This is a genomic window from Pantoea sp. B550 (assembly GCF_024158165.1).
Taxonomy (GTDB): Bacteria; Pseudomonadota; Gammaproteobacteria; order Enterobacterales; family Enterobacteriaceae; genus Pantoea; species Pantoea alfalfae.
The window spans coordinates 3,444,358-3,675,043 of the sequence record NZ_JAMYXI010000003.1; the positions used below are offsets into that span (position 1 = coordinate 3,444,358).

217 protein-coding genes, 2 pseudogenes and 1 other annotated feature (2 of these 220 running past the window's edge) are annotated in these 230,686 nt (G+C 56.1%); of the genes and pseudogenes, 145 read left to right on the forward strand and 74 right to left on the reverse strand.

Annotated elements, in window-relative coordinates; all coding sequences use genetic code 11:
* Positions 1–14, forward strand: partial view of a flagellar hook-associated protein FlgL gene (flgL, locus tag NIM72_RS19145; protein WP_161733784.1) — the final stretch only. The gene continues 952 nt to the left of window position 1, outside the view; 14 of the gene's 966 nt are visible here — the last part of the coding sequence; its start codon lies beyond the left edge, outside the window; the stop codon is at positions 12–14.
* Positions 15–363: 349 nt separating this feature from the next.
* On the opposite strand, the gene rne is transcribed toward flgL, so the two are convergent.
* Positions 364–3,792 carry a ribonuclease E gene (rne, locus tag NIM72_RS19150; RefSeq protein WP_222924193.1) on the reverse strand — a complete coding sequence of 1,143 codons (3,429 nt, stop codon included), beginning with the start codon at positions 3,790–3,792 and terminating at the stop codon, positions 364–366.
* Positions 3,793–4,365: 573 nt separating this feature from the next.
* Here rne and rluC point away from each other — a divergent pair.
* Positions 4,366–5,322, forward strand: a complete 957-nt coding sequence (gene rluC / locus NIM72_RS19155) for a 23S rRNA pseudouridine(955/2504/2580) synthase RluC (RefSeq protein WP_161733780.1) — start codon at positions 4,366–4,368, stop codon at positions 5,320–5,322.
* Between the two features lie 13 nt (positions 5,323–5,335).
* Here rluC and NIM72_RS19160 read toward each other — a convergent pair whose 3' ends face one another.
* Complete coding sequence (locus NIM72_RS19160) at positions 5,336–5,923, reverse strand: nucleoside triphosphate pyrophosphatase (RefSeq protein WP_253421587.1); 588 nt, start codon at positions 5,921–5,923, stop codon at positions 5,336–5,338.
* A gap of 140 nt (positions 5,924–6,063) precedes the next feature.
* Here NIM72_RS19160 and yceD point away from each other — a divergent pair, with 140 nt between their 5' ends.
* The 14 genes from yceD (at position 6,064) to ptsG (ending at position 18,271) form a co-directional block, all read left to right on the forward strand.
* The gene (gene yceD / locus NIM72_RS19165; protein ID WP_008925931.1) at positions 6,064–6,585 is read left to right on the forward strand and encodes a 23S rRNA accumulation protein YceD; all 522 of its coding nucleotides are present in this window, start codon (positions 6,064–6,066) and stop codon (positions 6,583–6,585) included.
* A gap of 14 nt (positions 6,586–6,599) precedes the next feature.
* On the forward strand, positions 6,600–6,770 hold the full coding sequence (gene rpmF, locus NIM72_RS19170; RefSeq protein ID WP_003849870.1) for a 50S ribosomal protein L32: 171 nt from the start codon (positions 6,600–6,602) through the stop codon (positions 6,768–6,770).
* Positions 6,771–6,795: 25 nt separating this feature from the next.
* Complete coding sequence (plsX, locus tag NIM72_RS19175) at positions 6,796–7,836, forward strand: phosphate acyltransferase PlsX (protein WP_253421588.1); 1,041 nt, start codon at positions 6,796–6,798, stop codon at positions 7,834–7,836.
* Positions 7,837–8,790: a beta-ketoacyl-ACP synthase III gene (locus tag NIM72_RS19180; protein ID WP_161733774.1), complete on the forward strand. Its 954-nt coding sequence runs from the start codon at positions 7,837–7,839 to the stop codon at positions 8,788–8,790.
* 16 nt (positions 8,791–8,806) lie between these two features.
* Positions 8,807–9,739, forward strand: coding sequence for an ACP S-malonyltransferase (gene fabD, locus NIM72_RS19185; RefSeq protein ID WP_161733772.1), 933 nt, complete (start codon positions 8,807–8,809; stop codon positions 9,737–9,739).
* Between the two features lie 10 nt (positions 9,740–9,749).
* Positions 9,750–10,484 (forward strand): 3-oxoacyl-ACP reductase FabG, encoded by a 735-nt coding sequence (fabG, locus tag NIM72_RS19190; protein WP_013357455.1) that lies wholly within the window; start codon positions 9,750–9,752, stop codon positions 10,482–10,484.
* Between the two features lie 154 nt (positions 10,485–10,638).
* Positions 10,639–10,875 (forward strand): acyl carrier protein, encoded by a 237-nt coding sequence (gene acpP, locus NIM72_RS19195; RefSeq protein ID WP_003849865.1) that lies wholly within the window; start codon positions 10,639–10,641, stop codon positions 10,873–10,875.
* Positions 10,876–10,959: 84 nt separating this feature from the next.
* Entirely contained in the window at positions 10,960–12,201 is a 1,242-nt protein-coding gene (fabF, locus tag NIM72_RS19200) for a beta-ketoacyl-ACP synthase II (protein ID WP_253421589.1), read from the forward strand.
* A gap of 91 nt (positions 12,202–12,292) precedes the next feature.
* On the forward strand, positions 12,293–13,108 hold the full coding sequence (gene pabC / locus NIM72_RS19205; protein WP_161733768.1) for an aminodeoxychorismate lyase: 816 nt from the start codon (positions 12,293–12,295) through the stop codon (positions 13,106–13,108).
* Positions 13,105–14,124, forward strand: a complete 1,020-nt coding sequence (gene yceG / locus NIM72_RS19210) for a cell division protein YceG (RefSeq protein WP_222924191.1) — start codon at positions 13,105–13,107, stop codon at positions 14,122–14,124. The genes pabC and yceG overlap by 4 nt, the downstream gene beginning before the upstream one ends.
* On the forward strand, positions 14,114–14,746 hold the full coding sequence (gene tmk / locus NIM72_RS19215) for a dTMP kinase (RefSeq protein ID WP_161733763.1): 633 nt from the start codon (positions 14,114–14,116) through the stop codon (positions 14,744–14,746). Before yceG ends, tmk begins: the two co-directional genes overlap by 11 nt.
* Complete coding sequence (gene holB / locus NIM72_RS19220; RefSeq protein WP_253421590.1) at positions 14,746–15,735, forward strand: DNA polymerase III subunit delta'; 990 nt, start codon at positions 14,746–14,748, stop codon at positions 15,733–15,735. Before tmk ends, holB begins: the two co-directional genes overlap by 1 nt.
* 18 nt (positions 15,736–15,753) lie before the next feature.
* Complete coding sequence (locus NIM72_RS19225; RefSeq protein WP_161733759.1) at positions 15,754–16,545, forward strand: metal-dependent hydrolase; 792 nt, start codon at positions 15,754–15,756, stop codon at positions 16,543–16,545.
* A 289-nt stretch (positions 16,546–16,834) separates the two neighbouring features.
* Positions 16,835–18,271 carry a PTS glucose transporter subunit IIBC gene (gene ptsG / locus NIM72_RS19230; RefSeq protein ID WP_161733757.1) on the forward strand — a complete coding sequence of 479 codons (1,437 nt, stop codon included), beginning with the start codon at positions 16,835–16,837 and terminating at the stop codon, positions 18,269–18,271.
* A gap of 53 nt (positions 18,272–18,324) precedes the next feature.
* Here ptsG and NIM72_RS19235 read toward each other — a convergent pair whose 3' ends face one another.
* Positions 18,325–19,464 (reverse strand): glycoside hydrolase family 105 protein, encoded by a 1,140-nt coding sequence (locus NIM72_RS19235; protein WP_253421593.1) that lies wholly within the window; start codon positions 19,462–19,464, stop codon positions 18,325–18,327.
* 3 nt (positions 19,465–19,467) lie between these two features.
* On the reverse strand, positions 19,468–21,066 hold the full coding sequence (locus NIM72_RS19240; RefSeq protein ID WP_161733753.1) for an MFS transporter: 1,599 nt from the start codon (positions 21,064–21,066) through the stop codon (positions 19,468–19,470).
* Between the two features lie 364 nt (positions 21,067–21,430).
* Between NIM72_RS19240 and hinT the strand changes: the two genes are divergently transcribed.
* From hinT to NIM72_RS19275, 7 genes are all read left to right on the forward strand, one after another.
* Positions 21,431–21,781, forward strand: coding sequence for a purine nucleoside phosphoramidase (gene hinT, locus NIM72_RS19245; RefSeq protein ID WP_013357465.1), 351 nt, complete (start codon positions 21,431–21,433; stop codon positions 21,779–21,781).
* A gap of 20 nt (positions 21,782–21,801) precedes the next feature.
* Positions 21,802–22,170 (forward strand): YcfL family protein, encoded by a 369-nt coding sequence (locus NIM72_RS19250; protein ID WP_033732268.1) that lies wholly within the window; start codon positions 21,802–21,804, stop codon positions 22,168–22,170.
* Between the two features lie 11 nt (positions 22,171–22,181).
* Entirely contained in the window at positions 22,182–22,775 is a 594-nt protein-coding gene (gene lpoB / locus NIM72_RS19255; protein WP_161733749.1) for a penicillin-binding protein activator LpoB, read from the forward strand.
* Positions 22,762–23,574 carry a thiamine kinase gene (thiK, locus tag NIM72_RS19260; RefSeq protein WP_253421596.1) on the forward strand — a complete coding sequence of 271 codons (813 nt, stop codon included), beginning with the start codon at positions 22,762–22,764 and terminating at the stop codon, positions 23,572–23,574. The genes lpoB and thiK overlap by 14 nt, the downstream gene beginning before the upstream one ends.
* A gap of 39 nt (positions 23,575–23,613) precedes the next feature.
* Positions 23,614–24,654: a beta-N-acetylhexosaminidase gene (nagZ, locus tag NIM72_RS19265; protein ID WP_253421599.1), complete on the forward strand. Its 1,041-nt coding sequence runs from the start codon at positions 23,614–23,616 to the stop codon at positions 24,652–24,654.
* Positions 24,655–24,694: 40 nt separating this feature from the next.
* Positions 24,695–25,237: an alpha/beta hydrolase YcfP gene (gene ycfP, locus NIM72_RS19270; protein ID WP_222924188.1), complete on the forward strand. Its 543-nt coding sequence runs from the start codon at positions 24,695–24,697 to the stop codon at positions 25,235–25,237.
* 212 nt (positions 25,238–25,449) lie between these two features.
* Positions 25,450–26,754 carry an NAD(P)/FAD-dependent oxidoreductase gene (locus NIM72_RS19275; RefSeq protein WP_161733741.1) on the forward strand — a complete coding sequence of 435 codons (1,305 nt, stop codon included), beginning with the start codon at positions 25,450–25,452 and terminating at the stop codon, positions 26,752–26,754.
* 170 nt (positions 26,755–26,924) lie between these two features.
* Here NIM72_RS19275 and NIM72_RS19280 read toward each other — a convergent pair whose 3' ends face one another.
* Positions 26,925–27,158, reverse strand: a complete 234-nt coding sequence (locus NIM72_RS19280; RefSeq protein ID WP_222924187.1) for a SymE family type I addiction module toxin — start codon at positions 27,156–27,158, stop codon at positions 26,925–26,927.
* 822 nt (positions 27,159–27,980) lie between these two features.
* On the opposite strand from NIM72_RS19280, the gene NIM72_RS19285 reads away from it, so the two are divergent.
* The 4 genes and pseudogenes from NIM72_RS19285 (at position 27,981) to NIM72_RS19295 (ending at position 30,859) form a co-directional block, all read left to right on the forward strand.
* Positions 27,981–28,544: an Ail/Lom family outer membrane beta-barrel protein gene (locus tag NIM72_RS19285; RefSeq protein ID WP_253421601.1), complete on the forward strand. Its 564-nt coding sequence runs from the start codon at positions 27,981–27,983 to the stop codon at positions 28,542–28,544.
* A 298-nt stretch (positions 28,545–28,842) separates the two neighbouring features.
* Positions 28,843–29,253 (forward strand): annotated as a pseudogene (locus tag NIM72_RS21595) (DUF2569 family protein).
* A gap of 118 nt (positions 29,254–29,371) precedes the next feature.
* On the forward strand, positions 29,372–29,911 hold the full coding sequence (locus tag NIM72_RS19290; RefSeq protein WP_253421604.1) for a hypothetical protein: 540 nt from the start codon (positions 29,372–29,374) through the stop codon (positions 29,909–29,911).
* Between the two features lie 405 nt (positions 29,912–30,316).
* The gene (locus NIM72_RS19295) at positions 30,317–30,859 is read left to right on the forward strand and encodes a glycine zipper 2TM domain-containing protein (RefSeq protein ID WP_033732285.1); all 543 of its coding nucleotides are present in this window, start codon (positions 30,317–30,319) and stop codon (positions 30,857–30,859) included.
* Positions 30,860–30,991: 132 nt separating this feature from the next.
* On the opposite strand, the gene mfd is transcribed toward NIM72_RS19295, so the two are convergent.
* Positions 30,992–34,435 carry a transcription-repair coupling factor gene (mfd, locus tag NIM72_RS19300; RefSeq protein ID WP_161736343.1) on the reverse strand — a complete coding sequence of 1,148 codons (3,444 nt, stop codon included), beginning with the start codon at positions 34,433–34,435 and terminating at the stop codon, positions 30,992–30,994.
* 227 nt (positions 34,436–34,662) lie between these two features.
* Entirely contained in the window at positions 34,663–34,872 is a 210-nt protein-coding gene (locus NIM72_RS19305) for a hypothetical protein (RefSeq protein ID WP_013357479.1), read from the reverse strand.
* A 247-nt stretch (positions 34,873–35,119) separates the two neighbouring features.
* Here NIM72_RS19305 and lolC point away from each other — a divergent pair, with 247 nt between their 5' ends.
* From lolC to cobB, 4 genes are all read left to right on the forward strand, one after another.
* A complete protein-coding gene (lolC, locus tag NIM72_RS19310; protein ID WP_161736344.1) occupies positions 35,120–36,319 on the forward strand; it encodes a lipoprotein-releasing ABC transporter permease subunit LolC in 1,200 nt (399 codons plus the stop codon).
* Positions 36,312–37,016, forward strand: a complete 705-nt coding sequence (gene lolD / locus NIM72_RS19315) for a lipoprotein-releasing ABC transporter ATP-binding protein LolD (protein WP_253421606.1) — start codon at positions 36,312–36,314, stop codon at positions 37,014–37,016. Before lolC ends, lolD begins: the two co-directional genes overlap by 8 nt.
* Positions 37,016–38,260 (forward strand): lipoprotein-releasing ABC transporter permease subunit LolE, encoded by a 1,245-nt coding sequence (gene lolE, locus NIM72_RS19320; protein ID WP_253421608.1) that lies wholly within the window; start codon positions 37,016–37,018, stop codon positions 38,258–38,260. Before lolD ends, lolE begins: the two co-directional genes overlap by 1 nt.
* 146 nt (positions 38,261–38,406) lie before the next feature.
* Positions 38,407–39,240 carry a Sir2 family NAD+-dependent deacetylase gene (cobB, locus tag NIM72_RS19325; protein WP_253421610.1) on the forward strand — a complete coding sequence of 278 codons (834 nt, stop codon included), beginning with the start codon at positions 38,407–38,409 and terminating at the stop codon, positions 39,238–39,240.
* Positions 39,241–39,273: 33 nt separating this feature from the next.
* Here the strand turns inward: cobB and potD are convergent, their stop codons facing one another.
* The 4 genes from potD to potA are packed head-to-tail and all read right to left on the reverse strand — an operon-like array spanning position 39,274 to position 43,058.
* Positions 39,274–40,317: a spermidine/putrescine ABC transporter substrate-binding protein PotD gene (gene potD / locus NIM72_RS19330; protein WP_161736348.1), complete on the reverse strand. Its 1,044-nt coding sequence runs from the start codon at positions 40,315–40,317 to the stop codon at positions 39,274–39,276.
* A gap of 11 nt (positions 40,318–40,328) precedes the next feature.
* On the reverse strand, positions 40,329–41,102 hold the full coding sequence (potC, locus tag NIM72_RS19335; protein ID WP_161736349.1) for a spermidine/putrescine ABC transporter permease PotC: 774 nt from the start codon (positions 41,100–41,102) through the stop codon (positions 40,329–40,331).
* A complete protein-coding gene (potB, locus tag NIM72_RS19340; protein WP_161736350.1) occupies positions 41,099–41,959 on the reverse strand; it encodes a spermidine/putrescine ABC transporter permease PotB in 861 nt (286 codons plus the stop codon). Before potB ends, potC begins: the two co-directional genes overlap by 4 nt.
* On the reverse strand, positions 41,943–43,058 hold the full coding sequence (potA, locus tag NIM72_RS19345; protein ID WP_222924179.1) for a spermidine/putrescine ABC transporter ATP-binding protein PotA: 1,116 nt from the start codon (positions 43,056–43,058) through the stop codon (positions 41,943–41,945). The genes potB and potA overlap by 17 nt, the downstream gene beginning before the upstream one ends.
* Before the next feature lie 312 nt (positions 43,059–43,370).
* On the opposite strand from potA, the gene pepT reads away from it, so the two are divergent.
* Positions 43,371–44,600: a peptidase T gene (gene pepT / locus NIM72_RS19350; protein ID WP_161736352.1), complete on the forward strand. Its 1,230-nt coding sequence runs from the start codon at positions 43,371–43,373 to the stop codon at positions 44,598–44,600.
* Positions 44,601–44,673: 73 nt separating this feature from the next.
* Here the strand turns inward: pepT and NIM72_RS19355 are convergent, their stop codons facing one another.
* The 8 genes from NIM72_RS19355 to rluE form a co-directional block, all read right to left on the reverse strand.
* Positions 44,674–45,798 (reverse strand): cupin domain-containing protein, encoded by a 1,125-nt coding sequence (locus NIM72_RS19355; RefSeq protein ID WP_161736353.1) that lies wholly within the window; start codon positions 45,796–45,798, stop codon positions 44,674–44,676.
* A 57-nt stretch (positions 45,799–45,855) separates the two neighbouring features.
* Complete coding sequence (gene phoQ, locus NIM72_RS19360; RefSeq protein WP_161736354.1) at positions 45,856–47,316, reverse strand: two-component system sensor histidine kinase PhoQ; 1,461 nt, start codon at positions 47,314–47,316, stop codon at positions 45,856–45,858.
* Between the two features lie 2 nt (positions 47,317–47,318).
* Positions 47,319–47,987: a two-component system response regulator PhoP gene (gene phoP, locus NIM72_RS19365; RefSeq protein WP_003849836.1), complete on the reverse strand. Its 669-nt coding sequence runs from the start codon at positions 47,985–47,987 to the stop codon at positions 47,319–47,321.
* Positions 47,988–48,091: 104 nt separating this feature from the next.
* The gene (purB, locus tag NIM72_RS19370) at positions 48,092–49,462 is read right to left on the reverse strand and encodes an adenylosuccinate lyase (protein ID WP_161736355.1); all 1,371 of its coding nucleotides are present in this window, start codon (positions 49,460–49,462) and stop codon (positions 48,092–48,094) included.
* Between the two features lie 44 nt (positions 49,463–49,506).
* Positions 49,507–50,148: a high frequency lysogenization protein HflD gene (hflD, locus tag NIM72_RS19375; protein WP_033732295.1), complete on the reverse strand. Its 642-nt coding sequence runs from the start codon at positions 50,146–50,148 to the stop codon at positions 49,507–49,509.
* A gap of 42 nt (positions 50,149–50,190) precedes the next feature.
* Entirely contained in the window at positions 50,191–51,303 is a 1,113-nt protein-coding gene (gene mnmA / locus NIM72_RS19380) for a tRNA 2-thiouridine(34) synthase MnmA (protein WP_253421611.1), read from the reverse strand.
* Positions 51,304–51,345: 42 nt separating this feature from the next.
* Complete coding sequence (locus NIM72_RS19385; RefSeq protein ID WP_161736356.1) at positions 51,346–51,819, reverse strand: NUDIX domain-containing protein; 474 nt, start codon at positions 51,817–51,819, stop codon at positions 51,346–51,348.
* Between the two features lie 44 nt (positions 51,820–51,863).
* The gene (gene rluE, locus NIM72_RS19390) at positions 51,864–52,526 is read right to left on the reverse strand and encodes a 23S rRNA pseudouridine(2457) synthase RluE (RefSeq protein WP_222924176.1); all 663 of its coding nucleotides are present in this window, start codon (positions 52,524–52,526) and stop codon (positions 51,864–51,866) included.
* 104 nt (positions 52,527–52,630) lie between these two features.
* Here rluE and icd point away from each other — a divergent pair, with 104 nt between their 5' ends.
* The gene (gene icd, locus NIM72_RS19395) at positions 52,631–53,881 is read left to right on the forward strand and encodes an NADP-dependent isocitrate dehydrogenase (protein ID WP_013357495.1); all 1,251 of its coding nucleotides are present in this window, start codon (positions 52,631–52,633) and stop codon (positions 53,879–53,881) included.
* Between the two features lie 137 nt (positions 53,882–54,018).
* Here the strand turns inward: icd and NIM72_RS19400 are convergent, their stop codons facing one another.
* The 3 genes from NIM72_RS19400 to NIM72_RS19410 all read right to left on the reverse strand — a co-directional run bounded on the left by NIM72_RS19400 (position 54,019) and on the right by NIM72_RS19410 (position 56,199).
* A complete protein-coding gene (locus NIM72_RS19400) occupies positions 54,019–54,180 on the reverse strand; it encodes a hypothetical protein (protein WP_202605064.1) in 162 nt (53 codons plus the stop codon).
* A gap of 433 nt (positions 54,181–54,613) precedes the next feature.
* The gene (locus NIM72_RS19405) at positions 54,614–55,093 is read right to left on the reverse strand and encodes a type VI secretion system tube protein TssD (RefSeq protein ID WP_253421613.1); all 480 of its coding nucleotides are present in this window, start codon (positions 55,091–55,093) and stop codon (positions 54,614–54,616) included.
* A gap of 587 nt (positions 55,094–55,680) precedes the next feature.
* Positions 55,681–56,199: a hypothetical protein gene (locus NIM72_RS19410; RefSeq protein WP_371876299.1), complete on the reverse strand. Its 519-nt coding sequence runs from the start codon at positions 56,197–56,199 to the stop codon at positions 55,681–55,683.
* A 229-nt stretch (positions 56,200–56,428) separates the two neighbouring features.
* Here NIM72_RS19410 and NIM72_RS19415 point away from each other — a divergent pair, with 229 nt between their 5' ends.
* The 6 genes and pseudogenes from NIM72_RS19415 (at position 56,429) to NIM72_RS19440 (ending at position 59,517) form a co-directional block, all read left to right on the forward strand.
* Positions 56,429–56,653 (forward strand): hypothetical protein, encoded by a 225-nt coding sequence (locus NIM72_RS19415; protein ID WP_161736978.1) that lies wholly within the window; start codon positions 56,429–56,431, stop codon positions 56,651–56,653.
* A 69-nt stretch (positions 56,654–56,722) separates the two neighbouring features.
* Positions 56,723–56,920: a hypothetical protein gene (locus NIM72_RS19420; protein ID WP_253421619.1), complete on the forward strand. Its 198-nt coding sequence runs from the start codon at positions 56,723–56,725 to the stop codon at positions 56,918–56,920.
* Between the two features lie 216 nt (positions 56,921–57,136).
* Positions 57,137–57,304 (forward strand): annotated as a pseudogene (locus tag NIM72_RS19425) (isocitrate/isopropylmalate family dehydrogenase); the annotation flags it as partial.
* Positions 57,305–57,648: 344 nt separating this feature from the next.
* Positions 57,649–57,846 (forward strand): hypothetical protein, encoded by a 198-nt coding sequence (locus NIM72_RS19430; RefSeq protein WP_161736980.1) that lies wholly within the window; start codon positions 57,649–57,651, stop codon positions 57,844–57,846.
* 163 nt (positions 57,847–58,009) lie between these two features.
* Positions 58,010–58,207 carry a hypothetical protein gene (locus NIM72_RS19435; protein ID WP_033732300.1) on the forward strand — a complete coding sequence of 66 codons (198 nt, stop codon included), beginning with the start codon at positions 58,010–58,012 and terminating at the stop codon, positions 58,205–58,207.
* Positions 58,208–58,506: 299 nt separating this feature from the next.
* On the forward strand, positions 58,507–59,517 hold the full coding sequence (locus tag NIM72_RS19440) for a glycosyltransferase family 9 protein (RefSeq protein ID WP_222924172.1): 1,011 nt from the start codon (positions 58,507–58,509) through the stop codon (positions 59,515–59,517).
* Here NIM72_RS19440 and NIM72_RS19445 read toward each other — a convergent pair.
* From NIM72_RS19445 to NIM72_RS19460, 4 genes are all read right to left on the reverse strand, one after another.
* Positions 59,511–59,840 (reverse strand): DUF1493 family protein, encoded by a 330-nt coding sequence (locus tag NIM72_RS19445; protein ID WP_161736982.1) that lies wholly within the window; start codon positions 59,838–59,840, stop codon positions 59,511–59,513. The genes NIM72_RS19440 and NIM72_RS19445 overlap by 7 nt on opposite strands.
* Complete coding sequence (locus NIM72_RS19450) at positions 59,840–60,901, reverse strand: glycosyltransferase family 9 protein (RefSeq protein ID WP_222924171.1); 1,062 nt, start codon at positions 60,899–60,901, stop codon at positions 59,840–59,842. Before NIM72_RS19450 ends, NIM72_RS19445 begins: the two co-directional genes overlap by 1 nt.
* Before the next feature lie 356 nt (positions 60,902–61,257).
* Positions 61,258–61,428 (reverse strand): hypothetical protein, encoded by a 171-nt coding sequence (locus tag NIM72_RS19455; protein ID WP_013357533.1) that lies wholly within the window; start codon positions 61,426–61,428, stop codon positions 61,258–61,260.
* A gap of 162 nt (positions 61,429–61,590) precedes the next feature.
* On the reverse strand, positions 61,591–61,839 hold the full coding sequence (locus NIM72_RS19460) for a YqjD family protein (protein ID WP_013357534.1): 249 nt from the start codon (positions 61,837–61,839) through the stop codon (positions 61,591–61,593).
* A 180-nt stretch (positions 61,840–62,019) separates the two neighbouring features.
* On the opposite strand from NIM72_RS19460, the gene NIM72_RS19465 reads away from it, so the two are divergent.
* Complete coding sequence (locus tag NIM72_RS19465) at positions 62,020–62,232, forward strand: DUF2767 family protein (RefSeq protein WP_161736083.1); 213 nt, start codon at positions 62,020–62,022, stop codon at positions 62,230–62,232.
* A gap of 20 nt (positions 62,233–62,252) precedes the next feature.
* Here the strand turns inward: NIM72_RS19465 and NIM72_RS19470 are convergent, their stop codons facing one another.
* From NIM72_RS19470 to NIM72_RS19480, 3 genes are all read right to left on the reverse strand, one after another.
* On the reverse strand, positions 62,253–63,263 hold the full coding sequence (locus tag NIM72_RS19470; protein ID WP_253421622.1) for a Ppx/GppA phosphatase family protein: 1,011 nt from the start codon (positions 63,261–63,263) through the stop codon (positions 62,253–62,255).
* A 23-nt stretch (positions 63,264–63,286) separates the two neighbouring features.
* A complete protein-coding gene (locus NIM72_RS19475; RefSeq protein ID WP_161736081.1) occupies positions 63,287–63,844 on the reverse strand; it encodes a hypothetical protein in 558 nt (185 codons plus the stop codon).
* A 61-nt stretch (positions 63,845–63,905) separates the two neighbouring features.
* Positions 63,906–64,235 carry a hypothetical protein gene (locus NIM72_RS19480; RefSeq protein ID WP_222924170.1) on the reverse strand — a complete coding sequence of 110 codons (330 nt, stop codon included), beginning with the start codon at positions 64,233–64,235 and terminating at the stop codon, positions 63,906–63,908.
* 214 nt (positions 64,236–64,449) lie between these two features.
* Here NIM72_RS19480 and NIM72_RS19485 point away from each other — a divergent pair, with 214 nt between their 5' ends.
* From NIM72_RS19485 to NIM72_RS19495, 3 genes are all read left to right on the forward strand, one after another.
* On the forward strand, positions 64,450–64,629 hold the full coding sequence (locus tag NIM72_RS19485; protein ID WP_013357539.1) for a hypothetical protein: 180 nt from the start codon (positions 64,450–64,452) through the stop codon (positions 64,627–64,629).
* A gap of 186 nt (positions 64,630–64,815) precedes the next feature.
* Positions 64,816–65,199 (forward strand): hypothetical protein, encoded by a 384-nt coding sequence (locus NIM72_RS19490; protein ID WP_135909190.1) that lies wholly within the window; start codon positions 64,816–64,818, stop codon positions 65,197–65,199.
* Between the two features lie 15 nt (positions 65,200–65,214).
* Complete coding sequence (locus NIM72_RS19495; protein WP_061062233.1) at positions 65,215–65,628, forward strand: GNAT family N-acetyltransferase; 414 nt, start codon at positions 65,215–65,217, stop codon at positions 65,626–65,628.
* Here the strand turns inward: NIM72_RS19495 and NIM72_RS19500 are convergent, their stop codons facing one another.
* Positions 65,629–66,291 (reverse strand): MBL fold metallo-hydrolase, encoded by a 663-nt coding sequence (locus tag NIM72_RS19500; RefSeq protein WP_033782762.1) that lies wholly within the window; start codon positions 66,289–66,291, stop codon positions 65,629–65,631.
* A 22-nt stretch (positions 66,292–66,313) separates the two neighbouring features.
* Positions 66,314–67,237: a muramoyltetrapeptide carboxypeptidase gene (gene ldcA, locus NIM72_RS19505; RefSeq protein ID WP_202605041.1), complete on the reverse strand. Its 924-nt coding sequence runs from the start codon at positions 67,235–67,237 to the stop codon at positions 66,314–66,316.
* A 166-nt stretch (positions 67,238–67,403) separates the two neighbouring features.
* Here ldcA and emtA point away from each other — a divergent pair, with 166 nt between their 5' ends.
* The gene (gene emtA, locus NIM72_RS19510) at positions 67,404–68,033 is read left to right on the forward strand and encodes a membrane-bound lytic murein transglycosylase EmtA (protein WP_161736078.1); all 630 of its coding nucleotides are present in this window, start codon (positions 67,404–67,406) and stop codon (positions 68,031–68,033) included.
* Positions 68,034–68,043: 10 nt separating this feature from the next.
* Here the strand turns inward: emtA and NIM72_RS19515 are convergent, their stop codons facing one another.
* Positions 68,044–69,000, reverse strand: a complete 957-nt coding sequence (locus NIM72_RS19515; RefSeq protein WP_161736077.1) for a sugar-binding transcriptional regulator — start codon at positions 68,998–69,000, stop codon at positions 68,044–68,046.
* Between the two features lie 183 nt (positions 69,001–69,183).
* Here NIM72_RS19515 and NIM72_RS19520 point away from each other — a divergent pair, with 183 nt between their 5' ends.
* From NIM72_RS19520 to NIM72_RS19555, 8 genes are all read left to right on the forward strand, one after another.
* Positions 69,184–70,125 (forward strand): D-ribose ABC transporter substrate-binding protein, encoded by a 942-nt coding sequence (locus tag NIM72_RS19520; RefSeq protein ID WP_013357546.1) that lies wholly within the window; start codon positions 69,184–69,186, stop codon positions 70,123–70,125.
* A 2-nt stretch (positions 70,126–70,127) separates the two neighbouring features.
* Positions 70,128–70,727 carry a DUF2291 family protein gene (locus tag NIM72_RS19525; RefSeq protein WP_161736075.1) on the forward strand — a complete coding sequence of 200 codons (600 nt, stop codon included), beginning with the start codon at positions 70,128–70,130 and terminating at the stop codon, positions 70,725–70,727.
* Positions 70,727–72,241: a sugar ABC transporter ATP-binding protein gene (locus tag NIM72_RS19530; protein ID WP_222924168.1), complete on the forward strand. Its 1,515-nt coding sequence runs from the start codon at positions 70,727–70,729 to the stop codon at positions 72,239–72,241. The genes NIM72_RS19525 and NIM72_RS19530 overlap by 1 nt, the downstream gene beginning before the upstream one ends.
* Positions 72,242–72,243: 2 nt before the next feature.
* Positions 72,244–73,350, forward strand: coding sequence for an ABC transporter permease (locus tag NIM72_RS19535; protein WP_161736073.1), 1,107 nt, complete (start codon positions 72,244–72,246; stop codon positions 73,348–73,350).
* 182 nt (positions 73,351–73,532) lie between these two features.
* Positions 73,533–74,363 carry a transketolase gene (locus tag NIM72_RS19540; RefSeq protein ID WP_033732315.1) on the forward strand — a complete coding sequence of 277 codons (831 nt, stop codon included), beginning with the start codon at positions 73,533–73,535 and terminating at the stop codon, positions 74,361–74,363.
* Positions 74,356–75,300, forward strand: a complete 945-nt coding sequence (locus NIM72_RS19545; protein WP_161736072.1) for a transketolase family protein — start codon at positions 74,356–74,358, stop codon at positions 75,298–75,300. Before NIM72_RS19540 ends, NIM72_RS19545 begins: the two co-directional genes overlap by 8 nt.
* 2 nt (positions 75,301–75,302) lie before the next feature.
* Positions 75,303–76,790 (forward strand): FGGY family carbohydrate kinase, encoded by a 1,488-nt coding sequence (locus NIM72_RS19550; protein ID WP_222924167.1) that lies wholly within the window; start codon positions 75,303–75,305, stop codon positions 76,788–76,790.
* Between the two features lie 20 nt (positions 76,791–76,810).
* Positions 76,811–78,229 carry an L-fucose/L-arabinose isomerase family protein gene (locus tag NIM72_RS19555; protein ID WP_161736070.1) on the forward strand — a complete coding sequence of 473 codons (1,419 nt, stop codon included), beginning with the start codon at positions 76,811–76,813 and terminating at the stop codon, positions 78,227–78,229.
* Positions 78,230–78,340: 111 nt separating this feature from the next.
* Here NIM72_RS19555 and NIM72_RS19560 read toward each other — a convergent pair whose 3' ends face one another.
* The gene (locus NIM72_RS19560) at positions 78,341–79,471 is read right to left on the reverse strand and encodes a mechanosensitive ion channel family protein (RefSeq protein WP_253421625.1); all 1,131 of its coding nucleotides are present in this window, start codon (positions 79,469–79,471) and stop codon (positions 78,341–78,343) included.
* A gap of 96 nt (positions 79,472–79,567) precedes the next feature.
* Positions 79,568–80,302, reverse strand: coding sequence for a flagellar brake protein (locus tag NIM72_RS19565; RefSeq protein ID WP_253421628.1), 735 nt, complete (start codon positions 80,300–80,302; stop codon positions 79,568–79,570).
* A gap of 209 nt (positions 80,303–80,511) precedes the next feature.
* On the opposite strand from NIM72_RS19565, the gene NIM72_RS19570 reads away from it, so the two are divergent.
* Entirely contained in the window at positions 80,512–80,760 is a 249-nt protein-coding gene (locus NIM72_RS19570) for a GlsB/YeaQ/YmgE family stress response membrane protein (RefSeq protein WP_031375306.1), read from the forward strand.
* 66 nt (positions 80,761–80,826) lie between these two features.
* Here the strand turns inward: NIM72_RS19570 and NIM72_RS19575 are convergent, their stop codons facing one another.
* Together NIM72_RS19575 and treA are read right to left on the reverse strand one after the other, a co-directional pair.
* Complete coding sequence (locus tag NIM72_RS19575) at positions 80,827–82,926, reverse strand: TonB-dependent siderophore receptor (protein ID WP_253421633.1); 2,100 nt, start codon at positions 82,924–82,926, stop codon at positions 80,827–80,829.
* Positions 82,927–83,117: 191 nt separating this feature from the next.
* Positions 83,118–84,803, reverse strand: coding sequence for an alpha,alpha-trehalase TreA (gene treA, locus NIM72_RS19580; RefSeq protein WP_161736066.1), 1,686 nt, complete (start codon positions 84,801–84,803; stop codon positions 83,118–83,120).
* A 209-nt stretch (positions 84,804–85,012) separates the two neighbouring features.
* Between treA and ghrA the strand changes: the two genes are divergently transcribed.
* Genes ghrA through NIM72_RS19595 form a run of 3 tightly spaced genes read left to right on the forward strand, consistent with a single transcriptional unit; the run spans position 85,013 to position 87,326 of the window.
* Positions 85,013–85,954 (forward strand): glyoxylate/hydroxypyruvate reductase GhrA, encoded by a 942-nt coding sequence (ghrA, locus tag NIM72_RS19585; RefSeq protein ID WP_161736065.1) that lies wholly within the window; start codon positions 85,013–85,015, stop codon positions 85,952–85,954.
* A 39-nt stretch (positions 85,955–85,993) separates the two neighbouring features.
* Entirely contained in the window at positions 85,994–86,731 is a 738-nt protein-coding gene (locus NIM72_RS19590) for a phosphatase (RefSeq protein ID WP_222924164.1), read from the forward strand.
* Between the two features lie 28 nt (positions 86,732–86,759).
* Positions 86,760–87,326: a molecular chaperone gene (locus NIM72_RS19595; RefSeq protein WP_161736063.1), complete on the forward strand. Its 567-nt coding sequence runs from the start codon at positions 86,760–86,762 to the stop codon at positions 87,324–87,326.
* Between the two features lies 1 nt (position 87,327).
* Here NIM72_RS19595 and NIM72_RS19600 read toward each other — a convergent pair whose 3' ends face one another.
* Positions 87,328–88,707 (reverse strand): CoA transferase, encoded by a 1,380-nt coding sequence (locus NIM72_RS19600; RefSeq protein ID WP_253421636.1) that lies wholly within the window; start codon positions 88,705–88,707, stop codon positions 87,328–87,330.
* 46 nt (positions 88,708–88,753) lie between these two features.
* Positions 88,754–89,638, reverse strand: coding sequence for a DMT family transporter (locus NIM72_RS19605; protein WP_222924163.1), 885 nt, complete (start codon positions 89,636–89,638; stop codon positions 88,754–88,756).
* A gap of 172 nt (positions 89,639–89,810) precedes the next feature.
* Between NIM72_RS19605 and NIM72_RS19610 the strand changes: the two genes are divergently transcribed.
* The gene (locus NIM72_RS19610) at positions 89,811–90,536 is read left to right on the forward strand and encodes a glutamine amidotransferase (RefSeq protein WP_161736060.1); all 726 of its coding nucleotides are present in this window, start codon (positions 89,811–89,813) and stop codon (positions 90,534–90,536) included.
* Here NIM72_RS19610 and NIM72_RS19615 read toward each other — a convergent pair.
* Complete coding sequence (locus NIM72_RS19615; protein WP_161736059.1) at positions 90,524–91,087, reverse strand: class I SAM-dependent methyltransferase; 564 nt, start codon at positions 91,085–91,087, stop codon at positions 90,524–90,526. The two genes, NIM72_RS19610 and NIM72_RS19615, sit on opposite strands and share 13 nt — an antisense overlap.
* Positions 91,088–91,320: 233 nt before the next feature.
* On the opposite strand from NIM72_RS19615, the gene NIM72_RS19620 reads away from it, so the two are divergent.
* The 39 genes from NIM72_RS19620 (at position 91,321) to NIM72_RS19810 (ending at position 138,856) form a co-directional block, all read left to right on the forward strand.
* Positions 91,321–92,841, forward strand: a complete 1,521-nt coding sequence (locus NIM72_RS19620; protein ID WP_222924162.1) for an aldehyde dehydrogenase family protein — start codon at positions 91,321–91,323, stop codon at positions 92,839–92,841.
* A 1,046-nt stretch (positions 92,842–93,887) separates the two neighbouring features.
* Positions 93,888–94,487, forward strand: coding sequence for an SH3 domain-containing protein (locus tag NIM72_RS19625; protein ID WP_253421639.1), 600 nt, complete (start codon positions 93,888–93,890; stop codon positions 94,485–94,487).
* A 23-nt stretch (positions 94,488–94,510) separates the two neighbouring features.
* Positions 94,511–95,008 carry a type VI secretion system lipoprotein TssJ gene (gene tssJ / locus NIM72_RS19630; protein WP_253421642.1) on the forward strand — a complete coding sequence of 166 codons (498 nt, stop codon included), beginning with the start codon at positions 94,511–94,513 and terminating at the stop codon, positions 95,006–95,008.
* A 5-nt stretch (positions 95,009–95,013) separates the two neighbouring features.
* Positions 95,014–96,354: a type VI secretion system baseplate subunit TssK gene (tssK, locus tag NIM72_RS19635; protein WP_222925486.1), complete on the forward strand. Its 1,341-nt coding sequence runs from the start codon at positions 95,014–95,016 to the stop codon at positions 96,352–96,354.
* 17 nt (positions 96,355–96,371) lie between these two features.
* A complete protein-coding gene (locus NIM72_RS19640) occupies positions 96,372–97,610 on the forward strand; it encodes a DotU family type VI secretion system protein (RefSeq protein WP_161736239.1) in 1,239 nt (412 codons plus the stop codon).
* A gap of 3 nt (positions 97,611–97,613) precedes the next feature.
* Positions 97,614–101,243, forward strand: coding sequence for a type VI secretion system membrane subunit TssM (gene tssM / locus NIM72_RS19645; RefSeq protein WP_253421645.1), 3,630 nt, complete (start codon positions 97,614–97,616; stop codon positions 101,241–101,243).
* A 14-nt stretch (positions 101,244–101,257) separates the two neighbouring features.
* Positions 101,258–101,974 (forward strand): type VI secretion system-associated protein TagF, encoded by a 717-nt coding sequence (gene tagF, locus NIM72_RS19650; RefSeq protein WP_013357572.1) that lies wholly within the window; start codon positions 101,258–101,260, stop codon positions 101,972–101,974.
* A gap of 16 nt (positions 101,975–101,990) precedes the next feature.
* Positions 101,991–103,007, forward strand: a complete 1,017-nt coding sequence (gene tssA / locus NIM72_RS19655) for a type VI secretion system protein TssA (RefSeq protein WP_253422140.1) — start codon at positions 101,991–101,993, stop codon at positions 103,005–103,007.
* 79 nt (positions 103,008–103,086) lie between these two features.
* Positions 103,087–103,620, forward strand: a complete 534-nt coding sequence (gene tssB / locus NIM72_RS19660; protein WP_013357574.1) for a type VI secretion system contractile sheath small subunit — start codon at positions 103,087–103,089, stop codon at positions 103,618–103,620.
* Complete coding sequence (gene tssC / locus NIM72_RS19665; RefSeq protein WP_161736243.1) at positions 103,617–105,116, forward strand: type VI secretion system contractile sheath large subunit; 1,500 nt, start codon at positions 103,617–103,619, stop codon at positions 105,114–105,116. The genes tssB and tssC overlap by 4 nt, the downstream gene beginning before the upstream one ends.
* 545 nt (positions 105,117–105,661) lie before the next feature.
* Positions 105,662–106,144, forward strand: coding sequence for a type VI secretion system tube protein Hcp (locus NIM72_RS19670; protein ID WP_033779371.1), 483 nt, complete (start codon positions 105,662–105,664; stop codon positions 106,142–106,144).
* Positions 106,145–106,268: 124 nt separating this feature from the next.
* Positions 106,269–107,144 (forward strand): peptidoglycan-binding protein, encoded by an 876-nt coding sequence (locus NIM72_RS19675; protein WP_253421648.1) that lies wholly within the window; start codon positions 106,269–106,271, stop codon positions 107,142–107,144.
* Between the two features lie 12 nt (positions 107,145–107,156).
* A complete protein-coding gene (locus NIM72_RS19680; RefSeq protein WP_222924158.1) occupies positions 107,157–107,558 on the forward strand; it encodes a lysozyme inhibitor LprI family protein in 402 nt (133 codons plus the stop codon).
* 142 nt (positions 107,559–107,700) lie between these two features.
* The gene (locus NIM72_RS19685; protein ID WP_222924157.1) at positions 107,701–108,099 is read left to right on the forward strand and encodes a lysozyme inhibitor LprI family protein; all 399 of its coding nucleotides are present in this window, start codon (positions 107,701–107,703) and stop codon (positions 108,097–108,099) included.
* 386 nt (positions 108,100–108,485) lie between these two features.
* Positions 108,486–110,360, forward strand: a complete 1,875-nt coding sequence (gene tagH, locus NIM72_RS19690) for a type VI secretion system-associated FHA domain protein TagH (RefSeq protein WP_253421651.1) — start codon at positions 108,486–108,488, stop codon at positions 110,358–110,360.
* The gene (locus NIM72_RS19695) at positions 110,357–111,148 is read left to right on the forward strand and encodes a PP2C family serine/threonine-protein phosphatase (protein ID WP_013357582.1); all 792 of its coding nucleotides are present in this window, start codon (positions 110,357–110,359) and stop codon (positions 111,146–111,148) included. The genes tagH (NIM72_RS19690) and NIM72_RS19695 overlap by 4 nt, the downstream gene beginning before the upstream one ends.
* A 10-nt stretch (positions 111,149–111,158) precedes the next feature.
* The gene (locus tag NIM72_RS19700) at positions 111,159–112,136 is read left to right on the forward strand and encodes a hypothetical protein (protein WP_222924155.1); all 978 of its coding nucleotides are present in this window, start codon (positions 111,159–111,161) and stop codon (positions 112,134–112,136) included.
* Positions 112,137–112,152: 16 nt separating this feature from the next.
* Positions 112,153–112,980 (forward strand): type VI secretion system accessory protein TagJ, encoded by an 828-nt coding sequence (locus NIM72_RS19705; protein WP_161736252.1) that lies wholly within the window; start codon positions 112,153–112,155, stop codon positions 112,978–112,980.
* Positions 112,970–113,545, forward strand: a complete 576-nt coding sequence (tssE, locus tag NIM72_RS19710) for a type VI secretion system baseplate subunit TssE (RefSeq protein ID WP_253421654.1) — start codon at positions 112,970–112,972, stop codon at positions 113,543–113,545. The genes NIM72_RS19705 and tssE overlap by 11 nt, the downstream gene beginning before the upstream one ends.
* Before the next feature lie 2 nt (positions 113,546–113,547).
* Positions 113,548–115,419 (forward strand): type VI secretion system baseplate subunit TssF, encoded by a 1,872-nt coding sequence (gene tssF / locus NIM72_RS19715; RefSeq protein ID WP_222924153.1) that lies wholly within the window; start codon positions 113,548–113,550, stop codon positions 115,417–115,419.
* The gene (gene tssG, locus NIM72_RS19720; protein WP_253421658.1) at positions 115,416–116,462 is read left to right on the forward strand and encodes a type VI secretion system baseplate subunit TssG; all 1,047 of its coding nucleotides are present in this window, start codon (positions 115,416–115,418) and stop codon (positions 116,460–116,462) included. Before tssF ends, tssG begins: the two co-directional genes overlap by 4 nt.
* A 54-nt stretch (positions 116,463–116,516) precedes the next feature.
* The gene (gene tssH, locus NIM72_RS19725) at positions 116,517–119,126 is read left to right on the forward strand and encodes a type VI secretion system ATPase TssH (RefSeq protein ID WP_253421661.1); all 2,610 of its coding nucleotides are present in this window, start codon (positions 116,517–116,519) and stop codon (positions 119,124–119,126) included.
* Between the two features lie 27 nt (positions 119,127–119,153).
* Positions 119,154–120,656, forward strand: a complete 1,503-nt coding sequence (locus NIM72_RS19730; protein WP_253421664.1) for a serine/threonine-protein kinase — start codon at positions 119,154–119,156, stop codon at positions 120,654–120,656.
* Between the two features lie 16 nt (positions 120,657–120,672).
* Positions 120,673–122,622 carry a type VI secretion system Vgr family protein gene (locus tag NIM72_RS19735; RefSeq protein WP_253421667.1) on the forward strand — a complete coding sequence of 650 codons (1,950 nt, stop codon included), beginning with the start codon at positions 120,673–120,675 and terminating at the stop codon, positions 122,620–122,622.
* 2 nt (positions 122,623–122,624) lie between these two features.
* On the forward strand, positions 122,625–123,419 hold the full coding sequence (locus NIM72_RS19740; RefSeq protein ID WP_253421670.1) for a DcrB-related protein: 795 nt from the start codon (positions 122,625–122,627) through the stop codon (positions 123,417–123,419).
* Between the two features lie 3 nt (positions 123,420–123,422).
* Complete coding sequence (locus NIM72_RS19745) at positions 123,423–124,760, forward strand: PAAR domain-containing protein (protein ID WP_253421673.1); 1,338 nt, start codon at positions 123,423–123,425, stop codon at positions 124,758–124,760.
* Entirely contained in the window at positions 124,757–125,848 is a 1,092-nt protein-coding gene (gene tri1, locus NIM72_RS19750) for an ADP-ribosylarginine hydrolase Tri1 (protein ID WP_253421675.1), read from the forward strand. The genes NIM72_RS19745 and tri1 overlap by 4 nt, the downstream gene beginning before the upstream one ends.
* A 102-nt stretch (positions 125,849–125,950) precedes the next feature.
* Entirely contained in the window at positions 125,951–126,211 is a 261-nt protein-coding gene (locus NIM72_RS19755) for a hypothetical protein (protein WP_253421678.1), read from the forward strand.
* Between the two features lie 395 nt (positions 126,212–126,606).
* Positions 126,607–127,569 (forward strand): hypothetical protein, encoded by a 963-nt coding sequence (locus tag NIM72_RS19760; protein ID WP_253421681.1) that lies wholly within the window; start codon positions 126,607–126,609, stop codon positions 127,567–127,569.
* Positions 127,569–128,150, forward strand: a complete 582-nt coding sequence (locus NIM72_RS19765) for a hypothetical protein (RefSeq protein ID WP_253421684.1) — start codon at positions 127,569–127,571, stop codon at positions 128,148–128,150. The genes NIM72_RS19760 and NIM72_RS19765 overlap by 1 nt, the downstream gene beginning before the upstream one ends.
* Before the next feature lie 268 nt (positions 128,151–128,418).
* Positions 128,419–129,426, forward strand: a complete 1,008-nt coding sequence (gene dgcN / locus NIM72_RS19770; protein WP_253421687.1) for an N-acetyltransferase DgcN — start codon at positions 128,419–128,421, stop codon at positions 129,424–129,426.
* Position 129,427: 1 nt separating this feature from the next.
* Positions 129,428–130,393 carry an N-acetyl-D-Glu racemase DgcA gene (gene dgcA / locus NIM72_RS19775; protein WP_253421690.1) on the forward strand — a complete coding sequence of 322 codons (966 nt, stop codon included), beginning with the start codon at positions 129,428–129,430 and terminating at the stop codon, positions 130,391–130,393.
* Between the two features lie 15 nt (positions 130,394–130,408).
* Entirely contained in the window at positions 130,409–132,271 is a 1,863-nt protein-coding gene (locus NIM72_RS19780) for an ABC transporter ATP-binding protein (protein ID WP_253421693.1), read from the forward strand.
* Positions 132,272–132,296: 25 nt separating this feature from the next.
* Entirely contained in the window at positions 132,297–133,838 is a 1,542-nt protein-coding gene (locus NIM72_RS19785) for a glutathione ABC transporter substrate-binding protein (protein ID WP_253421696.1), read from the forward strand.
* A gap of 82 nt (positions 133,839–133,920) precedes the next feature.
* Positions 133,921–134,853: an ABC transporter permease gene (locus tag NIM72_RS19790; RefSeq protein WP_253421698.1), complete on the forward strand. Its 933-nt coding sequence runs from the start codon at positions 133,921–133,923 to the stop codon at positions 134,851–134,853.
* Positions 134,850–135,734 (forward strand): ABC transporter permease subunit, encoded by an 885-nt coding sequence (locus tag NIM72_RS19795; RefSeq protein ID WP_253421701.1) that lies wholly within the window; start codon positions 134,850–134,852, stop codon positions 135,732–135,734. Before NIM72_RS19790 ends, NIM72_RS19795 begins: the two co-directional genes overlap by 4 nt.
* Before the next feature lie 2 nt (positions 135,735–135,736).
* Positions 135,737–136,780: a P1 family peptidase gene (locus tag NIM72_RS19800; protein ID WP_253421703.1), complete on the forward strand. Its 1,044-nt coding sequence runs from the start codon at positions 135,737–135,739 to the stop codon at positions 136,778–136,780.
* The gene (locus NIM72_RS19805) at positions 136,777–137,598 is read left to right on the forward strand and encodes a M55 family metallopeptidase (RefSeq protein WP_253421705.1); all 822 of its coding nucleotides are present in this window, start codon (positions 136,777–136,779) and stop codon (positions 137,596–137,598) included. Before NIM72_RS19800 ends, NIM72_RS19805 begins: the two co-directional genes overlap by 4 nt.
* Before the next feature lie 349 nt (positions 137,599–137,947).
* Entirely contained in the window at positions 137,948–138,856 is a 909-nt protein-coding gene (locus NIM72_RS19810; protein WP_253421708.1) for a LysR family transcriptional regulator, read from the forward strand.
* Positions 138,857–139,107: 251 nt separating this feature from the next.
* Here NIM72_RS19810 and ychF read toward each other — a convergent pair whose 3' ends face one another.
* Both ychF and pth read right to left on the reverse strand, forming a co-directional pair.
* A complete protein-coding gene (gene ychF, locus NIM72_RS19815; protein ID WP_161735574.1) occupies positions 139,108–140,199 on the reverse strand; it encodes a redox-regulated ATPase YchF in 1,092 nt (363 codons plus the stop codon).
* Positions 140,200–140,307: 108 nt separating this feature from the next.
* Complete coding sequence (pth, locus tag NIM72_RS19820; RefSeq protein WP_161735576.1) at positions 140,308–140,895, reverse strand: aminoacyl-tRNA hydrolase; 588 nt, start codon at positions 140,893–140,895, stop codon at positions 140,308–140,310.
* Between the two features lie 255 nt (positions 140,896–141,150).
* Between pth and ychH the strand changes: the two genes are divergently transcribed.
* Entirely contained in the window at positions 141,151–141,426 is a 276-nt protein-coding gene (gene ychH / locus NIM72_RS19825; RefSeq protein WP_253421710.1) for a stress-induced protein YchH, read from the forward strand.
* Here the strand turns inward: ychH and NIM72_RS19830 are convergent.
* The 4 genes from NIM72_RS19830 to lolB form a co-directional block, all read right to left on the reverse strand.
* Positions 141,423–142,574, reverse strand: coding sequence for a GGDEF domain-containing protein (locus tag NIM72_RS19830; protein ID WP_161735580.1), 1,152 nt, complete (start codon positions 142,572–142,574; stop codon positions 141,423–141,425). The genes ychH and NIM72_RS19830 overlap by 4 nt on opposite strands.
* A 211-nt stretch (positions 142,575–142,785) precedes the next feature.
* A complete protein-coding gene (gene prs / locus NIM72_RS19835) occupies positions 142,786–143,733 on the reverse strand; it encodes a ribose-phosphate diphosphokinase (RefSeq protein WP_003850825.1) in 948 nt (315 codons plus the stop codon).
* A 136-nt stretch (positions 143,734–143,869) separates the two neighbouring features.
* Positions 143,870–144,727, reverse strand: a complete 858-nt coding sequence (gene ispE / locus NIM72_RS19840; protein ID WP_222924135.1) for a 4-(cytidine 5'-diphospho)-2-C-methyl-D-erythritol kinase — start codon at positions 144,725–144,727, stop codon at positions 143,870–143,872.
* Positions 144,724–145,347, reverse strand: coding sequence for a lipoprotein insertase outer membrane protein LolB (gene lolB / locus NIM72_RS19845; RefSeq protein ID WP_033782873.1), 624 nt, complete (start codon positions 145,345–145,347; stop codon positions 144,724–144,726). The genes ispE and lolB overlap by 4 nt, the downstream gene beginning before the upstream one ends.
* Positions 145,348–145,563: 216 nt before the next feature.
* Between lolB and hemA the strand changes: the two genes are divergently transcribed.
* The 6 genes from hemA to kdsA are packed head-to-tail and all read left to right on the forward strand — an operon-like array spanning position 145,564 to position 150,886.
* Positions 145,564–146,820 (forward strand): glutamyl-tRNA reductase, encoded by a 1,257-nt coding sequence (hemA, locus tag NIM72_RS19850; protein WP_013357619.1) that lies wholly within the window; start codon positions 145,564–145,566, stop codon positions 146,818–146,820.
* Between the two features lie 43 nt (positions 146,821–146,863).
* Positions 146,864–147,946 (forward strand): peptide chain release factor 1, encoded by a 1,083-nt coding sequence (prfA, locus tag NIM72_RS19855; RefSeq protein ID WP_161735582.1) that lies wholly within the window; start codon positions 146,864–146,866, stop codon positions 147,944–147,946.
* Complete coding sequence (gene prmC / locus NIM72_RS19860) at positions 147,946–148,779, forward strand: peptide chain release factor N(5)-glutamine methyltransferase (protein ID WP_161735584.1); 834 nt, start codon at positions 147,946–147,948, stop codon at positions 148,777–148,779. Before prfA ends, prmC begins: the two co-directional genes overlap by 1 nt.
* 23 nt (positions 148,780–148,802) lie before the next feature.
* On the forward strand, positions 148,803–149,195 hold the full coding sequence (locus NIM72_RS19865; RefSeq protein ID WP_161735626.1) for a SirB2 family protein: 393 nt from the start codon (positions 148,803–148,805) through the stop codon (positions 149,193–149,195).
* A 1-nt stretch (position 149,196) separates the two neighbouring features.
* Positions 149,197–150,006, forward strand: coding sequence for an invasion regulator SirB1 (sirB1, locus tag NIM72_RS19870; RefSeq protein WP_161735585.1), 810 nt, complete (start codon positions 149,197–149,199; stop codon positions 150,004–150,006).
* A gap of 25 nt (positions 150,007–150,031) precedes the next feature.
* On the forward strand, positions 150,032–150,886 hold the full coding sequence (gene kdsA, locus NIM72_RS19875) for a 3-deoxy-8-phosphooctulonate synthase (protein WP_033732390.1): 855 nt from the start codon (positions 150,032–150,034) through the stop codon (positions 150,884–150,886).
* 368 nt (positions 150,887–151,254) lie between these two features.
* Here kdsA and chaA read toward each other — a convergent pair whose 3' ends face one another.
* Complete coding sequence (gene chaA, locus NIM72_RS19880) at positions 151,255–152,346, reverse strand: sodium-potassium/proton antiporter ChaA (RefSeq protein ID WP_161735587.1); 1,092 nt, start codon at positions 152,344–152,346, stop codon at positions 151,255–151,257.
* 373 nt (positions 152,347–152,719) lie between these two features.
* Here chaA and chaB point away from each other — a divergent pair, with 373 nt between their 5' ends.
* Together chaB and NIM72_RS19890 are read left to right on the forward strand one after the other, a co-directional pair.
* Positions 152,720–152,950, forward strand: a complete 231-nt coding sequence (chaB, locus tag NIM72_RS19885; protein ID WP_161735589.1) for a putative cation transport regulator ChaB — start codon at positions 152,720–152,722, stop codon at positions 152,948–152,950.
* A gap of 227 nt (positions 152,951–153,177) precedes the next feature.
* The gene (locus NIM72_RS19890; protein WP_202605020.1) at positions 153,178–153,852 is read left to right on the forward strand and encodes a gamma-glutamylcyclotransferase; all 675 of its coding nucleotides are present in this window, start codon (positions 153,178–153,180) and stop codon (positions 153,850–153,852) included.
* A 94-nt stretch (positions 153,853–153,946) separates the two neighbouring features.
* Here the strand turns inward: NIM72_RS19890 and NIM72_RS19895 are convergent, their stop codons facing one another.
* From NIM72_RS19895 to NIM72_RS19930, 8 genes are all read right to left on the reverse strand, one after another.
* Complete coding sequence (locus NIM72_RS19895; RefSeq protein WP_222924134.1) at positions 153,947–155,374, reverse strand: serine/threonine-protein kinase; 1,428 nt, start codon at positions 155,372–155,374, stop codon at positions 153,947–153,949.
* 44 nt (positions 155,375–155,418) lie between these two features.
* Positions 155,419–156,372 carry a hypothetical protein gene (locus tag NIM72_RS19900; protein WP_161735595.1) on the reverse strand — a complete coding sequence of 318 codons (954 nt, stop codon included), beginning with the start codon at positions 156,370–156,372 and terminating at the stop codon, positions 155,419–155,421.
* A 14-nt stretch (positions 156,373–156,386) separates the two neighbouring features.
* On the reverse strand, positions 156,387–157,163 hold the full coding sequence (locus NIM72_RS19905) for a PP2C family serine/threonine-protein phosphatase (protein WP_161735597.1): 777 nt from the start codon (positions 157,161–157,163) through the stop codon (positions 156,387–156,389).
* Entirely contained in the window at positions 157,160–158,296 is a 1,137-nt protein-coding gene (gene tagH / locus NIM72_RS19910; RefSeq protein ID WP_161735599.1) for a type VI secretion system-associated FHA domain protein TagH, read from the reverse strand. The genes NIM72_RS19905 and tagH (NIM72_RS19910) overlap by 4 nt, the downstream gene beginning before the upstream one ends.
* A 36-nt stretch (positions 158,297–158,332) precedes the next feature.
* Positions 158,333–159,031 (reverse strand): type VI secretion system-associated protein TagF, encoded by a 699-nt coding sequence (gene tagF / locus NIM72_RS19915; RefSeq protein ID WP_161735601.1) that lies wholly within the window; start codon positions 159,029–159,031, stop codon positions 158,333–158,335.
* Between the two features lie 13 nt (positions 159,032–159,044).
* A complete protein-coding gene (tssM, locus tag NIM72_RS19920; protein ID WP_161735603.1) occupies positions 159,045–161,159 on the reverse strand; it encodes a type VI secretion system membrane subunit TssM in 2,115 nt (704 codons plus the stop codon).
* Positions 161,159–162,376 carry a type IVB secretion system protein IcmH/DotU gene (gene icmH, locus NIM72_RS19925; RefSeq protein WP_161735605.1) on the reverse strand — a complete coding sequence of 406 codons (1,218 nt, stop codon included), beginning with the start codon at positions 162,374–162,376 and terminating at the stop codon, positions 161,159–161,161. Before icmH ends, tssM (NIM72_RS19920) begins: the two co-directional genes overlap by 1 nt.
* Before the next feature lie 85 nt (positions 162,377–162,461).
* The gene (locus NIM72_RS19930) at positions 162,462–162,953 is read right to left on the reverse strand and encodes a hypothetical protein (RefSeq protein WP_013357636.1); all 492 of its coding nucleotides are present in this window, start codon (positions 162,951–162,953) and stop codon (positions 162,462–162,464) included.
* Positions 162,954–163,440: 487 nt separating this feature from the next.
* On the opposite strand from NIM72_RS19930, the gene NIM72_RS19935 reads away from it, so the two are divergent.
* The 7 genes from NIM72_RS19935 (at position 163,441) to cobA (ending at position 175,402) form a co-directional block, all read left to right on the forward strand.
* Complete coding sequence (locus NIM72_RS19935) at positions 163,441–164,652, forward strand: nitrate regulatory protein (RefSeq protein WP_161735607.1); 1,212 nt, start codon at positions 163,441–163,443, stop codon at positions 164,650–164,652.
* 263 nt (positions 164,653–164,915) lie between these two features.
* Positions 164,916–166,166: a CmpA/NrtA family ABC transporter substrate-binding protein gene (locus NIM72_RS19940; protein WP_161735628.1), complete on the forward strand. Its 1,251-nt coding sequence runs from the start codon at positions 164,916–164,918 to the stop codon at positions 166,164–166,166.
* A gap of 11 nt (positions 166,167–166,177) precedes the next feature.
* Complete coding sequence (ntrB, locus tag NIM72_RS19945; protein ID WP_253421713.1) at positions 166,178–167,050, forward strand: nitrate ABC transporter permease; 873 nt, start codon at positions 166,178–166,180, stop codon at positions 167,048–167,050.
* Between the two features lie 10 nt (positions 167,051–167,060).
* Positions 167,061–167,852, forward strand: a complete 792-nt coding sequence (locus NIM72_RS19950; protein WP_161735610.1) for an ABC transporter ATP-binding protein — start codon at positions 167,061–167,063, stop codon at positions 167,850–167,852.
* Positions 167,853–167,862: 10 nt separating this feature from the next.
* A complete protein-coding gene (gene nirB, locus NIM72_RS19955; protein WP_253421716.1) occupies positions 167,863–171,927 on the forward strand; it encodes a nitrite reductase large subunit NirB in 4,065 nt (1,354 codons plus the stop codon).
* Positions 171,924–174,542 carry a nitrate reductase gene (locus tag NIM72_RS19960; protein ID WP_253421718.1) on the forward strand — a complete coding sequence of 873 codons (2,619 nt, stop codon included), beginning with the start codon at positions 171,924–171,926 and terminating at the stop codon, positions 174,540–174,542. The genes nirB and NIM72_RS19960 overlap by 4 nt, the downstream gene beginning before the upstream one ends.
* Complete coding sequence (cobA, locus tag NIM72_RS19965) at positions 174,542–175,402, forward strand: uroporphyrinogen-III C-methyltransferase (RefSeq protein ID WP_253422143.1); 861 nt, start codon at positions 174,542–174,544, stop codon at positions 175,400–175,402. Before NIM72_RS19960 ends, cobA begins: the two co-directional genes overlap by 1 nt.
* Positions 175,403–176,106: 704 nt before the next feature.
* Here the strand turns inward: cobA and NIM72_RS19970 are convergent.
* A complete protein-coding gene (locus NIM72_RS19970) occupies positions 176,107–176,919 on the reverse strand; it encodes a DeoR/GlpR family DNA-binding transcription regulator (protein ID WP_095707297.1) in 813 nt (270 codons plus the stop codon).
* Positions 176,920–177,269: 350 nt separating this feature from the next.
* On the opposite strand from NIM72_RS19970, the gene NIM72_RS19975 reads away from it, so the two are divergent.
* The 8 genes from NIM72_RS19975 to NIM72_RS20010 all read left to right on the forward strand — a co-directional run bounded on the left by NIM72_RS19975 (position 177,270) and on the right by NIM72_RS20010 (position 186,334).
* Entirely contained in the window at positions 177,270–178,067 is a 798-nt protein-coding gene (locus tag NIM72_RS19975) for a GolD/DthD family dehydrogenase (RefSeq protein ID WP_161735616.1), read from the forward strand.
* Between the two features lie 55 nt (positions 178,068–178,122).
* The gene (locus tag NIM72_RS19980) at positions 178,123–179,058 is read left to right on the forward strand and encodes a D-ribose ABC transporter substrate-binding protein (RefSeq protein ID WP_222924126.1); all 936 of its coding nucleotides are present in this window, start codon (positions 178,123–178,125) and stop codon (positions 179,056–179,058) included.
* 45 nt (positions 179,059–179,103) lie between these two features.
* Complete coding sequence (locus NIM72_RS19985) at positions 179,104–179,715, forward strand: DUF2291 family protein (RefSeq protein ID WP_161735620.1); 612 nt, start codon at positions 179,104–179,106, stop codon at positions 179,713–179,715.
* A 10-nt stretch (positions 179,716–179,725) separates the two neighbouring features.
* A complete protein-coding gene (locus tag NIM72_RS19990) occupies positions 179,726–181,258 on the forward strand; it encodes a sugar ABC transporter ATP-binding protein (RefSeq protein WP_161735622.1) in 1,533 nt (510 codons plus the stop codon).
* A gap of 38 nt (positions 181,259–181,296) precedes the next feature.
* Positions 181,297–182,364: an ABC transporter permease gene (locus NIM72_RS19995; RefSeq protein ID WP_253421720.1), complete on the forward strand. Its 1,068-nt coding sequence runs from the start codon at positions 181,297–181,299 to the stop codon at positions 182,362–182,364.
* An 11-nt stretch (positions 182,365–182,375) separates the two neighbouring features.
* Positions 182,376–183,173, forward strand: coding sequence for an SDR family oxidoreductase (locus NIM72_RS20000; RefSeq protein ID WP_161736842.1), 798 nt, complete (start codon positions 182,376–182,378; stop codon positions 183,171–183,173).
* Positions 183,174–183,348: 175 nt separating this feature from the next.
* On the forward strand, positions 183,349–184,782 hold the full coding sequence (locus NIM72_RS20005; protein ID WP_253421722.1) for a YchO/YchP family invasin: 1,434 nt from the start codon (positions 183,349–183,351) through the stop codon (positions 184,780–184,782).
* Between the two features lie 229 nt (positions 184,783–185,011).
* Positions 185,012–186,334 carry a PAS domain-containing methyl-accepting chemotaxis protein gene (locus NIM72_RS20010; protein WP_202605114.1) on the forward strand — a complete coding sequence of 441 codons (1,323 nt, stop codon included), beginning with the start codon at positions 185,012–185,014 and terminating at the stop codon, positions 186,332–186,334.
* A gap of 153 nt (positions 186,335–186,487) precedes the next feature.
* Here NIM72_RS20010 and NIM72_RS20015 read toward each other — a convergent pair whose 3' ends face one another.
* The 4 genes from NIM72_RS20015 to NIM72_RS20030 all read right to left on the reverse strand — a co-directional run bounded on the left by NIM72_RS20015 (position 186,488) and on the right by NIM72_RS20030 (position 189,464).
* Positions 186,488–186,688 carry a hypothetical protein gene (locus NIM72_RS20015; RefSeq protein WP_237566777.1) on the reverse strand — a complete coding sequence of 67 codons (201 nt, stop codon included), beginning with the start codon at positions 186,686–186,688 and terminating at the stop codon, positions 186,488–186,490.
* A gap of 93 nt (positions 186,689–186,781) precedes the next feature.
* Complete coding sequence (locus NIM72_RS20020) at positions 186,782–187,276, reverse strand: MarR family winged helix-turn-helix transcriptional regulator (protein ID WP_161736841.1); 495 nt, start codon at positions 187,274–187,276, stop codon at positions 186,782–186,784.
* 335 nt (positions 187,277–187,611) lie between these two features.
* On the reverse strand, positions 187,612–187,923 hold the full coding sequence (locus tag NIM72_RS20025; RefSeq protein WP_161736840.1) for a hypothetical protein: 312 nt from the start codon (positions 187,921–187,923) through the stop codon (positions 187,612–187,614).
* On the reverse strand, positions 187,920–189,464 hold the full coding sequence (locus NIM72_RS20030) for a methyl-accepting chemotaxis protein (protein WP_161736839.1): 1,545 nt from the start codon (positions 189,462–189,464) through the stop codon (positions 187,920–187,922). Before NIM72_RS20030 ends, NIM72_RS20025 begins: the two co-directional genes overlap by 4 nt.
* Positions 189,465–190,070: 606 nt before the next feature.
* Here NIM72_RS20030 and NIM72_RS20035 point away from each other — a divergent pair.
* Positions 190,071–191,627: a bifunctional diguanylate cyclase/phosphodiesterase gene (locus NIM72_RS20035; RefSeq protein ID WP_253421724.1), complete on the forward strand. Its 1,557-nt coding sequence runs from the start codon at positions 190,071–190,073 to the stop codon at positions 191,625–191,627.
* 77 nt (positions 191,628–191,704) lie between these two features.
* Here NIM72_RS20035 and NIM72_RS20040 read toward each other — a convergent pair whose 3' ends face one another.
* Positions 191,705–192,778, reverse strand: a complete 1,074-nt coding sequence (locus NIM72_RS20040; RefSeq protein WP_161736837.1) for a porin — start codon at positions 192,776–192,778, stop codon at positions 191,705–191,707.
* Positions 192,779–193,704: 926 nt separating this feature from the next.
* On the opposite strand from NIM72_RS20040, the gene NIM72_RS20045 reads away from it, so the two are divergent.
* The 6 genes from NIM72_RS20045 (at position 193,705) to spy (ending at position 200,591) form a co-directional block, all read left to right on the forward strand.
* The gene (locus tag NIM72_RS20045) at positions 193,705–194,925 is read left to right on the forward strand and encodes an aspartate aminotransferase family protein (RefSeq protein WP_161735864.1); all 1,221 of its coding nucleotides are present in this window, start codon (positions 193,705–193,707) and stop codon (positions 194,923–194,925) included.
* On the forward strand, positions 194,922–195,953 hold the full coding sequence (gene astA, locus NIM72_RS20050) for an arginine N-succinyltransferase (protein WP_161735862.1): 1,032 nt from the start codon (positions 194,922–194,924) through the stop codon (positions 195,951–195,953). Before NIM72_RS20045 ends, astA begins: the two co-directional genes overlap by 4 nt.
* Positions 195,950–197,419: a succinylglutamate-semialdehyde dehydrogenase gene (gene astD, locus NIM72_RS20055; RefSeq protein ID WP_253421732.1), complete on the forward strand. Its 1,470-nt coding sequence runs from the start codon at positions 195,950–195,952 to the stop codon at positions 197,417–197,419. The genes astA and astD overlap by 4 nt, the downstream gene beginning before the upstream one ends.
* A complete protein-coding gene (astB, locus tag NIM72_RS20060; protein WP_253421733.1) occupies positions 197,416–198,744 on the forward strand; it encodes an N-succinylarginine dihydrolase in 1,329 nt (442 codons plus the stop codon). Before astD ends, astB begins: the two co-directional genes overlap by 4 nt.
* Before the next feature lie 49 nt (positions 198,745–198,793).
* Positions 198,794–199,789 (forward strand): succinylglutamate desuccinylase, encoded by a 996-nt coding sequence (gene astE / locus NIM72_RS20065; protein ID WP_253422146.1) that lies wholly within the window; start codon positions 198,794–198,796, stop codon positions 199,787–199,789.
* Positions 199,790–200,096: 307 nt separating this feature from the next.
* A complete protein-coding gene (spy, locus tag NIM72_RS20070; RefSeq protein WP_161735856.1) occupies positions 200,097–200,591 on the forward strand; it encodes an ATP-independent periplasmic protein-refolding chaperone Spy in 495 nt (164 codons plus the stop codon).
* Between the two features lie 72 nt (positions 200,592–200,663).
* On the opposite strand, the gene cho is transcribed toward spy, so the two are convergent.
* The 4 genes from cho to NIM72_RS20090 all read right to left on the reverse strand — a co-directional run bounded on the left by cho (position 200,664) and on the right by NIM72_RS20090 (position 204,688).
* Complete coding sequence (gene cho, locus NIM72_RS20075) at positions 200,664–201,524, reverse strand: excinuclease Cho (protein ID WP_161735854.1); 861 nt, start codon at positions 201,522–201,524, stop codon at positions 200,664–200,666.
* Between the two features lie 67 nt (positions 201,525–201,591).
* Positions 201,592–202,482, reverse strand: a complete 891-nt coding sequence (yddG, locus tag NIM72_RS20080; protein ID WP_253421734.1) for an aromatic amino acid DMT transporter YddG — start codon at positions 202,480–202,482, stop codon at positions 201,592–201,594.
* A 60-nt stretch (positions 202,483–202,542) separates the two neighbouring features.
* Positions 202,543–203,367, reverse strand: coding sequence for an ammonia-dependent NAD(+) synthetase (gene nadE, locus NIM72_RS20085; RefSeq protein WP_222924118.1), 825 nt, complete (start codon positions 203,365–203,367; stop codon positions 202,543–202,545).
* 118 nt (positions 203,368–203,485) lie between these two features.
* Positions 203,486–204,688, reverse strand: coding sequence for a multidrug effflux MFS transporter (locus NIM72_RS20090; protein ID WP_253421735.1), 1,203 nt, complete (start codon positions 204,686–204,688; stop codon positions 203,486–203,488).
* 303 nt (positions 204,689–204,991) lie between these two features.
* On the opposite strand from NIM72_RS20090, the gene osmE reads away from it, so the two are divergent.
* Entirely contained in the window at positions 204,992–205,327 is a 336-nt protein-coding gene (gene osmE, locus NIM72_RS20095) for an osmotically-inducible lipoprotein OsmE (protein ID WP_010245718.1), read from the forward strand.
* A 66-nt stretch (positions 205,328–205,393) separates the two neighbouring features.
* Here the strand turns inward: osmE and NIM72_RS20100 are convergent, their stop codons facing one another.
* From NIM72_RS20100 to hxpB, 6 genes are all read right to left on the reverse strand, one after another.
* Positions 205,394–205,783 (reverse strand): DUF6515 family protein, encoded by a 390-nt coding sequence (locus NIM72_RS20100; RefSeq protein ID WP_222924116.1) that lies wholly within the window; start codon positions 205,781–205,783, stop codon positions 205,394–205,396.
* Between the two features lie 188 nt (positions 205,784–205,971).
* Positions 205,972–207,363, reverse strand: a complete 1,392-nt coding sequence (locus NIM72_RS20105; protein WP_161735845.1) for an L-cystine transporter — start codon at positions 207,361–207,363, stop codon at positions 205,972–205,974.
* A gap of 151 nt (positions 207,364–207,514) precedes the next feature.
* On the reverse strand, positions 207,515–208,105 hold the full coding sequence (locus NIM72_RS20110) for a metal-dependent hydrolase (protein ID WP_161735843.1): 591 nt from the start codon (positions 208,103–208,105) through the stop codon (positions 207,515–207,517).
* Between the two features lie 149 nt (positions 208,106–208,254).
* The gene (gene kduD, locus NIM72_RS20115; RefSeq protein ID WP_253421738.1) at positions 208,255–209,016 is read right to left on the reverse strand and encodes a 2-dehydro-3-deoxy-D-gluconate 5-dehydrogenase KduD; all 762 of its coding nucleotides are present in this window, start codon (positions 209,014–209,016) and stop codon (positions 208,255–208,257) included.
* A gap of 16 nt (positions 209,017–209,032) precedes the next feature.
* Positions 209,033–209,869 (reverse strand): 5-dehydro-4-deoxy-D-glucuronate isomerase, encoded by an 837-nt coding sequence (gene kduI / locus NIM72_RS20120; protein WP_161735841.1) that lies wholly within the window; start codon positions 209,867–209,869, stop codon positions 209,033–209,035.
* Between the two features lie 174 nt (positions 209,870–210,043).
* Positions 210,044–210,712, reverse strand: a complete 669-nt coding sequence (gene hxpB, locus NIM72_RS20125; RefSeq protein WP_161735839.1) for a hexitol phosphatase HxpB — start codon at positions 210,710–210,712, stop codon at positions 210,044–210,046.
* A gap of 149 nt (positions 210,713–210,861) precedes the next feature.
* Between hxpB and NIM72_RS20130 the strand changes: the two genes are divergently transcribed.
* Entirely contained in the window at positions 210,862–211,398 is a 537-nt protein-coding gene (locus tag NIM72_RS20130) for a YniB family protein (RefSeq protein ID WP_013357676.1), read from the forward strand.
* A 12-nt stretch (positions 211,399–211,410) separates the two neighbouring features.
* On the opposite strand, the gene NIM72_RS20135 is transcribed toward NIM72_RS20130, so the two are convergent.
* Together NIM72_RS20135 and ghoS are read right to left on the reverse strand one after the other, a co-directional pair.
* Positions 211,411–212,304, reverse strand: a complete 894-nt coding sequence (locus NIM72_RS20135) for a fructosamine kinase family protein (RefSeq protein ID WP_161735837.1) — start codon at positions 212,302–212,304, stop codon at positions 211,411–211,413.
* Between the two features lie 78 nt (positions 212,305–212,382).
* Positions 212,383–212,703, reverse strand: a complete 321-nt coding sequence (gene ghoS / locus NIM72_RS20140) for a type V toxin-antitoxin system endoribonuclease antitoxin GhoS (protein WP_161735836.1) — start codon at positions 212,701–212,703, stop codon at positions 212,383–212,385.
* Positions 212,704–213,054: 351 nt separating this feature from the next.
* Here ghoS and NIM72_RS20145 point away from each other — a divergent pair, with 351 nt between their 5' ends.
* The 15 genes from NIM72_RS20145 to NIM72_RS20215 all read left to right on the forward strand — a co-directional run bounded on the left by NIM72_RS20145 (position 213,055) and on the right by NIM72_RS20215 (position 226,881).
* A complete protein-coding gene (locus NIM72_RS20145) occupies positions 213,055–213,816 on the forward strand; it encodes a YdiY family protein (protein WP_161735834.1) in 762 nt (253 codons plus the stop codon).
* A gap of 248 nt (positions 213,817–214,064) precedes the next feature.
* Positions 214,065–215,993 (forward strand): threonine--tRNA ligase, encoded by a 1,929-nt coding sequence (gene thrS / locus NIM72_RS20150; RefSeq protein ID WP_161735832.1) that lies wholly within the window; start codon positions 214,065–214,067, stop codon positions 215,991–215,993.
* A gap of 3 nt (positions 215,994–215,996) precedes the next feature.
* Complete coding sequence (gene infC / locus NIM72_RS20155; protein WP_033732471.1) at positions 215,997–216,548, forward strand: translation initiation factor IF-3; 552 nt, start codon at positions 215,997–215,999, stop codon at positions 216,546–216,548.
* A 99-nt stretch (positions 216,549–216,647) separates the two neighbouring features.
* The gene (gene rpmI, locus NIM72_RS20160; protein ID WP_004157374.1) at positions 216,648–216,845 is read left to right on the forward strand and encodes a 50S ribosomal protein L35; all 198 of its coding nucleotides are present in this window, start codon (positions 216,648–216,650) and stop codon (positions 216,843–216,845) included.
* Positions 216,846–216,889: 44 nt separating this feature from the next.
* On the forward strand, positions 216,890–217,246 hold the full coding sequence (gene rplT / locus NIM72_RS20165; RefSeq protein ID WP_003853267.1) for a 50S ribosomal protein L20: 357 nt from the start codon (positions 216,890–216,892) through the stop codon (positions 217,244–217,246).
* A 117-nt stretch (positions 217,247–217,363) separates the two neighbouring features.
* Positions 217,364–217,489 (forward strand) — a sequence feature (Phe leader region).
* The gene (gene pheM / locus NIM72_RS20170) at positions 217,369–217,413 is read left to right on the forward strand and encodes a pheST operon leader peptide PheM (RefSeq protein WP_106120997.1); all 45 of its coding nucleotides are present in this window, start codon (positions 217,369–217,371) and stop codon (positions 217,411–217,413) included. Its footprint overlaps the feature before it by 45 nt.
* 71 nt (positions 217,490–217,560) lie before the next feature.
* Entirely contained in the window at positions 217,561–218,544 is a 984-nt protein-coding gene (pheS, locus tag NIM72_RS20175; protein WP_161735830.1) for a phenylalanine--tRNA ligase subunit alpha, read from the forward strand.
* 14 nt (positions 218,545–218,558) lie between these two features.
* Positions 218,559–220,946 carry a phenylalanine--tRNA ligase subunit beta gene (gene pheT / locus NIM72_RS20180; protein WP_161735828.1) on the forward strand — a complete coding sequence of 796 codons (2,388 nt, stop codon included), beginning with the start codon at positions 218,559–218,561 and terminating at the stop codon, positions 220,944–220,946.
* A gap of 4 nt (positions 220,947–220,950) precedes the next feature.
* On the forward strand, positions 220,951–221,253 hold the full coding sequence (gene ihfA, locus NIM72_RS20185) for an integration host factor subunit alpha (RefSeq protein ID WP_003853259.1): 303 nt from the start codon (positions 220,951–220,953) through the stop codon (positions 221,251–221,253).
* A 200-nt stretch (positions 221,254–221,453) separates the two neighbouring features.
* Positions 221,454–222,437, forward strand: coding sequence for a vitamin B12 ABC transporter permease BtuC (btuC, locus tag NIM72_RS20190; protein ID WP_222924112.1), 984 nt, complete (start codon positions 221,454–221,456; stop codon positions 222,435–222,437).
* A gap of 50 nt (positions 222,438–222,487) precedes the next feature.
* The gene (locus NIM72_RS20195; protein WP_222924111.1) at positions 222,488–223,033 is read left to right on the forward strand and encodes a glutathione peroxidase; all 546 of its coding nucleotides are present in this window, start codon (positions 222,488–222,490) and stop codon (positions 223,031–223,033) included.
* On the forward strand, positions 223,034–223,783 hold the full coding sequence (gene btuD / locus NIM72_RS20200; protein WP_253421741.1) for a vitamin B12 ABC transporter ATP-binding protein BtuD: 750 nt from the start codon (positions 223,034–223,036) through the stop codon (positions 223,781–223,783).
* 68 nt (positions 223,784–223,851) lie between these two features.
* Complete coding sequence (locus NIM72_RS20205; protein ID WP_013357687.1) at positions 223,852–224,310, forward strand: C40 family peptidase; 459 nt, start codon at positions 223,852–223,854, stop codon at positions 224,308–224,310.
* Positions 224,311–224,603: 293 nt separating this feature from the next.
* On the forward strand, positions 224,604–225,350 hold the full coding sequence (locus NIM72_RS20210; RefSeq protein ID WP_253421744.1) for an EAL domain-containing protein: 747 nt from the start codon (positions 224,604–224,606) through the stop codon (positions 225,348–225,350).
* A 79-nt stretch (positions 225,351–225,429) separates the two neighbouring features.
* A complete protein-coding gene (locus NIM72_RS20215) occupies positions 225,430–226,881 on the forward strand; it encodes a protein adenylyltransferase SelO (protein WP_253421746.1) in 1,452 nt (483 codons plus the stop codon).
* Between the two features lie 7 nt (positions 226,882–226,888).
* On the opposite strand, the gene NIM72_RS20220 is transcribed toward NIM72_RS20215, so the two are convergent.
* Positions 226,889–227,935, reverse strand: coding sequence for a 3-deoxy-7-phosphoheptulonate synthase (locus NIM72_RS20220; protein ID WP_161735818.1), 1,047 nt, complete (start codon positions 227,933–227,935; stop codon positions 226,889–226,891).
* A gap of 151 nt (positions 227,936–228,086) precedes the next feature.
* Positions 228,087–228,914, reverse strand: a complete 828-nt coding sequence (locus tag NIM72_RS20225; RefSeq protein WP_013357691.1) for a pyruvate, water dikinase regulatory protein — start codon at positions 228,912–228,914, stop codon at positions 228,087–228,089.
* 436 nt (positions 228,915–229,350) lie between these two features.
* Between NIM72_RS20225 and ppsA the strand changes: the two genes are divergently transcribed.
* On the forward strand, positions 229,351–230,686 hold the 5' portion of the coding sequence (gene ppsA / locus NIM72_RS20230) for a phosphoenolpyruvate synthase (RefSeq protein ID WP_253421748.1). The gene runs 1,046 nt beyond the window's last position; only the first 1,336 of its 2,382 coding nucleotides appear in the window; its start codon is at positions 229,351–229,353; its stop codon lies beyond the right edge, outside the window.

Below are 230,686 nucleotides of genomic sequence, written 5' to 3' on the forward strand. Positions count from 1 at the left end.
AGATGAATTCGTAGTCTGACCTGAAATTTTGAGCGTACTTTAACCGGATGCGCTTACTTTTTCCCACCCTCCTGCTAAAGGAAGGTGGGATTTTTTTGCCTGTGATTCAGCCGGTGGCAGGGCGATTGGTCATAAAGCCTGCCTGTCTGGTTTTTTTGCTTCCTCACTTCACGCTATCCCGCCGCATGCCTGCCTGATGCTTTCCCGCACTTTATTACGGCCAGCGTGCCTGACGCCCTCTTTACTGATGGCTGACGAATTAAACGGGTTGGTTATTTCCCCTTTGACGGCCTGATGACTGAATCGACGCCATAAAAAAACCCCGGCTTTCAGGCCGGGGTTCAGTTTACAACAGCTTATGCGTTACGGCTTTGTCGCCGGGGCAGTGGCCTGATGTGTGGCGCTATGACCACCCGCAGAACCGCGACCATCGAACTCATAAGGTGCCCGTACCCAGTCACTGTGCGGAGCAGGCTCTGACTGCCAGACCGGCGCAGGCGCTTTGGTCATCGGTGCAGAGGCATAGTGCTTCCAGCGCGTACCGTCATTTGGCACCGCTTCAGCAGCAGGCGCTGATGCACCAGGCTCGACCGCCGTTACCGGTGCTGCAGGCGCGATATCGCGAGCGGCAACCGGGGCATGAGGTTCACTGACTGGCGCGCTTTCAGCGTTAGCAGCAACCGGCGCGTTCAGCACTTCTTCCACCTCTGCGGCGATCTCTTCACTGACATCAGTAGCTGACTGCTCTGCAACGTCTGCAGGCTGTGAAACTTCAGCGGCTGGCGTTACCACCGCTGTTTCGGTGACCAGGTCAGCAGGCTGTGACACTGGCGTTTCAGCGACGGGCTCAGCAGGCACAGCTTCAGCCGCTACCGCTTCCGCTTTGGCTTCATCAGCAGCCGGAACAACAGAAGGCTGCTCGTCAACCGGGGCGTCGATAGCACGGGTATCGTCAGTGTTGACGATCGCTACTGGCGTTTCTGCCTGCGGCTCGGCCTGTTGCACTGGCGCGTCCTGAGCAACCGATTCAACGGCGGCAGCAACCGGCAGCGCATGGGTCACGTCTGCAGTCTCTTCGCTGTTATAAGCTGGCGTCTCGTGCATTACATTCTGAACCTGCTCTTCGCTGGCCTGGCTCACCGGATAGCGAATCCAGACTTTACCGGATGCCATTTCAGGTGAAGCAGCGGCAGCAGCCAGCGGCATTGCTGACTGCGTCGGGTAACGCTCATCACGGTAACGACGACGACGCTGTCCGCTGACGCGCAGATGACGTGGCGAACGACGTGAACGACGCGGCATATTGGCGTTATCACGGTTATCGTTATCATCCTGCTCGTCACTCTGCGAAGCCTGGAAATCAGGCTGTGTCTGAGCAACGTCAGCTGGCTGTGCCTGACGCCCTTCAGCAGGCGGAGCGATGTCGCTGGCTTCGGCTGGCAGAGGCTGACGGTTATCATCAACACGCACCTTCTGGTTCAGCTGACGCGGCTTACGACGCGGCATAACCTGAACGCGTTCATCATCCTGCGCCTCAGTGACGCTCAGGGCTTCAGCAACGACTGCTGGCTGCTCAGCCGCTTTGGCCGCTTCTTCACCGGCACGTTTCTCTTCCTGACGACGACGCTGACGTTCAGCACGCTGTTCACGGCGCTGTTGCTGCTGCTCGTCACGCTGCTGGCGCGCTTCTTCGCTCAGTGCCGGACGCTCTTCGCGTACTTCACCCGTCTGAGACTGACGCTTGTTGCGACGGTTATCGTTGCCATCGCGCGGCTCGCGGCTTTCACGTGGCTCACGACTTTCGCGCGGTTCACGGCTTTCACGCGGCTCGCGACTTTCGCGTGGTTCACGGCCTTCACGAGACTGTGCATTATCACCGTTACGCGGCGTACGCTCACGACGATTGTTGTTACGACGGTTGTTATTGTTGCTGCGGCGCTCGCCACGGCCACTGTTGCTTTCCTGCTCTTCAGTTGCTTTCTGCGTTTCAGCAACCTCAGTGGCCACTGGCGCAGCAGCAGGCGCTTCTTCGCCAGCGAACATTTTTTTCAGGCCGCCAAGCAGACGCCCGAAGAAACCGGTGCTGACGGTCGCGGGTGCAGCGACAGCCGGGGCTGATTTTGCTGCTGGCTGAGCTTCAGCGCGCTTCACTTCTGGCTCAACTTCTACCGGCGCAGGAGGCGCATCAGGCATCACAAAGGCGGCCAGAGCAGGCTGCTCAGGACGACGGCGCTCAGCATGTTCCTCTTCCGACGGCATGGCCATTTCGGCTTCATGCAGCTTCGGCAGATGATAACTCAGGGTCTGCGTCTCTTCGCCTTTACGTACGCGCAGCACGGAGTAGTGCGGGGTCTGCATCTTGTCATCAGGAACAATGATTGCCCGCACGCCGCCCTGGCGTTTTTCAATCGCGTTGACCGCTTCACGTTTTTCATTCAGCAGGTAAGACGCAACCTGAACCGGAACAATGGCGTGAACTTCTTTGGTGTTGTCTTTCAGCGCTTCTTCTTCGATCAGACGCAGAATGGACAGCGCCAGTGACTCGTTATCACGGATAGTGCCGGTACCGCTACAGCGTGGGCAGACGTGATGACTGGATTCACCTAATGACGGGCTCAGACGCTGACGGGACATCTCCAGCAGGCCGAAACGTGAAATGTGGCTGATCTGAATGCGGGCGCGGTCCTGGCGGACAGCTTCACGCAGACGGTTTTCAACAGCGCGCTGATGGCGTACCGGCGTCATATCGATGTAATCGATAACGATCAGGCCGCCCAGGTCACGCAGGCGCAGCTGACGGGCAATCTCATCGGCCGCTTCAAGATTGGTGTTGAACGCTGTCTCTTCAATGTCACCGCCGCGCGTGGCGCGTGCTGAGTTGATATCGATAGCGGTCAGTGCTTCGGTACTGTCGATCACAATCGATCCACCGGAAGGCAGGCGGACTTCACGCTGGAAAGCGGATTCGATTTGCGATTCGATCTGGTAGTGGCTGAACAGCGGGATTTCACCGGTGTAGAGCTTAATTTTGCTGCTGAAGTCCGGACGACCCAGCGCCGCGATATGCTGACGCGCCAGTTCCAGCACTTTCGGATTATCGATAAGGATTTCACCGATGTCCTGACGCAGATAGTCGCGGAAGGCACGCACAATCACGTTGCTCTCCTGATGGATCAGGAACGGAGCAGGGCGATTTTCAGCAGCTTTCTTAATCGCTTCCCAGTGCTTGAGACGGAAGCTTAAGTCCCACTGCAGCGACTCGGCAGATTTACCGACGCCGGCAGTACGCACAATCAGGCCCATGCCTTCCGGCAGATCCAGCGCCGACAGCGCTTCTTTCAGTTCGGTACGATCGTCACCTTCGATGCGGCGAGAGATACCGCCTGCACGTGGGTTATTCGGCATCAGTACCAGGTAGCTGCCCGCCAGAGAGATAAAGGTCGTCAGTGCAGCGCCTTTATTGCCGCGTTCTTCTTTATCGATCTGAACAATGACTTCCTGGCCTTCACGCAGCACGTCTTTAATATTCGGACGACCATGTGCGTTGTAGCTGGAGGGGAAATATTCGCGGGAAATTTCTTTTAACGGGAGGAAACCGTGACGCTCTGCGCCGTAATCGACAAACGCAGCTTCAAGGCTGGGTTCAATGCGAGTGATTTTACCTTTGTAGATGTTGGCTTTTTTCTGTTCGTGTCCAGGACTTTCGATATCCAGATCGTACAGACGCTGACCGTCAACCAGGGCAACGCGCAACTCCTCCTGCTGAGTTGCGTTTATTAACATTCTTTTCATCGTGACTTACTCGTTATTCTTTCATGAGTGATTACAGCTGCGGGCATAGTTACCCTGGACGAGTATCAACCGATGGCCCCGTGACTTAGTGCAATGTCGTCAACCTCACGGCTGTCGACCGCGCGAGGGGCGCAAATAACGTCGGTGGCCTGTTTTTCATAAGGAAAAACAGCACCAGATAGTGGAAATGCCTGAGAGAATAAAGAAAACCCGTGCATCCCATACTGTTGTCCAGGCCGCAACCCGCAGCCCGCTAAGTGCCTGATTTCGCATTACGTCTTACGCCATTGCTGCGTGTCTGCTCAATCCGGCAAAATGACAATTTCGCTCGGTTTCTGCACTGAAATGCTTCAGTTAAGAAACTCAGGCATTATTCCATTGCTAACCTTCATATAGCAAGGCGACTTTAGCCAGCTTGTGAAGTTTCTTTACATTTAACTTGCTAATGTGTCGGACAAAGCAGCGGTTTGCTGAAAAAGCCAGCAGAGAAGCGACCTGCCATCACATCAACCCCAGAGTTAAGCACAGAAAAAGGGGTGGCGCTATCAGGGGACACTATTTAGAATCGCCGCCATGAAAACAGAGAATCCCGGCGTACATTTTGTCGCCATCACGGCTGAAAATGCCGGACAACGCATTGATAACTTTTTGCGCACCCAGCTCAAGGGTGTGCCAAAGAGCATGATTTATCGCATCGTACGCAAGGGCGAGGTACGGGTGAATAAAAAGCGCGTCAAGCCTGAGTACAAGCTGGAGGAGGGTGATGAGGTACGCATTCCACCGGTCCGGGTAGCGGAACGCGATGAAGATGCCGTATCACCTAAGCTGGCAAAGGTCGCTTCGCTGGCGGACGCTATCCTCTTTGAGGATGAGTCGCTGCTGGTGATGAACAAGCCCTCTGGCACTGCCGTGCATGGCGGCAGCGGACTCAGTTTTGGGGTGATTGAAGGGCTACGTGCGCTGCGCCCGGAAGCGCGCTTCCTGGAACTGGTGCATCGCCTGGATCGTGACACCTCGGGCATTCTGCTGGTCGCAAAAAAACGCTCGGCGCTGCGTTCCCTGCACGAGCAACTGCGTGAAAAGGGGATGCAGAAAGATTATCTGGCCCTGGTGCGCGGCAACTGGCCGTCACATCTTAAGGTCGTTCAGGCTCCCCTGCTGAAAAATATTCTCCAGAGCGGTGAGCGTGTCGTGCGTGTCAGCAGCGAAGGTAAAGCCTCTGAAACCCGTTTTAAAGTGGAAGAGCGGTTTGAGTTTGCCACGCTGGTGAAAGCAAGTCCGGTCACCGGACGCACCCACCAGATTCGTGTACATACGCTGCACGCCGGGCATCCCATCGCCTTCGACGATCGCTATGGCGAACGTGACTTTGACAGTCAGCTGGCGTCAACAGGTCTGAAACGCCTGTTCCTGCACGCGGCGGCACTGACCTTTACTCATCCCGGCACTGGCGAAGTCATGCGTGTTGAAGCGCCGCTGGATGATGGCCTGAAGCAGTGCCTGAATAAGCTGCGTCAGCTGAAAGTGTAATCGTTCTCCGGCATCAGTCCGTTAAAGGGTTGATGCCGGCCTGCTGCAACATTCCGTTGAGTGCAATCAGCGGCAGCCCGACCAGCGTATTAGGATCGCGCCCCTCCAGCCGATCAAACAGACAAATTCCCAGACCTTCACTTTTAAAACTACCTGCACATTGCAGCGGCTGCTCCTTTTCCACATACCCGGCGATTTCAGCGTCCGTTAAGGAGCGGAAATGCACCACGAAGGGTTCGCAACACTGCAGCAGCCTGCCGCTGGCCGGATGAAAAAGAGCCAGCCCGGTGTAAAAGGTAATCGCCTGACCGCTGGCGGCACGCAGTTGCGCCCGCGCATTCTCTGCCGTATGAGGCTTACCGGCGATCGCGCCATCCAGCACGCAGACCTGATCTGAGCCGATTATCCAGTGATCAGGCCAGGCTTTTGCCAGCGCCTGCGCTTTCGCTACAGCAAGACGGGTGACCAGCGCTTCGGCATTTTCACCGGGCTGCGGTGACTCATCCACCTCAGGCGCAGCGGTAATAAAAGGCAGGCCCAGCTTGCGCAGTAATGCCTGCCGAAAGGGCGAGGTTGAAGCTAAAAGAATTGATGGCGTCATTTTTTTTCAATAGTGATAGCGAATTGGTGACAGTCATTTTAAACTGTGCGCCGCACTGGATGCGAATAGTGGTTGAAAGATGCTGTTTAACGGCCTTTTTCTTTGACTCTATGACATTACAAAGTTAATATGCGCGCCCTATGCAAAAGGTAAAATTACCCCTAACGCTGGACCCTGTCCGCACCGCTCAGAAGCGCCTTGATTATCAGGGTGTCTACACATCTGTTCAGGTGGAGCGTGTGGCCGAGTCGGTCGTTAGTGTGGACAGTGATGTGGATTGTGCCATGTCGTTTGCGGTTGATAACCAACGTCTGGCGGTACTGACGGGTACTGCTGAAGTTCAGGTGACGTTACGTTGTCAGCGCTGCAACCAGACCTTTCCCCATCACGTAAAAGTGAGTTATTGCTTCAGCCCTGTCTCTTCTGAAGAGCAGGCCGAGGCACTACCGGAAGCGTACGAGCCGGTCGATGTCAACGAGTTTGGTGAGATCGATCTGCTGGCGGTTGTCGAGGATGAACTGATTCTCGCGCTGCCGGTCGTTCCGGTGCACGATTCTGAACACTGTGAAGTGTCCGAGGCGGACATGGTCTTTGGCAAACTGCCTGCAGAGGCGGAGAAACCAAATCCATTTGCCGTATTAGCCAGTTTAAAGCGTAAGTAATAGGAGTAAGGTCCATGGCCGTACAACAGAATAAACCCACCCGTTCTAAGCGTGGTATGCGTCGTTCACACGATGCGCTGACCACTGCTGCTCTGTCAGTAGATAAAGTTTCTGGCGAAACTCATCTGCGTCATCATATCACTGCGGACGGTTACTACCGCGGTCGCAAGGTTATCGTTAAGTAAGTTTCTTGCTTAGCAAGGCGATACCTTGACACGTTTGACCCTGGCGATTGATGCCATGGGCGGGGACTTCGGTCCCTGCGTGACAGTGCCTGCAGCATTGCAGGCACTGGCCTCTCATACGGAACTATTCCTTCTTCTGGTCGGACATCCCGACACCCTCACGCCATTGCTTGCCAAAGCGGATTCCTCCCTGATGGGGCGTTTGCAGGTTATCCCTGCCGAATCGGTTATTGCAAGTGATGCGCGGCCCGCTCAGGCCATCCGGAACAGTCGCGGCAGTTCAATGCGCGTGGCACTGGAGATGGTTAAAGAGGGACGTGCACAGGCCTGCATCAGCGCTGGCAATACCGGTGCGCTGATGGGGCTGTCGACACGCTTATTAAAACCGCTGGATGGGATTAAGCGTCCTGCGCTGATGTCCGTTTTACCGCATCAGCAACAGGGTAAAACCGTGGTGCTGGATCTGGGTGCGAATGTGGGCTCAGACAGTGCGATGCTGGTGCAGTTTGCTGTGATGGGGTCGGTGATGGCTGAGCATGTGCTTGGTATTCCACGGCCCCGCGTCGCGTTGCTTAATATTGGTCACGAAGAGACCAAGGGGCTGGAAACCATCCGCGACGCCGCAGTAGTGCTGCGAGAATCACCGCAAATCAACTATATTGGTTACCTTGAAGGTAACGAACTGCTTACCGGTAAAACAGATGTGATGGTCTGTGACGGTTTTGTCGGAAACGTCACGCTGAAGACGATGGAAGGCGTGGTAAGAATGTTTCTTTCTCTGCTGAAGTCATCAGGGGAAAGTAAAAAACGGTCATGGTGGCTTCAGTTGCTGGGGCGCTTAATCCAGAAACGTCTGGCGAAGCGCTTCGGACAACTCAACCCTGACCAGTACAATGGCGCTTGTCTGTTAGGATTGCGCGGAACAGTGATCAAGAGTCACGGCGCAGCAAATCAACACGCCTTCGCCGTGGCGATAGAACAGGCAGAGCAGGCGGTGAGGCAGCAAATTCCCGAGCGAATTGCTGCGCGCCTTGATGCTGTATTAGCCAGGAGTGACAAAGCCTAGATGTATACCAAAATTATCGGTACGGGCAGTTATCTGCCCAGCCAGGTTCGCACCAATGCCGATCTGGAAAAAATGGTGGAGACGTCGGACGAGTGGATTGTTACCCGTACCGGCATCCGTGAGCGTCGCATTGCTGCGCCTGACGAAACCGTCGCCACCATGGGATTCAGCGCGGCGCAACGCGCGCTTGAAATGGCAGGCATTGACGCGAACGATGTTGGGCTGATTATTGTCGCCACAACGTCGTCCAGCCATGCTTTCCCCAGCTCCGCCTGCATGATCCAGCAAATGCTGGAAATCAAAGATTGCGCGGCCTTTGACCTTGCTGCTGCCTGTGCAGGTTTCACCTATGCACTGAGCGTAGCTGATCAATACATCAAAAATGGCGCGGTTAAGCATGCTCTGGTCATCGGCGCTGATGTCCTGGCACGCGCACTGGATCCGGACGATCGCGGCACCATCATTCTGTTTGGTGATGGCGCGGGTGCGGTCGTGCTGGGCCAGAGCGAAGAGCAGGGAATTATCTCTACCCATCTTCATGCTGATGGTCGCTATGCACAGCTTCTGACGCTGCCTTATCAGGATCGTGCCCATCAGGATCAGCCTGCCTATGTCACTATGGCAGGTAACGAAGTCTTCAAGGTTGCCGTCACCGAACTGGCCCACATCGTTGATGAAACGCTGCAGGCCAATAATCTCGATCGTGAAATGCTGGACTGGCTGGTACCGCATCAGGCTAACCTGCGCATTATCAGCGCTACCGCGAAAAAACTCGGTATGACCATGGATAAAGTGGTCGTCACACTGGATCGCCATGGCAATACCTCTGCTGCATCGGTGCCCAGCGCACTGGATGAAGCGGTGCGTGATGGCCGCATCAAACCCGGACACCTTATTCTGCTGGAAGCCTTTGGTGGTGGATTCACCTGGGGTTCTGCGCTGGTTCGCTTTTGATTGACAGGAACAGAAGATGACGCAATTTGCATTTGTTTTTCCGGGTCAGGGTTCACAGACTGTGGGCATGCTGACTGAATTAGCGGCGACGTATCCGCTGGTAGAAGGGACCTTCCGTGAAGCCTCTGACGCGCTGGGCTATGACTTGTGGCAGTTAGTGAGTCAGGGGCCGGCTGAAGAGCTGAACAAAACCTGGCAGACTCAGCCTGCACTGTTAGCCGCCTCTGTAGCAATCTACCGTGTCTGGCAGCAGCAGGGCGGTGAACAGCCTGTCCTGATGGCCGGTCATAGCCTGGGCGAATATTCGGCGCTGGTTTGTGCGGGTGTGCTTAACTTTGCGGATGCGGTGAAGCTGGTTGAACTGCGCGGCAAACTGATGCAGGAAGCGGTGCCAGAAGGCACCGGCGCAATGCAGGCAATTATTGGCCTGGATGACGCGGCTATCCGTAAAGCGTGTGAAGAAAGCGCGCAGGGCCAGGTCGTTTCACCGGTTAACTTCAACTCGCCGGGCCAGGTGGTTATTGCGGGTAACAAAGAAGCCGTTGAACGTGCGGGTGCTGCCTGTAAAGCTGCGGGCGCTAAGCGTGCTCTTCCGCTGCCGGTCAGCGTGCCTTCTCACTGCGCACTGATGAAGCCCGCTGCCGATAAACTGGCCGTTGCCCTGGAAAGCATTACCTTTAATGCCCCTGCAGTACCGGTGATCAATAACGTCGATGTGAAAGCGGAAACTGACGCTGCGGCCATCCGTCATGCGCTGGTTCGTCAGCTCTACAGCCCGGTTCGCTGGACCGAGAGCGTGGAAGCGATGGCGGCACAGGGCGTGACACAACTACTGGAGATGGGGCCAGGTAAAGTCCTGACCGGTCTGACCAAACGTATTGTCGATACCCTGACAGCGGCTGCCGTTAACGATACGACATCCCTGACGGCTGCACTCGGTAAGGAATAAGAGGAAAATCATGAGCTTTGAAGGTAAAGTTGCGCTGGTTACCGGCGCGAGTCGCGGCATTGGTCGTGCGATTGCAGAAACACTGGCGGCACGTGGTGCCAAAGTGGTAGGAACTGCAACCAGCCAGAGTGGCGCCGATGCCATCAGTGCTTACCTTGGCGACAAGGGTAAAGGCCTGTTACTGAACGTGACTGACGCTGATTCAATTAACAGCGTTTTAGAGAATATTCGCGCTGAATTTGGCGAAGTGGATATTTTAGTCAATAATGCAGGCATTACGCGTGATAATCTTCTCATGCGCATGAAGGACGATGAGTGGCAGGATATCCTGGATACTAACCTCACATCGGTATTCCGCCTTTCTAAGGCGGTCCTGCGTGCCATGATGAAAAAGCGCGTGGGCCGTATCATCACCATTGGTTCCGTTGTTGGCACCATGGGTAACGCGGGCCAGGCAAACTACGCAGCAGCAAAGGCGGGTTTGATTGGCTTTAGCAAATCACTGGCGCGCGAAATCGCGTCACGTGGCATTACCGTCAACGTCGTGGCTCCAGGCTTTATTGAGACTGACATGACGCGGGCACTGAACGAAGATCAACGTTCCGGTATTTTGGCGGAAGTCCCTGCGGGTCGCTTAGGCGATGCACAGGAAATCGCCAATGCTGTGGCATTTTTAGCCTCTGACGAAGCAGCCTACATCACAGGTGAAACGCTGCACGTCAATGGCGGAATGTACATGGTCTGATAAATCACGAAATCATTTGCTTTATTTGCGGTTAAAACCGCAAAATAACGCAAAATCGTGGTTCGACCAGCCGGGATTTTGTTGCATCTTTTTCACCATTTTATACACTACGAAAACCATCGCGTAAGCGAGTTTTGATAGGAAATTAAATAGTATGAGCGATATCGAACAACGCGTTAAGAAAATCATCAGTGAGCAGCTGGGTGTGAAAGAGGAAGAAGTCACCAACTCTGCATCTTTCGTAGAAGACCTGGGTGCCGATTCTCTTGATACCGTTGAGCTGGTGATGGCTCTGGAAGAAGAGTTTGATACTGAGATTCCAGACGAAGAAGCTGAGAAAATCACTACCGTTCAGGCAGCGATCGACTACATCAATAGCCATAAAGGCTAATGAATATCTTCAGGCGGTCGCTCGACCGCCTGATTTTTTGTTTGTCCCACATAGTTCCCTATTTCCCCTCCCTGGAGGACGAACGTGTCTAAGCGTCGTGTAGTTGTGACTGGTCTTGGCATGTTGTCTCCTGTCGGCAATACCGTAGAGTCTACCTGGAGTGCTCTCCTTGCCGGTCAGAGCGGCATTACCCTGATCGACCATTTTGATACCAGTGCTTATGCAACCCGTTTTGCAGGTCTGGTAAGAGATTTTAATTGTGATGACTACATCTCGCGCAAAGATCAGCGCAAGATGGATGCCTTCATCCAGTACGGCATTGTGGCCGGTATGCAGGCCATGCAGGACAGCGGTCTGGTTATTACCGATGAAAATGCAAGCCGTATGGGCGCAGCAATTGGCTCCGGTATCGGTGGCTTAGGTCTGATTGAAGAGAATCATACCTCACTGGTCAACGGCGGCCCGCGTAAAATCAGCCCATTCTTTGTGCCTTCAACCATCGTTAACATGGTGGCGGGTCATCTCAGCATCATGTATGGCCTGAAAGGTCCAAGCATCTCTATCGCGACAGCCTGTACCTCTGGTGTGCATAACATCGGTCATGCCGCACGTATCATCGCCTATAACGATGCTGACGTGATGCTGGCGGGTGGCACAGAGAAGGCCAGCACGCCATTAGGCGTCGGTGGATTTGGTGCAGCACGCGCCCTCTCAACCCGTAACGATAATCCGCAAGCGGCCAGCCGCCCGTGGGATAAAGATCGTGACGGTTTTGTGCTGGGTGACGGCGCTGGCATTGTGGTGCTCGAAGAGTACGAACATGCGAAGAAACGTGGTGCGAAAATCTACGCAGAAATCGTAGGTTTTGGTATGAGTAGCGATGCCTACCACATGACTTCACCACCAGAAGATGGCTCAGGTGCAGCGGCGGCCATGACCAATGCGCTGCGTGATGCTCAGCTTACGCCAGAGCAGATTGGCTACGTCAACGCGCACGGTACCTCCACGCCAGCCGGTGATAAAGCGGAAGCGCAGGCGGTGAAATCGGTCTTTGGGGCAGCAGCCAGCAGTGTCATGGTCAGCTCAACCAAATCAATGACCGGACACTTACTGGGTGCCGCAGGCGCTGTTGAATCAATTTACTCGATTCTGGCACTGCGCGACCAGACCATCCCACCGACCATTAACCTGGACAATCCGGATGAAGGCTGCGATCTCGACTTCGTGCCGCACACCGCGCGTCAGGTTCCCGGTCTGGAGTACACCCTGTGTAACTCCTTTGGTTTCGGTGGAACCAACGGTTCGTTGATCTTCCGTAAAGTGTAATCGTTGCAGATTGTTAAAAAGGCCCGCGATGCGGGCCTTTTTTTATCCTGCAGAATGCGCTGAAATCACGGGTCACGCTCAGGAGAGAACCATGTGGATTAACGGATTCAAACAATCGACGCTGGCCGCCAGCGACCGCGGCCTGCAGTTTGGGGATGGCTGTTTTACTACCGCTGCTGTGCGCGAGGGGAAAATCGTGCTGCTGGAAAGCCACATCCAGCGCCTCAAAGCGGGCTGCGAGCGGTTATGGATTGGCGGCGTCGACTGGGATCAGCTTGAGGCTGAGATGAGTCAGGCCGCGCATGAGCAGGCGCAGGCGGTGCTGAAAGTGATTATCAGCGCGGGCAGCGGCGGACGGGGTTACAGCCGGCGCGGCTGTGGTGAACCCACCCGGGTCGTTTTGCTGGCGCCCTGGCCGCTACACTACGCCGATTTACGGCAGCGGGGAGCTTTACTCCGGCTGAGTCCGATTCGTCTGGCGCGAAACCCGCAGTTTGCCGGTATCAAGCACCTTAACCGGCTGGAACAGGTGATGATTCGGGCTCATCTTGACCAGACAGACGCTGACGAGGCGCTGGTGCTTGACACTGAAGGTTGGGTGGTGGAATGCTGTGCGGCCAATTTATTCTGGCGGCAGGGCGGGCAAATTTTTACGCCTGATATCTCCGCGTCAGGCGTGGATGGCATTATGCGGCGAAGTCTGATGGCGCAACTTGCAGCAGCAGGTCAGGCTTGTCAGGTGATAAAAAGCGAACCGGCACAGCTGCTGGCCGCTGATGAAGTGGTGATATGTAACGCGCTGATGCCGGTTCTGCCGGTCCGACAGATAGAAGCCGTACAGTTTACTGAGCGCTCGCTGTTTAATCAGTTGCACGCAGGCTGTAAAAAGATAATGGATGCATCATGATTCGAAGCAAAAAAATTCTCGTCAGCCTGCTGGCGATTGTGGGTCTCGCGGCTGCGCTGAGTTACTGGCAGGTTAAGCAGTTTGCGGCTACTCCGTTGACCATTAAGCAGGAAACAATCTACACATTGCCAGCCGGTACGGGCCGGGTCGCGCTCCAGGCACAGCTGGAAGAGAAAAACATCATTCCACACAGTATCTGGTTTGGCGCGCTGCTGCGTCTGGAGCCGGAGCTGGCGACCTTTAAAGCGGGCACCTATCGCCTTGAACCGGCCATGACCGTGCGCGCGCTGTTACAGCTGCTGGCCAGTGGTAAAGAGGCGCAGTTCCCTTTACGGTTTGTGGAGGGGCAGCGGCTGAAAGAGTGGCTCAATGAGCTGCGTAAAGCGCCCTATATCCGTCACACTCTGAAAGATGATCAGTTCGCCACGCTTGCCAGCGCACTCAACGTGGAGCCTGAGCAACTGGAGGGCAACTTCTTCCCGGACACGTATCTCTACACCGCCAACACGACCGATATGGCGCTGCTGCAACGCGCGCATGAGCGGATGAAGAAAACCATCGATGAGGTCTGGCAGGGACGGGCGGATAATCTGCCGTACAAAACGCCACAGGATCTGGTGACCCTGGCCTCGATCATTGAGAAAGAGACCGGCGTCAGCGAAGAGCGGGCGCGCGTGGCCTCGGTGTTTATCAATCGCCTGCGCACAGGTATGCGTTTACAGACCGATCCCACGGTGATCTACGGCATGGGTGACAGCTATAACGGTACGCTGACCCGCAAAGATCTTGAGACGGCGAGCGCGTACAATACCTATATCATTAATGGTCTGCCGCCGGGACCGATCGCGATGCCGGGCAAAGCCTCACTGCAGGCAGCGGCCCATCCCGAGAAAACGAACTATCTCTACTTTGTTGCAGACGGCAAGGGCGGACATACGTTTACCACCAACCTCGCCAGCCATAATAAGGCGGTGCAGGTCTACCGGCAGACGCTAAAGGAAAAAAATGAACAGTAAGTTTATCGTCATCGAAGGCCTGGAAGGCGCCGGAAAAACCACCGCACGCGACGCCATTGTCGCTACGCTGCGCGCTCGTGGCATTAGTGATCTGGTTTTTACCCGTGAGCCTGGCGGTACGCCGCTGGCAGAACAGCTCAGGGTGTTAGTCAAGCAGGGCATTGAGGGTGAGCAGGTGACGGATAAAGCCGAACTGCTGATGCTCTATGCGGCGCGGGTTCAGCTGGTGGAGACCGTAATCAAACCGGCACTGGCTCGCGGTGCATGGGTAATTGGCGATCGTCACGATCTCTCCTCTCAGGCTTATCAGGGTGGTGGCCGTGGTCTGGACAGCGAACTGATGCAGACGCTGCGAGATGCAGTCCTGGGCGATTTCCGTCCCGATCTGACGCTCTATCTTGATGTCACGCCTGAGATCGGCCTGCAGCGCGCCCGTGCGCGCGGTGAGCTGGATCGCATCGAGCAGGAGTCGCTGCGCTTCTTTGAACGTACCCGTACACGCTATCTGGCGCTGGCCGCAGACGATCCCACTATCCTGACTATCGATGCAACTCAGTCACTGACCGAGGTGACAGCGTCACTTCAGATGGCGCTGGACAGCTGGCTGGCGGAGCAGATGTGATGAACTGGTATCCGTGGCTGAATCAGCCTTATCGCCAGGTGATTGGCCAGCATCAGGAGAATCGCGCGCATCATGCGCTATTGATCCAGGCGATGGCTGGGATGGGCGATGACGCGCTGGTCTGGGGGATGAGCCGCTGGCTGATGTGCCAGCAGCCGGATGGACTGAAAAGTTGTGGAGCGTGCCACGGTTGCCAGCTGATGCAGGCTAACACGCATCCTGACTGGTATCGGTTAGAGGCGGAGAAGGGCAAAAGTACCCTGGGCATCGACGCGGTGCGGCAGGTGACAGAAAAAATGTATCACTTTGGTCAGCAGGGCGGCGCGAAAGTAGTCTGGCTGCCGGATGCCGCGCAGCTTTCGGAAGCGGCGGCCAACGCCCTGCTGAAAACGCTGGAAGAGCCGCCAGCCAACAGTTGGTTCTTCCTCAGCAGTCGCGATCCGTCACGTCTGCTGGCCACGCTGCGCAGTCGCTGTATGACGCTGCATCTGACGCCGCCCGATGAAGGACAAAGTCTGCTCTGGCTGAAAAAGCAGTCCTCGCACGATGAAAAGATGCTGCTGGCGGCGCTACGCCTCAGCGCAGGTGCGCCGGGCGCGGCGCTCAGCCTGCTGGAAAACGGGCCGTGGCAGGCGCGGCAAAAGCTTTGCGATGCGCTGCCCGCGGCATTGCAGCAGGACATCCTGCAACTGCTGCCTGCGCTGAATGCTGACGATGCGGCAGCACGTATCGGCTGGCTGCTCTCTTTACTGCTGGATGCGATGAAATGGCAGCAACATGCAGGTCAGTGGCTGAGTAATATTGACCGTCAGGATGTGGTGCAGTTGCTGGCCGGATACTTTTCAGCCAGCGCGCTCAACAGCAGTACCCTGGCATGGATGCGCTGTCGCGAGCAGTTACTGCATATAGCGTCAGTGAATCGCGAATTATTGCTGACCGATCAGCTTCTGAGCTGGGCGGACAAACAGAAGCCCGCGCAGGTGTGCTAAACCTATCTGAGAGTAATTATGTTTATTGTGGATTCCCATTGCCATCTTGATGGCCTGGACTATGAAAAGAACCATCGTGACCTGGATGATGTGATCGCCAAAGCGGCGGCACGTGATGTGAAATTTATGCTGGCCATCGCCACCACGCTGCCGGGTTTCCATACCCTGAAGAGCCTGGTCGGCGATCGGAAAAATATTGCGCTCTCCTGCGGCGTGCATCCGCTGAATCAGGAAGAGGCCTATGACGTTGAGGCGTTTCGCCAGCTCTCTGCCGATCCTCGGGTCGTCGCGCTCGGTGAAACCGGGCTGGATTATCATTATCAGCCTGAGACAAAAGATCAGCAGCAGCGCTCGTTCCGGGAACATATCCGTACCGGGATTGCACTGAATAAACCGATCATTGTCCACACGCGTGATGCGCGCGAAGATACGCTGGCGATTCTGCGCGAAGAGCAGGTGGAACGCTGTGGCGGTGTGCTGCACTGTTTCACTGAGGATCAGCCCACCGCAGCTAAGCTGCTCGATATGGGCTTTTATATCTCCTTTTCCGGTATCGTCACGTTCCGTAATGCAGAACAGTTACGCGAAGCGGCGCGTTATGTGCCGCTGGACCGGATGCTGGTCGAAACGGATTCACCTTATCTGGCGCCAGTGCCGTATCGTGGTAAAGAGAATCAGCCTGCTTACACACGCGATGTTGCCGATTACCTGGCGGTACTGAAAGGGGTCGATGTGGAAACGCTGGCCGCCGCTACCACGCAAAACTTCTCAACGCTGTTCCATATCCCGATGAGCCAGCTTGGCGCGTGATCGGCTTTTATTTCAGCCTCTGTAATTAATCTGTAACCTGCCTGCATGACCCTGTTTTTTCAGACAGGGTCAGCTTTTTATCGTCAATTACCGATGCGCTTCAGTGAGAAATTTCGTAAAGTGCGCCTCTGTAATTGTCGAAACGTGATAGCCATCAAAGTAACAAAACGGGATTTATTTTACCCTTCGTAATAAATCAAAAGGCGGTCACCGCCAGCCCGGCAAAGAATCCTCCCTCTTTGCCACGCGCACTGCGCAAATATGCACTCATACTCAGGAGCTTCACGCTATGTTCAAAAATGCTTTTGCCAACCTTCAAAAGGTCGGTAAATCGCTGATGCTGCCGGTATCGGTTCTGCCGATTGCCGGTATTTTGTTAGGGGTCGGTTCAGCCAATTTCAGCTGGTTACCTGCAGTGGTTTCGCATGTAATGGCAGAAGCGGGTGGATCGGTGTTCGCCAACATGCCGCTGATTTTTGCTATCGGTGTGGCGCTGGGCTTTACCAATAACGATGGCGTTTCGGCGCTGGCAGCAGTGGTTGCCTATGGCATCATGGTGAAAACCCTGGCGGTGGTTGCGCCGCTGGTGCTGCATATGCCTGCGGCAGAGATTGAGGCTAAACACCTCGCCGACACCGGGGTTCTGGGCGGCATTATCGCGGGCTCCATCGCCGCTTACATGTTTAACCGCTTTTATCGCATTAAGCTGCCGGAATATCTGGGCTTCTTTGCAGGTAAACGCTTTGTGCCGATTATTTCCGGTCTGGCAGCTATCATTCTCGGCGTGCTGCTCTCCTTTATCTGGCCACCGATAGGTTCTGCGATTCAGGAGTTCTCACAGTGGGCTGCCTATCAGAACCCGGTTGTCGCCTTTGGTATTTATGGCGTAATCGAACGTGCGTTAGTGCCGTTTGGTCTGCATCACATCTGGAACGTTCCTTTCCAGATGCAGATTGGTGAATACACCAATGCGGCAGGTCAGGTGTTCCACGGTGATATCCCACGCTATATGGCGGGTGACCCGACCGCAGGTAAACTTTCTGGCGGCTTCCTGTTCAAAATGTACGGTCTGCCAGCGGCAGCGATTGCTATCTGGCATTCAGCGAAGCCTGAAAATCGCGCTAAAGTGGGCGGTATAATGATCTCCGCCGCACTGACCGCATTCCTGACCGGTATCACCGAACCGATTGAATTCTCATTCATGTTCGTGGCACCGATCCTGTATGTGATCCATGCGCTGCTGGCGGGTCTGGCATTCCCAATCTGTATCCTGCTTGGGATGCGTGATGGCACCAGCTTCTCACACGGTCTGATCGACTTTATCGTACTGAGCGGCAACAGCAGCAAAATCTGGCTGTTCCCGATTGTTGGTATCATCTATGGTCTGGTTTACTACACCGTGTTCCGTGTACTGATCGCGAAGCTGGATCTGAAAACGCCTGGCCGTGAAGAGAGCAGCAGCAGTGAGCAATCTACCGCGACCGGTACCGAGATGGCGGGCAAGCTGGTGGCGGCGTTTGGTGGTAAAGAGAACATCACTAACCTGGATGCCTGTATCACTCGTTTACGCGTCAGCGTCGCCGATGTGGCGAAAGTGGATCAGACTGAACTTAAAAACCTCGGCGCCCGTGGCGTAGTGGTTGCCGGTTCCGGCGTTCAGGCAATTTTCGGGACTAAATCCGATAACCTGAAAACCGATATGGATGATTACATCCGCAGCATGTAATGATTCAGCGATATGAAAAAGCCCCGCTTAGCGGGGCTTTTTTTTGGCATGTGTTACAGGTAAACGCGCAGATACTCAGTCAGGCAGAGCAGGGCCATTGCCTGACCATAGGGCATCGAGGTGAGAGGAACCGTGCGGTAGTAGTCCAGATCACTGCCCATCGCGGTACCAAAGGAAACCTGTTTCAGCTCGCCATCGTCATCGATATTCGCAATCACGCCGCGCAACGCTTTTTCCGCTACCTCACGGTACTCAGCAGGGAGATAGCGCTTGCGAACCCCTTTCAGAATGCCATAGGCAAATCCTGCCGTGGCGGAGGCTTCCGGGTAGCTGTCTGGATCATCGAGCAGGGTATGCCACAAGCCGCTGCTGTGCTGACAGGCCTTTAACGCTTTGACCTGTGTCTCCAGCACCTGCTGCAGGAAGCGGCGGGTAGCGTGATGCTCAGGCCAGTTCATCATCTCCAGGAAGTCAGGAATCACAATCGTTACCCAGCTGTTGCCACGAGCCCAGCGTGCATCAGCAAAGTTATGGCGGCCATCGAAGTTCCAGCCGTGGAACCATAAGCCGGTTTCGCGATCCATCAGATACTGGGTGTGCAGCAGGAACTGATAGCTCGCTTCTTCCACCCACTCGTCGCGTTTCAGCAACTGGCCGATTTTGGCCAGCGCCATTACGCTCATCATCAGCGTATCGTCCCAGAGCTGCTGTGTGTTTTCATTGTTATAGACGATGTGCTGCAGGCCGCCCTGTTCGGTGCGCGGCATTTCATACATGACCCACTCAGCCCAGCGCTCAAGCACCGGCACCCAGGCCGGGTTACCGGTCTCTTCATAACGGTAAGCCAGCGTCAGAAAAGGACAAACGGTATTCACATTTTTGGTCGGCGTTCCTTCCGCCAGACGCTCAGTGAACCACTCATCAATGATCGCCAGCGTCTGCTGATCGCCGGTTTGCTGATAGTAGTGCAACATGCCATACAGACCGATGCCATGTGTCCATTCCCAACCCGCCCAGCCTTTGGTATCAATCACCCGGCCATCGTCCAGCCGTAATAAAAATTCGCCTGTCTCATCGGTGATGTTAACCAGATTTTGTGTCAGCTTTTGAATCAGCTGTACCAGTTCGCTGCGTGGCAGCAGATGCTCAGGTTGGCACAATAATTTGCTGTGTTTAACGGGAAATACAGTCATGGTTTATTCCTGTCGTTTTAAGGTCGGGTTTATAGAAGGGTGTAAAGAGGGGTGCGCGGACAATTTTTCCGGCGCTGGCTTATTACGGTTAAGAAAGCCAATGTTATTGTTGCCCCACAGATTTTCGTAAGGCATGCCTGCCAGCGTTTCAACTACCCCACGTGCTTCCGGGGTGATGCTTTCCGGCACGATGCGGTCCGCTTCGCGCATTTTCAGCGTCTCCTGGCGCAGGACAGTATGGGTCTGCAGATTAAGTTTAAAGCGCAGCGACACAATAAAGCCGCAGGCCAGAACGGCCACTGTACCGATACTCAGGATCGCCAGGATAGTGTGGCTGACGCCGGGTAGCTGGGTCGCCTGGCCAGAGACAAAACCAGAGAGCTGCAGCACGATACCGACCAGCATGACGGCACCAGCCTGCGACGCTTTACGTGTCAGGGTCATAATGCCGGCAAAAATGCCTTCACGGCGCTGACCGGTGATGGCCTCATCGACATCTGCGATATAGGTATAAGTGTTCCATGGCACATAATTAATGCCGCCACGTCCCAGGCCTGCCAGGGCAGAGATCGCTAACAGCAGGGACATGTTGTCGTTCATGCCGGCATACCACAATCCGGCATAGGAGAGCGACGCCAGGCCAAACAGGATAGCCACCAGACGGTAGGCAGGTGCAGGCCCCATGCGGATACAGAGCGGGATCATCGCCATCACGGCAATAAACTGCAGCACTGCCATGGTGCCCATCAGACTGGAGGCAACCTGGGCACTCTGCATCAGCACAAAGACCACATACCAGGTAAAGACGGCATTAAAAACATCCTGGGCGATGTAGCCGCCGAGGTACATGCCAAGGTGCTGGCGGAAGATGCGGATACGTAAAGTTGAGGCCAGCTCAACGTACAGCCGTTTAAGATTCTGCATCAGCGTCAGCTGCTGTTTTTCCTGTTCAGCACGCCGCGACTCGGCAGAGAAATCATCCGGGTGACGCTCCCAGGTAAAGCACCACACCAGCGTCAGCACCAGCGCGCAGATTACCGAGAACACCAGGCTGGCGTAGAAGAAGGAGAGAGGATTATCTTTGCCCAGCATACCCAGCAAAATACCGGGTAAAAAGGCGGCCAGAATGGCCGATAGCTGAGCCAGGCCGATGCGGGCACCGGAGAAGCGGGTTTTCTGTTTGAAATCGTCGGTCATTTCCGGCACCAGCGTTTCATACGGCACCAGGATCATGGTGTAGACGATATCAAACAGCAGGTAAGTGCAGAGATACCACCAGAAACTCATGTCGCTGACCCACATCAGGCTATAACTGAATACACAGGGTATGCCGAGCAGGATAAAGAATTTGCGGCGGCCAAAGCGTTTGCCCAGCCAGGTCGAACCGAAGTTATCGGTCAGAAAGCCCATCAGCGGACTGACTATCGCATCCAGCACGCGGGCAGCGGCAAAGATCAGCGTAGCCTGAATCGGGGTTAACCCACAAAAGGTGGTGTAAAAATAGAGCAACCAGGCGGCGGTCAGCGCCGTGGTACCTGCTCCAAGAAAATCTCCGGAACCGTAGGCCAGATAGTGGCCAAGACCAATTTTACGTGAGCGCATGTCTGATGCTCCTTGATGTTTATGGCGGTTTATCCCTGGTGACGCCGGTCATCTCACCCGGACTGGTTAGCAAAGTAGAACTGACGGGGCGGCTAAACCTTCGCAATTTGGCAAGTGCTGGCGCTGAAGTGGCAGTCATACAAAGAAAAGGGTGGCGAAATTCTAATTTATAAAACAGCGTTTCATTTTATGGTGTAGCAGGGGCGTTGCCGGCATTCTGAACAGGGTGCGGGTCACGGAGAGAGGGTGCTGCTGCAAAGGCAGGCGAACAATGCAAGAAAAGTGGTCCTGAGGTTGAAAGAAAACAAATTTCTCCCGCATACTGATTGATTAAGACTCAGGCTAAAGCTAAAGGAATTGCACCATGGCAGAAGAAACCATTTTTAGTAAAATTATCCGCCGCGAAATCCCCGCTGATGTGGTTTATCAGGATGAGCTGGTCACTGCCTTTCGCGACATTTCGCCCAAAGCCCCGACCCATATTTTAATCGTGCCGAATGTGCTGATCCCAACGGTCAACGAGGCGGAAGCGGCGCATGAGCATGCGCTGGGACGTATGTTTACTACCGCGGCGAAAATCGCGCGTCAGGAAGGTATCGATCAAAATGGTTATCGGCTGATTGTGAACTGCAATCAACATGGTGGTCAGGAGGTCTATCACATCCATATGCATCTGCTGGGCGGCGAACCGCTAGGCCCGATGCTCTCTGACTGACCTGATAACGGAAAAATGCTATGCGATCCTGGCTGACTGGCCTGCCGATCCTGCTCTGCCTGACGGCCTGCAGCAGTGAAAAACCGATGATCAATACGTCACAGTCGCTGGTGATGGAGTCCTCTGTGTTGTCGGCAGGGATCATTACCGATGAACCGACGCTGGATGAGAACGATGGACTGAAGCGTGCCACCAGCGTGCTCTATAATCAGCGCGAAACACCGGTTGTTGTGCACTATCGTTACTACTGGTATGACGACAAAGGGCTGGAAATCACCCCGCAGGAACCGGCGCAGACCGTTACCGTTCCGGCGCAGGGCAGCATTGTCGCCACCTCGCAACTGGGTAACCTGACTGCCAGCAAGGTTCGTCTTTATCTCTATCTTTAAGGATTTTCTACGTGATACGCAGTGTTAATCGTACCGGAGCGCTCCTGATGGCGCTCATTCTGACCGGCTGTGTGGTGAAACAGCAGCAGCCTGCACCGGTTGAACCGACTCAACCTGTGGAGCCGGTGCAGCCCGTTCCACAACCTGAACCGGTGCCGCAACCACAGCCAGTGCCGCAACCACCGAAACTGGTCACTATCAACTGGGATGCCAGCGTTCAGCCGCTGGTGGCGCAGATGTTACAGGCCGCCAGCGCCGAGCCGGGCAGCGTGTTGCTGGTAGACCGCATCAAAAACAGTACCAATGGCGCGCTGCAAAGCGAAAAAGCGACAGCGGCTATCCAGAATGCGCTGAACAACAACGGCAAATTCACGCTGGTTTCTGCCGATCAACTGGCGCAGGCTAAGCAGACGCTGGGATTATCGCCGGATGACAGCCTGAACTCGCGCAGTAAAGCGATTGGCCTGGCGCGTAACGTTAATGCTCAGTATGTGCTTTACAGCAACGCGCGAGGCGATGTCAAAGCGCCGACGCTGCAGATGCAGCTGATGCTGGTTCAGACAGGCGAGATCATCTGGTCCGGCAACGGCATTGCACAGAATTAATTCCGCCTTTCAGCGGGTAATTCAGCAGGTTACCGGCGAGCCAGATAAGGTATCCACTATCCCGCTGGCCGGTCTGACCGGGCACAGCCAGAAGATTGTCAGCCCGCGCGGAACCTTTATCGCGCGGGCGGCACCGCAACCGACTATTCCGTTTGTGGATCGGCAGCGCGAATTCCGTCTGTTAAGCAAATTGCAAGACAGCGGACTGGCACCGCAGCCCGTGGCAGGGCATCGTCAGGGGATTATCCTGACCTGGTGCGCAGGCGAAGCGCTGGATGAACACTGCTTCAGCCAGCAGCGTCCACAGATCGTGGCACTCCTGCGGCAGCTACATCAGCAGCCGCTGACCGGCTATCGTCTGCAGTTGTTGCCGCTGTTATGGCGCTACTGGCAGCTCACGCCACAGCGGCATCACCGCTGGTTGCGGGCGCTCAGGCGTCTGACGCAGCAGGGTGAACCCCAGCCGCTGAGGCTGGCTCCGCTGCACATGGATCTGCATGCCGGCAATGTCATACAAGGTCCCGAAGGTCTGCGTCTGATCGACTGGGAATATGCCGCCGATGGCGACGTGGCGCTGGAGCTGGCGGCTGTCTGTGCCAGCGATCCGCAGCACCATGCTGACTGGCTGGCAGAGTACGCCGCAGCGATGCAACTGCCTCTTCCCGCGCTGGTGCAGCAGGTCAGACGCTGGCAACCCTGGCTGCGTCTGCTGATGGCCAGCTGGTATCAGCTGCGTGCCGGTCAGGGTGACGACGAAACATTACACCAGCTGGCCCGACAGAGCTGGGAACAGATTTAATCGCGTTACGCAGGTGCGTTTCGCTACAGGATTCAGGTTATGAGATCAGATTTACCCGGCCCTCTGATGCTCGACGTCGAGGGTTATGAACTGGATGGCGAAGAACGCGACATCCTGCAGCATCCGCTGGTGGGCGGCTTAATTTTATTTGCCCGAAATTATCACGACCCGGCTCAGCTGGCAGAGCTGGTGCGACAGATCCGCGCCGCCTCTCACACCCGGCTGGTGGTGGCGGTGGATCAGGAGGGCGGTCGCGTGCAGCGTTTCCGTGACGGCTTTACCCAACTGCCTGCCATGCAATCCTTTGCGGCACTTCACGATGCAGAAACCGCTGGCGAAATGGCGCAGCAGGCGGGCTGGCAGATGGCGGCCGAGATGATTGCCATGGATATCGACATCAGCTTCGCGCCGGTACTCGATATTGGTCATATCAGCGCCGCGATTGGCGATCGTTCTTTCCATGCCGATCCGGCGATTGCTCTGGCCGTTGCCCGCCGCTTTATTGCGGGGATGCACGAGGCGGGCATGAAGACGACCGGCAAACATTTCCCGGGACATGGCGCGGTCAGCGCTGATTCGCATAAAGAGACGCCACGCGATCCACGCGATGAAAAAACGCTGCGTGAGCACGACATGGCGATTTTCAGCAGGCTGATTACCGAGCAGGCACTGGATGCGATTATGCCTGCACATGTCATCTACACCGACGTTGATCCGCTGCCCGCCAGTGGTTCGCCCTACTGGCTTAAAACTGTGCTGCGCGAGCAGTTGGGTTTCGACGGCGTGATTTTCTCCGACGATCTCTCAATGGAGGGCGCCGCTGTAATGGGCAGCTATCCTGAGCGCGCGCAGCAATCCCTTTCTGCCGGTTGTGACATGATTCTGGTCTGCAATCAGCGGCAGGGTGCTATCAGTGTGCTGGATAACCTGATCCTGGTCGGGTCAGAGCGGATTACGCAGCTGTATCATCAGGGCAGGTTTACCCGCGATGAACTGCAGGCTACACATCGCTGGAAAAATAATGCCCAGCAACTGAGTGCACTTCAGGAACGCTGGCTGGCTCACAAAGCGTCGTGGTAGGCAGTGACTGCCCGGCGCTATCACTAACCTGAGGATTATCATGATCATCTATCTGCACGGTTTTGATTCCAGTAGTCCGGGCAATCACGAAAAGGTGCTGCAACTGCAATTTATCGATCCAGACGTCAGGTTGATCAGTTACAGCACCCGTCATCCTAAACATGACATGCAATTTCTGCTGAAAGAGACCGATAAAATGCTGACGCTGTCCGACGACGACCGCCCGCTGATTTGTGGCGTCGGGCTGGGCGGTTTCTGGTCAGAGCGCATCGGTTTTCTGTGCGGTATCCGGCAGGCGATCTTCAATCCCAACCTCTTTCCGCAGGAGAATATGGAGGGGAAGATCGACCGGCCAGAAGAGTACCAGGACATCGCCACGAAATGCGTCAGCGATTTTCGCGAACGCAATCGTGACCGCTGTCTGACTTTTCTCTCCCGTCAGGATGAGGCACTGGACAGCCAGCGCACCGCCGACCAGCTGCATCCCTTCTATGAAATCGTCTGGGACGAGACTGAGGGGCATAAGTTCAAAAATATATCCCCACATCTTCAGCGGATAAAAGCTTTCAAAACATCAGGTTAAGCCGGACAGGCACCGCAAGGTGCCTGTTTTCATTACGTAATTATCCGAGTTTTATTTCCCCGCTTTGATGTATATCAATATTCTTATGTTCTCCTCTTCCCGCCATGTTATTCTGCCAGCAGATTGCGATTTTAACTTCGCCAACCCTATGTTTCTTAAGGTTTAATTTAACCTTTGGTTAACTTTTGGTTCACAATTTGAGGGGGTCTTTGTTGACTACGTCTGTTAAGAGAATTGTTATTGTTGGAGGGGGAGCGGGCGGCCTGGAAATGGCAACGCAGCTGGGCCATAAACTGGGTCGTAAAAAGAAGGCCGAGATTATCCTGGTGGACCGTAACCACAGCCATCTGTGGAAACCGCTGCTGCACGAAGTCGCTACCGGTTCGATGGATGAAGGGATTGATGCGCTGAGCTATCTTGCTCATGCCCGCAATCACGGTTTTGAGTTCCAGCTCGGTTCGCTCACCGACATCGATCGCAGCCGCAAAGTAATCCGTCTGGCAGAAGTGCTGAATGCACAGGGTGAAGTGCTGGTGCCACAGCGTGAAGTGGCCTACGACCAGCTGGTAATGGCGCTGGGCAGCACCTCAAACGATTTCGGCACGCCGGGCGTCAAAGATCACTGTATCTTCCTGGATAACCCGCATCAGGCGCGTCGTTTCCATAATGAGATGCTTAACCTGTTCCTGAAATTCTCCGCCAGCGAAGGCAGGGTCGAAAAAGTCAACATCGCCATCGTGGGTGGCGGCGCAACGGGCGTTGAGCTGTCAGCGGAGCTGCATAATGCGGTCAAACAGCTGCACAGCTACGGATTTAAAGGTTTGGGACGCGAAGCGCTGAACGTGACGCTGGTCGAAGCGGGCGAACGTATTCTGCCTGCACTGCCACCGCGCATCTCAGCTGCGGCACATCAGGAGCTGACCAAACTGGGCGTGCGCGTTCTGACGCAGACCATGGTTACCAGCGCTGAGCAGAATGGCCTGAATACCAAAGGCGGTGAGTTTATTGAAGCCGATCTGATGGTCTGGGCGGCGGGCATTAAAGCGCCGGACTTCCTGAAAGAGATTGGCGGACTGGAAACCAACCGCATCAATCAGCTGGTGGTAAAGGAGACGCTGCAGACCACGCTGGATGATGACATCTACGCGATTGGCGACTGCGCCTCCTGTGCCTTGCCGGGCGGCGGATTTGTACCACCGCGCGCCCAGTCAGCGCACCAGATGGCCTCACGCGCCATGGACAATATCCTTGCTCAGCGCCAGGGCAAACCGCTGAAGGCTTATGTCTACAAAGATCATGGCTCGCTGGTGTCGCTCTCCCGCTTCAGTACGGTCGGCAGCCTGATGGGCAACCTGATGCGCGGTTCAATGATGGTAGAAGGGCGCATAGCGCGCTTTGTCTACATCTCTCTCTATCGTATGCACCAGATAGCACTGCATGGCTATTTTAAAACCGGCCTGATGATGCTGGTCGGCAGTATTAACCGGGTTATTCGCCCCCGGCTGAAGCTGCACTAAGCAACAGCAATAACGCTGGCTAATTAATGCTAAGCCTCCTCGATTCTGAGGGGGTTTTTTTATGCCCTTGAGGGGCACACATTAAGACAAATTAAACTTCAGTTTCCTGTATGATGATTAATAAGAAATCCCGGACTTAATGCCGGGATTTTTCTTTACAGGTCAGTCAATTATCCTTCATTCGCCAGCCGGATGATCAACTGTCCCGGCCCGGTGATCACCTCGATCTTCTGCCCGGTCGTAAATCCCAGCGCTTCCAGCCAGCGGCCTTTAATGGTGAGCTGCGGCAGTGGGTTCGGCTGGCCCCTATTAGGCCGGTATCCCACTCTGTAATAATGTGCTCGCGATTCACCAGCGGCGGTTGTGGACGTGCGGGTCCCTGACTTATGATGCGTGTCAGCCATAATTAACTCCCAATCAGTTAGTTGTGGTCAGCGGGCTGTTGGTGTTCCACCACCTTCAGCCCGCGCTAAAAAATCTCTCGTTATGTGCTTCCTGTTCCGTTTTTACCTGTTTAAATATACACCTCCTGCCACGTAAACTCGCTGAAAGCTGAGTAATAAATTGCGAGCTATCTCTGAAAACCAGATAGTTTTTCTCCGGTCTGGCTTTCGTTCATTTTTTCTTCGCAGTCAGCTTGAGGGTGACGCTTTTTGGGAAAATACAGGTATTATTTTTCCGAATGCTTTCATTTATTCAGAGGGGTTTAAATAGAACTGTAACTTAGTCTTTTAATGGGTTGTGGGTATATAGGTCAGTTAATAATCTGCGTTAATGGATTGTATAAGGCAGGATAATTTTCTGGATGTATGTGCCGAAATGGTTTCCAGGGATTTTTGCTTTTTTATGGCAACTCGGTCTTGATACCTCTAATTCTTTTTGGTCTAATAATGCCATTAAGGATTGATTGGTAATTAACCGCGAGAATGATTCCTGTGGTTAAATTCTTTACTTAACCTAAATTAAATGGCCGAAGTTCCATTTAATAAGGCTGGCGTTTAAGTTTCACATTGACTCAGGCCAGCCTGATTTAAAAAATCCGGGTATGAATAGATGCTCTCCGACCGATCTGAACATCAGGCGCGGAGCGCTACATGAAATTCCTGTCCGATACAGATGGATTGATAAAAACTCTATCCTATCCGTCGGGTATGGGTGATTCAGGGAATGAAGTCCTGCGATTAGCGCAGGGAAATAATGTTAGATTATGAAAAGGAATTAATTACATGACCTCTAAAATGACGATGCTGGCATTACTGTGTGGTGGTCTGCTCGTGGGCAGCAATGCGCTGGCTGATAATCACACTGTCTCGATCGGCTATGCTCAAAGCAAAGTTGATGACTTCAAAAACATTCGTGGTGTCAATGTTCAGTATCGCTATGAGTGGGACTCTCCTCTCAGCGTTATTGGTTCGTTCAGCTATCTAAAAGGCGATCAAAGTTTTTCTGAGCGCGAAGATTTTTATGGCGATGTCAGCGGATATGATGGAAAAACCAAAGTGAAATATTACTCACTGATGGCAGGTCCGGCATATCGCATCAATGACTATGTCAGCTTCTATGGATTGATCGGTGTTGCCCATACCAAAGTGGATGAGAACGTGACTTATCCCGGAGTCTACTCCGAAGAATATAGTGAAAATAAAACCTCTTTTGCCTATGGCGCTGGCGTTGTCGTGAATCCTATCAGCAACCTCTCTGTGAGTGTTGGCTATGAAGGTACTCGCGTAAAATATAACGAAGATGTTGCCATCAATGGTTTTAACATCGGCATCGGATACCGTTTCTGATTCAACGCTAAAAACCGCAACCCTGGTCATCTGGTCAGGGTTGTTTTTTTGCACTCTGGAAAGGACCGTTTTTTATAAAGGTCGAATCAGGCAGTTCTTCGATACATTTAAAATAGTACCTGATCCTGTCTGACCAAAGACGTCGATCTTCTGAATTAACCGGTTTGAATTTTGTTAAAACAAAGAAAAACAATTAAAGCTTCAGGGGGCGAGAATGTTATGCATTAAATGTCAGGAAGCAGAAGAGAATAAATAATCAGGCTTTTGTGATAATTGTGAAAAAAAAGAAGAGGGCAGGATTAATGGCTTATTATATCTGCCAGCTTTAGGCTTGATTATTGGTTTTTTTACGATGCTGTATAATGATTTTTGTATTGTTTCGTTGATTGCCAACACTTATCAGAAACAAGGTGTGGTTAATAGTTTTAGTGTTTTATTATTAGCGCTGTCCATTATTAATGCTCCCGTAACAGTGCTGGCTTGCTGGTTCTTCTTTAGGAAGAAAGTAAAAACCAGATACGTGATGATAACGTAATATTTATACGGTCTTATCTTTGCGAGTTTTTGCACGCTTTATCCTGCTTTGGTTTTTCACGTAAACCTTACGCAGCCTGCTATCAATATGCTGGCTCGGGCCTTAATCAGTTGTCTGATATGGGTACCATACTTTATTTTTTCCAGCAGGATTAATAAAGTCTTTGTGCATTAATACGGTCAATATTTTTTTGTCACAAAATAAACGATGTGTAACGCAACACCCGCCTCGTTATAGTACCAATAAAATAACCAGTTCCAGTCTGTGTCAGTTAAATTAAGGATAATAAAGAATGGCTGCAAAAATTTTGATCACCGGATTGATAGCACTATTATTGAGTGGCTGCACGGCAGGTTTCAGACCTTCACTGGATGATTATAAAGGACAGGATGCGGCCCGGATCCGCGTCGCTTCAGAGGGCAATACGGCTCTCCAGTTCTTTGAAAAGCAGAGTTCAGGTTGCTATAAAAAAGTACTGGAACGCCGTATCACTTCTGGCTTTGCCATTCTGGGCATTCCTGTCACTGGCAATAAACGAATAGGTATGCCAGCGTCATCCGAGAACAATGGCGCTTTCATTAATGAATTTACCCTGAAGCCAGGACAAATGATTCGTGTCATCCATTACTGGACTCAAGCTGGGTACCATCAGAACACTCAAAAATCTGCCACTGTTGAATTTATTCCTCAGGCTAACGATGATTACGATATCGTGGTCAGAGGCTCTGAATATTCAGGCGATAGCGTTTCAATCAAAAATCTCACCCCAAACGGCATCGTTGTGGGCTGGGGCGAGGTGAAGGAATGCCCGTCAGAGAGTATTTTTGATTAGTCTCCTTTTTCTTCCTTCCTGAAGCCTGGGTGCTTCAGGAAGGAATATGCCCGATGACGGCATCCAGTGAACATGCTTACAGGTAGCGCTGAAAAGGCCGCTGCCAGAACAGACAGTCAGCGTCTGCATAACGCTTGAGATAAATTTATCCAGTTGATTTAATTAGTTAAATTTTTTTATTAAATCGACACCAGCAACAACTCCCTTCACCTCAGAACTCTCCTAAAAACTGGTCCTGATAGCAAAGTGACCAATTTCGTCCATTTATCTGATGTTGCATTTTCGGTCCATCTGTAAAACTTCATCTCAACAAACACGGCGCGTCGCGCACGCCGGTTATACCTCAGTCAATGAGGATGCTTTAACAGCAGGATTGCGCGGTAACACTTTCAGGAGGAACTTCCTGTGAATAAATCAATGTTAGCGGGTATCGGTATTGGTGTGGCAGCAGCGCTGGGTGTTGCCGCCGTAGCAGGCATGAACGTGTTTGATCGCGGTCCTCAATACGCTCAGGTACTGGCTGCAACGCCAATCAAAGAGAGCATCAGACAGCCACGTCAGGAGTGCCGTAATGTCACACTGACTCACCGTCGGGCCGTACAGGATGAGAACCGTCTTGCTGGCTCTGTATTAGGTGCAGTGGCAGGTGGAGTTCTCGGTCACCAGTTCGGTGGCGGTCGCGGTAAGGATGTCGCGACAGTAGCAGGTGCGTTGGCAGGCGGTTATGCGGGTAATCAGGTCCAGGGCGGACTGCAGGATCGTGATACCTACACCACAACCGAACAGCGCTGTAAAACAGTGTATGACAAACAAGAGAAAAAACTGGGATATGACGTGACCTATAAAATAGGCGATCAGCAGGGTAAAATCCGTATGGAGAACGACCCCGGCACGCGTATTCCACTGGATCGCAATGGTCAGCTGATTCTCAACGGTGACCAGGCGTAATTGGGCAAAGCTTTGCCGCACTGGCGGCCACACAGCACGACGTAATGAAAAAGGCGCATCTCAAAGATGCGCCTTTTTTATCGCCATTTTCCCGCACTTTACCGATTAGCTCAGCAAAGCGCGGGCAGAGGGTTACGCCTGATGCTCAGCCAGTTGTGAAACGAAGCCCTGCACCCAATCCATACGAATTTTTCTTTCCGACAGCTCGCGGGTAAACCGCAGGCGTGTTGGCCCATCCAGTTTCCACTGCTGTGGCTCTTTCTGCAGCAGACTAATCAGCCATGCCGGATCGACCTTGTTCTGCGGCGCAAAATCGAAATAGCCGCCTTTGTCGCTGGCTTCGATCTTACGCAGACCGACCGCGCGGGCTTTCAGACGGATAATCGCCACGTCCAGCAGATTACGCGCAGGGTCAGGGAGCAGGCCGAAGCGGTCGATCATCTCAACCTTCAGCTCCTGCAACTCCTCTTCAGCCTCCGCGCTGGCGATGCGCTTATAAAGTGAAAGACGGGTGCTGACATCCGGGATGAAGCTCTCGGGCAACAGCGCCGGCATGCGAAGTTCCACCTCAGTCTGGTTGCTGGTGAGATCTTCCAGTGACGGCTCGCGACCCGCTTTTAGCGCATCGACGGCATTCTCCAGCAGCTCCATATAGAGCGTGAAGCCCAGCGTCTCCATCTGTCCGCTCTGCTCATCACCCAGCAGCTCGCCAGCCCCGCGAATCTCCAGGTCGTGGGTTGCCAGCGCAAAACCGGCGCCCAGATCTTCGAGTGAGGCGATCGCTTCCAGGCGTTTATGTGCGTCCGCGGTCATCGACTTCGGATGCGGCGTCAACAGCCAGGCATACGCCTGATGATGCGAACGACCGACGCGACCACGCAGCTGATGCAGCTGCGCCAGGCCAAAGTGGTCGGCCCGTTCGATGATGATGGTGTTCGCGGTCGGAATGTCGATCCCGGTTTCGATAATGGTGGTACAGACCAGCACGTTGAAACGCTGATGATGGAAATCGTTCATCACCCGCTCCAGCTCACGCTCGCGCATCTGTCCATGACCAATCGCCACCCGCGCTTCCGGCACCAGATCGCTGAGACGCTGCGCCGCTTTATCTATATTTTCAACGTCATTGTAGAGATAGTAGACCTGTCCGCCACGCAGAACTTCGCGCAGAATCGCTTCGCGGATCACCACGTCGTCGTATTCACGGACAAAGGTTTTTACCGCTAAACGGCGGGCAGGCGGGGTAGCGATAATGGAAAGATCGCGCATGCCACTCATGGCCATATTCAGGGTGCGCGGGATCGGCGTGGCGGTCAGGGTCAGGATGTCCACATCAGCACGCATCGCCTTGATGCGCTCTTTGTGACGCACCCCAAACCGGTGCTCTTCATCGACAATTAGCAGGCCGAGATCGTGCCACTTGAGGTCACTCATCAATAGTTTGTGGGTGCCGATCAAAATGTCGATTTTACCCTCGCTGGCCTGTTCCAGCACCTGTGCCTGCTCTTTGGCGGTACGGAAGCGGGAAAGCATCTCAATGCGAACCGGCCAGTTGGCGAAGCGGTCACGGAAGTTGTCGTAGTGCTGCTGTGCCAGCAGGGTAGTCGGCACCAGTACGGCCACCTGTTTGTGGTTCTCGATGGCCAGAAACGCCGCGCGCATCGCTACTTCCGTTTTACCAAAGCCCACATCACCGCACACCAGACGATCCATCGCCAGCGGTTCGCACATATCGCTCAGCACGGCGTTGATCGCCTGTGCCTGATCGGGTGTGGTTTCAAACGGGAAGCTTTCGCAGAACAGCTGATACTGCTCACGGTCATGCTTAAAGGCAAAACCGGTTTTGGCGGCGCGCTGGGCATAGATATCCAGCAGTTCGGCCGCCACATCGCGTACTTTCTCCGCCGCTTTCTGCCGCGCGCGCGACCAGGCATCACTGCCCAGCTTATGCAGTGGCGCATTATCGTCAGCTCCGCCCGCATAGCGGCTGATCAGGTGCAGCGATGAAACCGGCACATAGAGTTTGGCGTCATTGGCGTAGGAGAGCATCAGGTATTCCGCCTCAATGCCGCCTGCTTCCAGCGTAGTCAGGCCGATATAGCGGCCCACGCCGTGCTCCAGATGCACTACTGGCTGACCGGGATGCAACTCCGCCAGGTTACGGATCAGAATGTCGGGATTGATGGTACGACGGGTATCCTGACGGCGACGGCTGACGCGTTCGCCCAGCAGATCGCTTTCGCAAATCAGCGCCCGGTTACCCTGGGTATCGATGAAACCACGCTCGCTGGCACCGATCATCAGCGTGAAACGATCGTCGACGGTTTCATCAAAACGGTGCACTGACTGAGGACGCAGTTTAATCCGGGCCAGCAGCTCCTGCAGGCTCTCGCGGCGGCCTTCACTTTCGACCGAGAAGACCACGGCGCCGCTGAAAGTCTCAATAAACTGCCGCAGATGGTCGAGCGGCGCTTTCGCCTGCGCCTGAACGGCGAGATCTGGCAGCGGGATGTAACCGAGATTGGTATTCGCGGCTTTGGCGGGCAGCACCTCATTGGTCATCTGGATGCGCGGCCAGGCTTTCAGTTCGCCCATTAACGCGTCGGGACGCAGCCACAGGGTGACCGGTTCCAGCAGCGGACGCATCGGGTCCACGCGACGGTTCTCATAGCGCGCCTCAGCATCCTGCCAGAAGCGGCTGGCGCTGCCTTCAAGGTCGCCGCAGTTCACAATCAGGGTGTTGTCAGGCAGATAGCTGAACAGGCTGGGTAACGGCTGCTCGAAGAACAGCGGCTGCCAGTATTCGATGCCCGCGGGCAGCGTGCCTTTGCTGACCTGCTGATAGACGTGCTCCGACTCGCGGCGCACATCAAAAATTTCGCGCCAGCGGCTGCGGAACAGCTCAATGGCGGCTTTGTCGCTGGGAAATTCATGTGCGGGCAGCAGATTGATTTCCGGCACCGCTTCCAGCGTACGCTGATTATCGACGTCGAACAGGCGCAGGCTGTCGATCTCATCATCGAAAAAGTCGATGCGGTAGGGCTGATCGCTGCCCATCGGAAACAGATCGAGCAGGGCGCCGCGCGTGGCGTATTCACCGTGCTCCATCACCTGATCGACATGGCGGTAACCGGCCTGCTCAAGCTGATCGCGCAGCCGGTCGCGTGACAGTTTTTGCCCCTGCTTCATCACCAGCGCATGGCCGTGCAGGAAACTGTGCGGACAGACGCGCTGCATCAGGGTATTGACCGGCATGATCAGCAGACCGCGCTGCATCACCGGCAGCTGGTAAAGGGTCGACAGTCGCGCAGAGATAATATCCTGATGCGGCGAAAAGCTGTCATACGGCAGCGTCTCCCAGTCGGCAAGGTGCGACACCGGCAGATCGGTAAACTGGCGGATTTCATCCAGCAGACGCAGAGCGGTTTGGGTATCGGGTGTAATCATTAACACCGGACCAGCATGTCGTTCGGTAATACTGGCACACTCAACCGCATGCGCAGCGCCGATAAGCTGGCCGAGCTGGCGATGATCGCCGGATTTAACGGGCAGGGTATAACGAGTCTGTTCGGGCATGGGATCTCGGGGTTGCTCCATTTTTCCAGGACGTAATCATTCCATATTATGTCAGGGGGATCACCTCTGCGGCACAATTTTCCTGCCGCGCCGCGCTGAACCCGGGGATCGGTCAGCCATTACCGGGCGTCGGCGGTAATACAGCGGATAGAGAGAGGATAGACGAGTCTGGAGCGGGATCAGAAAAAACCGCCGTCGCTGTGCAGCGACGGGGTTAAACGGGCATTCTATTTTATGGATTGCTGTGTGTAATACATGCGTGGGCGGTCGATATTTGCCCAGGATAACTCCTGCTCAGGATGATAGCTGAGGTTGCCGTCGTCCCACTTTACGTAGTAGCCGGCTGGTGCGCTTCCCTGCTCAAAGACGTTGATGATTTCGCCTCTGATTTCCCCGGATTGATGTTTAACGATGCTGCCTTTGGGAAATTTCAACATGGTCGCTGCCTCTATCGCTGTGCGATAAATTACCTCTTATCCTGTTACAGATTATAGTCTACGCGCCAGGGCGCTGGATAATCAGCCAATAAGCGATGGCTTTATCGTCTATTCTGCGGCTTTAGTCGTAAATGTGACGTATTCTGACGCAACTTTGCTGCCGACTCAGAGGGTTAGAGGTTTCATAAAACGAGCCGCTCCTTTATCATCCCCCTACCTATTTTCAGGCAACGGCTTACTGGATTCCATGTATCAACCTGTCGCGCTATTTATCGGTCTGCGTTACATGCGCGGACGAGCATCGGATCGCTTCGGTCGCTTTGTCTCCTGGCTCTCAACGATTGGCATCACGCTCGGCGTGCTGGCGATGGTCACTGTCTTATCGGTGATGAACGGTTTTGAGCGTGAACTTGAAGGCAATATTCTTGGCCTGATGCCTCAGGCGCTGATCACCAGCGACAAAGGCAGTCTCAATCCACAGCAGCAACCCGCCACTTCGCTGAATCTGCAGGGTGTCAGCCGTATCGCGCCGCTGACCACCGCCAGTGTGGTGCTGCAAAGCCCGCACAGCGTCTCCGTTGGTGTGATGCTGGGGATTGAGCCGGAAGAAAAAGATCCGCTGACGCCGTTCCTGGTCAACACCCAGCAGAGCGTGCTGCAGGCCGGACAGTACAATGTGATCCTCGGTGAACAGCTGGCGTCACAGCTTGGCGTTAAACGTGGCGATCAGCTGCGTCTGATGGTGCCGTCGGTCAGCCAGTTTACCCCGATGGGACGCGTACCGAGCCAGCGTCTGTTTACCGTGGCAGGCACCTATGCCGCCAATAGCGAAGTCGATGGTTATCAGATTCTGGTCAATCTTCAGGATGCGTCGCGCGTGATGCGCTATCCGGCCGGTAACATTACCGGCTGGCGACTCTGGCTGGATAAACCGCTGTCGGTCGACAGTCTGAGTCAGCAGACACTGCCTGCGGGTCTGGTCTGGAAAGACTGGCGCGAGCGCAAAGGCGATCTCTTCCAGGCAGTACGCATGGAGAAGAACATGATGGGTCTGCTGCTGAGCCTGATTATCGCCGTGGCCGCCTTTAACATCATTACATCATTAGGCCTGCTGATCATGGAGAAGCAGGGCGAAGTGGCGATTCTCCAGACCCAGGGCCTGACGCGTCGGCAAATAGTGGCGGTGTTTATGGTGCAGGGTGCCAGCGCCGGGATTATCGGCACGCTGCTCGGCACGCTGCTCGGTGTACTACTGGCCAGCCAGCTTAATAACTTAATGCCGGTGATTGGCCTGTTCCTCGATGGCGCCGCGTTGCCGGTTGATATCAATGTGTGGCAGGTGGTCACCATCGCCCTCAGCGCGATGATTGTGGCGCTGTTGTCTACGCTCTATCCTTCGTGGCGCGCTGCCGCCGTTCAACCTGCTGAGGCTTTACGTTATGAGTAACACTCCTTTGTTGCAGTGCCGCGACCTGTGCAAACGCTATCAGGAAGGCAGCGTGCAGACCGATGTGCTGCGCAATGTGGCTTTCAGCCTCCAGCCCGGTGAACTGACGGCGATTGTCGGCAGCTCCGGTTCCGGTAAAAGTACGCTGCTGCATCTGCTGGGCGGTCTGGATGCGCCGACGTCGGGCGATGTGGTGTTTGATGGTCAGTCGCTGAACGCCATGTCCTCGTCGGCCAAAGCAGAGCTGCGTAACCGCGAGCTGGGCTTTATTTATCAGTTCCACCATCTTCTGCCGGACTTCAGTGCGCTGGAGAACGTGGCGATGCCGCTGCTGATTGGCAAAATCGCGAAAGCGGAAGCGCAGGATCGCGCCCGCGAGATGCTGGCCGCAGTCGGGCTGGACCATCGTGCCGAGCACCGGCCGTCTGAACTGTCCGGCGGCGAGCGTCAGCGCGTAGCGATCGCCCGTGCGCTGGTCAACCGTCCACGGCTGGTAATGGCAGATGAACCCACCGGCAACCTGGATGCGCGTAACGCCGACGCTATTTTTGAGTTGCTGGGCGAGCTGAACGTCCGTCAGGGCACCGCCTTTCTGGTGGTGACGCACGATCTGATGCTGGCAAAACGCATGACGCGTCAGATGGAGATGCGTGATGGCCAGTTAAGCGATCAGCTCACTCTGGCAGGAGCGCTGTAATGGGTTCATCGTTATCCCTGTTGCTGGGCCTGCGCTTCAGCCGTGGACGCCGTCGTGGCGGGATGGTTTCGCTGATTTCGGTGATCTCCACCATCGGGATTGCGCTGGGCGTGGCGGTGCTGATTATCGGCCTCAGCGCCATGAACGGTTTTGAGCGTGAGCTGAATAACCGCATTCTGGCGGTGGTGCCGCACGGTGAAATCGAGGCAGTTAATCAGCCGTTCCAGCACTGGCAGTCGATGATTGCCCCGATTGAAAAAGTGCCCGGCATTGCGGCGGCGGCCCCCTATGTCAACTTCACCGGTCTGATTGAGAGCGGTGCCCGGCTGGAAGCGCTGCAGGTGAAGGGCGTCGATCCGGCCCAGGAGCCGCGCCTCAGCGCGCTGCCACAGTTTGTCGCCGATAACGCCTGGTCCTCTTTTGCCGCCGGTAAGCAACAGATCATTCTGGGCGGCGGCATTGCTAAATCGCTGAAGGTGAAGCAGGGCGACTGGATCACCATCATGATCCCGAACAACGATGGTGATAACAAATTGCTGCAGCCAAAACGCATCCGGCTGCAGGTCAACGGTATCCTGCAACTCAGCGGCATGCTCGATCACAGTCTGGCACTGGTGCCGCTGGCCGATGCGCAGCACTATCTGGAGATGGGTGACAGCGTGTCCGGTATTGCGCTGAAGATGACAGACCCGTTCCAGGCCGTGAAACTGGTGCGCGATGCCGGTGAAGCGACCCGCTCCTATGTCTACATCAAGAGCTGGATTGGCACCTACGGCTATATGTACCGCGACATTCAGATGATCCGCGCCATCATGTATCTGGCGATGGTGCTGGTGATCGGCGTCGCCTGCTTTAACATCGTTTCCACGCTGGTGATGGCGGTGAAGGATAAGAGCAGTGACATTGCGGTACTCCGTACCCTCGGCGCGAAAGACCGGCTGATCCGCGCCATCTTTATCTGGTACGGTTTGCTGGCCGGTCTGCTGGGCAGCGTCAGCGGCGTGGTGGCTGGCGTGCTGGTGGCACTGAATCTGACCTCACTGGTGCGTGGGCTGGAATCGATTACCGGTCATCATCTGCTGGCAGGAGATATCTACTTTATTGATTTCCTGCCCTCGGAACTGCACTGGATTGACGTGTTCTCAGTACTGATTACCGCCATTCTGCTGAGCCTGCTGGCGAGCTGGTATCCCGCCAGACGCGCCAGCCGCATTGACCCGGCTCGGGTATTAAGCGGTCAGTGATAAAAATGCGGCGCGAGTGATTTCGCGCCGCATCTGTTTAAGACCTTTGCTGTTGGGTCATGCCCTCAGCAACCGTTACTATCGGGTGATGTTAACCCGGAATCTGTTTAGAGCGGCTCGCCGCAGCTGCTACGCCAGGAGATTTTATGCGTACACCACGTCGCCGCATACGACTTGCCCGCCTGAAGAAAACCCGGAGAAAAGTGCATCAGCGCTTTCGCCAGCGCATATTTGAGCGCGATCGTCAGGCCGAACTGGCCGCCCACCCTCAGCCGCATGTTGTGGTGCTGACCGGCGCAGGCATCTCAGCGGAGTCCGGCATCCGGACCTTCCGCGCGGCTGACGGCCTGTGGGAAGAGCACCACGTTGAAGACGTTGCTACGCCCGAAGGCTTTCAGCGCGATCCCGCGCTGGTTCAGCGCTTCTATAATGCGCGCCGCCAGCAGCTACAGGAAGCCGACATCCAGCCTAATGCTGCCCATCTGGCGCTGGCTGAGCTGGAGCAGGTGTTGGGCGATAACTTCCTGCTGGTCACGCAAAACATCGACAATTTGCATGAGCGTGCCGGTAACAGCCGGGTGCTGCATATGCACGGTGAACTGCTAAAAGTGCGCTGCGTTACCAGCGGTCAGGTGATTGAGTGGACCGGCGATATCACGCCGGACGAGCGCTGCACCTGCTGCCAGTTCCCCTCTGTGCTGCGGCCGCACGTGGTCTGGTTTGGCGAGATGCCGCTGGGTATGGAGCAGATTTATCAGGCGCTGGAACAGGCCGATTACTTTATCGCTATCGGTACTTCAGGCCATGTTTATCCGGCCGCAGGCTTTGTGCATGAGGCCAAACTGCAGGGTGCGCACACCGTTGAGCTGAACCTGGAGCCGAGCCAGGTGGGTAACGAGTTTGCCGAACGGCATTACGGCCTGGCGAGCGAAGTGGTGCCGGAATTTGTTCATACCCTGCTGCGCGGACTGTATAAGTAGGCGAGGCGGCTGACAGCCGCCTCTTTGACTCTTCTAACGGCCCGCTTTAAGCTGCTGGAACAGGGTTTCGTACTGAAGGCTGGCGTCGCCAACATCATCCTGCCATTCACCGTGCTTAATCACGTCAGCAGGTGGATAGAGTGACGGATCGTTCGCCACGGCGGGTGGCAGCAACGCCTTCGCTGCGAGGTTCGGTGTAGGATAGCCGATGGTTTCCGCCACTTTCGCCGCGACGTCAGGACGCAGCAGGAAGTTAATCAGCTTCAGCGCGCCTGCCTTGTTCTTCGCGTTAGCCGGGATCGCCAGGTTATCCATCCAGAAAATGCCGCCCTCTTCAGGCCAGACGATCGCTAACGGCGTGCCCGCCTGACGTGCGACATACGCCGAACCATTCCATAGCATGCCCAGATTCACTTCGCCTTCCATATAGGGATTACCCGGATTATCAGAGTTGAAGGCCAGCACATTGGGCATCAGCTTTTTCAGCTCAGAATAAGCGGCTTTGATCTGCTCAGGATCGCGGGTATTGCCGGAGTATCCCAGCTTGCGCAGCGCCATCTGAAACACTTCGCGCGCGTCGTCGGTCAGCAGCAGGCTTTGCTTATATTCCGGCTTCCACAGATCGGCCCAGCGGGTCACGCTTTTCACGTCGATCTCATCGGTGTTGACACCGATTGCCGTCGCGCCCCAGATATAGGGAATCGAGTAGTTATTGTCAGGATCGAAGGGTTTATTCAGCAGGTCGGGATCGAGGTTGCTGAAGTTGCTGAGCTGGTTTTTGTCGATTTTCTGCAGCATCCCTTCGTTTCGCATTTTTGCCACGAAGTAAGTTGACGGCACGACCAGATCGTAAGCGCCATCTTTCCAGGTTTTCAGTTTGGCGTACATGCTCTCATTGGATTCATAGGTCGAATAGATCACTTTAATGCCGGTCTCTTTCGTGAACTGCTCCAGCAGCCCCGGCGGCACATATTCGGTCCAGTTGTAGAAATAGAGGGTATTACTGTTGTCTGCCTGCGCCACGTTCATACCCAGCAACAGTGCACCTGCCGCCAGCCAGTGAGATCTCTTTTTCATCTTCAATCCTCTTATTTATTTCTGTCACGCAGCAGCCACTGACTGGCCGCGACCAGCAGCAATGACAGCAGCATTAAAATGGTGGCCAGCGCATTCACTTCCGGTGAGACGCCTACTTTTACCATCGAGTAGATCTTCAGCGGTAAAATCTCAAACGTCGGACCGGTGACAAAGGAAGAGACCACCACATCATCCATCGACAGGGTAAAGCTCAGTAACCATCCAGCGGCGACGGCTGGCATCGCCAGCGGCAGAATGATTTTGCGCAGGATGATGGTTTCGCTGGCACCCAGATCTTTGGCTGCCTCCAGCATGCGCACATCAAAGCCCTTCAGACGTGAGTAGACAGTAATCACCACAAACGGCAGGCAAAATGTAATGTGGGAAAAGAGCAGTGACCAGAAGCCCAGCGAAATGCCCAGCAGCATAAACAGCACCAGCAGGGAGATAGCCATCACAATGTCCGGCGACATCATCACCACGAATAGCATGCCACTGACAAAGGGCTTGCCCCGAAAACGGTAGCGAAAGAGTGCGACAGCGGTGAGTGCGCCGATCAGTGTGGCACAGCTGGCTGAGAGCACGCCCATGATCAGCGAGTGCTGCGCCGCCTGAATCAGACTGTCATTGTTCAGCAGCAGGCTGTACCAACGGGTCGTGAAACCCTGCCAGTTAATGCCAAAGCGGGAGGCGTTAAATGAATTCACGATCAGAATAACAATCGGTATGTAGAACCAGGCGTAAATAATCGCCATAAAACTGCCGCGTAACAGGCGTGCCATCATCCTAAATCCACCTGGTTATTCAGCAGTCGCGCCGCGCGCCAGTAAATCAGCAACAGCAATCCCATCAACAGCGTCATCACAATGCTGGTGGCCGCGCCAAACGGCCAGTCGCGGATGTTGAGGAACTGACTTTTGATGACGTTGCCGATCAGCAGATTCTTTGCGCCGCCCATCAGGTCGGCGACGTAGAACAGCCCCATCGCCGGGATCAACACCAGCAGACAGCCCGCAATGATGCCCGGCATGGTCAGCGGCAGAATAATACGGAAAAAGGTCTGCAGCTTACCGGCACCCAGGTCGCGCGCCGCTTCCAGCAGCGGTTTATCAAGCTTCTCCAGACTGGAGTAGAGCGGCAGCACCATAAACGGCAGCAGAATGTAGATCAGCCCGAGGATCACCGCTTCCGGGGTATACATGATGCGAAACGGTTTATCGATCAGCCCCAGCGACAGCAGGAAATCATTCAGCCAGCCCCGGGTGCTGAGGAAAATTTTCAGGCCGTAGATACGGATCAGCGAATTGGTCCAGAAAGGTACAATCAACAGAAACAGCATCAGCGGACGCAGGCGCGGCGTGAGTTTTGTCAGACACCATGCAAAGGGATAGCCGAGCAGCAGACAGCCGATCGTGGCAATCAGCGCCATGTTCAGCGAGTGCAGCAGCACCTGCGCATAGAGCGGGTCGAGCAGCCGGGTGTAATTCCTGAAGGTCAACATCGCGCTGACGACGTGCGCATCATCGCGCGTCAGAAAACTGGTAACAAAAATCATCAGATTGGGCACAAAAACGAACAGCGCCAGCCAGCCGACGATCAGTACGATGACCCCCTTCTGAAAACCATTACGCATCAGCTTCATAGGGCAGTACCACCTCCCATCCCGGCACCCAGCTCACGGCCATCTTCTGATTAAGCGAGTGATCAACGTCCGGGTCATCCTCATTAAAGAACTCGCTGACCGTAACCAGCTTACCGTTCTCCAGCTCTACCGCAGACTCCAGCGTCATACCTTTATAGTTACGTTCGCGCACATAGCCAATCAGGCCATCTGATGCGCTGTCATCATGGATCTCCTGCACCCGCAGATCTTCCGGACGCAGCAGCACATGAAGCCGGTCACCCACGCTAACCGGGAAAGTACAGTGGATCTCGCACTCGCGTCCCTCTACCCGGGCCCGCACGTCTGGCGCGCTGTCGCTGGCGAGCACTTCAGCGTCAAAGACATTAATTTCGCCGATAAAGCGGGCAACAAACAGGTTTTCGGGCTCTTCGTAGATTTCGCGTGGTGTACCATCCTGCACTACCTTGCCGTCGCGCATGACCACGATGCGATCGGACATGGTCAGCGCCTCTTCCTGATCGTGGGTGACAAAGACAAAGGTAATGCCGAGCTTACGCTGCAGGGCTTTCAGCTCGTTCTGCATCTGACGGCGCAGCTTGTAGTCCAGCGCCGAGAGGGATTCGTCCAGCAGCAGCACTTCAGGGCGATTGACTACCGCGCGGGCAATGGCCACACGCTGTTGCTGGCCACCGGAAAGCTGATGCGGACGGCGATCGGCAAAGTGCTCCAGCTGCACCATTGCCAGCGCATCCTTTACCCGGCTCTCAATTTCTGCCGACGGGGTTTTCTGCATCCGCAGGCCAAAAGCAACGTTTTCAGACACGGTCATATGCGGAAACAGCGCGTAGCTCTGAAACACGGTATTGACGTGACGGTGTTCGGCCGGCGTATCAGTAATGTCCTGGTCATCGAGCGAGATACGGCCGCGATCAGCCGCTTCCAGCCCGGCAATCAGGCGCAGAATGGTGGTTTTGCCACAGCCCGACGGGCCGAGCAGGGTGATGAACTCACCGTGATGGATGGTCAGGTTAAAATCATCAATGATGGTCTTTCCATCAAAAGCTTTACTGATGCCAGAAAGCGTAACCAGCGCCTGCTGTGCGCGTGTTTGCGTCATTTTAGTCTCAGTCTGTCTAAGGTCGAACAGTTACAGCATAGCCGCTCAGTGCAGCCAGCCAGCAAAGAGGGGCGGATGATACCTGAAAAATAAGGCATTGCCATGTTTTGCCCGCCTGGCCGCGGCAATTCGCCCGGCTGTTAACAACATTGCGAGGTTTGCCGCAACAATCACGTAATCAGGCGTTTTTTTCGGGCTTATTACTTTCCCAAAGGTCACCGACAGCGCTAACCTGTCTGCGAATGATTTTACGCAACGTTGTGACCGGCGGGTCTGTGAATAATACCGGACGGCACTTTTAAAGGATGGGATATGGAACAGTTACTTGAGCGCTTTTTAAGTTATGTGGCAGTTGAGACACAGGCTAAGCCGCAGGCGCGCCAGGTGCCCAGCAGTGAAGGGCAGTGGACGCTGGCGCGTCAGCTGCAGGAGGAGCTGCTGGCCCTGGGTTTTGTTGATGTCACCCTGAGCGATCACTGTTGCGTCATGGGCACGCTGCCCGCCAATGTTGACTGGCCGACGCCAGTTATCGGTTTCATCTCCCACATGGATACCTCGCCTGATTTCACAGCGAAACATGTGAACCCGCAGATCATCGAAGATTATCGCGGTGGCGACATTGCGCTGGGTAATGGCAACGAGGTCCTGTCACCGGTCATGTTCCCGGTGCTGCACAAGCTGATTGGGCATACGCTGATTACCACCGATGGCAAAACCCTGCTGGGCGCGGATGATAAAGCGGGTATCGCTGAGATCATGACGGCGATGGCGCAGCTGGCTAACAGCGATACGCCCCACGGCGCGATCCGCGTCGCCTTTACCCCTGATGAAGAGATCGGTCGCGGCACCTCACACTTTGATGTGGAGGCGTTCGCCGCCGACTGGGCCTACACCATTGATGGCAGCGATCTGGGTGAGTTTGAGTATGAGAACTTCAATGCCGCCTCGGCTACGGTCAAAATCGTCGGTAACAACGTACATCCAGGCTCCGCAAAAGGCGTGATGGTCAATGCACTGGAGCTGGCTAACCAGTTTCATGCGGCCGTACCGGCCGGCGAAAAACCGCAGTACACCGACGGCTATGAGGGCTTCTACCATCTGCATCAGATCAAAGGCAGCGTCGAGCACGCCGAGATGCTCTACATCATTCGTGACTTTGAAACAGAGAGTTTTGAACAGCGTAAACAGACGCTGCTGCAGATCGCTGCGGAGATCAACAAAACCCTGCACCCTGACTGCTCGGTCACTGTTGAGATCACCAATAGCTATCGCAACATGCGTGAAAAGGTCGAGCCGTTCCCGCATATCATTGATCTGGCTTTGCAGGCGATGCGTGACTGCGGCATTGAACCCGTGGTGAAACCGATTCGCGGCGGCACCGATGGGTCATCGCTGTCGTGGAAAGGATTACCTTGCCCGAACATCTTTACCGGAGGCTATAACTATCATGGCAAGCATGAGTTTGCGTCGCTGAATATCATGGCGAAGTCAGTGGAAGTGATTGTGCGTCTGTCAGAACTGGCCGCGCAGAAGAAGGATTAAATTAAAAAAGGCTCTCCTGCCATGACGGCAGGAGAGCCTGATTCAGCCGAAACGCACTGTTACGCGCTGCGGGTTATTCCTCGCCGAAGTACCAGTAACCGGCATTCACCAGACCGGCGATCTGCGCCAGTACGGCCGGATCATCCAGCGCATCACCCAGATCCTCCAGTGTGATGCGATAGTGATTCGCCAGAACTGCCATCACATCCGGGCGTGAACATTCAACCCGCTCACCATTGATATAAACAGCCTCACCAATCGTCAGGACACGCAGGCCACCCAACCGGCTCAGCGCATCCCCCTGTTGCAGCGCATCATAAATTTCATCAGGCTGATAAGGCGGTTCCGGCGGCGCGACGTCGAGTTCGTGGCGTGACTGCGAAATGAATTCGCCGAACCACTGCTCAAACTGCGCTGGCTGATTAACTACATCCAGCATCAGCTGGCGCACGCCTTCAATCTCCTGCGGCAGGATCTGCGACGGGCAATCACGTGCAGGCACATCCGGATCGCTGAAGCGCAGGCTGCCCAGCTCATTGGCCAGGGCATAGTCCGCAAAGCCGCTGATTAACTCGCGACCGCTGGGGGCGCGGAAACCCACAGAGTAGTTCAGTGCGTTTTCCAGCGAGTAGCCTTCGTGTGGGAATCCCGGCGGAATGTAGAGAATATCGCCCGGCTCCAGCTCTTCATCGATGATGGCATCGAACGGTTCAACCTGCAGCAGGTCCGGGTGCGGGCAGTGCTGCTTCAGCGCCACTTTTTCACCGACGCGCCAGCGACGGCGGCCAGTACCCTGAATAATAAAGACATCATACTGATCAAAATGGGGGCCGACGCCTCCGCCAGGCACGGCAAACGATACCATCAGGTCATCAACACGCCAGTCAGGCAGAAAGCGGAAAGGGCGCATCAGCGCGGCTGAGGGTTCATGCCAGTGATTGACCGCCTGGACCAGCAGTGACCAGTTGTTCTCTCCCAGATGATCATAGCTCTCAAACGGGCCGTGGCTGACCTGCCATTTGCCGTCCTGATGGCTGACCAGGCGGCTGTCCACCTCGTTTTCCATTGCCAGTCCGGCGAGTTCATCCGGTGAAAGGGGATCGACAAAGTTTTTAAAACCACGCTTCAGCACGACCGGGCGTTTCTGCCAGTAGCGCTGAATAAAATCGGGCCAGTTAATATCGAGCTGATAGTCCATACAAGGGTTCCGCTTAGGGCTGTAAATGCCAGCAAGTATAACAGTCCTGAGGGTTTTCTACTCGCGGTGATGTTCGACTTCCTGGCGCTGAAAAACTACTTCCATACGTGTTCCGCCAAGCGCACTGCTAGTGGCGATGACATTTCCATCATACTGTTCCAGTATATCGCGTACCACTGCCAGACCTAAGCCCTGGCCTGGCCGCAGCGTATCGGCACGCTGACCCCGGACAAACACTAAATCGCGCTTGCTCTCGGGAATGCCCGGGCCATCGTCGTCAATATAGAGATGCAGTGCATTTTCGCTTTGAAAAGCGCTGACTTCGATAAACTCCAGACAGTACTTGCAGGCATTATCCAGTACGTTGCCCAGCACTTCCATAAAGTCATTCTGATCGCCAATGAAGGACAGCTCCGGAGAGATATCCAGCGTAATTGCCACGCCTTTGCGCTGATAGACTTTATTCAGTGCTGAACAGAGCTTGTCGAGCAGACCGGAAACGGAATGGATATCGCGCTGCAGCGGATTGTGATCGGCCTGCATACTGGCGCGGTGCAGGTAATATCCCACCTGCTGTGAAATACGACTAATCTGCTCCAGCATGACCGGCTCCGCCTGTTCTACCGTCAGCTCTTTGCCGTTGCGCAGCGATCGCAGGGTGCTCTGCAACACGGCCAGCGGCGTTTTCAGGCTATGGGTCAGATCAGAAAGGGTGGTGCGATAACGTGTATAGCGCTGCCGCTCATTGGTCAGCAGCAGATTGAGGTTGCGCACCAGACTGCGCAACTCCTGCGGTGGATTATCCGCCAGATTTTCGCGCTGACTGGTTTCCAGTTCGCGCACCTGCTGTGTCAGCGTACCAATTGGCCGCAGACTCCAGTGCGCCGCCAGCCACAGCAGCGGAATAATCAGAATCAGGTTAGCCGCCAGCACATAGCTGAACCACGACCAGACCACATCAGAGTGCTGCAACTCCTGCGGAATAGAGTCGACCACCACAATGGTGAGCGCGGGCAGATTCGTCGTGGCATCGTAACGGTTAACCGCAACCGAATGGGTAAAGGTATCGTTGCTGTCAGTGTCCCAGTCATTAAGCCGTTGCTTAGCATTGAGATTATTGCCCATCGCGACCATGCTGGTGCGGTTGCTGGTATCGATCTCGTAGAAATCAGGCTTCAGCAGCCATTCGCGGCGGATCTTTTTGCGAATATCCGGCACGTCGCGTTGCTGCCACAGCAGCTTGCCATGCTCATCGTAGATGAAGACCAGGGTAGGAAAATTCAGCGTCATTCGTTCCGGCTGCGCGATGGTGAGCTTGTTGTCATGCCATTGCGCCAGCGTAAAGAACAGATTGCTCTCGCCGCGCATCACCCGGTAGGTATTTTTATCGAAACTCACCACATAGCCAATCACCGCGACCATGCCGTAAGAGAGTGAGAGGAACAGAACTATCGCTGCGGAGGCCAGCAGAAAGCGGGCGCGCAGCGAAATAGGGCGGTAACGATTAAACCAGGACATGGTCAGAGATCAAAGCGGTAACCCTGGCCACGCACGGTGGCAATGACATCAGTGGGGTGCAACGCCAGAATCTTTTTGCGCAGACGACCCATCAGGACGTCGATGGTGTGGCTTTCGCGCAGTTCAGCGTCAGGATAGAGCTGCAGCATCAGTGAGTCTTTGCTCACCACTTTGCCGGCGTTACGGATTAGCGTCTCGACAATGGTGTACTCAAAGGCGGTGAGTTTTACTGGCTCTTCATTCACCGTCAGCTCACGGCGTGAGAGATCCACCTGAAACGGGGCCATATCGATGATTTGCGACGCATGACCGCTGTTGCGGCGCATCAGCGCCTGCAGGCGTGCCGCGACTTCTTCAATGTGAAATGGCTTGGTCACGTAGTCATCCGCACCGGCTTCCAGCGCTTCGACTTTCGCCTGCCAGCCCTCACGGGCAGTCAGGACCAGAATTGGCTGACGCACGGCATCACTGCGCCAGCGACGAATCAGCGACATGCCATCTTCATCCGGCAGGCCGAGATCCACCAGCGCGATATCGGGCAGATGTTCGCGAAGAAAATAGTCAGCTTCTTTGGCGTCTTCGGCGGCATCGACCTGATGGCCCATGTCACGTAACTGGACGGCGAGATGATGGCGCAGCAGGGCATTGTCTTCAACAACCAGAACACGCATAGAAATTCCTTACACTCTGTTTGAGTCAACCTGCAGAAAGTATACGCGAAATGTATTAAACAAGATGTTAACGCAGACCGGACTGAGCCGGTCTGCGGCGGGCATTATTTCAGATCGTCAACCATCTGGATAGCGCGACCAATATAGTTTGCAGGCGTCATCTGCTTCAGACGCACTTTTTCCTCTTCCGGCAGCGCCAGGCTGTCGATAAAGGCCTGCATACCGGCAGCGTCCACGCGTTTGCCGCGCGTCAGCTCTTTCAGCTTCTCATAGGGCTTTTCAATGCCGTAACGACGCATCACCGTCTGGATCGGCTCTGCCAGCACTTCCCAGTTGTGATCCAGCTCGTCCAGCAGGCGGTCACGGTTCACTTCCAGCTTAGAGATGCCTTTCAGCGTCGCCTGATAGGCGATCAGCGCATAGCCCACGCCCACCCCGAGGTTACGCAGCACGGTGGAGTCGGTCAGGTCACGCTGCCAGCGTGAGACCGGCAACTTGCTGGCCAGATGCTGCATGACAGCATTCGCCAGACCCAGATTGCCTTCGGAGTTTTCGAAGTCGATCGGGTTCACCTTGTGCGGCATGGTTGAGGAGCCAATTTCACCCGCAATAGTTTTCTGTTTGAAATGGTTCAGCGCCACATAACCCCAGATATCACGATCGAAATCGATCAGGATGGTGTTAAAGCGGGCGATACAGTCGAACATCTCAGCGATATAGTCGTGCGGCTCAATCTGCGTGGTGTACGGGTTCCAGGTGATCCCCAGTGAGGTCACGAAGTTCTCGCTCAGCGCGTGCCAGTCCACTTCGGGATAGGCAGCAATGTGAGCATTGTAGTTACCGACCGCGCCATTGATTTTACCCAACACTTCAATCTGCTTCAGCTGACGTAACTGACGCTCCAGACGATAGGCGACGTTGGCCATCTCTTTACCCATGGTCGACGGCGTCGCCGGCTGACCGTGGGTGCGGGAGAGCAGCGGAATGTCACGGTATTCGCTGGCAAGACCTTTCACGGCGGTAATCAGCTGGTCCCAGTAAGGCAAAATCACGTCACGGCGGGCCGTTTCCAGCATCAGGGCATGCGACAGGTTATTGATATCTTCAGAGGTGCAGGCAAAGTGAATAAATTCAGAGACGGCATGCAGGGCAGGGATATCAGCCACTTTCTCTTTCAGGAAATACTCAACCGCTTTTACATCGTGGTTGGTGGTGCGCTCAATGGTTTTGATGCGGGCGGCATCGTCTTCTGAAAAACCGGCGACAATTGCATCAAGGAAAGCGTTTGCGTCGGCATCAAATGCAGGAACTTCCTTGATCTCTGCGGTCGCGGCCAGTTTTTGTAACCAGCGAACTTCAACCTCAACGCGGAATTTCAGCAGACCGAACTCGCTGAAAATCGCACGCAGCGGGCTGACTTTATCGCCGTAACGACCATCGACAGGTGAGACGGCGGTCAGAGAGGATAATTCCATCAGTGCAACTCCTGAATCATTTAGCAGTGTTTTGCCGCACCGACTTAGTAAGTCAGTGGCAGCCGGGATAAGAGGGTTTTCGCTTCACGCAGCAAACGCTGACGCGAGAACATCAGTTGCAGTCGGCCACCGCCGACCTGCTGCCACAACACGGCAGCGCGGATACCGGCTAACAGGGTGGCGCGCACTTTGCTCTGCACCTGCGTATTCTGCAGCACCGCAGGCGAACCGGTAACCTGAATACGCGGGCCAAGCGGGCTGATCACATCCACATAGATGCCAGCCATCGCGCTGAGGATGGTGTCTGACTCCAGTTCATAATGTGCCAGCTGGCGATCCAGCTGCGTGATGCGCTGTGCCAGCGTCGCCATGGCGGATTTACTGGCGCTGAGCTTGCGCTCCAGCACCATCATGCTGAGCGTGTAACGTGTCAGTTCTGCGCCGGCACCCTGGCGACTGCTGCTGTTCAGCACCGCCATCAGGGTTTCAAGTCCGAGGCGCAGGTTGGCTTCATTATTGCCGAACACCGCCAGCGTGGAGCCAGGATTAAGATCCAGCACGCTGCGCAGCGACACGGTCAGCGCCTCGGGCTGGCAGTGACCCTGCTGAGCCAGCTGCTGCACGAGATGGGCGGACTGACAGATGCCCGCCAGCGCCAGCGTGATTTCCTGATAATTTTTCGCCACGGTTACTCCTGTTTACGCGTCATCAACGCGGGCTGAGCCCGCTTACTCCGCCACTAACGGCAGACGCTGTTCGATAATACCGCCACCGAGGCAGACGTCGCCAAGATAAAACACCGCAGACTGACCTGGCGTGACTGCAGCAACCGGCTCGTCGAAACGCACCGCAATCCGGTCGTCGCCCTGTGGAATAATCTCACAGGGAATGTCGGTCTGACGATAGCGGGTTTTCACAGCGCAGCGCAGCGGAGCGGTGATTGGCTGACGATCAACCCAGTGCAACTGCTGCGCAATCAGGCCAACGGACATCAGACGCGGATGATCGCCGCCCTGGGCAACAATCAGACGGTTACGCGCCACATCTTTGTCGACCACATACCAGGGATCATCTTTGCTCTCTTTCAGGCCACCGATACCGAGACCTTTACGCTGTCCAAGCGTATGGTACATCAGCCCCTGATGTTCACCGACGATCTGACCTTCCGTAGTTTCTATTTCGCCAGGCTGAGCCGGGAGATAGCGCGCCAGGAAGTCGCGGAATTTGCGCTCGCCGATAAAGCAGATGCCGGTCGAGTCTTTTTTCTTCGCGGTGATCAGGTCCAGCTGTTCCGCGATGCGGCGCACTTCCGGTTTTTCCAGCTCGCCGACCGGAAACAGACTTTGGGCAATCTGCTCGTGGCTCAGAGTATAGAGGAAGTAGCTCTGGTCTTTGTTACCGTCCAGTCCGCGTAACAGCTGGCTCTGACCATCGACGTCCTTGCGGCGCACGTAGTGACCTGTGGCGATAAAATCTGCGCCCAGGTCTTCCGCCGCGAACTCCAGGAACGCTTTGAATTTGATCTCTTTGTTGCAGAGGATATCGGGGTTAGGCGTGCGGCCCGCTTTGTACTCTTCGAGGAAATGCTCAAAGACGTTATCCCAATACTCTGCGGCAAAGTTAACTTTATGCAGCTTCATACCGAGCTTGTCGCACACCGCTTGCGCATCCGCCAGATCGTCCGCGGCGGTACAATACTCCTCGCCATCGTCCTCCTCCCAGTTCTTCATGAACAGGCCTTCAACCTGGTAGCCCTGCTGCTGCAGTAACCAGGCGGAAACGGAAGAATCGACGCCGCCGGACATACCGACGATCACTTTTTTCTGGCTGTTGTCAGACATGACACGCTCGCATTACGATAAAAAAACAGGCGGCGCATTCTATCATGCAGAAGGCAGACGCGCACCCTCGTGAAACGGCCACTGGAACGGGCTGACCAGATGTAACGGGTAGCGCGCGCCCTGTTGCCACAGGCGTACGCTTTCAGCGACCAGTGGCGAACGCAGGTTAGACGCAGTGAGAATCTGCGCTGGCGGCAGCCACCAGCAGCAATCGATGTCGCTGTCCTGCGGCTGAGTTGGCGCTTTTTCCGCCAGATCGACGCCAAACAGAAAACGCACAAAAGGCGTACTGTCGGGCGCGATCCACTGGTTTATCCCGATGAAATAGTGCATCGATGCCGCAATACCCGTCTCTTCATAGAGTTCACGTTCGGCGGCTTCCAGCAGGGTTTCATCCGCTTCGAGATGTCCGGCAGGCTGGTTCCAGGTAGGACGACCGTTGATCGTCTCTTCCACTACCAGCAGTTCACCCTCTGCCTGAACCAGACAGGCGACAGTAACATGAGGTTTAAACATTACTTCTCCGTAATTGTTAACCTGAGGTTATAAAAAATAGATTTTCAGGCAGGGCTCTCGCTGATTTCACGCCACGTACCCGGCGCCAGATCGTCGAGCGAATAGTTTCCCATGGCGTACCGAATTAACCGTAAGGTGGGAAAGCCGATATGGGCTGTCATCCGGCGCACCTGACGATTACGGCCTTCATACAGGGTGACTTTCAGCCACTGCGTCGGGATATTTTTGCGCTCGCGGATTGGCGGCTGACGCGGCCAGAGCCACGCCGGCTCAGCCACTTTTTCCACACCAGCGGGCAACGTCATGCCATCTTTCAGATTAACCCCTCCCCGGAGAGGCTGAAGATCCGCCTCCTGTGGCTCGCCTTCCACCTGCACATAATAGACCTTACCCGTGCGTTTGCCGGGCTGCGTCAGCGCGGCCTGCAGGGCACCGTCGTTGGTCAGTACCATCAGGCCTTCGCTATCACGGTCAAGGCGACCTGCGGCATAAACGTCTGCGACGCTGACAAAATCTTTCAGGGTGCGGCGGCCCGCTTCATCGGTGAATTGCGGCAAAACGTCGAACGGTTTGTTAAACAGAATGACACGTCGTGGAGCAGCAGGGCGGGCAGGCGCACGTCGCACATCACGCGTCGGGCGGCTGAATCGTTTATCCTGGTGAATTCGTTGAGTTGTTTTTCGCATGGGCTTTGCAGTCAGAAACATTCGGCGCATTATAACGTGAAATTGCGGTGATTGGCGTGACGGAAATATTCAAGTAGTATTGACGCGCATCTTACAAATCATTAACAAACGCCCAGGAGAGGTTAATGGAAAGCAAAGTAGTAGTTCCGGCGGAAGGTCAGAAAATCACCCTGAATCAGGGCAAGCTTACAGTGCCAAACAATCCGGTCATTCCTTACATTGAGGGTGACGGTATCGGTGTTGATGTTTCCCCGGTGATGCTGAAAGTCGTCGACGCGGCGGTGAAGAAGGCCTACAACGGCGAGCGTAAAATCTCCTGGATGGAGATTTACACGGGTGAGAAGTCAGTTGAACTCTACGGTCAGGATGTCTGGCTGCCACAGGAAACGCTCGACTTAATCAAAGAATATCGCGTGGCCATTAAAGGCCCACTGACCACCCCGGTCGGCGGCGGTATTCGTTCACTGAACGTAGCACTGCGTCAGGAGCTTGACCTCTACGTCTGCCTGCGTCCGGTACGTTACTACAAAGGCACGCCAAGCCCGGTTAAACGCCCTGAAGAGACCGACATGGTGATCTTCCGTGAAAACTCCGAAGATATCTATGCGGGTATTGAGTGGAAAGCGGGCTCTGCCGAAGCGGACAAAGTGATCAAGTTCCTGCGCGAAGAGATGGGCGTGAAGAAAATTCGCTTCCCTGAGCAGTGCGGTATCGGCGTTAAGCCGTGTTCAGAAGCGGGTACCAAACGTCTGGTCCGCGCGGCAGTGGAATACACCATCACCAACGATCGTGATTCACTGACCCTGGTTCACAAAGGTAACATCATGAAGTTCACCGAAGGCTCTTTCAAAGACTGGGGATACCAGTTAGTGAAAGACGAGTTCGGCGGCGAACTGATCGACGGCGGCCCGTGGATGAAGTTCAAAAACCCGAACACCGGCAAAGAGATCATCGTGAAAGATGTGATTGCTGATGCGTTCCTGCAACAAATCCTGCTGCGTCCGGCAGAATATGACGTTATCGCCTGTATGAACCTGAACGGTGATTACATCTCTGACGCCCTGGCGGCGCAGGTTGGCGGTATCGGTATCGCACCAGGCGCTAACATCGGTGACGAGTGCGCGCTGTTTGAAGCAACCCACGGTACAGCACCTAAGTATGCCGGTCAGGATAAAGTGAACCCAGGTTCAGTGATCCTGTCTGCAGAAATGATGCTGCGTCATCTGGAGTGGTTCGAAGCGGCTGACCTGATTGTTAAAGGTGTTGAAGGTGCTATCGCTAACAAGACTGTGACTTACGATTTCGAACGCCTGATGGATGGCGCTAAGCTGCTGAAATGTTCAGAGTTTGGTGACGCGATCATCGAAAATATGTAATCCGCATTACTTAACATACAGCCAACACGAATGTAAAAATCGTGTTGGCTTTTTTTTGACTTTTTCCTGCAAAACGCCAGCAAAATCCTTCTGCTAAACTGAACGTAAATCGTACTGTTTTATACCGCCACCACCCGTCAATCTTTGCCCCTGTCATCGTCGTATTTATCGGTCTGCGTCTGGTTTTTTATGACCAGGTAGTGCTGTATGTCCATGCCCTGTTCACGATATAACCGCTCAGCCAGTGAGCGCTGCTCGTAGAATGTTGGTGGGGTGTCATTCTCTGTCAGGCTTGTCATTTTACGTGCTTTGATTAAGCCGGTAGTGATGGAGCTGATAGTTAGCGCTTCGCAACGTTCTGCCTGTGATGTTGTGTGATGATGGTGAATCACAAGTACGAAAGCTCTGATACTGAGGTTGAGGGTTAACCAAAAAAATAGTTGCTATGAATTAGCTAATAAACCTTTTTTACAGGGCCTTATGTCAGTCGACTTGTTTAACCGATCAATTCTGGAGAATTGATCGGTTAAACAAGTCGGAGCCAAATTAAAGATGAGTATATTTTGAACATGGTTAGAGAGAGCCTGATATATGAATAGGAAAACAACGTGAAGTTAATATTATTTGGGTGTGTGATAGGGTGGATAATAATATTTTTAATAATGAGATTTTATAGAGTTTTCTTAATTTTATCTGCCAACACCAGCCCGGCTATTGCCGGGCTTTTTTTGTTCAATATGTGGCTCGTTGATTCCATGTGTCGCGGTAAATTACATTACCCTCCGTATACTTCCATGTAATCGCCTCATAACGTAATTCGAGCGTTTCGAGATGAGTACTACTCATACCGTTAGGGGCCAGATACGGCGCAACCGTTGTAAATTTTACGTTTCCCAGAATGATATTGAAATATTCTGCTTCGATGCCAGATTCCAGAATACGATACATTCGGATTATCGCTTTCTTCATGGTCCGGCCTTCGCAGACAGCGCGGTATAGGAGTGGCGTTGTTTGATCAAACTCTTTAACTATTGTAATGGGGCTGTGTACACGCGTACCTGTTAATTTTCCCCAGCTGGGATCTACAGGGATAGTTACGCCGTGTGAGAATGATTTTAATTCAATTGAGCCTAACCTTAATGGCATCTGGCAACTACCAACAATTGGTGATCCGTTTTCATCTTCAAGCCATAAATGAGCTGGTGTAGACATGTTATTTCCTTATAAAATCTTATGTTATTGCTTTCGTTTGAGCTTTAAGACTTCATATATTGATAAACTAACCATCAAAAATACAAAGAATAGAGGGATTAGCTATATAGGACTATCCGGGAAAAACATACCCTGAATCAGAGCGAACAATATGGTTAATGCTGTCGGTCCGTAATCCGAGATTAAAGATCTGGAAATTCGGCTTAAAAAAATTTTAATTATAATTACCATTTCACATATCGACTAAATATATATATAACTGCTATGGCGAAAACCGGCACAAGCCAAAGCGGGGCGGCAGGAAAATAATTTATCTGAATCATTGCATAGGTTATTATTAATGCCTGTGGAGCGTATAACCCTACTAGAGATGTGAAAACTCGCCTCAGTAATCGTTTAATAATATTCAAAAGCATTATCCTATCATCCTGGTGATAATGTTTGCTATATTTTTATCCGATAGGGGTTGCTGGAAAGCACCAGCGCGTTTAAATAATGGCTCTATTAAGAAATACATCATTTCAAGTTCTTGTGTATAAAGAGCATTGTGATAAGTAGGGGACTGAATACTTAATCGATGAGCACTGTCAGCAGCGTTTTGTACGACGCCGTAAAGACCTGATAGCAATATTAATACCACCTGTAAATCGCCCTGTAAGTGCGGCCATGTCTAGATTAAAATGCAATCCGAGAGAAACGGCGGCTGCCGTCGCCAACACAAATCCGTGATTAGTCAGGGAGCTAGCGGCGATATGAATATTCACCCCCATCAACAAACGTTTGATGTATTCTAACTGTTCAGATGTTTTATGGCGAAATACCTCATTAAAGTAGATTGTGAGCATTTCATAAACAATGTCTTCATGTCGCAAAATATGGTAAATACCTTTTACGAATCGAGTATCCTCAGTCTTTTGTTGCTGGCAAACATCGTTATAGGCATCGGTAAAGCAGGAAGTGTAATAGAGCGCGCGTCTGGCACCTGCACCTATAGTATCAATCTGGTTTGAGACTGCTTCTTTGACGCCTAAAAGAGCGTTGTCGAGATTTTTAGCTAAAATGTCATTTCCTTGTAAAAATCCTATTACCTGGTTGCTGTATTGCACTAGCCATTTCCTATGATCAATCCATGATTAGTGTTTTCAAATTATTAAAAAAATCTTTATATGTAAATACGTTAATCGTTTCAGTGGTGCGTTTGATCAATATAATTTGGAAGAGATGCTACAATTTTGTGATAAGTTTAACACAACGTTTAAATGGTTTTCTTTGAACAGGAGTCGGAATATAGAAAATGGATTTGAAGAAGCTATTTATAAGGCAGCATAGCCTGACATGACTATGGGCGAGGCTGTCTGGCAGCTGGTGGCCAGAGATGAAACGGTGACGCTGGAGACAATCGCCAGCGTGGTTGTGGCGCTATCAGAGCGGCGCGATAATCTGGCTGCCAGTATTGCACTGTCAGTCCTGCAGCAAGAATGGAAAACTCATCCACCGGCCTGTAAATTCAATAACTTTAATTGTTATTCAACTTTATTGCTTTGTGGCTTCTTTGCTTAAAAAACGCACTGTCAGATGAGGTCGAATCTGCTTCTTCGTATTGTGGCATCGCTTACGGGAGGAGGTGTTATGGAAGATAAATATACAACAGATGCAATCCACATCTGTCGGTTGATGTTTGGTCAAGCGGTGCTGGAATTGCTCAGCGATGATCAACTGGTAACCAAGGTTGCCCTGGAAGATAAAGTGAAGAAAATGCTTCCCGACTGCAAGCCCGAACTGGTTTACGATGTGGCTATTATGTTGCTCAAGCATAACATTCACTAAAATGTGAGGCTGGTTAAAAATCCCGGCAGCGTCAACTGCCGGGCTGACCACAAATAACCCGCTCAGTGGCGGGCTAGATTATCAGTGAATTTTTCTGCAAAACCCTAATCAATTCACCGATCTATATAGCTTAATCCCTCACATAAAAAACAGTTTGAACTACCCCAGTTAAGTTTTTATCGCACTAAATCAATAGATTAACCTCCTGATATTAGGGTAATGCTGCGTCACCTGGAGTGGTTCGAAGCGGCTGACCTGATTGTTAACGGTGTTGAAGACGCTATCGCTAACAAGACCGTGACTTACGATTTCGAACGCCTGATGGATGGCGCTAAACTGCTGAAATGTTCAGAGTTTGGTGACGCGATCATCGAAAATATGTAACGTCTGCTTAAGCCCACATCGCGCTAAACGCGATGTGGGCTTTTTTGTATCCGCTTTTCACACTTTTCCATTCTCTTCTCCTCCGCCTCTTCAGCCATGACGTGGTCAGCATTGATGCTCTGCTGACTCAGTAAAATAACGGGCGATTAGCGTCCCCTTCAACGTATGACTGAATTACTTTTCATTATCAACATCCTGAAAAATTCTTACCTGCGACTGAATATTTTAATATTTCTGCAAAATGCATTATCTGATGCCACTACAAAAGAAACCGTGAACGCAAAACTGGCATCTGTTTGTGACTGAATATCGTTACTGTAATAGCTCACTCATAAGGAGGATTTATGGACGCTAATTATACAAAAGACGCGATTTATATCTGTCGCCTGATGTTTGGGCAGGCTGTGCTGGAATTATTAGCAGATAATCAGCCAGTAACTAACCGCGCACTGGAAGCAAAGATAAAGGTAATGTTACCTGATGCGCAGCCTGCAATGATTTATAATGTTGCTCTTGATCTGTTGAACGACACTCTTTGTTAATAACCCCTGCTTCAGGTCAGTGCCCGGCATTAACGGTTACGCGCCAGGCTCTCCGCGCGTTTCACAGGATTCATTTTTGTAATCTGTGCCGCAAAATAAACAGTTCAGCATGATCCTGCTGCCGCAGGAGTGTACTCTTCTGCCGATACACAGGGAGAATATTATGGATGATGAGGCTGTAAGTGATGCCATTGCGGCATGTCGACTGCTGTTTGGTCAGGCTGTGATGGAAATTGTGGCTGAAGATAAGCCGGTAACCCGCGAGGCCATTACTGAAAAAATTCACCGCATGTTTACCGGCATTGAACCTGAACCCGTTATGAGGCTGGCCATCAGCCTGCTGAAAAATAGCGCCAGCTAATATAACGGTAATGTAACCACCACGTCAGGCCGCCATTCGCGGCCTTTCCTCCTTCTTTACGCTGACGCCTTAGCATGGGTGTTGTTAAATCAATCATCCGGCGGATGCGTGAGGCATTTCACTTGCCTGAAAAGCACCCATCGGCTTTCCACAATACGGCGACCATGGAACCAACCTCAATCTGCGCTGACTAATTTGCTGACTTATGCCGTTACGTTAGCGCTTCAGAGACGTTAATTGTGCGAGTCTCACTTTTATTCAGCCAGAACGGCGTAGCCTGTGCGCAGAGGATGTCAGACATGCGGGTTTTAATTATTTGTCGGGATAATATTGGCGATACCTTGCTGACCACGCCGCTCATCAGTGCGCTGGCGCAGTCGGGCCAGTATGAGGTCGATGTACTGACTAACAACTACGCTGCGCCCGTGTTACAGCATAACCCCTATATCCGGCAGCTCTTCTATTACACCAAGTTGCATCACCGTGAGGCAGGGCAGGGACGACTGGCCTGTGTGTTACAGCGACTGAAGCTGATGCTGAATCTGAAAAAGCAACGTTACGACATAGTGATTCTGGCCAAAAGCCGCTGGGATCAGCATGGCCTGAAGTGGGTTAAAATCGTACGTCCCGCCAGAGTGATCGCGCTGGGGAAGCAGCCGCATCCGCTGATCAGCGATTTACTGCCGCCGCCCAGCCAGTCACCCTGTCATATCAGCGAAACCCTGTTTAGCCTGGGGAGGGATTTGCGTCTCAGCGCCACTGCGCCAGGTAAACTGACCCTGCGGCCGGATGCGGCTATTGCGGCCAGCCTGCGAGACACCTGTGCGATTGATTCTGCTCTTCCGATCTATGCACTCCAGATCAGCGCCCGTAAGCCAAGTCAGCAGTGGGAAGCCACGCGGTTTGCCGGGCTGGCGGAGAAGATCGCGGCGCATCATCCCTGCCAGATCATGCTGCTCTGGTCACCTGGCAGCCGCGATAATCCGCGTCATCCGGGGGATGATGAAAAAGCGCGTGAAATCATGGCGCTCTGTCCGCACCTGCCGATAAAGGCGGTAGCAACTACCAGCCTGCCACAGCTGATTGCGGCTATGTCGTTATGTCAGGGGCTGGTGAGCAGTGATGGCGGAGCAATGCACATCGGTGCCGCACTGGGCCTGCCGGTGGTGGCGCTGTTTGGTGACAGCGATCCGGCGTGCTGGCATCCGTGGAAGGTCAACTATCAGGTGCTGCAACCGGCGTCACGTGAGGTCAACGCGTTGAGCAGCCGCGAGGTCTATGATGCCTTCGTCCATATGATTATTCAGTAATCTGCTTCAGGCCAGCGTCCACGGCTGGCCGCTTCACATAACATCGCGACCGTTACGGGACAATATCCGCCAGATTTAAACCACTTCATTGGTGTCATTCGCCGCAGGTGCGCCGCCGGAAAATAGCGGGCATCATCATAATGCTCAGAGCAGACGTTGAACGTGGCAAAAAAATCATTCATCAGAATCGCAAACTCCACTTCATTCAGTGGCAGCTGCTGCAGATGAAAACCCGCCCGATCCACTTTCCGGAACCCGCCCAGGGCGGTTGGCTGATTGTGGTATTCAATCAGCGCCATAATGGCGTGAGAAAGCTCGTTCATTATCCCACCAGTTTCGCCACGGCCTGCTCGACTTCTTCAGCCTTGATCGACGCCATCGGATGCTGTGTCGCCGTTTTATCCGGGCGATGAATAACAATATGGCGATCGCTGTCCTGGCAGGGGCCGGTATAGCGTGGATTGGCGGTAGAGAACAGGCTGACCGTTGGCGTCTGTGCCGCCACGGCGATGTGCAGTGGGCCGGTATCGCCGGTGACCAGCACGTTCAGCGTGCGGATCAGCGTAATCAGGCCGCTGAGATTCGTTTTGCCCGCCATTGGCGTCACACGCTTACGGCAGTGCAGCGGCAGGCTTTCGATAAATTGTTTCTCAAGAGGCTGCTCAGCAGCCGTACCGGTGACAATGATTTCAGCGTCAGGCCAGCGTTCGAGCAACGCGGTCGCCAGCTGGCTGAATGAAGCCAGCGGCCAGCGGCGAATATCTTTTGATGCGCCTAACTGAAAACCGATACGGCGATGGCTGGCCGTTGCAGCCGAGCTGCTCGTTACCTCGGGAAGATGCATCCGGGTCTGCTCTGTCTCTGCACCCAGCGCTTCAATCAGTTTCAGCTTACGCTTAATGGTGTGGTCGTCGAAATAACCTGAATAGTGATCAAGATATTTATTCAGTACAGGGGATTCGCTGCCGTAATGATCGCGCACAATTGCTTTACTGCCGGTCAGCACCGAACTCATAATATCGTAAGGGAAATGGGCGTGTAATATCACTGACAGATCAGGTTTCTGGCGACGCAGTTTGAAAAATAGCGGCAGGAAATTCGCCACTTTGTTATCCCAGATATAGATCTTATCGAACCAGTTATAACGACTGACCAGATCCTTATTTTTCTTGCTGGAAACCAGAATAAATTTGCTGGTGGGAAAGCGATTTTTCAGGCTCCAGATAGCCGGCGTATTCATCAGAAAATCGCCCAGTGCCGTGGTGGAGTAAATCACGACTGTGCCGGGTGTCAGGGCCTGCAGGGCCTGCAGTTTTGTTCTGCCTGAAAATCGAGAATAAAGCGTTAAAAGTCGGTCTATCAGATAAATCTTTCTTTTCTTCACGGCTGAATTCTCTTTAATGCATCAATAATATTAAACAAAAGGTGTTGTGCATTATTAGAGAATATTCTTACGTCTAAAGTTCAGTAGGGAGAAATATTTTTTATTCTCCGTAGAATATTTGTTTAAACTGTTTCCACATTTTTAGTGTTGTTTATTCAGGGTATATATACAAAATTGTGTAAAAGAGGTAGGAAATTAGCGAAAAGAATTGGGACAATTCTTATAATAATGATATTCCATATTTTTAATCCCGCACTTAATTACTAGCAGGTTAACTATCAGAGGATTTATTTTACGGGTGCTATTCAATATAAAAAAAGAGAAACAAACCCCGGCACGTGTGCCGGGGCAGGGTATTACGACTGTGGCTGACCCACCGGGCCTGAACCCAGCGTACCGCCCGGTGATGACTGGCCACTTGGCGCATGGGGACGGCCATCTTCTTTAATCGCGTCGCTTTTATGTGAGCAGCCCGCCAGAGAGGTTAAGGTCGCTGCCACCAGCAGCAAAGCAGGTATCGTTTTCATAAGGTCACCTTGATGTTGTCAGAAAGAGAACGTAATTAAGACTGAAGACTCACCGTGCGCTGGCCTGTGAAGGCTTATCTTTCAGATGTTTCTCAGCATGCAGTCAGCTAAAGCCAAAAAAACGGAAGCCAGTGGCTCCCGTTCTGTCGACGTGTGGCGGTATTACTTACGACCCAGCAGGAAGCCGATAAATACGCCAACGCCTGCAGCAATGGCCAGACCGGCAGCAGGATTGGATTGAACCTGATCGCGAATGGTCTCAGCAGCATCACGTGCAGCATAGCTTGCCTGATTGGTGTAACGACGCGCTGCGCCTTTAGCCTGATGCTCAGATGAACCGGTTGCTGCACCCCATTGTTCCTGAACTGCGCCAGCCGCTTCTTTTACTTTATCTTCGATTTTTCCTGACATTTAAATGCTCCTTGGTTTTGAGTAAGACTCTCAAAGCGTAGCAAAGATAGTGAGTTCTGCTCCGCCAGCGCTCGATAAGGGCCTAAAAAATCATTTCCGGCTGTTAATGGCGCTGCATTTGCGGGCCCGCCATTTCCTGTCTAGCCTTTTGAGAAGAAAGTCACAGCCGGAGGAGAAACGATGAAACGTGATGCACTGAATGATGATGACTATGATGAAGTCTGCCGCGTTATTGGCGATGCAGTCATTGTGCTGATGGAGCGCGGTCATGACACCCGGCGTGGCGAAATCTACGACCTGCTTAAACGTATCCGCCAGCAGCGCGCCCACAGTGAACGGGATGAGCAGCGGATGCTGGATCACGCTATCCGGCTGGTTAAATCTGACGTGTAGCGAAGTGTGGAAGCGTTGCGCTATTGCAGCAGCACGCCCTGAATCAGGTTGGCCTCAACAATCTCCACCTCATCCATTTTCAGCGCCTGCATATACCCTTCCACCAGTAACAGGTTACTCACGTCAGTGGCGCGGTAGTCACCCTGCAATTCGCTGTCGCCTTTCCAGACCTGCTGCTGCGAGAGCTGGCTCAGGGTCGCCAGCGTATAGTGGTTGGGTTTACCCGGTAACTGATTGCGAATCGAAAAACCGTGTACGCCTCCGATCCCAATCACCCGACGACCGGCCACATCCTGTTTGATCTGCGGGCTGACTTCGTTAGTCGCGTAAAACTGCACAAAGCGCAGCACCGACTGCCGCCAGGAACCAATCGGGTTGGGCGATTTAGCCTCCGGGCTGTTCTTCAGCACCGTCAGGATAAAGTTTTTCAGCGTCACTGAGGCCAGTCTGCCCCGGTAAATATCCGCTACCGGCTTGCCCGCCTGCTGTCGCCATGCCGTCATCTGCATTGACCCACCGCCAATATCCCAGACCAGCAACTGCTCATCCCGTACTGCCGGATCGTTAAGCGCGGCTTTGGCAGAGAGAAAGCCAAGCATCGCTTCCTGCTGCTGCGAAATAATGCTGATTTGCGCACCACTCTGGCGCTGCAACTGTTCAATTACGGCCTGACCGTTGCTGGCATTGCGAAACACTGCCGTCGCCACGCCGCTGATTCGCTGTGGATGAAAGCGCTGTGCGTGCGCGACCAGCTGCTGCAGTGCGGCGGCACCTTCGTGGGTGACTGCCGGACTCAGCTGGTTATCCGCTGAATGGGCTAATGCGTCGTTCCAGGCCACGGCGCGCTGATCCTGATACAGCACTTTTTCGATACGCTGCTGGCAGACATTGACGCGCGCCACCGCAATTTTGGTGGTACCGGAACCGATATCCAGACCGGCGCGAATTTGCTGGCAGCGATCGGCCTGGGCCGACGCGGCAAAAAACAGCGAGCAGAACAGCGTAAAAACAGACAGCGCAGCAGAACGCATAGCGACTCCGGGAGAAGTGGGGATCAGAGCGAACGGCCGGCGATGCAGGTCGGATAGACGCTCACCAGGAAATGACGCAGATGGTCAAAACACCATTCGGCGTCATCGGCCTGCGGACAATAGAACTGGATAGTGATTTTTTCGTAATCGCGCTGACGCTGATGCAGCGGCGACCAGCTCCAGTCGAGTACCGAACGGGCATAGTTGACCAGTGTCCCGGCGGGCAGTTGATGTTGCTGCTCCTGTCCGGTCAGGTAATGGTGAAAGCTCGCCTCCAGCTGCAGGGCTTCCTGGTGACCGTGCTGCGGCAGGTCGGGACGAAAAGCCACATCGATAAAACCACAGACCGCATCTTCCTGCTGCTGCCAGTCACAGGCCAGGGTCATAAACAGCCCCTCCTGCAGATTAACCTCCTCGACCAGTCGCCGCAGATTCGCTGAGCGATTCAGTACGACGATCTCTTCAAGGCGACCGGTTTCCAGCGTCAGATCAAAGCCACAGGGATTAACCGAGCCATCCGCATTGCGCGTAGCGGGGAAGGGGAAGTCGATATAACCGTTGTTATCCAGACGCTTTTCCATCGGGGAACCCTGCTGCTTGACGTTTCCTGACAATAAACCATCTGGCAGCAGGATTCATCCCTTATGGACAGGTCCAGGTGATTTGGGTGTCCTGATAAGGATTAATCAGGCGGAACTGCTTATCTGACAGGCGCTGCGCAAAGTAACCTTCATGCGTCACGGCGGAGGGGACATATTTAAACCGATCCAGCGACTGCAGCGGGCCACTGTTAACGCTGACATTGTCTCGTGTCACGGTAAAGCTGTTAACCAGGTCAAAAATCACGCCCTGTGTCTGTCCCATCGACTGACCATAAATTGTCGAGACCTCACCCGGACATTCCACCCCTTTCGGGCCAGATGAACATCCAGTCACCAACGCGATGAGGATAAAAATGCTGAGTCGCATCATGATTTTCTACCTGCTTCAATCCCTGGGAGTGTCGTGGCGCAGAGTCTATCCTGTTGCACCACCAATCACGTAATTATAGCAGTTTCCGCTACGCTTCCTGTTTGTGATTTGTTTAATCGTTAAGCAACAGGAATGTAAAGGGGTGACTTTGCTTATCAATAAACGGTATTCTTGGCTCCTTTGCGCACCACTTAGGCAAATCCAGGGATAAATGATGAAAGAAGAAGAAGCAAGTCTAATGATTATTCGCCACGCGATTGACGAGCTGGAAGCCGATAAGAAGCAACAGGTGCTCGCCTGCTCAGCGAATATTCGTGCAGCCATGCAGGCTTATGATAGCGAAAATGCCGGGCTGGCGCTGATGTTAGTGGCCGCCGAGGTCGCTGCCGAATAGTCACAATCCGGCCAGGCGGGTACGCTGTCAGGCTGGCCGGATTACTTTATCTTTTCTCAACTTTCAGGTTTTTTCGCACACCGATTCCACCTTTTAATGGTCTTAGTCACGCTCCCCTCACGCCTCTCCTCTGGTTTTTCTATGTTAAGCTAAGAAAATTCTCAATGAAATCAGTGGAGACACAGCATGAAGGCAGCGTTAATTGCCCTGGGCCTGCTGGCCTGTCATATCGCACCCGCCTGGAGTGAAACCGAATTTCAGCTTAACTGTCCCGGTCGGCCGACCATGACAGTTTCACGTGCCGAATATGGTTTAACCACCCTGATGTGGCCGGAAAATCATTTCCAGATTGCCGCCGGTCAGCAGCGAACCCGCTTAGAAGCGGGCGATCAGGTGGCGATTACCCGCTTTCGCAATGGCGATCAGCTGATTGTGAACCAGCGCAGCCAGGCAACCTTCTTTGTTTACCGCGACAGCGATAAACTGCTGCCCTGCAGCCGCAGCGAAAAACGCGATGTGGATGCGCTGACCCTGGAGCGTTACGACGATCGTCAGCGTTCCGACAGTTAACCCCCTGGAGCCACTATGCAACCTGAGATTACCGACAACGTTACTGCGCAGGATCTGGATGAGGTCAGGCTGGCTCTCAATGCCTTCAACAGCAAATTTATTGATGTGAATACGATCAGGTCAATTGGCGTGTTTATCCGTGATGAGCAGGGTAAAAAGCTGGCCGGACTGACCGGCTCAACGACCGGTAACTGGCTGCGGATTGATATGCTCTGGGTGAGTGAGGCGCTACGCGGGCAGGGGGCAGGCAGCAGGCTGATTCAGGCTGCCGAGCAGGAGGCCCGGGATCGCGGCTGCCGCTATGCACAGGTAGATACCGCCAGTTTTCAGGCGCGGCCGTTTTACGAAAAACTCGGCTATACCCTGCGGCTTACACTGGCGAACTACATGGATCATCATCAGCGGCACTATCTGACCAAAGAACTGTAATCAGAACAGCGGATTTTCCCGCAGATCCAGGGGATGCTGTTCAGCTTCATCAATGGCAGCCAGCCAGCTTTGCAGCGTCACTTTTTTCCAGGAAAGATGGCCGCGCGTGGTACTCATCAGTACCACGTCGGGGCGCAGCGAGCGGTAAAATTCCAGCGTCTGACTCAGCTCAGCCGGATTACTGTCCGGCACCAGCACCGTGATCCAGTTGTCATGAGAGCGGGTCACGGTATCGCCGACAAACAGATAGGTTAGCCCCAGCGGCGAGGTATAGAGAAAGCTGCAACTACCCGGCGTGTGTCCGGGCGTTGGCAGCAGATGGAAATCGCCGAAATGTGTCTCCGGCTGCGAAAAGGTGTCATCCGGCTCCGCAAAACGACTGATAGGGCCTAATGAGCGGCTGTGGCAGTAGAGCGCGCTGCTAAACCGCTGCTGGATCACTGCCGCACCGGGCGCGGATTCGTGCCAGTGGGTCAGATAGTGACGGATCACGCCGCCGGTATCGGCAATCACTTCATGATCGAGCGGATTTTCAACGCGGCCAATCAGCAGATTGCCGCGCGGGTGACGCAGCATAAAGCCATGCATCATCAGGTCATTAACGGCATCTTCCACCGGGAATTCCGGGGTTGAGATCCACAAATCGTCATACAACGGCTTCAATGTCGATCTCCTGAAACGCTCTCTATTCCCGCAGGACGGGATGCCCGGTCGCCTGCAAATGGGCGTTGCCCTGGCTGACCGCTAATCGTGCGCTGGCGCCCAGCGGCAGTGTGACGGTGTCAGCGGCATGTCCAAAATCTAATCCACAGATCACCGGCAGATCGGTAGTATCACGCACGCGCTGCCAGACGGTACTGAAATCAAACCCATTGTCATAGTCCGACAGGGTTGTGCTGGTGAAGCTGCCTGTGACGATTGCCCGCTGTCGCGCCAGAATGCCGCTCTGCTCCAGCTGAATCAGCATGCGTTCAATGCGGAACGGATGCTCATTGACATCTTCTATCACCAGAATGCCGTTCTCAATCTGCGGCATCCACGGCGTGCCGATCAGAGAGCAGATCATCGCCAGATTCCCGCCCCACAGCGTACCCTGCCAGTCACCCTGATCTGGCGTTTCGCTCTGCCATTTCACCTCTACTGTAGGTGATGTCAGTGCCTGCCAGAAGTGGTGCAGGGTAAATTCAGATAAGGTCGCGGCACCGAAGTTACCGGCCAGCATCGGTGCACTGAAGGTAATCAGGCCGACCTGCGCCAGCAGAGCCAGCTGAATCGCGGTAAAGTCGCTGTGGCCGCACAGCGCCAGCGGCTGATTCAGCAGACGGCGTTGCAGGGCGACGTAGTCGATGGACGCCAGTAACCGGCTGGCCCCATAACCGCCGCGCACCGCCAGCACCACGTCGGGCAGCGTAGTGAGGCTGGCAAGCTGGTTGATATCCTCAAGGCGCTCTGCGTCCGTTCCGGCGAAGCGCTGAAAACGGCGGGTGATCACCTGCTCGTTCTCCACCTGATGGCCCGCCGCGCGCAGTCGTGCAATGCCCTGCAGTGCCGCAGGCTGATTATGACAGTAACCGGAGGGGGAGATAAGACGAACTGAACGTGAAATCATCATACTTTCCTGCTGTTAGCGCACATGACTGACGGCGATGATGGCGAAAAAGCCCGCTGAAGTCACGGTGCGCGCCGCATAATCGTGTATTTAGGATAAACGGTAATTTTGCTCTCAGGCTGCCTGGGTATGATAGCATTCGCCACAATCGCGATGAGACGAAAAATTGCTGAAAATCCGACACCTTATACTCTCGGCGTTACTCCTGACTGGCTGTACCAGCGAGCCACCGCACCATGCCGTTAAGCAGCGCAACACGCCGTTAACGCAGGCACCGCCTTCCAGCGTCAATGGAACCTGGGCCATGTTTACCGAAGATGCCGCCAGTCATTATGGCGTTGATGAGAAGTTGATCAGCGCCATTATCAGTGTCGAATCGGGTGGAAATCCGGGCGTAGTGAGCCGTTCCAATGCGGTCGGGCTGATGCAGATTAAAGCGTCGACCGCGGGACGTGAAGTCTATCGCACGCTGGGCCGCCGGGGTCAGCCGTCGAATGCCGAGTTGCGCGATCCGGCCAAAAATATTGATATCGGCACCGCCTATATCCGCATCCTGCAGGACTCTGCGCTGTCGGGCATCCGCGATCCGCTGACCCTGCGCTACGCCACCATCGTCTCTTATGCCAACGGTGCCGGTGCACTGCTGCGAACATTTTCCCGCGACCGCGATCGGGCCATTGCGATGATCAACGCCATGTCACCGGATGAATTCTATCAGCATGTGCAGAACAGGCATCCGGCGGCGCAGGCACCGCGCTATCTCTGGAAAGTCACCACCGCTTACCGCACCATCTGACCGGTTTTGACTACGCCTGCGGCGTGAGCAGCAGCCGGGCCGTGGGATAGTCAATAATCAGCACCTTGATATAACCGCCCAATAGCGCACCGCGAATCGCCTGCGCTTTCTCCCGTCCGCCAGCCAGTCCGACGACCTGCGCGCACTGTTTCACCTGCGCCAGTTCCATTCCGATCACCGGATCTTCTTCAGCTTTCAATACCGGCTGGCCACAGGCGTCAAAATAGTGCAGGCAGATATCACCGACCGCACCGCGTGCCGCCAGCGTCTGCAGCATTTTGCCATCGTAGTAGTTGCCAGAATTGCGCAGCAGCGCTGACGGCTCCAGATCGCCGATGCCGACAATCGCCAGATCGACCTGCTCAAATTTACTCAGCACTTCGGCAACCTCGGCATTGGCCGACAGCCGCTGGCGATCGCTGACCGAATGCTCAATCGACTGCGACGGCAGTAGCCAGGCAGGGCAGTTCAGCAGCGCCGCCAGATTCTGGGTCAGAATGGTGGCCTGCACGTTGCCGTTGGCTCCGACGCCGCCCAGCAGCTGGATCACGCCCTTACAGGCGCTGTTGAGCGGATGCAGTGCATCCACCATCGCCCGGATAGTGCCGCTCCACGACGAAATACCAATCAGCTCATCGTTGCGCAGCCGGGTCTCCAGATAGTGAGCAGCCGCCGAACCAATCGCCTGTTTAATCTGCAGCGGCGAGGCCTGATCCGGCACATCCACCACAATCGCCTGCGGCAGGTTGTAGGTCTGCTCAATCGCCTTTTCCAGTTCCGGATAGACGTTGGCCGGTGGCACCACGCTAATCTTGACCACCCCCTCTTTCACGCTGCGATTAAGAATGCGTGAGACAAATGATTGCGATAGGGTCAGCGACTGCGCGATCTCTGACTGCTTCAGCCCTTCGACATAGTAAAGCGTGGCAATCTTCACCATCAGTCGCTGTTCATCCTGTTTTGCCATCGGTTTTTCCCTCTCTGAATCTGCCCGGTATTGTTAACCAGGATGATCAAAATCACAACGCAGGCTAATTTGTGATCGTTTTCGCTTTTTAACGATCGCGCATTGGACGGCGCGTCAGCGCAGGCGCATAGTCATTATGCATATAAAATCGCGTGTGAATATATATTCAAGCGGAGAGAAACAATGACGCGTCCTCTGATTAAACTGACCCTGCTGGCTTCGATGTTCGCTTTTTCTGCAACGGCGCTGGCGGCAGAGCAAGGCCTGCTGGCGATTATTACCCCATCCCATGACAACCCGTTTTTTAAAGCCGAGGCAGAAGGCGCGTTAGCTAAAGCCAAAGAGCTGGGTTATGCCACGCTGGTAGCGTCGCACGACGATGACGTTAACAAGCAAAACCAGCTGATTGAGACCGCGATTGCGCGCAAAGCCAAAGCGATCATTCTGGATAACGCCGGCGCGGACGCCACCGTCGGGCCGGTGCAGAAAGCCAAAGATGCCGGTATCCCGACCTTTCTGATTGACCGTGAGATCAACAAAACCGGTATCGCCGTGGCGCAGATCGTCTCCAATAACTATCAGGGTGCGCAGCTGGGTGCAGAGAAATTTGCAAAGTTGCTGGGCGGCAAAGGCGAGTACGTTGAACTGCTGGGCAAGGAGTCTGACACCAACGCGGGCGTGCGGTCGCAGGGCTATCACGACGTACTGGATGACTACACCGACCTGAAAATGGTGGCGCAGCAAAGCGCTAACTGGAGCCAGACCGAAGCCTTCAGCCGCATGGAAACCCTGCTGCAGAAGCACCCCAACATCGTCGGTGTGATCTCCGGTAACGACACCATGGCGCTGGGTGCGGAAGCCGCGCTGAAAGCCGCCGGGAAAACCTCGGTCATCGTGGTGGGTTTTGACGGCAGCGACTACACCCGCGATTCGATCCTCAACAAAGGCAACATCAAAGCGACGGTACTGCAACCGGGCTGGGATCAGGCGCAGATGGCGGTCACGCAGGCGGACTACTACCTGAAGAACGGCAAAGCGCAGAAACAGGAGAAGCAGCTGATGGACTGTGTGCTGATTGACGACAGCAACGCCGCTAAGCTGAAAAACTTCAACCTGGCGAAATAACCATGAAACGGATACTGGCGGTATTGACCGGTATGGCGCTGCTCAGCGCCTGCACCGTGGTGGATCTGGATGCGGACGGTAACCCGATTCTGCCGAAAGATCCGCACGCGAAGCCCAGCTATACCACCCAGACGCCACAGCAGATTGCGGAAGAGACCTGGCAGCCGCGGGTCATGACCACCGCGAACAGCCACGCGCTGAGCTGGGCCGACATGGAGGCGAAAAGTCAGACGGTTAAACCCGACGGGCGTGAAAGCGTCTTCGTACGGGCCAGCGGGACGGCCAGCGCTCTGGATGAGAGTAATCCGCGTGAACGCACACTGACGCTGACGATCAACGGTAAACCGGTGGCAGTCAGCGTCGGGCCGGTGCTGCGCAGCAACGCTATTCGCGACGCCGCCGGGTTCCGTTTCGAGGAGTTTACGAATCAGGTGCAGTATGCCCAGCTGACGCGGGCGCTGAACCGTCACGCGGTGAAGCAGCTGCCGCCGCTGGATGCCAGCTGGGTCAACCAGCCGGTGCAGGCGCTGCTGGCGGTGAGCATCGGTCACAACAGCGTTGAAGAGGTGGTGGCGGTGGAGCTGAAGCGGGGAACGCCCTGATGAACGATGAGATCATTCTGCGGGCCGAACAGATATCGATGCTGTTTCCCGGCACGCTGGCGCTGGATCGCGTCGACTACCGGGTCTGGCGCGGCAAAGTTAACGTCATCATCGGTGAAAACGGGGCGGGGAAATCAACCCTGATGAAGATTCTGGCCGGGGTGCAGCAGCCCACCGCCGGTTCGCTGTTCCTGAATGGCGAGCCGCTGACGCTGAGCAGCACCCGTGACGCCGCCCGGCACGGTATCGGCATGGTGCACCAGGAGCTGAATCTGTTTGAAAACCTCACGGTGGCGGAGAACCTCTTTCTGGGCCGGGAGATCCAGCGCGGCCTGTTACCCATCAATGAGGTGGAGCAGGCACGCCGCACCGCCGCACTGATGGCACGACTCGACCAGCCGATTTCGCCCACTGAGCGGGTCGGCAATCTCAAAGTGGGTCAGCAGCAACTGGTGGAGATCGCCAAAGCGCTGGCAGAAGATGCAGACATTCTGATCCTCGACGAGCCGACCTCTGCGCTGAGCAAAACCGAAGTGGAGATCCTGTTCCGGGTGATCCGCGACCTGACGCAGCAGGGCGTGACCCTTATCTATATCTCCCACCGGCTGGAGGAGCTGATGGCAATTGGTGACGTGATTACCATTCTGCGCGACGGACGTTTCCAGGCGGAAGCACCAGTCAGCACCATTGATGTGCCATGGATCGTGCGCGAGATGCTGGGCAGTGAGCCGGTCACGACCTTTTTGCCGGATGAGCGTGAGTTTGGCGCGCCGGTGCTGGAAGCACAGCATATTACCTGCGTCAGCCCCAACGGCAATACGCTGGTCGATGATGTCAGTTTTCAGGTGCGTGCCGGCGAAATTGTCGGGATCTACGGACTGATGGGCGCGGGTCGCACCGAACTGTTTGAGTGTCTGCTCGGCAGCCAGCGTCACTATCTCGGCAAGCTGTGGCTCGACAGTAAACCGCTGCCAACCCGTCTGCCGACCGCCGATCGCATCCGCATGGGCATGAGTCTGGTGCCGGAAGATCGCAAACGCGCCGGGATTTTCCCGGTCTCGTCGGTCGCCAGTAATCTCACCATCGCCAGCCTGTGGCGGCGGCTGTCGCGCCGTTTTGCCATAGCGCATCAGGCGGAGCTGCAGGCGGTGAACCAGACGGTGGGCAACCTGGCGATCAAAATCTCTTCGCCGGACGTCGCCATCAGCGCACTCAGCGGCGGCAACCAGCAGAAAGTGGTGATTGGCCGTGCGCTGCTGACCAATCCGCGCCTGCTGCTGCTGGATGAGCCGAGCCGCGGCATTGACGTCGGGGCCAAAGCCGAGGTGTTTCGCACCATGGTGGCGCTGTCGCAGCAGGGTATCGCCGTGCTGTTCTCCACCTCAGATCTGAAAGAGATTATGGCGGTAGCCGATCGCATCCTGGTGATGTCGGGCGGCAAACTTACGGCTGATCTTCCCCGCGACCAGGCGGAAGAGGCAGCGCTGGTGAAAGCAAGTGCGCAGGGGTTCTGAGCATGAAAAGCAATAACAGCGTCGCGCTGAACACGCTTCCGGCTAAGGCATTCAGTTCACGCGAAAGCATTCTGCTGCTGCTTCTGAAACTGCGCACCTTTATTGCGCTGATTCTGATTGTCGGCTTCTTCGCCATCACCGTGCCGGACTTTCTCGCCACCGGCAGCCTGGTGATCATGGTGAAGCATATCGCCATCAACGCCTTTCTGGCGCTGGGCATCACCTTTGTCATTATCACTGCGGGGATCGACCTGTCGATTGGGGCCACCTTAGGGCTGTGCGGCATGATCGCCGGCTGGCTGATCACTAAAGGGATTGTGCTGCCGATGTTTGGCATCGCTATCTTTCCCAGTGTCTGGGTGATTGTGCCGGTGGTGCTGTTTATCGGCGCGCTGATTGGCGCGGGCAATGGCTGGATCATTACCCGCTACAACGTGGCCCCCTTTATCTGCACTCTCGGCACCATGTATATCCTGCGCGGCGCGGCCATGCTCACCTCCGGCGGCGAGACCTTTCCCGGTTTACAGGGTAATCCGCTACTGGGCAATACCGGCTTCGATCGGATTGGTGCGGGGACGTTACTCGGGCTGCCGTATGCCATCTGGATGATGGTGCTGCTGGCGCTGGTCATCGGCTATATCGCCCGTCGTCTGCCGTTTGGCCGTCAGGTCTATGCCATCGGCGACAACGAGCGTGCTGCTGAACTGTCGGGTGTGAAAACCCGGCAGGTGAAAATTCTGGTCTACACCCTGTCGGGCTTCTGCGCAGCCATTGCCGGCATCGTGGTCTCATCGCAACTGGTCGCCAGCCATCCGGCGAACGGCACCGCGTTTGAGATGAACGCGATTGCCGCCGTGGTGCTGGGCGGCACGTCGCTGGCGGGCGGACGCGGCACCATTGTCGGCACGCTGATTGGGGCGTTTGTCATCGGCTTTCTGGCGGATGGCCTGATCATGATGGGCGTCAGCGAATTCTGGCAGATGGTCATTAAGGGTATTGTCATCATCATTGCGGTCATTATCGATCAGACTCAGAGCCGGATGCAGCAGAAGGCGGCGGTGGTGGCACAGAAAGCATTAATCGAGGAGGGCACACCGGCAAAACCCTGATCGCGCTGAGTCGGGCAGGCCGGACTGCTGCATGTTTCTGCTCACGGGGATGGCCTGCCCGGTCAGACGCGCAGAGTGGCAGACAGAAGGGCGTGCCAGTGTAAGGCACGTATTTTTGGTAGAAATTTTTTTAACCGGCGTGAATATATATTCATAAACGATTTAAAATTCAGAGGTAGTGTATGAATCCTTTCAATCTTCCGGTCGAAGACCTTGAGCGTCGGGCGCGTGCTATCCGTCGTCGCATCATCCAGCTAAATGCGGGTAGCCCGGCAGGCGGTCATACCGGTGCCGATCTGTCACAGGTGGAGATCCTCACCGCGCTCTACTTCCGCATCCTGAACTGCGCCCCGGATCGCACGGACGACGATCAGCGTGACATCTACATCCAGTCTAAAGGACACGCGGTGGGCGGCTATTACTGCGTGCTGGCGGAGGCGGGCTACTTTCCAACCGACTGGCTGGCAACCTATCAGCATGCCGACTCACATCTGCCCGGCCATCCGGTGCGGCAGAAAACGCCTGGCGTTGAGCTAAACACCGGCGCGCTGGGTCACGGCCTGCCGGTGGCGGTGGGCATCGCTATCGCAGCGAAAAAAGATAACAGCTCGCGCCGCATCTTTGTGGTGACCGGCGACGGGGAACTGGCCGAAGGCAGCAACTGGGAGGCGGCACTGGTCGCGGCACATTACGGCCTCGACAACCTGATCATCATTAATGACAAGAACAAGCTGCAACTGGCGGGCGCGACCCGCGACATCATGAACACCGATCCGCTGCCGGAAAAATGGCGTGCCTTCGGGCTGGAGGTTACCGAATGCAACGGCAATGAGATGGCGGCGGTCGTCGACACCATCGAAAACCTGCCGAAGAACGGCAAGCCGCAGGTCATTGTCGCGCATACCGAAAAGGGCTTTGGTATCTCCTTTATTCAGAGCAAAGCCGAATGGCATCACCGGGTGCCGAAAGGCGAAGAGATTGCGCTGGCACTGGAGGAACTGAAAGATGAGTAATGCACAACATTTAGCAAGCGTCATGGTGACGGCTTTCATCGACGCGGTGAATCGCGGCGTGGATCTGGTGCCGGTGGTGGCTGACTCCACCTCAACCGCCAAAATCTCCCCCTTTATTAAGGCGTTTCCCGACAGGCTGATCAACGTCGGCATCGCCGAGCAGACGCTGGTGGGCACAGCGGCCGGGCTGGCGCTGGGTGGCAAAGTTGCGGTGACCTGTAACGCCGCGCCGTTTCTGGTATCACGCGCCAATGAGCAGGTGAAAGTTGACGTCTGTTACAACAACACCAACGTCAAACTGTTCGGGCTGAATGCCGGGGCCAGCTATGGCCCGTTAGCCAGCACCCACCACAGCATTGATGATATCGCGGTGATGCGCGGTTTCGGCAACATCGAGATCTATGCACCTTCCTGCCCGCTGGAGTGCCGCCAGATCATCGACTACGCCCTTGAGCATGTCGGCCCGGTTTATATCCGTCTGGATGGCAAAGATCTGCCGCAGCTGCATGACGAAAACTACCGGTTCAGGCCGGGCGCGATCGACCTGTTACGGGAAGGCAGCGACATCGCGCTGGTGGCAATGGGCTCAACGGTTCACGAGGTGGTTCACGCCGCTGAGCAACTGGCTGAACAGGGCATTTCAGCCGGTGTGATCGCGGTTCCATCGATTCGTCCCTGTGATACCCAACAGCTGCGCAACCTGTTAAATCACTACCCAGCGGTGATTACCGTAGAAGAGCACAACGTCAATGGTGGTGTCGGCAGCCTGGTGGCCGAGGTGCTGGCGGAGGGCGGCTGCGGCATCCCGCTGTTACGGCTCGGCATTCCGGATGGCGAATATGCGATTGCCGGCGATCGCGCCTCGACCCGCGCCCGTCATGGCATTGATGCCAGCAGCATAGTTAACAGTGCAGCACGCATCTGCGCAGGAGCATAAAAATGGTGGGACCCCTGATTCTGGCGATTGACGAAGGCACCACCAACGCCAAGGCGATTACGGTTGATCGCAGTGGCCGCGTAGTGGCGCGCGGCAGCCAGAGTTTAACCCTGCAACATCCGCAGCCCGGACTGGCGGAGCAGGACCCTATGGCAATCTGGCAGGCGGTAAAGCAGGCAATCATCCAGTGTCTGTCAGCCTGTGATGGCGCGCCTGTTGCGGCCGTGGCGATCAGCAATCAGCGCGAGTCGGTGCTGATCTGGCAGCGGTGTGATGGTCAGCCCCTGACGCCACTGGTGAGCTGGCAGGATCGCCGCTCTGAATCATTCTGTCGCGATCTGCATCAGGCGGGCAAAGCGCCACGTATCACCGGCTTAACCGGGCTCGCCGTTGATCCGATGTTTCCTGCCGCCAAGCTGACCGGGATGCTGGCCGCCATTCCCGATGGCGCAGCGCGGGCCGCAGCCGGTGAGCTTTGCATCGGCACTGTCGACAGCTGGCTCAGCTGGCAGCTCAGCGCAGGCGAGATATTCGTTACCGATCACGCCAACGCAGCCCGCACTCAACTTTACAGCCTGCATCTCAATGACTGGGACGACGAGCTGCTGACGCTGTTTCAGCTACCGCGCGCCGCACTGCCACGTATTACCTCCTCCGCCAGCGAACAGGGCGTTGTCGCGGTGCGTAACATTCCCGGCTTAGCGCCCGGCACGCCAATTCTGGCGCGCATCGGTGACTCCCATGCTGCACTGCAGGCGCAGCGGCGCGGCGAGTCAGAAGTGGTGAAAGCCACCTACGGCACCGGCTCTTCACTGATGATGTCGATGGCGACGCCGCTGCTGACGGAAAATGGCCTCAGCACCACCGTGGCCTGGCACGACGGCACGCTGCGTTATGCCTTTGAAGGCAATATCACCCATACCGGTTCCGGTGCCGCCTGGCTGGGCAAACTGCTCGGCGTGCAGGATCCGCGTGCGCTGACCGCCATGGCGCAGCGCTGCGACGACAATCAGAGCATCTATTTTGTCCCGGCGCTCTCCGGTCTGGGCGCGCCCTGGTGGGATCTGCAGGCGCGCGGCATGGTATGTGGACTGACGGACGCCGCCACGCCCGATGTACTGGCACGGGTCGCGCTGGAGTCAATCGTCTGGCAAATCGCCGACGTCTTTTTTGCGATGGAGCAGGCCAGCGGCCAGCAGCTCCCGGCTCTCTGTGTGGATGGCAGCGCCACCGAAAACAGCTGGCTGATGCAGTTACAGGCGGATGTGTTACAGCGGCCGCTGCAGCGTGTGCCGACCGCCGAGGTTTCCGCGCTGGGCGCGGCGCTGCTGGCGGGCAAAGTACTGGGATGGTGGCAGCAGGGCAGTGATATGCAGGCACTGCAGGGTGGCAGTGTCATCATGCCGCGTGAAGAGCTCGCGCAGCGTATGCAGGAAAACTATAAAGGCTGGATCGACGCCGTTGCACGCTGTCGTTATCAGCCACATTAATCCTTAACCGGAGCAGAGCCATGTCAACACTTCCTCAGCAGTTAACCTTCGGCGTCATTATTGGCAACCGGGGATTTTTTCCCAGCTATCTGGTGGGCGAGGCGCGCCAGCAGGCGGTTGCGCTGTTTGAAAAGATGAACATTAATACGGTGATGCTGGATGAAACCCAGACCAATCTGGGCGGCGTCGAGACGCGGCAGGAGGCCAAAACCTGCGCTGCGCTGTTTCGCCAGCATCGCGAAGCGATTCACGGCATTGTGGTGCTGCTGCCTAACTTTGGTGACGAAAAGGCCATTGCCGAAGCGCTGCGTCTGGCCGGGCTGAATGTGCCAGTGCTGGTGCAGGCAGAAGAGGACAACCTGGATAAAATGGGGCTGGCGACCCGACGTGACAGCTTCTGCGGTAAAATCTCGCTCTGCAACAACCTGCGGCAGTACGGCATCCCGTTTACCCTGACCCGTCAGCATGTCTGCGCCCTGAGCGGCGAAGTTTTTCAGCAGGATTTACAGCGTTTCAGCCAGCTCTGTCGGGTGGTGAATGCGATGCGGCGGGTTCGTGTCGGCGCGATTGGTGCGCGGCCCGCCGGATTCAACACCGTGCGCTACAGCGAAAAGCTGCTGGAGAAGATGGGCATCGCGGTAGAAACCCTGGATCTATCAGAAATTTTTACCCGCACTAACCGGCTGCGTGATGACGATATCCGCGTGGCAGAGAAGCGCGAAATCCTGGAAGCCAACGCCGATGCGCGCGGGATTCCGGGTGACAAACTGGTGACCATGGCCAAACTGTTTGTGGTGATCAGCGAGTGGATCAGCGACAACGATATCGATACGACTGCCATTCAGTGCTGGACGTCGCTGCAGGAAAACCTGGGCATCAACGTCTGCTCAATTATGAGCGTGATGTCGGGTCAACTGATGCCCAGCGCCTGTGAAGTGGACGTGATGGGTGCGCTGTCGATGTATGCGCTCGCCAGTTGTTCGTTGAGTCCTGCTTCACTGGCGGACTGGAACAACAACTTTGGCGACGAGCGGGACAAGTGTGTACTGTTTCATTGCGGGAATTTTGCCAGCGCCAGCCTGGAGTCACCGACCATGGGCACGGCGGATATTATTGGCACCACCGTGGGCAAAGAGAACACCTGCGGCGCGGTGCATGGCCGGATGAAGCAGGGCGATCTCACCTATTTTCGCCTCTCGACCGATGACTTCAGCGGCGAAATCAAAGCCTATGTGGGTGAAGGAATATCTGTCACCGATCCGCTGGACACAGTCGGCTGTCGCGCGGTCATTCAGGTGCCGCAGCTGGAGACGCTGCTGGCGTGGATCTGCCGCAATGGCTTTGAGCATCACGTGGCGATGAACCACTCGGCCACGGCTGGCGTGCTGCAGGAAGCGTTCAGTGAGTATCTCGGCGTGAGCTGCTACCGGCATCAGTAAGCGGTAAGGCGGAACGGCTGAATGCAAGGGGTGAAGCAGCCGATGCGGTCACGATTCCGCCCGCACCGGCTTGTATGCCCGCTACTCCTGAAAAGAAAGGCGGGCACTGATTTAGCGCGCCACTCTGCGCATCTCGTCATCGTCATTCTGTATCGCAACCAGATCCACCGGCGGCAGATTACCCCCGCTGAACTCAACCTGACGAATCGGGAAGGCGAAACGGATGTTACGCTCTTCCAGTGCCGCCATCAGCTGCAGGTTAATCTCCTGCTGAATATCCATGTACTTATTGTAATCCGCATCCAGCACAAAATAGACCACTTCAAAGGTCAGTTTTGAATCTTCAAAGGCCAGGAAGTGGGCGCGGTCAAAACGGGTGGTCTCAACGCCCTGGATAATCTCTTTCACCAGCGGGCTGATCTCCCGGACCTGCTCTGACGGCGTGGCGTAGCTGATACCAAACTTAAACACGATGCGGCGCTGCTGCATACGCTTATAGTTGTGGATCGTCTGCTGCAACAGAATGGTATTTGAGCAGACGATCTGCTCACCACTCAGGCTGCGCAGCCGGGTCGTTTTCAGGCCAATGTGCTCAATGGAACCGGCAATATCACCAAAGACAATAAAATCGCCGTGCTCGAACGGCTTATCGAAGCCAATCGCCAGCGACGCAAACACATCGCTCAGTACCGTCTGAATCGCCAGCGCAATCGCGATACCACCCACTCCAAGGCTGGCGACCAGTGCGGTAATATTGATGCCCATGTTCGACAGAATGGCCAGGAACATCATGATCCAGACCACCACCCGCAGCAAAATCCCGAGGATCACCGTAGTGACCGGGTTGCGTACGTGCAGCGGGTCACGCAGCAGGCTTTTCAGCCAGAGCCGGATGCCGCAGTCGATCCACAGCGCGAGCTGAACGATCAGCGCCAGGAACCAGCCGTGTGCGATGGTGACGCTCCAGGACGCGGGCAGATCCACAAACTTCAGGGCAATCAGCAGTGAAAAGATCAGCAGCAGGGTCTGGCTGGTGCTGCGCAGTATCTCCACCAGAATCGCGGTCGCGCGGACATGACGATGTTCGCTGTAAAGTGCAATCCGGTTGGAGATAAAGCGAATCAGGGTACGTAATACCCAGTAAATCACCAGCGTGGAAACTACTACGATGGCGCTGTTGAGCCAGAGTTCCTGATTAAAAAAGAGGGATTGAAAACGACGTGAAGCGAGCCAGTTTTCCATTGGGGAGGGTCTCCTTGCTGGGTTCCGGTTTAAAAGAAAACAAGCAAGAAGCATAGCCTGGATGCGGCCCACCTGCGTGGCGCATCCATAAAGCGGTTACTGGAAGCGGTTTGATTTATCGCGAGCCAGGCGCTCAAGGGCAAAAATAATCTGCTGAAGCTGCCGCTCCTGCGTCGGGTTCAGCGTGGCAAAACGAAAGCTCAGTCGCGGTGTGATGCGGGTTTCGTTCTTGCGGGTCACCACGCTGCGCTCGCCAATGCTCAGCAGCTTTACCGGCACGTCAAAATGACCATACTCCCCCAGCTCGACCCGGAACGGATTGAAGCTGTCACCGTTCTGCAACCCCTCCGGCAGCGGTTCATCCACCAGCACGCCGATTCCGCCCAGTGACAGATCCTGTAACCGCAGGCGTGTTTTACTGCCATCCGGCCACACGGTATGACACCAGAACTGCGGTTCCAGCGGGGCGCAGACGCGGAAAAACTCACGACGCTGAATCTGCCACAGCAGCTCCGGTAACGGTGCGCTGAAGGCAGGCAATCCTTCAAACTCCACCCTCTCCAGTGAGGCGAGGCTGATCTCTACCTTCGCGCCATAGGTTTCAGCAGTAATGCTGAGATCGTCGCTGGTCAGGGCGTACTCGTTATCCAGATTATTACTGCCCAGGTCAAACAGCAGGCGATCTTCATCGGCAGCCAGCATCCGGCTGATAAACTGCCCGCGCGCGAAGCGCACCAGTAGTGGCGTCTGCAGGCGCAGCAGATCTTTCATTACGCCCAGAACCGCCAGCGTGCCACGTTTTAAATATTGTTCCTGGTCGGCTTCTTTCACGTCCTGCTCCGCAAGGGGTTACTGTATTTATGCTGTTTTTTTGCCTCATCCCGGTTATCGGCGCGGCAAAAAAAAGCTTTAGTCGCTGAATTCTTAAAAAATAGTGTGACCCGTGAGGCGTTTTTCAAAAAGCTGGCTATACTTATCGCGGTAAACCGCTTGATAAATCAGGCGTTCACGCTTTAATCATAAAAAGGAAGGAGCAACAGATGGGTATTATTTCCTGGATCGTCTTTGGCTTAATCGCGGGTATTCTGGCTAAGTGGATTATGCCGGGTAAAGACGGTGGCGGTTTCATTCTGACTATTGTTCTGGGTATTATCGGTGCTGTAGTGGGTGGCTGGATCAGTACGCTGTTTGGCTTCGGCCGCGTCGATGGGTTTAACTTCGGAAGCTTTGTGGTCGCTGTTATCGGTGCCATCGTGGTGCTGTTTATCTACCGCAAAGTACGCAGTTGACCGTAACGGTTTAAACGAAAAAGGGGACGAAGCGATTCGTCCCCTTTTTTTATCTCTTACTTTTAATCAGAAGTCGTAACCGATGGTCGCCATCACGCTGCGTTCTGCGCCCCAGTAGCAGTAGCCTGTACCGTAACAACCGGCTACATAGGTACGATCGGTCAGGTTGTTAGCATTGACCTGAACCCATGCCCCTTTCAGGCTGCTGTTCCAGACGCCAAGATCGGCCCGCACCGACGCATCAAACAGCGTCACTGACGGCACACGTGTGGTGTTTGCATTGTCTGCCCACTGTTTGCCGATGTAACGCACGCCTGCACCCGCACTCAGACCGTAATCAAACTGATAGTGACCCCAGAGTGCCGCCATGCTGTTGGGGGTGACGTATGGCGTATGTCCGCTGTTGCCATCCACCGAATCCTTAAAGCGCAGATGATTCAGCGTATAGCTCGCCACGGTGCTCAGACGCGGGGTGAGCTGATTACGTGCTTCCAGCTCGATACCCTGTGAGTGAACTTTGCCCGATGGCGAATAGGTCGCCGTCAGCACGTTGCGGTTCGCCACATCTTTCTGCGTCAGGTCATAGACCGCCACGCTATAGAGATCGCGGGTGCCATTGGGCTGATATTTCACCCCGGCTTCATACTGCTCGGCGGTGGTCGGCTTCAGCAGATTATTGTTGGGATCGGTGAGCGCGGTCGGAGTAATCGCCTGGCTCCAGCTCACGTAAGGTGAGATACCGTTGTCGAAGGCATAGAGTAGTGCTGCGCGTCCGCTGATGTGATCATCCTGACGGCGATCGCTGCCGCTGTTATTGGCGACGATGCGATCGTAACGGCCGGAGAGATCCAGATGCCAGCGATCCAGCTTCATCTCATCCTGCAGATAGAGGCCGGTCTGGTAGTAGCGACGGGTTTTATCCGCCCAGGTGTAATCCGGCATGTCGCCCACCTGTTCGCCGGTCAGGGCATTGAGCTGGTTAGCCGAACCGCCCGCCGCGCTGATCTCATTTTTATAGCGATGATACTCGGCACCCAGCGTGACGCGGTGCTCCAGCTCACCCGTGGCAAACTCCGCCTGTAAACGGTTATCAGTGGACCAGGCGGAGAGCGACGAACGCTCGCCAGAGTAGTAGCGGTTCAGCAGATCGGGATTCACGCTGTCCCAGCCAATCTGATAGACCTGATCGAGATCGACATTGGAGTGGCTGTAGCTGCCAGTTGAGGAGAATGACCAGACGTCGTTAAAGCGATGGGCGAAGTCGAAGCTGTAGATCTGCTCGCGGCGCTTGAACTGATCGAGGTCGCTGTTACCCTCATAAAAGCCATTGCTCAGCTTGTAGCCGTTGTGTTCGGTGAGGCTGCCGTCGCCTGGTACGGAACCGTGGTAACCCCCTGACGGATCTTTCTGAAGATAGGCTTTCAGGATCAGATGGGTATCTTCATCCGGCTGCCACATCAGCTGCGGCATCAGCGCATATTTCTCTTCGCGGGTGTGATCGTACTGCGTATCGCTGTTGCGGGTCACGCCGGTCAGGCGAAACGCCCACTGGTCGTTGATCGCATTGGTGTAGTCAAACATCGTGCCGGTGGTGGCATTACTGCCCGCCTGCAGCTGGATATGCCCCTCTTCGCTGAACTGCGGACGTCTGGTCACCATATTAACCAGCCCGCCCGGCACCGTCTGACCATAAAGGGCAGAAGAGGGGCCTTTGATCACGTCGATGCGCTCAAGGAAGGCGTTATCGACCTGCAATACGTTGAAACTGCCGCCGTCGCTCATCAGCCGCATGCCGTCGAGGAAGGTGTTATCGACATCGCCGCCGTGGAAGCCGCGCAGCGCAATGGTGTCGTAACGGGTCGCGGCACCCCCAAAGTTGGTGAAGACGCCGGAGCTATAGCCCAGTGCCTGGTTCAGGGTCAGCGCGCCCTGATCCTGCATCTGCTGGCGGGTGACCACGGATATCGACTGCGGCGTGGTGATCAGCGGACGGTCGCTTTTGGTTGCGCCCTGGCTGGTGGTGGCCAGATAGCCCTGGGTCGGCGAGGTCGAATCTTCCTGCGGTTGTGCAGTCACCACCATATCGGCAGCGAAACTCAGAGCAGGCGCGGTCAGCGCCAGGGTGCAGAGGCGAATATACCCTCTCAGCGACAGTGACAGTTTCATCGGAGTTCCTTTCATAGCAAAGATTAAGGCAGGTGAGTAAAGTTGTTAATAGGCAATCTCATTATCATAATGAGAATTATTACCTTTTGTAAATTGGCTGCAATTTTGCCTGTTGATGTAAGAAGGTCAAGTAAAATTCGCTGAAAAGGCGTGCGGATACCTCCGGCGAGGCCAGAGGTATCCAGAGTGGATCAGTTTTGCGAGGCAGACGCCTGAGGAATATCGTGGGCGCTGTTACAGGTTTTATCTTTCGGGCAGTACTTATCGAGCAGTTTCAGCGTGACGCCGTTGGTCCAGCCGAAGCCGTCCTGCAGCGGATACTCACCGCCACCGCCACCGCCGAGATTTTTGCCATCAACGACATATTTCTCCACCAGCTTATGCTCACGGTCATAGGTCATCTGGACGTTTTGCAGGAAGCGTAAGCCTACCTCTTTCGCCAGCTTTGGCTGGTTGTAATGCTCCAGGCCTTCCACGGCAACCCACTGCAGCGGGGCCCAGCCATTCGGGGCATCCCACTGCTGGCCGTTGTTCACGGTGGTAGTCACCAGACCGCCGGGCTTCAGCAGCTGCTTTTCAACCGCGCTGGCAGTGCTTTCAGCCTGCTTATCGCTGGCGACCTGCAGATAGAGCGGGAACAGCGCGGCAGCCGTCAGCTGCGGATGAACCTGCTTTTTCTGCCAGTCATAGTCGGCATACCAGTTCTGTTTGCTGTCCCACAGATAGCGGTTGATCGCTGCCTGGCGCTTCTCTGCGCGATCGGCGTACTGCTTCGCCAGATCGCTCTGCTTGTTCATCTGATAGCCTTTCGACAGGGTCTGCTCCAGATGGAACAGCAGGCTGTTGAGGTCAACCGGAGCCAGTTGCGTGGTACGGATTGTCGACAGGTTATGCGCATCGGTAAACCAGCGCGAACTGAAATCCCAGCCCGACGCCGCACCGGAACGCAGCTCACGGTAGAGTTCGGCTTTATTCCTCTGCGGCGCTTTCTGCGCGGTGGCAATGTCATCCATCCAGGATTCGGTGCGTGGCACGTCGCGCGCATCCCAGTAGCGGTTGAGCAGGCTGCCGTCCGACAGCTTAATCACCCGCTTGCTGGCTGCACCCGCCGCGACGTTATCGCTGTCTGCCATCCAGTAGTCGTACTCTTTCTGCAGCTGTGGCAGATAACGGGTATAGGCTTTGCCGTTATCGTGCGTCGCCAGCAGATCGACCATCAGGCTGAAGAACGGTGGCTGTGAACGGCTCAGGTAGTAGCTGCGGTTGCCGTTGGGGATGTGGCCATAACGGTCGAGGAGTGAGGCGAAGTTATCCGTCATATCCTGCACTTTATCCCAGTGTCCGCTCTCGGCCAGCCCCAGCATGGTGAAGTAACTGTCCCAGTAATAGACTTCGCGGAAACGCCCGCCTGGCACCACATAGGGCTTAGGCAGCGGCAGCAGCGAGTCATACTGACCAGCGCTGCTGGTGGTGCGGGTCAACACTGGCCACAGGCCATCAATGTGCTCACGCAGATTTTGGCCGGCGGGCGGCACATATTTGTCGCCCGCCGCGGGCAGCGTAAAGTTAGCGTCAACAAAACGTTTGAGATCGAAATTGCGCTGTTTCTTCTGCATCTGCCAGTCGGCAAGAATCGACGCGGGATCAAATTTCGGCACCGCATCGGCAAAGGTCTTCTGATCGGGGTAGAACTTCGCCTGCTGCACGGCATTAAACAGCGGCCCTAAACGCACGTCCGGCGGCTGCGGCTGATTATTCAGCATGCGGCTGTTGTCGTCGGCATGGGCGGTGAAAGCAGGTACGCTCAGCAGCAACGTGAGCAGAAAAGGCGCATAACGCTGACGCCGTGAGTCGGCGTTTACCTCAATTTTTGTCATCGGTTTTTCTCCTTGTCCGAAATGCGGCCGCGCGTAACGCATTGACCACAGGACCAACTTTAGACCTTATCTGCCCACTTCACCCTGAAGCGAGCCGGAAATGTGAAGCCACGGGAATTATTTTTATGGGAAAAACCGCTTTTTCACGCGGGTTTTTTCTTGCTCTCACCTCGCTTTTCCCTGACGCTGAAAGAAAAAAGGAGAGCAGGATGGAGATCATCTGGTATCACCCGTCGCAGTCTGCAGCGGCCTGGATTAACGGTTTACAACAGCGTCTGCCCCAGGCGCGGGTGCGTGCCTGGCAGCCGGGCGACGACGGCCCGGCTGATTATGCGCTGGTCCGCTCACCGCCCGCAGCGATGCTGCAGGGACGCGCCACACTGCGCGGCGTCTTTGCGCTGGGTGCAGGCGTTGATGAGATTCTGAAACAGCTGCAGCAGCACCCTGAGATGCTGCCCGACAGCGTGCCGCTCTACCGGCTGGAAGATACCGGGATGGCGCGCCAGATGCAGGAATATGCCGTCCATAGCGTACTGAACTGGTTCCGTCGTTTTGACGACTACCGTCTTCAGCAGCAGCAACAGTGCTGGCAGCCGCTGCCTGCTTACCCGCGTGAAAGTTTCACCGTCGGGATTCTGGGGGCGGGCGTGCTGGGGCAGCGCGTGGCGGAGAGCCTGAAACCCTGGGGATTCCCGCTGCGCGTCTGGAGCCGCTCACCGAAAACCATCGACGGCGTGACCAGCTTTGCCGGACGCGATGCCTTGTCAGCCTTTCTGCAGGAGACGCGGGTGGTGATCAACCTGCTGCCGAGCACGCACGAGACCATTAATCTTATTGACCACGCCTTTTTACAGCAGCTACCGCACGGCGCGTTCTTCCTCAACATCGCACGTGGCGCGCAGGTGGTGGAAGACGATCTGCTGGCCGCGCTCAATAGCGGGCAGCTGAAAGCGGCGGCGCTGGATGTGTTTCAGGTTGAACCGCTGCCCGAAGCGCATCCGTTATGGTCACATCCGCGTGTGACGATTACGCCCCATAATGCGGCGGTAACCTTGATCGACGAAGCTATCGACTACATCGCCCGCGCCATTACCCAGGATCAGGCAGGCGAGCCGCCGCAGGGCAGGGTTGATCGTCAGCGCGGCTATTAATGAACCGGCCCCGTCAGGGGCACTCAGCAGGAGAAGAGGATGTATCCGGTAGATCTGCATATGCACACCATCGCCAGCACGCATGCTTACAGCACGCTGCACGACTACGTGACCCAGGCGAAGCAAACTGGCCTGAAACTGTTTGCCATTACCGATCACGGCCCCGATATGGCCGACGCACCGCACTACTGGCACTTTATTAATATGCGCGTCTGGCCGCGCGTGATCGATGGCGTAGGGATTCTGCGCGGTATCGAAGCCAATATTAAAAATCAGCAGGGCGAAATCGACTGTTCCGGCCCGATGCTCGATGCGCTGGATTTAATCGTCGCCGGTTTTCACGAGCCGGTTTATGCGCCGCGCGACCGGAAACATCACACAGACGCGATGATCGCCGCGATGGCGGGCGGACTGGTCCATATTATCAGCCATCCGGGCAACCCGAAATTCCCGGTCGATATTCCGGCGATTGCCGAGGCCGCAGCGCACTACGACGTGGCGCTGGAGCTGAACAACTCCTCCTTTACCCATTCGCGTCCGGGCAGCGAACCTAACTGCCGCGCTATCGCCGCCGCCGTGCGCGATGCGGGTGGACGGCTGGCATTCGGCTCCGATTCCCACACCGCGTTTACGCTCGGCCATTTCGATCACTGCCTGCGGATTGCCCGCGAAGTGGATTTTCCTGAGGATCGGGTGTTAAATGTCACGCCGCGTCGCCTGCTCGACTTTCTGGAAATGCGTAGCGGCAAACATATTGCTGAACTGGCTGACTTTTAATTTATTTTGCCTCAAGGAAATCTGACTCATGAATGAGTTTTCCATTCTGTGCCGCGTGATCGGCTCACTGTTTAATCGTCAGCCGCAGGACCCGCTGCTGGTGCCGCTGTTTACACTGCTGCGTGAAGGCAAACTGCAGTCGCAGTGGCCGCTGGAGCAGGATGAGCTGCTGACCCGTCTGCAACAGAACAGCGATCCGCAGGCGCTGGCCGCCGATTACAACGCGCTGTTTGTGGGCAGCGACTGTAATGTGCCGCCTTACGCCTCACAGTGGCCGGAAGGCAAAACGGAACCGGAAGTACGTGCGTTCTTAACCTCACGCGGCATGCCGCTGAGCGATGCGCCTGCTGACCATTTTGGCGTGCTGCTGCTGGCCGCGTCCTGGCTGGAAGATCAGTCAGCGGAAGATGAGAGCGCAGCGCAGCTGGCGCTGTTTGAAGAGTACCTGCTGCCGTGGTGCGGTGCGTTTCTGGGCAAAGTGGAAGCACACGCGACTACCGCGTTCTATCGCACCCTCGCGATGCTGAGCCGTGAGGCGATTCAGGCGATGTACAACGAACTGCTTGAGAGCAGTGAAGAGACGCCCGACGCCTGATTCACCACGTCGCCGGGTGCGTGCCCGGCGTACAACCCGGTGTTGCGCAGAGCTCTGGAGTACCGGGCAGCCAGGCGGCTGCCCTGAGCCTTACCCCAAACCCCCACTGCGTTAACTCGTAACAGGGCAGGTTATCCTTAACCTGCGGCACAATGCCGGAACCCGCGTGCTCACCGGTGGGATGCTGCTGCAACAGCCACGCGGTGCGTGCCAGCGACAGCCGCACCTGGCTGCCCTCTCCTTGCGTCACGCGTCGCCGTAATCCTTCCAGCACGGCGGCTGCCAGCAGATAACCGGTGGCATGATCCAGGGCCTGCACCGGCAGCGGAACCGGTTTGTCGCTCTGCTGCCACTGCATGCCCCGTTCAGCAATGCCGCATCCCATCTGCACCAGACTGTCAAAACCCCGGCGGTTGCGCCACGGACCCTGCCAGCCCCATGCATTCAGACCGGCATCAACCAGACCGGGCGAGAGTGACTGAAGCGTCTGGGCATCAAATCCAAGGCGTTCCAGCGCATCCGCCCGGTAGCCATGCACCAGCACGTCCGCTTCACGCAGCAGGCGGATAAACCGATCGCGATCGGCGGGCTGCGTCAGGTCGAGCACCGCGCGACGCTTGCCGCAGCTTATCTCCTCATCCAGCGTCGGCTCCTGCCAGCCGGGCGGATCGATGCGCAGCACGCTGGCGCCCAGACTGGCCAGAAAACGGGTGGCGACCGGCCCGGCGATAATCCGCGTCAGATCCAGAACTTTAATACCCAGCAACGGACGCGCTTCGGCCAGCGGCCAGTCCGGCGCAGGAGCAGGCTGTGTGGTCTGCCAGCTAAACAGCGATTCATGCTGTACGGCCTGGCCCTGCGGATGCCGTTGCCAGGCGGCAGCGCTGCGCATTTCTGCGGCACAGCCACCGGCATCAATAATCGCCTGCTCCAGTTCGCTGGCCTGCCACTGTTGCACCTGCTGCGCCAGCGCCGCGCGATCGGCGTGCGTACCCAGCACCTTTTCCATCGCCAGCCGGTGATGTGTGGCGTTGGTATGCAGGCGGATCCAGCCATCGCGGCTGCGATAGTCACCGGCAAACGCGTCCCACATCGCAGGTGCCGCACGGTTAAGCGGGATAAAACTCTGCTGGAACCAGCGTGACGCCAGGCGCACATTGACGGCGACAGGCGGAGAGCGATATTCAGGGCAGGAGGCGGCGATCAGTGCGGCGGTGGCCTGCGTTGCCAGACCGATGCTGGTGGCCGCCAGTTCACTGACGGCAAAAGCAGAAGCGAAGGTGGCGCGATCAATGAAGGCAGGAAGAGGCAAGGCGTCGTCGCGACCCCGCAATCCCTGCTGCATCTGCTGCCAGAGAGAGGCGGCAAGCTGTGAGTCCATGTTGTGCTTCCTGAAAGGGGTGATTTCTCAAGCATAGCACGCAGGATCAACGTCGCCGCAGGCGCGGGAAGCGGGCATGCATCCGCAGGTTTCGCAGGTTGAGCACCGCGATAGCCGTGCCGAGGATCACCAGTGAGGCCCCGATAATCTTGAAGCTGTTGAGGCTGTCACCCAGCACGACAATCCCCATCACCACCGATAAAACCGGCGTCAGCAGCGAATAGGGCATGATCAGATTGACGTTATATTTCTTGAGCAGCATATACCACAGCGTATAGGCCACAATCGACGAGGCGATGGCGCTGTAAAGAATGGCGAACCAGCCGCGCCAGCCCGCATGCTGCAGTGCATAAAGCTGATGGGATTCCATCACCAGACTGGAGCCGCCGACGATGGGAATCGCCAGAAACGCAATCCAGCCGGTCATGGTCAGCGGTTTAATCGGCGGTGACTTTTTCACTATCAGGTTACTGACGGCCCAGCCGGTGGCGCTGCACAACAGCAGACAGAGCACCCACCACGAGGGAATCGTCGGACTGCCTGATAGCACCACCACGCCGCTCAGCGAAATCATAATGCCCAGCAGCTGCACCAGCTTCAGCTTCTCTTTCAGTACCACCATTGCCAGCAACATTGCAATCGGTGTGCCCAGCTGCACTACAATCGCGCCCGTGCCGGCATCGGTGTAGCGCAGGCCGACAAACAGCAGCGAGAAGTGCATAAAACCGAAGGTGAAAGCCAGCAGCAAAAGCCAGGGCAACTGCTGACGGTTAATGCGGCAGAACGGTACCAGCACGATGGCGACGACTACAAAGCGCATAAAGGTCAGAAACAGCGGCGGCAGTTCCAGCAGCCCCCATTTCACCGCCACGTTGTTGAAGGCCCAGATAGAAACCACCATCAGAATCAGAAAAAAATGCCGCACAGCCACGATAATATCCTTTTGATGATTTTTGCTTAGCCCGCTAATGATGGCACGAACTGCGGTACTCCAGCCAATCGCAGTGAGAAATTTTCTGCGATGGCGGTGCAGCCCGATGAGACTTTCGGATGCGATGCTGGCAGACTGATTCGAAATGACTTCTTAAAGGAACCGATTCGGTATGACCTATTCGTCCGCCTTACCCCTTGCGTTAATTCAGCTTGAAGTCCCACCCGCAAACGTCGTTTCAGAGATTGGTGAACAGCCGCGCTGGTTTATTGATGCACTGAATCTCCAACCCGATGAGTACCTGATTGTGCGGCCTCATCTGGGCGAAGCGTTACCCGATTTTGACACGATTTCCGGCGCAATCCTCAGCGGTTCCTGGGCAATGGTCACCGATCACGCCGACTGGAGTGAACGCAGCGCCGCCTGGATCAGAGCGGCGATTGATCATGGTCTGCCGCTGCTCGGTGTGTGCTACGGCCATCAGCTGATGGCGTATGCGCTGGGCGGTGAAGTGGCAGACAATCCCAACGGCTGGGAGCGCGGTCTGTTACCCATTCGCTGCTCAGATCAGACACAGCGCGATCCGCTGCTGCAGACGCTACCCGCCGACTTCAGCGTCTGGCTGTCGCATCGTCAGTCGGTCGTCAGCGCGCCGTCCGGGGCGCAGGTACTGGCCGCTTCTGCGCGCGATGGCTGTCAGATTGTGCGTTATTCACCGCAGGCGCTCTCGGTACAGTTTCATCCCGAATTTTCACGGCACATCATGAGTGTCTGTACGCCGCCGGGCTGCACAGAGGATGGGGCCAACGAGATTGAAGGGAAAGACTGGGCGCGTGAGTTGCTGGTGACCTTCTGGCAACAGACGCGCCCGGCAGTAGGGCGTGCTCAGGGCGCGTAGTGACGCGTGCAGCGGTAAACCCAGGCGGGTGGTACATTTTTCAGCACCCGCTGGCGCTCCCAGGTGAAGTAACGCGACAGGTCAGGCTGGGTCAGCGAGGTGTACTGAAACTGTATAAAAACGCCGTCCGGGCCGAGGGCGTTATAGACCGCCCGCAGAATGGCTTCACGCAGTTCGGGCGGTAAGGATAACAACGGCAGGCCGGAGAATATCACGTCATAGTTGCCGTTCAGATACTCCGCAGAACAGGTGCGCACGGTCATGCGCGGATCCTCCAGCGCGGTTAGCTTGCCTGCCAGCGAAGTGCTGATTTCAAAGGCGTCCAGGGTGGCGTCGGGTGCCATCTGTGCCAGTATCTGCCGGGTCAGTACGCCATCGCCCGCACCAAGTTCCGCGATGCGCGACGCTTCAGGCCATTTCACCGATGTAATCATCGTCCGGCACAACGCCTCTGACGAGGGGGTAATGCTGCCCATCTTGCGCGGATTGCGGATAAACTGATGCACGAAATTGGCTTTAGCGCGCATCTGGGTAAAAGCTGAAGCCAGCATGCTTATCTCCAGAATGAATTCATCCTCAGGTTGACCCCCTTTGTGCCGCACAAGTTTCTCTCTGACTACGTTTTCGGGAAAAAGTCGGAATTTTCTCTAAGCGCAGCGTAAACGCCTATTCCTTCGGGGCGGTCACAGTTTCCGGTTAACAGACCTGACAGGCTCACAATGATCCTTCATGTTAATAATAAGTTTAATCATTGTTACGTCAGTCACCTGTCAGGAGAATGATCATGCGTTACGCTGCCCCCGGAGAACAAGGTTCTCTGATTACGCTACAGAAGAATTATGGCAACTTCATTAATGGTGAATTCGTCGCGCCAGTGAAGGGTAACTACTTTACTAATACCTCGCCGGTAAACGGCTCTGCGGCCGGTGAGTTCCCGCGCTCAGATGCTACTGATGTGGATAACGCGGTGGCCGCTGCTGCTGCTGCAGCGGATGCCTGGGGCAAGACCTCGCCACAACAACGCTCACTGCTGCTACTGAAAATTGCCGATCGGCTGGAACAGCATCTGGAGACCATGGCGGTCTATGAAACCTGGGATAACGGTAAACCGGTGCGCGAAACGCTGGCGGCCGATATGCCGCTGGCGGTCGACCACTTTCGCTACTTTGCCGGTTGTGTCCGGGCACAGGAGGGCAGCGCGGCAGAGATTGATGAGTTCACCGCCGCCTACCATTTCCATGAGCCGCTGGGCGTGGTGGCGCAGATTATCCCCTGGAACTTCCCGCTGTTGATGGCAGCCTGGAAACTGGCTCCGGCGCTGGGAGCAGGGAACTGCGTGGTGCTTAAACCGGCTGAACAGACGCCGCTGTCGATCACCATCTTTGTCGATCTGATTAAAGATCTGCTGCCGCCGGGTGTGCTGAACGTGGTGCACGGCTTTGGTAAAGAGGCGGGGGAAGCGCTGGCGTCCCATCCCGGTATCGCCAAGGTCGCCTTTACCGGCTCCACCGCTACTGGCGGGCATATTCTGGAGCTGGCAGCCAAAAGCCTGATCCCCTCGACGGTCGAGCTGGGCGGCAAGTCACCGAACATCTTCTTTGAAGACATCATGCAGGCGGAGGAGAGCTTTATTGAGAAAGCGGCCGAAGGCGTGGTACTGGGCTTCCTGAATCAGGGTGAAGTCTGCACCTGTCCATCGCGTGCGCTGGTGCAGGAGTCGATCTACGAGCCGTTTATGGCAGCCGTAATGAAGCGGGTAAAAACCATCAAACGCGGCGACCCGCTGGACACCGAGACCATGGTAGGCGCGCAGGCGTCGCAGCAACAGTTCGATAAAATTCTCTCTTATCTCGAAGTGGCGCGGCAGGAGGGGGCCGAAGTGCTGGTGGGCGGCGGCGTAGAGAAGCTGGATGACTCACTCAACAGCGGCTACTACATCCAGCCAACCCTGCTGAAAGGCAACAACAGCATGCGGGTTTTCCAGGAGGAGATCTTTGGCCCGGTGATCGGCATCACCACCTTTAAAGATGAAGCGGAAGCGATCAGTATCGCCAACGACTCGATTTATGGCCTGGGTGCCGGCGTCTGGACCCGTGATATCAACCGTGCCTATCGGGTGGGCAGGGCGATCAAAGCGGGGCGCGTCTGGACGAACTGTTATCACCTCTATCCGGCGCACGCTGCCTTTGGCGGCTACAAGAAGTCGGGCATTGGCCGTGAAACCCACAAAATGATGCTCGATCACTATCAGCAGACGAAAAACCTGCTGGTCAGCTACAGCATCGAACCGCTGGGCTTCTTCTGATAGCCTCAATCGTGCCGGAGTAATGCGGCACGCTCTCTCGCTAAACCACGCTACGGCGTGGTTTTTTTATGCTCTGTCGGGGCTGTGAGCTGCTCACTAAGCGAGCCGGTAAAGCATAATTAATCAGTCTGCTCTTAAAGCGGGCATGACCTGGTTAACGCTTCGCTTATTGCGTTTTAATCGCCATCCATTCTCTGTCTGCGCCATGCCAGGCGCATAGCTGCTTAATCATCTGATAATCAGGCATTTGCCGCGCAGCCGACTGACGCAAAACGCTGAGTCTGGCTGCCTGAACAACATGAACGTCTTTTGATTTGGCTTAAATCAGAACCATTTAAAACATGAGTGATTTTAATGCCAGTCTCAGAAAAAACTTATTTATGTGCAATAAAACTTCATACTTTCGTATGTTGTTAAGATTAGTCCTAACCGCGTGCTTAAAACTAACCCCTATTTGTATTAACTTAATTAGTTAAACTTTACTTAACTAAATTCTTCTGAAAGTGGGCCGTTGAAATTTTGTCAATCTTCTGTAAACTCGCAGCTAATATTTACACATGGATTGTAATTTCAGACTCACGGGCAGGATCTACCTGACTCGTGCGGTAGCTATGAAATTTCGTTAAAGTTATAAAGTATTGAAATTAAAAGAATATAATGAGAATTTATCGGGCATAACGCGTCATTTTTTACTGCCGGGTAATTAACTCACTGTTACTGGCTTAATTCAATTCGACGGTTTTTCGACCAGGGATGGCATAAGGAAAGCTTGGGTTTACCCCACCTTCTTAAATTTGCCGGGAAAAAATTGATCATGTTTCTGATCGTTGTTTACCAGGTCAGATTCCTCCCTTTTCCCGTTTACGTCCCCGATGTTGCTTTTTTATACTTAACTTTTGCTGATCGGTTAACCTTTCGCAGCAAGACGCTTAAGCGCTTTTTGTTTAAGGATTGTTTTTTAATCTGGCACTAAGCGGCTTCCTGTGAAGATGACATCTCGATTTTCATTACTGACACCCGGCCTCTGGCCACTCTCCAAGGTATGAATGGAACACAACATGAAAAAAATGGTGAAGCTCCGCGTTGCGTTAGGCCTGATGTTTGTTTTTTCAGTCGCCGGTTGTAAAACCCCGCCAAAAATGACCGATGACACCCTGGTGACCAGCACGGTGGACGGTGTGGCGATCAGTCACCGTTATGCCGTAAAACCGCCAGCGCAATTCAGTCCGGTCAATGAAACCTATCGCGCCCTCTATCCCGGCTCGGTGATGAGCCAGCCAGGTTACGGCGGCAAGGTGGTAGAGACGCTGAAAACCGGCGAAAGCTACACCGTGATTGGTCAGGTCGAGAACAACTGGCTGGCGCTGGGTGAACCCGCACAGGCCGCAGCAGAAGCTAAGCCGGACATCGCCACCACTGCCGTGAAAGATGCCGCTCAGCCTGCCGCGCCGCAGGCAACCGTCCAGCTGACAGGCTATGTGCCATTCCGCGCCGTAGTGAAAAGCGCACTCTACGATCAGACCGTTAAAGCCGATCAGCCGAAACGCCGCGTGCGCAGCAGCAGCAAGAAAAAAACCTGCGTCGCGGTTAACGGTGACAGCACCGCCTGTCAGAACAGCACTAACGGAACCTGGATCATTAACTAATCGCACTGAGCAGGGAGGGCTTGATGATGAGAACAACACAACTGCGCGGTGGGTTGATCGTGCTGCTGATGTGGCTGCTGACGGCCTGCAGCGGCAGCAGTACGCCGCCGGTGGCTTACTACAACCTGGACGTTCAGGGGCAGAATCAGCTTAACGGCGGTGCGCCGCTGAAGGTCCGTGTGGTGTTACTGAGCTCCGATGCGGAGTTCATGTCAGCAGACTTTTACTCCCTGCAAAACCAGTCTGCAACGGTGCTGGGCAGTGCGCAGCTTAACACCCAGCAATTCTTCCTGACGCCAGAGCAGCGCAGCAAAACGCTGCGGATTAAGAGCCTGCCTGAGGCGCGCTTTATCGGCATCATGGCGGAATATCAGGCGCTGGATGGCAAGGTGTGGCGACTGTCGCTGCCGGTTCCCGAAGGGGAGTCGCCCTCATTCTGGGCATTCTGGAAACGAGACGATAGCGAGCTGAATACGCGCATCGTGGCGGGAATGAATGGCCTTCGCGTGGAAAAACAGTGATGCCGATGAACAGAGCCGAAAAGGTCATCTGGACCGAGGGGATGTTTCTGCGTCCTCACCATTTCCAGCAGTCAGAAAATTATCTTCTCAGCACCCTGCGTGAATGGGGTCAGTCACAGCGTGTCTACACCTGGGGCTTTTACGATCTTGAGTTTGATGAAGCGCTGTTGCGTCAGGGCAAACTGGCGCTGAGCGCGGCCAGCGGTTGTCTGCCAGACGGCACGTTTTTCGCCTTCAGCCAGCCACAGCATGGCCCGGCACCGCTTGATCTGCCGGCCACTGTTGATCGCAGCAAAGTGGTGCTGGCAATACCGACCCGGCGCAACGGTCGCGAAGCCGTCGCCTTCCAGGAGTCGCAGGATTCTCTGGCGCGCTATCTGGCCTGGGAAGCGGACGTGGAAGATGACAACGCACAGGCCGTGGGCAGCGCGACGGTACAGTTCGGCAAGCTGCGCCTGCGGCTGATGCTGGAGCAGGATCTGACCGCCGAGTGGACCGCAATGGGCGTTGCGCAGGTGATTGAAAAACGCAGCGACAACCACATCCGGCTCGACAGCGATTACATCCCGCCGATGCTGACCCTGAATAGCAGCCGTCCGCTGCAAAACATGTTTAATGACCTGCACGGGCTGATCCAGCAGCGCAGCCAGCAGCTGAGTCAGCGTGCACCCGGAACCGGCCGCTTCAACAGCGCCGATATGGTCGATTTTATGCTGCTGGCGCTGCTCAATCGTCAGCTTGGCCTGCACAGCCATCTGCAACATCTGCCGCTGCTGCATCCTGAAACCCTCTACAGCCACTGGCTGCAACTGGCCGCCGAGCTCAGCACCTGGACGCCCGCGCGCGCGCCGGAAGGACTGCCGCTTTACGATCATGACGACCTGCACAACTGCTTCAGCCGTCTGTCGCTGCTGCTGCGTCAGGGGCTATCGCAGGTGATGGAGGAGAGCGCCATTCAGCTGCCGCTGACGCAGCGTTCGCACGGCCTGAACGTCGCCACCGTGCCGGAGAGCAGCATGGTGCATGAGTTCGGCTTTGTGCTGGCGGTGAAAGCCAGCGTGCCGGCCGACACCCTGAAAACCCATTTCCCGGCACAGATGAAAGTCGCACCGGTCAGCAAAATCCGCGATCTGGTGCAGCTTCAGCTGCCGGGTCTCGCACTTCGGGCGATGCCCGGCGCGCCGCCGCAGATCCCGTGGCATGCCGGATACAGCTATTTCGAACTGGATAAGAACAGCGAGCTATGGAAAGAGATGGAGCGCTCGGGCGCTTTTGCGCTGCATCTTGCCGGTGAGTTTCCGGGCCTGAACATGGAGTTCTGGGCCATCCGCAGTCAGTCAGAATAATAAACTGAGCACGCAGCATGATGCAGGAACAACAACATTCACACAGCGATCTTGCGCCGGATGCCAGCCACCAGAATGTGCTGGTTGCGGCGGCCAACCCCCTGATTAACGCGATTCCACAGATCCGCCATTCGGTGTCGCATGAAGACCCGGCGCAACTGCGTCAGCAGCTGATCGACCAGATCCGCCGCTTCGAGCTGAGCTGCCAGCAGTCTGGCCTCGGCTACGAAGTGATCATCGGCGCGCGCTACTGTCTCTGTACCGCGCTGGATGAGGCGGCGGCGCTGACGCCGTGGGGCAGTCGCGGCGTCTGGACCAGCAATGGTCTGCTGGTCACCTTTCACAACGAAACCTGGGGCGGCGAGAAGTTTTTCCAGCTGCTGGCGAAGCTGTCGCAGAACCCCAGACGTCACATTCTGATGCTGGAGCTGATCTACTTCTGCCTGCTGCTGGGGTTCGAAGGACGCTATCGGGTGCTGGACAATGGCCGCTCGCAGCTGGAGACCATCAAACAGCGCCTGCTGCAGATGATTAAAAGCGTGCGCGGCAGTTACGCCGCGGCGCTGTCACCGCATCCCACCGATCAGCCGGTGCTGCGCAAGCTGTGGCGACCAATGATCCCGCTGTGGGCCTGCGCCGCCGTGGCCGGGCTGGCGGCCTGTCTGTTCTATATCGTGCTCAACTGGCGTCTGGGCGATTACACCTCGCCGGTACTGGCCCGCATCTATCAGACGGCGCTGCCGGAAGTGAAGATCGGCAACCCGGCACCGCCTCCGCCTGCCACGCTCAACCTGCGGGCCTTCCTGAAGCCGGAAATTGATGCCGGGCTGGTGGCGGTGCGTGATGAAGCGGACCGCAGCGTGGTGACGCTGAAAGGGGATGGGCTGTTTGCTTCGGCGGCGACCGAGGTGCGCGGCGGCTACATTGACGTGATCCAGCGCATCGCAGCGGCCATGAACAACGTCAGCGGGCAGATTCAGGTGATTGGTTACAGCGATAACGTGCCGATCCGCAGCGCGCGCTTCGCCTCCAACTTTGAACTGTCGCTGGCGCGCGCCCGTTCGGTCCAGACTCTGCTGCAACAGCAGCTGGCGCAGCCGTCACGCGTGAAGGCGGAAGGGCGCGGTGAAAGCAATCCGCTGGTGCCGAACACCAGCGCAGAGAATCGCGCGCGTAACCGTCGTGTTGAAATCACGTTACTGGTTGCGCCGGATGCGACGCATGCCGAACTCAACGGCCTGGCGAGAGGGAACTGATCCATGCTGAATATTCTGTTTGCGGTGCTGACCAGCCGCCTTGCGTGGGGCTTTGTCGGCATCACCGCGCTCTCATTTATCATCTGGGTGATTGGCCCGGTCTTCTCTATCGTTGATTCGCGGCCGCTTGAGCCAGAGCAGAACCGCATGATCAGTATCGCGCTGCTCTATCTGGTCTGGGGCCTGGGGCAGGCGATCCCGCGGCTCTACAACTACTGGCTTAACCGCAAGCTGATGTCGAGTCTTGAAACCGGCAAAAGCGATGCACCGGAAGCCGATCGTCAGCGTCTGACCAGTGAAGAGCAGGTGCTGGCAGGGCGTTTTTCCGAAGCGACTGAGATGCTGAGAAAGGCGCACTTCCAGCGCCACAGCAGCAAAGGCACGCCGTTCTGGGCGCAGCGCTTTGGCCGTCAGTATCTCTATCAGCTGCCGTGGTACATGATTATCGGCGCACCTGGTGCCGGTAAAACGACGGCGCTGGTCAACTCGGGCCTGCAGTTTCCGCTGGCGGATAAGTTTGGCAAGTCAGCGCTGCGCGGCATTGGCGGTACCCGCAACTGCGACTGGTGGTTCACCAACGACGCGGTGCTGCTCGATACCGCCGGGCGCTACAGCACCCAGGAGAGTCAGCAGGAGCGGGATGCCAGCGAATGGCACCATTTCCTCGACCTGCTGCGTAAATATCGCGGACGTCAGCCGATCAACGGCGTCATCGTCACCCTGAGCGTTTCCGATCTGCTGAGTCAGTCACCTGAGGCGCTGCGCAACCAGGCGCTGGCGCTGCGTCAGCGCCTGATGGAGCTGCACGATCGTCTCGGCATCCGTTTCCCGGTCTATGTGCTGGTCACCAAAGCGGACCTGCTCAAAGGCTTCCGCAGCTACTTCGCCTCGCTGGACAAAGCGCAGCGTGAACAGATCTGGGGATTCACCTTCCCGTGGGCGAAAGCGTCCGCCGCCGATTTCGAGCTGAACAGCCAGTTCCAGCAGGAGTATTCCCTGCTGCAACAGCGGCTCGATGCCGGACTGGCCGATCGGCTGCTGACGGAGAGCGACGCGCAGGCGCGGGCAGAAAGTTATCTCTTCCCGCAGGAGTTCGCTGCGCTGCGTCCGTTGCTGGCCGACGCGCTCGACACGTTGTTCGCCCGCTCCGATTTTGAAACCCAGTTCGCGCCACGCGGCATCTACTTTGCCAGCGGCACCCAGGAAGGTCTGCCGTTTGATCGGGTAATGGGTGAACTGAACCGTGCCCTGAATCTGCCTGGCCAGCAGGCGGGCGAATCGGGCAGCTGGGATCAGGTCGATAAGGACGCCCCGATTCCGCAGAACAAAGGGCAGAGCTTCTTCCTGAAAGGCGTGCTGGAGAATGTGATTTTCCAGGAGTCAGGTCTGGCAGGCAGCAACCGCTGGTGGGAGCTGCGCAACCGCGCCGGACTCTGGTCAGGCTATCTGGCGCTGCTATTGCTGTTACTGGTCGCGGGCGGTCTGTGGCTCACCAGCTACAGCAAGAACAAAGCCTATCTGCAGGAGATGGCCGCTAAAGCGCCACAGGTGGAGCAACTCGGCGACCAGCTTCAGAAGCAGGTCAACGGCGATCTCTTTGCGCTGGTTCCTTATCTCAACACCCTGTTACACCTGCCGGAAAGCGCCGACTTCTCGCTGGAATCGCCGCCGCTGACGCGCCGTATGGGCCTTTATCGTGGTACCGAGGTCAGCGATGCGACGCGTGCGCTCTACGATAAAGCGCTGAAGCAGCTGCTGTTGCCGCAGGTGGCGCAGAACATCACCCGCTGGCTGCGCAATGACAATGGCAGTGACGCTGACTACAGCTATGAAGCGCTGAAGGCATATCAGATGCTCTACCAGCCGAAGCACTACGACGGCAAGTTTTTGCAGGCGTGGCTGATGCTTAACCTGTCGCGCGAGCTGCCGCAGAACGTGACGCAGCAGCAGGTAAAACAGCTGGCGTGGCATCTGCAACAGCTGCTGGAGACGCAGATTCACTCGTCGCCGTATGCGAAGGATGACGCGCTGGTAAAGCGCGAGCAGGCGCTGATTAATCAGATGCCGCTGTCACAGCGCGTCTACGGACGGCTGAAGCGCCTGCTGCAACGTGATGACAGCCTGCAGCCGGTGACGCTGGCAGCGCTGGGCGGTCCCCAGAGCGAGCTGGTTTTTTCCCGTAAAAGCGGTAAATCGGTGAATGATGGCGTAGCGGGGCTCTATACGCCGGACGGCTACTGGCAGCATGTGGACAAGCAGATTGGTCCGGTGACGCAGGCGCTTTATCAGGACGATCTCTGGGTGCTGGACGGCGCTGCGCCGCAGCAGATAAGTGAGCAGACCGATCTTGCGGTGCGCCAGCTCTATGTGCAGGACTACATCCGGCAGTGGGAGCAGTTCCTGAGCGATATTCAGCTCAACAGCAGTGCCGATCTTGCGCAACGCATCAACACTGCGCGCTTGCTGTCGGGCAACCACTCGCCGCTGCGCCAGCTGGTAATCAACCTCAGTAACCTGCTGACGCTGAACCGGGCGCAGCCCGATGAGAAAACCGCGCAGGCGGCGAAGCCGTCGGATAACAGCGCCACCCGCACCCTTGAAGCGCTGTTTACCTCGCCCGAAGCAGCTGCGGCGCGTGGGCAGGCGGCAGCGCAGGCGTCACCGGAGCAGGCGGTTGCGGTGCATTTTGCGCCAGTGCTTGAGCTGGCCCAGCCGTTACAGCAGGGCAGTAAGGTGCTGGCGGTGGATGATTTCCTGCATCAGATTGACGATCTCTATCGCTACCTCACGGCGGTGCAGGATGCCGCCAACAGCGGAATGCCGCCACCGGCCAGCGATGCGATTAGCCGTTTGCAGGCCAGCGCCGGACGTCTGCCCGGTTCGCTGCAGAATATGGTCTCCAGCATGGCGGTCGGGGCCAGCAGCGATGCGCAGCGCCGCGACATGGATAACGTCCGTAAACGCATCACCATGGAAGTCGGCAGTTTCTGTCGTCAGGCGATCGCCGGACGTTATCCGCTGGTGCGTTCCGCGCGCAGTGAGGTGACACCCGACGATCTGGCGCGGATGTTTGCTCCCGGCAGCGGCATGATGGACAGCTTCTTCCGCGACAATCTGGCCAGCAAAGTCGACACCACCAACGCCTCATGGCGCTTTACGCCGGGTATTGACGGTAAAACCCTGCCGGGTGGCGAAGCACTTCTGCGTCCTTTCCAGCAGGCGCAGTCGATTCGTGATGCGTTCTTTGCCAACGGCGCCACCACGCCAGGTTTCCGCGTCACGCTGCGCACCGTAAAAATGGACAACGACATTCTTAACCTGACGCTGGATGTGGATGGACAGCAATTGCGTTACAGCCACGGGCCACAGGCGGTGCAGATGGTCAGCTGGCCCGGTCCGGGCGGCACCAGCCAGGTGCGGATGCAGCTGGGCCTGACCAACGGCACTACCTCAACGCTGGTCACCAGTGGGCCCTGGGCACTCAATCGCTTCTTCGATCGCGCCCGTGTTACGGCGGCCGGCGGCCTGACCCGCGAAGCCACATTCAGCGTGGAGGGGCATCAGGTCACGCTGTCGTTCACCCCTGGCAGCATTCGTAACCCGTTCCAGCTTCCCGGCTTTAGCTGCCCCTGAAACAGGACCCGACAATGACTCATTACGCTGCACCCTGCTGGTACGGCAAATTGCCCAGCGCCGGTGACTTTGTGAAGCGCCGCTTTCCTGATGTCCTCTATCGCCAATGGTCCAGCTGGTTCCAGGTGGGCCTGCATCACTGGCAGAGCAGTCAGGAGGGGGATAACGCGCCGTCGCGCCCGTTCCTCAACGCGCCGGTCTGGAATTTTGTGGTGCCGCCGATGCTGGGCAGTCAGCTGATCCAGATGGGCTGCCTGATTGCGGCTCGGGACAGCGTGGGACGTAACTACCCGCTCTGCGCGCTGCGTCACTTTACCCCCGCCGAGTGGTCGCCGGCCCTGCTGGCACGCTCCGGCGAGTGGTATCAGCAGGTGGGCAATACGCTGCTGCGGGTGGTACAGGGCGGCGGATCGCCGGAGCAGCTGGATCAGGCGCTGATCAGCATTCCGCAGCCGCAACCGCCGCAGGAGACGGGCGAGCCGTCAGATATTCTTAACGTTATCGGCCATGGCGACACGCCTTCAACGCTGAACTGGACGCTGCCGGGCGAGAATTTCGACCCGCAGTTCTATACCAGTTTCTGGTGGACCAATCAGAGCGATGGGTTCCCGCTTTATACCCAGGTTCACAGCGGTAACTTCACCGCGCAGCTCTTTTCCTTGCTGTTTGATCCGGCCGGTGGGGCAAAGCCGGGACGAAACGGACTTTATCCCCCGATGTTTGAATCCTGAGGCGACACGCATGACGATGAATACAGAGGCTTTACTGGCTCCGGTCAGTGATGACAATCCCGGCGGCGATAACCTGGAGTACGACGCCGATTTTCAGGCGATGGAGCAGGCCAGTGCCGGTAAAGCGGAACAGCAGTTCGGCAACACCATCATTCCGGCAGAACCCGCCGACTGGAACAAAGTCGAGAAGCTGGCGATAGCGCTGCTGGCCCGCAGCAAAGATTTGCGGGTGATGCTGGCGCTGACCCATGCCTGGACGGAGCTGAAAGGGCTGCCGGGCTATGCCCAGGGGCTGAAGCTGATTGAACAGGCGCTGCTGCTCTACTGGGAGCCGCTGTGGCCGCGACTGGAAGAGTATGGCGAACAGGATCCCTTCTACCGTATCAATGCTCTGGCGCTGCTGGGTGACAAGACTGAACTCAGTGGCGCAGTGCGTCAGTGCTGGCTGCTGCGCTATCCGTCCGACGGTATCTCGCTGCGCGATGCCGCTGCCCTGTGCGACGGCAGCAAAACCGAAGTGGCGGACTACCCTGGCGGCCTGCCGCGTCTGATCGACGAACTGGCGCGCGGCGACCAGCCCGGCATTGAGGCCGTGTTGCAGATTCATGAGCGGCTGCAGACCATCTGCGAAACCGTGGCCGAACGGCTGGGCGACGCGGCGGTGCCGGAACTGGCCCTGCTGCGCAGACAGATTGCGCTGATCGCCGAACGCTGCCAGGCCACCGACATCAGCCAGCTGATTCCCACCGCAGCGGCGGAACAACCCGCAGAAGCGGCGGCCCCGGCGGCGGTCGCCACGGCGCCGCGCGCGGCCGCGGACTGGCGTACGGTGCAGATCGGTTCCCGCGCCGATGCCCAGCTGATGCTGGAGAAGGTGAAGCTCTACTTCACTCAGCATGAGCCGAGTCATCCGGCCCCGCTGATGATCGACCGGGTGCAGCGCTTAATCGAGCGCGACTTCCTGGAGATCATCCGCGAACTGGCACCCGATGGCGTGCATCAGCTGGAAACCATTTTCGGACGTCGCGACTAAGCAGGCGTGACCCACTCACACAGCGGGACCTGCGCGCCTGCTGTGACACATTATCCGCGCATCATTGATGGAGAAAACCATGGCAACAAGCAAATCCAGTGGGCAGAAGTTCATTGCCCGCAATCGCGCGCCTCGCGTTCAGATTGAATATGACGTGGAAATTTATGGCGCGGAACGCAAAATTCAGCTGCCGTTTGTGATGGGCGTGCTGGCGGATCTGGTGGGTAAACCGCTGGAGCCGCAGCCGGGCATCGACGACCGCAAATTCCTTGAAATCGACATCGATAACTTCGATGAGCGCATGAAAGCGCTGAAGCCACGCGCCGCGTTCCAGGTAGACAACACCCTGAATGGTGAAGGCAAGCTGAACATCGATCTTACCTTCGACAGCATGGATGACTTCTCGCCGGATGCCGTGGCCCGCAACGTCGAGCCGCTGAGCAAGCTGCTGGAAGCGCGTACCCAGCTGGCAAACCTGCTGACCTATATGGACGGCAAAAACGGCGCTGAAGAGCTGATTGGTAAGGTGCTGCAGGACCCAACGCTGCTGCAGGCTCTGACCCATCTGCCTAAGCAGGATGAGGCCACTGAAGGTAAGGAGCCGCAGGCATGACGCAGACTTCACAACACCCCCAGTCGCAGGGCGCGGCCAGTTTCAGCCAGGATGAGTTCAGCGCGCTGCTGAACAAAGAGTTCCGGCCGAAAAGCGACCAGGCACGCGCCGCCGTCGAAAGCGCGGTGAAAACCCTGGCGCAGCAGGCGCTGGAGAACACCGTCACCGTCTCCAGCGACGCCTATCGCACCATTCAGGCGCTGATCGCGGAGATCGACGAAAAGCTGTCACAGCAGGTGAACCAGATTATTCACCATCCGGAGTTTCAGTCGCTGGAAAGCGCCTGGCGCGGCCTGAGCTATCTGGTGAACAACACCGAAACGGACGAGATGCTGAAAATCCGCTTTATGAGCATCTCCAAGCAGGAGCTGGGTCGTACCCTCAAGCGCTATAAAGGTGCTGGCTGGGATCAAAGCCCGCTGTTCAAGAAGATCTATGAGCAGGAGTATGGGCAGTTCGGCGGCGAGCCGTTTGGCTGCCTGGTGGGCGACTACTACTTCGACCACAGCCCGCAGGATGTTGAGCTGCTGGGTGAGATGGCGCGCATCGGTTCGGCCGCCCACTGTCCGTTTATCACCGGCACCGCGCCGGAAGTGATGCAGATGGAATCCTGGCAGGAGCTGGCGAATCCGCGCGATCTGACCAAGATCTTCCAGAACACCGAATATGCCGCCTGGCGCAGCCTGCGTGAGTCGGAAGATGCACGCTATCTGGGCCTGGTGATGCCGCGTTTCCTGGCGCGTCTGCCTTATGGTATTCGCACTAACCCGGTCGACAGCTTCGATTTCGAAGAGCAGACCGACGGTTCCGATCACGGCAACTACACCTGGAGCAATGCCGCCTACGCCATGGCCGCCAACATTAACCGCTCGTTTAAAGAGTATGGCTGGTGTACGGCCATTCGCGGCGTGGAGTCGGGCGGGGCAGTGGAAAATCTGCCGTGTCACACCTTCCCGAGCGACGACGGCGGCGTGGATATGAAATGTCCGACCGAAATCGCCATCAGCGATCGTCGAGAAGCCGAACTGGCGAAAAACGGCTTTATGCCGCTGGTGCATCGCAAAAACTCTGACTTCGCTGCCTTTATTGGCGCGCAGTCACTGCAGAAGCCGACGGAATATCACGATGCCGATGCCACCGCCAATGCCCGTCTGGCCGCGCGTCTGCCTTATCTGTTCGCCTGCTGCCGCTTCGCGCATTACCTGAAGTGCATCGTGCGTGACAAGATCGGCTCCTTCCGCGAGCGCGATGAGATGGAACGCTGGCTGAACGACTGGGTGATGAACTATGTCGATGGCGATCCGGCTAACTCCTCGCAGGAGACCAAGTCACGCAAGCCGCTGGCGGCTGCCGAGGTGAATGTGGAAGAGCAGGAAGATAACCCAGGCTATTACGCCGCGAAGTTCTTCCTGCGTCCGCACTACCAGCTGGAAGGCCTGACGGTGTCTCTGCGACTGGTCTCTAAGCTGCCGTCACTGAAAAATGATAATGCGTAAGGGCTGAGTTGCAGTGGTATCAGGCGCGAAAGGGTTTTGCGCCTGATGTCTCACAGAAAGGTTGCTGAGATGAACGTCAGGGAGGATGACAGGATGGTTAAAAAATTAGTTCTGCATTTACTACGTTATTTACTGGTTTTTATTTCAGCCCTGATTTTATCCACCTGCGCAGGTTATTTTATTTTCTTCTGTGACTGGAATGTCACGATGATCAGGAAAATAACTAACGGCATTCTGATTACTCTTTCAGTCACTGTATCGTTAAGTTTTTACTGGGCGGCGGGTAAGCTAAGGAAATTTATTGAGTGCTTGTCTGCTTCCTTAATAACGGGTCAGAACCTCAATTTCTCATCATGAGAATTCAATAAATACATTGCCCGGCCTGGTGCCCGGCAACGCACTATCTGAAATATGGTTTATGACGATATTTCAGAAGCAAGGCAAAGGTAAAATATGGACTGTTTTATTCAGCCCCATGCTTTTCTTTTTGCCATATCCTTGCTTTTTTGAAAGCAATAATCTCAACCAATAAAGAGTGAAAGATAATGGCTATTGATATGTATCTGAAGGTAGACGGCATTACCGGCGAATCTAAAGATTCAAACCACACTGGATGGATCGATATTGACTCCTTTTCCTGGGGTGCCAGTCAGCCAGGCAATATGAGCGTGGGTGGCGGTGGCGGTGCGGGTAAAGTTAATTTCAACGACCTGCACATCAACGCCAAAATCGATAAGGCGGTCACTGCACTGCTGAAAAACTGCGCCAGCGGTAAGCACGTCGCGAAAGTCGAAGTGTCAGTTTGCAAAGCGGGTGGCACCCAAATCGAATACACCCGCATCACGCTGGAAGATGTGCTGGTGACTAACGTTCAGTTTGTGGGTTCTGAACACGACGACACCCTGGGCGTAACTTATGCCTTCCAGGCTTCTAAAGTGAAACAGCAGTACTGGGAGCAGAGTTCTTCCGGTGGTAAAGGCGCAGAAACCAGCGCTGGCTGGGATATCAAAGGCAACAAAGAAGCGTAAGAAGCGATACGCCTCCGTACAGGAGGCGTATCTCTCCTGGCCAGAGAAGCACGCGTCGTCATGCGCATTCTCCAGCCGGTTTACACGGATTCTCTGAATCAACATTATTGTGCGGAGAGAGTAAATGAGTATTTCTGGCTCGGTTGGTGTCGGTGGCCGTAATCAGTACGGCGACGTGAAAACAGTACAACAGTTGTTACAGCGCAATGGATATCCACAACTCCGTGCCGATGGCCGCATGGGACCCAAAACCATTGAGGCGATTAAGCAGTTTCAATCCCGTTTTATGTCTCGCCCGGATGGTGTTGTCGATATCCATGGCAAGACGTGGAATACGCTTTCTAATCCTTCAGGTAGCAATACAATAAACCCTCCGTCTACGCCATCAGAAAATATTAATAATAATTCTGGTCGCCTTACTGTGAGTGCCGGACAGGTTACCTTCGATGCCGAAGGTAATGATAATCCCCATAGTCCTTTTTTTAGCCGGCATATACACTGGCCTGGTGGTAAGTCAGGCGTAACCATTGGCCGGGGTTATGATATGGGAGGAAGAAGTTCAGATGAAGTCTATCTGGATCTTATTCGGGTTGGAGTTGAAGAACAGCAGGCAAGAGCGCTATCTTTAGGTGCTACTAAAAAAGAAACTTCAGCGCAATTATGGGTAAGAAGAAACAAAATAGAGTGCGGTGTAATTACGCGTGAATCGCAGGCCAGGCTTTTTGAAACTATCTATCCTATATATGTAAGTCGGGCCAGATCGGTTTATTTATCAGCGACTGCGGAGAAAGCTGAAAGAACGAGTTGGGATGAATTAAAACCGGCGATAAAAGATATCGTGGTGGATTTGGTTTATCAGGGAGCTGGTTTTAAACTTAACATGCAAGCCGCTATGTATAATGATATTGACAAGCTGGCTGATTTTATTGATAGTTCAAGCTTTCTTCAACAGTATGAGAAAGGCCGTAATCGTGCTCGTTATCTTCGAAGCCGGAAATGAAATGGGAGATGTATGAAAAAGTTGTTATTTATCTCGATGTTAGCAGCTGGTTTTTTTGCGGTGCAGCCTGCTTATGCAACAACGGACTGCTCACAAGGTAATAATGTTCAGGAAGTTTATTCCTGTGCCCAAAAAAACAGAAATGAAACTGAGCTTGATTTAAATAAAGAATATAAACTTGCTAAAGGAAGAGTTGAAACACTTTTTAAAGGTGATGATAAAGAGTTAAGTCAATATATGGATACGTTGACTGAAGCTCAGCGAGCCTGGCTGAAATATCGAGAGAATGACTGTAAGCTGGCATCTTATGCTGCAGATAAGGGAAGTGATTTAAGTAACGCTAACGTCAATATGTGCACTTCAGAACTTAATGAGCAAAGAATTAAAAAACTTAAGTTACTACCTTATCATTGATAGTGAAAGTACTGTTGACAGTGTTGAAATTTGCATGCCGTGAAAAAATTAAGCGTTATATGATTTCTTAAAATTATTTATCAGCCCCGATAAAGTCGGGGTTGATAAAAATTTGGTTTGTATTAAAACGGCTGAAAAAAGTATGAAAAGACTACATGAAGTGGCTTTGATCGCTGTCTCTCTTTGCATAAGCGCTTCAGCATTTGCTGAAGATACCTGTGCAAAACAGCCATCAGACGGTGCATTGTTTCAGTGTACTGTTCAGCAGAAGAAGCTGGCGGAAGATGACCTGAACAAAGCGTACCAGACAGCTAAAAAACGCATTGTACAGATGTACGGCACGCAGAAAAAACTGGCTGATGACTATGTCGCCACGCTGGTGGATACGCAGCGCAGCTGGCTCAGGTATCGTGACGGTCAGTGCAAACTGGAAGCCTTTGCCGCTGAAGAAGGCAGCAATGCGAATGCGGTTGCCACCAGCCTCTGTGTTATCCGCATCGACAAAGAGCGTACTGCTATTCTGAAGCAACTGCCTTACTGATTACGTTGTCGTGCTCAGTCTTTACAGAATGGGCACGACATTAATTATAAAATAACTCTCTGCATTACGCTGTAATCGCGTTTATTAAATTCAGGTAAGTAATATTTTGTTAATTATATTCCTGCGGATTACGCACTGTTGATTTGTATGGAAGCTAAATTCGAGTCTATTTTTATTCTTATCCCATCGTTCATTGGGATTAATTTTTTTCGCAATAATCTTATTTAAAAAAGCTGCCTAACCGCTCTGTTTAAATAGGTAAGTCAGCCCAGCGATAATATAAAAACCCAACCCCACTATTAAAAACTCACCGCTCCCTATACCCCGCGCCTTTCCCCGAGAGGTGTGCGGTATAGATGCCGAACCGCTAACCGCAGGAATCCGTTATGCGCTTTACGATAATAACGACTAAACCCGGCCAACAGCCGCCTCAGACTCATTGTGATTTCTTCCCGCCCGGCGGCACCATTGGTCGCGGCGTGGATAACAATCTGGTGCTGCCGGATGACGACCGAACGCTCTCCCGGCTGCAGGCCATTGTGCACATCACCGCGAACGGTGAATGTCGCCTGACTAACCGTGGCAATGTGACGCGCGTGCTGCTCAACGATATTCCGCTGGAACGCGGTCGTCAGGTTGAGCTGCAGGATGGGGACATACTGGGCATTGATGATTATCAGCTGCTGGTCAGCGATCTCAACAGTGCGCAGCTGCCGCAGGCTGAAAGGGCGGTTTCGCGTCCGGAGCCGGTCCAGCCCACAGCGCCTGCTCGCGAACCGGCAGCGGAAAAAGCGAGCACCACCGCCGCCATCCCCAGCGAAATCTGGGACAGCCTGGCGAAAGAGTTTTCGATTTCTGACGATCTCTCTAAACGCAAAGCGGTGCCGGAGATGCCGGATGCCCATCCGCTGACCGCGCCCGCCATGCCAGACCGCAATCCGGAAGATCCGCTGGCACAGCTGATCAACGATGCGCCGCTGGATTATGGTCAGCAGCCCAAAAACAGCAGCCTGTTTGACGACGGCGATGCGCTGTTCGCGCAGCAGAGCATTTTTGACGACCGCACGCCGAGCACGCTGGCGGCTCAGCAGAACACTACGCCACCGCAGGCTGAAACGCCTGCCGCTGAACTGGATCCACTGAGCCTGTTCGACGGCGAGAGCAGTGCGGACGTGCGCAACCATGATGATCCATTAGGACTGATGATGGGGAACGCGGTGCCGCTGGCGCAGCCGGAGCCAGCGAAACCGGCGACGCTGCATGTGCCGCCTCAGCAAGAGGCAAGGCCTGAGCCGGTTGCCGCACGCTCACCTGAGCAGGCCTCCGTCAGCCTGAACGAAATGAATCACTCTCCGCTGTTCAGCTTCGGTGAATCTCAGACCATTAACCCTGATGCTCACAGCCAGCCCCACAGCGAAACCCCGCGCCAGGCACCACTGACTGATGAGGCGGAGTCCGGCCAGCCGGAAGCGGTGAATCCGCAAAACGACTACGGCGGCATTACGCTGCCGACACCGCAGGCGGTGCAGCGTACTCCTTCTCCGACGCCAAAAGGGCGGCTGCGCATTGATCCGGTTGCCTCGGGTCACCAGCATGCCGCCGCCGTGCAGCCCTCCACCTCCAGCCAGAGCAGCGGCGACGCCCTGAAAGGCGAACTGCTGGACGCGCTGCTGGAAGGGATGGGCCTGCGCGATCTGCAGCCGACGCCGCAGTTTGACCGTGAGCAGATGCTGCAGTTTGGTCAGATGCTCAGTATGTTCTCGCAGGGTACGGTCGCGCTGCTCTCGTCGCGCTCGATCCTCAAGCGTGGCGTCAAAGCCGACATGACGGTGATCCTCGACGACGCCAACAACCCGTTCAAGCTGCTGCCATCGGGCAAAACCGTATTAATGCAGATGTTCGGCAGCCGGATGCCGGGCTTTATGCCACCGCGTCAGGCGGTGCGGGATGCGCTGATTGATTTGCAGGCGCACCAGCTGGGCATGATCGCCGGTATCCGCGCCATCATCGCCTCGATGCTGCAATCCTTTAATCCCGAGCAGCTGGAAGATGAGGCGCGTCAGGCGGGGTCGGTTTCCCGTATCGGCCTGCCGGGTAGCCGTAAAGCGGCGCTGTGGGAGCATTTTGTTGAGCGCTACGGCGAGACAGCGGGCGAGATCGAAGACGATTTCCACACCCTGTTTGGCGAAGCGTTTCTGCACGCCTATGACCTGGAAGTTAATCAGTACAAAGACTCACAAACCCACACGGATGACGCATGAATATCACTATTGCCTCGACGTCGAACCAGGGCGATCGCGCCAGTAATCAGGATCAGATCGGTGATGTCATCGGTAAGCGCTCCGCCTGCTTTGTGGTGTGCGACGGTGTGGCCGGGTTTCCCGGCGGCGACAGGGCGGCCGCCATCGCCCGCAGCAGCCTGCTGGAAGCGTTTGATGGGGATGCGCATCTCAATGCGCAGTCGATTCGCAACTACGTCAATCACGCGAATCACGCTATCCGGCAGCAGCAGAAAGCCAGCAGCGAGCACAGCCGGATGGGCACCACGCTGGTCAGCCTGTTCATCGACCGCGACTACCATCTTGCCTGCTGGGCCCATGCCGGTGACAGTCGCCTTTATCTGTTCCGCCGCGGCTATCTCTATCTGGTCACCACTGACCACAGCCTGGTACAGCAGATGAAAGATGCCGGACATCGTACCGAAGGCATCAACAGCAATCTGCTCTATTTTGCACTGGGAATGGGTGATGAGCAGCGCGACGCCAGCTACAGCGACGTGGTCGGGATTGAGGATGGCGATGCCTTTCTGCTCTGCACCGATGGTTTCTGGCACGGCGTGACGCTGGAGCAGATGCAGCAGTCACTGCACATGGTGAATACGCCGGAAGAGTGGCTGACGCTGATGCAGCAAATCATCAAAAACGATCAGTCAGATCAGGGGCAGCAGGATAATTTCAGCGCACTGGCCGTCTGGATTGGATCGCCCCAGGACACCACTTTGCTGCACTCGCTCTCTGAAGCGGCGCAGTTCTTCCCTCTGCGAGATTGAGAACGCCAACATGAAATATGGATTACTGGGTCTGGCTGCGCTGCTGCTCAGCACGCACGCTTATGCTGAAAACTATCGCATCGTTCAGTCCCCGGCACAGAAACTGGATGTCTGGATTGATGACGTCAAAAATAATCAGCTGTCGAGCTGGTGTAACAGCACCATTAACCTGCGCATCGTCACGCTGGGTGAGAAAAACGCGTCGGTGCTGAAAGAGTTTCTGCCACGGGTGGCTGGCCTGATGGCGTCGCAGTGTAAACCGCTGCAGCAGCTGCACTGGCAGCTGACCGATACAGCGGGCAGTGAAATCGCTACCGGCAGTGCCGCCCGGGCGCAGCAGTGGAAGACCGTGGTGACGCCGCCCGCGCCGCCAGCACAGCAACAGCCAGCCACGGCTGCCGTGCCTGCGGACCCATTGGTCAATGCCGCCCAGGCGGATACCTCGCCATGGCTGCAGTTCAGCCTGCTCGACGGCTGCCATTTCCGCACCTGGTGGCAGCATCCGGCGCAGGGCAGCGCAATGTTTGTGCCGGCTAAGCAGGGGCTGGTCTGCGGTTCCGATGGCTGGCTCAGCGGACACAGTCGTCTGACGCAGCAGGGCAACGGCGCACCGGCAACCGTCGGCGTGACCTTCCTGCAGGGCTTCCCGGTGATGGGGCTGAACAGTCAGTCGCCCACCGCCGAACTGCACATCACCACGGTTAATAGCGAGCGCATGGTGCTGAGTAACGAGAAATCCCCGGACAGCTGGCTGGTTCTGCCGTTCAGCAACCGCTTTAACGGCTGGCAGGCGACCCGTCAGGTGGTGGTGCTGATGCCCGCCAGTGAAGCCGCTGATGAGAGTGCTTTGCAGGCACGTCTGCAGGAAGTCCGTAAAGTCTGGTCACCGTGGGTCAGCGGCAATACCACGCTGAGCGTGCAGCTGGTGGAAAAACTGCACCCTGAACTGAAAGATCCCGCCGCTGCGGTTTATCGCACCCTTAACTGACGCAAAAGGAGTTTGCATGGAATCCTTACAACATCATCTTGCGAACGCCACGCTCAGCGAGACGCTGGCTGACGTTACCCGCCAGATTCAGGCCAATCCGGCGAACGCCGATCTACGCGCCGCCTTTGTGCAGCTGCTCTGTCTGGCGGGCAACTGGTCGCGTGCGCAGACGCAGCTGCAATCCTGGCTGGCGTTAAGCCCGCAGGCGCAACCTACCGTCAATCTGTTGCAGCAGGCGATTGCTGGTGAGCTGCAGCGTGACGCCGTGCTGCGTGGCGTGGCACAGCCGGTGCTGCCGGGCAGCGCGTGGCACTGGTGCGATACGCTGCTGGCCGCGTTGCAGGCCGAAACCGCGGGCGATGTCGCGCGCGGCAGCGCACTGCGTGCTGACGCGCTGGAGCGTGCGGCCGCCAATCCCGGCACCGCGACTCAGCAGGATCAGCCGACAGCCTTCAGCTGGCTGATGGATGGTGACAGCCGTTTTGGGCCGGTGTGTGAAGTGATCAATCAGGGCCGTTATTACTGGATCCCGTTCGCCGCCATTCGTGAGATGCAGTTCCAGGCACCCGCCAGCGTCACCGATCTGGTGTGGCGTCATACGCGGGTGCAGCTGGTGGATGGCAGCGAGCAGGTGTGTCAGATCCCGGCGCGCTATCCGCTGCTGGCGGGTGCGGATGAGCGTTTTCTGCGTGCCAGCGTTACCGAATGGCAGCCGCTGAGCGACGACCCGAACCAGTTTATCGGCCAGGGACAAAAAATGTGGCTCAGCGACAGCGCAGAGTTCTCGCTGCTGAGCCTGCAGCAGGTCGCGTTTGATAATACAGAGTCTGCCGATGAGTCATGATTCCGGCGCACACAATGATGGCTATGCCCAGCTGCATGGCGGCTTTCGCGCGCGCAAAAAGCGCGATGCCCTAACCGCCCGCGACAAGCTGCAATCCTCATTGCTGGATCGCCTGACCGACAACGCGCCGGACAGGCAGCAGGAGGCGGAAAACAGCATGCTGATCAGCCACAGCACGCTGCGCCGCCACGTCCTGCGCGATCTGCAGTGGCTGTTCAACACCATTAATAACGAAGCGCAGCAGGACCTCAGCGGCTTCGGTCAGGTGCAGCGCTCGGTCTGGAACTTCGGCGTTGCGCCGCTGGCCGGGCAGAACATCTCCGATATCGAATGGCAGGATATGCAGCGCAAAATGACCAACGCCATTCTGCACTTCGAGCCGCGCATTCTGCCGCAGGGACTCCAGGTGCGCTGCGTCAGCGATCTCGGCTCGCTTAGTCTGCACAACGTGCTGTCGATTGAGATCAAAGGGCGGCTCTGGTGCGTGCCTTATCCGCTGGCGTTTCTGTTCCGCACTCAGGTTGATCTGGAGAGCGGCCATTTCGAACTTCAGGATGCAGGGTAATCATGGACAGCAATCTGCTCGACTATTACAACCGTGAACTGGCTTACCTGCGCGAGATGGGGGCGGAGTTCGCGACGCGTTACCCTAAAGTGGCGGGACGTCTCGGCATGCATGGCATCGACGTGGCAGATCCCTACGTCGAGCGACTGATGGAAGGATTCGCCTTCCTGACGTCGCGCGTGCAGCTGAAGATGGATGCGGAGTTTCCGCGCTTCTCGCAGCGTCTGCTGGAGATGATTGCGCCATCCTATCTCTCACCAACCCCGTCAATGGCGATCGCTCAGCTGACGCCGGACAGCCGCAAGGGTGACATCACCCAGGGCTTTCGCGTGCCGCGCGGCACCATGATGGAGAGCCAGAACCTGAAAAAAACCGGGGTGACCTGCAGCTACACTACCGCGCACGATGTGATACTGCATCCGCTGCGCATCAGCGAAGTCACTCTCGGCGGCGTGCCCGGCGATCTGCCCTCCGGCGAACTTAAATTGGGTGGTCTGGGGGCGGTCAGTGCGCTGCGTATCCGCATCACGTGTGAAGGGATCTCCTCGCTCAGTCAGCTCAGTGTGGATGACCTGATGCTGTTTCTCAGCGGCCCGGATATCCAGGCGCTGAAACTGCTGGAGCTGCTGATGCAGCACCGGGTGGGCATCGTGCTGCAGTCGGTTGAGAAGCGGCCGCAGCGTCAGGTGCTGACGGATGAGGCCCTGCAGCAGGAGGGCTTTGCGCCGGAGCAGGCGCTGCTGCCAGACGATCTGCGCAACTTCGACGGTTATCGTCTGTTGCAGGAATATTTCGCCTTTCCGGCACGTTTCCAGTTTATCAGCCTGAGTCAGCTCGGCCCGTTCCTGCGCCGCTGCGACAACGCCACGGCATTCGACATCATCATCCTGCTCGACAAAGCGGACAGCGCGCTGGAAAGCGTGGTCGATCACAGCCATCTGGCGCTGCACTGCACGCCGGTTATCAATCTGTTCCCGAAAACCGCCGAGCGCCTGAAGGTCAGCGACAGCCAGCATGAATATCATCTGGTGGTGGATAACATCCGGCCACTGGATTACGAAGTGCATTCGGTGCAGCGGCTGTTCGCCACCGTAGAAGGCCAGCGGGAAGAGCAGGTTTTCCGTCCGTTCTGGAGCACCTTCAGCGGTGACCAGGGTGACTACGGCGCTTACTTCTCGCTGCGCCGCGAACAGCGCACCCTGTCTGAGCAGGCGCAGCGCTACGGCACGCGCACCGGTTACATCGGTTCAGAAGTCTTTCTGTCGCTGGTGGATGAACATCACGCGCCGTGGCGCGATGACGTGCGCTATCTCTCCGCCGAGGTGATGTGTACCAGCCGCGATCTGCCGCTGATGCTGCAGCAGGATCAGGGCAACTTCGTGATGCCGGACTCCATTCCGGTGTCGGAACTGAAACTGTGCAAAGGGCCGACGCCGCCACGTCCGGCACTGGCCGAGGGCCTTTCGGCGTGGCGGCTGATCAGCCATCTGCAGATGAACTACCTCAGCCTGATGGACAGCAGCGATGGCGAGGGCGCGGCGGCGCTGCGCCAGCTGCTGAGCCTCTACGCTAACCTGGCGGAAGCGCCGGTTGCCCGCCAGATTGACGGCATCCGCCATTGTACGCTCAGCGCGGTCAACCGCCGCGTGCCGGAGCCGGGTCCGGTGGTGTTTGCGCGCGGTGTCAGCATCACGCTGGAAGTGGATGAGCAGGCGTTTTCGGGCGCCAGCCCGTGGCTGTTTGGCAGCGTACTGGAGCGGGTCTGTGGCCGCCTCGTGGCACTGAATAGCTTCACGGAGTTCACCCTCAACAGCCAGCAGCGCGGCGAAGTGGGCTACTGGCCGCCGCGCATGGGCCGGAAAGCGCTGATATGAGTGGCGAAAAAGTCATTACGCTGCCGCGCCTGACCCGACTGCCGGATGATTTCTGGCAGAAAGTGATGGCCGCGCCGTGGCGCTACGATTTGTTCCAGCTGCTGCGGCGGCTGGATGCGCAGGGCGGTCAGCGCTATCCGCTGGGCCGTGCGCCGCTGCCGAAGTTCGAATCGGTGCGCATCGGTCAGACGCCGTCACTGGCGTTTGCGCCCGCCACCGTCGCCAGCGCCACGGCACGTGAAGAGTCCGGACGCCATGAGCTGTCGATCTACAGCTTTGGCCTGTTTGGTCCCAACGGGCCGCTGCCGACCCATCTGACTGAATATGTGCATGAACGGATTGTGCATCATCAGGATCACAGCCTGTCGGCGTTTGCTGACCTGTTTCACCATCGCGCTACGCTGCTTTTTTATCGTGCCTGGGCCGATGCGCAGCCGACCGTATCGCTGGATCGCCCCGACGACAGTCGCTTCCTGAACTATCTCGCCTGCCTGGCGGGCATCGGTTTACCGGCCCAGCAGCAGGCCAGCTCGCTCAGCCTTCATGCCCGACTGATGCTGGTGGGTCACCTCAGCCGCCACGGCCACGATGCCGAAGGGCTGGTGCGCATTCTGCGCCACTACTTTGGCGTGCCGGTCCGGCTGACGCAGAACCTGCCGCACTGGCTGACGCTGGACAGTCGCGATCAGGCCCGGCTGGGCGCGGGACGTCACATGCCCCGGCTGGGCGCTTCTGCATTTCTCGGCGTGGCGGTGCGCGACGTGCAGCACCGTTTTCGCCTGCACCTGGGCCCGCTCAGCGCCGCGCAGTATGCCCGTTTTCTGCCGGATGCCCCCGGCGCGCAGGAAGTGCGCGACTGGGTGCGTCACTACCTCGGCATCGAAATGCAGTGGGATCTCAGCCTGATCCTGGCCGCTGACGAGGTGCAGGGCGTGGCACTGGGCGGCACTGCCCGACTTGGTTACACCAGCTGGCTGGGGCAGATGCCGCAGCCGCAGGATCGAGAAGATTTTATGTTTGAGGTTGAGGCGGCTTCGCGCTAGCCCAGCCGCTTTCCCTGTTACACAGCCTGCGTCTTTCATTGAAGAGAGCCCCCTATGTCAGAAATCAGCCGTGCCGTGCTATTCGGCAAACTGGATACGCTGTTATTTACCTCGCTGGAAAGCGCCACCGCCTTTTGCAAACTGCGCGGCAATCCCTATGTCGAGCTGGTGCACTGGCTGCATCAGCTGATGCAGCAGCAGGATGGCGACTTACAGCAGGTCATCACACATTTTTCACTGGATGAAAAGGCCCTGACTCAGGACATCGTTGCCGCGCTGGATCGCCTGCCGCGCGGTGCCAGTGCGGTCTCCGACCTCTCTGAGCATATCGACAGCGCCGTCGAGCGGGCGTGGGTTTACGCCTCGCTCAAATATGGTGCGACCCGCATTCGCGGCGGCCATCTGCTGATCGGCATGCTGAAAACCTTCAACCTGGCCAGCGTGCTGAAGGGCATCTCCGGCCAGTTCAGCCGCGTCAACGCCGATGCGCTGCTGGCGGAGTTCGACACGCTGCTTAGCAACAGCAAAGAAGCCCAGCAGGCGATGAGCGCACCGGCGGATGCCGCTGGCGCACCCCCTGCGGCCGGTAGCAGCACGCTGGAGCAGTACGGGCAGGACCTCACTGCGCGCGCGCGTGAAGGCCGCATCGATCCAGTGACCGGGCGTGACGATGAGATCCGCCAGATGGTCGATATCCTGATGCGTCGTCGCCAGAACAACCCGCTGCTGACCGGTGAAGCGGGCGTCGGCAAAACCGCGGTGGTCGAGGGCCTTGCGCTTCGTATCGCGGCGGGCGATGTCCCTGCGCCGCTGCGCGATGTGCAGCTCTGGCTGCTGGATATCGGCCTGCTGCAGGCGGGTGCCGGGATGAAAGGGGAGTTTGAAGCGCGACTGCAGGCGCTGATCAATGAGGTGCAGTCCAGCCCGACGCCGATTGTGCTGTTTGTGGATGAGATCCACACCCTGGTCGGCGCAGGTGGTCAGCAGGGCACAGGCGATGCCGCCAACCTGCTGAAACCGGCGCTGGCGCGCGGCCAGCTGCGCACCATCGGCGCGACCACCTGGGCCGAATACAAAAAGTACATCGAGAAAGATCCGGCGCTGACCCGTCGCTTCCAGACCGTGCAGGTGCAGGAGCCGGATGAAGCCAAAGCGATTCTGATGCTGCGCAGCACCGTCAGCGCGCTGGAGAAACACCATCGCGTGCTGCTGCTGGATGATGCGGTCAGTGCGGCGGTGAAACTGTCGCATCGCTATATTCCGGCGCGCCAGTTGCCGGACAAAGCCGTGGCGCTGCTGGATACCGCCTGCGCCCGCGTGGCGGTCAGCCAGGGCGCGCAGCCTGCGGCGCTGGAAGATTGCCTGCACCGTCTGGCGGCGCTGGAGATTGAAGCGGAGATCATTGACCGCGAAATCCGGGTGGGTCTGGGCGATGTGACCCGACAGCAGGCGATTACCGCAGAGCGAACGGGGCTGGAAGCCGAACGCGATGCGCTGCAACAGCGCTGGCTGCAGGAGCGCGAACTGGTCGAGACGCTGATTGCGCTGCGCGCCCGCTGTGTGACCGAAGAGGATGCGGCGCTGCGTGAACAGCGTGATGCAACGCAGCAGCAACTCACTGCGCTGCAGGGCGACACGCCGCTGCTCTTTGCCGCCGTCGATGCGGGCGTGGTCGCCGCCGTGGTCTCTGACTGGACCGGTATTCCGCTGGGCCGGATGGTGAAGAATGAGATCGACGCCGTGCTGAACCTGGCTGACACTCTGAACCAGCGCGTTATCGGCCAGCGTCACGGCCTGGAGCTGATCGCGAAACGGGTTCGCACCACGCGCGCTCGTCTCGATAACCCCAACAAACCGGCGGGCGTCTTTATGCTGTGCGGGCCTTCCGGCGTCGGCAAAACTGAGACCGCGCTGGCGCTGGCCGAGTCACTGTATGGCGGCGAGCAGAACATCATCACCATCAACATGAGCGAGTTTCAGGAGGCGCACACCGTCTCGACGCTGAAAGGCGCACCGCCGGGCTACGTCGGCTACGGCGAAGGTGGCGTGCTGACCGAAGCCGTTCGCCGTCGTCCCTATAGCGTGGTGCTGCTGGATGAGATTGAGAAAGCCCATCCGGATGTGCATGAGCTGTTCTTCCAGGTGTTTGACAAAGGCTGGATGGAGGATGGCGAAGGCCGCCACATCGATTTCCGCAACACCATCATCATTCTGACCTCAAACGTCGGTACGCAGTTAATCAGCGCGATGTGCGCCGATCCTGAGCTGATGCCTGATCCCGATGCCCTGAGCACCGCGCTGCGTAAGCCGCTGCTGGAGGTGTTCCCGCCTGCGCTGCTGGGCCGTCTGCTGGTGGTGCCGTATTACCCGCTCAGCGATGAAATGCTGGCGGAGATTGTGCGACTGCAGCTGGCGCGCATTGTGCGTCGTCTGGCCGACAACCACGGCATTGAGGCGCAGATCGAAGAGTCGGTAGTGAGCCAGATCGTCCAGCGTTGCACCGAAGTCGAGTCGGGCGGTCGCATGGTCGATGCCATCCTTACCAACACGCTGTTGCCGCAGATGAGCCAGATACTGCTGAGCGCCCATGCCCGCGATGAACGCTATCGCCGCGTTGAGGTGCGTTGTGAGCAGGGCGAATTTGTCTGCCAGTTCGCTGTTTAAAGCCCAGTCATCAGAGAGTTTTCGAATATGTCGGAACATGATCAACCCCTGAATGTCCCCAACGCCCTGCCGCTGGGTTACCGCTTCAATGAGTTTGAAATCAAAGAGGTCATCGGCGGTGGCGGCTTTGGCATCGTCTATCGCGCCTGGGATCACCAGCTTGAGCGCGATATCGCCATCAAAGAGTTTATGCCCGCTTCGCTGGCGGTGCGCAGCGATGACCTCAATCTGGTGCTGCGCAGTGAGCGCTTCAGCAAAACCTTTCACGCCGGACTGAACAGCTTTATCCAGGAGGCGCGGCTGCTGGCGCGCTTTAACCATCCGAACCTGCTGCACGTGCTGCGTTTCTGGGTGCAGAACGACACCGCGTATATGGGCACGGTGTTCTACAGCGGCACCACGCTCTCGAACTTCCGCGAACGTCATCCGCAGTCGGTGAATGAGGCGTGGATCCGTCGCATGCTGCCGCCGCTGCTGGGGGCGATTAAAACCATCCATGAAGCGGGCTATCTGCATCGCGATATCTCGCTGGATAACATCCAGATCCAGAGTAGCGGCGAGCCGATCCTGCTGGACTTCGGGTCGGCCCGTAAAACCATCGGCAACCTGTCGGATGAGAGCGAGACCATGCTGCGTCCCGGCTATGCGCCGATTGAGCAGTACAGCGATAACGATGAGAGCGAGCAGGGCGCATGGACTGATATCTACGCGCTGGGCGCGGTGCTGCATACGCTGATTACCGGTGCGCCACCGCCGGTGAGCGTAGTGCGCAGCATCGAAGATAACTACCAGCCGCTGGTGCAGCGTCGTCTGGCGGGCTACTCCACCGCGCTGCTTAGCGCTGTCGATCGCGCGCTGGCGCTGAAACCGGAAGATCGTCCGCAGAGCATTGATGATTTTGCGGTGCTGATGGCGCTGCCGGAACGCGAGCCTGAACCGCTGCTCAGCGCAAAAATGAGCGGGCCGGGCACCATGCTGGTGCCGATTGAAGAGGAGGCGATCATCCCGCCCGCCTCGCCGTTGAAAACGCTGCTGGGACACCGCTTTGCGCTACCGGGCCTGGTGGCCGCGGGCGTGCTGGTCGGCCTGTGTGCCGGTCTGCTGATGTCGCGTGGTGATGACCAGACGGCGCAGGCTGAGAACGCGCAAAACAGCGCACCTGCCGCCAGCGTCGCGCCGGTTAATCAGCCGGTGGCTGCGCCACCGACGCAGGCTGAGGCCCCGCCGGATACCGTTGCCAGCGCGCCGGCTCAGACTGCTGAGCCTGCGCAGACCGCCGCACGTGAACCCGATCCTCAACCGGCACCGCCACCCGCGCCGGTCGCTCAGGTCTATATCCGTCTGCAGCAGGGTGAACGCGTTCAGGTGAACGGTCAGCCGCAGGCGCTGGTCCCGGCGGTGAATGGCTTCGCCACGCTGCAGCTGGCACCGGGTAACTACACCTTTGCCATCAGCGGCCAGAGTGGCACCCGCCAGCAGACGCTGACCATCAGCGAAGAAGGCGTCTGGTTGCTCGATCCACACAGTTAATAGTCAGGGATTACTTATGTTCTCACGCATTACTGCACAGCTGCCGGCGGACGGCCTGCTGTTCCATACGCTCACGGGCACCGAGACGCTGTCCCGTCCGTTTGTGCTCACCGCCGAGCTGCTGGCCACCGACGCGCGCATCGACCGTCACGCCCTGCTGGGCAAGCCGGTGACCTTTACGCTGCCGACCGATGGCCTGATGAGCGCGCTCAGTCCGCGCTACCTCAACGGCAAAATCACCCGGGTGGCGGTGCGCAGCCAGGAGCTGAGCGGCACCCGCTACGCGGTCTATGAGCTGACGGTCGAGCCGGACCTGTGGCCGATGAAGCGCGACCGCAACCTGCGCATCTTCCAGAGCCAGACGGTGCCGCAGATTGTGCAGACGCTGCTGAAGGAGTACGCGGTCAACGTCGAGACACGCCTGGCGGGTAACTACCGGGTGTGGGAGTACTGCGTGCAGTATCAGGAGAGCAGCCTGGACTTTATCAGCCGCCTGATGGAGCTGGAGGGGATTTACTACTTCTTCCGCCACGAGGCGGACAAACATACGCTGGTGCTGTGCGACGCGCCGGATCAGCATCAGGCGTTTCCGGGCTATGAGACCATTGCCTATCACGTCACCCCGTCGGGTGGTGTCGTCACGGAAGAGGGCATCAGCCAGTGGTCGCTGGCGGAGAGCGTGACGCCGGGCATCTACAGCACCGACGACTACGACTTCCGCAAGCCGAACGCGTGGATGCTGCAGGCCCGCCAGAACCCGGCGTCGCCGGTGCCGGGCTCGGTGGACGTTTACGACTGGCCGGGGCACTTTGTGGACCACAGCCACGGCGAGTCCTACGCGCGCATCCGTCAGGAGGTGTGGCAGGCCGAGCACCACAGCGTCAGCGGGTCGGGCACGGCCACCGGCATCGCGCCGGGCTTTACCTTCTCGATCATCAACGCGCCGCACTTCAGCGACAACGGCGAGTACCTGGTGACCTCGGCGACCTATGACTTTGCCGAGAACGCCTACGCCAGCGGCGACACCGGCGACAGCCGTCACAACATCCACTTCACGGTGCTGCCGTCGTCGGTGACCTACCGCACGCCGCCGGAAACGCCGTGGCCGAAAACGCACGGCCCGCAGACGGCGAAGGTGGTGGGACCCAAAGGCGAATCGATCTGGACCGACCGCTACGGCCGGGTAAAGGTGAAGTTTCACTGGGACCGGCTGGCGAAGGGCGACGACACCAGCTCCTGCTGGGTGCGCGTCTCCAGCGCCTGGGCCGGTCAGGGGTTCGGCGGGGTGCAGATCCCGCGTGTTAACGATGAAGTGGTGGTGGACTTTATTAACGGCGACCCGGACCGTCCGCTGATCATCGGCCGCGTCTACAACGAGGCGAGTATGCCGCCGTGGGCGCTGCCCGCGGCAGCGACGCAGATGGGTTTTTTGAGCCGGTCGAAGGATGGCACGGCGGACACCGCGAACGCGCTGAGGTTTGAGGATAAGGCGGGTGAGGAACACCTGTGGATTCAGGCGCAGAAGAACATGGATACACATGTTAAAAATGATGAGTCACACAGTGTTCTGAACAATCGGACAGTTTCGGTAGGTGCCAATAACGAGACTCGGGTAGAGGGCGATCATACTCTCGGGACTCAGGGAAACAGCAAGACGCTGACAACCGGCAACCGTACTGAACAGGCTTTTGCTTCTTACACAATTGCAGCCGGAGATACTTTACGGATTGAGTGTGGCCTAAGCGCAATAGAGTTAACTAAAGACGGCGCAATTAATTTCATTGGCAAAAATTTTAATCTTACCGTCGATAATAATGGTGAGATTAATACTAAGGGTGGGGAGTTACATTTAAATCCTGAAGGAGGAAGTGCTGCAACAATTGCACCGGGTAGCGGACATAAAGATAAAATAAAAACTGAAATTGAAAGCTACTTCTCATCATCAACAAAAGATAATAAAGGATAAAAATGGCCACCTATACTCTCCAGGAAGCGTCAATTGAATTGCCCGATATGTTTAAAGACCGGACAATGAATCTGTTTACGCTCAGCGAAAATAATGCGAGCGAATTTACCTTTGTGGTGTCTCGCGCATCTGCTGTAAATGACGATACTGTGCAAAAAGTGGCTGCGAGAATTATTGATGAGATGAGTGTCACTGTTCCCGCTTTCGTAAATGTAACATCACAACTGATCGAGATAGATAATCTACCCGCAGTTGAGCTTTTTTATCATTTTGAAAATGACGGTATTGAGATCTGGCAAAAACAATCCATTGTTTTACTAGATGATGAGGCGGGGGGTAAAAAGATTGTTTGCTATATTGGAACATGCCCAGGGCGTTTTAATGATTATTATACTAAGCAATATCATGAGATTATTAACAGTGTTAAATTTAATTCTTTCGATTCTGATCATGAGCCTGTGCCGATAGCAGCTGATGCATCGGGAATTTTCTTTTCTTTGGATAACGATACTAAAGTGCTCACGGCACATGAAACGGTGACATTACTTTATCAGAATGTTGATTTAAAAAGAGCATTGAATGGTAGCTATTTGTTCTTTGACTCAGCGGGAAGCCCATTACATATCGCCGCCTTAAATAATGAAGAGCCGTTACGCTATGCATTATGGACATCACCGCATAGGAAAAGCTCATCTTTAAGAGATTTTCTTGGTATGGCAAAAGCATTTAAAGGACCCGCAGATCTCGCCAGCGAACAACAAATCCTTGCGTTTCTTCAGAGACATAAGGATGTATAAATTATGGCTGAATTCAATGCTGCCAGAGAGCAGGACGAAATAGCGCATACGGCTTCCAAAGGCTGGATGATCGCCGGTCTCATTGGCGGTGCAATATTAGGTGCAGCAGCCGTTGTCGTTACCGGTGGAGCGGCTCTGGTTGTGGTTTCAGCAGCAGCAGCCGGTGCGTGTGCGGCTGGAGGGGTGGGAGAAGTACTTGGAAGCATGTCTTGGGCTCCGCGGCATAACACTGGCAAACTGTTATCCGGATCGCCGAATGTTTTCACTAACAGCAGAGCAGCGATACGGGCACATTTATCCAAAGGCGACTGCGATGAGCACAGCGGCTCATCGCAACGGGTAGCTGAAGGTTCCGATAAGGTTTTTATTAATAACTTTCCTGCCGCCCGTATCGGAGACCGTTTGACCTGCAGTGCGGAGATATCTGGTGGTTCCGCAAATGTGTTTATTGGCGGAGGTAAACTTCAGACTGACGACATCAATCCCGAAATCCCCGGCTGGGTGAACTGGTTGATGATGGGGGTAGGGACTGCTGCCGTCGCGGTGCTGGCTTCTCCGGCTATTGCGCTGCTAGGGTTAGCAGGCGCGATGGGCGGCGGTTACGCCGGCAATTGGGTAGGTGGCAGACTGTTCGGGGAAGGCTCTGACGAACAAAAATGGTCTATGCTGGTGGGCAGTTTTGTCGGTGGGGCATTGGGTGGCAAAGGGGGCATGAAGTTTGATGCCTGGCGTGCTGTCAAAACCGGCGAGAACGTTGAGATTGTACCTGAAGTTGTAGCTGAGCCTATTGTTCCGAAAATGCCTTTGTCTGAGGCTGTTGGAAAGGCCCAGGCGGATGGATGGATTACAGCAGGACGTGAAAGAGCATTGCTCCATGAACCAGAATTAGCTGGTCTTTTAAGCGATGACCAGATAGGTGCAATATATGGATATACCACGAATGAGGGTTATACTGCGTTAAATCCAGCATTAAGAGGTCAAACTCCTTTAACTCCTGAGTTAGAGGCCTTTGCATCTCATGCCAGAGATGGCCTCCTTAAACTCCCTGCTTATAAAGGAACCACCTTCCGCGGGATAAGCTCACTTCCTGAAGACGTTCTTGCAAATAATCAACCGGGTCGCTTAGTTTCAGATGGGGCATTTATGAGCACCTCTTCGGGTGAACCTTTTGGTGGCAACGTACTAATCAAAGTTGATGGTACATCGGGTAGGGACATTTCATTCTTGTCAGAGTATCCTAATGAGGCAGAGGTTTTATACCCACCCGGCACCAAATTTGAAGTTATTAATAGGGTTGATGATGGTGTGAACACGCAATTGCATTATAAGGAGGTTTTATGATTGATCTAAGAGCTGACGAGTTTGAAATTTTTGTCTATGCGAAACGTTATGCTCATTTAACGCCTCAACCTTCGCGGCAGTTAATGAATAGAATGTCTTTTGATCCTAAACCCTTGAAAAGCCATCCTGATGATGGAGTTAAACCAGAATGGATGAAATCGCTCCCTCAAAAAATCAATAATGAGCGAGCATTAGATAAATGTCAGGGCGCTTTAATGGGCTTGGCGGTTGGAGATGCTGTTGGCACGACTCTGGAATTTATGCCAAGAGATAAAGCTCACGTTGATGATATGGTTGGAATGGGACCTTTCGGTCTCAAACCCGGCGAGTGGACTGATGACACCTCAATGGCGCTGTGTCTCGCTGAAACATATATTGAAAGTAATAAATGTGACATCACATTATTTCGTAAAAAACTGCTTAGCTGGTATAAAAATGGGACAAATAGTTCAAATGGCGTCTGCTTTGATATAGGTAACACAACGCGCTTTGCGCTTGAGCAATTTGAACAGCACGGGCCCTCCTGGATGGGGAATACTTCTCCTGAAACAGCTGGTAATGCTGCATTAATTCGCCATGCTCCGACTGCTATTTTTAGAAGAAAATCTTTTGTTGATGGTTGGCGTGATGCCGCGTTGCAGAGTAAAGCTACACATTATGCTCCAGAGTCAATTAATTGTTGTCGTTTTTTTAATGTAATACTTCATTATCTTTTAAACGGTTACAATAAGAGCGAAAGTTTTGCGCCTCATCTCATGGCCACATCACTACGTGTCCTGCTTATTAATGCCGGTGAATATAAAGAAAAGCATCGTGATCAAATCCGCTCCTCCGGTTACGTTATCGACACCCTGGAAGCAGCATTATGGGCCGTCTGGCATACAGACAATTTCAAAGATGCCATTTTGCTGGCGGCAAATCTTGCTGATGATGCTGATAGTGTAGCGGCGACGGCAGGTCAGCTAGCGGGTGCATTGTATGGTTTATCAGGCATCCCTAAGGAATGGATTGATAAAATAGTACAAAAAGACAGAATTCTTTCAATGGCAGATAAACTGTTTCATATGGCGCCTGAAGAAAAAGATTAATGAAAAAATCCCATATCTGCAGTATGGGATTTTTTTTGTGAATGAAAAATTTAGATAAAGGGATAGACTATCAAGTCTATGGCTTAAGAATAGGAGCGATTTATGATTGAAGCTAAAGTTGTTGAGTCACGCCAGGGTGACTTTAATTTACTGCGCTCGGGTAGTGAATGGTTTATAGGCGTTCTTATTCCAAATTTTTATCCAAACTCACATTTTGATGTTAGCAAAATATTTATATTAGATGAAAATGATCTTCTTCACAAAGATGATTTTGACTATTTAATAAGTTTAGCCGAGTCTGTTCGTAATGATTGGACCAGGTTCTCTGATAGAGAGGTTAAAAATATTAAGGTCGTGAAATAATTTATAATAAATAAACTAAAAGAATGATTTTTCCTCCAGGGAGGATAGATTTTTTAGTGAATTAATTGTTAAAGCAGGCACCAAGGCTGTTCATTTTTTCAAAAGTCATTCTTTCTCTTGGATCTATATTGATTTATTACGGTTTTTAGCTGGCGAATTAAATTAAGAAGGCAATCAGGCTATGAATGTTGATGTGGGCTATGCCTTTCCCTTTACGCTGCCTTTATCAAAAAAGAGATCGAACAGCACTTCTAGGAATGTTTGGTTACTTTGGTAAAAGAAGTAATGCTGCATTACCGGGTTGTGCTGACAAAAAGCCTAAATATGTTTTTTCCATTTCAACTTTCAATTTCTAAAAACTCTCTTTTACCATTTTGACCTTATAAGGAGATAAAATGAACCTGCCAGGAATGAATCCCGAAAATAACTTACCGGGTTATGACATCGCGAGAATGACCGGTTATGGGGCACCAGATTTTGATTTCAAAGCGCTGGGTGCAGCAATGGATTGCACTCGAGAGTTTTATCAGGCTGGCATCATCTATGCAGATGGCGCACAGCGTTTTCTCGTTCGACCTGGTCAGCGTCATCCTAATGGCCAAAGTGGTATCGTCACACATCTTATTGTGACCAAAACGCCTCAGCAAGCCACAGCGTCTGATACGGGCAAGTCACTTAGTGAAGCAGTAAGCGCAACCTCAATGGGAACGGAGATTGCCTCGACCGTGCTTTCCTGTGGTGCAATGATTATCACTGCTGGCGTGGCGGTTATCGGCGCTTCAGCAACGCCTATAACGGCTGGCAGTAGCGGCGTGCTTGTTGCTATTGGTTATGCTGGCGCTGCCGCAACAGGTGTGCAATGTGTCAATGGTATTTACCGGGTTTATGATCTCGTCGAAAACGGTGGTCAAAACGTAGCGTGGCTCGACTCTCAGGATTGGTACGTTGCCACTTCAACGTCGCTTGACCTTATTTCACTAGCCAGCGTGGGCGGAGCGTTAAAAGAAGCCTTGGCAACATGGCGAGCGATGAAATCAGTCTCTTCTTTAAAAGCAACGGAGTGGCTCAGGAACTATCCAAGGCAGGATCGGGCTCGCCTTACCGAATTAATCATTAAGGCACAAAACCCTGGTATTAGTAATAAAGAGCTTAAAGCCGCCATCCGTGCAGGACTTTATCCAAAGCGTTTCCCTGTAGAGCCGGTGCAAAAAGAACTTGTTAAGCAACTCGCGCAGGTCGTCACGAGTGCAGCTGCTGTGGCTGGCAGTGCTGTCAGTGGTATTATTGCTGCTCCGGGTAACGTGCCGCGCACCGGGCGTTATGTAGTAGGAACAATCCAGTCACTGGCGGTATTTTAATGCAATTTTTATCATGGCTTATTGGGCGTAATCTCACTGAACTGCTGCAACAGGGTCGCGAAATAGATCAGGTCATCGCACGGCAGGATGATTCCATTGTTGCCCGTTCCACCACAGAGCTTGAACGGTATTTTAAACAGCCTTCTGAGTCGCTTCCCCGGCAAAACGGCTTCCCGGTTGCACTAGTGCTGATGCTGTTACTGGTCGCATTTGCATTTAACTTGCTGACGTTTCTGCACGTTTTACCTCCGCTTACGCCACAGATACACGCGTTGAGTTTTTTTGTTCCCTCAATCGTCGTTCTTGGCGCGATTCTCACTGCCAGTTATCTGCTTGCGCGAGGCCATACATCCGGTGTGGAGGGGCTGGCTTACCTCTGGGCGATGTTGCTGATATCGACTGTTTTACTCCTGATCTACAGCGTTGTTACGGGTAGCCACTCGGGTCTGTGGCTACTTCTGGCACTCGCGGCTTTGGTGGGTGCTCGCTGGTTAATGAATGGGCAGGCTTTCATCCTGTTTGCCATTTACTGCCGGACACAACGCCTCGCCAGTGTCGCCCGGCAGCGTCGCATGAAGTAACCCGTAATGGTCTTTAGTGCGGTTATCGCGGAATACCCATTCCGCGACTCTCTTCTGTTTTTCTCTCAACACAATCTTTTTCCTATGACCCACCCCTCCATTTACTTCATTCCTTGTTCCAACCCCCTGAAAAACCCACCCATCATCACTATTACCTCTGGCTATAACCTGCCGTTATACCCTCCTGCTAAACAAGCATTCGTCACCTTTCAGAACGCATGAAATAGTGGTTTCAGAACCTGATCTTTTGGCTGAAACGAGAGACAACATGCTAATCCCACAACCCTATTTACTTTTTCTTGGCGATGTAACCGATCCCCTCGCGGCAAAAACGGCGCGCGGTATTCATATCTGGCGGCCGGAACAGTGCGTTGGCGAAATTAAACTGCCGGGCTGCACGGTCAGTCTGGGTCTGGATGAACTAGATATTCCCGGTGCCAGAGCGCGCGGTGCGAAAACCCTGGTGCTGGGCACGGCCAATGCCGGCGGCTATCTGCCAGCGCACTGGCTGGAAACCATCAAAAGTGCCATCCAGGCAGGCATGAACGTTGCCAGTGGTCTGCACCATCGGCTGGTGGATGAGCCGGAACTGGTCGCGCTTGCGCAGGCTTCGGGTGTTGAGCTGTTTGACCTGCGTCATATGCGTCCGGCGCTTAATGTTGGCAGCGGCAAGAAGCGCACAGGTAAGCGCATCCTGACCGTAGGCACGGACTGCTCAGTGGGCAAGATGTATACCTCACTGGCGCTGGAAGCGGCGATGCATGCGCGCGGCATGAAGGCTGATTTTCGCGCCACGGGGCAGACCGGCATTCTGGTCGCAGGGGAGGGTATTGCTGTGGATGCGGTCATCGCGGATTTTATTGCCGGTGCAGCAGAAGCGCTGTCACCGGAGAATGACGCGGACCACTGGGATATCGTCGAAGGTCAGGGCTCACTGTTCCATCCCTCTTATGCGGGCGTGAGTATGGGGCTGATGCACGGTGCGCAACCGCACTGGCTGGTGATGTGCCATGAAATGGGACGCCCCCATATGCGTCATCTGCCCCACCAGCCGATGGTCAGCCTGAAGGAATGCGTTGAAGCCAATCTGCGTGCCGCGCAGGTGACCAGTGAGTCGGTTCAACTGGCGGGCTTTGCTATCAACACCTCAAATTACAGTGAAGAAGAGGCGCTCGCTTATTGCGCCGAAGTCCGCGCTGAGTTCGGCTTACCGGCTACGGATCCTGTGCGTTTTGGTATTGATGAGATCGCTGCACTGCTTCAGGAGCGTGGCTGAAATGAGACAGTTGCAGATTGAGGTGGTGGAGCTGCCGCTGGCGCGACCCTTTGCAATCGCACGCGGTACCCGTACTGCCGTGACGGTCATCCGGGTCACGCTGGAACAAAACGGATTCATCGGGCAGGGCGAATGTACCCCGACGGCCCGCTACGATGAGACGCCCGACAGCGTTCAGGCCCTGCTCGAAGCCGTACGCACTGACGTGGAGGCGGGCCTGAGCCGTCACGATCTGCAAAACCACTTACCCGCCGGTTCGGCGCGCAACGTGCTGGACTGTGCGCTATGGCGACTTGATGCCGCACGCGCTCATGAGACGCTGTGGCAAAAGAGCACGTGCTCTCAGCCAGCTTCAATCGTTACCGCAGAAACCCTTAGCCTTGATTCGGAGAAGAACATGGCTATCGCGGCGGCAGATGCCGTCTCACGTGGAGCCATCCTGCTCAAAATTAAGCTCGACCGCAGTGAGATTCTGGAAAAGGTGGCGGCGATCCGCGCGGCGGCACCGCACGCCACGCTCATTATCGATGCCAACGAAGCCTGGTCGGGGCTGGAACTGGAAAGCCTGCTGGTGGCACTGAAAACCTTCAACATCGCGATGGTGGAGCAACCCCTTCCCGCGGGGCAGGATCATGACCTGCAACGTTTTAAACATCCCATACCGGTCTGTGCCGATGAGAGTTGCCATACGCGGGCGGATATTGCCGGATTACGCGACCGCTACGAGATGATCAACATCAAACTGGACAAGTGCGGTGGCTTGACCGAAGCGCTGGCGATGGTGGAAGAAGCCCGGACGCTCAATATGCGCATCATGGTCGGTTGCATGCTGGGCTCGTCTCTGGCGATGGAAGCTGCATTGCCCGTCGCGGTAAATGCAGAGTTCGTCGATCTGGACGGCCCCATCTGGCTTGCCGCCGACAGTTCTCCTTTCCTGAGCTATTCCGAAGGCCGGATCTGGCTATAACTCTGCGAGGCGACGATGACGGACACACAACGTACTTCTCCTGTTACCCGCGCGGCCTCGCCATCTCCCGTGCTGGCGATTGAGGATCTCAGCGTCTCATTCCATGGACGCAGCGGTGAGAATCAGGCACTCAAAGGCATCAGTTTTGCCATTAATCCGGGTGAAATTGTCGCCGTGGTGGGTGAAAGCGGCTCCGGTAAATCGGTTACATCGCTGGCGGTGATGGGCCTGCTGTCCAGCAATGGACGTGTCGATCGCGGCAGCATCCAGTTTCGCGATCGCAGCGGAAACCTGCACGCGTTAGAAACCCTTAACGATGCACAGCGCCGCACACTGCGTGGCCGTGAAATGGCGATGATCTTTCAGGAGCCAATGACCTCGCTGAATCCGGTCTTGCGCATTGACGATCAACTCACCGAGGCATTACGCGATCATCATCTGTGCGACAGAAAACAGGCCCATTCGCGTGCGCGTGAACTGCTGCGACAGGTACGTATCGCGGATGTGGATCGCGTGATGAAAAGCTATCCGCACTCGCTGTCAGGCGGCATGCGGCAGCGTGTGATGATTGCGCAGGCGCTGGCCTGTGATCCGCAGCTCCTGATTGCCGACGAGCCTACCACTGCGCTGGATGTCACCGTCCAGGCGCGCATTCTCCATATTCTGCGAGAGCTGCAACGTGAGAAACAGATGGCGGTGCTGTTTATTACCCATGATATGGGCGTGGTCGCGGAAATCGCCGATCGCGTGGTGGTCATGCTGCGTGGCGAAGTCGTTGAGCAGGGAACCGTGTCTGAGATTTTCGCCGCCCCGCAGCACGCTTATACCAAAGCGTTACTGGCGGCCGTACCCAGACTCGGTGATATGCGGGAACACGCATGGCCGCACCGCTTTCCTCTGCCTGGTGCGCGGGATGCTGTGCAAAGCGAACAGCAAACTGCTCGCTATGATGAGTCGCCGCTGCTGGATGTGCGCGGGCTGAAAGTCTATTACCCGATTCGCAGCGGCATCTTATCGGGCCTGACGCATCATGTGCATGCGGTGGAGCAGATTGATTTCACGCTGTGGCCGGGTGAAACCCTGGCTATCGTGGGTGAAAGCGGCTGTGGCAAATCGACCACCGGACGGGCACTGATGCGCCTCATCAACAGTGACGCTGAAAGCATTCACTTTGAGGGAAAAGAGATCTCTGACCTGAAAGAGGCAGAGTTTCAGCCGCTGCGCCGTGAAATCCAGATGGTATTTCAGGATCCTTATGCCTCACTGAATCCCCGCCTGACAGTAGGGTTCACCATTGCAGAGCCGTTGCTGCTACATGGCATGGTCTCTTCGCTTGAACAGGCTTCCCCACAGATCGATGCGCTGCTCAAGAGCGTCGGTCTCCTGCCGGAGCACGCGCGTCGTTATCCGCACGAATTTTCTGGCGGTCAGCGTCAGCGTATTGCCATTGCCCGCGCCATGGCGCTGAAACCGAAAGTGATTATTGCGGATGAAGCGGTATCAGCTCTGGATGTGTCGATTCAGGCGCAGGTGGTGAATCTGATGATGGACCTGCAGCAGCAGACGGGCGTGGCATGGATCTTCATCTCTCACGACATGGCGGTGGTGGAGCGTATTGCGAATCGCGTCGCGGTGATGTACCTCGGCCAGATTGTGGAGCTTGGACCGCGTCAGTCGGTATTTAATCAGCCGCAACACCCCTATACCCAACGTCTGCTGGCCTCCGTGCCGGTCGCCGATCCCGAGAACCGTCAGCCCCGTCTTTTCGATGACAGCGAAATTCCTTCGCCGTTACGTAAGGTGGGCGAAACGGTCACGAAAACCCGTTATCGCCAGGTTGCGCCCCAGCACTGGGTCGCTGACGGCATTGCATTGTAATTATCCTCAACGACCAGGAGAATGTATGAAAACGCTGTTTCGCCGTACTTCGCTAGCCCTCGCATTGACGACGACGCTGGTCATGACTGCGCAGGCACAGGATCTGCGCATCTCCATGTATGCCGATATTACGGGACTGGATCCGCACGACACCTCGGATAATGTCAGCTACTCGGTGCAGAGCGGCATCTTTGAGCGGCTGTTCCAGTTTGATCCTCAGATGAAGTTGCAGCCCTGGCTGGCGACCGGTTATACCTCCAATGACAGTGCCACCGAATTTACGCTGACGCTGCGCAAAGGCGTCACCTTTCAGGACGGTACCCCGTTTGATGCGGACGCTGTCAAAGCTAACCTTGATCGGCTGGCAGACCAGAAAAAAGGGCTGAAGCGTAACAGCCTCTACAAGATGATCGATAAGGTTACGGTGCTGGCACCTGACCAGGTAAAAATCGATCTCAATCAGTCGTTCGGCGCCTTTATCAACACGCTGGCGCATCCTTCGGCGGTGATGTGGAGCCCGTCCGTTCTTAAGCAATATCCGGACGAAGCGCAGTTGCGGCTGCATCCGGTGGGAACCGGTCCGTTTAAATTCGTCAACTGGACACCGGGCAAAGCGGTCACGCTGGCGAAGTATGACGGTTACTGGCAGCAGGGATGGCCTAAAGTCGACCATGTGATCTTCTCGCCGAGCCCGGAAGATGCGACACGGGTGGCAGCGCTGAAATCGGGGCAGGTGGATGCCATCTGGCCATTGCCGTCAGACCTGATTGCGGTCGTGAAGCAGGACAGCCACCTTTCGATTCAGCGCGATCCGAGCATTTATCTCTATTACATGGCGATCAACACGCAGCACAAGCCGCTGGCCGATGTGCGGGTTCGTCAGGCCATCAACTATGCGATTGACCGTAATCTGTGGCTGAAAGTAGCCTTTGCCGGTCTGGGCAAACCGGCCACCTCCGCCATGCCGGAAGGGGTGCAGTTCTATCAAAAACAAACCGCTCCCGACTACCGTTATGCACCTGACGAGGCTAAAGCGTTGCTGAAAGCCGCGGGCTATCCGAATGGTCTGGATCTTAAACTCTGGGTCACCAATGCCACGGCCGCCGTACGAGCCGGTCAGGTGCTGAAGGCACAACTGGCTGCAGTGGGTATTCGTGCCACGGTCACACCGATGGATTCCGGCACGCGCAACGCTAAATTGTGGGGCGTGAAGGATCCGAAAATGGCGGAGTTTGACCTCTATTATGGCGGCTGGTCGACCTCTACGGGCGACGCCGACTGGGCGCTGCGTCCGCTGTTTGCCACCGAATCCTGGGTGCCGACCTCCTATAACGTCTCCTACTTCAGTAACCCGGATGCAGACAAAGCGATTGCGGCCGGGCTGGCGACCGCCGATCCGGCAAAGCGCGGTATCGCCTATGCGCAGGCGCAAAAGGTGTTGTGGAAAGAAGCACCGGTGGCATTCCTGGGCACGCCAGACAATCTGGTGGGCAAGCGCAACACGCTGAGCGGTGTTTCGATGCTGCCTGATGGCAATTTCATATTCACTCAGGCGTCCTTTAAATAAGACGGTTTCTTCTTCCTCGTTTCCTGTCCGCAATGGGCCGGGGAGGTGAGCAGGCCCATCGTACCTCATTTCAGGGAATGGCATGTTTGCATACATCCTTCGCCGATTGCTGGAGATGATCCCGGTTTTGCTGGTGGTCTCGTTGCTGGTTTTCGGTTTTATCAAGCTTATGCCGGGCGATCCGGCGCGCATTTATGCCGGACCGGATGCACCCATTGAGGCGGTCGAGGCGGCGCGTCAGCATCTCGGGCTTAACGATCCGCTGCCGCAGCAGTATTTCCACTGGATCGGCAGCCTGTTGCAGGGCGATCTGGGTACTGCCTATCGCACCCAGCAACCGGTGCGGGAGGTGATTGGGCAGGGCTTTATGCCGACACTGTGGCTCGCCTTAGCGGGTTTTACCTGGTCCGTTATTCTCGGATTGTTGTTTGGCGTGATGGCGGCCCTGAAACGGGGACGCTGGCAGGACTGGACGCTGATGAGCGTGGCGGTAGGCGGCATTTCGATGCCCGCTTTCTGGCTGGGGCTGCTACTGATCCAGTTCGTCGCGATGCCTTTCGGGCTGTTTTCGGTCAGCGGCTTTAACAGGGCCAGCGATATTGTTCTGCCCGCCATTACGCTGGGTTCGTCGGTGGCGGCGGTCATGGCGCGCTTTACCCGTTCGGCCTTCCTGGAGGTGGCGCAGGAAGATTACGTGCGTACCGCAAAAGCCAAAGGGCTGCGCAATCGCCTGGTGACGTGGAAACATGTGATGCGTAATGCGCTCATCCCGGTGATCACCATGCTGGGTCTGCAGTTCGGTTTTCTGCTGGGCGGATCCATCGTCGTGGAGAGTGTTTTCAACTGGCCGGGATTAGGCTGGTTACTGATTGAGTCGATCAAAGCGCAGGATCAGCCGGTGATTCAGGCGCTGGTGATGCTGTTCGTGTTTGAGTTTATTGTGATTAACCTGCTGGTCGATCTGCTTTACGCGGTGGTCAATCCGGCCATTCGTCTGCGACAGGAGCCGAAATGAGTAGTCAATCGCTGACCGAAAATCCGCCTCAGATCATTCGTTCGCCGTGGCGTGATTTCCTGCATGCCTTTGTGCGTAACCCGCTGGCGCTGGTCTCTGGTGGTTTTGTGCTGCTGTTAATTGTGGTGGCGATTTTTGCCCCCTGGCTGGCACCCTGGGATCCCATGGTCCCTGACTGGATGGCGCTGTCGTCGCCGCCTTCCACGGCACACTGGATGGGGACCGACGAGCTGGGGCGCGACCTGCTCAGCCGCATTATCTATGGCGCGCGTATCTCGCTCTATATCGGCGTGCTGTCGGTGACGATGGGCATGCTGGTCGGGGTGATACTGGGCTTACTGGCGGGCTATTACGGCGGTTGGGTCGATATGCTGATCATGCGCGGTGCCGACGTATTATTCGCGTTTCCCGGCATGTTGCTGGCCATTGCGGTGGTGGCGCTGCTGGGGACGGGTCTGAACAATGTCATTATCGCAGTCGCGGTATTCAGCGTGCCGGTATTTGCCCGCATCGTGCGGGCTTCGACGCTCTCTCTGAAACAGGCTGCCTATGTTGAAGCCGTGCGCTGTGCCGGTGCGCCAGACCGCGTGATTATTCTGCGGCATATTCTGCCCGGCACGCTCTCCAGCGTGATTGTCTATTTCACTATGCGCATCGGCACCAGTATTCTGACGGCGGCGGGCCTGAGTTTTATTGGACTGGGTCCGGAGCCTGACGTGCCTGAATGGGGCAATATTCTGGCGATGAGCCGAAGCATGATGATGGCCGGATCGTGGCACATGAGCGTATTTCCGGGGCTGGCGATCTTTATTACCGTGCTGGCTTTTAATCTGCTTGGGGATGCGCTGCGCGACACGCTCGATCCAAAACTCAAGGGCTGACTATGGATTTCCAACAATTGCAGCGTGAACTGCTGCTGAAACACTGGCGTGACCTGCGTCAGCTTGGGCAGCCGCGAAGCGCCTGCGGACCCACCAATCGAATCAGCGATGTTGCGGGCGTGCGTGTCGGACATTGCACGCTGAATGAAGGCGAAAAGCAGACTGGCGTAACCGCTATCGTACCGCCGGGCGACAATCTGTTTCTCACGCCGCTGCCGTGTGGGGTTGAGGTGCTGAACGGTTTTGCGAAACCCGTCGGACTGGTTCAGATAGAGGAGCTCGGCGTGCTTCAGACGCCGATTCTGCTCAGTAACACGCTGGCGGTCGGCACGCTGTTTACCACGCTGGTGCGGGATGCCATCAGTCGTAACCCGGAACTGGGACGAACACTGCCCACGGTCAACCCGCTGGTGCTGGAGTGCAACGATGGCTGGCTGAATGATATCCAGGCGCTGGCCATCACTGAAGCGATGGCGCAGGAGGCATTGCAGACGGCCTCAGCGGACTTCGCGCGCGGCAGCGTCGGCGCGGGGCGCGGGATGAGCTGTTTCAGCCTGAAAGGGGGCATCGGAACCGCCTCGCGGGTTATTCCCTCGCTCAACGCCACGCTTGGCGTGCTGGTGCTGGCCAATTTCGGCGCACTGGAGGCATTAACGCTCGATGGCGTTCGTGCTGGCGAGATGATTGCGCCGCTGCTGGCCGGGGAGACGCCGCAGCTGGATGCCGGTTCGGTCATCATCATCATGGCGACGGATGCACCGCTGGACGCACGTCAGTTAAAGCGCATCGCGAAGCGAGCCGGTGCCGGCCTGGGACGGCTGGGCAGTTACTGGGGCCACGGATCGGGCGATATTGCGGTGGCGTTTTCAACGCAACCTCTGCCGCATCCGCCACAGGACGACACGCTGGAGCCGCTGCTTGCTGCAGCGGCAGATGCAACTGAACAGGCTGTACTGGATGCTTTGCTGAGCGCTGAGGCTGTTACCGGCTTTCGCGGTCATCATCGCCCCTCACTGACGCAGATTCTGGATAGATTAACGACATGAAAATTTTTATCTCGGCTGACATTGAAGGCATCGCGGGGGTCATGCGCCCGGAGCAATGTACACCCGGCCACCCGGAACATCAGCTGGCCCGTGGTCTGATGGAGCAGGAAGTGAATGCCGCAATTGAGGGGGCTTTTGCAGGCGGGGCAACGGAAGTGGTGGTGGCAGACAGCCATGCGCAGATGACCAATTTGCGTGCGGAAAATATCGATCCCCGCGCCCGGCTGGTGCAGGGAAAACCCCGTGTTCTGTCGATGGTGGAAGGGATAGAGCAGCAGACGTTCGACGGGCTGTTTCTGGTGGGATTTCACAGCGCAGCAGGTGAACCCGGCGTACTGGCGCATACCATCAACGGCCGGGCATTCTGGCGTATCCATATCAATGGTCTGGTGATGGGCGAAACCGATATTTATGCGGCCGCCGCCGCTGAGCACGGCACGCCATTGCTGCTGGTCACCGGTGACGATCAGTTACAGAGCTGGATTGCGGAACACTACTCAGCGGTTGATTACGTCTGTGTAAAACGCGCCATTTCGCATACCTGCGCGGAATCGATCAGTCCGCAGTTGGCCCAGCGTGCAATCACCGCCGCGGCAAGCGCTGCACTGCAGCATCCTTCCCAGGTGAACACGACTCGCCTCACAGCGCCTTACGCTATGCGGCTTCAGACCACTAAACCGGTGCTGGCCGATCTGTTCAGCCTGATCCCCGGCGTCACGCGCCTGGATGCCGTTACCGTGGGTTATCAGGCGGAGAAGATGGAGACGTTAATCAGCTTACTCAGTGCCTTCTCCTATCTGGCGAGTACCCAGTCGTAGCGACATTATCCCAGGGCTGCCTGTAACGTCAGCCCGTTTATCCCGCCTTTCTGTTCGCCTGATATCTGTACATATGCCTCATCCCCCGGACGAGACAGGATCGCTGCTGGCTTCAGCACGATGAACCCACACTTCTGAACCAAAGCTGCACCATGGCAGCGCGAGCCCCGCTCTCTGTAGAGGCTTCAGACGGGACTGCCGGATGCGGACAGGTGCGAGCCAGGTCGCTGAGCCTGCGCTGGTTTTGCGGTACAGTATTTGCAACAGGGGAATAATTACTTTCACTCTCCGCCGGTGCAGCCTGTCGGAGAGGCCTCCGGGTCCGGTATTCCATCCAGGATAAATCATCATGCGGCTCCGCCATATAGAGGTCTTTCAGGCCATTGTACAGACCGGCAGCATCAGCGCAGCGGCGCGCCTGCTGAATGTGTCGCAACCGAATATCAGCCGTGTGCTGAATCATGCTGAACAGCAACTGGGATTTGCGCTGTTTGAGCGACGTATCCAGGGAATGAGTGTGACGGCAGAAGGGCGACGCCTATTGCCTGAAATCGACGATCTCTGCCAGCGTCTGCAATCCATTACCCAGCTCACTGAACAGCTGCGGCGTGGTGAAGGGCAGTTAGTGCGCGTTGGCGCGGCGCACGCCTTTGGTCAGATGGTGATGGCCCCGGCGCTGGTCACGTGGCGGCAACAGATGGCCTCGATCAGTGTCGAACTGGTCACCGAGCACTTCAGTACCTTATGTCAGATGATTCTGGAAAATCAGCTCGATTTCGCGCTGGTCTTTGGTCAGCAGGTCGATGCCGATCTGCTGGCTGAACCTCTTTTTCAGTCTTCCATGGTGGCGCTGTTACCGCGCCATCATCCCCAGCATGAACCCGTTACGCTGCAATGGTTATGCGACAATAATTTACTGATGATGCAGGCTCAGGATCCCCTTGGACGCGTCCTGCATCTTGCGCTGCGTGATAAGAAACTGAATCCCGCCGTTTCGTTGTCGATCAAAACCTACTCGGTCATTGCCGATATGGTGCTGGCAGGCGGCGGCGTGGGCGTTGTGGATCTCTTCACCGCCTGTCGCTATGCCGAACAACTAAAGCTGCTGCCCATTGCGCAACCTCTGCCGTTTGAAGTGATGCTGATCAGCCGTCGTGACCAGCCACAGTCGCAGTCCACGCTGCAACTGAAGCAGGTCATCCGTAACAGACTGTGGGAGATAGCCAGGCAGTGTGAGGCGCAGTTTATCCATAGCTGAATACGTGCTGCTTTCGGGTGAAGAGCAGGTGAGAGTATGGCGCTTAGGTTGCAACGGGTTCGTTTGCTGACTTGTGCGAAGAATGAGCGGGGCTGGAACAATATTTTTTTAAGATACTCATTACGGCGTTGCCGGAATGTGCAGACAGGCAATATTGATACGGCATTAAAAAAACCCACGCAGTTGCGTGGGTTTTAAGGTGTCTGTCAGATTTCATGAGGTTGCTAAAACCTCATGAAACAACAACCCAATCAGACGTTAAACAGGAAGTTCATCACATCGCCATCTTTCACGATGTACTCTTTACCTTCTGAACGCATCTTGCCGGCTTCTTTCGCGCCTTGCTCGCCTTTGTAGGCGATAAAGTCTTCAAACGCGATAGTCTGGGCGCGGATAAAGCCTTTCTCGAAGTCGGTATGGATTTTACCGGCTGCCTGTGGGGCAGTGGCGCCAACCGGGATGGTCCAGGCACGCACTTCTTTCACGCCAGCGGTGAAGTAGGTCTGCAGGTTCAGTAGCGAGTAACCGGCGCGGATAACGCGGTTCAGGCCCGGTTCTTCCAGTCCCAGCTCCGCCATGAACTCTTCACGCTCTTCATCTTCCAGTTCGGCAATGTCCGACTCAACGGCGGCGCACACCGGCACGACGACTGAACCTTCTGCTTCGGCGATAGCACGCACCTGATCCAGGTACGGGTTATTCTCGAAACCATCTTCATTGACGTTAGCAATGTACATGGTCGGCTTCAGGGTCAGGAAGCTCAGATAGCGGATGGCCGCTTTGTCGTCAGCATCCAGATCCAGTGAACGCAGCATGCCCGCTTCAGAAAGATGCGGCAGGCACTTCTCCAGCGCAGCCAGCTCGGCTTTGGCATCTTTGTCGCCACCTTTGGCTTTCTTCTGCACACGCTGAATCGCACGCTCACAGGTTTCCAGATCGGACAGCGCCAGCTCGGTGTTGATCACGTCAATATCTTCCGCCGGGTTTACTTTACCCGCAACGTGGATGATGTTGTCGTTTTCAAAGCAGCGCACCACGTGGCCGATCGCTTCGGTTTCGCGAATGTTGGTCAGGAACTGGTTGCCCAGGCCTTCACCTTTGGACGCGCCTTTTACCAGGCCCGCGATATCGACGAATTCCATGGTAGTCGGCACCACGCGCTGTGGCTTAACAATCTCAGAAAGCTGGTCCAGACGCAGGTCAGGCATGGGTACCACGCCGGTGTTTGGCTCAATGGTACAGAAGGGGAAGTTAGCCGCTTCGATGCCCGCTTTAGTCAGCGCGTTAAACAGAGTGGATTTACCGACGTTCGGCAGGCCCACGATACCGCATTTGAATCCCATGGTTTGATACCCTTTATAACTGGATGGACAGCACGCCATAAGGCGGACTGTCGGAGACGAATGGAAAAATTTCGCGCATTATACACGGAATCACGACGATTCGGGCGTTTAAGCAGGCCTGAAGGCGTGCAGCCGGTTCATTGCCTTGATGCGATCCTCTTTCAGCCACAGTTCGGTGCAGCGCGCCGCCTCATCAATGGCCTCATCAATCAGCTTCTGCTCGCTGGCGGGCGGCTTGCCCAGCACAAATCCGGTCACCTTGTTGCGATCGCCGGGATGCCCGATACCGATGCGCAGCCGATGAAAATTATTGTTGTTGCCCAGCTTGCTGATGATGTCTTTCAGCCCGTTATGGCCGCCATGGCCGCCGCCCTGCTTGAACTTTGCCACACCGGGCGGCAAATCGAGTTCATCATGCGCCACCAGAATCTCTTCTGGCGCGATGCGATAAAAGGTCGCCATTGCCGCCACCGCTTTACCACTCAGGTTCATAAAGGTGGTCGGCACCAGCAGGCGCACATCCTCGCCGGCTATCGCCAGGCGGGCGGTATAGCCATAGAATTTGCCTTCCTCTTTCAGTGACTGATTGTGGCGCTCAGCCAGCAGATCCAGATACCAGGCACCCGCATTGTGGCGTGTGGCGGCATATTCAGCGCCCGGATTGGCCAGTCCCACAATCAGTTTAATGCTGCTCACAATGATTATCCTGCTGTTATCGCGAAAGGGCGTTAGTTTACTTCGCCACAGGCGAGATGACAAAGCACAAGCAGCGCAATGGTTCAGAACCGTGATTAATCATTTTCCATCTGAATCAACAGGCTGCATTCAGGGCCAGGTCATTCTTTATGACTGATGTGTGATCCAGTCCGCAACGTGGACCTCAGCCATTGCCTAAACTTATGACACTTAACATTGTGTGCGGTTATTAACTCATATGGATGGAGGTGCAGCATGAAACATCAACACTGCCGCGTAGCGGGTAACAGCTTGATGGTACTGGGATTAGTCACAATGGTGCTGGGTGTTGGGTTTTCAATTATTAACCAGCTGCCGACACTCGATTTGCCACAGTTTCTGGCGCAGGGCGCGATTCTGAGCATCTTTATTGGCGCACTGATGTGGCTGGTGGGCGCGCGTATCAGTGGCCGTGAAAAAGTTGAGGATCGTTATTACTGGCTGCGTCACTATGACAAGCGCTGCCGCCGGTCACACAACTCTCACCACTAACTGAAAGCTGCCGGGACCGGATGCTGCGCAGTGCAGTTCCGGCCACTGGCTTTCGCGTGATAGAGCGCCGCATCTGCCATCGCCAGTAAACTCACAAAATCCTGCTGGCTGTGCGTGACCGTGGCAAAGCCAATACTGACCGAATAAGCTATTTCATTGGGTTGCGATGCACAGACCGCCAGCCGGATCGCCTCACACCACGCCTCTGCATCCCGTGCTCCTGCCGGAATGATGGCCGCAAACTCTTCTCCGCCCAGTCGTGCAAAACGCCCCTCAGCCGGTATCAATCCTCTGACTATTTCGCAAAAGTGAATCAAAATCTGGTCGCCCTGATGATGACCATATCGATCGTTGATGCTTTTAAAATGATCGAGGTCGAACAGTATTGCGCTGAACGGCCGGTTCTGACGGCGGCAGCGCGCCACAATTTTCTCTGCTTCAGCAAATAGGGCGCGGCGATTCCAGACGCTGGTCAGCGGATCGTGCAGGGAAGAGTATTTTAACGCTATCTGCATCCGCTCATTTACCATGGCCAGAATGGTAAACGTCAGGCCGATGACAAACAGAATGGATTCCAGAATCACGTAAACCGAGAAGTCCGATCCGCCAATGGCGCCAGGCAGCGTGCTGGGAATAGCGCTGTCCAGAAACAGGCGCACCAGATGAAACAGCAGGTGGATCCACAACAGCAGCTGGGCAGGCCAGAAAGTGGCTTTCAGCGTGTCACGCGCCTGCCAGACCAGCTGGATCAGTGCGGCGGTATAGGCGACGCAGGCGATGCACAATACCAGTACCCGTTTGGGTAAGCTGTAATAAAACGCCGGAAAGCAGCAGAGGAGTGCCCAGAGCAGGGCACCCAGTAACCAGTGTGTGCCGATGGGTTTACCGCAGAAGCGCCGGAACGCATTTAATAATCCGCCATAAGCGAGCATCACTAACACATTGCCCACCGCAACCGGCAGGAAATGCAGGCCGCTGCTGCGCAGGCTGCTTAAGAATACGGCAATCAGGGTGAAAACCAGTGACAGACAGGTGAAGCCAAGAACGCGGTCATAGTGCGACCCCACCCAGGCAAACACCATAATGATGCTCAGAAACCCCAGCACGTAGAGCTCGCAGACAAATAATGTGTAGATATCGAGGCTCATGATGGCTGAATTCAGATGAGAAATGCGCAGCAAATTACCACTTAATACTGGAGGGCAGAAGCGGGGGAACACCGCGTTTTAGTAAAAAAGTGGGTGGCGTTGAAAACAGGAGATTAAAAGGAAATTTATCGGGGAAAAGGCAGAAAAAGAAGCGGGTTAATCCGGAAGGCAGAGATAAAAAAACCGGGCACAGGGCCCGGTTCCGCGAAGATTAATGCTCGAACATCGCCGAGATAGATTCTTCGTTACTGATGCGGCGAATCGCTTCGGCCAGCATGCCAGATAAGGTCAGCGTGCGCACATTCGGCAGTGACTTAATCTCGTCTGAAAGCGGGATGGTATCGCAGACGATGACCTGGTCGAGTACAGATTTACGCAGGTTTTCAACCGCATTGCCGGAGAAGATCGGGTGCGTCGCGTAAGCAAACACGCGCTTGGCACCACGCTCTTTCAGCGCTTCAGCCGCTTTGCACAGCGTGCCGCCGGTGTCGATCATATCGTCGACCAGCACGCAGTCGCGGCCAGCAACGTCACCAATGATGTGCATTACCTGAGAAACGTTCGCGCGAGGGCGGCGTTTATCGATGATAGCCATATCGGTGTCGTTCAGCAGTTTAGCGATAGCACGGGCACGTACTACGCCACCAATATCGGGAGAAACCACAATTGGGTTTTCCAGACCGATCTGCATCATATCTTCCAGCAGGATCGGGCTGCCAAATACGTTATCAACCGGGACGTCGAAGAAGCCCTGGATCTGCTCGGCGTGCAGGTCAACCGTAAGAACACGGTCAACACCGACGCTGGAAAGGAAGTCTGCCACTACTTTAGCGGTAATAGGTACACGCGCGGAACGCACGCGGCGGTCCTGACGGGCATAACCAAAGTAGGGGATGACTGCGGTAATACGACCAGCAGAAGCACGACGCAGCGCGTCGACCATCACAACCAGTTCCATCAGATTATCGTTGGTGGGAGCACAGGTGGACTGGATGATGAAAATATCACCACCGCGTACATTTTCATTAATCTGTACGCTCACTTCACCATCACTGAAACGGCCTACAGCGGCGTCTCCCAGGCTGGTGTAAAGGCGATTGGCAATACGTTGTGCTAGTTCCGGGGTGGCGTTACCAGCAAATAGCTTCATATCAGGCACGAGAAGAACCTCAGGCTTTGCGTCCAGAGAATGAACGGCATGACTGTAACCGGCGCGTACGGTCATAGACGTTCACACGGGTGTGTTAATGCGAAACGTGCAGTGTCCGGAACGGGGTGACACTGTCACGCATTCGCTAATCGCCTCGCAGGGTACGCTGTAGCGGTGAGACGTTAACGCCCCGGGCTACAAATCCGCGTACCCCATTCGGGGCAAGCTCCAGCACCTGGCGGGCGGCGGACTCGGTGTCAAATTCAGCAAACACACAAGCGCCTGTGCCAGTCAGGCGTGACGGCGCGTATTCTAGCAGCCAGGAAACAAGCGCATCAACCTCACGAAAACGTTTTCTTACCACTGCTTCACAATCATTGGTGAAGGGTAAGGCTAAAAGCGTCGATAAACTGCGCGATGGCGTATCCCGCGTCAGCCCGGGGTCGTTGAATACCACGGGCGTGCTGATATTCACTCCGGGATGGGCGACAAGATACCACTTTTCTTCCGGCGCTGCGGGCTGAAGTTGTTCACCCACGCCCTCTGCAAAGGCCGCAAAGCCGTGCACAAAGACCGGTACATCCGCGCCCAGCTTCACGCCGATTGTCGCCAGCTCATCCGGTGTGAAGCCGGTTTGCCACAGATGATTCAGCGCCACCAGCACGGTCGCCGCATCAGAAGAGCCGCCACCGATGCCGCCGCCCATGGGCAGCCTTTTCTCGATAGCAATCTGCGCACCCGCGCGTGCGGGCAGGCGATGGTTATCCTGTGCCGCCTGTTTCAGCATGTTCGCGGCCCGCACAATCAGGTTGTCCGCATCCGCGACGCCCGGCACCGGCGTTAACAGCTGAATAGAATCGCTGTGATCGACGCTAATCTGCAATTCATCACCGTAATCGAGAAACTGAAACAGCGTCTGCAGGTTGTGATAGCCGTCGGGACGACGGCCAGTAATGTAGAGAAAAAGATTCAGTTTTGCCGGAGCAGGCCAGTGGGTGATCATTGAACGGTCCAGCCGTCCATACGCAGTTTAATCCGCTGGTCACCCTCTTTCAGCTCCAGGCTGGACGGCAGCGGCGGGGTAACCTTGCTGTCGTAGCCCGCAATCGAAACCTGCCAGTTCTGACCGTCGCGGCTGTAGTTGAGACTGCTCAGCTGATAGCTATCGTTAAGTTTATAATCCGTGGCATCGCCTGGCAGACCCATCATCCACTGACGCAGATTGGCCAGCGGAATGTTCATGCCGGTCAGCTGCGAGATCATTTTCTGCGCATCGTTACTGACGTAGCGCTTGCCTTTGTTATCGACGATCTGCACCACCGAGCCTTGCGCATCAAGCTGCAGTTCAGTGCTGCCGAGCGGATTGGTCAGCAGCAGGCGATAGCGATCGGGTGCGGTCTGCTGCCAGTTGAAGCGGGCGTAGACTTTCTGCTTGTCAGAGAGGTAGGCAAAGGCGCCGCGGGTCTGGTAGTGCGTGACCTTTGAGACCGCCTGCTGATGCTGTTGCCACTGTGGCGCGGTAACGCTGGGGCCGGGACCTTGCGGTTTGTTGACGCTACAGGCCGCCAGCAGCACGCTGGCAAGGGGCAAAAGGCGCAACAGATTGCGTGGTGAATTAAGCATCAAGTGGTCATCTCCTCGGACACATTTATTATTCGTAACGGATAACGCTAACCGTCCCGGTTTTAACCGTCAATGCTGTTATGCAGCAAATTGAGCACGAACAGGTTAATCTTATTACAGTCATAGCCTTTGTATGGCTTTTCTTGATCTGTCGCATCTTGTAGAATGCGCCTCACAAAACCCTGACATTATTGGGACATCCCAACCAAAACCGCCATGACGCTGCTCGCTCTCGGAATCAACCACAAGACTGCCCCCATTGCTCTGCGCGAACGCGTTTCGTTCGGGCCGGAGACGCTTGAGCAGGCGCTGAACAGCCTGTTATCACAGCCAATGGTGCAGAGCGGCGTGGTGTTGTCCACCTGTAACCGGACGGAACTCTACCTCAGTGTAGAGCAGCAGGCCGATTTACAGGCGCGTCTGGTGAGCTGGTTATGCAATTATCATCAGCTGGATGAAGAGGATGTGCGCAACAGCCTCTACTGGCATCAGGATAACGAGGCGGTCAGTCACCTCATGCGCGTCGCCAGCGGACTCGATTCACTGGTGCTGGGCGAACCGCAAATACTCGGTCAGGTAAAAAAAGCGTTTGCCGACTCCTCACGCGGTCATGCGCTGAGCAGTGAACTGGAACGCATGTTCCAGAAAACCTTCTCTGTTGCCAAACGCGTACGCACGGAAACCGATATCGGTGCCAATGCGGTGTCAGTGGCGTTTGCCGCCTGTACGCTGGCCCGTCAAATCTTCGAATCCCTCTCGTCCGTCAATGTGTTGCTGGTTGGCGCGGGTGAAACCATTGAGCTGGTGGCACGTCATCTGCGTGAACATCAGGTGAAAAATCTGATCATCGCGAACCGTACCCGCGAGCGTGCCGAAGCGCTGGCGTCGGAAGTCGGCGCGGAAGTGATCACGCTGGCGGAGATCGATGCCCGTCTGGCCGAAGCCGACATCATAATTTCCTCAACCTCCAGTCCGCTGCCGATTATTGGCAAAGGGATGATGGAGCGCGCCCTGAAAGCGCGCCGCAACAAACCCATGCTGCTGGTGGATATTGCCGTGCCGCGTGACGTAGAGCCGGAAGTCGGCGATCTGCCTAACGCCTATCTCTACAGCGTGGATGACCTGCAGGCGATCATCGAGCAGAACCTGGCGCAGCGCAAAGCGGCCGCGGTTCAGGCCGAAAGCATCGTCGTTCAGGAAAGCAGCGAATTCATGGCGTGGCTGCGTTCACAGGGTGCGGTGAATACCATTCGTGAATATCGTTCTCAGGCGGAGGATATCCGTGCTGAGCTGGAAGGCCGTGCGCTGCAGGCGCTGCAGCAGGGTGCCGATCCGCAGAAAGTCATGCAGGAACTGGCGCACAAGCTGACCAACCGTTTAATACATGCGCCAACCAAATCACTTCAGCAGGCCGCCCGCGATGGCGATAATGAACGCCTGCAGATTTTACGCGACAGCCTGGGTCTCGATTAGGCACACCGCTGTCGCCACCTGTTTACGGGAATCCCACATTTAAATGAAAACCTCTATAGTTGCCAAACTGGAAGCCCTGCAGGAGCGCCACGAAGAAGTGGAAGCCATGCTGGGTGATGCTGGCGTGATCGCCGATCAGGAGCGTTTCCGTGCGCTGTCACGTGAATATGCTCAACTGACCGATGTGACCCGTTGCTTCCGCGACTGGCAGCAGGTTCAGGACGATATCGAAACGGCGCAGCAGATGCTCGACGATCCTGAAATGCGCGATATGGCGCAGGAAGAGTTGCAGGAAGCGCGTGAGAAGAGTGACGTGCTGGAGCAGCAGTTGCAGGTGTTGTTACTGCCGAAAGATCCCGACGATGAGCGCGCCTGTTTTATCGAGGTGCGCGCCGGAACGGGTGGCGATGAAGCCGCGATCTTCGCCGGCGATCTCTTCCGCATGTACAGCCGCTATGCCGAAGCGCGTCGCTGGCGTGTGGAAATCATCAGCGCCAACGAAGGCGAGCATGGCGGTTACAAAGAAGTGATTGCCCGCGTCACCGGCGACGGTGCCTATGGCCGCCTGAAATTTGAGTCAGGCGGACATCGTGTGCAGCGTGTGCCGGAGACCGAATCCCAGGGCCGTATTCATACCTCAGCCTGTACCGTAGCCGTGATGCCGGAAATTCCGGAAGCGGAACTGCCGGAAATCAACGCTGGTGACCTGAAGATCGATACCTTCCGCTCATCCGGCGCAGGCGGTCAGCACGTTAACACCACCGACTCCGCGATCCGTATTACCCACCTGCCAACCGGCATCGTAGTGGAGTGTCAGGACGAACGTTCTCAGCATAAAAACAAAGCCAAAGCGCTGGCGGTGCTGGGTTCCCGTATTCACGCGGCAGAGATGGCCCGCCGTCACGCTGCCGAAGCCAGTACCCGCCGCAACCTGCTGGGCAGCGGCGATCGTTCTGACCGTAACCGTACCTATAACTTCCCGCAGGGCCGCGTGACTGACCACCGCATCAACCTGACAATCTACCGTCTGGATGAAGTAATGGAAGGCAAACTCGACAGCCTGATTGAGCCAATTGTGCAGGAGTACCAGGCGGATCAGCTGGCAGCGCTGGCTGGTCAGGATTAATGGATATTCGTCACTGGCTGAAACAGGCTGTCGCCACGCTGTGCGGGGGTGACAGTCCTAAGCGTGACGCAGAGATCCTGTTAGGTTTCGTGACCGGCAAATCGCGCAGCTGGTTAATTGCCTTCGATGAAACGGTGCTCAGCGATGCCCAACTCGCACAGCTGGACAGCCTGCTGGCACGGCGTGCACGGGGTGAACCGGTGGCGCATCTGGTGGGCGAACGCGAGTTCTGGTCGCTGCCGTTACGTGTCAGTGACGCCACGCTGATCCCGCGCCCGGATACCGAACTGCTGGTTGAGCAGGCGCTGGCGCATCTGCCCGCGACGCCCTCGACCATTCTGGATATGGGCACCGGCACCGGGGCGATTGCGCTGGCGCTGGCCAGCGAGCGGCCCGACTGTCAGGTGACCGGCGTGGATCGCATTGAAGCCGCTGTTGAGCTGGCGAGCAGCAATGCAGCACAGCTCAACCTCCCTAATACCACCTTTCTGCTCAGTCACTGGTTCCAGGCGCTGACGCCGCAGCGCTTTACGCTCATCGTCAGCAATCCACCCTATATTGATGCCAGCGACAGTCACCTGGAGCAGGGCGACGTGCGTTTTGAACCGCGCAGCGCGCTGGTGGCGGATGAAGCGGGACTGGCCGATCTGCGCACGCTCATCGGGCAGGCGCCCGCGTGGCTGCTGCCGGGTGGCTGGCTGCTGCTGGAACATGGCTGGCAGCAGGGTGAGGCGGTGGCCACGCTGATGCGGAATAATGGCTATCACGCCGTTGAAACCGTCGCCGATTACGGCGGTAATCCGCGTGTGACGCTGGGTCAGTTCCCTTCATAAAAGCGCTTTGAAAAGGATTCATGATGTTTGCTTTTTATCCCCTGATTAAAAATCTGCATATCTTAACGGTCGTGCTGACCGTGACGCTGTTTCTGCTGCGGTTTTACTGGCTGCGCCGTGGTTCGGCGATGATGACAAAACGCTGGGTCCGCATTCTGCCGCACGTTAACGATACCCTGTTACTGCTGACTGGGGTCTTGCTGGTGGTGATTACCCACTTCTATCCCTTCACGCCACAAGGAAGCTGGCTGACGGAGAAGCTTTTAGCGGTTATCATCTACATCGCCTTAGGATTTGTGGCATTGAGTCGCCGTCCACGCACTGATCGCACCCGCTGGATCGCTTTTCTGGTGGCGTTAATCGCCCTGGTGACCATCATTACGCTGGCGCTGACCAAAATGCCGTTATGGGGATAGCATGACCTCGACCGAACAATTAGATTTCAGCCAGACACCGCTGTGTGAAGCGGTGATTGGTGCCACGCTTGCCATCCGCGCCGATTTCCCGGCGGTGTCGGTGGAAGCGCAGCTTGCGGCGTTAGTCGCCGAAGCGCGCGACTATGTCAGCGACATCGAAGATGCTGACATGCAGCTGGAAAAGCTGCTGGAACTGTTTTATCGCCAGTGGGGATTTGGCGGTGCCAGCGGCGTCTACAATCTTTCTGATGCGCTCTGGATCGACAATGTATTAAAGACCCGTCAGGGCACCGCCGTGTCACTGGGCGTGATTCTGCTGCATATCGCCGCCGAGCTGGAACTGCCGCTGATGCCGGTGATCTTTCCGACGCAGCTGATTCTGCGCGCCGACTGGATTGATGGCGATAAGTGGATGATCAACCCATTCAATGGTGAAACCCTTGACCGGCATACGCTGGAAGTGTGGCTGAAAGGCAATATCAGCCCTACCGCGCGTCTGTATGACGATGATCTTGATGAAGCCAAAACCGTCACCGTGATGCGCAAGATGCTCGACACGCTGAAAGCAGCGTTGATGGAAGAGAAGAAGATGGAGCTGGCGCTGAATGTCAGTCAGGTGCTGTTGCGTATCGATCCGGATGATCCTTATGAAATCCGCGATCGCGGTTTAATCTACGCGCAGCTGGAGTGCGAACATATCGCCCTGAGTGATTTAAACTATTTCGTTGAGCAGTGTCCTGAAGATCCGGTCAGCGAAATGATCAAAGTTCAGATTCACGCAATCGAACAAAAACAGGTCACGCTGCACTAAGCGGACCCACTGAAAAGGAAAGGGCATGACACAGAAAGTCGTGAGTATTGGCGATATCAACGTTGCAAACGATCTGCCATTTGTACTGTTTGGCGGGATGAACGTGCTGGAGTCGCGCGACCTGGCGATGCGCATCTGCGAGCACTATGTCACCGTAACAAATAAACTCGGTATTCCTTACGTGTTTAAGGCGTCGTTTGATAAAGCGAACCGCTCCTCCATTCACTCTTACCGTGGCCCTGGCCTGGAAGAGGGGATGAAGATTTTCCAGGAGCTGAAGCAGACGTTCGGCGTGAAGATTATCACTGATGTCCATGAAGCGGCACAGGCGCAGCCCGTCTCCGAAGTGGTGGATGTGATTCAGCTGCCGGCCTTCCTGGCGCGTCAGACTGACCTGGTGGAAGCGATGGCGAAAACCGGTGCGGTTATCAACGTCAAGAAGCCGCAGTTCGTCAGCCCAGGTCAGATGGGCAACATCGTGGATAAGTTCGCTGAAGGTGGCAACGAGCAGGTTATCCTGTGCGATCGCGGCAGCAACTTTGGCTATGACAATCTGGTTGTCGATATGCTGGGCTTTAACGTGATGAAGAAAGTCACCAAAAACAGCCCGGTGATTTTCGATGTGACCCATGCGCTGCAGACGCGCGATCCGTTTGGCGCAGCATCCGGCGGGCGTCGTGCGCAGGTGGCAGAGCTGGCGCGTGCCGGTATGGCAGTCGGCATTGCCGGTCTGTTCATCGAAGCGCACCCGGATCCGGAACATGCCCTGTGTGATGGCCCATCTGCATTGCCGCTGGATAAGCTGGAGCCGTTCCTGGTGCAGATGAAAGCGATTGACGATCTGGTGAAAAGCTTCCCGGAACTCGATACCAGCAAATAAGTTTGCAGTAAAAAAGAGCACTGAGTCGCTTAATAAGATGGTGGGAAAGTGCTGCTGGATTCGCTGTGAAATTGAGCCAGTTCAGAGAACAGGGGCAGATCGAAAAGACGCTAAAGCCATCCATGGCCGCTCGGCCCGCGCGATTACGCACTTCATCCCTGAAGTGCACCCGTAGCCGGGCCAACGCGTTGCGTTGTTCAAAAACGCTCCCGGCGTTTTTGTCCATGGCGCGGGACGCTTTTCTCCTCTGCCCCTTTTCCCTTCACGTCGGGTTCATCTGTTGCTGTCAGATGTATTCTGACCTGGGTTTTCAACGACAAAAAAAGAGCGATTAATCGCTCTTTTTTTTCGCCTGAAATCCGGTGACGTTACAGCATGATGGTCATCAGATAGCCAATAAACAGCGCCAGATGCGCAGCACCGTTCAGCACATTGGTGCGGCCGGTTGAGAAGGAGATCTGACAGAGGATCAGCGATGCCATCATAATCACCATCTGCGGCGGCTCCAGCCCGAATATCAGCTCCTGTCCGGTCAGCGTGGCGATAATGGTTACCGCCGGTACCGTGAGTGAGATGGTCGCCAGCACCGATCCGAAGAAGAGGTTCATGGCGCGCTGCACCTGATTCATCAGCACCGCCTTAATCGCGCCCAGGCCTTCAGGGGAGAGGATCAGCAGGGCCACCAGGAAACCGGTGAACTGTGCTGGTGCATTCATCTCCGTCAGCAGGCTTTCCAGCGTGTTGGCGTTCATTTTGGTTACGGCAATAACAGCAATCAGATGCACGATCAGCCAGATGGTGTGCCAGACGCTGCTGTGAGCCGAGGGTTTACCATGATGCGGATCACCATCATCGCTATCATCTTCATGCTCATAGACAAACAGGCTCTGATGCGTTTTGGTCTGAATCAGCAGGAAAACACCATACATCGCCGCGGAAATCGCCGCAATCAGCAGCGCCTGCGCCACCGAGAAATTGCCGCCCGGCAGCGCGTTGGGAAACACCAGCACCAGAATCGCCAGCGGGAAGATAGCGATGAGATATTGCTTTACGCCCGCCAGATTAACGTACTGTGTCGCAAATTTGTTACCGCCCAGCAGCAGCGCAAAACCCACCAGCCCGCCGGTCACAATCATCACTATCGAATAAAGCGTATCGCGCATCAGCCCAGGTGCGGCATCGCCGGTCGCCATCAGCGCTGAGATCAGGCTCACTTCGAGAATCACCACTGACAGGCTCAGGATCAGCGAGCCATAAGGCTCACCCAGGCGGTGGGCCAGCACGTCAGCGTGACGCACAACGCTGAAGGCGCTGCTCAGAATGGCAACCAGCGCCACTAAGTTAATACCGACAATTATCGGAAACGAGGTGTTTGCACCAAAAAAATAGAGTATACCCAGCGTGATAAGCGGAAGTATCAGTGAGAATTCCTTGTGACGTGTTTTTTCATGTGAAGGCATTCACCATCCTCTCTGGTTAATGATTATCCGGACGCAGCGGATGCTGCTGTTAGAAATATAATCAGTTTTAGGGCAGGGCGCAGTTTATCTTTTCACCGGCCCGGATGGGAAAAATTTACTGCTTTTTACTTAAATGCAATAAATTTCCGAAGGGGTCTTAACCTGAAGTTATCTCAAATATTGCAATAGTAATCAGTCCACAACAATTATGACTTATGCACCTATCCGGTCTCATTCTGCCGCAAATCCGGCTTATGATTGTGATTTGCAGGGCGAGATTCTCCTTTTTAATCTGAAGTGCTAATAAGTCACTGTTTGTATTTTTGCTGTCCTGCGCCAGGCTTAGTGTGAATCCATAAACTGAGGAGCCGTTATGCCTTACGCTAACCGAGCCGACTTACCGGACAATGTAAAACATGTACTTCCTGCACATGCGCAGGAGATCTATCAGCAGGCCTTTAACAGTGCCTGGGATCAGTATAAAGAGGCTGAAGATCGCCGCGGTGATGACTCACGGGAAGAAGTGGCGCATAAAGTCGCCTGGGCCGCCGTGAAGAAAGAGTACGAAAAAGGTGATGATGATAAGTGGCATCCTAAACGTTAACCTGGCGGCTAGCCGGTTTGCGGTAAAGGGCCAGGATTATCTGGTCCTTTTTTTTTGTCTGCGCTATCAGTTTTATCTGGTTTTTTTTAACCTGCGACGGGAATCACGCTTGAAACGCCGCGCGTAAATAGATTAATGTCAGTTTGATGATCGAAACGCCGTGCCGTTTTGGCGATCATGTTAAAGGAGCCATTCTGCAGGACGCTGTTGAAGTCGAGGAGGTCGCATTGCTTACCCGGGAATTTCTATTAAGAGCGGATTGTAAAACGTCATTCGGGGATATCGATGAGACGCTGCTCTGGAGTTGCGAGCAGCGCGCGGCTTCGCTGGCAGCCACGCTGGCCTGCCGTCCCGATCACAGCCCGGTCTGGATCTTCGGATACGGCTCGCTGATGTGGAACCCGATTTTTGAGGCGGATGAAGTCGCATCCGGTTCGCTGGAGGGCTGGCATCGTGCTTTCTGCCTGCGGCTGATTGCCGGACGCGGCACCGCCACGCATCCCGGCCGCATGCTGGCACTGAAGCAGGGTGGCCGCACCACGGGACTGGCATTTCGTCTGCCGGAAGCGCGGTTACATGAAGAACTGACGCTGCTGTGGAAGCGTGAGATGATTACTGGCTGTTATTTACCAACATGGTGTGAGTTACAGCTGGAGGATGGCCGCAGCGTCACTGCGCTGACCTTCATTATGGACCCGCGCCATCCGCTTTATGAATCGGACTCCTGCCCGGAGGCAATTGCGCCTTTAATTGCCGCAGCCAGCGGCCCACTGGGATCGAATGCACAGTATCTGTTTGCGCTGGAAGAAGAACTGACCCGGCGCGGTATGGAAGAAGAGAGTCTGAGCCGACTGGCGCATCAGGTGCGGACGCTGCAGCAATCCTGCCTCAGGCAGGCCTGAATCCCGACCGGCATAGCAAAAGGGCGCGTTTTTATGACGCGCCCTTTATTATCTGCGCCGCTGACAGCTGCGACGAACCTGCTAATCCGGTCAGCTAGTTGCCAGGATTAATCAGCCAGGTGCCCGGCTTATCAATCGTCAGAGATTGCGTGTGCAGCTCACTGCCATTTTTAACGTCAATTTTATACTGTCCCGCCGCCAGATTCAGCGCGGCAAATCCGCTGCTGCCAGGTTTGACCTCAACCGGCTGTCCATTCAGCACCACGCTTTCACCGCTCTCCAGCTTAAGATAAACCGTCGCCAGCGCGGCAGGCACGGCGGCGGCTGGCGGGGTTGATGCGGGTGCCTGCGTTGCGGCTGCCGGGTTATTAACGACATCCGGTGTGGCACTGTGGCGATTAGCCAGCCAGACGGTGACGACCACGGCCAGAAGCGCCACGGCAGCCAGCCCCAGCAAGCCTGGCGACAGCCGCCGCACCGTGCGCGGCGTTACCGGCTCCGCTGACGCCGCAGCATGATTCATCGCCATCACCACCGGCGGAGCCGCTTCAACCGGCTCCTCGACGGGCAGCGCGGGCGGCTCGCCCGGCACCGGGAAGCTGTTTACCACGGCTTCCACATCACTGACCGGCAGATCAATCAGTGCCGCAAAGGCGTCAATCGTTTGCGGACGATCGCCGGGTTTCATGGCCAGCGCGCAGTCAATGGCATGCAGCAGCGGCAGCGAGTAGCCTTCTGGCTGACGTTCCACCAGCGGCTGATAATTATCTTCAATACAGCGCACCACACTCACTGGCGGTGGATTGCCGGTAATCAGGCTATGCAGCACCGCGCCCAGCGCGTAAATATCGGTCCACGGTCCCTGTTCGACTTCACCTTCTTCGCTGTACTGCTCAATCGGCGCAAAGCCAGGTTTAAGCATGATTTCGGTTTCATCAGAGAGGTTGCCAATCTCTTTACGCGCCGAGCCGAAATCCAGCAGTACCGGCAGCTGGTTCTCCTGAATCTGGATATTGTCGAGCGAGATGTCACGATGCAGATAGCCGGCCTGATGAATAGTGCTGATGGCCCCAAGGAGCGGCGGCAGCAGGCGACGGATCCAGGCTTCAGAGATCGAGGCCGGGCTGGTCAGCTGCCACTCTTTCAGCGTCATCCCGCTGTAGTAAAGCGTGCCCATATAGGCCGTGCCGTTCTGTTCCCAGAAGCGCAGCACGTGCAGCAGGCCGGGATGATTAAAGCGGGCCAGCAGACGCGCTTCCTGAATAAAACTGGTCAGCCCGGCATTAAATAGCTTCTGGAAACGTTCACCGCGCAGCTCCAGCGTTAAGTCGGCGGCACGGACAGCCAGCGACACAGGCATATACTCTTTAATGGCAATAGTACGTTCAAGCTGGTGATCCCACGCGCGATAGACGATGCCGAAGCCGCCGCCTCCGATCACTTCCTTGATCTCAAATTCATTGAAACGGTATCCGTCAGGCAGGGCATTCGGAACGGTTTTCGGATTATCATTAGCCGACATAGTGAACTCTCTGTACACGGCCTGGTCGTCAGGCTGCGCGGTAATTAATTGATGTTACGCCAGGCACCAATGGCAGGATCAACCAGATCCGCGTGCAGGGTGTCGATGAGTAACACATTCACTTTTTGCTGTGGCATGAAATAGGGCGCCCACTGGCTGCGCAATGTATCGACTCGCGATTTCACAGCGTCAGCATCCTGCTGCGCAGCATTCTTATCCATCTTTATTAACAGCGCACCATTGAAGCGCCAGACATGCTGCCGGGGATCAAAAGGCAGCACCAGCCAGCTATCCGGCGTATCCTGGCGTGTCACAATCATGCGCTGATTATTGGCAGCAATGACTTCCAGCTTGCTGTCCGGAATCGTCAGGTTGGCGATGGGGTAACCCTGATAAAAGGTGACCGCAACCGGCGTCGGATGATCCGCTGTCGCCAGCGTCAGTTCACTTTTGCCTTCTGCCCAGCCGTCCGGCGAGCACTGCTGCTTGCTGACATCCGGAATAAACAGGGTCTGTGCATTGTCATCCCAGGCGGTGCGGAAATGGCAGCCGCTGGGGAGATCAAAATGTTGCAGCGGTGTGCTGTTGGCGGGCCGTGACAGGTCGAGTGGGGCAGCATTGCTGTCACTGGCGCTGGCTGTCGCATCCGCCATCACAATCGGCCGCCAGTTCTGCAACTTGCTGGCGCTGCCGCTGGCCAGTACGCCACCCTCTTTATTGGTCATCTGCCAGGGCAGTTCGTCCAGTAAGCCGCACTGATTTGCGAGCAGGGTGCCCACGCGCGGTAAAAAGGTGGTCAGTACGGCCGAATCCTTACTTTTGCCGGAGACGATACGCAGCGGCAGCGTCTCTTTACACCAGTCGTCAGGCGCTTTACTCACCACATTATCGATATAAACCTCCAGCGCCAGGCTGGGGGAGTAGACCACACGATAATTTTCAGCCTGGGCATTAAAGGCAATCAGCAGAGTGATGATGCCGGGCAACCACAGTTTCATAAGGATCCTTGGAATCAAAAACGAGGCGGCAGAAAGCGCGCCGAATCAGCCAGTGAATAGAGCAGTGTTGCCTCCTCCGGCTCACCAATCCAGACCGCCAGTGCGCTGAGATTATCTTTTTTAACGTTGCGGCTCACCGCCTGTTCCATCAGAGCCAGCCACTCTTCGCAGGCATTTACCATGCGCAGCGCCTGTTCCATTTCACTACTGGTCAGATTCAGCCAGAAGCCATCGGTGCAGACCAGAAAAGCGTCCCCATCCTCCAGCGCAATCTCCTGCGAAAAGCTGACTAAGCGAGGCGGCTCAGCGCCGAGCGCATTATAGAGTAAATTACTGTTAATGCCGGTATTTTCATAGCCCGCTTCTTTCAGCTGCTGGGCCAGACTGTGGTCCCGGGTCACCTCGTGAAGCACGCCCCGTCGGAAGTGGTAAACCCGGCTGTCACCGGCATGCGCCCACCATGCACGCTGTTTCTGGCGGTCAATAAACAGGGCTGCCAGCGTGGTGCTCATGCGGGAATATTTCGGATTTTTACCCTGTGCCTCATGCAGCGCTAAGCGGCACTGCTCGATCGCCTGATGGGTGATTTCCGGCGTAAAGTCGGTGTGCGCCTGTATCTGGCTCAGCAGGGTGTCGCGCACCAGCTGTGCCGCCATCTCGCCACCGGGTAGACCGGCCACGCCATCGCAGACCACAAAACAGGCTTTTCGCTCATCCAGCTCGGCACCCGTGCGATCCTGATTCTCATCGCGTAGCCCCTGCTGGCAGCGGCTGGCAAAAACGATTTTCATGCGTCGTCCACCCGCGTCTGAGAATCTTTATACTGATTCACTTCCATGTCATAGGCATGAAGGAAAGCTTCGCCAAACAGCGTATGGAAATCATCTTCGATCTCACCGGCAGTACGCTGGTAATTACGCATGAAGTAGTCCCATAGCGCCGCTTTCTTCGCGGTGGAAAACGGCAGTTTTGACACCAGACCATCGGCGCGCGCCTGCTCCTCCAGCCGCTGCGGATTAAAGGATTGCAGCATCGCCGCGATAATGGCGCGAATGCCGGCAATCATGCCCAGCTGGTGGGCCTGCAGATCGACCAGCGCATCGCGCACTGCCTGTTCCGGCGGCATAAATCCGGGCATCTGACTCTGATACATCTGCATCAGCACGGTTTTGCCGGAGGGCAGGATTTTGAACGGGTTGTTGGCCTCATTCAGAATCATGGTCATGTCCGCTTTCACGCCCCGTTTGAGAATGGAACGTGATGAGAGCAGGGCCACGGTGCCCTGAGAAAAGAGGCTCAGCATCCGGCCGGTAATGCGCATCTGCTCTTCGTCAACCGGTGTGGCGTGGCCGTTGCTCAGCCCCATGCCGTCCAGCAGGGCGGCGATTAGCCGATCCTGATCCACCGGCTGTGCCGCCAGCGCCCGGCGTGGCTCACTGGCCTGCGGCTCGATCGCCAGCCGCGCATCACTGTGACGCTCGTGACGTGAAGGCGGCACGTCGTTGACCAGCAGCCGATCCTCAACCTCATGATGTTCGTGAATGCCCAAAGGATTCGCGGGCTGGGCGCTGTCACCCGCAAACAGCGCCAGCGGATCGCTCTGCGCGTTCTGGCAGGCGGGATCGCGCACTTCGAGCGCATACTCACCGATACGCAATGCGTCGCCGTGCTTAAGCAGCACCTGCATGCCGCGACCCAGCGTAATGCCGTTATGCTCGACCGGCGTTACGCTGCCCTGGTTGGTCAGCCGGCACTCCCCGTCATGCGACAGGTGAACCAGCGCCTGCAGGCGCGAAATAGCCCGCGTCTCATCCGGCAGCACCAGATCGTTGTCCTGACTGCGGCCGATGGTGCCGCCAGGCGGTTGAAACGCGACGCTTCTGACCGGAACATCCGTAGTGCATTGCACGATGGTAAATTGCATGAGTTATCCCAGATTGAACGGCAAACGCATCCGGCCTCACTCGAACATCGGAGGATAGAGGCCATTACGTCCCGGCTGTGCACCTGCCGCCGGGTTAAACAGTAACGAAAACAGTTGCGCTGTGAGGTTGCCGCTGTGCTTGTGGGTCGCATGGGCAAAACCATCACTGCGATTACTCCACCAGTAGCTCATATGCTGCTGAGGGTCGAAACGTTCGGCCACTTCACGCCAGCTCAGCGTGCAGGGCAGATCCTGAAAACCGATCACATCCATAATCTCAGAGGGCTTCCTGGCGGGCACCAGCAGCGGCGGCAGCGCCTGGATCTGCTGCTCTAACTGCTCGCCGTTCAGCGGCGTCTGAACCGCCCGTAACAGGGTCACGCCCAGATCCTGAAACCAGTCACCGGAGATGGTCAGCTGAGCCGGATGCCACTGTGCCAGCGGAAAGCTGTGCAGTGCCAGCAGCGGCCAGGCGCGCCCGACGCGGTCACAGGAGGGCAACAGACAGCCCATCTGTACGTGTGGCCGGGTCGCGGTCACCGGCAGGACAAAGTTCCATACCGGCGCGTGAAGAAAGTTCGCGCTGTATGACCAGGCCTGCTGATGCCAGTGCATTAATCCCTGCTGGAACCAGTGATTCCACGGGCTAATCTGTTGCTCACTCAGACGACGGTGCAGAAAGTCACCGGTCGACGGCAGCTTGCCATACCAGCCGGGGGCGGTGTAAGCAGCCATGTTCACCTCACCATTACTCGCTTTGCGAGTGTGATCGCGCGGCCGGCTGCAGCGGTGCTGCCGCCAGCACGCTGCCCGCCTGGCCCGCGATTTTAAGATTGTCTGCCAGCTTGCGCATCATCAGTGCATTGTCACGCGCATAAGGCGATGACTGAATCTGCTGATCCAGCAGCTGGCTCAGGTGCCAGTCGAGCTGCTGCAGATCGCGGGCGCTTACCGTATCGGGCAGCGAGCGCTGTAAGTTTTGCAGCAGCCATGCCCGTAAAAATTCGCCATCGTAATTGCGCGGTTGATAGAGCATCTGATAGGCGCGCAGCGCATTGCGGCTGTAGGCGTTATCATCACCCGGATCGTTGCGCAGAATGTTGGTGATCTGCTGCGCCACGCGCGGCAGCAGCAAAGACTTAAGCGCATTTTGATAAAGCACCCAGGCGGCATCGCTGACCTGACTGCCGCGATATAAGCCAGCCCGCATAGTAAGCGGCGGATTATCGAGAGAAAAACGTTCCGACAGCGGCAGCTTCACCAGGTTGTTAAGAAAGGGTAGCAGATCAAAAATATTATCAGCAGGCTGATGAATCACCTGCTGACTCTGCTCACGAATGGCGGGTACGCGCGCGGCCACCTGCTGCAGATAGTGCTGATTCTGGTAGTAGCTGATGCCCCACAGGCTGGAGGCGATTAACAGCGCGCCTGCCAGCACGCCGTAGCCAATCCAGTGGAACAGCTGATTGCGATACTCCCAGCGGCGATTACTGCCCGCCAGCCCGCTCTCTTTAAAGACCAGATCGCTCAACAGGTCACGAATAAAGAAGCTCTGGCCTTTGTTGCCGGGAATCGGACTGTTGCGATTAACGCTGTCCCAGGCGGCAATCGAATGTTCGCCCGCCTGACGTAATTGCAGTTTACGGCTCAGTTCACCCATCACCCGATCAAACGGCAGGCCTTCCTGCGTGCCGCTGGTAAAGAAGAGGCCGCGCGGGCTCCAGGCGACGGCATCCTGATGATCAGAAAAGACGATATCGAGATACTCGTTCAGCAGCGGGCGCAGTGAGGCGAACTCCTGCGGGAAGAGGAAGCATTCAGCGCGCTCATTCAGGTCGCGCTCCTGAGTCATCTGCTCCGCCAGCTGCTGCTGTAGCTGCTCTTCCAGCCGCTGAAATTGCTGGCCAAAATGACGATGCCAGTCATCTCTGTGCGGCCTGGTCGTCTCCCGGTTAAACGTAAAGCCCCAGATAGCGTCACGCCGCGCTTTATCAATGTTGCCGAAGTAGCTCATAAAGCCTTTCAGCAAATCAGTTTTGGTGACCATCACATAGACCGGGAAGTGAATGCCTGTCTGCTGATGCAGTTCCGCCATGCGCTCACGCAGCGCACTGGCCTGGGCAAAACGCGCTTCGGCAGAATCGCTCAGCAGATCGGCCACACTGATGGTCATGATGACACCGTTAATCGGCTGGCGGGTACGATAGCGTTTCAGCAGATTGATAAAACTGTGCCACTCCGCGGCATCGCGCACGCGCTGGCTCTCCTGCAGCGCATAACGCCCTGCAGTATCAATCAGCACCGCGCTGTCGGTAAACCACCAGTCGCAGTTGCGGGTGCCGCCGACGCCACGAATCGCCTGCTTACCCAGCGTATCGGTCAGCGGGAAATCGAGGCCCGCATTAAACAGCGCGGTGGTTTTACCGGCACCGGGCGCACCCATCACCAGATACCAGGGCAGCTGATAGAGGTAATTGGCATTAAAGCGCGAGAGCAGATTGCCGTTGTGACGCCGGCCAAACTGGGTGCGTTTCAGCTGCATCGCCGCTTCGCTGAAGCGCTGATTAAGCCGCTCCTCCGTCATCTGACGTTCCGCCGGATCGTCGTTGCCCGCCAGTTGAAGCTGGGTCAGTAAGCGGCTGTTAAACCAGGCACGATAAAGCGACGGGATTAGCTGGAACAGGATCCAGAGAAAATAGAGCGCGCTCACGGTGAGCTGGCGAGGGAGCACCGGTTCCAGGGGACGCGACTCGCCCCATGTCCAGAACGGCCCCAGCATCCAGACCAGACAGCTCAGCGCCGTGACGCCAATAAAGCTCCACAGCAGGCGATGCGTTAACAGCAGGCGAAGGGAAGCGCGCATTATTGTGCTCCTTGATGATTACTGAGCGTTTCAGGCGCGGCAAACAGGGTGATCTCAACGCGGCGGTTGCGGGTCCGGTTTTCGCTGCTGTCGTTGGGCAGCAGCGGGTCGCTGTCACCACGGCCTTCAGAGCGTACCGTATGACCGTCCTCCAGCTGCAGCTGCAGCAGCTGGGTGATGGCACGGGCGCGGGCGAATGAGAACTCATAGCTGGAGGCAAAACGGCTGTTATCCACCGGATGATCGTCGGTAAACACGGACACCAGAATGGTGCCTTTGACATCTTTCATCGCAGTTGAGACGCGGGCCAGCAGCGCGCGGCCCACCGGGTTAATCACCGTGCCTTGCTCGGCAAACAATTTGTCTGCGGGAATAATCACTTTACTGCCAAAGGCACCATCGCTGACTTCGAGCTGTCCGGCAGCGATCACATCGTTCAGTCGCTGACGCAGATCGAGCAGCGCCTGCGGAGAAGAGGGACGGCGGCCCGCAGTAATCTGCGGCAGCGGGGTCTGATAGATGGTGCGCAGCAGCGGTTCGGCAGCGTTGCCGAGTCGCCAGTTCAGGCCGCTGTAGATCAGGCAGCCGATGAGCGCGACCAGCATGGCGCAGGCCCAGAGCGGCACCATCGGGCGGGCGAGGGTACTGACCAGCGGATGCACCTCGACCAGCGGGGGTTGCGGGGTCTGGCGCTGGGCGCGCGTCTCGTCAATCAGGCTTTTCAGGCGCTTACGGATACCGTCGCACTGGGCGCGGCCATTTTCACTGCCGCGATAGCGGCCTTCATAGCCCAGCAGCAGGCAATATTGCACCACTTCCAGCAGCCAGAGGTGTTGTTGCGGACTTTGTGAAATGCGCGACAGCAGCTGAAAGAATTTCTCGCCGCCCCAGCTTTCATTGTGAAAGGTCACCAGCATGCCGTTGCCCGACCAGACGCCACGCGTGCCCCAGGGGGTTTGCGCCGCGGCTTCGTCCAGCGCGCTGCAGATGCAGTAACGCGCGCCGATAATCATCTCAAACGGCAGCCCTGCCTGTTTACAGCGTTGTTCAAACTGGCGAATTTCATCGATCAGAGACTGGCGCAGACCCGCAGGGTCATCATGGGTGGCTGCCTGACGAATTTGCACCACCGCATTCAGCAGTGGCGCCGCAGCCTGAAGTAATAGATTCTCATTGCCCGAGGGGGTCGCCTCACGCGCAGGGGATTCCACAGTCATTAATTCGTGATCTTCCAGCCAATGGCAAATCCCTTTACCCGCAGCACAGGACGGTGCTGCGGGCAATATGCGCCGGATTTCATATTCAGTCTAAGATCCAGGTCGCGGTATCATTAGTCCGACAGGCTTTACTCGCGCCCCCGACGGCCACGCAGACCTGTTTCGCTTTCCGCGGACGGGGACGATCGCTCTGCAGCGTGGCATCGTAACGACTGCTCTCTACACCCGCTTTTAACGGTACATAACCAATCAATGGGCCATCGGCCTGGTCAGCAATCGCCAGCCAGCTGTGCTCCACATTACCTAATACTTCAAACGGTTTACCCGTTTCGAGATAGCGAACGACTTTGCCGCCGTAATCCGGCGAGGTCATAACCGAGGCACCATAGAGCGCCCGCCAGGTCTGATTGACCGGCTCAAATTCAGTCGGTGCTGCGACAGCGTGTCGATGGACCAGTTTAACGCCGTTAATTTCGCTGGTGACCAGCGTATCGTCAGTGACGGGCGGCGGCGGGGCCTTACAGCCTGCCAGGGTAAGCACCGCCAGCAGCGTTAACGCAAGACTCTTTTTCACCATGTTCCTCGTGATCTCATCAAAGTATCTGCATATTGCCAGGCCCGATGCAGGAGGCGCTGTTTTTCGCGCCGCATCGTGCCGAAAGTCTGTTTTTCAAAAAAAGTTCAGATTACATCAGGATAGTTACGCGTTTAGTCTACCTAAGACTTTTGAGAATTCAAACCATTGCACACGCTGCCGATGCGTGATAGCAGACGCTTTCTGGGCGGGCTGCGATATAAGAAAAGCGCCAGGCAATGCGATAGTTAAAGCGAACTGAATTATCGCGGGGACAAACTGGTTGAGAACAGTGCCGCGCATTCTGGCATGCAATGGATTCGATTGGAAACTATTAAGTCTTTCTAATCTTTTGCTGCCGAAAAAATTTATCTCTTCAGCTAAACAATCTTATCAAAATCAGAATTTACGCGCCGGATACGCCTGCCTGTTTTCCGGAAAGCGGCACGCCTTTTGCTTCAGAAAGGTTTTAACGGCGGAGAGGTGAAACATGGATGCCCTGACCTGGCTGCAGGCCTCGCGTGACAGCGATATTGCCAGCCTGCAACGGCTGCTTGAAACCGGCGAGCTGATGGCCGCCGTCAGTGAGCTGGTTCATCGGCTGCAGCGGGAACGCGGCGCAAACAATCTCTGGATCTGCTCCGGTGGCACGCTCTTCAGCGCCGAGCGCCACGCCCGTCAGCAGGAGGTCAGCGCCGGCCTGCACCATTTTTTCCAGGCGCTGCCGCACGCCATAGCACAGCCCGGTTTCAGTCGTTTCTGCAACCTGATTGCCGCCGCCCTGCAGGCACTGGAGGGACTGCCCGCGCTGCGTCAGCAAATCAGCCAGCATGAGCGGGATCAGGCTGCGGCGATGGCGGCGTTTAATCAGGTGATCCGCACCTTACTCAATCTGGTGTTTGAGGCAGCCGACACCGCCAGCGATCCCGGTATCTCGCGTGCACTTATCGCGCTGTTCAGTTTTATGCAGGGCAAAGAGCTGGCAGGACAGGAGCGGGCCATCGGCTCCGCGGGCTTTGCGGCGGGGCACTTCACGCCTGAGCAGCGCAGCCAGATGGTGGCGCTGATTGCGGCTCAGGAGCAAAGCTTTACCACCTTCCGGGAGTTTGCCGACGGCGTCGCCTGTGCAAGCTGGCAGCCGCTGTCTCAGGCCAGCCGGGATATCGAACGGCTGCGGCGCATCGCCTGCACCGGTAGCCAGTATGATGAAACCGGCGCACTGGAGTGGTTTTCTCTGCTCTCCGATCGGCTGGACCAGATGAAAACCCTGGAGGATGCCCTGACGGCCACGCTGATGCAGCGTTGTCGTGAGGCGATTGAGCAGGCGCAGCAGCAGGCGGCATCGCCGGTCGTTCGGGGCGACAGCAACTTCTCGCTCTACGTCTCGGGAGCTGACTGGCTGCCCGGCGCGGCTGCGCTCAACAGTGACGGTCTGGCCCCGCAACTTGGACGGTCGGTGCTGTCGCTGATTGGTGAGCAGTCACAGCGCCTGCAGCAGCAGGCGGATGAGCTGGCATCAATGCGCGCTTCACTTGACGAGCGACGGGTGATCGATCAGGCCAAGCACTGGCTGATGAAGCAGCAGGGTTTCAGCGAAGAGGCCGCCTGGCAGGCGCTGCGCAAAAGTGCGATGAACCAGAACAAACGGGTACTGGAGATCGCGCAGGCGGTGCTGGCGGTGGCGAAAACCCTGAGCAACTAACCCGGACGAGGTAGCTGCACAGCCTTTGTGCGTGATCTGCGTCAGAAACGTGCAAAAAAGGTTAATTTCTCACCAGGCTGCCCCCCGCAGATTGGCATTAACACGGCTTGAGCGATCTGGCACACCCTTTGCTTTAACCCTACAGAGAGTACGCATTGCTCCCGCCAATGGCGGTGGGGTCGGTGCTTTGGATAAAGGCGTCCATCCGCAGGCTTCGGCTTGTCGGAGGATGCCTTTTTTTATTTCTGTTCAGGGGCAACATGATGAGCAAAACGCCATTTTCACTGACACGACGTCAGGCGCTGATCTCCGGTGCGGCGCTGGGTGCGGCCTGGATCGTGCCGGGATTACGAAATGCAGTCTGGGCAGCCGGCTCCGATGCGCCAGAAAAGGCGCAGGTGCGGGTCGGCTTTATTCCACTCACCGACTGCGCGCCGGTCGTCATGGCGTCAGTAAAAGGCTTCGACAAAAAGTATGGCCTGACATTGCAGGTCAGCAAAGAGGCGAGCTGGGCAGCGGTGCGCGACAAACTGACCTCCGGCGAACTGGATGCGGCGCATGTGCTTTACGGCATGATCTACGCGCTGCAGCTGGGTGTGGCGGGGCCGCAGCACGATATGGCAAACCTGATGACGCTTAACCACAACGGCCAGGCGATCACCCTGTCGAACCAGCTCAAGGCAGGCGGCGTCACCGATGCGGCCAGCCTGAAAAAAGCCGTTGATGGCAGTCCGAAAGGCAGCCTGACCTTCGCCCATACCTTTCCTACCAGTACGCACGCCATGTGGCTCTACTACTGGCTCGCCAATGCCGGCATTCATCCGTTTGACGATGTGCGCACCGTGGTCGTGCCGCCGCCCCAGATGGTGATGAACATGAAGATTGGCAACATGAGCGGTTTCTGCGTCGGTGAGCCGTGGAACCAGCGTGCCATCAGCGACAACATCGGTTTTACCGCTGCGACCAGCCAGCAGATCTGGCCGGAGCATCCGGAAAAAGTGCTAGGCACCCGCGCGCAGTGGGTGAAAGAGAACCCCAATACGGCCCGCGCGCTCACTGCTGCCGTACTGGAGGCGGCGCGCTGGATCGATGCCTCAGACGATAACCGCCGTGAAACCGCGCAGGTGTTAGCCGGTCGTGCCTGGATCAACACCAAAGTGGAGACGCTGCAGGGGCGGATGCTCGGCCAGTACGAGAACGGGCTGGGACAGTCGTGGCAGGACGCGCATCCGATGCGCTTCTTCGACAACGGCAACGTCAGTTTTCCGTGGCTCTCCGACGGGATGTGGTTCCTGACCCAGATGAAACGCTGGGGACTGCTGGCCAGCGATCCCGATTACCTCGCCGTGGCCCGCCAGATCAACCGCATCGACATCTACAAACAGGCCGCCAGCGCCGTCGGGCAGATGGCACTGCCCGCCAGTGAGATGCGCAGCAGCACCCTGATCGACGGCAAAGTCTGGGATGGCAGCAATCCTGCCGCCTATGCCGCCAGTTTCGCCATCAAACGTTAAGAGAGGTTGTTATGAAAACTGATGCGCGCGCCCTGGCGCAGCCGGAGCAAACCCCCGGCAGTGCCACCGTTATTCCGTTACAGGTCACCCCCAAAGCCGCCGTTCGGCCGGCACGGCTGCGTCCGTTTTTGCAGCACTGCATTCCGGCTGCGGGCGGCCTGCTGCTGATGCTGCTGGTGTGGCAGATCGCCGCCCTGTCCGAACCCTCGTTTCCCTCGCCTTACGCGACCTGGCAGGCCGCGCAGGTACTGTTCGCTGACCCGTTCTACAGCAATGGTCCCAACGATCAGGGCATTGGCTGGAATGTGCTGGCCTCGCTGCAGCGCGTCGCCATCGGATTCGGCCTCGCCGCGCTGGTGGGCATTCCTGCCGGATTTCTGCTGGGGCGCTTCACCTTTATGGCGCGCATGTTCAATCCGATTATTGCCTTACTGCGCCCGGTCAGCCCGCTGGCCTGGCTGCCGATTGGGCTGCTGCTGTTTCAGCGCGCCGAGCCGGCCGCCAGCTGGACCATTTTTATCTGTTCGATCTGGCCGATGATCATCAACACCGCCGAAGGGGTGCAGCGCATTCCGCAGGATTACCTCAACGTGGCGCGGGTGTTACAGCTCTCTGAATGGACGGTGATGCGCCGGATCCTGCTGCCCGCCGTGCTGCCTGCGGTGCTCACCGGGGTGCGTCTCTCTATCGGCATCGCCTGGCTGGTGATTGTGGCCGCCGAAATGCTGACCGGCGGGCTGGGGATCGGTTTCTGGATCTGGAACGAGTGGAACAACCTCAACGTGGCAAACATTCTGATCGCCATTCTGATTATCGGCGTCGTCGGGCTGCTGCTGGAGCAGGGTCTGATGCTGCTGGCGCGTCGTTTCAGCTGGGAAAAATAAGGAGAACATCATGCAGCAACACATTATTCGCGTTCAGCAGGTGAGTCAGCGTTTCAACACCGCCAGCGGCGAGTTTCTGGCGCTGGACAACGTCAGTTTTGATATCCACGAAGGGGAAACCCTGAGCCTGATCGGCCACTCCGGCTGCGGCAAATCGACGCTGCTGAACCTGATTGCCGGATTAACCCGTCCCAGCAGCGGCGTGCTGCTATGTGATAACCGCGAAATCACCGGACCCGGCCCGGCGCGTGCGGTGGTATTTCAGAACCATTCGCTGCTGCCGTGGCTGACGGCGTTTCAGAACGTCGAACTGGCGGTGCAGCAGGTGTTTAAAGGACGCTTCAGCAAAGCGGAGATGCGCGACTGGATCGAACACAACCTCAATCGGGTGCAGATGAGCCACGCCATGCACAAGCGGCCTGGCGAAATCTCCGGCGGCATGAAGCAGCGTGTCGGCATTGCCCGGGCGCTGGCAATGAAGCCGCGCGTGCTGCTGCTCGATGAGCCATTTGGCGCGCTGGATGCCTTAACCCGCGCCCACCTGCAGGACAGCGTGATGCGCATTCAGCAGGAGCTGAACACCACCATTGTCCTGATCACCCATGACGTGGATGAAGCGGTGCTGCTCTCCGATCGGGTGCTGATGATGACCAACGGCCCGGCAGCGCAGGTCGGGGAAATCCTCACCGTCGATCTGCCGCGTCCGCGCTCGCGGGTCGCGCTGGCGGATGAGCCGCGCTACCACCAGCTGCGCCAGAAAGTGCTGCATTTCCTCTATGAAAAACAGACCACGGCCGCATAAGGAGCAGACCATGAGGCAACGGTTGCTGGTGATAGGTAATGGCATGGCGGGGATGCAGATGGTGGAGAGCCTGCTGCAGCGTGCGCCGCTGCGCTACGCCATTACGGTCATTGGCCGCGAGCCGCACGGCAACTACAACCGCGTGCTGCTGTCGCCGGTGCTGGCCGGTGAAAAGTCCTTTGGTGAAACCCTGATCCACGATCGCGACTGGTATCAGCGGCATGGCGTCACGCTGCTGACCGGGGAAACCGTGCAGCAGGTCGATCTGGCCGCGCGTACGGTGCAGACCGATCAGCGCCAGCTCGGCTGGGATCGGCTGGTGTTTGCCACCGGTTCACAGCCTCGTCTGCCCGCGATTCCCGGTATTGATGCCCGCCACGTACTCGGTTTTCGCAGTATCGCCGACGTCCGGCAACTGCTGACGGGCCAGGGGCCGGTGGTGATTCTGGGCGGCGGTTTTCTCGGCATTGAAGCGGCGGCGGCACTCCGCGCCCGTGGCCGTGAGGTCACGCTGGTGCACCACAAACCCTGGCTGCTGGACCGCCAGCTGGATGCCAAAGCGGGCGAGCTGTTGCTGACGGCATTAGCGCAGCGCGGCATTCGCTGCGAACTCAGCAGTGGACTCACGGCGATTGACGAGGCGGGCGTAACGCTGACCTGCGGGCGTCACTGCGCCGCCACGCAGGTCGTGATTGCCATCGGTGTTCAGCCTGCGGTGACGCTGGCGCTGGCGGCGGGTCTGCCGTGTCAGCGCGGGATTATGGTTGATGGTCAGCTGCGCAGCGCCATTCCCGATGTTTACGCCGTGGGCGAGTGCTGTGAAATCGCGGGCGAAACCTTTGGCCTGGTCGCGCCCTGCCTGGCGCAGGCAGAGATTCTGGCGGCGCAGCTGGCGGGATCGCCGCTGGCGGATTTCGTCAGTGAGCCGCTGGCGACGCGGCTTAAGGTCAGCGGCATTTCGCTATTCAGCGCCGGTGATGTCAGTGAGGCGCCATCCATCAGCAGTTTTGATCCGATCTCCGGCGACTATCGCCGCCTTTTTCTCCGTCAGGGCCGCCTCTGTGGCGTGCTGCTCTCTGGCGATACCCGGCAGGGTGCGGCGTGGCTTGAACGTCTGCAGCGTGCCGAACCTGTCACGCTCGATACCCTGTTCGATCACCATCAACCTGAACCGCAGCCGCAGGCTGCTGAGAGTCCTGAGATGAGTAAACCGGTTTTAGCCGTGATTGGTCACGGCATGGTCAGTCACCACTTTCTTGAGCAGATGGTTGCCCGCGAACTGCATCAGCACTATCACGTCGTGGTTTACGGCGAGGAGCGTCAGCAGGCCTACGATCGCGTGCATCTGTCGGACTATTTCAACGGCAAAACGGCCGACGATCTGTCGCTGGTCGGCGCGGACTTCTTTGTCCGGCACGGTATCGAACTGCGCAGTGGCTGCACGGTTGTGGCCATCGATCGCCAGCAGCGCAGCCTGCGTGACAGCGCGGGCAGTGAACTGGCGTGGGATAAGCTGGTGCTGGCGACCGGCTCACGCGCATTCGTCCCGCCGGTGCCGGGCCACGATGGCGACCGCTGCTTTGTCTACCGCACGCTGGACGATCTTGATGCCATTGCCGCCTGCGCCCGCCATAGCCAGCGCGGTATCGTCATTGGCGGCGGCCTGCTGGGTCTGGAGGCGGCGAATGCGCTGCGGCAGCTCGGGCTTGAAACGCACGTGGTGGAGTTTGCGCCGCGCCTGATGGCGGTGCAGCTTGATGAGGGCGGGGCGCTGATGCTGCGCCAGAAGATCGACGCGCTGGGCGTCACCGTCCACACCTCAAAACAGACCGAGCTGATCGAGCAGCAGCCCGATGGCAGCGTGGTACTGCGCTTTGCCGACGGCAGCAGTTTACCCGGCGATCTGGTGCTGTTCTCCGCCGGTATCCGTCCGCGCGATGAGCTGGCGCGTGAAGCGGGCCTGACGCTGGGACCGCGCGGCGGCATTGAGATTAACGATCGCTGCCAGACCAGCGATGACGATGTGTTTGCCATTGGGGAATGCGCGATGTGGAACGGCCAGATTTTTGGCCTTGTCGCGCCAGGATATCAGATGGCACGGGTGCTGGCCGGACATCTGGCGGCTGAACCTGCCGCCTTCAGCGGCGCGGACATGAGCACTAAGCTGAAACTGCTGGGCGTGGAGGTGGCGTCGTTCGGTGATGCCCATGGCCGCACCCAGGGCAGTCAGCACTATCACTGGACCGACGGGCCAAAAGGGGTTTACAAAAAAATCGTGGTCAGTGCTGATTGCACACGACTGCTGGGCGGCGTACTGGTCGGCGACAGCAGCGATTACGCCACGCTGCTGCAGATGATGCTCAACGACCTGCCGCTGCCTGCCGCGCCGGAGAGCCTGATCCTGCCTGCGCTGGCCGGTGCGCCAAAAGCGCCGGGCGTCGCGGCATTGCCCGACAGCGCACAGGTCTGCTCCTGTCACAACGTCAGCAAAGGCGACATCTGCGCAGCGGTGAAAGGCGGATGCGGTGAGATGAGTAGCATCAAGAGCTGCACCAAAGCAGCCACTGGTTGCGGCGGTTGTGTGGCACTGGTGAAACAGGTGATGGAGTTTCAGCTGGAAACGCTCGGCGTCGAGGTGAAAAAAGATGTCTGCGACCACTTCAGTTATTCACGGCAGGAGCTTTATCACCTGGTGCGGGCGGGTGAGTTCAGAACGTTTGATGCGCTGCTAGCCTCACACGGTAAGGGGCAGGGCTGTGAAGTGTGCAAGCCGCTGGTGGGGTCGATACTTGCCTCCTGCTGGAATGACTATCTGCTGAAACCGGCGCACCTGCCGTTACAGGATACGAATGACCGCTACTTCGCCAACATCCAGAAAGATGGCACCTATTCGGTAGTGCCGCGTGTCCCGGCGGGTGAAATTACGCCACAGGGGCTGATCGCCATTGGTGAAGTGGCAGCGCGTTATGACCTTTACACCAAAATCACCGGCGGGCAGCGTATCGACCTGTTTGGCGCGCGGCTCGATCAACTGCCCGCTATCTGGCAGACGCTGCTTGAGGCCGGTTTTGAAACCGGTCACGCCTACGGCAAGTCGCTGCGCACCGTGAAATCCTGTGTCGGATCCACCTGGTGCCGCTACGGCGTGCAGGACTCGACCGCCTTCGCCATCACGCTGGAGAACCGCTACAAGGGACTTCGCGCCCCACATAAAATCAAGATGGCGGTCTCGGGCTGTACTCGCGAGTGTGCGGAAGCGCAGAGTAAAGATATCGGCGTGATCGCCACTGAAAAGGGCTGGAACCTCTATGTCTGCGGCAACGGCGGCATGAAGCCGCGGCACGCCGATCTGTTTGCCAGCGACCTCGACGATGCCACGCTGCTGCGCTATGTCGATCGTCTGCTGATGTTCTATATCCGTACTGCGGATCGTCTGCAACGCACCAGCGTCTGGCTGGACAATCTGGAAGGCGGTCTCGATTACCTGCGTCAGGTGGTGATTGAGGACAGCCTTGGGCTGGGTGCAACGCTGGAGCAGGAGATGCAGCGGGTGGTTGACGCCTGGCAGTGTGAGTGGCAGACCACGCTGGCGGACCCATCGCGACGTGCGTTGTTTACGCCGACGATCAACAGCGAGCAGCCCGATGAAACCCTGCACTACAGCCGGGTACGCGGTCAGCGTCAGCCTGAATCCGTGGCTGCGCGTCCGCTGCTACAGCTGCCCGCCGAGCCGTGGAGCGCAGTCTGCGCACTGGAGGCGATTCCGCCCGAAGCCGGGATCGGGGCGCGACTCGGCAGCGAGCGTGTTGCCCTGTTCCGCTTTGGCGATGCGCTCTATGCGCTGGAAGATCGTGAACCTGGCAGCGACGCCAGCGTGCTGTCGCGCGGGATTCTGGGCGATGTCGGCGGCGAGCCGGTGGTGATCTCTCCGCTCTACAAGCAGCGGGTACGGCTGCGTGACGGGCAGAGTCTGGATAATCCGCAGCATCAGCTGCGCTGCTGGCCGGTGAAGCTGGAAGCGGGGCAGATCTGGCTGGCAAACCGTCCGCAAAATCGGCTGGCGCAGGCATCATGAACAGCACCTGTCCCTATTGCGGCGTCGGCTGTGGCGTCTGCGTCACGCCGCAGGGTAATCATCAGGCAACGGTGATCGGCGATGCGCATCATCCCGCTAACGCAGGCCGGTTGTGCGTTAAGGGCGCGGCGCTGGGCGAGACGCTGACGCCACAGGGGCGTCTTCTTACCGCTCAGGTTAACGGCCAGCCGGTCAGCCTTGATGCGGCGCTGGATGCGGCGGCGGCAGGATTGCGCGCGGTAATCGATCAATATGGTCCGCAGGCAGTGGCGTTTTATGGCTCCGGGCAGCTGCTCACCGAGGATTACTACGTCGCCAACAAGCTGATGAAGGGCTATATCGGTGCCGCCAACATCGATACGAATTCCCGGCTCTGCATGGCGTCGGCGGTGGTCGGCTATAAGCGGGCGCTGGGGGCGGATGCGGTGCCCTGCTGTTACGACGATCTGGAACAGGCGGATCTGGTACTGCTGGTAGGGTCCAATGCCGCCTGGGCGCATCCGGTGGTCTGGCAGCGGCTGATGCAGGCGAAGCCGCAGCGACCGGCGATGCGCATTGTGGTGATTGATCCGCGCCGCACGGCCAGTTGTGACCAGGCCGATCTGCATCTGCCGCTGCGCCCTGGCAGTGATGCGGCGCTGCTTTCCGGTCTGCTGCACTGGCTGGCGCAGCACGATGGCCTGGATGCCAGCATGTTGCCGCATCTGAATGGCGTGGGTGAAACCCTGGTGGCCGCCGCGCAGTGGGATGTCGCGCGGGTTGCAGAGACCTGTGATTTAACGGAACAGCAGGTGACGCACTTTTTCCGGCTGGTCAGCCAGCACGATCGGATGCTGACGCTGTGGTGCATGGGGATTAATCAGTCCGCCACCGGCAGCGACAATAACCAGGCGATTCTTAACCTGCATCTGCTGACGGGCAAAATAGGCCGTGCGGGCTGCGGGCCTTTTTCGCTGACCGGACAGCCAAATGCGATGGGCGGACGCGAAGTGGGTGGCCTGGCGAATCAGCTGGCGGCGCACATGAGTTTTACGGAAGCGGACTGCGATCGGGTGCAGCGTTTCTGGCGCAGCCCGTCGATGGCCCGCCAGCCGGGACTGACCGCGCTGGATCTCTTCAGGGCAATTGCGGAAGGTGAGGTGAAAGCAGTGTGGATTATGGGCACCAATCCGGCGGTGTCAATGCCGGAAGGCAACCGCGTGGCGCAGGCGCTGGCGGCGTGTCCGCTGGTCATTGTCTCGGATGTGATGGCGCAGACCGACACCAGCGCCTTTGCCGATATTCTGCTGCCCGCCCAGGGCTGGGGCGAGAAGAACGGCACCGTGACGAACTCAGAGCGGCGTATTTCGCGTCAGCGCGCCTTTGCCGCCGCGCCGGGGGATGCCCGGCCTGACTGGTGGCTGCTGGCGCAGGTGGCGCAGCGACTAGGGTTCCGAGAGGGCTTTAACTGGCAGCATCCGTCGGAGATTTTCTGCGAACATGCGGCGCTGTCGGGGTTTGAGAACGACGGTCAGCGGGCGTTTGATATCAGCGGGCTGGCGCCGTTGAGCCAGGCTGCATGGGATGCGCTGCGTCCGGTTCAGTGGCCGGTTAATGCTGCTCATCCGCAGGGCTGCGCGCGGTTGTTTGGCGATCGCCGCTTTTTCCACGAGGACGGGAAAGCCCGGCTGCGTGTCCCGGCTACGCCTGCCTTAACCCCGCGTGATGCTGCTTATCCGCTATTGATGAACAGCGGTCGGGTGCGCGATCAATGGCATACCATGACGCGCACCGGGCTGGTGCCGCGTCTGATGCAGCATTGTGATGAGCCGTTTGTGGCGCTGCATCCCGCTGATGCCGTGCAGTATGGCGTGACGGCGGGTGGTCTGGCGCGGGTGCAGTCAGTACAGGGCTGGATCAGTGTACGGGTACGGGGTGATAGCGGGATGCGGCGCGGCGAGCTGTTTGTGCCGATGCACTGGAACCGGCAGTTCAGCCAGCAGAGTCACGTCGATATGCTGGTCGCCGCCCGCGCCTGTCCGTTTTCAGGGCAACCCGCACTGAAGCAGACGCCGGTGCGGATTCTGCCGCTGACGGTGAGCTGGCAGGGCTGGCTGTGGCAGCGTGGAATGACGCAGCCCGCAGGCTTGCGCTACTGGTCGCGTACGCCCTATCCGGCGGCGCAGCGCTATGCGGTCGCGGGCGAGGGAGTGCCGCAGGCGTGGCTGGCCGGACAGGTTGATTTGTCAGGTTATGACCTGCAGGTCGCCTCCGGCAGCGGTTGTGATTACCGGTTGCTGGCATGGCGCGACGGTGAGTTGCAGCTGGCGTTTTATGCCGGTAGCGCGTTGCCATCGCTGGATAGCGCATTTGTCGCGGCGGCCTTTGCGGATGCGCCGCAGGATGCTGCCGGGCGGCACAGCGTGCTGGCGGGTCAGGCGATGCAGGGCAGCGCGGCAGGCCGGATTATCTGTAGCTGTATGGGGGTAGGCGAACAGACGATTTTGCAGGCGGTGGCGGAGGGATGTCGTACCACTCAGGCGCTTGGCCGGAAGCTGAAGTGCGGCACGCAGTGTGGCTCCTGTATTCCGGAGCTGAAGCAGCTTTTGCTGTCCGATGTGGTTGTGGAGGAATGATGACGCGAGCAATTAATTCTCTGGATAAGTTACTGGCCCCGGTCGGTGTGGCAAAGCCGCAGGGTGCGGTGTGGCTGGTGGGCGCAGGCCCTGGCGATGTGGAGTTGCTGACGGTGAAGGCGTTGCGGTTGCTGCAGCGGGCTGAAGTGGTGGTGTATGACCGGCTGGTGAGTGAAGCGGTGATGGCGGAGGTGCCGGAGAGCGCGTTAAGCATTGACGTGGGTAAGCAGCCGGGTCAGCACGGGCTGAAGCAGGCGCAGATTAATCAGTTGCTGGGGGATCTGGCGCGCAGCGGGCGCAATGTGATCCGGCTGAAAGGGGGCGATCCCTTTATTTTTGGGCGCGGTGGCGAGGAGATGGTGAGTCTGCAACAGGCCGGGATCCGCTGTGAGGTAGTGCCGGGAATTACGGCGGCGGTGGGCTGTGCGGCCGCCAGCGGGATTCCGTTGACGCATCGGGATTGTGCGCAGTCGCTGCGGTTGATTACCGGGCATGGCCGGCGTGGCGAGCCGCAGCTGGATGCAGCCGCACTGGCGGCGGTGAATCAGACGCTGGTGTTCTATATGGGGCTAAGCTGGAGTGCGTCGATCAGTGCGCAGCTGCAGGCACAGGGACGGGATACGGCGACGCCGGTGGCGATTATAGAGAACGGCACCCGGCCGGATCAGCGGGTGTTGATTACCACGCTGGGAGGGCTGGCGGAGACGGTGGCGCAGGAAAAGCCGGTTTCGCCATCGCTGCTGGTGGTGGGTGAGGTCGTGCGGTTCTATCGGGCGGATTTGCAGGTGCGGGATGATGTGACGGTGAGCCGGAGCGATGTGCAGGAAGTAGGGTGCGTCGTGCAGGGAAAACCGGCCTGATCGCAAAGGAATCCCGCATCCCTGCGGACTGGGCTCGCCATCCCTGGCTCGCACACTTTGCTTTTCAGGCAGGCCATTCCTGCACGGCTGGCATGGGTGAGGGGTTTTGCAGATTTGTTGCAATGGAGTGCAAATACGGTGCGTCGTGCAGGAAAAACCGGCCTGATCGCAAAGGAATCCCGCATCCCTGCGGACTGGGCTCGCCATCCCTGGCTCGCACACTTTGCTTTTCAGGCAGGCCATTCCTGCACGGCTGGCATGGGTGAGGGGTTTTGCAGATTTGTTGCAATGGAGTGCAAATACGGTGCGTCGTGCAGGAAAAACCGGCCTGATCGCAAAGGAATCCCGCATCCCTGCGGACTGGGCTCGCCATCCCTGGCTCGCACACTTTGCTTTTTCAGGCGGGCCATTCCTGTACGGTTGGCATGGGTGAGGGGTTTTGCAGATTTGTTGCAATGGAGTGGAAGTACGGTGCGTCGTGCAGGAAAGGCCTGCCTGCTCGCAAAGGAATTTCGCCTCCCTGCGGACTGGGCTCGCCATCCCTGGCTCGCACACTTTGCTTTTTCAGGCAGGCCATTCCTGCACGGTTGGCATGAGTGTGGAGGTTTTGATGGTTTGCAGGCATGCCCGCGCTTTCCTGCGCCTGAAATTCTCGTTTCTCCGTGCTCTGGAATCACTCACGGCACTTCGGTACGGAAGTTCAATTACATCGCCCGCTTCAGCGGCAGCGGAGCCACCAACACTTTCACGCCCAGGGCCTCAAACGCTTTGACCTGCGCGGCGCTGATGCCGCTGTCGGTAATCAGGTAGTGGATGTTGCTCCAGTCACAGGGCAGCGCGAACATGGACACCTTGTCGATTTTGCTGGAGTCCGCCACCACGTAAACCGTGCTGGCAGATTTGATCATCGCCAGTTTTACCTTGATGTCCGTTTCGCTGGGGAAGCTCAGGCCCAGACGCGGTGAGATGCAGGCGGTGGCCAGAAAGAGTTTTTCGGCCAGCACATTTTCGAAAAAGCTGGCCGCTTTCTCGCCCGAGGTGGAGAGCGTCGGAAACTTAAAGGTGCCGCCGGTCAGCAGGATATTGATCCCCGGCTCGCCGCCCAGTTTCAGGGCGATATTGACTGCCGTGGTCACCACGGACAAACGGCGGATGTGGCTGATGGCGTCGGTAATCGCCGTGGTGGTGGTGCCGGAATCGAAAATCACCGTGTCGCCATTTTCGATATGCTGCGCCGCCAGTCGGCCAATCGCCTCTTTCTCTTCCAGATGGGTCTGCCGCTCCAGCAGCATCGCGCCGGTATTCTGCTTGCCCGTCATCAGCGTTGCGCCACCGTGGTAGCGCTGCACAAACCCCTGTTTTTGCAGCATGCGCAGGTCGCTGCGTAATGTGGCTTCAGTCAGTCCAAAGGTCTCGGTCAGCGCTTTGACCGTGACCGTACCATCCTCACGGATCATCTCCAGAATTTTCTCGCGGCGTTGCTGCATGTCAGCGAACTGCTCACTTTTGCTTTTCAATCGAAATGCTCCCTTTTTCAGTAACCTGATGGCTTGGGCGGACAAGGTCTCTGTGGCTGAGTTTAACGCGCCATTTTTATGAATGCGAGATGACCTGACAGGTCTGTGATTTTCGAACGAAAATAAATAATCAGCAGGTTATTGAATCTCCCAGGCTTTCCCGATTGCCGCAGAGCAGCTTTATTTCGGGACTGGAACCCAGATCACGTCTTTTCAATCAGATAAGCCGCTTTGTACAGCAGATGGTCGAAATTTGATCTGCTCCACATATCATTTCTTTTCGATAGCTTATATTTTTGTTCGAAAATGATTGAGTCAACGGCATCAGCAAAAATCAGGGGAAGAGTGGGATGAGTGGTGAATATGACGTAAACCTGCGCTACGGCGTGGATACTGCAATGAATCTGGCCGGTAAGGTGGCGGTGGTGACCGGCGGGCTGGGCGGCATCGCCATGGCAACCAATGGCATGCTGCTGGAGAAGGGCGCGCATCTGGCACTGCTCTATCCGCCGTTTGAAGCGGAGAAAGTTGCCAGTCTGCAGGCGGACTTCGCGGCCGATCGGGTACAGTTTGTCTGCTGTGACGTCACCGATCCCGCGTCGGTGGAAAAGGCGTTTGACGCGGTGGTTTCCCACTATGGCCGCATCGATATTCTGGTCAACTGCGCAGGCTACGTGATGCTGCAGCCGGTGATTGAGACTGATTTTGCTGAGTGGCAGAAGCAGATCGCGGTGAATCTTACCGGCCCTTTCCTCTGCTCGCAGGCGGCCGCACGGCTGATGATTCGTGCCGGTGCGGGCGGCAAGATTATTAACATTGCCTCCCAGGCGGCGTCCATCGCGATCGACAATCATGTCGCCTACACCTCCGCCAAAGCGGGTCTGCTGGGCATGACTAAAGTGATGGCCAAAGAGTTTGCTCCGCATCGCATCAACGTGAATACCCTGTCGCCCACCGTGGTGCTCACGCCGATGGGCGAGAAAGCCTGGCGCGGCGAGAAAGGCGAGCAGATGAAAAAGCTGATTCCGCTGGGTCGCTTTGCCTATACCGATGAGATCGCCGCCGCCGTGCTGTTCTTCGCCAGCAACGGCAGCGACATGATTACCGGCGCAGATTTGATGATCGATGGTGGCTTCACCATCTGGTAAGGCCAACCCAACACCCGGGACTTCATACCCTGCCATAACGATAAGAGAGAACATCATGAAAAACCGTACCCTGCTGTGTACTGCCGTGGCTGCCTGTCTGGTTTCTCAGGCGGCGTTTGCCGCCGAAAAAGGCACCATTATGATTCTGGTTAACTCACTCGATAATCCTTACTACGCCTCCGAAGCCAAAGGGGCCAACCTCAAAGCGCAGTCGCTGGGCTACAAAACCACGGTGCTGTCGCACGGCGAAGATGTGAAGAAGCAGAGCGAACTGATCGATGCCGCTATCGGTAAGAAAGTGCAGGGTATCGTGCTGGATAACGCCGACTCCACCGCCAGCGTAGCGGCGATCAAAAAAGCCAAAGATGCCGGCATTCCGGTGGTGCTGATCAACCGTGAAATCCCGGTAGATGACGTGGCGCTGGCGCAGATTACCCACAACAACTTCCAGGCGGGTTCAGATGTGGCCAACGTCTTTGTCGAAAAGATGGGGGAAAAGGGCAAATACGCCGAGCTGGCCTGTAACCTGGCCGACAACAACTGCGTGACCCGTTCTAAATCGTTCCATCAGGTGCTGGATCAGTATCCCGATATGCAGAGCGTGGCGCGTCAGGATGCCAAAGGCACCCTGATCGATGGCAAGCGCATTATGGACAGCATCCTGCAGGCGCACCCGGATGTGAAAGGCGTGATCTGTGGTAACGGTCCGGTCGCGCTGGGTGCCATTGCGGCGCTCAAGGCAGCCGGTCGCAACGATGTCATCGTGGTGGGGATTGATGGCAGCAACGACGAACGCGATGCGGTCAAAGCGGGTACGCTGAAAGCCACGGTGATGCTGCAGGCGCAGGCGATTGCCGCTGAAGGCGTGACCGATCTCGATAACTTCATTCAGAAAGGCGTGAAGCCGGAGAAACAGCGTGTCATGTTCCGCGGCATTCTGATTACTCCGGAAAACGCCAAAGGCGTCCAGGACTTTAACTACAAGTCGTAATTAACCGCTGCCGCGCCTGCGCGAGCGGGCGCCAGGGAGAAGAAGATGTCCCGAAGAGTCTGGCTGACGCTGGTGGTCATGCTGCTAAGCGGCTGCAAAATTGTGTCGCAGCAGGAGCTGGCTGACCTGAAGAATCCCCCCAATCCGAAGATGGCCAACATCGACCAGCTCTGGCAACAGAAGCTGGTGCCGCAGGTCCAGGCGGAGGCGAAACCGCTGGCAGCGCTGATGACGTCGCTCCAGTCTGCCAAAGACTTTGACAGCGCCTGTCAGACCTACGGCTATCGCAGTCAGGCTGAGAACCCCTGTATTTTCAGCGTCTCCGTTCGCGGTCAGGTAACGGCTGTCAATACCACTTCCCGCAGCGGAAAGATGACCGTAAAGGATGAATCAGGTGACAGTGTCACTATTCAGGTGGGACCGATCATCCGGGGCACGGCGCTGCGCGATGTCTATAAAGGCGCGAGTTATCAGGACTTTAACGATCAGGTGCTTTTTGGTGATTACGGTAAGGCGATTAACCAGCACGCCTCAGCCCTGATGCAACAGTTCGCGCCAAAAGTGGGCGACAAAGTGATGGTCAGCGGCGTGTTCAGCAGCTGGGACATTCCGCAACAGCTGCCGGATATCACCCCGGCTGCCATCACCCGGCAATAAGGAGCGGCAGATGCAAAATCCGCAACCGCAAACGTCCGGCGACGTGATTATCGAAACGCGCAACGTGTCGCGTCTCTATCCCGGCGTGACCGCGCTCGATCAGGTCAGCTATCGGGTCTACCGCAACAAAGTGAATGTCCTGATTGGGGAGAACGGGGCCGGCAAGTCCACCATGATGAAGATGCTGGCCGGGGTTGAAACGCCGTCGTCGGGCGAGATTCTGCTGGATGGCAAGGTGGTGTCGCTGAACTCCACCCATCAGGCGGAGAAGCAGGGGATCAGCATCATTTTTCAGGAGCTGAATCTGTTTCCCAACATGAACGTGATGGACAACATTTTTATCGCCAACGAGTTTTTCCAGCGCGGCGTCATCAATGAGAAGTATCAGTACGCGCTGGCGAAGTCGCTGCTGCAAAGGCTGCAGCTCGATGTCGATCCCTATGCACCGCTGGGCGAGTTGGGCATCGGGCATCAGCAACTGGTGGAGATTGCCAGAGCGCTGTCGAAGGATACCAGGGTGTTGATCATGGATGAACCCACCAGTGCCCTGAGTCAGTCGGAAGTCAAAGTGCTGTTCAATGTCATCGACCAGCTGAAGCGACGCGGCGTCACCATTATCTACATCTCACACCGGCTGGAAGAGTTGATGGAGATAGGCGATCACATCACCATTTTTCGCGATGGCCGTTTTATCAGTGAGCGCGAGGTGCGCGACGCCAGCGTGCCGTGGATTATCGCCCAGATGGTGGGCGATAAGAAAAAACAGTTCGACTATCAGCCTGCGCCACAAGGAGAAACGGTGCTGGAGGTCGAGGGGCTGACCGCGCTGCATCAGAACGGTGGCTACAAGCTGAATGAGGTCAGTTTTACCCTGCGCAAGGGCGAGGTAATCGGCATTTATGGTCTGCTGGGTGCCGGGCGCACCGAGCTGTTTAAGGGGCTGATTGGCCTGATGCCCTGTCAGTCGGGCCGGGTACGGCTGTCCGGTAAGGATCTGGCAAAGCGCAGCTTCCAGCAGCGGCTGAAAAGTGGCATCGCGCTGGTGCCGGAAGATCGCAAAGGCGAAGGGGTGATTGAACTGATGTCGATCACCGCCAACATGACACTCTCTGATTTCAGCCTGCGCGGTTTTCGCCGGGCGCTGGGGCTGCTGAATCCCGGCCGGGAGCAGCAGCGGGTCAATGAGATGATCGGCCATCTGGCGATCAAAGTCAGCGATCCCGATCTGCCGGTCACGGCGCTAAGCGGGGGTAATCAGCAGAAGGTCGTGCTGGGTAAAGCGCTGATGACCGGGCCGCAGGTGGTGTTGCTGGATGAGCCGACGCGCGGCATCGATGTCGGTGCCAAAACCGACGTCTATCACCTGATTGGCAATCTGGCTCAGCAGGGGCTGGCCGTCATGTTCTCATCGTCTGAACTGGATGAGGTGATGGCGCTCGCGGACCGCATTTTAGTGATGGCCGATGGCCGGATAACGGCCGATCTGCCCCGCGCAGCGGCAACGAGAGAACATCTGATCGCGGCATCAACCCCGCAGGATTAAGCGCCTGACCCATTGGGCTAAGCTGGCCGGAGAATGTCATGAACCAAAAATACCTGCTCTATATGTACCTCCTCAAGGCGCGCACCTTTATTGCGCTGCTGATTGTAGTCGGCTTCTTCAGCGTGATGGTGCCGAACTTTCTGACGCCCTCTAACCTGCTGATTATGACGCAGCACGTCGCCATAACCGGGCTGCTGGCGATTGGCATGACGCTGGTGATCCTCACCGGCGGTATCGATCTCTCGGTGGGCGCGGTCGCGGGGATCTGCGGCATGGTGGCGGGCGCGCTGCTGACCAATGGCATTCCGTTATGGGGCGGCAATACGCTGTTTCTCAACGTGCCTGAAGTGATTCTGGTGGTGGCGATCTTTGGCGTGCTGGTGGGGCTGATTAACGGCACGGTGATCACCCGACTGGGCGTGGCCCCCTTTATCTGCACCCTGGGCATGATGTATGTGGCGCGCGGGGCGGCACTGCTGTTCAACGACGGCGGCACCTACGCCAATCTGGTCGGGATGCCCGCGCTGGGCAACACCGGTTTTGCCCTGCTGGGTTCCGGCACCGTGCTGGGCGTGTATCTGCCGATCTGGCTGATGCTCGGCTTCTTACTGCTTGGCCTCTACCTGACGCGCAAAACCCCGCTGGGCCGTTACATCTACGCGATTGGCGGCAATGAGTCCGCCGCGCGACTGGCGGGCGTGCCGATTATCAAAGTGAAAGTTTTTGTCTACGCCTTTTCCGGCCTCTGCGCCGGTCTGGTTGGGCTGGTGGTGGCCTCTCAGTTGCAGACTGCGCATCCGATGACCGGCAACATGTTTGAGATGGATGCCATTGGTGCCACCGTGCTGGGCGGCACGGCGCTGGCGGGCGGGCGTGGGCGGGTGTCCGGCTCGATTATTGGCGCGTTCGTTATCGTCTTCCTGGCGGATGGCATGGTGATGATGGGCGTCAGCGATTTCTGGCAGATGGTAATTAAAGGTCTGGTGATTGTCACAGCCGTCGTGATCGACCAGTTCCAGCAGCGTCTGCAAAGCAAAGTGGTGCTGCTGCGTCGCCATGAAAAAAAGCAGCAGGCAGCGCCTCTCACTGATGTTCGTCACAGTTAACAGGAGCAATTATGAGCCGCGAACAACGTGCAAAAACAGTGGTGATTACCGGTGCCTGTCGCGGCATCGGTGCCGGGATCGCGGCGCGTTTCGCCCGCGACGGGGCCAGGCTGGTGATGGTGTCGAATGCCGATCGGGTCTTTGCCACCGCTGACCAGCTTCAAGAGCAGTACGGCAGTGAGATTCTGGCGCTGCGGGTCGACGTTACGGATGAAGCGGCGGTGCAGCAGCTCTATCAACAGGCCTTTGAACGCTTTGGACAGATTGACGTCTCGATTCAGAATGCGGGCGTGATCACCATTGACCGTTTCGACACCATGCCGAAAAGCGACTTTGAGCGGATTCTGGCTGTGAACACCACCGCCGTCTGGCTCTGCTGTCGTGAAGCCGCGAAATATATGGTGAAGCAGGGCAGCGGCAGTCTGATTAACACCTCATCGGGGCAGGGACGGCAGGGCTTTATTTACACGCCGCACTATGCCGCCAGCAAAATGGGGGTCATCGGCATCACTCAGAGTCTGGCGCTGGAGCTGGCACCGTGGAACATTACGGTCAACGCCTTCTGTCCCGGCATCATTGAGAGTGAGATGTGGGATTACAACGATCGCGTCTGGGGCGAGATCCTCAGCAGCGAGGAGAAAACCTACGGCAAAGGTGAGTTGATGGCCGAGTGGGTGAAAAATATTCCGCTGAAGCGTGCCGGTCAGCCGGAGGATGTGGCCGGGCTGGTGGCGTTTCTGGCTTCAGAAGATGCGCGCTATATCACCGGACAGACTATTAATGTCGATGGCGGCTTAATCTTCTCCTGATGACGCCAGAGATGATCCAGGCCTGCTGCATAGCAGGCCTTTTTTTCTGCCAGACTTTTCTGGTATATGCACAATTTGCCTCTGCTGTCCTGCATCGCCGTCACAATATGTTAAGGTAACTGTGAATGAATTTGACTTTTATCGCAGTGACAAATTAATCAATGTGCCAGGTGACATGATACGGAAAACAGGGGTTCTCTCTTTGATTGCGCTGTCGCTCTCTGCCTTGCAGAGCGCTCACGCGTTCCAGACTGAAACAACAGTGTCAGAAACGCCCTTCGACAATCCTGCGCGCTACAGTGATTCGCTCCCGACGCTCGGCAGCACCCGCGACGAGGATGAAGCATGGAGCAAAAAGCTGGCGGCTGTGGCGAAAAGCATCGGTGAAGCGAGTAACAACAGCGACAGCAATGTGACGTTTGGCCAGCAGGCGGGCGTCTGGGCGTTCAATCATCTGCGTGATGAAGTGGCCGGTCGGGTTGAGAGCGAAGGGCAGTCACTGCTGTCGCCTTATGGTAATGCGCAGCTGGACCTGAAAGTCGACATGAACGGAAACTTCACCGGCACTGGCGGCGATCTCTTCAGCGCACTGGCCGACGAGAATAGCCAGCTTACCTTCAGCCAGCTTGGCCTGCATGATACCGGTGAGGGTCTGGTCGGCAATGCGGGACTGGGACAGCGGTGGGACGCCGGTAACTGGCTGCTGGGCTACAACGGCTTTGTTGAACACGTCTTCAGCAGCGGCCTGCAGCGCGCCTCGGTGGGAACTGAAGCCTGGAGTGATTCGATGCGTTTCTCTGCCAACTACTATCAGCCACTTTCCGGCTGGAAAAATCTTGGCAGTTCGCAGCAGCAGCGCATGGCGCGCGGCTATGACATCACCAGCCAGAGCTATCTGCCCTTTTATCGTCAGCTGGGCGTCTCGGTAAGCTATCAGCAATATCTGGGTGAAAATGTCGATCTGTTTAACAGCGGCAACCGCTATCACAATCCCTCTGCCATGTCGTTTGGCCTCTCTTACACACCGGTGCCGCTGGTAACGCTGTCTGCTACTCACAAAACCAGCAGTGCCGGTGAAAGCCAGGATCAACTGGGGCTGAAACTGAACTATCGCTTCGGCGTGGCGCTGAGCCGTCAGCTTGACGCCGGTAACGTCGCGGAAGCGCGCTCTCTGCGTGGCAGCCGTTACGATACCGTGACCCGCAGCGATACGCCGGTGCTCTCATTCCGTCAGCGCAAAACCCTGTCGGTATTTCTGGCGACACCGCCCTGGCAGTTAAGCAGTGGCGAGAGTCTGCCGCTGAAGCTACAGGTGCGGGCCAGCAATGACATCAGGGCAGTGAGCTGGCAGGGTGACACGCAGGCGCTGAGCCTGACGCCACCAGCCAATAACGCCGATCCGCAGGGCTGGAGTGTGATTTTACCGCAATGGGATCCGTCGCCAGACGCCAGCAACGAATACCGGCTGTCGGTGACGCTGGAGGACAGCAAGCAGCAGCGTGTCACCTCTAACTGGATCACCCTTAAGGTTGAGCCACCGATGGCGATGGACGCGGCTCCGCAGACCGATCGTTACGATTTAATGGCGCCTACCGGTACGACGCTGTAGCGGGAACCTGCCAGCACTGCGCTCTGGCGGGTAAATCTGACCAGCGTGATGCATGACCCGTCCGCCCGGATTCATCTGACCACTGTACCGATGCTGTGCGGCCGTCAGGCTTATGTGTCAGTAGTAACATCATGTTGCAATCATCAGTCGCAACTATCGCAGCGATGCGTAAGGGACGCTGGCAAAATGCCGATGATAAGAGCAATTCCATCGTTTACTGGTCTTGCTTATGCGCCTGAGTTTACTGAAATATCTTGTCCCTGCTTTTCTTCGTCAGCGTGATCTGCACGCCGCCGCGTCTTTCCGCTCGCTGGGGCGCGCTATGCCCGTGATTGAGTTCACGCCTGAGGGCATTATTCAGAAAGCCAGCCCGCTATTTCTGGCCGCCATGGGATACCGGGCGGACGACATTGTCGGCCAGCATCACAGCATGTTCTGCCCGCCCGCGCTGGTGAACTCGCCAGAGTACCAACGTTTCTGGCAGCGTCTGGCGGCAGGCGAAAGCTTCAGTGATAAATATCTGCGGCTGGCGAACGGCATGCGACCGGTCTGGCTGGAGGCGAGCTATATTCCGGTGACTGACCGGCGCGGACGGGTATTCAAAATCGTGAAAATAGCGGCTGATATTTCAGAAAGAATGCAGTCATCACTGGAGCAGGAGTCCATCATCAATGCGATCAGCCGCTCCATGGCCGTGATCGCATTCAGTCCTGACGGCCACGTGCTGGAGGCAAATGATAACTTCCTTAAGGCTACCGGCTATCAGGCTGCTGAAGTAACAGGAAAGCATCACCGGCTTTTCTGTTCGGATGCGCTCTCTCAGAGTGAGGAGTATCGGCAGTTCTGGGTGAGGCTGAATCAGGGCGAGTTTTTTTCGGGCCAGTTTCCCCGTCTTAACCGGCGTGGCGAACCGCTCTGGCTCAGGGCCACTTACAACCCGGTTTTTAACAGCGATGGACAGCTCATTAAAATTGTTAAATTCGCCACCGATGTGACGGAACAGGTGCTACGTAATCAGCAGGAATATGATGCGGCATTAAATGCCTGGAACATGGCCGTACAGACGCGGGGAAGTGCACAGGCGGGTGCGGATGTTATCGACAACAGCATTCAGATGATCAGCCGGATTGCTGAAGAGATGAGCGTGGTCTCGGCAGATGTGACGCGCCTGAACAGCCAGTCTGACAGCATTAATGGCATGGTTGAAACCATCCGACGCTTTGCCATGCAGACCCGCCTTATTGCACTGAATGCCGCCATTGAAGCGGCGCGGGCGGGCACGTCAGGCCGCAGCTTTGCCGTTGTGGCGGCAGAGGTCCGCAGCCTGGCGGCCAGCGTCAGCAGTGCGACCGAGGAGATTGAGCGGGTAGCCACAGGGAATAATCAACTGGCCAGAGAGGTGCTGCGGGGAATTGAAACCTCGCTGGCGAACACCGGTCAGGGGGTACTGCTGATGCGTGAGGCAGGAGACGTGATTGCCAGTATTAAGAAGGATTCAGAGCGGGTTGAAAGCGCCGTCAGAGACGTTGCCCGCGCGGCACATAGCGAATAACGACGCCTTCATCGGCCGGGTAAACAGGGCCGGTGAAGGCGTGGCCCGGAAGAGCAGGGATGAATCGGGCCAGGTCCGGCGTGGGTACGAACAGGAGAATAAGGAACGGCGGTTGTGACGCTTATCTGAACAGCGCCGCTCAGCCTGGCATGGTCAGTTAACCAGTTTCGTCACGACACGAACGGCTCTGGCGTAGACTTCTCTCTGACCGTTGACAGACCGCGCTTCCTGTTGTTTCAGAAACGCAATGATTTCCTGGATTCCTGCTGTCTTACCTGACTTCAGCAGGCTGGAAACAGCCTGTCCTACCACGGCATGGACATCATCCATATCCGCCGGTTTATCGATGCTCAAAAGAAACTCCAGGGCAGCAATTCTGCTGAACAGCATCTGAATGGGCAACGCGTCGGTGATTCAGCCTGCCCGTCTGTTTATCGAAAGCGAGCATTATGGCAGAGCCTTAAGCAGTTTTTCCCGCAGTGTGGCAACCTGGGTCGTCAGTTCACCCAGCTCACTGCAGGCGGTATCCATTACTGAGATCATATCTGCCGGGACACCCGCCGCCGCGACTTTAAGCTGGTGGCCCTGTTCCGTCAGTGAGACCACAACCCGACGCTCATCCTTCCCGGTGTCACGCTGCCGACAGATAATGCCAGCGCTCTCCAGCCGCTTCAGAAGCTGACTGAGCGTGCCGGAATCCAGCCGGACGCGCGCGCCAATCTCAGAAACGGTCAGGCGATCTTTTTCCCACAGCACCAGCAGTACCAGATACTGCGGATAGGTCAGCCCAAGCGGTTTCAGCCGCGACTGATAGAGCTTTGTCATGGCGAGCGATGCGGAATAGAGCGCAAAGCAGAGAAACTGGTCGATGGTTTCTGGCGCGGCACTGGCGGGAGACGTATCAGCGATCCCCACGGTTTCATCATTCATATTTTTACTCATTCTGAGTCCGGGGCAGGAGAGCCAGACCACCGGCGGCTTATCAGCCCTGAAGTCTTGCTAAGTGTATATCGGGGAGATGCTGACTGCAGCAGCATCTCTTTTCGGGTGTCAGAAACCCAACTTTCAATCGCTTTCGCGGCGAGAGGAAAAGCCGTTGGCTACGCCTCCGGTTGAAAGGTGGCTCAGTATTGAGTCAAATTAAATTGAAGTCAATATAACCGGGCGCAGCCCCTGGCGCACAACGTGCGCCAGGGGCAAAACGGCGAAGATTTGCTGCAAAATTTCAGCATTTAACGCAGAAGTGAATGCCGTGCACTGTCAGCGCTCTGATCCGGTCATCGGGTAATGACCGCGCAGCGCAGAAAGTTATCCATGACCGCAATCATTCTTCCCACCGCCAGCAGGTCAGCGGCCAGCAACAGGTCGCTGCGCACCAGTTTGTCCATCAGGGCGCGATCACTCATGTGCGCCTGAATCCGGCTGTAAAGCTGGGTCAGATGTATCCAGTTATTGGCGAACGTATCCACACTCAGATACTCGCCTTCACTGAGTTGCTGAAGCAGAATATCCACATCCTGTTTCAGGCCACCGATCCGGCTGATAAGGTCAGCCGTGCCGACGGAGAGTTGTCCGCCGGAAGGGTTCATACGGTGAAGGTCCCCACCATGCCGCGCAGATCGCGCGCCTGCGCCAGCAGGGACTGTGACGCGGAAGAGGACTCTTCCACCAGCGCAGCGTTATTCTGCGTGACGCCGTCCATCTGACTGACTGCAATACTGACCTGGGAGATGCCCTGCATCTGTTCACCGGAGGAGAGTGAGAGGTTGTCCATGGCATCGGCCAGTTCGCCCACGCGGCTGACAATTTCCAGGATGCGCTCACCCGTTCCTGCCGCTACGGTGACGCCTTCTTCAACCTGCGTGACCGCCTGCTCAATCAGCTGCTTGATGTCGCGCGCTGCAGTGGCGCTGCGCTGGGCCAGCGAGCGGACTTCACCCGCGACCACAGCAAATCCGCGACCGTCTTCACCGGCACGTGCTGCTTCTACGGCAGCGTTAAGCGCCAGAATATTGGTCTGGAAAGCGATACCTTCTATCACAGAGGTAATGTCACGCACCCGCACGGCACTCAGCGAAATGTCATGCATGGTTTCTGACAGGCGCTGAACATCCACTTCGCCCGCATGAGCCAGCGTGGCAGCCTCGCGTGCTGAACCCGCCGTCTGATGCGCGCCCGCCGCATTGCTTTTTACGGTGGCAGTGAGCTGCTCCATGCTGGCTGCGGTTTCCTGCAGCGCAGCAGCCTGCTGCTCGGTACGGGATGACAGCTCACTGTTGCCCTGAGAAATCTCATCGGCCGCCAGCGCCACCGAAGCGGAAGCCTCTTTAATTTGCGACACCAGCCCGCGCAGATTGGTCTGCATACCGCTTAACGAGGCAAGCAGGCTGGTGCTGTCGCCACGGCGTAGCGTAACTGCGGAGGTGAGATCGCCAGCGGCAATTGCGGCAGCCAGCGTCTGTGCCTGAACAGGTTCGCCGCCCAGCTGACGCATCAGCATACGCACAATAAACACGCAGGTGGCGACCGCAGCCAGCACGGAGATTGCTGCCAGGATGATCAGTATCCAGGTGGTGCGGGCGATCGCGTTACCGTTTTCCACCACCGCATCCCGGCTGTTGCGCATCTCAAGCTCCGTCAGATCGTTGATCGCTTTAAGCAGAGTCTGCTGAGCAGGACGCGCTACGGTTAACAGATAGTCGGTAACCTCCTGCTGACGGTTTTCCAGCCCGAGTTTCCCGGCGTTCATCAGGGTGGATAGCGCGGCCCCTTCGGCAGATTCAATTCTGCCCATCGCCTCGCGTCCCGCGGGGCCGGCGTCAGTTTGCATCATGTGCGACAGCGCTTCACGATTGCTGATGTAAAGCGCCTGCTGTTTTTGCAGACGTTCCCATTCTGGCTTCATCGCAACAGGATCGGTCATCAGGGCCAGGTTACGCACTGCAATAGCCATATCCCGCACGCCGCCACGCATATCCAGTACGGTCTGGTACTTTTTCAGCCGGACATTGACCACTTCGTCCATGCTATTACGGGCGCTATTAAGCGCCTGAATCGCGGTACCGGCACAAATAATAAATAGCAAAATCAGCAGGCCAAAACCTGCGCTAAGGCGCGTTGAGATTTTCATCGATCTTCCAGAAGCGTTCGTTGGGTAATCCGGTATCGGCAGTCGGAGAGGGTTCTGTAGGGTTGGGTTCAACTAAATTGATCGCTATTTAGTTTTGTGCAACAAAAGTCCGTTCTGCCGGAGTGTGCCCCGCGTGATTGGACCGACAGTAAAAAAATAAAAAAGTGTCATATTCTCAGGCTTTGTAACGCAAATTTGCGCAACGACCTGCGGCGATAATGACACATCAACTTATTGTTAATTAGAAATTTAATATGGCTGGCATGGTGCATTCTGACGCGCTGTGCGGTGGTGCACCATCCCGGATGCATAACCCGTCGGAACCCTTGTAATGCACAAATATAACCGGACCGGCCTGTTAATCTCGCCGCCGCTGCCGATAGAACACTCATCGATATTGATGACGTAACCGGCACGCGCCGCTCAGTGCAGCTCTTCTGTTGTGCTGGCGCGAGGCGGGTGAGAACGCGTGATTTCTATAAAAAGAAATAGCGGAGGGGTGATTATCGTCGGTAGTTAAGCTGACAGGCTATAAGAAATACACCCCGGTTTTTTACTGATAATTAAAACAACACTCTGACACTCTCCATCACCGGGAATGAACGCATGCGCCTGAAACTTTTCTGGCTCGCAGTGCTGAATATTGCGACCATCATTTTACTCTCAACACTGTGGGAATTCGGGCTTGAGGCACGGATTTCCAGCCTGCTGGGCCTGGGCTACGATCCCGATTTTGAAACCAGTGAGCGGGTGCGGTTTATCGTGACCTCAACCTCATTTGCCGGGCTGGCGATGATTATTCCGGCGCTGTTTATCGCGAATCTGATCCGCAAAGCACTCAGAGCGGAAAAAGATGCGCTCAGGCTGGCCGGAACCGATGCGCTGACCGGGGTCCTGAACCGCCGGTCCTTGAATGAGTATATTGCAGAACTTGATGCTGGTGAGGTGCCCTATACCCTGACACTGCTCGACATTAATGAGTTCAAAAGTATCAATGATCTGAACGGTCATCGTCAGGGTGATGCCACGCTGATCGCTTTGGCCAGTCTGCTGACTGCCTCGGCCGACAGCGGGAGCCAGGTATTCCGCGTAGGTGGGGATGAGTTTGCCATTGTTGCCGATGCTTCTCAGGCGGATCAGGCGCTTGATGCCGCGAGGCGTTTCTGTCAGCAGGCGACATCCATCCGCACCGGTCCCCACACCTTCCTGAGTCTCTCAGCCGGTATTGCCAGCTCAACCTGCACGGCGCAGGCTGATGTGATGCGGGCAGCCGATCTGGCGTTATACGAGGCGAAGCAGGAGAAGGGCGCCTATCTGGCGCGCTTCTCGCCAGATATGGAACTGCGTTTTCGCCAGCGCGAAAGGCTGGAGCAGGAGGTGGTTGCCGCCGTCAGCGGCCACGCTATCGTTCCCTTTCTGCAGCCGCTGGTGTCGCTGCGAAGCGGAAATATTACCGGCTTTGAAATACTGGCACGCTGGATCACCGCGTCGGGGCAGACGGTTTCACCGGCCGAGTTTTTGCCGGTGGTGGAACGGCTGGGGTTGATGGACAGCATGACCGTGGCGCTGCTGCAGGATGCGGTCAGTGCAACACGGGCATGGCCTGCCGGGCTCTGCCTGTCGCTGAACATTACCCCGGAGCAGCTGCTGAGACCGTCGCTGACCACCTGTCTGTCCCGCATTATGCAGCAAGCCGGACCGGTTATGCTGGAACTGGAGATCACGGAACAGAACGTCATGACCATCTCTGATGATGCCCGTGAGGCGATACGTCAGCTGAAAGAGGACGGTATCGGCGTGGTACTGGACGATTTCGGTACCGGCTATTCCAATCTCTCCGTATTACTGGGGCTGGGTATTACCAAAATCAAAATTGATCAGACGTTTATTGCCGGAATTGTGACCGGGTCGGAGCAGCGGAAAGTCGTGGAAACGCTGCTGGCGCTCTGTCAGGGGCTGAATGTGGTGATTACGGCAGAGGGGATCGAGGACGTCACCACGCTGCGGTGGCTGAGAAAACGCGGCTGTGATTATGGTCAGGGGTATCTTTTCAGCCGTCCGGTACCTGCCGGGCAGGCAACCACGCTGCTGGCCTCGGCCAACGTGGAAGAGCTGATGGAGGAAGAGGCCGTGGCAGTTAACTTAGTCAGGGCGCTGGGCTGAAACCGGCGTGAGAACAGATTATGCCTGGCGTGAGTCAGTCAACAGGCCCGGCAGGAAGCGCCGGGCCTGCTGTCTCATCAGAACTGGTAAATCAGACCCAGCGCGGTGATGTCGTCGGTCGCCAGACCGAGCGGGTTGTTATCTTTCAACAGGTTGATGCGATATTCACCATAGACCGACATGTTCTTGTTGAAGTAGTAGGTGGCACCCACGGCGGTGTACTTAATAATGTCGGCATCGCCGATATTTTCAATCTCTTTGCCCTTCGATGAGACGTAACCCACGGATGGACGCAAGCCGTTCAGGAACTGATACTGCGCCACGGCTTCAAAGTTTTGCGCTTTGTTGGCGAAGCCGCCGCTAATCGGCGTGGCGTTCAGAGTTTCGCCGTACATCGCGGCCAGATACACCTGGTTCGCATCATATTTGACTGAGGTCGCCCAGTGCTGGGCTTTATCGCCTTCACCGCGTGCGGCTGCGTTCTGCGCCGTGGTGCGATCCAGGCTGGCAAATGCGCCAGCGAAGCTCAGGCCGAAATCGAAGTCATAAGACGCGGAGAGGGCAAAACCATCGCCATTGGAACGACGCACGCCGTCGATGTTACTGCTGCGGTCGTTTTTGCCCTGATACTGTGCAGCAAGGTTTAACCCGTCTACCAGACCAAAGAAATCACTGTTACGCCAGGTCAGCACGCCGGTTGAGCGGCCAGAGAGGAAGGCGTCGGTATAACCGGAATCACCGCCGAAGAACGGCAGCATATCGGTGTAACTCAGCGCGTCATAGACCAGGCCATAGTTACGTCCGTAATCCAGCGCACCGGCCTTGCCAAATTTCAGGCCAGCATAACCCAGACGGGTGCGGTTGGTAGCCTGTGCGTCACTGCCTTCGGAGTTGTGAAGGCTGTACTGATACTGCCAGAAACCATAACCGGTGAGCTGATCGGTAATCTTCGTCTCGCCCTTGAAACCAAAACGGGCATACGAAGAAGTATCGCCGTTGTTGTTATCGTCATCAGAAAAGAGGTGTGACACGTTAATCTTGCCGACCAGGTCCAGCTTATTGCCATCCTTGTTATAAATTTCTGCGGCCTGTGCGGAGGAAAGACCGATCAGTAACGGCATAATAGCCGCCAGTAAAGTGCGCTTCATCATTTAATTATTACCCTGTATTCATTAATTATTATTCCCCTGATGCGGGGTGAAATGAAAATGACACAAAAAGTTAAAATTACAAAGTGCAATAAAAGTAACAAAATGTGATGTCTATATTCAGCTAATGGATATCATCGGACAACAGAAGATTAAATGACAAGGTAATAAGATTTTCTTCTAATAAAATGCCTGAACTTTCTGTATAGATATGGTTTTTAATCAATGAGTTAAATGCCTTTTTTCGCTAAAATTCATAACTTTAAAGTATATAAATTAATCAGATAAAGCTCTGCATTAATTATAGTGAGTATTCTGATAGTGATAATTCCACAAGGATTCACTTCTAACCATTAGCCTGCATATTAATATCTGTGCATCTTTTAATAAATATTATTTCCCGCCCGATAATCACGTCAGAAATAATCCGCACGAGAATGATTAAAGCGTCATCATATTGATCATTAATTAAACGATAACAGGCGGGGAAATTAATTCGCCTGGCGTGATAAATGAAAATAGTTTGTTAAGTTTTGCCATTAACCCCTCTTTTGCCAGACGAAATCCCGCAGCTACGGCTGCACCAGTGAGAGGCAAACTGCGCTAAAAAAGGGCAAAGAATGGGTTTTTATGGAGAGATAATTTATCAGCGATCACAAAAGCGATATTTCATCCCGCGAATGCATAATTCTGCTGTTTAAAACCCGGCTTTGCCGCTTCAGTCAGAAAATTATTCACTATATATGCAAATTAAGTGAATATTGTAACCACCTAACTCATTGATATTGCGTTGTGGTAATCATTTTATGCATTAATTCTCTGGCTGGCACGTTAACTGCACTCTACAGTAGGGCTGCACTACAACATCTTTTAACAATTTTAAAACATAAGCTTTACCCGGCCGGTAAAGTAAAGCAGGAGAGTGGGTTATGGCACTGCACGTTTCGCGTCACGATTTCGATCAATGGATGATGCCGGTTTATGCACCAGCGACCTTTATACCGGTTCGCGCAGAAGGCTCGACCGTTTGGGATCAAAACGGTAAAGACTATATCGACTTTGCCGGTGGCATCGCCGTCAATGCGTTAGGGCATGCGCATCCGGCGTTACAGCAGGCGTTGCAGGAACAGGCCGCACGGTTATGGCACACCGGTAATGGCTACACCAACGAACCGATTCTGCGACTGGCGAAGCAGTTAATCGACGCCACCTTTGCAGACCGGGTGTTCTTCTGTAACTCCGGCGCGGAGGCAAACGAAGCAGCACTGAAACTGGCGCGTAAAGTCGCGCATGACCGTGCTGGCCCGCATAAAAGTGGCATCGTGGCGTTTAAAAATGCGTTTCATGGTCGCACCCTGTTTACCGTCTCAGCCGGTGGTCAGCCCGCCTACTCAAAAGATTTTGCGCCGCTGCCGCCTGAGATTCAGCATGCACCGTTTAACGATCTGGCTGCAGCTGCCGAACTGATTAATGACCATACCTGCGCCGTAATTGTTGAACCGATCCAGGGTGAGGGCGGCGTGCTGCCTGCCGATCCAGCGTTCCTGCGCGGACTGCGTGAACTCTGTGATAAGCATCAGGCCGTGCTGATTTTTGATGAAGTGCAGAGCGGCGTGGGGCGTACCGGTTCGCTTTACGCCTATATGCACTATGGCGTCACGCCGGATGTCCTCACCAGCGCCAAAGCGCTGGGTGGCGGCTTCCCGATAGGTGCGATGCTGACCCGTGACGATCTGGCGCTGGTGATGGGCGTCGGTACCCATGGCACCACCTATGGCGGCAATCCGCTCGCGGGCGCGGTTGCCGGTAAAGTGATGGAGCTGATCAACCAGCCTGACATGATGACAGGTGTCACGCAGCGCCACGAGTGGATTGTCGCGGCCCTTGATGAGATCAATCAGCGCCTGCATCTGTTTAAAGAGGTGCGCGGTCTGGGTCTGCTGATTGGCGCGGTGCTCAGCGACGACTTTGCCGGTAAAGCCAAAGAAATCAACCTTGCCGCCGCTGAGATGGGCGTGATGGTGCTGATTGCCGGGGCCAACGTGGTACGTTTTGCCCCCGCGCTGAATATCAGTGAGCAGGAAGTGAAGCTCGGCATGGCACGCTTTGCTGAGGTGTGTGCACGCCTGGTTCGAGGGTCCGCATCATGATGGTAATCCGTCCGGTTGAACGCGATGATTTAAGCCAGCTGATGGCGCTGGCCGGTAAAACCGGCGGTGGGCTGACCTCGCTGCCCGTTGATAGCGCCACCTTACAGGCGCGTATCGATCGATCGCTGCAGACCTGGGAGGATACGCTGCCGCGCGCTGAACAGGGCTATGTCTTTGTACTGGCGGACAGTGAAGATAATCGCGCTGTCGGCATCTGCGCTATCGAGGTGGCGGTCGGCCTGCAGGATCCCTGGTACAACTTTCGCGTCGGCACGCAGGTGCACGCCTCGAAAGAGCTGAATGTCTACGCCGCGCTGCCAACGCTGTCGCTGAGTAACGATCACACCGGCAGCAGTGAATTGTGTACGCTGTTTCTCGATCCCGATTACCGTGACGGCAAAAATGGTTATCTGCTCTCGAAGTCCCGTTTCCTGTTTATGGCGAACTTCCGTGAACGCTTCACCGACCGCGTGGTGGCTGAGATGCGTGGTGTCAGCGATGAGCAGGGCCATTCGCCGTTCTGGGAGAGCGTGGGCAGCCGTTTTTTCTCAATGGAATTCAGTAAAGCCGATTTCCTCAGCGGCACCGGCCAGAAATCGTTTATCGCGGAGCTGATGCCGAAACACCCGCTCTATATCGACTACCTGACGCCAGAGGCGCAGGCGGTCATCGGGCAGGTGCATCCACAAACTGCCCCTGCCCGTGCCGTGCTGGAGGCGGAAGGTTTCCGCTACCTCAACTATGTTGACATCTTTGATGGCGGCCCGACGCTGGAGTGCGATATCGACCATATCCGTGCTGTGCGCAAAAGCCGTCTGCGCAGCGCAGATCGGGGTGAAAACCCGGCTGATGCGCCGCTCTGCCTGGTTGCCAATAACCATTACCGCCAGTTCCGTGTGGCGCTGATCCCGGCCCATGCCGACAGCGACAGCGTACAGCTTACGGATGAACAGATGCGGGCGCTCCATTGCCAGCCGGGCGACAGCCTGCGCGTGGTGACGCTCTGCAAAGAGGAGAAAACAGCATGACGCACCTGATAAAGGGAGAATGGGTAGACGGTGACGCGGAGGTCCTGACCAAAGCGGATCCGGTCAGCGGCAAGACGCTATGGCAGGGCCAGGCGGCATCGGCCGCGCAGGTCACGGTGGCCTGTGACGCGGCGCGCGGCGCCTTTCCGGTCTGGGCCAGACGCCCAATGGCGGAACGGCAGGCGATCATAGAGAAATTTGCGGCCGGGCTTGAAGCGCACAAAACAGAAATGGCAGAAACCATTGCCCGTGAAACCGGCAAGCCGCGCTGGGAAGCGCTGACCGAAGTCGGCGCGATGATCAATAAAATCGGCTTTTCAGTAAAGGCGTACCATAGCCGCACCGGTGAGCAGCATGAAGGCGAAAGCTCGCTGCGCCATCGTCCCCACGGCGTGCTGGCGGTGTTTGGTCCCTATAACTTCCCCGGTCATCTGCCAAACGGTCATATCGTCCCGGCGCTGCTGGCGGGCAACTGCGTGGTCTTTAAACCCAGCGAACTGACGCCGCTGACTGCCGAAAAAACGGTTGAGATCTGGCTGGCCGCGGGCTTGCCAGCTGGCGTACTGGCGCTGTTGCAGGGCGGACGTGAAACCGGGCAGGCGCTGGCCACCTGTAGCCAGATCGACGGCCTGCTGTTTACCGGCAGCGCCCATACCGGCTATCAGCTGCATCGTCAGTTTGCCGGTCAGCCTGAGAAGATGCTGGCGCTGGAGATGGGCGGCAATAACGCTCTGATTGTAGAAGATCCGGCTGACCTGGATGCGGCCGTCAACATCACGTTGCAGTCCGCCTTTATTACCGCCGGACAGCGCTGCACCTGCGCCCGGCGTCTGCTGGTTAAACGCGGCAAGGCGGGTGATGCGTTTCTGCAGCGGCTGGTGGAGGTGGCGGGGCGACTTCAACCGGCCGCGTGGAATGCGGAGCCACAACCCTTTATGGGCAGTGTGATCTCGACCGGCGCGGCAGAGAAGATTATGAGTGAGTGGCAACGTCGGGTTGAGGCGGGCGGTGAGGTGCGGCTGGCGATGCGCTGGCCGGATCGCCACAGCGCCATTCTGACGCCAGGCATTATCGATTTGACCGACGTGCAGGGCATCCCGGATGAAGAGGTCTTTGGTCCGCTGCTGGGCGTCGTCCGCTATGACACCTTTGATGAGGCGATTGCGCTGGCGAACCAGACCCGTTACGGGCTGTCGTGCGGATTAATTTCGCCTTCGCGCCAGCAGTTTGATCAGCTGCTGCTGGAAGCACGCGCCGGCATCGTCAACTGGAACAAACCGCTGACTGGCGCAGCCAGTACCGCACCATTTGGCGGCATTGGGGCGTCGGGCAACCATCGCGCCAGTGCCTGGTATGCGGCGGATTACTGCGCCTGGCCGATGGCCTCACTGGAGACGCCGGACCTTACGTTACCCGCTACGCTGTCGCCGGGACTCGATTTCTCCGCACCGGAGACGAGATCATGAAGGCAACCGAAGCCAACTTTGATGGGCTGGTGGGATTAACACACCACTATGCCGGGCTGTCGTTTGGTAACGAAGCCTCAACCCGCAACCAGCTGCAGCCCTCGAATCCCCGTCTGGCGGCAAAGCAGGGATTGCTGAAGATGAAAGCGCTGGCCGATATGGGCTACGTGCAAGGGGTGATCCCGCCACATGAGCGGCCCAATATTGCGGCGCTGCGTCAGCTCGGATTCAGCGGCAGCGATGAGCAGGTGCTGGCGACGGCCGGGAAAACTACGCCGGGAATACTTTCCGCCTGCAGCTCCGCGTCGGCAATGTGGGTCGCCAATGCCGCTACGGTTTCGCCGTCAGCAGACAGCCTGGATGGCCGGGTTCACCTGACGGTGGCAAACCTTAACAACAAATTCCACCGGGCGATGGAAGCGCCGGAAACGGTCTGGTTGCTGCGTTCCATCTTCCGCGACGACCGCCATTTTGCCGTGCATGATGCGTTGCCGCAGGTGGCGATGTTTGGTGATGAAGGCGCGGCTAACCACAACCGGCTCGGCGGCGCCTATGGCGAGCGCGGCGTGCAGCTGTTTGTCTATGGCCGCGACAGCAGCCATGAGGGCAACGCTCCGCAACGTTACCCGGCGCGGCAGACACGTGAGGCCAGCGAGGCGGTGGCCCGTCTGCATCAGCTTTCACCCGAACGCGTGCTGTTCGCCCAGCAGAATCCTGTGGTGATCGATCAGGGTGTGTTTCATAACGATGTAATTGCGGTCAGCAACCAGCAGATGCTGTTCTGTCATCAGCACGCCTTTGTTGATCAGCCTGAACTGCTGGCGCAGCTTCGGGCGCACGTCCCCGGTTTTGTGGCACTGGAAGTGCCGGCAGATCGGGTGTCAGTGAAAGAGGCGGTAGAGACTTATCTGTTTAACAGCCAGCTACTGAGCCGTCCCGACGGCACGATGATGCTGGTGCTGCCGGAAGAGTCACGTCAGCATGCGGGCGTCTGGCGCTACCTGTGCGAACAGGTCGAAGGGGACTCGCCACTGAAAGCCCTGAAGGTATTTGATCTGCGCGAAAGCATGTATAACGGAGGGGGGCCAGCCTGCCTGCGTTTGCGGGTCGTGCTGACACCAGAGGAGCAGCAGGCAGTGAATCCGGCGGTGCTGATGAACGATCAACTCTTTAGCACACTGAATAGCTGGGTTGACCGCCATTACCGCGATCACCTGACGCAGGCCGATCTGGTCGACCCGCAGTTGCTGCGTGAGGGACGGGACGCGCTGGATGAACTGACGAAGCTGCTAGACTTAGGAAATGTATACGCATTTCAGCAGTGAAGCAGGAGGTAGAAGAGTCTGCCATCTGCTCAGGCGCAAAGGAGGAATGATGCAGGACTTTTTACAGCAAACGCTTTCCGGCGAGGTGCCGCGTAAGCGCAGTGGTGAAACGGCGCATCTTCGCTGGCAGTGGTTGTATCACGGCATACTGTTAATGGAGCCAACGGTGCCGGTTAAACAGGCGCTGGTTCTTTCCGCCGGGATCCACGGTAATGAAACCGCCCCGGTTGAAATCGTGAACCAGCTGATTAATCCCCTGCTGCGCGGTGAAAAATCGCTGCAGCAGCGCATGCTGGTGATTCTGGGTAATCCCACAGCGCTGCGGGCGGGTAAGCGCTATGTGCGCTATGACATCAACCGGCTGTTTGGCGGACGCTGGCAGCAGATTGACGATGGCGATGAGGCCCGCCGCGTGCTGCGGCTGGAGCAGACGCTGGAAACGTTCTGGCAGCTGGGCGAGTGCGATGTGACGCGCTGGCATCTCGACATGCACACGGCGATTCGCGGCTCTTATCATCCTCAGTTCGGCGTGATGCCGCACAACGAGCGCCCCTGGCCGCCTGCGTTTCTTGACTGGCTGGCCGCTGCCGGGCTGGAAGCGCTGGTTTTCCATCGCGCGCCGGGCGGCACCTTTACTCACTTCAGCTGCGAACACTTCGGTGCGGCCAGCTGTACCCTCGAGCTGGGCAAAGCGCTGCCGTTTGGCGAGAACGATCTCAGCCAGTTCAGTGCAGCACAGCAGGCGCTGGCATCTTTACTCTATGGTGAAGCCATGCCCGTCACTACCGTTAAGCCGCGCCACTATCGGGTTGCGCAGCAGATCACCCGGCTGAGTGAGCACTTCACGCTCCATATGTCGCCGGAAACGCTGAACTTTACCGCCTTTCCACAGGGGACGTTACTGGCGGAAGATGGCAACACCCGCTATTACGTGCAGCAGGCACGGGAATATGTGCTGTTCCCAAACCCCAACGTAGCAGCCGGGTTGCGTGCCGGGTTGATGCTGATAGAAGAGGGCGAACAGACTCAGGCACTGCCGGTCTGATGGCTGAACTTACCAGCGCTGTTCATGGCGCTAAAAAATCGGCAGGAAAAGCGCGAGAGAGCCTTCCGCTTTCCTGTCGTAACCCTTACACTCCTCCATGATTTCTGCGAAATTCGCTGTAAATTCATAAACGTTTTCAATTCCTCACGCCTTTCTTCTTATTCTCTTCATGATTGCCCGATTTTTATCTTTTATGCTTTCACGGCTTTACTCAGGCTCTGAGTAGTTGACGTTCAGCGTCGTATGCTTGTTTCCGAAGACGCGACAGAGTGCTGTCGTCATTATCATGAATTATAAGGACACGATTATGCGCAAACTGACTTCCCTTTTACTGGCTTCTTCGCTGGCGTTTGGTGCAGCTACCGCCGTCCATGCTGCTGCAGATAACCTGACTCCACCGCCAGCAGGCAGCGAAAAAGCACTGCATAAACCGCCAATGCGTCATGGCCCGGAGATGATGTTTAAAGGTCTGAACCTGACCGACGCGCAGAAAACGCAGATGCGTGACATCATGAAAGAGAGCCACAAAGATATGCAGCGTCCGTCGCTGGATGAGCGTCGCGCAGCCCACAGCATCATTGCCTCTGACAGCTTCGACCAGAGCAAAGCAGAAGCGCAGGCAGAAAAAATGTCCGCAAATGCGAAAGAGCATGCGCTGAAGATGCTGGAAACTCAGAACAAGCTCTATAACGTGCTGACGCCGGAACAGAAAAAACAGTACAACGCGAACTTTGAAAAGCGTCTGACGGAGAAAGGCCCGCATGATGGAAAAATGGCACCGCCAGCAGAACCGGCTGAATAACCTTAGCTAAGCCACCGGTCTGAGACCGCCCACGCTGTCCACTGAAGTAAGTGGGCAGCATCGGCGGTTTTTTTATAGCGGAAGAATCGGGTAGGCACCCGACAGAATCGGGCGGCAGAGGATTTTGTAGCCGTCGTGGTCAAAACCGCCTTTGGGCCGCTGCAGTTTTCTGGCCTCATCCATGCTGTTCACCGAACCAAGATAGAACCAGTGGTCGATGACGTGAATCTGGGTCATCTCTTTGCCTTCCTCCACCAGACCTACGGCACCCTGCCAGGGCCAGCAAAAGACCCGGACATTCTCCAGCGCTTCCAGCAGACGATCCTGATGATCGCTGACCGGCTCTTTACCGCAGCAGGCACCGGCGCAGCGGCGCAGTGCCGAACGGAAGCAGCCCCGACCCGCACTCAGCGCTTCCAGACCCAGCAGGCCATGACAGAGCTGATACTCATCCGCAAGCTGCTTCAGTCGTTCAAGCGCAGCAAAGCGACTGCGATAGAGGCCAAACAGGTTGGGAGACTGGCTGAAATCGAGATCTTTTGCGTAAACCACATTCGGTTTGCCATCGGTAATCTGTAACGAGCAGAGCTGCCGGTTTTTGCGCAGCCGCTTATTAAACAGCGGTTGCTGGGTTTTGATCATCTGCGCTTCCAGCAGCAGTGCGCCGAGATCACCTGCGGTAGGGATCCAGCTTACTCGCCGCGACTGACGCAGCATTTTCGCCTCATCAGGGGTGCGAAAATGGGACATTACCCGCGAACGCAGATTGACACTTTTACCGATGTAGAGCGGCAGTGACTCACTCTCGCCGTGAAAGGTATAGACACCAGGGTGATTCGGCAGACCTTCCAGCCATTCACGCAGGTGTTCAGGATATTGATAAATTTTATTCGCGTCGGGTTCGGGACGAAGAATGGCAGCACGTCTGGCCAAAATGAACTCCACTTACTGGTTGTCCATACAGCATAACAGGCAGGCGAAATGATCGCCAGCCGTCTGGTTAAAGACGCCGTGTCGCCAGCCAGCAGATCAGCGAACCCAGGGTAATCATCGCGACCCCCTGCCAGAAGACCAGCGGTGGCGTCAGGCCGAGCCATAGCGATCCCAGCAGGGCCGACAGCACGGGCGTGAAATACGAGGCAGTGGCCAGCAGCGTCAGGTTGCCCTGCTGAATCCCGTGGTTCCAGGCGGAGTAGGCGATAGCGGTAGAGAGTCCGACAAACAGCACCTCCAGCAGCGGAACCAGTGCAAAGGTCATCGGCGCGGCACGATCGCTAAAGACATATTTAATCCACAGCGCCATCGCGGTCAGGATAAAAAACAGCGTGACGCCGTTCGAACCCCGGGCGCAGCGGCGGGTAACGTTGTTGTAGATCGCCCAGGTCAGGGCAGCGATAAAGGCGAGTGCATAGGCGACAGGATTACGCAGCATGTTCTGCCATAACAGCGCAGGCGAGCCGCTGCCGCTGCTTTTCATTACCCAGACGATCCCCAGCAGCGACAGCAGCAGTCCGGGCCAGAGCCAGACGCGGAAACGTTGCTGATTAAATGGAATAGCCAGCACGATGGTGAGGCAGGGCCAGAGATAGTTAATCATTCCCAGCTCCAGCGACTGACTGCGATCGCTGGCCAGCCCGATCGCCAGCGCCAGAGAGATTTCATAGCCCACGAAGAGGGTCCCGCCCAGCCATAAATAGATTGCAGGCATTGCGCCGGGCTTTGGCAGGCCGCGGTTCAGGCAGAGCAGGAGCGCTGTGGTGGTATAGATCAGCGCCGCGCCGCCAGTGGCACCAAAGGCTTCACTGACGCTGCGCAGCAGGCCAACGGTGGTGCTCCATAGCAGAATGGCAATAAGTCCGATGAAAGTGGCGCGCGAAACGGTGACAGGCATGCAGCGATCAACAAGGTGAGTGAGAGAAGCCTCCCTTGTCGGGGCAAAGGAGGCGTGGAATTACTTCCAGAAGTCGTCAAATACCGTGATCGGCGGGCGACGTTTGTGCTCGGTCTTCAGATACCAGCCTTCGATGATGCGGGCGTTATCAGGATTGATGGTTTTCCCTTCCAGATAATCATCGATCATCTCGTAGGTGACACCCAGCGCCACTTCATCCTGCAGGCCAGGACGATCGTCTTCCAGATCGGCAGTCGGTTTCTTCAGGTAGAGATGCTCCGGGCAGCCAAGATGCTTCAGCAGCTGTTTGCCCTGGCGCTTGTTCAGGCGGAACAGTGGGTTGATATCAGTGCCGCCATCGCCATACTTGGTGAAGAATCCGGTGACCGCTTCTGCCGCGTGGTCGGTGCCGACCACTACCCCTTTGGTCATGCCTGCGATGCTGTATTGCGCTTTCATTCGCTCGCGCGCTTTTTCATTACCGCGCACGAAGTCGGAAAGCGTAATACCGGCTTCTTTCAGCGCGCGCTCACTGGCCAGCACCGACTCTTTGATATTGACCACCAGTGAACGGTCAGGCCCGATAAACGCCAGCGCGTCCTGACAATCCTGCTCATCCGCCTGCACACCATAGGGCAGACGCACGGCAATAAAGGTGTAGTCATTATCGCCACTCTCCTGACGCAGTTCCGTAATCGCCGTTTGCGCCAGCTTGCCTGCCAGGGTTGAATCCTGGCCGCCGCTTATTCCCAGCACCAGCGTTTTCAGTCCGCTGTGACGTTTCAGGTAGGCTTTAAGAAAATCGACGCTGACGCGCACTTCCTGGTCGGCGTCGATAGCGGGTTTCACACCCAGTGCTTCAATAATTTCCTGCTGCAGTGACATGAACTTCTCCTCAGGTCAGTGGCCTGTCGGCTTGATGCGAACGTTTTAATAAAGCTAACGTGCCTTCGCCAAAACAACAAGCTTAAGCGGCAACTGATTAAGGCTTAACATTGCGAAATCAGTGAGTTTTTACCCGCGGCAGCGGTTTTTTGGCCAGCAGGCTGAACATCAGAATTGCCATCATAAAGCAGCCAAAAATGGTGGCGCACATGCTCAGTACCGAGGTACCGCCGATGCCGGTGATCGGCACGGTAACCGCGCCCAGGGTGAACATGGTGACGCCAATCACTGCGGAGGCGCTGCCCGCGCGGTGGCCCTGACTCTGCATCGCCAGTGATGAGGCGGTGGTGGCGATCACGCCATTACTGGCGATGGTAAAGAACAGTGCCACCAGCAGTAGCGCTAACGGGGCATGTAACAGCGCGGCCAGCAGCAGCAGACTGGAGGCGACAAAGGCCAGCGTCAGCCCGCCTTTCAACACCCGATACTCGCCCCAAAGTGGACAGAGGCGGGCGCTGGTTTGCGAGGCAATGATCAGACCAAATCCGTTGGCCGCAAAACAGAAGCTGAAGGCCTGAGGCGACAGGCCATAAAGCTGTTGCAGGACAAACGGTGAGGCACCGATGTAGGCGAACATGCCGGACATCATAAATCCTTGGGTCAGGCAGAAGCCCATAAAGGGGCGATGGGTTATCACCTGACCCAGCGCTGCGTAGGCGGAGAAAATCGATCCTTTACTGCGCCGTTCTTCTGGCAGCGTTTCATGCAGCTTCCAGCGTGCCAGCAGAATCAGGAGAATGGCTATGCCGCCCAACACCATAAAGATGCCGCGCCAGTTGACTATCGTCATCAGCACACCGCCCAGTACCGGTGCGCCAATCGGTGCCAGGCCGTTGACCAGCATCAGCAGCGCGAAGAAACGCGTCAGCTCATGACCGCTGTACATATCTCGCGCAATCGCCCGTGACAATACCGCACCACCTGCACCGGCCAGTCCCTCGAACAGTCGTGCCAGCAGCAGCTGGTTAATATCCTGCGCCAGTGCACAGCCCATCGAGGCGATAAACAGCAGCCCCAGTGACAGGGTCAGCGGACGCAGGCGGCCGAACTTATCGCTCATTGGACCAAACAGCAGCTGTCCAACGCCCAGACCCAACAGACCGGCGGTAAGACTTAGCTGCGAGGTTGCGGTTTCAGTGTGCAGATCCTGCGCCATTTGTGGCAGGGCAGGCAGATAGAGATCGATGCAGAGCGGGCCCAGTGCGGCCAGCAGGCCGAGCGTAATGGCGTAAACCAGGCGGTTGGCGTGTACAGGGGTCATTTATCCTCGGATTCGTCAGCGATGGGGTGAACAGAAAGCAGGTAAGTCAGTAAATTACAGAGACCCGTTACGCAGCTATCACACTGATCAACGCCCTCATAGATGATGGCCGATGAGTCTGAAAACGGGTCGTTACGGCGTGTCTGTTTTGCGGGGAAGTATACGTCTGCGTTGACAGCAAAACAGCCTTCTTTACGATATCCTGACGTTTACCATGCCACGAATTGTTACTCATAAACTTGATAAATCAGCATTTATGTTCCAGGCTTGTTTCCACATGGACAATAAATGAGGAACAACAAGATGAATAAAGTGATGGGATGTATCGCTGCGGCGCTGACGCTGGCTGCACTGTCTGGTTGTACGACTTACGATCGTGCTGAAAGCTACGTGACTAAGCCAGTTGTTAAGGATGTTAAAAAAGGTATGACCCGTGATCAGGTTCGTCAGATCGCCGGTACGCCGTCTACTGAAATCACCATGGTTCACGCGCGCGGCACCTGCCAGACTTACGTACTGGGCCAGCGCGACGGTAAAGCACAGACTTACTTCGTGAGCTACAACGATACTGGCCGTGTGATGAACTACGGCTTCCAGAGCTGTGCGGAATATGACACCGATCCGCAGGTTCAGCAGTAACACGTAGCACTCCTGAATAGCAAACGGCCCGTCGTCATGACGGGCCGTTTTTCGTTGTGGCGCGGACTACAATCCTGCCGGACGTGGCACCTCAACATAATCACCGTCTATCTGCCGCTGGTAGTAGTGGCCGTCCTGCACATAAAAACGTTTACCATTAAAGTCGAGTACCCGCATTTCATTGCTGACCCGCGACCCGGCTGGCGGTTCGACCACCACATATTCATCCCCGTGACGCTGATAATAACTGCCGTTCAGCAGGTAGTAGGTCAGTCCGCCAATCAGCACCGCGGTAGCGGCTTCAGGTAAAAAACGCACCGGGCCAGGACCGCCCCAGTGGGGGCCGGGTCCGCCATGTCGACCCCATCCACCCGGGCCCCAGTCGCCAGGGTGGGCGAAAGCCAGCGCGGGCGTCAACAGCGCCAGCGTCAGAAGCGAGGCAATAATTTTTTTCATCGGATGTCCTCCTCATAAGACTGGATGCAGAATTCGCTTTTTGCCGGGCAAAGACAAGCATTAAAGCGGCGATTTTTCGCCTGTTTACCATGCTTAACGCTTTCTTAACGGCGTCGCCATCAATGGGGAGGATTATGGAGAGGCAGAGTGGAAATAACCTGGCGCGGGCGCGCCAGGCTTACAGCAGATTAACGATGCGCCAGCTCGGCGTTGTCGTCACTTTCCAGTACGCGCTTATCGGTCAGACCTAACCAGCGGCTGGTCAGGGAACCGGCGGTCATGGAACCGTTAACGTTCAGTGCCGTACGACCCATATCAATCAGCGGCTCAATGGAGATCAGCAGCGCCACCAGGGTAACAGGCAGGCCCATTGCAGGCAGAACAATCAGGGCGGCAAAGGTGGCACCACCGCCGACACCGGCCACGCCTGCGGAGCTCAGCGTCACTATCCCAACCAGGGTGGCAATCCACAGCGGATCAAACGGGTTGATTCCAACCGTTGGCGCAACCATCACGGCCAGCATGGTTGGATAGAGACCGGCACAGCCATTCTGTCCAATTGTGGCACCAAAGGAGGCCGCGAAGCTGGCAATCGAATCAGGTACGCCCAGACGACGGGTCTGCGTCTCTACGCTCAGTGGAATGCTCGCTGCGCTGGAGCGGCTGGTGAAGGCGAAGGTGATCACCGGCCACACTTTACGGAAGAAGCGCAGCGGGTTGATGCCATTCACCGACAGCAGCAGGGCGTGAACACCAAACATGATGGCCAGACCCAGGTAAGAGGCGACCACAAAGCTGCCCAGCTTGATGATGTCCTGCAGGTTAGAACCGGCAACCACTTTGGTCATCAGCGCCAGCACACCGTAGGGGGTCAGCTTCATTACCAGACGAACCAGCTTCATAACCCACGACTGCAGCGTATCAATTGCGACCAGCACGCGCTGACCTTTCACTTCATCATCTTTCAGCAACTGCAGGGCAGCGACACCCAGGAAGGCGGCAAAGATGACGACGCTGATAATGGAGGTTGGACTGGCGCCGGTCAGATCGGCAAACGGGTTTTTCGGGATAAAGGAGAGCACCAGCTGGGGCACGCTCAGGTCAGAGACCTTGCCGACATAGTTGCTCTGGATCGCACTCAGACGCGCGGTTTCCTGCACACCCTGTACCAGACCTTCCGCGCTCAGACCAAACAGGCCGGTCACGAACACGCCAACCAGCGCCGAAATTGCGGTGGTAAACAGCAGTACACCAATGGTCAGTACGCTGATTTTCCCCAGTGACGAGGCATTATGCAGACGGGCAACCGCGCTCAGAATTGAAACGAACACCAGCGGCATCACCACCATCTGCAGCAACTGGACATAGCCATTACCGATGATGTTAAACCAGCTGATAGACTCTTTTACCACTGCGCTGTTTTCGCCGTAGATCAACTGCAAAACCAGGCCGAACAGCACGCCGATCACCAGACCGGTCAGCACTTTTTTCGACAGGCTCCAGTTCTGACGGCTGAAGCGGGAGAGTAATACCAGCAGCACCACAAAGGCCACGATATTAAGCGTAAGAGGAAGGTCCATGCTGAAACTCCAGAGTAATGCGGCTTTCCCACCCGGGAAAGCCGCATAATGTTAATCACGAATTAAGACAGCAGGAATGGTAACAGCAGGTGCAGAGGGTGCCTTATATCCAAATGGCATGGTTTATAACTTAATGGTGTTTTGTGCGGATTTATTGCGCAGTATGACTGGAAATTAATCGACTGACGCCATTTTGTAGCGTATCAAACAGCTGAGCCGGCCAGCCGTTTGCACCAAAATATGGCATGCCGACCGGGAACCACAGCGCATAGCCGACCAGTCCCAGACACAATGCCCGCTCAAGCTGGTTTCCTTTCTGACTGCGCAGAATCGGCAGGCGGAAGCGCCAGCGGCAGGGCCATAGCAGCGGAACACCGGCGGGTGTCAGCATATCGGCCACAATATGACTGAGGTAGCCCAGCGTCAGACCCTGTAGTACGTCTGCCGGTATTGGCGACGACTGGGGCAGGTTTATCTGAAAAAGCCATAAACCGGCGGCCACCGCCAGCAGGCTATGGGTAAAGCCCCGATGACCGAACGCGCGCGCAATAGGATGAGAAAGCCAGCGTAGTCGCTGTCCCAGCAAAGATTTGGGGTGGTCGATATCGGGCAACAGACATGTCAGCAGGGCTGAGGGAACAAGATGCCACCAGTCGGCCTGCGCCAGTACGGGTGTCAGCTCAGCACGCTTCGCAAAGATAGCGCTGGCAATGGCAAAAATAATGTGGCCTTCGCCCGTCATGATAGAACCTGGTTGCAAAGAAAGCTGTCGATGCATCCAGTATAGGGATTTATCCAGTAAATGAGAACATGTGACGCTGTAACGAAGCATGAATATTTTTAACAAGGCGGACAGCGATGAAACACTGCCCGCCCGTTCTGCCAGAAAGATTAACGTGCCAGCCAGCCGCCATCTACCGCCAGGGTATAGCCATTCACGTAGTCAGATGCGGAAGAGGCCAGGAAAACTACCGGCCCCATCATGTCATCAGGCACGCCCCAGCGGCCTGCCGGAATACGCCCCAGAATCTCTTCACTACGCGACTCATCATTGCGAAGCTGTTCCGTATTGTTGGTGGCCATGTAACCGGGAGCGATGGCATTGACGTTAATGCCATGTTTTGCCCACTCGTTCGCCATCAGACGGGTCAGACCCATCACGGCACTTTTCGACGCCGTATAAGAGGGCACCCGGATACCGCCCTGGAAGGAGAGCATGGAGGCGATATTGATGATCTTGCCGCCATTACCCTGCGCGATAAACTGACGGGCAACCTGCTGCGACAGGAAAAACAGGCTCTTGCTGTTAAGATTCATCACGTCATCCCAGTCCTGCTCGCTGAAATTCAGTGCGTCCTCACGGCGGATAATGCCGGCATTGTTGACCAGAATGTCAATTTTACCGGCAGCGGCCAGCGCCTGTTCAACCACTGAGGCCACCACGCTGGTCTGCATCAGATCGGCCTGCACCGGCCAGAACCGGCGACCCAGCGCCTCCACTTTACTTTGGGTATCATCCGGGCCATCACGGTTAACGCCGACGATATCACAACCCGCCTGGGCCAGGCCCAGCGCCATACCTTGCCCTAAACCGGTATTACAGCCGGTCACCAGCGCGACTTTACCTTCCAGGTTAAACGTACTCAGTATCATGGTATTTCTCCTCTGCTCAGCGCAGTTCACTGATTTTGACGTGGTCCATGTCATCAAAGACCTGATTCTCACCCACCATGCCCCAGATAAAGGTGTAACGCTGGGTGCCGACACCGGCGTGAATTGACCAGCTGGGTGAGATCACCGCCTGCTCGTTGTGTACCAGCAGATGGCGGGTTTGCTGCGGTTGCCCCATCATGTGGAAGACGGCGCACTCTTCGCTCATATCGAAGTAGAAATAGACTTCCATGCGGCGTTCGTGGGTGTGGCAGGGCATGGTGTTCCACAGGCTGCCTTCATCCAGTCTGGTTAAGCCCATGGTGAGCTGGCAGGTGGGCAACACATCCGGCACGATAAATTTGTTAATGGTGCGGCGATTAGAGGTCGCGGCATCACCCAGCGTCGCGGTTGCTGCGTCCTGCAGCGTGATTTTCTTGTCCGGGAAGGTGCTGTGTGCTGGCGCACTGTTGTAATAGAATTTGGCCGGCTGTGCAGGGTTCAGGCTGCGGAACTGCAGGTTGCGCGCACCTTTGCCGATGTAAAGCGCCTCTTCGTGACCGATCTCCCAGGCTTTACCGTCAACCTCGACCAGACCCGGGCCGCCAATGTTGATCATGCCCAGCTCGCGGCGTTCAAGAAAGTAACTGACGCCCAGCTGTTTTCCCATCTCATCACCGATAATGACTGGCTTATTAACCGGCATCACGCCGCCAATGATGATGCGGTCGATGTGGCTGTAGGTCAGGGTGTAATTGTCAGCGGAAAAAATCGTTTCAATCAGAAACTCGCGGCGCAGCGCGTCAGTGTCGAGTTGTTTAGCGTGATCGCTGTGAATGCTTTGGCGAATGTCCATCTCAGGCCTCTCTGCAGGTCAGGTTATTCATGCCCCGAATGGGGACGCTTCGGGCATCTTAGGCAGAGCGGGAGGGGAATTCAATAAAAATGAAACGTTGTTTTATTTTTTGCGGGGTAGATCAACTGGCAGGCGCAGTGGGCAAAAAAAAGCCCGCTATGCGCGGGCTGTTTATTATCCCTGCAGATGCTGCAGGCTAAGCTGTGTCAGATTGTCCAGCCGGACATCCGCCAGCGCCCAGCGCGGATCGTCACGGTGTTCAGCGGCGGGTACCACAATCGACCGCATGCGGGCCGCTTTGGTCGCGATCATGCCATTAAACGAATCTTCCAGCGTGACGCAGTTGAGCGGATCGATCGCAAGGCTGGCGGCGGCGTTGAGATAGACCTGCGGATGGGGCTTGCTGTAGGGCAGCGCTTCTGCTGAAGACAGCACATCAAAATAAGGGCGCAGATTGAAGATTTCCAGCACCTGTTCCAGCATCTTTAGCGGCGATGCGGAGGCCAGGCCGATTTTCAGCCCATGTTCCCGGCACAGTTGCAGTGCCGTTTCCACGCCCGGCAGCAGTGGCCGCGTCTGATCCACCAGCGTCATGGCGCGCGTAATAATCCGCTCAGTGACCTCCTGCTGAGAGGGGCCATGCCACGGCAGCGTTTCGTACCACATCCGCACAGTCTGATCGATACGCAGGCCAAGGGTATCGGGCATTTCACTGCGGCGTGACAGGTCAACGTCCAGCGTTGAAAAGATATCCAGCTCAGCCTGATCCCATAGCGGTTCAGAATCGATCAGTAAGCCATCCATATCAAACAGGGCAGCAAGGACAGGGCGGTGCCAGGCCATCAGCGGTCTCCTTATAAATAAAGTCGGTTTAACCATAACATCATTCTCTGCTGACGCCTGCTTCATCCTATTGACCACGCTTTATTTGGGAAATTTCTCTGTTGGCAGGTAGACTGACGGCAAATTGGATTCCAGGTTCAGGAGATATTATGACCTATCAACAGGCTGGCCGTATCGCCATCCTTAAGCGCGTGGTGGGCTGGGTGCTCTTTTTAGTGGCACTCCTGTCGACCATTATCTCAGTATTGAGCTTTATGTTTAAGCACAGCGAGAAGCAGCCAGGTATTGACGCCGTTATGCTTGATTTCGTGCATGTCATTGTCGATATGCTGCGCTTCAACACGCCGTTCCTGAACGTTTTCTGGCATAACTCGCCGGTACCGGAATTTAATGGTCAGATGAACCTGGGTTTCTGGCTGATCTACATTCTGATTTTTGTCGGACTGGCGCTGGAGTCATCAGGCGCGCGGATGGGACGGCAGGCACGTCACGTCAAAGAGGGCATTGAAGATCAGATGATTCTGGAGCAGGCAAAGGGCAGTGAAGGACGCAGCCGTCAGCAACTGGAAGAGAAGGTGCGCGTTCCTCGCCACACCATCTTCCTGCAGATTTTCCCGCTTTACGTCCTGCCAGTGGTGATTGCGATAGCCGGATATTTTGCGCTGTCGCTGCTGGGCTTTATCTGACCGTGAACGCCGTCAGGCCGGTCTGGCCTGACGGGTGCCGAGCGCATCTTCATCCAGCAACTGGCCAATGGCGAACTGCGCATCGCCAGGCCAGTGTCCGCCAAACACGTTAGCCCGATTCAGCAGATAGTAGAGCTGGTAGACCGGCAGACGCTGCGAAAAACCATCCGGTAGCGGCCACACCGCCTGATAGCCATCGTAAATCTGGCGGGGCAGGTCAGGATACCAGCTCAGCATGGCTAAATCGCACTCACGGTCACCCCAGTAACAGGCGGGATCGAACAGCCAGGGGCCACTGTCACTGCTGGCGCAGTTAGCGGGCCAGAGATCGCCATGCAGCAGCGATGGCTGCGGATGATGTGACGCAAGCACCCGCTGCACGGAGGCGATGATCAGCTCGGTATCCCCGTACTGAATCCCCTTTTCGGCCGCCAGCTGCAGCTGCCAGCCAATGCGCTGTTCGGCAAAAAAGACCGACCAGCGTCGCAGCCAGCTATTAGGCTGGGGCGTGGTGGTGATGTTGTTGTCGAAATCGAGGCCGAACTGCGTCTGTTCGCTCCACTGGTGCAGGTGCGCCAGCTGCTGACCCAGCTGATATGCACGCTGCTCATCAAGCGGCTGTGGCCTGATGTACTCCAGCAAGAGAAAGCTCTCCTCGCGATGATGACCCACACCATACACTTCTGGCACACGAACCGTGCCGGTGCGCGCCAGCAAGGCAAGCTGGTCGGCTTCCCAGGTAAAAAGCGACAGCATCTCGCGGCTGTTACTTTTGACGAAGACATCGTGGTCACCGTAGCGAATATGCCAGGTGGGATGGATATCACCACCCGCAAGGGCGTGACGTTGAGTGATTTCGGCGTTGCCTAACTGCTCGCTTAACAGACGACTGATGGCTGACCACATAGGGCTATCCTCGTTGTTCGCTGCGTAAGTCCGATGCTGATGCCTGAATATTCACCAAAACCAGCGTGATTGCACCTTTTATTCTGGCGCGGAGGTGGCGGGGCGATGACTGGGAGTGTCCCGCAGATACTCTTCAAAGGTCATGACAGTCACATCCGGTTTCTGACCCAGTGCGTTTTCACCGGCAGCCGCAACCTGCTGTCGCAGATCCTCAGCGTCCAGCGTACTGACGATGCCATAACTGTTCGTGCCCAGTTCATGGGGATGGCCGTTTTCATCAGCCAGCGTGGTGGTGAAACCGGCGGCGGTCATCGCGCTGGTCAGCTCCAGGATGTCACTTAATCCCGACTCCTGATAATGAAAGGTCACGATATAACGGGTTAAGGCCGTATTGCTCATGAGGCACCTCCGGGAAAGAGAAACTGAACTGAGCGTAGACTATGGTGAAAATTCAGGCGAATTATGAAAGAGATGCTAAATGTCTGTCGTGACGCATAACGTAAATCAGTGTCAGGAGCCCTGCCATTGACGTAAAAATCTTTCTGCCGTTACGTCTGGCTTTTCATCTGGGCAGCACTATAATGCGCGACGTTAATAAGATGAGTCCCAATTAACATGGGTTGTCAGGGTGATTCTAGGCATTTTGTGTAAGTTAATAATTTTTTACAAAACTTACCGTAAATTGCATTGAATGCCGGGCAAAACGCTTCAGACTCTCCGTTTTTTAAACAGTCGCACGGATCACATTTAATGAAAGCCTATAACAAGCTGTCTGCTGTTCTTTTGCTCTCCGCCGGAGCGTTTTGTCACCAGGCACTGGCCGATAACGCCGTATTCACCTCAATGGATGACCCTTCCACGGCTAAGAAGCCATTTGAAGGCTCTGCTGCTGCGGGATACCTGGCGCAAACCGGTAACACCACCAGTTCATCAATGACGGCTCAGACCAATATGACCTGGTATCAGTCATCTATGGCCTACAGCTTGTGGGGTAACGCAGCGAACACCTCGTCAAATGATGAACGCTCTTCAGAGACGTACAACATCGGTGGTCGTTCACGCTATAACCTCAACTCCTATGACTACCTGTTTGGGCAGGCGAGCTGGTTAAGCGATCGTTTCAATGGTTATGATTCACGTGACGTGCTGACTGCCGGTTACGGTCGTCAGATTCTGAATGGTCCGGTGCACTCGCTGCGTGCGGAATTGGGTCCGGGTGTGCGTTATGACGATTACCACGCTGGCGGTCATCAGACCAAGGCGCTGGGCTATGGCGCAGTGAGCTATCAGTGGCAGTTGACCGACACCACCAAATTTATTCAGGGCGTATCCGTGCTGAGCAGCTTTGGTGAAGACACCACAGTGAACTCCGAAACCGGCCTGCAGGTCGCTATCAATAGCCACTTCGCGCTGAAGCTGGCTTACAACGTCACCTGGAACAACAATCCGGCTGAGTCTGCGCCAGATCGTACCGACACCAAAACCTCAATCATGCTCTCTTACGCAATGTAAGCGCATTTTAAACTGCGGCATGCCTGGCGGTCTGACACTGTGTGTCAGGCCGCTTTTTTTTGTTCGCTCCATGGCTTAGCGAAAAGGGGATGGTTTTTCTCGTCGGCGAAAACTGCTATCATCCGCTACGCACTGCAATCCTGGCGACATTCCGACAATGTGGGTCTGATATCACGCCAGGTCACTCATTTTACATTACGTTGCATGTAAGCTTTCGTGTGGCTTACCACTGCAAATAAGGACATGAAATGCCTGTAATTACGCTTCCTGATGGCAGCCAGCGCGTGTTTGACCGCCCTGTCAGTGTCATGGATATTGCGCTGGACATCGGTCCAGGTCTGGCGAAAGCCTGTATCGCTGGCCGCGTTAACGGTGAACTGGTTGATGCTGTTGATCCCATCACCGACGATGCCGCTGTCGCGATCATTACCGCAAAAGATGAAGCGGGTCTGGAAATTATCCGTCACTCCTGTGCGCACCTGTTAGGGCACGCCATTAAACAGCTGTGGCCGGATACCAAAATGGCGATTGGCCCGGTCATTGATAACGGCTTCTATTATGATGTCGACATCGATCGTACCCTGACCCAGGAAGATATCGACCTGCTGGAAAAACGCATGCATCAGTTGGCTGAAACCAACTACGATGTGGTGAAGAAAAAAGTCAGCTGGCAGGAAGCACGCGACGTCTTTGCGGCGCGCGGCGAAATCTACAAGACCACCATTCTTGATGAAAACATCAGCCATGACGATAAGCCTGGCCTGTATCATCACGAAGAATATGTCGACATGTGCCGCGGTCCGCACGTGCCGAACATGCGGTTCTGCCATCATTTTAAACTGCAGAAGATCTCCGGTGCCTACTGGCGCGGCGACAGCAGCAATAAAATGCTGCAGCGTATTTATGGCACCGCATGGGCCGACAAAAAGCAGCTGGCAGCCTATCTGCAGCGTCTGGAAGAGGCGGCGAAGCGTGACCATCGTAAGATTGGTAAGCAGCTGGATCTCTATCACATGCAGGAAGAAGCCCCCGGTATGGTCTTCTGGCATAATGACGGCTGGACCATCTTCCGCGAGCTGGAAGTGTTTGTCCGCAGCAAATTAAAAGAGTACCAGTACCAGGAAGTTAAAGGTCCGTTCATGATGGACCGTGTTCTGTGGGAAAAAACCGGGCACTGGGAAAACTATAAAGAAGCCATGTTCACCACCTCATCTGAGAACCGTGAATACTGCATCAAACCGATGAACTGTCCTGGACACGTTCAGATCTTTAATCAGGGTCTGAAATCCTACCGTGACCTGCCGCTGCGTATGGCAGAGTTTGGTAGCTGTCACCGTAATGAGCCATCAGGTGCGCTGCACGGTCTGATGCGCGTTCGCGGCTTTACCCAGGATGATGCACACGTCTTCTGTACAGAAGAGCAGGTGCGTGACGAAGTGAACAGCTGTATCCGCATGGTCTATGACATGTACAGCACCTTCGGCTTTGAAAAGATTGTGGTGAAGTTATCCACCCGTCCTGAGAAGCGCATCGGTACAGATGAGATGTGGGATCGTGCCGAGGAAGACCTGGCCGCCGCGCTGAACGAAAACAACATTGAGTTTGAGTTCCAGCCCGGCGAAGGCGCGTTCTACGGCCCTAAAATTGAGTTCACTTTGTACGATTGTCTTGATCGCGCCTGGCAGTGCGGAACAGTTCAGCTAGACTTCTCCCTGCCAAAACGCCTTGAAGCAACCTACGTAGGTGAAAACAACGACCGTCAGACGCCAGTGATGATTCACCGTGCGATTCTGGGATCGATGGAGCGCTTCATCGGTATTCTTACCGAAGAGTTCGCCGGTTTCTTCCCAACCTGGCTGGCACCGCTGCAAGTTGTGGTAATGAATATTACCGACGGACAAGCGGAATATGTTGAGTCTTTGACGCGTAAGCTGCAGAATGCTGGCATTCGTGTGAAGGCAGACTTGAGAAATGAGAAGATAGGCTTTAAAATCCGCGAGCACACACTACGTCGCGTCCCTTATATGTTGGTCTGCGGTGATAAAGAGGTGGAATCAGGCAAAGTTGCCGTTCGCACCCGCCGTGGTAAAGACCTGGGAACGATGGATGTCGATCTGTTTGTTGAGAAGTTGCAACAAGAGGTTCGCAGCCGAAATCTTCACCAATTGGAGGAATAAAGTATTAAAGGCGGAAAACGAGTACTACCGACGCGTCCGAACAAAATTAACAGTGAAATCCGCGCAACTGAAGTGCGCTTAACGGGCATGGATGGCGAGCCGATTGGCATTGTCACATTACGCGAAGCTCTGGAAAAAGCCGAGGAAGCGGGCGGCGACTTAGTCGAAATCAGCCCGAATGCCGAACCGCCGGTCTGCCGTATTATGGATTACGGCAAGTTCCTCTATGAAAAAAGCAAATCTTCTAAGGAACAGAAGAAGAAGCAAAAAGTTATTCAGGTTAAGGAAATCAAATTCCGTCCTGGAACCGATGATGGCGACTATCAGGTCAAACTACGCAACCTGATTCGCTTTCTGGAAGATGGCGATAAAGCCAAAATCACGCTCCGCTTCCGCGGTCGTGAGATGGCGCACCAGCAGATCGGTATGGAAGTGCTTAACCGCGTCCGTAAAGACCTGTGTGAAGATCTGGATTTGGCCATTGTCGAATCCTTCCCTTCGAAGATCGAAGGCCGCCAGATGATCATGGTGCTCGCTCCTAAGAAGAAACAGTAGGCTTTCAAGTAGCAATAGCCGCGCAGCGTTCGCGCCGTGCGGTTATCTGTTCGCCTGTCTGGGTCATGTTATTAACAATGCGAAGTGGATATTTTTAAAATGCCAAAGATTAAAACTGTACGTGGCGCGGCTAAGCGCTTCAAGAAGACCGCTTCTGGCGGCTTCAAGCGTAAACACGCAAACCTGCGTCATATTCTGACTAAAAAATCTACTAAGCGTAAACGTCACCTGCGCCCTAAAGGCATGGTGTCAAAAGGCGATCTGGGTCTGGTTATTGCCTGCCTGCCGTACGCATAAGTAAATTTTTTTCATTAATTCAGAATATTAAACAGGAGAGCTAAATGGCTCGTGTAAAACGTGGTGTAGTTGCTCGCGCACGTCACAAAAAAATCTTAAAACAAGCTAAAGGCTATTACGGTGCACGTTCACGTGTTTACCGTGTTGCTTTCCAGGCTGTTATCAAAGCTGGTCAGTATGCTTACCGTGACCGTCGTCAGCGTAAGCGTCAGTTCCGTCAGCTGTGGATCGCGCGTATCAACGCAGCGGCACGTCAGAACGGCATGTCTTACAGCCGTTTCATCAATGGTCTGAAAAAAGCAGCCATTGAGATCGACCGTAAGATCCTGGCCGACATCGCAGTATTCGACAAAGTGGCATTCTCTGCACTGGTCGAAAAAGCGAAATCAGCCCTGGCGTAAGTCAGATGAAAAAGGGAGCTTGCTCCCTTTTTTATTGCCTGTAACTTACGCAAAAGATTGACATTTTCGTCGCAGAGCTTTTCAATAGACCCCCTGTATCGCATGACAAGGTAACCGCAAGCATGAATGCTGCTATTTTCCGTTTCTTTTTTTACTTTAGCGCCTGACATTCGGGGGCTTTTGCGCATAAGAGAAGAAACGAAAAACCGCGCTAAAAGCCTCCCTCGTGGAGGCTTTTTTGTTTCTGGCGCTAGCATATTGGACCGGCAGGTCCCAACGAGAACTGACCAGCCTGACTGGAAAAAGAGGAAATTATGTCCCAACTCGCAGAACTGGTGGCCAGCGCCACGGCGGCCATCGACGGGGCGACGGATATCGCCGCCCTTGACGCGGTGCGCGTCGAATACCTGGGTAAGAAAGGACATCTGACACTGCAGATGACGACGTTACGCGAGCTGCCAGCAGAAGAGCGTCCTGCAGCAGGTGCGGTAATCAACGAAGCGAAGCAGCAGGTCACTGAGCGCCTGAATGCACGCAAAGATGCCCTGGAATCCGCCGTGCTGAATGCCCGTCTTGCGGAAGAGACCATTGATGTCTCGCTGCCGGGTCGCCGTATTGAGAATGGCGGTCTGCATCCGGTCACCCGCACCATGGATCGCATTGAGACTTTCTTTGGCGAGTTAGGCTTTGGCGTGGTAACAGGGCCGGAAATTGAAGATGATTATCATAACTTCGATGCGCTGAATATTCCTGCGCACCACCCGGCACGTGCCGATCACGACACCTTCTGGTTCGACGCCACGCGTCTGCTGCGTACTCAGACCTCTGGCGTGCAGATCCGCACCATGCAGGCTCAGCAGCCGCCTATCCGCATTATTGCGCCAGGCCGCGTCTACCGTAACGATTACGACCAGACTCACACGCCGATGTTCCATCAGATGGAAGGGCTGATCGTTGATAAAAACATCAGCTTTACCAACCTGAAAGGCACGCTGCACGATTTCCTGAACAACTTCTTCGAAGAAGATTTACAGATTCGTTTCCGTCCTTCTTACTTCCCGTTCACTGAGCCATCGGCAGAAGTGGATGTTATGGGTAAAAACGGCAAGTGGCTGGAAGTGCTGGGTTGCGGCATGGTGCACCCTAACGTGCTGCGCAATGTCGGCATCGATCCGGAAGTTTACTCTGGTTTCGCCTTTGGTATGGGCATGGAGCGTCTGACCATGTTGCGCTATGGCGTGACTGACCTGCGTGCTTTCTTCGAAAATGATTTACGTTTCCTCAAACAATTTAAGTAAGGGCAGGATATCCAATGAAATTCAGTGAACTCTGGTTACGCGAATGGGTAAATCCAGCCCTGGACAGCGCTGCGCTGTCTGAACAAATTACTATGGCCGGTCTGGAAGTGGACGGGGTTGAGCCGGTTGCCGGTGCGTTCCACGGCGTTGTGGTCGGTGAAGTAGTCGAGTGCGGCCAGCACCCTAATGCCGACAAGCTGCGTGTCACCAAAATCAACGTGGGCGGCGATCGCCTGCTGGATATCGTCTGTGGCGCGCCGAACTGCCGTCAGGGACTGAAAGTCGCCGTCGCGACCGTAGGCGCTGTGCTGCCAGGTGATTTCAAAATCAAAGCGGCCAAACTGCGTGGCGAGCCCTCTGAAGGAATGCTCTGCTCGTTCTCTGAGCTGGGTATTTCCGACGATCACAACGGCATCATCGAACTGCCTTCGGATGCGCCGGTTGGCACCGATATCCGCGCTTATCTGCAGCTGGACGACAACACTATCGAAATCAGCGTTACGCCTAACCGCGCCGACTGTCTGGGTCTGATCGGTATCGCCCGTGATGTTGCCGTGCTCAACGGCCTGCCGCTGAACGTACCGGAGATGCAGCCGGTCGCGGCGACGCTTAACGACACGTTCCCGATTCAGGTTGACGCGGCAGAAGCCTGCCCGCGCTATCTGGGCCGCGTCGTGAAAGGGATTAACGTTAAGGCTGCTACGCCACTGTGGATGAAAGAGAAGCTGCGTCGCTGCGGCATTCGCTCTATCGATCCGGTCGTCGATATCACCAACTACGTTCTGCTGGAGCTGGGTCAGCCGATGCACGCCTTCGACCTTGACCGTGTTGATGGCGGTATCGTGGTGCGTATGGCGAAAGAGGGCGAAAAGCTGACGCTGCTGGATGGTACGGAAGCCGCCCTGCAGAGTGATACTTTAGTGATCGCCGATCATCATAAAGCGCTGGCGATGGCCGGTATCTTTGGTGGTGAACATTCGGGTGTGAACGGCGAAACGCAGAACATCCTGTTTGAGTGTGCTTATTTCGATCCGCTCTCTATCACTGGTCGCGCTCGTCGTCACGGTCTGCATACCGACGCATCACATCGCTACGAGCGTGGCGTTGACCCGGCACTGCAACACGTTGCGCTGGAGCGTGCCACTCAGCTGCTGCTGTCTGTCTGCGGCGGTGAAGCGGGCCCGATTATCGATCAGACTCATCAGTCAGCGCTGCCTGTACCCGCCACGATCACGCTGCGTCGCGAAAAGCTGGATCGTCTGATTGGTCACGTGATTGCAGATGAGCAGGTTACCGACATTCTGACGCGTCTCGGCTGTGACGTGACTGTAGGTGAAGGGCAGTGGCAGGCCGTCGCACCGAGCTGGCGCTTCGATATGGCCATTGAAGAAGATCTGGTCGAAGAAGTGGCCCGTATTTATGGCTACAACAATATTCCTGATGTGCCGGTACAGGCGGGTCTGGTGATGACCCATCACCGTGAAGCGGATCTGTCGCTGAAACGCGCCAAAAACCTGCTGGTAGATAAAGGTTATCAGGAAGCAATTACTTATAGTTTCGTTGATCCGAAAATCCAGCAGCTGCTGCATCCAGGTGAAGAGGCGCTGCTACTGCCAAGCCCGATCTCCAGCGATATGTCGACAATGCGTCTGTCACTCTGGACCGGTCTGCTCAGTGCGGTGGTTTACAACCAGAACCGTCAGCAGAGCCGTGTACGTCTGTTTGAGAGCGGCTTACGCTTTGTGCCAGATACGCAGGCGGATTTGGGCATTCGTCAGGATCTTATGCTGGCTGGCGTCATCAGCGGCAACCGCGTTGAAGAGCACTGGGATCTGGCGCGTCAGACAGTTGACTTCTATGATTTGAAAGGCGATTTAGAGTCGCTGCTCGATTTAACCGGCAAACTGGATGAGATCAGCTTCCGGGCTGAGGCGAATCCGGGGTTGCATCCAGGACAGAGCGCGGCGATTTATTTACGTGATGAACATATCGGATTTATCGGCGTTGTTCATCCTGAGCTGGAACGTAAGCTTGATCTCAATGGCCGCACCTTAGTCTTTGAACTGCTTTGGAATAAGGTCGCAGACCGCGTCCTGCCTGACGCGCGCGAGATTTCTCGCTTCCCGGCGAACCGCCGTGATATTGCCGTTGTAGTGGCTGAAAACGTCCCTGCAGCAGATATCATTGCGGAGTGTAAGAAAGTTGGCGTAAATCAGGTAGTTGGCGTAAACTTGTTTGACGTGTACCGCGGTAAGGGCGTTTCTGAGGGCTTCAAGAGCCTCGCAATCAGCCTGATTTTGCAGGATACCAGCCGGACACTCGAAGAAGAGGAGATTGCCGCGACCGTTGGCAAATGCGTTGCGGCATTAAAAGAGCGATTCCAGGCAACCTTGAGGGATTGAACCTATGGCGCTTACAAAAGCTGAGATGTCAGAGTACCTGTTTGAGAAACTCGGGCTGAGCAAACGCGATGCCAAAGAGTTAGTAGAGCTGTTTTTCGAAGAGGTACGTCGCGCTTTGGAAAATGGAGAACAGGTAAAACTGTCTGGGTTTGGTAATTTTGACCTGCGTGACAAGAACCAGCGTCCTGGCAGAAACCCGAAAACGGGTGAAGATATTCCGATTACTGCGCGTCGCGTAGTAACGTTCCGCCCAGGACAGAAGCTGAAAAGCCGCGTAGAGAACGCTACACCCAAAGAGACTGACTGAATTTCAGCGTTTCAAAAAGGCCGCGCAAGCGGCCTTTTTTCATGGTTCCGGTAAGCAGCTTTCAGGGTTTCAGTAAGCCAGGATCCCGCTTCCCGCGCCCGTCAATGCCCACACCAGCCTGGCGCAGAGCCCCTTTCAGCCTTTCTTTTTTCACCAATCTCTCTACAATCAAATCACTGTTTTCTCAGCTAATCCCGCTTATGTCTCTGCTCGACACGTTCGCACGCCAGGCCGGTCAACGCGGCCAGAAGTGGCTGATTGCGCTCGCCCTTATGCTCGCTGCACTGCTTTGTCTCAGCCTCTGTGCTGGAGACAGCTGGGTCGCGCCCTCTGCGTGGTTCAGCGATAGCGGACAGCTCTTTGTGTGGCAATTGCGGCTGCCCCGCAGTCTGGCTGTCGTCCTGGTGGGCGCGTCACTGGCGGTATGCGGCGTGGTGATGCAGGCGCTGTTTACCAATCCCCTGGCGGAGCCGGGCCTGCTCGGCGTTTCGAATGGTGCCGGTATCGGCCTGGTGCTCGGCATGCTGCTGGGCAGCGGCTCGCTGTGGAGCCTTGGGCTGGCGGCGATGGCCGGCGCGCTGATTATTACGCTAATCCTGCTGCATTTTGCTCATCGTCAGCTCTCGGTCACCCGGCTGTTGCTGACCGGCGTGGCGCTGGGGATTATCTGCAGTGCCATCATGACCTGGGCGGTTTACTTCAGCACCAGCCTCGATCTGCGTCAGCTGATGTACTGGATGATGGGGGGATTCAGCGGCATTGACTGGCGCTATGGCTGGATGATGCTGGCACTGCTGCCGGTGATGCTGGCGCTGGGGGCGACCGGGCCGATTCTCAATCTGCTGGCTCTGGGCGAGACCTCCGCCCGTCAGCTCGGGCTGTCACTCTTCTACTGGCGTAACCTGCTGGTGCTGGCCATGGGCTGGCTGGTCGGCATCAGCGTCGCGATGGCCGGCGCTATCGGCTTTGTCGGGCTGGTCATCCCGCATCTGCTGCGCCTGAGCGGCATCAGCGATCACCGCTATCTGCTGCCGGCATCGGCATTGGCGGGCGCGGCGGTGCTTCTGGCAGCCGATATCGTGGCGCGTCTGGCACTGACGTCAGCGGAGTTGCCGATAGGCGTCGTGACGGCGACACTGGGCGCGCCACTGTTTATTATTTTACTGGTGAAATCTTCGCGCTAGCTTCGGCTGGCTACTCTGTATCCACAACCGCATCCATTACAGGAAAAAGCATGAACATTTATGAGACTGAACTGGTTACGCTCGACGGGGAAAAAACCACGCTGTTAAAGTGGCAGGGCAAAGTCCTGCTGGTCGTCAACGTTGCCTCGAAATGTGGTCTGACGCCGCAATACGAAGAGCTGGAGAACCTGCAGAAAGCCTGGCAGGATCAGGGTTTCAGCGTACTCGGCTTCCCCTGCAATCAGTTTCTGGAGCAGGAACCGGGCAGCAGTGAGGAGATCAAAACCTTCTGCAGTACCACCTATGGCGTGACGTTCCCGATGTTTGCCAAAACCGAGGTTAATGGCCCGGCGCGTCATCCGCTCTATGCACAGCTGATTGCGGCCCGACCTGACGCGGTGCGTCCTGAAGGCAGCGGCTTTTACGCGCGTATGGAAAGTAAAGGACGCGCGCCGAAAGAGCAGGGCGACATCCTGTGGAACTTTGAAAAGTTCCTGATTGGTCGTGACGGCAGTGTGATCCAGCGTTTTGCACCAGACATGACGCCGGAAGATCCCATCATTCTGGAAACGATTAAACAGGCGCTGGCAAAATAGATGCTGTTGCGCCTGCAACAGGCCGCCGTCCCCGGACGGCTGCTGCCCCTGACCGGCGAACTTGCCGCCGGTCAGTTGCTGCACATTGCAGGCCCGAACGGAGCCGGTAAAAGTACCTTACTGAGTGTCATTGCGGGGCTGCAATCCGCCTCTGGCAGGGTGTTGCTGGATGAACAGCTGCTAAGTAACTGGAACGGTGCGGCACTGTCCAGGGTGCGCGGCTGGCTGCCACAGCAACAGGCACCCCTGAGTCAGATGCCGATCTGGCACTATCTGCGTCTTCATCTTAAATCGGCGGGGCCGCAGGCCGATGCCCGTCTCAGCATGCTGCTGCAGCGGCTTCAGCTGCAGGATAAGTTATCGCGTTCACTGACCCGGCTCTCCGGCGGGGAATGGCAGCGCGTCCGGCTGGCAGCCGTCTGTGCTCAGATTGATCCTCACATCAATCCTCACGGGCGGCTGCTGATCCTTGATGAGCCGTTGACGGCGCTGGATATCGCACAGCAAAAAGCGGTGGACGATTTGATTGCAGCGCTGTGCGCGTCGGGGATCAGCGTAATCGCCAGCAGTCACGATCTTAACCACAGCCTGCAACAGGCAGACAGGGTCTGGCTGATGGATAGCGGGCAGGTGATCGCGCAGGGCGAACCTTCAAAGGTTCTGACGCCGCAGCGCCTGACACCGCTCTACCAGATTGCATTCCGGCAGATTGAGCTTGAAGGACGCACGCTGCTGACCGTTCTGCCCTGATACTTGCTACCTGGCGGGCTTTACCGCTACATTATGCCGGTTGCAACTTCTGATAAGGACATTTGGCGATGCGCCTGGGTTTGCTGATTTTAGTTCTGCTGCTGACGGGATGCAGTCATCACGCTCCGCCGATTAATGGTCGTCTTTCCGATTCAATCACCGTGATAGCGGAACTGAACGATCAGCTCGGTCACTGGCGCGGTACCCCTTATCGTTATGGCGGCATGAGTCGTAACGGTGTTGACTGCTCCGGCTTTGTCTATCTGACCTTCCGCGATAAATTTGCACTGCAACTGCCGCGCACCACCTCAGCCCAAAGCGATATTGGCACCCGCATCAGCAAAGATGAACTGCTGCCAGGCGATCTGGTCTTTTTCAAAACCGGACGCGGTGAAAATGGCCTGCATGTGGGCATCTATGATACCGATAACGCTTTTATCCACGCCTCGACGAGTCAGGGCGTCATTCGCTCCTCACTCGACAATGTCTACTGGCGAAAAGTGTTCTGGCAGGCTCGCCGTATTTAACAGCAGGTTTGCGAAATCAGACTTAAGTCCAATTTAAAATAGAGTTAAAACAAAGGGTAAAAGTTTTATTTTAAATGAACGTTTAGCGTGAGGATTTAATAAAAAGAATAATGGCTGATTTAATTCCACTAATAACCGGTGTTTTATCACCTTTATTTGGCTTAAGCGTGATCGGCTGTTGTCAAACGGCAATGGAAGCGTAAAGAAGGTCGTCTCTTCAATGATTTGGCACTATTGCCTGCAGCTGACCATTACTATACGATATCAACATCGCCGCATATTCTGGCATTAAAATGAAAATTCATCTCTCGGCCGACTATCAGTCGGAAATCTGGTTTTATCCTGTCTGTGATGTTGACGGACGGTTGACCGCTGTCGAGCTGGTTACGCAGTTTGTGCATGAAAGTGCGCCCATCACCCTGCCACAGGATCTGCTGCTTCCCCAGCTTGACGAGTCGCAGCAGTTGCGCCTGCTGCAAAGCCAGATTGGATTGCTGGAGCAGAATCGCGGATTATTTGAAACGCATTCCGTGTCAGCCTTTATCCGTATTGATGAAGGCATGGCCCGGACGCTGCTTGCCAGTGAATTAGTCATGCGCAAAATAAAACAGCTGCCGTTCATTCTCCTGAATATCACTGAAACGTTTCCGCAACTTAAGCTGGGCAACAATAATCCGCTGCTGGCGAGCCTGCATGCTGAGTTTAATTTAGCACTTTCACATTTTGGCGCGGGCAAAACACCCTCTAATGCGGTCTACGATAATTTATTCAGCTGCATCTGTCTCGACAAAGAGTTTATTCACTCCCTGGCAAAGCGCGCATCATTCGTGCCGTTTATTCAGAGCATTATTGATAATTTCCGCACGCATTGTGACCGCCTTATTATTTGCGGCATTGACGATGAAGTGCTGTTCGAAAAAGTGAGTCAGCTGAATGGCGCTGAGTTTCAGGGTTCACTCTTCCCGGTGGTAAAATCTGATGCGCTGCATTCGCTGCTCTGTGCCGACGAGCGCATGCCATCTTCTCAGCATCCTGGCTGACCTGACCTGTTAATCCCCGCCATCAGCGTTACACTAAAGGACTAACCTACGTATCGCTGAGTATCGCATGGGAGAAACAATGTCCTCAGGCAAGGCCTCTTTTGACAACACCTGGTTCCGTGAGCTTTCCGGGTGTTATACCGCGCTGAACCCCACGCCGCTGGCAGGCGGACGTCTGCTGTATCACAACGCACCGCTTGCAACCTCAATGGGGCTGGATAGTGCGCTTTTTGAGGGTCACGGTCACGATGTGTGGCACGGTGCGGCACTGCTGCCCGGCATGCAGCCGCTGGCGCAGGTCTACAGTGGCCATCAGTTTGGTGTCTGGGCGGGTCAGCTCGGTGACGGGCGCGGTATCCTGCTGGGTGAACAGCGTCTTGATGATGGCAGCAAACTTGACTGGCATCTCAAGGGTGCAGGCCTGACGCCTTATTCCCGCATGGGCGATGGTCGTGCCGTCATTCGCTCCAGCGTCCGGGAGTTTCTCGCCTCGGAAGCGCTGCACCATCTGGGCATTCCCACCACGCGCGCACTCACTCTGTCGATAGGCGATGAGCCGGTCTACCGCGAAACCACTGAACGTGGCGCGATGCTGATGCGCATTTCACCGAGCCACCTGCGTTTCGGTCATTTCGAGCATTTCTTTTACAGCCAGCAGCAGGAGAAAGTACAGCAACTGGCCGACTACGCCATTCGCCATCACTGGCCGCATCTGGAAGGAGAAGCGGACCGTTATCAACAGTGGTTTGCCGACATTGTGTTACGCACGGCACGCCTGATTGCGCTGTGGCAGAGCGTGGGCTTTGCGCATGGCGTCATGAATACTGACAATATGTCGATCCTTGGCCTGACTATCGACTATGGCCCGTATGGTTTTCTGGATGATTATCAGCCTCACTTTATCTGTAATCACAGCGACTATCAGGGGCGCTACAGCTTTGAAAATCAGCCGATGATTGGCATGTGGAATCTTAACCGTCTGGCACATGCGCTGTCGGGGCTGCTGACCACTGAGCAGTTGCGAACGGCGCTGAGCGCCTATGAACCTGAACTGATGCGGGTCTGGGGTGAAAGGATGCGGGCAAAACTCGGCCTGCTGACACAACAGAGCAGCGACAATCAGATTCTGACCGATCTGCTGGCGCTGATGACGCAGGAGCACAGTGATTACACCCTGACGTTCAGACTGCTGAGTGAGACCCGGCAGACTGAACGTCGCTCACCGCTGCGCGACGAGTTCATCGATCGTGAGGCGTTTGATAGCTGGTATCAGCGCTACCGCAGCCGTCTGATGGACGAGCAGGTCAGCGATGCGGAGCGTCAGGCTGTGATGAAGGCGGCCAATCCGGCGGTGATTCTGCGCAACTATCTGGCACAGCAGGTAATTGAAGAGGCGGAGCGGGGCGAGCAGGGTGCGCTGGCTCGTCTGCATCAGGCGTTACAGCAACCCTTTAGCGATGAAACAGCCGCTGAGTATCGTCAGCGGCCGCCAGATTGGGGCAAAACCTTAGAGGTCAGCTGCTCCAGCTAATCGGAACTCAGAGGCGGTGCGAAACCGCCTCGGCCAGCAGGGCGAGCACCTGTTCGCTCTCCTGCCAGCCGAGGCAGGGATCGGTAATCGACTTGCCGTAAACCAGCGGTTCGCCGCTCACCACTTTCTGATTGCCTTCTTCCAGGAAGCTTTCAATCATCACACCGGCAACGGCCCGCGATCCTGATTTAATCTGCTCTGCCACCTCTGCCGCCACATCCATCTGACGACGATGCTGCTTCAGGCAGTTGCCGTGACTGAAATCGATCACCAGCTGCTGCGGCAGATTAAATGCCCCCAGACTCTCTGCGGCGGCGGCGACATCACTGGCATGATAGTTTGGCTGTTTGCCGCCTCGCAGGATCACATGACCATGCGGGTTGCCACTGGTCTGATAGATAGTCATCTGGCCCAGTTTATCCGGCGACAGGAACATGTGGCTCGCGCGTGCGGCGCGAATTGCATCTACCGCGATCTGCACGTTTCCATCAGTGCCGTTTTTAAAGCCGACCGGGCAGGAGAGGGCCGAGGCCATTTCACGATGGATCTGGCTTTCGGTGGTACGTGCGCCAATCGCGCCCCAGCTGATCAGATCGGCAATAAACTGGCCGATCACCATATCCAGAAACTCCGTGGCAGTGGGCAGGCCCAGCGCGTTGATATCAATCAGAAGCTTGCGGGCAATGCCGATGCCCCGGTTCACATCGTAGCTGCCATCCAGGTCCGGATCGGAGATTAAACCTTTCCAGCCGACAACGGTGCGTGGCTTCTCGAAGTAGGCACGCATTACAATCTCCAGCCGATCTTCATAGCGGCTGCGCAACGCGTTCAGACGCGCAGCATACTCCAGGGCCGCTTTCGGGTCGTGCAGCGAGCAGGGGCCAATCACCACTAGCAGGCGGGGATCTTCACCCGTCAATATACGGGCGATACGTTTACGGGCAGCGGTGACGTTGTCGGCAATCGCCGCGGAGACAGGATGTTCAGCGGCCAGGCTGGCGGGGGTAATCAGACTACCAATGCGTGCGGTACGCAGTTCGTCGGTTTTGTTCATGAGTATCTCGAAAAGGGTTCTTCGCAGCGGTGGAATACCGGGAAGTGATGGTGGTCACAATAAACCATTAGTCTGCGAATTCAACCCGTGATTTGATAATGAAATCAAAACCCACGGCAGCGGCGCTTTACATCTTCGATCTGATTTCCCTTCAATACATGCGGCGTGTCAGGCCCATAATGTCGAGAATTTTGGTAGCGATCTCTTCGACCGAGTAGTTGGTGCTGTTGAGATAGCGGATTTGATGGGTGCGGAACAGCGCTTCCACTTCGCCTACTTCCAGCCGGCATTGACGCATTGAGGCGTAACGGGTATTTTCCGCCCGCTCCTGCCGTATTGCTGCCAGGCGTTCCGGATCGATGGTCAGCCCGAAGAGTTTATTCTGGTGGGCGCGCAGCGCGGGCGGCAGTTTAAGATTATCCATATCGTCGGCAATAAACGGGTAGTTGGCGGCACGAATACCAAACTGCATCGCCAGATAGAGGCTGGTGGGTGTTTTGCCACAGCGCGAGACGCCTAACAGAATCACCTGCGCATCCTCCAGCCCGCGCAGCGAGATGCCGTCATCATGTGCCAGGGCGTAATCGATCGCCGCAATACGCGCGTCATATTTCCCCAGATTACTGGCGTCCAGTCCGTGGGTACGATGTGCCACTGGCGCTGGCGATAAGCCCAGTTCCTGCTGAAGAGGTGCCACCAGCGCCTGCACGATATCCTGACAAAAACCCTCACTCTGCACGATAATGTCGCGCACCTCGGGTGTGACAATGGAGAAGAACACCAGCGGCCGTACGCCGCTCTGCTGATAGAGTGCGTTAATCTGGGCTTTAACCGCCAGCGCCCGCTGGACGTTTTCCACAAATGGCAACGTCAGGCTGGTGATATTGACTGGAAACTGCGACAGCACCGCATGGCCCAGGACTTCAGCTGTAATCGCTGTACCATCGGAGATATAAAAAACGCTTCTGTCAGTTGTCATAATGAATTCTGCCTCAGCCAGGAGTGAGCCATCAGCATGCGCGATGCGACTTAATAAATCATCTCTGATTTTAATTTCTGGAATGTCTGCCCGGATTATTTGTCTGCAGTTTCATTACACTAATAAAAATGAAAAGGCGTTTCGATTCGCCGGAATTCTTTTCAACCGTGATCGGGCTACAAATAGCCCTGCGTCTGTTGCGCAACAAAACAGAATGCATAAGTGGCTGAAAATCTTCAATTTCCTGCCACATCAATCAGTTAGAGGAAAATAGCGACTTTGCGCAACAGCAAAATAATCCGCTCACAATTCCGAAACTGCGGCTGAAATTCTGCTTTAACGATTCAACAGATCGTTATTGATGGGGTGATATGCCAGGCTGGAAACAGCTCACTCTCTGTGTCCATTCATTGATAATTGATTAAGGATAAGCGCGATGTCCACTCAAGAACAGCCACTGGTGCTCTGGTATAACCAGCTTGGTATGCATGATGTTGATCGGGTAGGCGGCAAAAACGCCTCCTTAGGTGAAATGATAACGAATCTGTCGTCGCTGGGCGTTTCCGTGCCCAATGGTTTTGCGACCACGTCGTACGCCTTTAACCTGTTCCTCGATCAAAGCGGGCTGAACCAGCGAATTTATGCGCTGCTGGATGAGACAAATATTGATGATGTTGATGCGCTGGCAAAAGCGGGTAAACAGATTCGTCAGTGGGTGGTGGAAACGCCGTTTCTGCCGGAGCTGGAGTCCGCCATTCTGGACGCTTATCAGCAACTGTCTGCCGATGATGCTGACGCGTCGTTTGCCGTCCGCTCCTCTGCCACCGCCGAAGATATGCCCGACGCCTCCTTTGCCGGCCAGCAGGAAACCTTCCTGAATGTGCAGGGCATCGACGCCGTGATGGTGGCGGTCAAGCATGTCTTTGCTTCACTGTTTAACGATCGTGCTATCTCTTACCGTGTGCATCAGGGCTACGACCATCGTGGCGTGGCGCTCTCTGCGGGCATACAGCGCATGGTGCGTTCGGACCTGGCGTCGTCAGGTGTGATGTTCACCATTGATACCGAGTCCGGCTTTGATCAGGTGGTCTTCATTACTGCCGCCCTGGGACTGGGTGAGATGGTGGTGCAGGGCGCTGTTAACCCGGATGAGTTCTATGTTCACAAGCCAACGCTGGCGGCCGATCGTCCGTCTATCGTACGCCGCAACATGGGCTCAAAAAAGGTGCGCATGGTGTATGCCGATTCTCAGGCGCATGGCGAACAGGTACGCATCGAAGATGTGCCTGAGGCCGAACGCGACCGATTCTGCCTGAACGATGAGGAAGTGCAGGCGCTGGCGAAGCAGGCGGTGCTGATTGAACAACACTATCAGCGGCCGATGGATATTGAGTGGGCCAAAGATGGACATACCGGCAAGCTGTTTATTGTTCAGGCGCGTCCTGAAACCGTGCGCTCAAATGGTCAGGTAATGGAGCGTTATACGCTGCAGGGTCAGGGCAGCGTCGTCGTTGAAGGGCGAGCCATCGGTCATCGTATCGGCGCAGGCGTGGTGAAGGTCATCCACGATATCAGCGAAATGAACCGCATTGAAAAAGGCGATGTGCTGGTGACGGACATGACCGACCCGGACTGGGAACCCATCATGAAAAAGGCGTCAGCCATTGTCACTAACCGTGGCGGACGAACCTGTCATGCGGCAATCATCGCGCGTGAGCTGGGTATTCCGGCGGTAGTGGGCTGTGGCGATGCCACCGATCGGCTAAGAGAGG

Coding starts and splice junctions, on each gene's coding strand:
- holB (WP_253421590.1), top strand. CDS start 14,746: ATGAACTGGTATCCGTGGCTGAATCAGCCTTATCGCCAGGTGATTGGC.
- ghoS (WP_161735836.1), bottom strand. CDS start 212,703: ATGAGCAATACGGCCTTAACCCGTTATATCGTGACCTTTCATTATCAG.
- tssG (WP_253421658.1), top strand. CDS start 115,416: ATGAGTGGCGAAAAAGTCATTACGCTGCCGCGCCTGACCCGACTGCCG.
- NIM72_RS19160 (WP_253421587.1), bottom strand. CDS start 5,923: ATGACGCCATCAATTCTTTTAGCTTCAACCTCGCCCTTTCGGCAGGCA.
- nadE (WP_222924118.1), bottom strand. CDS start 203,367: ATGTCACTGCAGCAGGAAATTATTGAAGCACTGGGTGTGAAACCCGCT.
- potB (WP_161736350.1), bottom strand. CDS start 41,959: ATGAAGCTGATGCGTAATGGTTTTCAGAAGGGGGTCATCGTACTGATC.
- NIM72_RS19430 (WP_161736980.1), top strand. CDS start 57,649: ATGGACGCTAATTATACAAAAGACGCGATTTATATCTGTCGCCTGATG.
- NIM72_RS19730 (WP_253421664.1), top strand. CDS start 119,154: ATGTCGGAACATGATCAACCCCTGAATGTCCCCAACGCCCTGCCGCTG.
- fabD (WP_161733772.1), top strand. CDS start 8,807: ATGACGCAATTTGCATTTGTTTTTCCGGGTCAGGGTTCACAGACTGTG.
- NIM72_RS19765 (WP_253421684.1), top strand. CDS start 127,569: ATGCAATTTTTATCATGGCTTATTGGGCGTAATCTCACTGAACTGCTG.
- chaA (WP_161735587.1), bottom strand. CDS start 152,346: ATGCCTTCACATGAAAAAACACGTCACAAGGAATTCTCACTGATACTT.
- NIM72_RS19460 (WP_013357534.1), bottom strand. CDS start 61,839: ATGTCAGGAAAAATCGAAGATAAAGTAAAAGAAGCGGCTGGCGCAGTT.
- ychH (WP_253421710.1), top strand. CDS start 141,151: ATGAAACATCAACACTGCCGCGTAGCGGGTAACAGCTTGATGGTACTG.
- tssA (WP_253422140.1), top strand. CDS start 101,991: ATGAATACAGAGGCTTTACTGGCTCCGGTCAGTGATGACAATCCCGGC.
- NIM72_RS19700 (WP_222924155.1), top strand. CDS start 111,159: ATGAAATATGGATTACTGGGTCTGGCTGCGCTGCTGCTCAGCACGCAC.
- osmE (WP_010245718.1), top strand. CDS start 204,992: ATGAATAAAGTGATGGGATGTATCGCTGCGGCGCTGACGCTGGCTGCA.
- NIM72_RS20035 (WP_253421724.1), top strand. CDS start 190,071: ATGCGCCTGAAACTTTTCTGGCTCGCAGTGCTGAATATTGCGACCATC.
- NIM72_RS19615 (WP_161736059.1), bottom strand. CDS start 91,087: ATGCTGGCTTCAGCTTTTACCCAGATGCGCGCTAAAGCCAATTTCGTG.
- NIM72_RS19670 (WP_033779371.1), top strand. CDS start 105,662: ATGGCTATTGATATGTATCTGAAGGTAGACGGCATTACCGGCGAATCT.
- NIM72_RS19590 (WP_222924164.1), top strand. CDS start 85,994: ATGTATCCGGTAGATCTGCATATGCACACCATCGCCAGCACGCATGCT.
- NIM72_RS19705 (WP_161736252.1), top strand. CDS start 112,153: ATGGAATCCTTACAACATCATCTTGCGAACGCCACGCTCAGCGAGACG.
- NIM72_RS19800 (WP_253421703.1), top strand. CDS start 135,737: ATGGATTTCCAACAATTGCAGCGTGAACTGCTGCTGAAACACTGGCGT.
- ghrA (WP_161736065.1), top strand. CDS start 85,013: ATGGAGATCATCTGGTATCACCCGTCGCAGTCTGCAGCGGCCTGGATT.
- NIM72_RS19985 (WP_161735620.1), top strand. CDS start 179,104: ATGTCCCGAAGAGTCTGGCTGACGCTGGTGGTCATGCTGCTAAGCGGC.
- NIM72_RS19285 (WP_253421601.1), top strand. CDS start 27,981: ATGACCTCTAAAATGACGATGCTGGCATTACTGTGTGGTGGTCTGCTC.
- NIM72_RS19900 (WP_161735595.1), bottom strand. CDS start 156,372: ATGAAACTGTGGTTGCCCGGCATCATCACTCTGCTGATTGCCTTTAAT.
- ispE (WP_222924135.1), bottom strand. CDS start 144,727: ATGATCACCCACTGGCCTGCTCCGGCAAAACTGAATCTTTTTCTCTAC.
- tssM (WP_161735603.1), bottom strand. CDS start 161,159: ATGCGCGCTTCCCTTCGCCTGCTGTTAACGCATCGCCTGCTGTGGAGC.
- NIM72_RS19935 (WP_161735607.1), top strand. CDS start 163,441: ATGGATGCCCTGACCTGGCTGCAGGCCTCGCGTGACAGCGATATTGCC.
- NIM72_RS19495 (WP_061062233.1), top strand. CDS start 65,215: ATGCAACCTGAGATTACCGACAACGTTACTGCGCAGGATCTGGATGAG.
- kduI (WP_161735841.1), bottom strand. CDS start 209,869: ATGGACATTCGCCAAAGCATTCACAGCGATCACGCTAAACAACTCGAC.
- astA (WP_161735862.1), top strand. CDS start 194,922: ATGATGGTAATCCGTCCGGTTGAACGCGATGATTTAAGCCAGCTGATG.
- NIM72_RS19570 (WP_031375306.1), top strand. CDS start 80,512: ATGGGTATTATTTCCTGGATCGTCTTTGGCTTAATCGCGGGTATTCTG.
- lolE (WP_253421608.1), top strand. CDS start 37,016: ATGGGTTCATCGTTATCCCTGTTGCTGGGCCTGCGCTTCAGCCGTGGA.
- NIM72_RS19905 (WP_161735597.1), bottom strand. CDS start 157,163: ATGAAAATCGTTTTTGCCAGCCGCTGCCAGCAGGGGCTACGCGATGAG.
- NIM72_RS19740 (WP_253421670.1), top strand. CDS start 122,625: ATGGCCACCTATACTCTCCAGGAAGCGTCAATTGAATTGCCCGATATG.
- potA (WP_222924179.1), bottom strand. CDS start 43,058: ATGACGCAAACACGCGCACAGCAGGCGCTGGTTACGCTTTCTGGCATC.
- NIM72_RS19290 (WP_253421604.1), top strand. CDS start 29,372: ATGGCTGCAAAAATTTTGATCACCGGATTGATAGCACTATTATTGAGT.
- purB (WP_161736355.1), bottom strand. CDS start 49,462: ATGGAATTATCCTCTCTGACCGCCGTCTCACCTGTCGATGGTCGTTAC.
- NIM72_RS19620 (WP_222924162.1), top strand. CDS start 91,321: ATGCGTTACGCTGCCCCCGGAGAACAAGGTTCTCTGATTACGCTACAG.
- NIM72_RS19930 (WP_013357636.1), bottom strand. CDS start 162,953: ATGGTGAAAAAGAGTCTTGCGTTAACGCTGCTGGCGGTGCTTACCCTG.
- NIM72_RS19305 (WP_013357479.1), bottom strand. CDS start 34,872: ATGTTGAAATTTCCCAAAGGCAGCATCGTTAAACATCAATCCGGGGAA.
- NIM72_RS20100 (WP_222924116.1), bottom strand. CDS start 205,783: ATGAAAAAAATTATTGCCTCGCTTCTGACGCTGGCGCTGTTGACGCCC.
- NIM72_RS19610 (WP_161736060.1), top strand. CDS start 89,811: ATGACCTATTCGTCCGCCTTACCCCTTGCGTTAATTCAGCTTGAAGTC.
- NIM72_RS19280 (WP_222924187.1), bottom strand. CDS start 27,158: ATGGCTGACACGCATCATAAGTCAGGGACCCGCACGTCCACAACCGCC.
- NIM72_RS19680 (WP_222924158.1), top strand. CDS start 107,157: ATGAAAAAGTTGTTATTTATCTCGATGTTAGCAGCTGGTTTTTTTGCG.
- NIM72_RS19515 (WP_161736077.1), bottom strand. CDS start 69,000: ATGGCAAAACAGGATGAACAGCGACTGATGGTGAAGATTGCCACGCTT.
- icd (WP_013357495.1), top strand. CDS start 52,631: ATGGAAAGCAAAGTAGTAGTTCCGGCGGAAGGTCAGAAAATCACCCTG.
- rpmF (WP_003849870.1), top strand. CDS start 6,600: ATGGCCGTACAACAGAATAAACCCACCCGTTCTAAGCGTGGTATGCGT.
- tagH (WP_161735599.1), bottom strand. CDS start 158,296: ATGCAATTTACCATCGTGCAATGCACTACGGATGTTCCGGTCAGAAGC.
- NIM72_RS19980 (WP_222924126.1), top strand. CDS start 178,123: ATGAAAAACCGTACCCTGCTGTGTACTGCCGTGGCTGCCTGTCTGGTT.
- NIM72_RS19530 (WP_222924168.1), top strand. CDS start 70,727: ATGAACGATGAGATCATTCTGCGGGCCGAACAGATATCGATGCTGTTT.
- NIM72_RS19735 (WP_253421667.1), top strand. CDS start 120,673: ATGTTCTCACGCATTACTGCACAGCTGCCGGCGGACGGCCTGCTGTTC.
- NIM72_RS19250 (WP_033732268.1), top strand. CDS start 21,802: ATGCGATCCTGGCTGACTGGCCTGCCGATCCTGCTCTGCCTGACGGCC.
- NIM72_RS19240 (WP_161733753.1), bottom strand. CDS start 21,066: ATGCGCTCACGTAAAATTGGTCTTGGCCACTATCTGGCCTACGGTTCC.
- NIM72_RS20030 (WP_161736839.1), bottom strand. CDS start 189,464: ATGAAAATCTCAACGCGCCTTAGCGCAGGTTTTGGCCTGCTGATTTTG.
- tagH (WP_253421651.1), top strand. CDS start 108,486: ATGCGCTTTACGATAATAACGACTAAACCCGGCCAACAGCCGCCTCAG.
- NIM72_RS19180 (WP_161733774.1), top strand. CDS start 7,837: ATGTATACCAAAATTATCGGTACGGGCAGTTATCTGCCCAGCCAGGTT.
- cobB (WP_253421610.1), top strand. CDS start 38,407: ATGCGTACACCACGTCGCCGCATACGACTTGCCCGCCTGAAGAAAACC.
- NIM72_RS20130 (WP_013357676.1), top strand. CDS start 210,862: ATGACCTATCAACAGGCTGGCCGTATCGCCATCCTTAAGCGCGTGGTG.
- yddG (WP_253421734.1), bottom strand. CDS start 202,482: ATGCCTGTCACCGTTTCGCGCGCCACTTTCATCGGACTTATTGCCATT.
- pabC (WP_161733768.1), top strand. CDS start 12,293: ATGTGGATTAACGGATTCAAACAATCGACGCTGGCCGCCAGCGACCGC.
- NIM72_RS19490 (WP_135909190.1), top strand. CDS start 64,816: ATGAAGGCAGCGTTAATTGCCCTGGGCCTGCTGGCCTGTCATATCGCA.
- NIM72_RS19520 (WP_013357546.1), top strand. CDS start 69,184: ATGACGCGTCCTCTGATTAAACTGACCCTGCTGGCTTCGATGTTCGCT.
- lolB (WP_033782873.1), bottom strand. CDS start 145,347: ATGCTTAATTCACCACGCAATCTGTTGCGCCTTTTGCCCCTTGCCAGC.
- NIM72_RS20020 (WP_161736841.1), bottom strand. CDS start 187,276: ATGAGTAAAAATATGAATGATGAAACCGTGGGGATCGCTGATACGTCT.
- NIM72_RS19975 (WP_161735616.1), top strand. CDS start 177,270: ATGAGTGGTGAATATGACGTAAACCTGCGCTACGGCGTGGATACTGCA.
- NIM72_RS19575 (WP_253421633.1), bottom strand. CDS start 82,926: ATGAAACTGTCACTGTCGCTGAGAGGGTATATTCGCCTCTGCACCCTG.
- NIM72_RS19465 (WP_161736083.1), top strand. CDS start 62,020: ATGAAACGTGATGCACTGAATGATGATGACTATGATGAAGTCTGCCGC.
- rluE (WP_222924176.1), bottom strand. CDS start 52,526: ATGTTTCTGACTGCAAAGCCCATGCGAAAAACAACTCAACGAATTCAC.
- pheS (WP_161735830.1), top strand. CDS start 217,561: ATGTCCCAACTCGCAGAACTGGTGGCCAGCGCCACGGCGGCCATCGAC.
- icmH (WP_161735605.1), bottom strand. CDS start 162,376: ATGACTGTGGAATCCCCTGCGCGTGAGGCGACCCCCTCGGGCAATGAG.
- NIM72_RS19445 (WP_161736982.1), bottom strand. CDS start 59,840: ATGAACGAGCTTTCTCACGCCATTATGGCGCTGATTGAATACCACAAT.
- NIM72_RS20005 (WP_253421722.1), top strand. CDS start 183,349: ATGATACGGAAAACAGGGGTTCTCTCTTTGATTGCGCTGTCGCTCTCT.
- NIM72_RS19950 (WP_161735610.1), top strand. CDS start 167,061: ATGCAGCAACACATTATTCGCGTTCAGCAGGTGAGTCAGCGTTTCAAC.
- potD (WP_161736348.1), bottom strand. CDS start 40,317: ATGAAAAAGAGATCTCACTGGCTGGCGGCAGGTGCACTGTTGCTGGGT.
- NIM72_RS19385 (WP_161736356.1), bottom strand. CDS start 51,819: ATGTTTAAACCTCATGTTACTGTCGCCTGTCTGGTTCAGGCAGAGGGT.
- chaB (WP_161735589.1), top strand. CDS start 152,720: ATGCCTTACGCTAACCGAGCCGACTTACCGGACAATGTAAAACATGTA.
- tmk (WP_161733763.1), top strand. CDS start 14,114: ATGAACAGTAAGTTTATCGTCATCGAAGGCCTGGAAGGCGCCGGAAAA.
- cobA (WP_253422143.1), top strand. CDS start 174,542: ATGACGCGAGCAATTAATTCTCTGGATAAGTTACTGGCCCCGGTCGGT.
- phoQ (WP_161736354.1), bottom strand. CDS start 47,316: ATGTCCTGGTTTAATCGTTACCGCCCTATTTCGCTGCGCGCCCGCTTT.
- NIM72_RS19540 (WP_033732315.1), top strand. CDS start 73,533: ATGAATCCTTTCAATCTTCCGGTCGAAGACCTTGAGCGTCGGGCGCGT.
- ihfA (WP_003853259.1), top strand. CDS start 220,951: ATGGCGCTTACAAAAGCTGAGATGTCAGAGTACCTGTTTGAGAAACTC.
- NIM72_RS19795 (WP_253421701.1), top strand. CDS start 134,850: ATGAGTAGTCAATCGCTGACCGAAAATCCGCCTCAGATCATTCGTTCG.
- rplT (WP_003853267.1), top strand. CDS start 216,890: ATGGCTCGTGTAAAACGTGGTGTAGTTGCTCGCGCACGTCACAAAAAA.
- sirB1 (WP_161735585.1), top strand. CDS start 149,197: ATGACCTCGACCGAACAATTAGATTTCAGCCAGACACCGCTGTGTGAA.
- thrS (WP_161735832.1), top strand. CDS start 214,065: ATGCCTGTAATTACGCTTCCTGATGGCAGCCAGCGCGTGTTTGACCGC.
- NIM72_RS19675 (WP_253421648.1), top strand. CDS start 106,269: ATGAGTATTTCTGGCTCGGTTGGTGTCGGTGGCCGTAATCAGTACGGC.
- NIM72_RS19420 (WP_253421619.1), top strand. CDS start 56,723: ATGGAAGATAAATATACAACAGATGCAATCCACATCTGTCGGTTGATG.
- NIM72_RS19480 (WP_222924170.1), bottom strand. CDS start 64,235: ATGATGCGACTCAGCATTTTTATCCTCATCGCGTTGGTGACTGGATGT.
- tssK (WP_222925486.1), top strand. CDS start 95,014: ATGAACAGAGCCGAAAAGGTCATCTGGACCGAGGGGATGTTTCTGCGT.
- NIM72_RS19785 (WP_253421696.1), top strand. CDS start 132,297: ATGAAAACGCTGTTTCGCCGTACTTCGCTAGCCCTCGCATTGACGACG.
- NIM72_RS19940 (WP_161735628.1), top strand. CDS start 164,916: ATGAGCAAAACGCCATTTTCACTGACACGACGTCAGGCGCTGATCTCC.
- dgcN (WP_253421687.1), top strand. CDS start 128,419: ATGCTAATCCCACAACCCTATTTACTTTTTCTTGGCGATGTAACCGAT.
- NIM72_RS19805 (WP_253421705.1), top strand. CDS start 136,777: ATGAAAATTTTTATCTCGGCTGACATTGAAGGCATCGCGGGGGTCATG.
- NIM72_RS19535 (WP_161736073.1), top strand. CDS start 72,244: ATGAAAAGCAATAACAGCGTCGCGCTGAACACGCTTCCGGCTAAGGCA.
- NIM72_RS19810 (WP_253421708.1), top strand. CDS start 137,948: ATGCGGCTCCGCCATATAGAGGTCTTTCAGGCCATTGTACAGACCGGC.
- NIM72_RS20145 (WP_161735834.1), top strand. CDS start 213,055: ATGAAAGCCTATAACAAGCTGTCTGCTGTTCTTTTGCTCTCCGCCGGA.
- hemA (WP_013357619.1), top strand. CDS start 145,564: ATGACGCTGCTCGCTCTCGGAATCAACCACAAGACTGCCCCCATTGCT.
- NIM72_RS19525 (WP_161736075.1), top strand. CDS start 70,128: ATGAAACGGATACTGGCGGTATTGACCGGTATGGCGCTGCTCAGCGCC.
- rne (WP_222924193.1), bottom strand. CDS start 3,792: ATGAAAAGAATGTTAATAAACGCAACTCAGCAGGAGGAGTTGCGCGTT.
- hinT (WP_013357465.1), top strand. CDS start 21,431: ATGGCAGAAGAAACCATTTTTAGTAAAATTATCCGCCGCGAAATCCCC.
- NIM72_RS19405 (WP_253421613.1), bottom strand. CDS start 55,093: ATGTCTACACCAGCTCATTTATGGCTTGAAGATGAAAACGGATCACCA.
- tagF (WP_161735601.1), bottom strand. CDS start 159,031: ATGGCTGCTTACACCGCCCCCGGCTGGTATGGCAAGCTGCCGTCGACC.
- hxpB (WP_161735839.1), bottom strand. CDS start 210,712: ATGGCCTGGCACCGCCCTGTCCTTGCTGCCCTGTTTGATATGGATGGC.
- NIM72_RS19225 (WP_161733759.1), top strand. CDS start 15,754: ATGTTTATTGTGGATTCCCATTGCCATCTTGATGGCCTGGACTATGAA.
- NIM72_RS20205 (WP_013357687.1), top strand. CDS start 223,852: ATGCGCCTGGGTTTGCTGATTTTAGTTCTGCTGCTGACGGGATGCAGT.
- ycfP (WP_222924188.1), top strand. CDS start 24,695: ATGATCATCTATCTGCACGGTTTTGATTCCAGTAGTCCGGGCAATCAC.
- NIM72_RS20215 (WP_253421746.1), top strand. CDS start 225,430: ATGTCCTCAGGCAAGGCCTCTTTTGACAACACCTGGTTCCGTGAGCTT.
- NIM72_RS20225 (WP_013357691.1), bottom strand. CDS start 228,914: ATGACAACTGACAGAAGCGTTTTTTATATCTCCGATGGTACAGCGATT.
- pheT (WP_161735828.1), top strand. CDS start 218,559: ATGAAATTCAGTGAACTCTGGTTACGCGAATGGGTAAATCCAGCCCTG.
- NIM72_RS19235 (WP_253421593.1), bottom strand. CDS start 19,464: ATGACTGTATTTCCCGTTAAACACAGCAAATTATTGTGCCAACCTGAG.
- tssH (WP_253421661.1), top strand. CDS start 116,517: ATGTCAGAAATCAGCCGTGCCGTGCTATTCGGCAAACTGGATACGCTG.
- potC (WP_161736349.1), bottom strand. CDS start 41,102: ATGATGGCACGCCTGTTACGCGGCAGTTTTATGGCGATTATTTACGCC.
- NIM72_RS19470 (WP_253421622.1), bottom strand. CDS start 63,263: ATGCGTTCTGCTGCGCTGTCTGTTTTTACGCTGTTCTGCTCGCTGTTT.
- btuC (WP_222924112.1), top strand. CDS start 221,454: ATGTCTCTGCTCGACACGTTCGCACGCCAGGCCGGTCAACGCGGCCAG.
- NIM72_RS19475 (WP_161736081.1), bottom strand. CDS start 63,844: ATGGAAAAGCGTCTGGATAACAACGGTTATATCGACTTCCCCTTCCCC.
- rluC (WP_161733780.1), top strand. CDS start 4,366: ATGAAAACAGAGAATCCCGGCGTACATTTTGTCGCCATCACGGCTGAA.
- rpmI (WP_004157374.1), top strand. CDS start 216,648: ATGCCAAAGATTAAAACTGTACGTGGCGCGGCTAAGCGCTTCAAGAAG.
- yceD (WP_008925931.1), top strand. CDS start 6,064: ATGCAAAAGGTAAAATTACCCCTAACGCTGGACCCTGTCCGCACCGCT.
- NIM72_RS19990 (WP_161735622.1), top strand. CDS start 179,726: ATGCAAAATCCGCAACCGCAAACGTCCGGCGACGTGATTATCGAAACG.
- pepT (WP_161736352.1), top strand. CDS start 43,371: ATGGAACAGTTACTTGAGCGCTTTTTAAGTTATGTGGCAGTTGAGACA.
- tssE (WP_253421654.1), top strand. CDS start 112,970: ATGAGTCATGATTCCGGCGCACACAATGATGGCTATGCCCAGCTGCAT.
- phoP (WP_003849836.1), bottom strand. CDS start 47,987: ATGCGTGTTCTGGTTGTTGAAGACAATGCCCTGCTGCGCCATCATCTC.
- NIM72_RS19790 (WP_253421698.1), top strand. CDS start 133,921: ATGTTTGCATACATCCTTCGCCGATTGCTGGAGATGATCCCGGTTTTG.
- NIM72_RS20040 (WP_161736837.1), bottom strand. CDS start 192,778: ATGATGAAGCGCACTTTACTGGCGGCTATTATGCCGTTACTGATCGGT.
- NIM72_RS20110 (WP_161735843.1), bottom strand. CDS start 208,105: ATGACGGGCGAAGGCCACATTATTTTTGCCATTGCCAGCGCTATCTTT.
- NIM72_RS20105 (WP_161735845.1), bottom strand. CDS start 207,363: ATGGACCTTCCTCTTACGCTTAATATCGTGGCCTTTGTGGTGCTGCTG.
- NIM72_RS20010 (WP_202605114.1), top strand. CDS start 185,012: ATGCGCCTGAGTTTACTGAAATATCTTGTCCCTGCTTTTCTTCGTCAG.
- ntrB (WP_253421713.1), top strand. CDS start 166,178: ATGAAAACTGATGCGCGCGCCCTGGCGCAGCCGGAGCAAACCCCCGGC.
- NIM72_RS20135 (WP_161735837.1), bottom strand. CDS start 212,304: ATGTGGTCAGCCATCAGTCGTCTGTTAAGCGAGCAGTTAGGCAACGCC.
- astE (WP_253422146.1), top strand. CDS start 198,794: ATGCAGGACTTTTTACAGCAAACGCTTTCCGGCGAGGTGCCGCGTAAG.
- NIM72_RS19545 (WP_161736072.1), top strand. CDS start 74,356: ATGAGTAATGCACAACATTTAGCAAGCGTCATGGTGACGGCTTTCATC.
- NIM72_RS19960 (WP_253421718.1), top strand. CDS start 171,924: ATGAACAGCACCTGTCCCTATTGCGGCGTCGGCTGTGGCGTCTGCGTC.
- NIM72_RS19745 (WP_253421673.1), top strand. CDS start 123,423: ATGGCTGAATTCAATGCTGCCAGAGAGCAGGACGAAATAGCGCATACG.
- ptsG (WP_161733757.1), top strand. CDS start 16,835: ATGTTCAAAAATGCTTTTGCCAACCTTCAAAAGGTCGGTAAATCGCTG.
- NIM72_RS20045 (WP_161735864.1), top strand. CDS start 193,705: ATGGCACTGCACGTTTCGCGTCACGATTTCGATCAATGGATGATGCCG.
- prmC (WP_161735584.1), top strand. CDS start 147,946: ATGGATATTCGTCACTGGCTGAAACAGGCTGTCGCCACGCTGTGCGGG.
- tssJ (WP_253421642.1), top strand. CDS start 94,511: ATGATGAGAACAACACAACTGCGCGGTGGGTTGATCGTGCTGCTGATG.
- tri1 (WP_253421675.1), top strand. CDS start 124,757: ATGATTGATCTAAGAGCTGACGAGTTTGAAATTTTTGTCTATGCGAAA.
- fabG (WP_013357455.1), top strand. CDS start 9,750: ATGAGCTTTGAAGGTAAAGTTGCGCTGGTTACCGGCGCGAGTCGCGGC.
- tssB (WP_013357574.1), top strand. CDS start 103,087: ATGGCAACAAGCAAATCCAGTGGGCAGAAGTTCATTGCCCGCAATCGC.
- acpP (WP_003849865.1), top strand. CDS start 10,639: ATGAGCGATATCGAACAACGCGTTAAGAAAATCATCAGTGAGCAGCTG.
- nagZ (WP_253421599.1), top strand. CDS start 23,614: ATGAGATCAGATTTACCCGGCCCTCTGATGCTCGACGTCGAGGGTTAT.
- NIM72_RS19400 (WP_202605064.1), bottom strand. CDS start 54,180: ATGACAAGCCTGACAGAGAATGACACCCCACCAACATTCTACGAGCAG.
- NIM72_RS20000 (WP_161736842.1), top strand. CDS start 182,376: ATGAGCCGCGAACAACGTGCAAAAACAGTGGTGATTACCGGTGCCTGT.
- NIM72_RS19595 (WP_161736063.1), top strand. CDS start 86,760: ATGAATGAGTTTTCCATTCTGTGCCGCGTGATCGGCTCACTGTTTAAT.
- dgcA (WP_253421690.1), top strand. CDS start 129,428: ATGAGACAGTTGCAGATTGAGGTGGTGGAGCTGCCGCTGGCGCGACCC.
- kdsA (WP_033732390.1), top strand. CDS start 150,032: ATGACACAGAAAGTCGTGAGTATTGGCGATATCAACGTTGCAAACGAT.
- tssF (WP_222924153.1), top strand. CDS start 113,548: ATGGACAGCAATCTGCTCGACTATTACAACCGTGAACTGGCTTACCTG.
- NIM72_RS19685 (WP_222924157.1), top strand. CDS start 107,701: ATGAAAAGACTACATGAAGTGGCTTTGATCGCTGTCTCTCTTTGCATA.
- lolD (WP_253421606.1), top strand. CDS start 36,312: ATGAGTAACACTCCTTTGTTGCAGTGCCGCGACCTGTGCAAACGCTAT.
- NIM72_RS20025 (WP_161736840.1), bottom strand. CDS start 187,923: ATGAACCCTTCCGGCGGACAACTCTCCGTCGGCACGGCTGACCTTATC.
- spy (WP_161735856.1), top strand. CDS start 200,097: ATGCGCAAACTGACTTCCCTTTTACTGGCTTCTTCGCTGGCGTTTGGT.
- NIM72_RS19755 (WP_253421678.1), top strand. CDS start 125,951: ATGATTGAAGCTAAAGTTGTTGAGTCACGCCAGGGTGACTTTAATTTA.
- astB (WP_253421733.1), top strand. CDS start 197,416: ATGAAGGCAACCGAAGCCAACTTTGATGGGCTGGTGGGATTAACACAC.
- NIM72_RS19760 (WP_253421681.1), top strand. CDS start 126,607: ATGAACCTGCCAGGAATGAATCCCGAAAATAACTTACCGGGTTATGAC.
- NIM72_RS20220 (WP_161735818.1), bottom strand. CDS start 227,935: ATGAACAAAACCGACGAACTGCGTACCGCACGCATTGGTAGTCTGATT.
- NIM72_RS19435 (WP_033732300.1), top strand. CDS start 58,010: ATGGATGATGAGGCTGTAAGTGATGCCATTGCGGCATGTCGACTGCTG.
- mnmA (WP_253421611.1), bottom strand. CDS start 51,303: ATGTCTGACAACAGCCAGAAAAAAGTGATCGTCGGTATGTCCGGCGGC.
- NIM72_RS20195 (WP_222924111.1), top strand. CDS start 222,488: ATGAACATTTATGAGACTGAACTGGTTACGCTCGACGGGGAAAAAACC.
- NIM72_RS20210 (WP_253421744.1), top strand. CDS start 224,604: ATGAAAATTCATCTCTCGGCCGACTATCAGTCGGAAATCTGGTTTTAT.
- lolC (WP_161736344.1), top strand. CDS start 35,120: ATGTATCAACCTGTCGCGCTATTTATCGGTCTGCGTTACATGCGCGGA.
- NIM72_RS19455 (WP_013357533.1), bottom strand. CDS start 61,428: ATGAAAACGATACCTGCTTTGCTGCTGGTGGCAGCGACCTTAACCTCT.
- treA (WP_161736066.1), bottom strand. CDS start 84,803: ATGACAAAAATTGAGGTAAACGCCGACTCACGGCGTCAGCGTTATGCG.
- NIM72_RS19830 (WP_161735580.1), bottom strand. CDS start 142,574: ATGAGCCTCGATATCTACACATTATTTGTCTGCGAGCTCTACGTGCTG.
- tagF (WP_013357572.1), top strand. CDS start 101,258: ATGACTCATTACGCTGCACCCTGCTGGTACGGCAAATTGCCCAGCGCC.
- NIM72_RS19865 (WP_161735626.1), top strand. CDS start 148,803: ATGTTTGCTTTTTATCCCCTGATTAAAAATCTGCATATCTTAACGGTC.
- kduD (WP_253421738.1), bottom strand. CDS start 209,016: ATGATACTGAGTACGTTTAACCTGGAAGGTAAAGTCGCGCTGGTGACC.
- NIM72_RS19485 (WP_013357539.1), top strand. CDS start 64,450: ATGAAAGAAGAAGAAGCAAGTCTAATGATTATTCGCCACGCGATTGAC.
- mfd (WP_161736343.1), bottom strand. CDS start 34,435: ATGCCCGAACAGACTCGTTATACCCTGCCCGTTAAATCCGGCGATCAT.
- NIM72_RS19555 (WP_161736070.1), top strand. CDS start 76,811: ATGTCAACACTTCCTCAGCAGTTAACCTTCGGCGTCATTATTGGCAAC.
- nirB (WP_253421716.1), top strand. CDS start 167,863: ATGAGGCAACGGTTGCTGGTGATAGGTAATGGCATGGCGGGGATGCAG.
- NIM72_RS19780 (WP_253421693.1), top strand. CDS start 130,409: ATGACGGACACACAACGTACTTCTCCTGTTACCCGCGCGGCCTCGCCA.
- tssC (WP_161736243.1), top strand. CDS start 103,617: ATGACGCAGACTTCACAACACCCCCAGTCGCAGGGCGCGGCCAGTTTC.
- NIM72_RS19640 (WP_161736239.1), top strand. CDS start 96,372: ATGATGCAGGAACAACAACATTCACACAGCGATCTTGCGCCGGATGCC.
- ldcA (WP_202605041.1), bottom strand. CDS start 67,237: ATGATTTCACGTTCAGTTCGTCTTATCTCCCCCTCCGGTTACTGTCAT.
- NIM72_RS19355 (WP_161736353.1), bottom strand. CDS start 45,798: ATGGACTATCAGCTCGATATTAACTGGCCCGATTTTATTCAGCGCTAC.
- NIM72_RS19625 (WP_253421639.1), top strand. CDS start 93,888: ATGGAACACAACATGAAAAAAATGGTGAAGCTCCGCGTTGCGTTAGGC.
- NIM72_RS19415 (WP_161736978.1), top strand. CDS start 56,429: ATGACTATGGGCGAGGCTGTCTGGCAGCTGGTGGCCAGAGATGAAACG.
- btuD (WP_253421741.1), top strand. CDS start 223,034: ATGCTGTTGCGCCTGCAACAGGCCGCCGTCCCCGGACGGCTGCTGCCC.
- NIM72_RS20090 (WP_253421735.1), bottom strand. CDS start 204,688: ATGACCCCTGTACACGCCAACCGCCTGGTTTACGCCATTACGCTCGGC.
- NIM72_RS19560 (WP_253421625.1), bottom strand. CDS start 79,471: ATGGAAAACTGGCTCGCTTCACGTCGTTTTCAATCCCTCTTTTTTAAT.
- astD (WP_253421732.1), top strand. CDS start 195,950: ATGACGCACCTGATAAAGGGAGAATGGGTAGACGGTGACGCGGAGGTC.
- NIM72_RS19600 (WP_253421636.1), bottom strand. CDS start 88,707: ATGGACTCACAGCTTGCCGCCTCTCTCTGGCAGCAGATGCAGCAGGGA.
- ychF (WP_161735574.1), bottom strand. CDS start 140,199: ATGGGATTCAAATGCGGTATCGTGGGCCTGCCGAACGTCGGTAAATCC.
- NIM72_RS19695 (WP_013357582.1), top strand. CDS start 110,357: ATGAATATCACTATTGCCTCGACGTCGAACCAGGGCGATCGCGCCAGT.
- prfA (WP_161735582.1), top strand. CDS start 146,864: ATGAAAACCTCTATAGTTGCCAAACTGGAAGCCCTGCAGGAGCGCCAC.
- NIM72_RS19995 (WP_253421720.1), top strand. CDS start 181,297: ATGAACCAAAAATACCTGCTCTATATGTACCTCCTCAAGGCGCGCACC.
- yceG (WP_222924191.1), top strand. CDS start 13,105: ATGATTCGAAGCAAAAAAATTCTCGTCAGCCTGCTGGCGATTGTGGGT.
- NIM72_RS19895 (WP_222924134.1), bottom strand. CDS start 155,374: ATGTCGGCTAATGATAATCCGAAAACCGTTCCGAATGCCCTGCCTGAC.
- tssM (WP_253421645.1), top strand. CDS start 97,614: ATGCTGAATATTCTGTTTGCGGTGCTGACCAGCCGCCTTGCGTGGGGC.
- NIM72_RS19550 (WP_222924167.1), top strand. CDS start 75,303: ATGGTGGGACCCCTGATTCTGGCGATTGACGAAGGCACCACCAACGCC.
- NIM72_RS19440 (WP_222924172.1), top strand. CDS start 58,507: ATGCGGGTTTTAATTATTTGTCGGGATAATATTGGCGATACCTTGCTG.